We start from the raw sequence: 226,121 nt of genomic DNA, 5'->3' as shown, positions 1-226,121 counted from the left end.
TGGACAACCACTGGTTCCGCTTCGGCGCCTCCTCGCTGCTGAACGACCTGCTGATGCAGCGTCAGAAGCTGGCCACCGGCCGCTACTCCGGCCCCGACTACGTGACGGTGGACTGATCACCATGGCTTCGGTATTCGATTACGCACCGGCGCCCGAGTCCCGCTCGGTCGTCGACATCGCCCCCTCCTACGGCCTGTTCATCGACGGCGAGTTCGTCGAGGCGGCCGACGGCAAGGTCTTCAAGACGGTCAGCCCCAGCACGGAGGAAGTCCTCTCCGAGATCGCCCAGGCGGGCGAGGCGGACGTCGACCGCGCGGTGAAGGCCGCCCGCAAGGCCTTCGAGAAGTGGTCCGAACTGCCGGGCTCCGAGCGCGCGAAGTACCTCTTCCGCATCGCCCGGATCATCCAGGAGCGCAGCCGCGAGCTGGCCGTCCTGGAGACCCTGGACAACGGCAAGCCGATCAAGGAGACGCGCGACGCCGACCTCCCCCTGGTCGCCGCGCACTTCTTCTACTACGCGGGCTGGGCCGACAAGCTCGACCACGCCGGCTACGGCGCGAACCCGCGACCCCTCGGCGTGGCGGGCCAGGTCATCCCCTGGAACTTCCCCCTGCTGATGCTGGCGTGGAAGATCGCCCCGGCGCTCGCCACCGGCAACACGGTGGTGCTGAAGCCCGCCGAGACGACCCCCCTGTCCGCGCTCTTCTTCGCGGACGTCTGCCGTCAGGCCGGACTCCCCAAGGGCGTCGTCAACATCCTCCCGGGCTACGGCGGCGCGGGCGCCGCGCTCGTCGCGCACCCGGATGTGAACAAGGTCGCCTTCACCGGCTCCACGGCCGTCGGCAAGGAGATCGCGCGCACGGTCGCGGGCAGCCGCAAGAAGCTCACCCTCGAACTGGGCGGCAAGGGCGCCAACATCGTCTTCGACGACGCGCCGATCGACCAGGCGGTGGAGGGGATCGTCAACGGGATCTTCTTCAACCAGGGCCAGGTCTGCTGCGCGGGCTCCCGGCTGCTGGTCCAGGAGTCGATCCAGGACGAGCTGCTGGACTCGCTGAAGCGCAGGCTCTCCACGCTCCGCCTCGGCGACCCGCTCGACAAGAACACGGACATCGGCGCGATCAACTCCGAGGAGCAGCTCGCCCGGATCACCTCGCTCGTCGAGCAGGGCGAGGCGGAGGGCGCCGAGCGATGGTCGCCGGAGTGCGAACTGCCCAGCGCCGGCTACTGGTTCGCGCCGACGCTGTTCACGAACGTCACGCAGGCGCACAAGGTCGCCCGCGACGAGATCTTCGGCCCGGTCCTGTCGGTCCTCACCTTCCGCACCCCGGACGAGGCCGTCGCCAAGGCCAACAACACGCCGTACGGGCTGTCGGCGGGCATCTGGACGGAGAAGGGCTCGCGCATCCTCGCGGTCGCGAACAAGCTGCGCGCCGGTGTCGTCTGGTCCAACACGTTCAACAAGTTCGACCCGACGTCGCCGTTCGGCGGCTACAAGGAGTCGGGCTTCGGCCGCGAGGGCGGCCGCCACGGCTTGGAGGCGTACCTCGATGTCTGACCGCTTGACTGTGCTGAAGACCTACAAGCTGTACGTCGGCGGGAAGTTCCCGCGTTCCGAGAGCGGCCGGGTGTACGAGGTGAGCGACTCCAAGGGCAAGTGGCTGGCGAACGCCCCGCAGTCGAGCCGCAAGGACGCCCGTGACGCGGTCGTCGCCGCCCGCAAGGCCTTCGGCGGCTGGGCCGGGGCGACGGCGTACAACCGCGGCCAGGTCCTCTACCGCGTCGCGGAGATGCTGGAGGGCCGCCGGGACCAGTTCACCCGTGAGGTGGCCGACGCCGAGGGCCTGTCGAAGTCCAAGGCGGCGCTCCAGGTGGACGCGACGATCGACCGCTGGGTCTGGTACGCGGGCTGGACCGACAAGATCGCCCAGGTCGTGGGCGGCGGAAACCCGGTCGCGGGCCCGTACTTCAACCTCTCGTCCCCCGAGCCCACGGGCGTGGTCGCGGTCCTGGCCCCGCAGGAGTCGTCGTTCCTGGGTCTGGTGAGCGTGCTCGCCCCGGTGATCGCGACGGGCAACACGGCGATCGTGATCGCGAGCGAGAAGTCCCCGCTGCCCGCCCTCTCCCTCGCCGAGGTGCTGGCCACCTCCGACGTCCCCGGCGGGGTCGTCAACGTCCTCTCCGGTCGTACGGCGGAGATCGCGGCGCCCCTGGCCGCGCACCAGGACGTCAACGCGATCGACCTGGCCGGCGCCGACGAGGTGCTGGCGAAGGAGCTGGAGATCGCGGCGGCCGACAATCTGAAGCGCATCCTTCGTCCACAGCCTGTGGACGACTGGTCGGCGACTCCGGGCACGGACCGTATGACGGCCTTCCTGGAGACGAAAACGGTCTGGCACCCGACGGGCTCCCTGGGCGCATCGGGCTCCGCCTACTAGGCACTCCGCCGGACGCGCCGCGATGTGCCGTCGTTTTGCTGCGGCGCCGTCGTGGCTGGTCGCGCAGTTCCCCGCGCCCCTTTAGGGGCGGAAGCCGCGTTGCCCCTCCGTCCGGGGGCGACGCGGCTTCCGTCCGTGGGAGGAGGCGGTCAGCCGCCCAGCAGTTTCGTGGCCTCGCCCAGTACCGGGATCGAGCCGATCGACTGCGCCTGCGCCACCGGCCCGGTCAGCATCTGGGAGGTGATCGGCCGGAAGTCGGCCAGCTGGGTGCCGACGCCGTTGTCGAGGGGGTCGACGCCGGTGCCCGCCAGGGGGTTGGGCTTGAGGCCGGAGACCGCGCCGGTGACATACGTAAGGGAGCCGAGCGCACCCTGCACGCCCGCCTGCGGGTCGAGCTGGCCGACCGACGTGGGGTGCGTCCGCAGCACGTCGACGACCGGCTCGCCGGTGGCCGCGACGGCACTGCCGGCGCCCGCCCCCAGCGCCACTCCGGCGGTCGCGAGGGCGGCGAGGGCGCGCCGGCCGGTGGAGGTCTGGGGGGAGTCGTGTCGGGCCATCGCGATGCCGCCTTCTGCTGCGCAAGGTGATCGGGTCGACACGAAGGGTAGTTGAGGTGTGACGCGCGCATCAAAGCCGACCCGCGGGGTCGTTGACGGGCGGGGGCATGCCGCACACTGGTGTCCCGTGACCTCCCAACCGCCCATACCGACGCGAGTCGTGCTGCTCTGCGGCCCTTCCGGCTCCGGCAAGTCCCTGCTCGCCGCCCGCTCCGGCCTCCCGGTGCTGCGGCTCGACGACTTCTACAAAGAGGGCGACGACCCGACGCTGCCGCAGGTCGCCGGGAGCTCCGACATCGACTGGGACCACCCCGACTCCTGGGACGCGGACACGGCCGTCTCGGCGATCGTGGAGCTGTGCGGCACGGGTCGGACGAACGTTCCCGTCTACGACATCTCGCTCAGCGCCCGCACCGGCGCGGAGGCGGTCGAGATCGGGCGGACCCCGCTGTTCATCGCGGAGGGCATCTTCGCCGCCGAGATCGTCGACCGCTGCCGGGAACTGGGCGTCCTGGCCGACGCGCTGTGTCTGAGCCGCGGCCCGGTGAAGACCTTCCGCCGCCGCTTCCTGCGCGATCTGAAGGAGGGCCGCAAGTCGGTCCCCTTCCTGCTGCGCCGGGGCTGGCGGCTGATGCGCGCCGAACGCTCCATCGTGGCCCGCCAGACCGGGCTCGGCGCGTACGCCTGCGACCGTGACGAGGCGATGGGCCGGCTGGCCGCCGCGGCGGCGGGCCGAAAGCCCTCGACGGCCCGCACCGTCGTCTAGGACTGGTCCGGGGCACGAAAAAAGCGGGACAAAAAAAGCGGGACTGGACGGACCCCCCGGCCCTCCAGTCCCGCTCCCCCGCACCCCCCGTCCCCCCGGGTGGTGCTTCCCCCGTGCTGCGCGGTACCGCTCCCCTGACGTCCCCCGTCGGGCCCCCCGGTACCGCATCCCCCCCCCAGTTTTCCCCTGTTTCCCCTGGGTTTCCCCGGTTTCACCCGTTCACCGGCTCCCCTGAGCGGAGCCGGGCCCTTCCCCCGTGACCCTCAGGCGACAAGCTCCCCGAAGGCGTTCTCCTCGTCACGGCCGAAGCTGAGGACCTCGTCCTCGCGCAGCCGGCGGAGCGACCGCCAGATGCTGGACTTCACCGTGCCGACACTGATGTCGAGGATCTCCGCGATCTCCGGGTCGGTGCGGCCCTCGTAGTAGCGCAGGACCAGCATCGTCCGCTGGAGTTCGGGCAGCCGGGCCAGCGCCTGCCACAGGACCGCGCGCAGTTCCGTGCCGCGCATCGCGTCCGTGTCGCCGGGCGTCTCCGGCAGCTCCTCGGTCGGGTACTCGTTCAGCTTGCGGCGGCGCCACGCGCTGATGTGCAGGTTCGTCATCGTCCGTCGCAGGTAACCCCCGACGGCGGCCTTGTCGCTGATCCGGTCCCACGCCCGATAGGTCGAGAACAGCGCGCTCTGCAGCAGGTCCTCGGCCTCGAAGCGGTCACCGGTGAGGTGATAGGCGGTTGCGTACAGGGAGGCGCGGCGCTCCTGGACGTAGGCGGTGAACTCCGCCTCCGTCAGCGAGCGACGCTCCCCCGTGTCCTCCCCGTACGCGGCTCCCCCGTGCGCCGCCTGCTCCCCCGTGTGAGCGTCAACCACCGTCATGTAACCGGTGTGCTGACGCCCGGTGCCGCGAGCGCACCCCCGCCCGCTCACGGCACCGGACTTCTCGGAACCCCGGTTCACGTCGTGCAGGCGCGTGATCACTGCGCTGGTGCTCATACCGTGCAGCGTGTTCATCTCGCGCCCCCCGTCGTGGACTTGCCGGTGTTCGGTCTCTTGCCCCGTGACCAAAAGATTGCCCGGGCCACTTCATCGCCGTGTCCGCCGACTGTCACAGACCTGTCACAGGGGCCTGTCATCGCGGCACCACAGATCGTTCACAGCAGTCCGCAGTACAGCCGTCGCCTTGGTCCTCGCAGGTCACCGCGGGACGCCGACGGGGTGACTCTCGGTGCCCCCGACGTCCGGGCTGCCTGCCGCAACCGCTGCGCGGGTTCCTGGGAGGTCTGGTGGAGCACCTGCGGCCGGGCGGCGAGGGCTGGTCGGTGCTGTCCGACCTGGCCGAGCACCTCGGTCCGCGGACCCGTGACGAGCTGCTCGGACTCGTCGAAACCGCAGGTCTGCGGGTTGCGGACCGGATCGATGTACGACGCAGGCACATGCGTTCGAAAGACGCCTCCGACGCGTTGTCCGCAGCTCGCGCCGCGGAAACCGGCTCCCTCTGGCGCCTGAGCCCCGCCCCATAGGTCGAACGACAGGGCCCTCATGGGCCAGAATGAGCCCGTGCCTTCCCTGTTGCTGATCGAGGACGACGACGCCATCCGTACGGCCCTGGAGCTCTCACTGACGCGCCAGGGGCACCGGGTGGCGACCGCTGCGAGCGGTGAGGACGGTCTGAAGCTGCTGCGCGAGCAGCGGCCGGATCTGATCGTGCTGGACGTCATGCTGCCCGGCATCGACGGTTTCGAGGTGTGCCGGCGCATCCGGCGCACCGACCAGCTGCCGATCATTCTCCTCACCGCCCGCAGCGACGACATCGACGTGGTCGTCGGGCTGGAGTCCGGCGCCGACGACTACGTCGTCAAACCCGTGCAGGGGCGGGTGCTGGACGCCCGTATCCGGGCCGTGCTGCGGCGCGGTGAGCGGGAGTCGAACGACTCGGCGAGCTTCGGCAGCCTCGTCATCGACCGTGCCGCGATGACGGTGACGAAGAACGGCGAGGACCTCCAGCTCACCCCGACCGAACTGCGGCTGCTGCTCGAACTGAGCCGGCGGCCGGGGCAGGCGCTGTCCCGGCAGCAGTTGCTGCGGCTGGTGTGGGAGCACGACTACCTGGGCGACTCGCGCCTGGTGGACGCGTGTGTCCAGCGGCTGCGGGCCAAGGTGGAGGACGTTCCGTCGTCCCCGGTGCTGATCCGTACCGTGCGTGGTGTGGGCTACCGCCTGGACGCCCCTCAGTGACAGCGGCTGGAGGGGGGCTCCGCGGCTGGTCCGCGGTGCGCAAGGGAAGACTGTCGCGGCTGCGGCTCACCAGTCTGCGGCTGCGGCTCGTGGTCGTGTTCGGGGCGGTGGCGCTGACCGCCGCCGTGTCCGCGTCCGGCATCGCCTACTGGCTCAACCGCGAGGCCGTCCTGACCCGTACCCAGGGTGCGGTGCTGCGGGACTTCGAGCAGGAGATGCAGAACCGGGCGGGTTCGCTGCCCGAGCATCCCTCGCAGGACGAGCTCCAGCACACCGCCGGGCAGATGGCCAACAGCAGCCAGCGCTTCAGCGTGCTGCTGGTGGGCTCGGACTCGACGGGCAAGACCGTGTACGGCAACTCGGGCGGGCTGAACGGGTTCTCGCTGGACGACGTGCCCCGGTCGCTGCGCACGGCCGTCAACAAGGAGCAGGACGTCACCGGCGGCAACAAGTCGCCGTACCACCTGTACTGGCAGCGGGTCGTCGACCACGGGACGCCGTATCTGGTGGCCGGGACGAAGGTGATCGGGGGCGGGCCGACCGGGTACATGCGCAAGTCGCTGGAGCCGGAGGCCAAGGACCTCAACTCGCTGGCCTGGTCGCTGGGGATCGCCACCGCCCTCGCGCTGATCGGCGCCGCGCTGCTCGCGCAGGCCGCCGCCACGACCGTCCTGAAGCCGGTGCACCGGCTGGGCGTCGCGGCGCGGCGGCTGGGCGAGGGGAAGCTCGACACCCGGCTGCGGGTCTCCGGCACGGACGAACTCGCCGATCTGTCACGGACGTTCAACGGGACGGCCGAGGCGCTGGAGAAGCGGGTGCACGACATGGCCGCCCGGGAGAACGCCTCGCGCCGGTTCGTCGCAGACATGTCGCACGAGCTGCGCACGCCGCTCACCGCCATCACCACCGTCGCGGAGGTGCTGGAGGAGGAGCTGGACGCCGAGTCGGGCAGCATCGACCCGATGATCGAGCCCGCGGTGCGGCTCGTGGTGAGCGAGACGCGCCGGCTGAACGACCTCGTCGAGAACCTGATGGAGGTCACCCGCTTCGACGCGGGCACCGCGCGGCTGGTCCTGGACGACGTCGACCTCGCCGACCAGATCACCCACTGCATCGACGCGCGCGCCTGGCTGGACGCGGTCGACCTGGACGCCGCGCGCGGCATTCACGCGCACCTCGACCCGCGCCGGCTGGACGTCATCCTCGCCAACCTGATCGGCAACGCGCTCAAGCACGGCGGGTCGCCGGTGCGGGTGTCGGTGTCCGAGGCGGACGACTCGGTCGTCATCTCGGTGCGCGACCACGGGCCCGGCATCCCCGAGGAGGTGCTGCCGCACGTCTTCGACCGGTTCTACAAGGCGAGCGCCTCCCGGCCGCGTTCCGAGGGCAGCGGGCTGGGCCTGTCCATCGCCCTGGAGAACGCCCATATCCACGGCGGCGAGATCACCGCCGCCAACGACCCCGAGGGCGGCGCGGTGTTCACCCTGCGGCTGCCCCGGGACGCCTCCGAGCTGGCGGAACAGAGCGGCGAGCAGGGCAGGACGGCCGTGCCGGACAAGGGGGACGCATCGTGACGATGGGCCGTGCAGCGCTGCGACGGCTGCTCGCCGTGCCGGTGCTGGCCGGGCTGGCCGGGCTGCTCGGCGGCTGCGGCATCCGGGCCACCGAGGTGCCGACCGACTTCGGGCCGGCGCCGTCCCGGGTGCGCTGCTCGCTCCCCGAGCCGGACGTCACCTCGCAGTCCGCCCGTGCGGGCGTGCCGGTGCAGGTGTTCCTGCTGTGCGGTTCCTCGCTGGTGGCCGTGGACCGGTCCGTGCGGGTGCCGGACGGCGCGGCGGACTCCCAGCGGCGGGTGCTGGTGGCGCAAGGTCTGCTCGACCAGCTTGCCGAGTCGCCGTCCGCGCCCGAGAAGGAGGCCGGGTACACGACGGACGTGCGCGGCGGGATGTCGGTGAACGGGCCGCGCCCGCAGGACCCGGACGACGCGCTGCGGCTGAACGCCTCGCCGGGCGACCTGACCTCGTTCGCCCTCGCCCAGGTCGTCTGCACGTTCTCCGACTCGGCGGCGGCCGAGGGCGACGGCTCGGTGGTGCTGGGCGGCCCCGGCTCCGACCCGCTGCGCCGCTACGCGTGCACCGACGAGGTCCGCTCCCGCCCCGGCAGCGCGGAACCCCCCTCGTCAGCAGTCACAGACGGCGGCTGACCCCCTCCGCGGCCTGGCGAGCCCGGCACAAGTCGCCCAGGCAGGTCACGGTCTGCCGTGGACCGGCGGCGGGGCGCACCGGACCGGGAACTCCCCCGACCCCGGCAGCGCGCAGCCGCCGCCGTCAGCGGTCGCAGGCGGCGGCTGAGCCGCTCCGGAGCCGGCCCAGGCCGTCCTCGTCGTGCGACGGCGGCAAGCGCACCGGAGCGGGGACTCCCGCCGGGCTCGGCGGCAGTCACGGACCGGCCGCTGAGCCGCTTCGCCTCATGGCGAGCCTGGTGGAAGTCGTCCTCGTCGTGCGACGGCGGCAAGCGCACCGGAGCGGGACTCCCGCCGGTCTCGGTAGCGGTCGTGGGCGGCGGCTGTGCCGGTTCGGCGCGGTGTCGTGTGGCGGACGCCTCATGGGGGGTCGGCGGAAGTCGTCGTCGCAGGTCACCGTCTGACGTGGGGTGGCGGCGGGTGGGCCGGAGCGGGGACTACCGCCGGTAGCGGGCCGGGGGCCGGAACCGATCGTGCCGGGGGGCGCGTCTTGGGGGGCGTGCAGCGTCAAGGCTCCATCGGCGGCAGCGCCGCGATCCGCATCCGCGCGACCGGGATTCTCCTCCTGGCCGCCCACCTCGTGTTCGTCGCCTGGGTCACGCTGCGCCCGCTGAACGTTCCCTGGGTGATGCCCGCCAACCTGCACCCGTTCGACGGGATCCGCGCCGATCTGCGGCTGGGCTGGCCGGAGGCGGCCCGGCGCATCGGCGCGGGCCTCGGACTGCTCGCCCCGCTGGGCGTGCTGCTGCCGCTGGTGCACGGCCGGCTGCGGGTCTCGCCGCTCGCCTCCCTGATCCGTACCGTCACGGCGGGCGCGCTGCTGTCGCTGGGCATCGAGCTGCTGCAGACCGGGGTGCCCGGTCAGGTCGCGGACGTCGACTCGATGCTGCTGAACACCGTGGGGGTGGCCCTCGCGCATCTCGCGGTGGTGCCGGCGCTGCGCGCGCGGCTGCGCCGCAGGGACGAGCGCCGGGCGCCTGCCCCGGTCCGCCTGGAGGAGGCGGCTCAGGGTCGCACCCCGAGGATTCCCAGGGTCGGCATCGCACCGTAGAGCGACGCTTCGTCCCCTTCGTCTCCGTAGCGTTGACGGCAGATGACGAAGGACGGCCGCAGGGGCCGTCCTTCGGCCCGACGCTCACGAAGGAGCCGCAGATGTCCAGCCTCGCCCGCCCCACCAACGGCCGCATGATCGGCGGAGTGTGCGCCGCGCTGGCCCGCCGCTTCGGCACCTCCGCGACCACGATGCGGGTGATCTTCCTGCTCTCGTGTCTGCTGCCCGGCCCGCAGTTCCTGCTCTACATAGCGCTGTGGGTGCTGCTCCCCTCGGAGGACAAGGCGGCCCGCACGGCCTGGTGACCACCGTCCACGACAACGCCGTTGGGGCGCACCCGGTGTCTTCCGGGTGCGCCCCAACGGCGTGGTGCGTGGCGCGTGCCGCGCCGCTCAGCCCAGCGGGATGCCGTTGATCGGCAGGCCGTGCGTGGGCAGGCCCTGCAGCGGCAGACCGCCCAGCAGCCCGGCGACAGGGGCGGTGGGGCTCCCGGCGAGCAGCTTCTCGGCGACCGGCTGGGCGGCGGCCAGTCCCGCGCCGAGGGCCGGCTGGGCCTGCGTCAGGGCCTGACCGGCGGCGCCGGGCAGCGCCTGGGCCACGTTCTCCGCCGGCAGCGTCTTGGTGATGCCGTCCAGGGCCTGCGTGGCGTCCGGAACGGCAGGGGCGGCGTTCGCGGCGCCCGCGCCGACGGCGGCGAAGGCGGCACCGAGAGCGGCGACACCGAGGGTCTTGGCAGCAGACTGCTTCATGATAAATGCGTCCTCGAATGGGATACGGGGAACAGAGCGGTTCTCGACCGTAAACACGAGGAGGGGGCGACGGCAAACATCGAAATGCGGACGATTGGTGAACACCCGCCCGCATTCCGTCCCCTGCCCCGGTCGGCTATCAGTCCTCCGAGGCCACAGAACCGCTGGTGGAGGCGGTCTGCTGGAACAGCCATTCGGACTTCAGCTCGGCATATCCGGGCTTGATCACGTCATTGATCATGGCGAGTCGTTCATCGAAAGGAATGAATGCTGACTTCATAGCATTGACCGAGAACCACTGGAGATCGTCGAGCGTATAGCCGAATGCGTCGACAAGGTGCTCGAATTCCCGGCTCATGCCGGTGCCGGACATCAGCCGGTTGTCGGTGTTGACGGTGGCCCGGAAGTGGAGCTTGCGCAGGAGCCCGATGGGGTGCTCGGCGTAGGAGGCGGCCGCTCCGGTCTGGAGGTTGGAAGACGGGCACAGCTCCAGCGGGATGCGCTTGTCGCGCACGTAGGAGGCGAGCCGGCCGAGCTTCACACTGCCGTCGGCGGCGACCTCGATGTCGTCGATGATGCGCACCCCGTGCCCGAGCCGGTCCGCGCCGCACCACTGCAGGGCCTGCCAGATGGACGGCAGCCCGAAGGCCTCGCCGGCGTGGATCGTGAAGTGGTTGTTCTCGCGCTTGAGGTACTCGAAGGCGTCGAGGTGCCGGGTGGGCGGGAAGCCCGCCTCCGCGCCCGCGATGTCGAAGCCGACGACGCCCAGATCCCGGTAGCGGTTGGCGAGTTCGGCGATCTCCAGCGAGCGGGCCGCGTGCCGCATCGCGGTCAGCAGGGCGCCGACGCGGATGCGGTGGCCGTTCTCGCGCGCCGTCCGCTCGCCGTCCCGGAAGCCCTCGTTGACGGCCTCGACGACCTGTTCGAGGGTCAGCCCGCCTTCCAGGTGCTGCTCGGGCGCGTAGCGCACCTCGGCGTAGACGACGCCGTCCTCGGCGAGGTCCTCGGCGCACTCGCGGGCGACGCGGACGAGCGCCTCGCGGGTCTGCATGACGCCGACGGTGTGCGAGAACGTCTCCAAGTACCGTTCCAGGGAACCGGAGTCGGCGGCCTCCCGGAACCAGACGCCGAGCTTGTCGGCGTCGGACTCGGGGAGTTGGGCGTACCCGGTCTCCCGGGCGAGGTCGACGATCGTGCCGGGGCGCAGCCCGCCGTCGAGATGGTCGTGCAGCAGAACCTTGGGCGCCCGCCGGATCTGGTCCGAACTCGGGATGCCGCCCGCCTGGATGCTCTGGCTCGTCATTTCCGCACTCTAACTCCTACGCGCGTAGACGGCGCGTTGCACAACTCCGCCGATACGTAACGGTGACCGCGCGGACGGGTGGAGTACACCGGTGCTTCTGACACTGTTCTGTCATGGCACAGGAAGTGACGCCGGTTCGAACGGCCCGGCTGGGAAGGGCGCTCGGCCCGGAGCCGACGGCGGTGAGCGGGGTGGTGCTGCTGCTCCCGGGCGGCGAGGAGACCTCCGGTCGAAGACCGTCCCCCCTCTTTGCGGCCGCCTCCGTCCGGGGCCTGGGGCGCAAGCTCGCGCGGGCCGGACACCAGGAGGGCCTGGCCGTGCACGCCGTGCACTACCGCTACCGCGGCTGGAACGGCAGCGAGGCGCAGCTCGCCGCCGACGCGGCCTGGGCGGCCGACGAGGTCGTACGGCGGTACGGGGACGTCCCGGTGTGTCTGGCCGGGGTCGGCATGGGCGCGCGGGCCGCGCTGCACTCGGGCGGCCACGAGGCCGTCAACTCCGTGCTGGCGATGGCGCCCTGGCTGCCGGAGGAGGACATGGCGGCCTCGCCCGAACCGGTGAAGCAGCTGGCGGGACGGCGGGTGCTGATCGTGCACGGCACGAACGACGAGCGCTGCGACCCCGAGCTGTCGTTCCGGCTCGCGGCGCGCGCGAAGAAGGCGAACCGGGAGGTGTGCCGGTTCGAGGTGCACACGGACGGGCACGGTTTACACCAGTACCGGGCGGAAGTGCTGGCGCTGGCCGAGGACTTCGTGATGGGCGTGCTGTTCGGGCGGGCGTTCGCCCGCCCGCTCGAGGACGCGCTGGCGGCTCCGCCGCCACTGGGCCTGCGAATGCCGCTGGCGGTGGGGTTCGGCCGGTCGTTGCGACGGTAGGGGGCGGGGGTGCGGTCGTGTTCGGTCCGCGGGCCGGATGCGGCCGGTCGCGCCCACGCGGCGGAGCGGGTCGGACGAAGTCGGCAGCGCCCCAAAGGGGCGCGGGGAACTGCGCGACCAGCCACAACGGCACCGCAGTAGAACGACGGCACATAGCGGCACATCCAGCGCAGCGCCTGGCACAGCGCTCAGGTCGGCTACGGTTCGGCAGCGCCCCAAAGGGGCGCGGGGAACTGCGCGACCAGCCACGACGGCGCCGCAGCAGAACGACGGCACATAGCGGCACATCCAGCGGAGCGCCTAGCGCTTACGTCGGCAGCAAGGTGCCCCTCTTCGACAGCAGGAACTTCTTGAAGGCCGCCACCGGGGGTGTGTCCGGGTGGCCGTCCAGCCAGGCCACGCCGATCTCCCGGGCCGCTCGCGGCGAGGTGACCGTCAGTTCCACCACGCCCGGGCGGGCCACCGCGGGCGGGGGGAGGAGGGCCACGCCCAGGCCCGCCGCCACCAGGCCCCGCAGCGTTTCCGCCTCCTCGCCCTCGAAGGCGACCTTCGGACGGAAACCGGCCTCCTTGCAGAGGTCGTCGGTGATGCGGCGCAGCCCGTAGCCGGGTTCCAGGGTCACGAAGGTCTCGTCGGCGGCCTCGGCGAGGCGGACCCGCCTGCGAGCGGCGAGGCGGTGGTCGGCCGGGACGACCAGGCGGAGTTTCTGCTCGTCGAGGCGGCGGGCGACCAGGTCGGGGGCGTCCGGGACCGGGGAGGTCAGGCAGAGGTCCAACTCCCCGGCGCGCAGGCGTTCGATCATCGCCTCGCCGTAGTTCTGGACGAGGCTGAAGCGGACGCGCGGATGGTCGGCGCGGAAGGCGTGGATCAGGCCGGGGACGGTCTCGGCGCCCATGGTGTGCAGAAAGCCGAACGCGACCTTGCCGGTGGCCGCGTCGGCGTCCGCGCGGACTTCGTCGGCGGCCTTCTCGATCTCCGCGAGGGCGCGCTCGACCGAGGTGAGGAAGGTGCGGCCGGCGGGGGTCAACGACACCGTGCGGCCTCTGCGGGCGAACAGGTCGACGCCCAGGTCCTGTTCGAGGCGGACCATCGCCCGGGACAGCGTCGACTGCGGGACCTGCATCTCCTGCGCCGCCCGCGTGACGTGCTCGGTGCGGGCCACTCCGGCGAACCAGGCGAGCCGGGGCGCCAGCTTCGTCACCATGTCTTCTGTGTCACTGGACGGTGACAGCCGGACCTGTGACCTCTGTTGATGCACCATGGGAACGATTATGCCGAGTCCATGCATTGGACGGATGAACCGGAGCGTACGTAGTTTCGAAGCATGTCTCCCGCCAGTACCGGGGCGTCCACGATCGTGGGCGCCGTCCCGTCCCTGCCCGCCGTCCCCGCCGTTCCCTCCGCCCCCGCCTCCGACTCGCGTATGGCTCCGGGTGGCCCCGGCTACCGTCGGATGAGCCTCGCGCTCTTCCTCGCCGGTGTGGCGACCTTCGCCCTGCTGTACTCCACGCAGGCGCTGCTGCCGCTGATCTCCGCCGACTTCGGGGTGGCGGCGAGCGAGGCGAGCTGGACGGTGGCGGCGGCGACCGGTGCGCTGGCGCTGTTCGTCCTGCCGATGAGCGCCCTGTCGGAGCGCTACGGCCGCCGTACGGTGATGACCGCCTCGCTGGGCGTCGCGGTGGGCGTGAGCCTGCTGGTTCCCTTCGCGCCGTCGCTGGGCGCGCTGGTCGTGCTGCGGGCGGTGCAGGGCGCGGCGCTGGCCGGAGTGCCGGCCTCGGCGACCGCGTATCTCGCGGAGGAGGTCCGCCCCAAGGCGCTGGTCACGGCGATCGGTCTGTTCGTGGCGGGCAACAGCGTGGGCGGGATGAGCGGCCGGGTCATCACCGGCTGGGTCGCGCAGGAGTGGGGCTGGCGGGTCGCGGTGGGCGCGATCGGCGCGCTGGCGGTGGCCTGCGCGATCGCCTTCCGGCTGCTGCTCCCCGCGCCGCGGCACTTCAAGACGGGTTCGCTGGCGCCCCGGGTGCTGGTCCGTACGGTCCGCGGTCACCTCGCCGACCCACTGCTGTGCCGGCTGTACGCGATCGGCGCGCTGTTCATGACCGTCTTCGGCGGCGTGTACACGGTCATCGGCTACCGGCTGACGGAGGCCCCGTTCTCCCTGCCGCAGGGCATCGTCGGCTCGATCTTCCTGGTGTACCTGGTGGGCACGGTGTCGGCCTCGACGGCGGGCCGGCTGGTCGGACGGCTCGGCCGGCGCGGGGCGCTGTATCTGGCGGGCGGTACGACCGCCGCGGGCCTGCTGGTGTCGCTGGCGGACTCGCTGGTGCCGGTCCTGCTGGGCCTGGTGCTCATCACCGCGGGCTTCTTCGCGGGCCACGCGGTGGCGTCCTCGGCGGTCAGCCGGACGGCGACGACCGGCCGCGCCCAGGCTTCCGCGCTCTACCAGTCCGCGTACTACATCGGCTCCAGCGCCGGTTCCACGGTCGGGGCGATCGCCTTCCACGCGGGCGGCTGGGCCGGCACGGTCGGCGTGGGCGTCCTGGCGGTGCTCGGCGTCGTGTCGATCACGGTGCTCGGGACCCGGGCGGCCCGTCGGCAGACCCTGGTCGCCGCCCACTGAACCATCGGGGTTCCCCCTGCTCAGGGCCGGTTGTCAGTGGCTGCGGATAGCCTCCGCGACCACTGACAACCGGTGCTGGCAGGGGGCTCGTCCATGGAATTCCGGATCGATCGCGGTGACCTCGTGGAGGCGGTGGGCTGGGCGGCCCGCGCGCTGCCCGCCCGTACGCCGGTGCCCGTCCTGGGCGGGCTGCTGCTGGACGCGGCGGCGGGGCGGCTGAGCGTGTCGGGGTTCGACTTCGAGACGGCGGCGCGGATCGAGACGGACGCCGAGACGGCCGTCGAGGGCCGGGTGCTCGTCCTGGGGCGGAGGCTGCTCGACATCTGCAAGGTGCTGCCGGACGGGCCGGTGGGCTGCCGCCTGGAGGGGACGCGGTTCACGGTCGAGGCGGGCGGCGTCGGCTTCGGCCTGTCGACCCTCCCGCGCGAGGAGTACCCCACCCCGCCCGCGCCGCCCGAGCCGTACGGCACCGTGGACGCGGCCGCGTTCGCGACCGCCGTCGCCCAGGTCGCGGTGGCGGCGGGCCGCGACGACACCCTCCCGGTGCTGACCGGCGTCCAACTGCGCCTGGACGGCGATGAGATGACGCTGTCGGCGTCGGACCGGTACCGGTATGCGGTACGGCGGCTGGGGTGGAAGGCGGAGGCGGGGACGGCCGACGGGGCGGTGGTGGAGGCGCTCGTGCCGGCCCGGCGGCTGCTGGACGTGGCCCGCTCGCTCGCGCGGTGCGGGGTGGTGCGGGTCGGGCTCGACGGGGCCTCGGGGAGCGGGCCGATCGGGTTCGAGGGCGGGCGGATGCGGTCGGTCGTGCGGCCGCTGGAGGGGCGGCTGCCGGCCTACGGGAAGCTGTTCGACATGGCGGGGGCGGCGGTCGCCGAGGTGGAGTGCGGGGCGCTGACGGAGGCCGTGCGCCGGGTCGCGGTGGTGGCGGAGGCGAACAGCGCGGTGCGCCTGGACTTCTCGGCGGAGTCGGTCCTGCTGCGCGCCGGGTACGGCGACGACGTGGCGACGCAGCGGCTGCCCGCCGTGCTGACCGGGGCCGAGGAGGTGACGGTGGCGTTCAACCCGGCGTATCTGCTGGACGCGCTGGCCTCCTTCGAGGCGTCGGCGCTGCGGGTGGAGCTGCTGGGGACGGGGCAGCGGGCACTGCTGGGCGCGACGGACGCCCCGGACGCCCATCGGCATCTGTTGATGTCCGTGAAGCAGCTGGTGTGAAAGTACCTGACACTGCGCCTTGACCTGCGCTTTTGTTCACTCGGCGGGCCGTTGTCAGTGGGCTGCGGTAGCTTCCGAAGTGCTGGGCGCAAAGGCGCGTGACAGAACGGCCACAGGGGTGGGTGGACGATGAGCGACAGCACGGCGACGACGACGGAGATCGACGTCGCACTGGAGAAGCACCGGACCGAGCTGACCGGCTACTGCTACCGGATGCTCGGCTCGTCCTTCGAGGCGGAGGACGCGGTGCAGGACACCCTCGTGCGGGCCTGGCGGAGCTACGACAAGTTCGAGGGCCGGTCCAGCCTGCGCTCGTGGCTGTACCGGATCGCGACGAACGTGTGTCTGGACATGCTGACGGCCGGCAACAAGCGGGCCAGACCGATGGACCTGTCCGAGGCCACCCCGCTCGCCCGGGCGGCGCTCTCCCCCCGCCCCGACCACACCTGGCTGGAACCGATGCCCGACGCCCGTGTGCTGCCGACGGTGGAGGACCCGGCCGAGGCGGCGATCGCCAAGGAGTCGGTGCGGCTCGCGTTCATGGCCGCGCTGCAGCAGCTCCCGCCCAAGCAGCGGGCGGTGCTGATCCTGCGGGAGGTGCTGGCGTGGAAGGCGAGCGAGGTCGCCGAACTGCTCGACACCTCGGTCGCCTCGGTCAACAGCGCGCTCCAGCGGGCGCGGGCGACGCTCTCCGAGCGGGAGTCCGCCGGGGCGGACGCTGCGGTGTCGGACCCGCTGGACGAAGAGCAGCAGAAGCTCCTCGAACGCTATGTGGCGGCCTTCGAGGGCTACGACATGACGGCGCTGACGGCCCTCCTCCACGAGGACGCCATCATGACGATGCCGCCGTTCGACCTGTGGCTGACGGGGCACGCCGACATCACCGGCTTCATGACCACGATCGGCTCGGCCTGCGAGGGTTCCCGGCTGCTGCCGGTGCAGGTCAACGGGCTGCCGGGCTTCGCGCAGTACAAGCCGGACCCGGACCAGGGCGGGTTCAGCCCGTGGGCGATCCAGGTCCTGGAGATCTCAGACGGCCGCCTCACCGGGTTCCACTTCTATCTCGACACCCAGCGCTGGTTCCCCCTGTTCGGTCTCCCCCTCCACCTGGACGGGCAGCCCGACGAGGTCGAGCAGGGCGCGTAGGGCGGGGTCGGGGGCCCGCAGACGAAGGTGTCCCCCGGCCCGTCGGGCGGCGAGCTGGAGGCGGGCCAGCAGTTCGACGGCGGCGAGCCCCGGCGGCCCGAGCCCGGCCACATCACAGACGACGACCCCGGCCCCGGAGGACGCCAGCAGCGCCCGTACGGCATCGGCGAGCACCGCCGCCCGGTCGGGGGCGACGGGACCGTGCAGGGTGAGTACGGGCGGTGTCTCGGGGTCCACGTGCGGTAGACCCCGGAAACGGGTTCAACTCATCGTTGGCTCGTCGGGAACTCGCCGGTGTCGATGGTGAGGTCGAACGGGGCCGGAATCTTGAGGGGCTCCCCGAACTTGGCGACGCTCAACGGGCGGTAGACATCGTCCTTGGGTTCTCCGAACAGTGTTGCGGTGGGACCTTCGGGAGCCCACCTGTCGACGAGGAGGTAGAGCGGGATTCCCGCGGTCGCATAGGCGGCGGGCTTGCTGATGCGGTCATGGCGAGCGTTGGACTTGGAGGTGACCTCGACCACGAGTTCGGCGAGACCGGCCGGTACGTAGGTGTCCGTCTCCGGGGTGTCCAGAACCGGCGCCACCACCAAGTCCGGGATCAGCATGCCCAGGCGGGACGGAACCGCGATGGCCAGTGTCTGGAAGATCTCCCAGTCCTCGGGAATGACTGAGTAGAGGCGGCGCTGGATGCGTGCCGCGATGATGTTGTGGCGGTACGCGGGAGCAGGTGACACGGTGATGATCCCCTCGATGATCTCCACCTTGCTGCCCTCGGGCCATTCCATCTCCTCCCAGAACCGGACGAGGTCGTCCCAGCTCTGCTCGGGGTCCTGGCTCACGGTGAGTGCGCTCATGGCGGTCTCCTCTAGGTGCGTCACCGAGTCCAGCATGCCGAACGGGACCGGCGGAGGTCCACCGGTCCCGTTCACCCGGACGAGATATCCCCTGGTCAGGCGATACGTTCCAGCACCACCGGCGAGGCGGTGTAGGCGGTTCCCGGCGCGTCGATGTCGTAGGAGCCCGCGACCGCCTGGAGGGCGTAGTCGAAGCGTTCCGGGGTGTCCGTGTGCAGGGTCAGCAGGGGCTGGCCCTCGCGCACGGTGTCGCCGGGCTTGGCGTGGAGCTCGACGCCCGCGCCCGCCTGCACCGGGTCCTCCTTGCGGGCGCGGCCCGCGCCGAGGCGCCAGGCGGCGATGCCGATGTCGTAGGCGTCGAGGCGGGTGAGGACGCCGGTGGAGGGCGCCGTCACGACGTGCTGTTCCCTCGCCGTGGGCAGCTGGGCGTCGGGGTCGCCGCCCTGGGCCGCGATCATGCGGCGCCAGACGTCCATCGCCGAGCCGTCGGCCAGGGCCTTCGCCGGGTCGGTGTGCGTCACGCCGGCCGCGTCGAGCATCTCGCGGGCGAGCGCGATGGTCAGTTCCACGACGTCCGCCGGGCCGCCGCCGGCCAGTACCTCGACCGACTCGCGGACCTCCAGGGCGTTGCCCGCCGTGAGACCGAGGGGGGTGGACATGTCGGTGAGCAGGGCGACGGTCTTCACGCCGTGGTCGGTGCCGAGGCCGACCATCGTGGAGGCGAGCTCGCGGGCGTCCTCGATGGTCTTCATGAAGGCGCCGGTGCCGACCTTCACGTCCAGGACCAGGGAGCCGGTGCCCTCCGCGATCTTCTTCGACATGATGGAGGAGGCGATCAGCGGGATGGCCTCGACCGTGCCGGTCACGTCCCGCAGGGCGTAGAGCTTCTTGTCGGCGGGGGCCAGGCCGTCGCCGGCCGCGCAGATCACCGCGCCGGTGCCGTCCAGCACGGACAGCATCTCCTCGTTGGAGAGCAGGGCGCGCCAGCCGGGGATCGACTCCAGCTTGTCCAGGGTGCCGCCGGTGTGACCGAGGCCGCGGCCCGAGAGCTGGGGCACGGCCGCGCCGCAGGCCGCCACGAGGGGGGCCAGCGGGAGCGTGATCTTGTCGCCGACGCCGCCCGTGGAGTGCTTGTCGGCGGTCGGGCGGGACAGGGCGGAGAAGTCCATGCGCTCGCCGGAGGCGATCATCGCGGCCGTCCAGCGGGCGATCTCGCGGCGGTTCATGCCGTTGAGCAGCACGGCCATGTTCAGGGCGGCCATCTGGTAGTCGGCGACCTCGCCGCGGGTGTACGCGTCGATGACCCAGTCGATCTGCTCGTCGCTGAGCTCACCGCGGTCCCGCTTGGTGCGGATGACGGAGACGGCGTCCATGGCCATGGCTTTCCTTCCGGTGGTGCAGAAAGACGTTTCAGAAAGTGCGCGGCCCCTCTGCGCCAGTCAGAGGGGCCGCGCGGGCGTTACTTGGCGAGGTGGTCCGGGCCGAAGGCCTGCGGGAGCATCTCCGCCAGCGGGAGGATCCCCGCCGGCGTCTCCAGCAGCAGCTCCGCGCCGCCGAACTCGTACAGCAGCTGGCGGCAGCGGCCGCACGGGACGAGGATCTCGCCGCGGCCGTCCACGCAGGTGAAGTGGGTGAGCCGGCCGCCGCCGGTGTTCTGCAGCTCCGAGACCAGCCCGCACTCGGCGCACAGGCCGAGCCCGTAGGAGGCGTTCTCGACGTTGCAGCCCGACACGATCCGGCCGTCGTCGACCAGGCCCGCCACGCCGACCGGGTAGCCGGAGTAGGGGGCGTACGCCCGGGACATGGCGTCCCGGGCCACGGCGCGCAGCGCCTCCCAGTCGACCGTGGCGTCCGTGGCGTCCGCGGCGTCCGCGGCGGCCGGCGGGGTCATTTGCCCTGTCCCTTCCGATAGGGCATGCCGTCCGCCTTGGGCATGCGCAGGGACTGGGCGGAGAGCGACAGCACCAGCAGGGTGACGACGTAGGGGGCTGCCGTCACGACCTGGCGCGGGACCTCGTCCGTGCCGACGTACCAGATGAACATCAGGGCCGAGACGGCCGCGGTGATCACGGCGGGGACGTACTTCTTCTGCCACGCCAGGTAGGCCGCGCCGAACACCAGCAGGATCGCGAGCAGCAGGATCAGCGCGTGGACGTTGGTGGTGCCGCCGCGCAGGTTGAGGCTGTCGGTGTAGCCGAACAGGCCCGCGCCGAGGGCGAGGCCGCCCGGCATCCAGTTGCCGAAGATCATCGCCGCGAGGCCGATGTAGCCGCGGCCCGCGGTCTGGCCGTCGAGGTAGACGTTGGAGGCCACGATGGACAGGAACGCGCCGCCGAGGCCGGCGAAGCCACCGCTGATGATCACGGCGATGTACTTGTACTTGTAGACATTGACGCCGAGGGACTCGGCGGCGACCGGGTTCTCGCCGCAGGAGCGCAGCCGCAGGCCGAACGCGGTGCGCCACAGCACCCACCAGGTGGCCGGGACGAGGGCGACGGCGATGACGGTGAGCGGCGACAGGTCGGTAATCAGACCGCCGGTCAGGCCGGCGAGGTCGGAGATCAGGAACCAGTGCTTCTCGTTGAGCGTGTCCAGCCAGCCGGACAGCCCTGGGATGTCGAAGGTGCCCAGCGAGTCGATCGGCGGGGACTGCTTGGCGGAGCCGCCCTCGGCGTTCTCGAAGGTGAACTTCGACAGATAGCGGGTGGTGCCCAGGGCCAGGATGTTGATGGCCACACCGGAGACGATGTGGTTGACGTTGAAGGTGACCGTCGCGATGGCGTGCAGGACGGCGCCGAGCGCGCCGCCGATGATGCCGAAGACGATGCCCGTCCACGGGCCCCACTGGTAGCCGGCCCAGGCGCCGAACCAGGTGCCCAGGATCATCATGCCTTCGAGGCCGATGTTGACGACGCCCGCGCGCTCGGCCCACAGACCGCCGAGGCCGGCGAGGCCGATCGGGACGGCGAGGCGCAGCGCGGTGGACATCTGTCCGGTGGAGGTGATGCCGTCCGCGCCGGTGATGAGGCGGACGATCGAGGTCAGCACCAGGACGGCTGAGATGATCAGCAGGAGGACCGGGAGCGAGAAACGGCGGCCGCCCTTGCCGGGCTGCTTCGCCTGCGGCTTGGCCGTGGTCGTGGTGCTCATCAGACCGCCACCTCCTTCTTCGTGTTCTGGGCGGCGGCCGCGAGCTCGGCGCCGACGCGCTTCTGCTGGCGGCGCAGACCCCACTGGCGGACGGCCTCGTACGAGATGACGACGGCGAAGACGATCAGGCCCTGCATGATGGTGGCGATCTCCTTCTCGTACGCGACCGGGGTCGCGTAGTCGAGGGCGGGAGAGGCCTTGTCGAGGAAGGCGATCAGCAGTGCGGCGAAGGCGATGCCGACCGGGTTGTTGCGGCCGAGCAGCGCGATGGTGATGCCGGTGAAGCCGAGACCCGTCGGGAAGCTCAGGCTGTAGGTGTGCGCGTCGCCGAGCAGCAGGGGCAGGCCGGAGAGGCCCGCGATGCCGCCGGAGATCAGCATGGCGGTGAGGACCATCTTCTTGGCGTCGACGCCGGAGGCCGCGGCGGCCGTCTCGGACTCGCCGGTGGCGCGCAGGTCGAAGCCGAAGCGGGTGCGGTTGAGGACGATCCAGTAGAGGATGCCGAGGGCGATGGCGAGGAAGACCAGGCCGTAGATCTCGCCGACGTCGGCGCCGAGGTCGATGCCGGGGACCCAGCCGGACTCCTCCATGACGCCGGTGGTGTTGTTGTTGCCGACCTGCACGCCCCACACGTTGTCGAGGGTGAGGTAACCGATGACGCTGGTGGCGATCGCGTTCAGCATGATCGTGGCGACGACCTCGCTGACGCCCCGGGTGACCTTCAGGATGCCCGCGATGCCGGCCCAGAAGGCACCGGTGAGGACGCCGACCAGGAGCAGCAGGGGGACCTGGAGGAAGCCCGGCAGGGCGATGTTCGCGCCGACGACGGCGGTCATCATGGCGGCGAGGCGGTACTGGCCGTCGACGCCGATGTTGAACAGGTTCATGCGGAAGCCGATGGCGACCGCGAGGGCGGCGATGTAGTACATCGAGGCCTGGTTGACGATCAGGACCTGGACGTCGGAGTAGCCGGCCTGCTCCAGCATGAGCGTGTACGGCTCGATCGGGCTCTTGCCCGAGGCGAGCAGCACGACCGAGGTCAGCAGGATCGCCGCGACGAGCGCGATGACCGGGCCGGCCACCGCGAGGAGCACGCGCTCCTTGTCGAACTTCTTCATCGGGCCTCGTCCTCCGGACCGGCAGCTTCCTCGGTGGTCTCCGCGGCGGTTTCCGCGTCGTCCGCGTGTTCCAGGTGACCGGACGCGGCGCCGGTCATGGCGGAGCCGAGCTCCTCCGGGGTGACGGCGGCCGGGTCGGCGTCCGCGACCAGCCTGCCGTTGTAGATCACGCGCAGGGTGTCCGACAGGCCGATGAGCTCGTCGAGGTCGGCGGAGATCAGCAGCACGGCGAGGCCCTCGCGGCGGGCTTCGCGGATGCGGTCCCAGATCTGGGCCTGTGCGCCGACGTCCACGCCGCGGGTGGGGTGGGCGGCGATCAGGAACTTCGGGTTGTGGCTCATCTCGCGGCCGACGATCAGCTTCTGCTGGTTGCCGCCGGAGAGGGAGGCGGCGGTGACGTCGATGCCGGGGGTGCGGACGTCGAACTCCTCGACGATCCGGCGGGTGTCGGCCTGGGCGCCCTTGATGTTCAGCCAGAAGCCCTTGGCGTTGGGGGCCTCGGTGACATGGCCGAGGATGCGGTTCTCCCAGAGGGGCGCTTCCAGGAGCAGGCCCTGGCGGTGGCGGTCCTCGGGGATGTAGCCGACGCCGGACTCGCGGCGCTTGCGGGTGGGCCAGGGGGTGATGTCCTCGCCGAGGAAGGCGATGGTGCCCGAGTCGGCGTGCTTGGTGCCGATCAGCGCGTCGATCAGCTCGGTCTGGCCGTTGCCCTCTACGCCGGCGATGCCCATGACCTCGCCGGCGTGGATGGTGAAGCTGACGTCGTCGAGGGCCTTCTTGACCTCGCCGCCGAGGGCGACCTCGGGCGAGATCATGCCGCTGACCCCGCCGGCCGTGGGTTCGGCCTCGACGCCGAGGGAGGCGCCGCCGCTCGCGTAGACGGTGAGGTTGGCGACCTGGACGACGGGCTTGTCGGTGACCGTGGACTCGGCGGTCTCCGGGGTGGGCAGCTCGCTGCCGACCATCATCTCGGCGAGCTGACGCGGGGTGGTCCTGGCGGGGACGGCGGTGCCGACGGTCGTGCCGCGCCGGATGACGGTGATCTCGTCGGCGACGGAGAGCACCTCGCCCAGCTTGTGGGAGATGAAGATGACGGACAGGCCCTCGGACTTCAGCTCGCGCAGGTTGGCGAAGAGCGCGTCGACCTCCTGCGGGACGAGCACGGCGGTCGGCTCGTCGAGGATGAGGGTCTTGGCGCCGCGGAAGAGGACCTTGAGGATCTCGATGCGCTGGCGCTCGGCGACGCCGAGGTCCTCGACCAGGGCGTCGGGGCGGACGCTCAGGCCGTAGCGGTCGGAGATCTCCTTGATCTTCTTGCGGGCGTTGCCGCCGATGCCGTACAGCTTCTCGCTGCCCAGCACCACGTTCTCCAGCACGGTCAGGTTGTCGGCCAGCATGAAGTGCTGGTGGACCATGCCGATGCCGCGCGCGATGGCGTCAGCGGGGCTGGAGAAGCTCACCTGGTCGCCGTCGATCGCGATGGTGCCCTCGTCCGGCTTCTGCATGCCGTAGAGGATCTTCATCAGCGTCGACTTGCCGGCGCCGTTCTCGCCGACGAGGGCGTGCACCGTGCCTTTTCGGACAGCGAGGTGGATGTCGTGGTTGGCGACGACACCGGGGAAGCGCTTGGTGATCCCCGCCAGCTCTACCGCGATCGTCGACTGTGCGGTGAGCGGAGGGCTGCTGGACGCGTCGATGGCGCACTCTCCTTGGAAAAGGGGTCGCTCTACGCGCGTAGCGCCCCTGCTTTAAATAGTGCCCGGACCTGATCATTCTTGAACGATCTTGATAGCCACCGAAGGGGCATCCCGATCAAGTTCCGATCCGTTCCGAGCATTCTGCCGCGCGAACGGGGCGCGGGGAGGACATCCTTCCCGCGCCCGGTTCCGTGGTCGTAACGCTGCCATTACAGCGCTTCTTCAGCCAAGGCCTGTGACAGCCTTCGACCGAGGAATCAGGAGGTCTTCACCGTGATGGTGCCGTTCTTGATGCCCTCTTCGGCCTTCTTGATCGCGGCCTGGATGTCGGCGTTGCTCGCGAAGGTCGGGTTGGAGTTCGACACGCTCACGCCGCCGTTGTCGAGCGAGCCGCGGATGACGCCGGTCTCCGGCTTGCCGTCCTTGACGGACTTGGCCAGCGTGTAGACCGCGCCCTCGACGTTCTTCATGGCCGAGGTCAGGATCGAGTCCTTGTACGCCTTCAGCGCGTCCTGCTTGTACTGGTCGGAGTCGACGCCGATCGCCCACACCTTGTTGGCGTTGGCGGCCTTGATGACGCCCTGGCCGGACAGACCGGCGGCGGCGTAGACGACGTCCGCGCCAGCGTCGATCTGGCCCTCGGCCGCGCTCTCGCCCTTGTCGGGGCTGGAGAAGCCGCCCTCGGCGGCGGTCTCGGTCAGGTACTGCGACTTGACCGTGACGCCCTTCTTGGTGTCCTCGACGCCCTGCTTGAAGCCGGCCTCGAACTTGTGGATCAGCGGCACGTCCACACCGCCGACGAAGCCGACGACATTGCTCTTGGTGGCCTTGGCGGCGGCGACGCCGGCCAGGTAGGAGGCCTGCTCCTCGTGGAAGACGAGGTCGGCCACGTTGTCGGCCTTGATCTGCTCGTCGTCGACGATGCCGAAGGTGGTCTTCGGGTACTTGGCCGCGACCTCCTTGACGGCCGGCGCGTAGGCGAAGCCGACGCCGATCACCGGGTTGTAGCCCTGCTTGGCGAGGCTCTCCAGGCGCTGCACCTTGTCGGCGTCCGACTCGCCGTCCTGCGGCTCGACGGCGGTGGACTTGTAGCCGAACTCCTGGTCGGCCTTGTCCAGGCCGGCCGTCGCGGCGTCGTTGAAGGACTGGTCGCCCTTGCCGCCGACGTCGTACGCGAGCGCGAGGCCCAGGTTCTTGTCGCTGCTGTCGGAGGAAGAGGACGACGTGGACGAGCTTCCACAAGCGGAAACGGTCACGGCGAGGGCTGCGGTGGCAACGCCCGCAACCGCGATTCGGGACACCCGGCGCATGGAACGAGACTCCTTAGTGCACGCGCCCAAACCAGGCGCTGGTTCCGCCGCAGCGTAACGCGCGTAGACCAGACGGAAAAACCCTTCTGTCCGGTCCGTTACCGAGCTGTGGCCACAGATGGAGTCCAGGTTACGGACAGCCGAACGCCCCTTGCGGGAGGCAAGGGGCGCATGGGCTGCGGTGACGCCCGTAAGGGCGTAGCCGGAGGTGGGTGGGGGCGGTTTCGGGTCGTTACTTGGTGTTGACCGTGACCGTGCCGTCGATGATGGCCTTCTTGGCCTTGTCGACCGCCGCGACGACGTCCGTCATCGCCTTGTACTTCGGGTTGGTGTCGGAGAAGCCGACGCCGTCGTTGGCGAGGCTGCCGCGGACCACGCCGGACAGCGGCTTGCCGTCGACGACGGACTTCACGAGGTCGTAGACCGCGCCGCCGACGTTCTTCAGCGCCGAGCCGAGGATGTAGTCCTTGTAGGCCGCCAGCGCGCTCTGGCTGTACTGGTCGGAGTCGACGCCGATGGCCCACACCTTCTTGGCCGCGGCCTCGGTGATGACGCCCTGACCGGAGAGGCCGGCCGCGTGGTAGATGACGTCGGCGCCCGCCTCGATCTGGCCGCTCGCCGCGGTCTTGCCCTTGTCGGGGCTGGAGAAGCCGCCTTCCTGGGCCGTCTCCGTCAGGTACTGCGACTCGACCTTGATGTTCGGGTTGACCGACTTGGCGCCCTGGACGTAGCCGGCCTCGAACTTGTGGATCAGCGGGATGTCCACGCCGCCGATGAAGCCGATGTGCGCCTTCTTGGAGACCTTGGCGGCGGCGACGCCGGCCAGGTAGGAGGCCTGCTCCTCGTGGAAGACCATGTCGGCGACGTTCTTGGCCAGCACCTGCTCGTCGTCGATGATCCCGAAGGTGATGTTCGGGAACTTGGCGGCGGCCTCCTTGACGGCGGGCGCGTAGGCGAAGCCGACGCCGATCACCGGGTTGTAGCCGGACTGGGCGAGCTGGCTCAGCCGCTGCACCTTGTCCGCGTCGGACTCGCCGTCCTGCGGCTCGACGTCCTGGCCGCCGATCTTGAATTCCTTCTGGGCCTTCTCGAAACCGGCGTAGGCGGCGTCGTTGAACGACTGGTCGCCCTTGCCGCCGATGTCGTACGCGAGACCGATGCCCTTGCCCGCGTACTTGCCGGACTCGGTGGCCTCGGCCTGGGCGTCGGACTTGGACTTGCCGCAGCCGGCGGCGGCCAGCGCGACGACCGCGACGGTCACCGCGGCCCGGGTGAATCTCGTCCTCCGAGATATCAGACGCATTGCAAGCACCCCTTCATCCCCACGGCGCCGGTACCGGCCCGCATTCCCCTTGGTTGCGCCGTTCCGGGAGGGCTCCCCAACAAGCCGTTCCAGGTGGGCGATTCCGGCGCACAGTAACGCGCGTAGAAGGGGAGGGGAACGGGGTTTCTCGCGGCCGTTATCGATTCGTGCCGCCGCCGGGTTACAAGCGCGTCCTCGGCGTTACGCGTGGGTGACACAGGGGGGCGAAGGGTTACCTTTCGGACACCCTCCGCCCCCCTGTGGCGCTCGCGGCTCGTGCGGCTCTTGCGGCTCGCTCAGCTCACGCGGGTCGTCGCGTCGAGCAGCGCGGCGGCCGTGAAGAGCTCCACGCCGACGGTGATCGCCGACTCGTCCGCGTCGAAGTCGCCCTGGTGCAGATCGCGCACGGTGCGCTCGCCGGGCGGGCGGACGCCGAGGCGGGCCATCGCGCCGGGCACCCGCTCCAGGTACCAGGAGAAGTCCTCGCCGCCCAGGCTCTGCTCGGTGGACTCCACGCCCGCCTCGCCGCGCCGGGCGACCATCGCGTCCCGCAGCAGCGCGGCGACCTCGGCGTCGTTGACGACCGGGGGGACGCCCCGCACATAGTTGATCTCGGACTTGGCGCGGTGCAGGTTGGCGACCTCGTCGATCGCGGCGACCACGATGTCCGGGGCCTGCCGCCATGCCTCGATGTCCAGGCAGCGGACGGTCCCGGAGAGCTCGGCGTGCTGCGGGATCACGTTGGGCGCGTGCCCGCTCTCGATGCGGCCCCAGGTGACGGCGAGGCCGGCGCGGGTGTCGACGCGCCGCCCGACCAGCGCGGGCACGTCGGTGACGACCCGGGCGACCGCCGTGACGAGGTCGGTGGTCAGATGCGGGCGGGCGGTGTGGCCGCCGGGGCCGTCCAGGGAGATCTCCAGCCGGTCGCAGGCGGAGGTGATCGCGCCCTCGCGCAGACCGATCCGCCCGGCGTCCACGCGCGGGTCGCAGTGCACGGCGATGATCCGGCCGACGCCGTCCAGCGCGCCGCACTCGATGGCGTCGGCGGCGCCGCCGGGCAGCACCTCCTCGGCGGGCTGGAAGATCAGCCGCACCGGGCGCGGCAGCCGGCCCTGCCGGTGCAGGTCCGCGAGGACGAGTCCGGCGCCCAGGACGACGGTGGTGTGCACGTCGTGGCCGCAGGCGTGGGCGCGGTCGGGGACGGTGGACCGGTAGGCGCACTCGGTCTTGGTGTCCGGGATGGGCAGCGCGTCGATGTCGGCGCGCAGGGCGAGGACGGGAACGCCGTCCGCGCGCGCGTCCACGGTTCCGATGTCACAGATGAGGCCGGTGCCGATGCCGAGTACGCGTGGCCGGAGCCCCGCCTTCTCGAGACGGGCCTTGATCGCGGCCGTCGTGCGGAACTCCTGGTTGCCGAGCTCGGGGTGCATGTGCAGGTCGCGGCGGAAGGCCACGAGTTCTGCGCGCAGCGCCTCCGGCAGGGTGCCTGGGAGCACACCGGGGAGCGTGTCTTCCCCGGAAGGATCGGCCTCGGACTCTCGGGACATCAGTTGCTTCACCCTCTGAAGGGTAGGACGCCGGGACGGTCGACCGACCTACGATCAACAAAAGTTCAACCCGTCAGGGGAAGAAAAGTTGATCGCGCGGCGCATGGCTGCTGTGGGCGGTGGGTAAACTCGGCCGGCTTTCCGGCAGCCGCCCACACTTCTTCCTTCCTTTCACGGATACCACGGACCACTCCTGGCACGCCGTGCCTGTCCACGTACCGGGACCGTGACCGGGGGCCGATCCCGGAATCATCACCCGCCCGCGGCCGTGCCGCCACGCAGCGCGACCCGTCGGGGGTCCCGGGGGCGACCCGTCGGGGTCCCGGGGCCGCGTCACATCGCGCTGACCGTCGCCAGTCGGTGGACGTCGCGCGCCGTTCCCGTCACGCCGGAGAGGAAGCCCTGGGCTCTCGGGGAGGCGTGCTCGGTGAGCCAGGCGGGGTCGATGTCGCAGACCGTGACGCGGACGTCGGTGCCGGAGAGGGCCAGGGGCAGGGTGTGCACGACCGTGGAGGGGAAGCTGAGGACCGTCCGGCCGATGGGGCCGCGGCGGGCGATCAGCTCCAGGGGAAGGTCCGGGCGGACGATCTCCAGGCCGGTCTCGACCGCCAGCCGGTGGAGTTTCTCCGTGCTCTCGCGGCGGTGCGCGAAGTAGCGGGTGACGCCGTGCGCCCCGGCCAGCGCGCGGACGGCCGCCAGGTAGTGGTCGGCGTCCACCACGCCGGTCTCGACCAGCGAGGTGCCGACCATGTCGGCGCCCTTCGTCACGCGCGGCGGGCCGAACCGGTCCCGGGTCCAGGCGAAGGAGTTGAAGTTCAGGGCGACGCCGGCGGGGGCCTCGGAGACGGGCATGGAGGAGAACACCTCGACGCCGCGGGCCGCGGTCGGGGTGAGGCGGCGGCGGGCCGCGGCGGAGACCGGGGCGAAGAGCAGGTCCCGCGGGCCGGAGCGGCCGCCCTTGCGGTGCCAGCGCACGAGTCGTTCGCCGCGGGCCAGTTGGCCGACGAACTCCATGGTGGCCGTGCCGTCGTCCACCACGACGAGTTCGCTCGCCCGGGTGATCGTCAGCAGGAGTTGGACGTAACGGGAGAACGGGTCGCCCATCACCATCCGTTCCGCGCGCAGCAGCAGCCGGGTGAGGCCGCCGATCGTGCGGAAGGGGGCCGCCGCGCCGCCGCGGGCTTCCTCCCAGCGGACGGTGTGCCCTTCCTGGCGGGCCAGTTCGGCCATGCGGCGCAGCTGGCCGCGGGTCATCGGGTCGGTCGGGGACAGGACGACGAGGGTGAACCCCGCGCCGGGCTCCGCCTGCCCCTGGAGTCTTCGGGCGTGCGCCCACTCCAGGACGTTCAGGAGCTGCACCGGGCTCTCGACGAAGGCGAGGGTGTGGGGGGTGCCGGTACTCCCGGCGCGGGGGATCATCGACGTACGACCGTCCGTCCGTAGGGCACTCGTAGCGGTACTCGGTACTCGGTACTCGGGGAGGGACTCAGACCGTGACCGGCTCGCCCGCGGCCGCGGCGATCTCGGCCTCGGCGACGACGCCGGAGACGCGGCGCAGCTTCTTCATGGGGGCCAGCTCGGAGTCGTAGACCTTCTTCACGCCGTCGCCGAGGGACGCCTCGATGGTGCGGATGTCGCGGACCAGGCGGGTCAGGCCGCCGGGCTCCACGGACGCCGCCTGGTCGGAGCCCCACATGGCGCGGTCGAGGGTGATGTGCCGCTCGACGAAGGAGGCGCCGAGGGCGACCGCGGCGAGCGTGGTCTGCAGGCCCGTCTCATGGCCGGAGTAGCCGATCGGGACGTTCGGGAACTCCTTCTCCAGCGTGTTGATCACGCGGAGGTTGAGCTCCTCGGCCTTCGCCGGGTAGGTCGAGGTGGCGTGGCACATGAGGATGTTGTCCGAGCCGAGGACCTCGACCGCGTGGCGGATCTGCTTCGGGGTGGACATGCCGGTGGAGAGGATGACCGAGCGGCCGGTGCCGCGCAGGGCGCGCAGCAGCTCGTCGTCGGTGAGGGAGGCGGAGGCGACCTTGTGCGCCGGGACGTCGAACTTCTCCAGGAAGGCGACCGCCTCGGTGTCCCACGGGGACGCGAACCACGCGATGCCCTTCTCCTGGCAGTACTCGTCGATCTTGCGGTACTCGTCCTCGCCGAACTCCACGCGGTGGCGGTAGTCGATGTACGTCATCCGGCCCCAGGGCGTGTCGCGCTCGATGTCCCACTGGTCGCGGGGGGTGCAGATCTCCGGGGTGCGCTTCTGGAACTTCACGGCGTCGCAGCCGGCCTCGGCTGCGGCGTCGATGAGCTTGAGGGCGTTCTCCAGCTCACCGTTGTGGTTGATGCCGATCTCGCCGCAGATGTAGACGGGGTGGCCGGGGCCGACCTCGCGCGAACCGAACGTACGCAGACGGGAGTTGGTACTCATCGCGGGGATTTCCTTACCTGGTGAGGGAATCGAGAGAGGGTCCGAGGATCCAGCCGGCGATCTCCCGGATCGCGCCGTCGCCACCGGGGAGGGTGGTGACCGCGCGTGCGGCGCCGCGTACGACGTCATGGGCGCTCGCGACCGCCACGGGCCAGCCGACGAGGGCGAAGCACGGGAGGTCGTTGACGTCGTTGCCGACGTAGAGCACGCGCTCCGGCGCGATGCCCTGCTCCTCGCACCACTGCTTCAGCGCGAGGTCCTTGCGGTCGATGCCGTGCAGGACCGGGAGCTTGAGCTTCCGGGCCCGCGCGGCGACGACCGGGTTCTGTTCCGTGGACAGGATCAGCATGTTCAGCCCGCTCCTGCGCAGGGCGGCGATGCCGAGTCCGTCGCCGCGGTGCACGGAGACGAACTCCTTTCCGTCGGAGTCGATCAGCACCCGGTCGTCGGTCTGGGTGCCGTCGAAGTCGAGGACGACCGCGTCGATGTCGTCGGCGGTCGGGAGGGCGCCGGGCAGGTCCGCGTCGAAGACCTGGGCCAGCGCCCGCGCCCGGGCGAGGTCGTGCGGGTCGTCGATCTCCAGCACTCGCGCGGGGTCGGTGCGGACCAGTTCGGTGCGGCCGAAGAAGCGGTGGCCGTGCTCGCGGAAGCCCTTGGTCCGCATGGCGTAGGCGGCGCCGGTCTCCAGGTAGTCCTGGGGACGGTCCTGGCGGCGAGGGCGGTAGGACTTGTCGTGGTTGACGCCGGTGCCGCCCTCGGCCGGCTGATCGGCGTCGCGCCACACGAAGCCGTGGAACGGCGCGACCGTCACCGCGGTGTCGGCGCCGTTCTCGACGACCGCCGCCGCGACCCCGTCGACGTCCTCGCGGACGAGGAACGGGCTGGTGCACTGCACGAGCAGGACGACGTCCACCGGGGCGCCGTGCAGCGCCTCGTGGACGTCGAGCGCGTGCGCGACGGCGGCCTCGGAGGTGGCGGTGTCCCCGGCGATGGCGGCCGGGCGCAGCACGACCTCGGCGCCGGCCTGGCGGGCGGCGGCCGCGATGGCCTGGTCGTCGGTGGAGACGACGACGTCCGTCACCAGCCGGGCGGCCAGGCACTCGCGGACCGCGCGCGCCACCAGCGGGATGCCGCCGACGGAGGCGAGGTTCTTCGCGGGGACGCCCTTGGAGCCGCCGCGCGCGGGGATCACGGCGAGCACCCGGCGTACCCCGGCCGCTGTGTCGAACATGGGCTGAACTCCTTGACTCGGGTTGCTCACAGCTCCCCCATCCGCCGGATCACCGGCGCCACGCGCTGCACGCCGTGCCGGTAGGCGCCGCGTGCGGCCCGGCGCACGATCTGGCGCACGGGGCCCGGCTCCCGGTCGGCGGCGGGGGCGCCGGGCAGCGGGGTGCCGTCGGGGCCGAGGTGGTGGCGGGCGAGGATGCCGGGCAGATAGCCGGAGGCGGTCGCGAGCGTGTAGTAGGGGGCGAGCGGGGGCAGACCGGAGGGCCGGTCCAGGAGCTTGGCGATGCGTTCGCGGGTTGCGTCGAAGGCGCGGTCGTAGGCGCCTGCCCCGGCGGGGCCGTCCCCGGCCGCGACGCCCTGGCGGGCCACCCACTCCTCGTCCGGGACGGGGCGGTGGCCGGCGTCGAGCCGGTCCCAGGAGGAGAGACAGCCGGAGCCGACGAAGTGGTGGTTGCCGAGCGCCTCGCGCACCCCGAGGTCGGTGAGGACCACGGTGGGGATCCGGCGGTGCAGGGACTCCAGGGCGGCCGTGGAGCTGACCGTGACCATGAGGTCGGTGCGGTCGAGGACCTCGCCCATGTTCCCGTACACCAGCCGGAAGTTGGCCGGTGCGTCGAGCTTCTGCGCCAGCTTCTGGTAGGGCAGTTCCTCGATGTGCGTGGTGTGCTCGCCGGGCCGGGAGCGCAGCTTCAGCAGCACCTCGCGCTCGGGGTGCAGCCGCGCGTGCCGCACGAGCCGTTCGAGGAGGTAGGCCCGGTCCCTGCGGTTCTCCGGCACGGACGGCTGGGCGGCGAAGACGACGGTGTAGGGGTCGTGTTCACCGGTGTACGGCGCGCCGCCCAGGAACGGCAGGGCCACCTCGGTCACCGCCGAGGCGTCGGCGCCGACCCCGTCGAACACGGCGCGGAACCGCTCCGCGTCCTGGCGGGAGTTGGCGAGCACGAGGTCCGCGCCGTGCCGCAGCAGCAGACCGTCGGCGAGCTTCTCGTAGACGACGCCGACGTACCCCGTGACGACCACCGGCCGCCGCTCGCGGTCCTCCCACACCCGCCTCAGGCCGTGCAGCATCGCCTGGACGCCGCCGCCGACGAGCGCGAGGACGAGGACGTCGTACTGCCGCGCCCCCTCCTCGCCCATGGCGCGCAGGAACTCGACCGCCGTCACCTCGCGCAGCGAGTCCGCGCGCACGCCGACCTCGGTGAGCTGCCGGGCGGTGGGCGTGGCCCGGCCGCGCAGCAGGAAGCCGTCGAGGACGAGGCCGGCCTGCGCACGGTCCGGCGCGATCCGGCCGGCGGTGAGGGCGCCCCATTTCCAGCGGGTGTCGGAGTCCGCGAGGACCGCGATCCGGAGGGGCTTCGCATTACTTGCTGGCACGGTGAAGACCGTAGAAAGGGAAATCCAGCCGCGTGCCAACCACAAGTCAACAATGAGTTAACAACACGTCACCGAATACCGAACCACCTGGCCATTGGCCGGGAATTAGATGTGATGCACCGTTCCGACACATCGAGTTCATACCCCATACCCCCGGGGGAAATATTTGCCGCCGGGCCGCGCCCTAGGGTTTCACTGTGCCAAAGCTCTCCGTCATCGTGCCGTTCTACAACGTGCAGCAATACGCGTCGGACACTCTTGTGAGTCTGCGTGCGAACACCCATGCGGACTTCGAGTTCATTCTGGTCGACGACTGCTCGACCGATGCGACGCCCGCCCTCCTGGAGCGCGCGGAGCGCGAACTGCCGGGCGCGGTGTACGTCAGACATGAGAAGAACGGGGGGCTGGCGACCGCCCGGAACACCGGCATCGACCGTGCGCGCGGCGAGTACCTGACCTTCCTGGACGGAGACGACTGGCTCGCTCCGGGCTATTTTCCGCGACTCCTGGCCGCCATCGAGGAGTTGGGCTGCGATTTCGTCCGCACCGACCATGTGCAGTGCACCGGTCGGGCCCGGGCCGTCCACCGTGTCCCGCACGGCCGGCGCGGGACGGTGCTGAGCCCGCGCTCCGCGATCCTGCCGGCCGACCGGTCGACGTCGGTGGACTACGCCTACGCCTGGGCGGGTGTATACCATCGCCGGCTGGTCGACCGCGGGCTGCTGCACTTCACCGACGGACTGCGGACGGCCGAGGACCGGCCGTGGATCTGGAAGCTGCACCGGGAGGCGGAATCCTTCGCCGTGGTCGGGCTGTTGGGCGTCTATTACCGGCGGGGCGTGACTTCGTCGCTCACGCAGATCGGCGATGTGCGACAACTGGATTTCGTGCGCGCATTCGACCAGGTGATCGAGGAAACAGCACGTGACCCCGAGGCGGACACGTTGTTGCCGAAAGCGGTGCGCACCTATTGCGCGGTCATGACGCATCATCTCGGCACGATCGAGAGGTTCGAACCCGCCGTGGCCCGCACACTGCGTTCGCTGTGCGCCGCCGCCCTGAAGAGAATGCCGCAGGACGTGCTCGCGGAGGTCATGGACTCGATGGACGTACAACGGGCGGGCGTGCTGCGGCGCGTGCGGCGCAGGCCGTCGACGGCGCGGGCGGTGGCGCTCTGATGGCGCGCACCACCCGGATCTTCTGCGTCACGAGCCTGTTCGGCGCCGCGACCCTGGCCGCCGCCCTCGACGCCGGGCTCTTCGAGCCGACCGACCGCCGGCTGCTGCTGGTCGCCGACACCGCGGCCAACCCCGAGACCACCCCGTCCGTCCACGCGATGCCGGGCTTCGCCCGGATCCGGGAGCGCTTCGACGAGGTGCTGTCCTGGAACGGGACCATCGCCCCGTTCCACCCCGGCGGCTGGTCCCCGCGCGGCGACGACATCCCAATGTGGGAACGGCACCTACGGCTGCTGTGGGACCTCGGCGACGACGAGGTGCGGCTGGCCGTGGAGTCCGTTCACCTCAACCCGGCGCTGGCGCTGTGCCAGTTGTTCACCGGGGCGCCCGTCGACGTCTACGCAGGCGGCCTGATGAGCTACGGGCCGACCCGCGACAAGATCGACCCGCTGGTCGGCACCCGCGTCGACCGGCTGCTGCACCTCGATCTCGTCCCGGGGCTCACCCCGCTGCTGCTCACCGAGTACGGGGTGCCGCCGGTGCCGGTGCCGTCCGAGGCTTTCCTGAAGGTGCTGGAGGAACTGGCCGACGGCGAGGCGGAGTCGGCCACCGAGGCGGGGCAAGGGGAGCGGGGGCGGCCGGCGCTGCTGCTCGGGCAGTGCCTCTCGGAGCTCGGCGTCGTCGGCGCCGCCCAGGAGGAGGACCTGTACCTGGGCATGGTGCGCGGGGCCGTGGCTCTCGGGCACCGCACGCTCGTCTTCAAACCGCATCCCACGGCGCCCGTCCGCTGGTCCCGGCGGCTGGAGGACGAGGCGCGCGGCCTGGGCGCCGAACTCACCGTCCTCGACCGGCCGGTCCTCGCGGAGGTGGCCTACCAGCGGCTGCGGCCCGCGCTCGTCGTCGGCTGCTTCTCCACCGCGCTGCTCACCGCCGCCGCTCTGTACGGCCTCCCGGTGGCCCGGTCCGGCACCGACACCGTGCTGGCCGGGATCGCGCCGTACCAGAACAGCGAGCGGGTGCCGGTCACCCTCGTCGACGCGGCGCTGCCGGAGCTGGCGGACGGGTCGGCGGTGGAGGGCTGGAGCATGCCCCCGGCGGAGCGGATCGCGGAGCTGGAGCTGCTCCTGAAGGCGGTCGGCTTCGCGATGCAGCCCAGGATCCACCCGGGGCTGCGGGGCGAGGCGGAGCGCTACCTCGCCACCCGGCTGAACCCGCACACCTGGCGCTACTTCAAGCGACGGCGCCTGGCGGCCCTGGCCCTGCCCGGCGCCGTACCGGCCCAGCTCGCGTTCCTCCCCCGCAACGCGGCCGTACGCCGACTCGCACGCCGGGCGCGGGCCCTGAAGCGGGTGACCGGCAAACCGTAGGGGCGGGCGGCGGGGTGGCGGGGCGGGGGCCGCGGGGCACGGGGTTCATCGGATCGAAACCTGCGCGCTGCCCCCGGGTCAGCCGCTCCACACCGGTCACTCGCGGGACGTCCGTAGCGTCCGAACACATTTCCAGATCGGCTCCCTCGGCAACAACGGAAGGTCCTCAGGATGAGCGCGGCTGACCAGGCCACGACACCGGTACCGGCACCCGCGGCGGCACCAGCAGCGGCACCGGAACAGACACCGGAACCGGAACCGGCATCGGCACCGGCACCGGCACCGGCACCGGCACCGGCATCCCGGCTGAAACTCTCCCTGCCCGACCGGACCGAGGTCCGGCCCCGGGCGGAGAACCGGCTGCGCGCCCTGGACGGTCTGCGTCTGCTGGCGGCCCTGATGGTCTGCTTCTACCACTACGCCGGCAAGAACGGCGAGGTCGCGTCGTCCTGGCACCAGTCCCCCGCCGACAAGTTCCCCACGCTGTCCCAGCTGGCCACCTACGGCAGCCTGGGCGTGCAGTTCTTCTTCCTGATCAGCGGCTTCGTGATCTGCATGAGCAGCTGGGGCAAGAGCATGGGCGACTTCTTCCGCTCCCGGGTCTCCCGCCTCTACCCGGCGTACTGGGCCGCGATAGTCCTGGTCACCGCCGCCTGCTTCGTCGCGCCGGCGGTCTCCGCGCCGCTGCGCTCGGACGAGGTGCTGGTCAACTTCACCATGCTGCAGCAGCCGATGGGCGTGCCCCGGGTGCTGGGCGTCGACTGGACGCTCTGGGTGGAGGTGCGCTTCTACGCCCTGTTCGCGCTGTTCGTGGTCTGGAAGGGCGTCACCTACCGGCGCGTGGTCATGTTCTGCATCCTGTGGACGCTGGCCGGCGTCTTCGCCCGGGTCGCCGACCACCCGCTGACCGACCAGCTGGTGATGCGCGACCACGCGCCGTACTTCATCGGCGGCCTCGCCCTCTACCTGATCTACCGCTTCGGCAGCGACCTGCTGCTGTGGGGCATCGTGGTGTTCAGCTTCCTGCTGGGCCAGCGCTACTCGGTCACGGCCCTGTGGCACCCCGGTCCGCAGGGCGCCTTCCACCGCGACCCGCATGTCATCGAGCTGATCGTCCTCGTCGCCTTCATCGCCGTCGCCGCGGTGGCCCTGGGCTGGACGAGCAAGGCGAACTGGCCCTGGCTGACGGTCGCCGGGGCGCTGACGTACCCCTTCTATCTGATCCACGAGCACCTGGGCTGGTTCTTCATCCGGGTGCTGTACCGCGAGTTCGGCCTGAACCCGTATCTGACGATCGCCACGACGATCCTGTCCATGCTGGGAATCGCCTATCTGCTGCACCGGTTCGTGGAGAAGCCGTTCGGCCCCCGACTGAAGAAGGCACTGGCCACACAGCCCGCACACCGCGCCTGAGCGACCACCCGAAACACGGCGACGACGAAGCCCCGCGCCCCTTCTAGGGACGCGGGGCTTCGTGGTGTCGGTGTCAGGCCTGGCGTGCCGTCGTCGTGGAGCGGATCCGGCGTACCGCCCGGCGGACCGCCGGATGCCGGCGCAGTGCCTCCGCGCGGATCGGGGCGCCGCCGGGCAGCCGCAGGCTGGTCAGGCGGCGGCGCTTGAAGTAGCGCTGGTGCTCGGCCAGATGCTCGGTGAGCCAGGCCGCCGTCTCCTCGCGCAGGGCGTGGTACTTGCGGGACTGCATGCAGTACCCCACGGCCCGCACCAGGGGCGCCAACTCCACTGTCGCTCCCGCAAGTTCGAGCGGGGCGCCGAGCTCCGCGCGCTCCGCGTCGGGCAGCGCCGCGTCGATGACGGTGAGCGGGACGCGGTTGCTGTTCTCGTACGGCGTGATGCGGTCCAGGAGCAGCTCCGTGCCGACGCGGGCGACCGGGATGCCGTAGAAGGCGGCGGCGGTCATCAGGGCCGTGGAGAAGCAGCCGATGACGAGCTTCGGCTTCAGGAACGCGAAGACCGTCTCGGCGAGGACCGGCTCGTTGAGCACCGTGAGCCGTACGCCGAGTTCCTTCGCGACCGCCTCCAGCGCGTCGTTGAAGACGGCGGGGGCGCTCGGGTGCGGCTTGAACAGCACGTCCTCGTGGCCCGCGCGGGCCGCGGCCCGCAGCATCCGGACGTGCAGCTGCTCCTCCTCGTCCTGGGTGATCAGGTCGATGGCGGAGAGGTACTGGCCGAGGAGGACGGCGGTGGGCGGGTGGTCGGCGGGGAGGCGCTCGGCGAGGAGGCCGGCCCCGGACTCGCCGAGCTGCGCGAGGACGTCCACCATGGCCTCGCCCGGCACGGCCTCGGGCTCGACGCCGTACTCGGACAGCAGCATGGGCTTGAGGCCCGGCACCAGGTCGAGGTGCAGGACGCGCTTGATGCGGCTGCTCATGCCGTGCGGGATGCGGTTGCGGGTGGGGCCGTAGCTCATCAGGCCGTCCGCGTACACATGGATGGGGCTGTCGGCGAAGATGTCGGCGACCGCGCGGGAGGGGTTGGCCTGGATGGACTCGCAGGCGATCTCGACGGGTTCGTCGCCCAGGTCCCAGGCCAGCCGGACGGCCTTCTCCCACAGCTGGGCGTCCTGGGCGCGCGGGGACCAGCCGACCGGGTGGTGCGGGGAGATGAACTCGTTCCACGAGTGCACCGCGTCGAACACGGGGCGCAGCTTCTCGAAGCCGGCCATCCGGTCCAGCGGGGTGCCGACCTCGGGGACCGAGGCGGTGTTGCTGACGACGAGGATGCGGCGCACGCCCTCGCGCGGCCCGAACTGGCCGGCGCGGATCGCGGCGGTGACGGTCGCGGCCGCGTACTGGGTGGCCGAGAAGAAGAGCTGGATCATGCCGCCACTCCCTTGAGGCCGCCCCGGACCCGGCGCAGCAGGTCGACGCGTTCCTCGCCCATCCCCACCACGGCCTCGCCCAGTTCGGCCTCGCTCATCGCGCCGAGCGCGTCGGCCGCCATCCGCTTCAGCTGCGCGGCCACGCTGCGCTCGAACCGGTGCCGGTCGAGGAGTTGGTGGGCGATGACGACGCAGTAGTTGCGCAGGGCCTTCGTGCGCAGCCTGGCCGCCTCGGGGTCGTCGGCGAGTTCGGCGAGGACGAGGTCGAAGGAGCGGAAGAAGTCCAGTTGGCGCACATCGCCGATCTGGGTGAGCGAACTGGCGATCCCCCGGCGGTAGAAGACCCCGTGCAGGCCGGCGACGACATAGGACTCGGCCCTGCGGTGCAGGTCCCAGATCCACGGGCGGTCCTCGGCGGTGCGCAGCCCGTCGTGAAAGCGCAGCAGGCCCCGGTCGAGGAGGCGGCGGTGGTACACCCCGGCCCAGGCGTACGGGTAGTCGACCATCGTGGTGTCGTCGACGGGCAGGATCGAGCCGCGCGGGTCGAGCGGGGTGTGGCGGCGGCCCTCGGGCGCCCGGTGGACGGCCCGCTCGACTCCGGTGACCTGTACGTGGTCGACGCGGACGAAGTCGACGTCGAACCGCTCGATGACGTCGACCAGTCGGGTCAGATAGCCGGGCGCGAGCCAGTCGTCGCCGTCGAGGAAGGTGAGGTAGCGGCCTTCCGCGGCGTCGATGCCGGTGTTGCGCGCGGTCGCCAGTCCGCCGTTGCGCTCGTGCCGGATCACCCGGCTGTTCCCGAGCCGCTCCGTGAGGGAGAGGAGTGCCTCGTAGGTCTTGTCCTTGGTTGACCTGTCCTCGACGAAGATGAACTCGAAGTCGTCCCGTGCGTTGTTGACCAGGCTGGTCACGGTCTCGGCAATGTACGACTCGATGTTGTAGCAGGGGACGACGACGGACAGGGTCGGTGTGTTGGCCACGTGTGCGCACCTGGATTCTCAGCGGAAAGTCAAGAGATCTTAAGAAATCTGGATCTGCATTCGTGTGTCCCGTCATCGACATTCAGGTGAATTCGGTGTGACAAGCCCTCCGCCTGTTTAGACACCCCCCTATTCTCTCAAAGCACAATGCTAGGTTCGCGCACGTGACCGAAATATCCACCTCGACTCCACCGGCCGCACAACGCGGTCCGAGTCCGCGCGGACCGGCTTCCCGCCGACTGCGCCTCACCTCTCCCGCGGGGTGGACGACCGCCCTCACCGCCGCCGGACTGCTGATCTACACGACGCTCACCGCCGGTGTCTTTCTCGACCTCCGTTATGTGCTCGCCGCCCTGCGCACCACGGGAAAAAGCGGCCTGTCCCCCTCCGAGGTCTTCGCTCACCGGCCTTTCTTCTACCGCTGGCTGCTGGCCGCGCTGGACTCCGCCACCGGCGGCTCGAACGCGGTGCGCGAAGCGACCCTGCGGCTCTTCGGCCTCGCCCTGTGCGCGGCCGCCGGTGTGCTGCTGCACCGGGCCCTGCGCCGCCGGATGCCCGAGCGGGACGCGCTGCTCGTCGCCGGGGCCACCGCCCTGGCGACGGCGTTCGCGCCGGTCATCGACTACATGCAGCCGGAGTGGTTCGCGATCGTCTTCGCGCTGCTCGCCGTCGCCGCCGCGCTCGGTCCCGGCAACCGCCGGCAGGCCGTCGCGCTCGCCGCGCTGCCGCTCGGTCTCGCCGTCCTGATGAAGTACTCCACCGCGGGCACCGCCGCGATGGCGCTCGTCGTCGTCTTCGCCGTGGACCGTATACGCGGTCTGCTGCTCGCCGCCGCGACCGCCGTCGCCACCGGCCTGCTGTTCGCGGTCAGCGCCTGGTCGGGCTCGCGCGAGCTGCAGTGGCTGCGCGACATGCCGCACATCAACGCGCACGCCTGGGGCAAGGATCCGCTCGTCGTCTCCGACCTGCTGCAGCGGACCGCGTCCTACGTGGGCGACCGGATGGCGCTCACGCCGGTCCTCGCGCTGCTGCCCGGGGCGCTGCTGCTGTTCGCCGCCACCCTCGCCACGCGCCGGCAGCGCGTCGAGGCCGTGGTCACCGTCGTGCTGCTCGTGTTCATCGGCGTGGCCGTCGTGGTCTATCAGGGCAACTGGTTCGCGTACCACGGCGAGAGCCTGGTGGCGGTGGCCGCGGCCCTGACCGGGCTCGCGATCGGCCGCTGGTACGGACGCCACGGCAGGCCCCCGCTCTGCCTGACCGCGCTCGCCCTGCTGTACGGGGTCGGGACCCCGCTGCTCGCCCAGGTCCGCGCGGACGTCGACGTGGACGTGATCGCCTGGCTCGCCTCGGCCGCGGCCCTGCTCGCCGGTGCGGTGGACCTGTGGTGGGTGCGCGCGCCGCGGCCGCGCGCGGTGCGCCTTCCGGTCGCGCTGCCCGTCCTCGCGCTCGTGGTGTGCCTGGCGGCGACCGTGTGGCCCACGTCCGGGGTGCGGGTGATCCTCGGGCGCATCGTCACGACCAACGCCGAGCTCAAGGTGCAGGCGCGGTCGGCCGAGGCCGCCGCCGAGCAGGTGCGGGCCGAGCTCCCGGCCGGGGCGCCGGTGCTGTACCTGACCTTCGGCCAGCAGGCCTACTACATCGACCACCCGACCGCCTGCCGGTACCCCTTCCCCACCTTCTTCAACGTGCCCAAGCAGCTCACCGACGTCCCCTCGCTGACGTCGACCCGGGAGAACGTGCGCTGCATCACGCAGGACCACCCGGCCGAGTACGCCGTGTACCAGCCCAGTTGGCTGTCGCTGGGGGTGATCGATCCGCGGATCGCGGCGGACATCCGTCGTACGTACGACTGCCCCAAGCCGGAGGGACGGCAGCTGGTGGTGTGCAGGCTGCGCTGACGACGCGGGTGCGGCGGCGGCACGCGAAGGCCCCGGCGGTGAACGCACCGCCGGGGCCGACTCGTCTCGGCGTCCGTCAGACCTCGGTCGGACCTCGTCCGTCGGACCGCGTATGTCAGACCTCGTCCGTCGGGCCTCGTCCGTCAGACCGCACCGGCGATCCGGGCCGCCTTGTGGCCCAGTTCGACCGAATAGCTCTGCCCCCGGTCCTGCGGGTAGATCTGCGACATGGTCGCGAGCGTGACCCGGCTGAGGTGGGTGCCGTGGCCGGGGATCAGCGCCTTGTACTCGGGCGTGACCACGGGCTGGGCGAAGGGCGCCCGGGAGAAGTGCCAGTCCTGGATCCAGGAGCGGTCGAACTGCGGGTTCAGCCGCTGGAGATACGGCAGATACCGGTCCAGCAGCTCGGCCGGGTCGGTGGTGAAGCGCCAGTCGTCGCGCTCGACGTAGTTGCCCACGTAGAGGATGTGCCGGCCGCCGTACTGGGCGCGGTCGATCATCTGCGTGTGCTCGACGACCGCGAGGAACGGGAAGTCGGGCTCGTTGATGTTGAGCCAGTAGTACGGGATGGCGCTGCGGTCCAGCTCCAGGACGAAGCAGGTCGCGCCCAGGTACTGGTTGCGCCAGACGGCGTCGTCGGCCGGCACGTCGGCGGCCTTGGCGAAGGCGGGCTGCGGGGTGGTGACGATCAGCTGGTCGAAGCTGTACGAGGCGCCGTCGGCGGTGCGCACGGTGACCGGCCCGTCCGCGCCGTCCTGCCGGATCGTGTCCATCCGCTTGCCGAACTCGACCTTGCCGCCGCGCTCGGCGATCCGGTCGCGCAGGGTCGCGTACACGCGCTCGAACCCGCCGTCCAGATAGCCCAGTTCGAAGGTGCGGCAGTGCACCCGCGCCCACAGCCAGGCCATGGAGACCTGGTCGGCGCGGTCGCCGAACTTGCCCCGCAGCAGCGGCTCCCAGACGGCCTCGGTGGCGCGCCGCCCGGCCCACTTGCGCACCCAGGCGAGCGCGGTGCGGTCGTTGAACTTCTCGCCGTCGCGGACCACCTTCAGCCAGGCCGACGACAGCCCGAAGCGGATGCCGGCGGGCAGGCCGTACAGCGGGGAGGTCAGCATTTCCAGCGGTGTGCTGAAAGGGTGCATCCGGCCGCCCCGGTACACACCGGTGGTGGTCTTGTGGAAGCGCAGATCGCCGCCGAGGCCCAGTTCCTCGATCAGCTCGATCATCTGGCGGTCGCTGCGGAAGATGTGGTGGTAGTAGCGCTCCAGCGGCACTCCCCCGACGGGGATCGACGCGGCGAGCCCGCCGAGTTCGTCGGCGGCCTCCAGGACGGTGACCGCGTGGCCCTGCTTGACCGCGTCGTACGCGGCGGTGAGGCCGGTCGCGCCCGCGCCGATGACGCCGAGATTCATGCGAAACTCCACTTTCTGTTGAGCACGAACTGGAGGGCCAGGACCAGCGGCAGCGAGCCGGCCTTCACCAGGTTCGGGTCGATGCCGAGCCCGCGGGAGAACACCGCGAACAGCACGAACGTCAAAGTGATGCCGGTCAGGCCGACGGCGTAGAAGCGCAGGTAGCGCAGCAGCAGCCGGTCCCGCTTGTCGAAGGTGAACAGGGCGTTCAGGACGAAGTTGTTGGTGATGCCGAGGCTGGTGGAGAGCACGTTGGCCACCTGCTCGTGCATCCCGGCCACGTTGTAGAGCAGCAGGAACGCGCCCATGTCGAGCAGGACTCCGCTGCCGCCGACCAGCGCGTAGGTGATCAGCTGCCGCAGGTCACGGGTGCGGGCCTGGGTCCGGGCGCCCTCCAGGGAGTCAGTCGCCATGGCCGCCGCTGCGGGCGTGGGCGGGGTCGGCGTCGGCGTCCGTGTCCGTGTCGGCGTCCGACTCGTAGGCGATGACCTGCCGCACGGTGTACAGGGGCCGGCCCTGCACCTCGTTGTAGGTGCGCCCGATGTAGCTGCCCAGCACGCCGAGCGACAGCATCTGCACTCCGCCGAGGAACAGGACGACCACCATCAGCATCGTCCAGCCGGAGACCGTGATCTCCGGCCGCAGCACCTTCATGGCGAGCGCGTAGACGATGCCGACGAGCGAGAAGGCGAGCACCGCGAAGCCCAGCTTGGTGATCATCCGCAGGGGCGCGGTGGAGAAGCCGGTCAGCCCGTCGATGGCGAGGCGCGCCATCTTCTTCAGCGGGTACTTGGTCTCGCCGGCGAACCGCTCGTCGCGGTCGAAGTGCACCTCGCTCTGCCGGAAGCCGATCGAGGCGACCATGCCGCGCACGAACCGGCTGCGCTCGCGGAAGCGCCGCAGTTCGTCGGCGGCGCGCCGGTCCATCAGCCGGAAGTCGCCGGTGTCGACCGGGATCTCCACCTCGGTGGAGGACCGCAGCAGCCGGTAGAAGGCGTGCGCGGTGGTCTTCTTGAAGAACGAGTCCTGCCGGCTGCGCCGCCGGGCGTGCACGATCTCCGCGCCCTCCCGCCAGGCGTCGATCAGCTCCAGGCTGACCTTCGGCGGATCCTGGAGGTCGGTGTCCATGACGATCACGGCGTCGCCGCGCGCCACGTCGATACCGGCCGTGATGGCCATCTGGTGCCCGAAGTTGCGCGCGAAGTCGACGATCCGCACGCGCGGGTCGTTCTTCGCGATGTCTTCGAGGATGGGCAGGGTGCCATCGGCGGAGCCGTCGTTGACGTACACCAACTCATAGGTGAACTCCGTGCGTTCACCAAGTGCCGCCACGAGTTCCTCGTGGAAGTGACGGATCCCGTCCTGCTCGTTGAAGACGGGCAATACATATGAGACGAGTGCGGCGCCGCCACGCTGGCGCGGCACATGCGCCCCTTGCACCCGGCTGTCTATGTCTGGCATTCGGCGAACGTAGGGGCACGATATGAACCCGCTGTAAACGCGTAATTAGCATTGGGATGCGCTGCGTCGACATATGCCGTCCGCTCACCCGAATGGCCCCCGAGTCGACCTATGCCCGCGTGTATCGCACCTCAATCCCGGTGATCAACAACTCCAGCCCTTCCGTGAAATGCAGGTCGTAGTCGGCGAAGATCTCCGCGCCCGCCTTCGCCGCCAGGGGGAATTCGCTCATCAGCCGGGCGCGCTCCTCGATGTCGTATCCCTCGCGCCGCTCGTCGGGCAGCGGCTGGACGCCCTGTTCCTCGGTGACGAAGCCGATCGTGTACAGGTACGTCGTCGAGGTCGCGCGGACGGCGTCGGCGAGGGCGAAGCCGGCCGCCGTGAAGAGCCGCAGGCTGTCCTCCATCTGCTCGGCGTGCTCGATGCCGGTGAAGCGTGAGCCGCTGAAGACCTTCGCGCCGTCCCGGTAGCCGCGCAGGGCCTCGCGCAGTCCGTGGTTGGACTTGCGCAGCCGGTCCTGCCAGGTGTCGGCGGGGTCGAGGGCGGCGCCGGCGACCATCCGCCGGTACATCTCGGTCGCCATCTCGTCCAGCAGCGCCTGCTTGTCCTTGAAGTGCCAGTACAGGGCGGGCGCCTTCACGTCCAGCTCCTTGGCGATGGCCCGCAGGGTCAGCCCGTCGAGGCCCACCTCGTTCAGGAGCCTGAGTGCGGTGTCCGCGACCCGCGCGCGGTCGAGGGGGGCTCGTCGTCCGGTACTCACACTTGACAGTTTAACGCCGTTAAGGCCACGCTGGCGGGGAACGGAACTTAACAGCGTTAAGGAGAGAGTGGTCATGACGGCACCGACACGGACCGACGTACTGATCGTGGGCGCGGGCCCCACCGGCCTCGCCCTCGGCATCGACCTGGCCCGGCGCGGGGTGGACGCGCTGCTGGTGGAGCGGGGCGACGCACTCGCCCGCGGCTCGCGCGGCAAGGGTCTGCAACCCCGCACGATGGAGGTCTACGACGACCTCGGCGTCCTGGACGAGATCCTCGCCGCCGGGGGCCCGTACCCGGTGGGCATGATCTGGACGGACGGCAGGCAGACCGGCGAGTTCCCGATGTTCGACCCGGCGGAGGACGGCGAGGAGGGCTCCCGGTTCACCGGCCCCTGGATGGTCCCGCAGTGGCGCAACCAGGAGATCCTGCGGGCCCGCCTGGAGCAGCTCGGCGGCTCGGTGGCCTTCGGCCGCGAACTCGCCGGGATCGAGCAGGACGAGACGGGCGTGACGGCGCACTTCACCTCGGGCGAGCCGGTCCGCGCCCGGTACGCCGTCGCCGCGGACGGGGGGCGCTCGGCGGTGCGGCGGGCGCTGGGCATCGAGATGACGGGCGAGCTGCTGGACCCGAACCCGACGCTGGTGGCGGACGTCCGCGTCGCGGGCCTGGAGCGCACGTTCTGGCACGTCTTCCCGCCGAGCGGGGAGGACTCGGACTTCCTCGCCCTGTGCCCGCTGGCCGGGACGGAGGACTTCCAGCTGGTGGCCCGCTTCCCGGCGGGGACGGAGCCGGACCTCTCCCCCGAGGGCATCCGCAAGCTGGTCGCCGACCGCACCCACCTCGCCGCCGAGGACGTCACCGAGGTCGGCTGGGCGTCCGACTTCCGCCCGCGCGCCGCCCTGGCCGACCGCTTCCGCGCGGGCCGGATCTTCCTGGCCGGGGACGCGGCACACGTCCACTCCCCGGCCGGCGGCCAGGGCCTGAACACGAGCGTCCAGGACGCATACAACCTGGGCTGGAAGCTGGGCGCGGTCCTGAGCGGGCGTGCGCCGGAAGCGCTGCTGGACACGTACGAGGAGGAACGGCGTCCCATCGCCGAGGCCATGCTGGGCCTGTCCACGGCGATCCACCGCGACGAGGCGCGACGGGGCGCGGCAACCCGCCAACTGGGCCTGAACTACCGGGACTCGTCACTCAGCGAGGAGACGAGGACGGCAACGGGTGCGCTGCGCGCCGGCGACCGTGTCCCCGACCTGACGGTGGACGGCGTACGCCTCTTCGACCGACTCAAGGGCCCGGACTGGACCCTGCTGAAGCTGGCCGAGGGCATCTTCCTGGTCCGCCCCGACGGCTACGTGGGCTGGGCGGGCGAGACGGAGAACGGCCTCGCGCCCTACCGCGCACGGGTCGGCCTCGACTAGTCGTCGCCGTCGAGGAGGGTGTCCACGGAGAGCTCGAGGGTGACACCGACGGACTCGGGGATGGGGACGACCTGGCCTCGCTTGTAGCGGACGGGGTCGGGGTACTTGCCGTCGACGGGGTCTTGGTAGACGAGTACCAGGTCATGCTTGCGGTCTGCGATGAGGTAGACCGGGATGTTGGCCCTGGCGTACACGTCGACCTTGGTGGCTGTGTCGTTCGTCCAGTTGGATGAGGTCACTTCCAGCACCATGCGGAAGACATGCGGGGCATAACAGTTCTTCTCGACGACCGCGTCGTGGAAGTCGGCGTCCACCACGGACAGGTCCGGCACAGCGTAGTCGTCCGGCCCGGTCGGCAACCACAGGCCGACGCCCGGGACCGTTCTCAGCCCGGCCTGCCGATCTCCGGCTGCGTGGCACGCCACGATCAACCAGGACAATGTCACTTGATGCGGCCCATCCGGCGGCGGTGTCACGACAATGCTCCCGTTGAGGATCTCCACCCGGTGCCCGGGCAATTCCTCCCACAGCCAGTCGGCAGCGTCAGCGAGCGACGACTCGTGCAGCATCACAGCCACGGCACCCTCCTTGTCGGGAACACCCTCCACGAGCGTAACCACGAACGGGCGGTTTCCGCCGCCGATCACCCGTTCGGGGGAAACGCCCAGCTCAGAACGCATCCGACGGCACGTATGTCCCCCACACCCCCCGGAGGGCGTCGCACACCTCCCCCACCGTCGCCCGGGTCCGCAGGGCGTCCTTCATCGGGCAGAGGACGTTGTCCTCCCCCTCCGCCGCCCTCCGCAGGGCGTCCAGGGCCGAGTCCACCGCCGCCTGGTCCCGCTCCGCCCGGAGCCGGGCGAGGCGCTCCGCCTGCTGGGCCTCGATCGCCGGGTCCACGCGCAGCGGCTCGTAGGGCTCCTCCGCGTCCAGCCGGAAGCGGTTGACACCGACCACGACCCGGTCGCCGGAGTCGGTCTCCTGGGCGATGCGGTACGCGCTCCGCTCGATCTCGTTCTTCTGGAAGCCGTGCTCGATGGCGGACACCGCGCCGCCGAGGTCCTCGACCCTGCGCATGAGCTCGACCGCCGCGCCCTCGACGTCGTCGGTCATCCGCTCCACCGCGTACGACCCGGCGAAGGGGTCGACCGTCGCCGTCACGTCGGTCTCGTAGGCCAGCACCTGCTGGGTGCGCAGAGCCAGGCGGGCGCTTTTGTCCGTCGGGAGCGCGATCGCCTCGTCGAAGGAGTTGGTGTGCAGCGACTGCGTGCCGCCCAGTACCGCCGCCAGGCCCTGGACCGCCACCCGGACCAGGTTCACCTCCGGCTGCTGGGCCGTCAGCTGGACGCCCGCGGTCTGCGTGTGGAAGCGCAGCATCAGGGACTTCGGGTTCCGCGCGCCGAACTCGTCGCGCATGACCCGCGCCCAGATCCTGCGCGCCGCGCGGAACTTGGCGACCTCCTCCAGGATCGTCGTCCGGGCCACGAAGAAGAAGGACAGCCGGGGTGCGAAGTCGTCGACGTCCATGCCGGCCGCGACGGCGGTGCGGACGTACTCGATGCCGTCGGCCAGCGTGAAGGCGATCTCCTGCGCCGGGGACGCGCCCGCCTCCGCCATGTGGTAGCCGGAGATCGAGATCGTGTTCCACTTCGGGATCTCGGCCCGGCAGTACTTGAAGATGTCCGCGATCAGCCGGAGGGAGGGCTGGGGAGGGAAAATGTACGTCCCGCGCGCGATGTACTCCTTCAGGACGTCGTTCTGGATCGTGCCCGTGAGCCGGCCGGCCGGGACGCCCTGCTCCTCGCCGACCAGCTGGTACATGAGGAGCAGCAGGGCCGCGGGGGCGTTGATCGTCATCGACGTCGACACCTTGTCCAGCGGGATCCCGTCGAACAGCACCCGCATGTCCTCGACCGAGTCGACGGCGACCCCGACCTTGCCGACCTCGCCGTGCGCGATCGGGGCGTCGGAGTCGTGACCCATCTGGGTGGGCAGGTCGAAGGCGACCGACAGGCCCGTCGTGCCGTGGGCGATCAGCTGCCAATAGCGGGCGTTGGACTCCACCGCCGTGCCGAAGCCCGCGTACTGACGCATGGTCCAGGGGCGGCCGGTGTACATCGACGGGTGGACGCCCCGGGTGTAGGGATAGCCGCCCGGCTCGCCCAGCTTCCCGGCCGGGTCCCAGCCCGCCAGGTCCCGCGGCCCGTACACGGGCTCGATGGGCAGTCCGGACTCCGACTCACGCGTCATGGGTGCGATGCCTCCCGACGAGCGACTGCTCCGACGATCGGACAAAGGAACGATGGGATCATTGCGACGATTACGCTGAGCCCCTGTCATAACAATGCCGCGCCGTTCGCGAAGCGTCATCCGGGGGGAACATCTCTGGCATGCGGATGCGGAGATCGATCACCGTCCTGGCCGGCGCGGCGGCCCTCGTGACGGTGTGCGGCTGTAGCGTGCAGGCCCCGGGGGCGGACGGAAAGGCGCGCCCGCCCGTCCTGGGCGACGCCAGCCCGACGGCCTCGCCCGGCCCGACCGCCGGCGCCACCGCCGGCGCCACCGTCGGCGCCGCCACCAGCGCCGCCACCACTGCCCCGCCGCCCGCGGTCCTGTGGTCCCGCGGCGACTCCGGGCGGGACGTGCGCGAGCTCCAGGCCCGGCTGCGGCAGGTCGCCTGGCTCTACACCGGGCCCACGGGCAGGTACGACGACGCCACCGTGCGGGCGGTGCAGGGCTTCCAGGGCAAGCGCGGGCTGCCGAAGACCGGGAAGACGGACACCGTCACCTGGCAGCGGCTGCTGCGGATGACGCGCGAACCGGGAAAGTGGGAGCTGTATCTGATGGGCGGTCAGCCGGTCGCCGCGCCGGATCCCCGGTGTCTGACCGGGCGGGTGCTGTGCATCGACAAGACGACCCGGACCCTGCGCTGGATGATCGACGGCCGGACCGTCTCGACCGTGTCGGTCCGTTTCGGCTCGCAGTACACGCCCACCCGGGAGGGTGTGTTCCACGTCTACTGGAAGTCCCGCGACCATGTGTCGACGCTCTATGACTCGCCGATGCCGTACGCGATGTTCTTCAGCGGCGGCCAGGCGGTGCACTACTCGTCCGACTTCGCGGCCCGCGGTTACGCCGGCGCCTCGCACGGCTGTGTCAACGTCCGGGACGAGGCGGCGATCGCAGCCCTCTTCGCGCAGGTCAGGAACGGCGACAAGGTCGTCGTGTCCTGGTAGGCGCTGACGCCCGAGGGGGAGTTTGTGGCGCGAGCGGGACCGGGGGAACGTGTCCCGCCCGCGCCGAGCGCACGAGCCGAAGGTACGGGGGGAACCCCGGCTCGGTGCAAGGGCCGATGACCAGTCGGCTCACTTGTTACTGCGTCCCGGCCGCCGAAAACGTCACACCCGCCGCGAAAAAACTTCGACGATCTACAAAGTCGCAGGTCAGAGGCGTTCAGTGGTGGCCGTGGCCGCCGTGCCCGTCGCCGTCGCGTCCGTCGCCGTCGCGTCCGTGATGGCCGCCACCGTTGCCGCTGTTTCCGCCGTTGCGGCCGTCTCGGCCGTGGTGACCGCCGTCGTCGTCCTCGTCGTCGTCGCCACCGCTGTCGGCGCCGGACTTGTCGCCCAGGTTGCTCCCGGGGGTCAGTCCGTTCTGGCCGCCGGAGGACGTCTGGCCTCTTCCGGGGTCCCGGCCGGAGGTGCCGTTGCCGGTGCCGCCGGTGCCGCGGGCGTTGCCCGCGGGGGCGTTGCCGAGGACGCTCGCGCAGTACGCCTGTACCCGCTTCGCGCCGCCGGCCAGGTTCTCCAGGCTCTTGCGGCGGTCGGAGGCCAGCGGCTTGCCGGCGTTCAGGTCCCGGCAGGACGAGGTCGCCTCGGACTGCCGACTGCCGCCGGTGTCGGGGGCGGCCACGGCGCCGTCGTCGCCCGCGGTACCGTCGCTGTCACCGGCCTCACCGGTGTCCCCGCTCCCGTCGGTTTCACCGCCGTCCGGGGTCGCTGAGTGCTCCGCGCCGCCCGAGACCTCCGGGGCGGGCGGGACGAGCGGGCGTTCGGTGACCACGGGGGCCGAGACGGAAGCGGCGGGGCGGCCGGGTTCCTCGTCGTCGAACGGGATCGGCAGTAAGCCCGACCCGGCCACGACCGCGACCCCGCCGACCATCCCGACGGCGAGCGCCGCGGCCAACCCCCACCGCGCGGGCCGACTCCGCCGAGCGCAACGTCCCGTCTCCCGCCCCCGGCCGCCGATCCGGACCAGCCCGGCGTCAGCGGCGCCCGCACCGACCGAGCCGGACCCCATCACGCCGGGGAGGCCGGTGAGGGGGGCGGGGTCGGGGTGGGCGGCGAGGTCCGTGCGGGCGGCTTGGGCCTTGCGGAAGGCTGCCAACGCGGCGGCCTCGCCCGGGAGTTCCTCGTCGGCGGGCAGCGGCTCGGCGGCCGGCGCGGACAGGGCGGACAGCGTCCGCGCGAGCCGCTCGGCCTCTTCGCGGGCCACGGGCCCGCCGGCGACAGCGTTGTCCGGTGATTCACCGCGCAGCAGACGCTCCGCCGTCTCGCGGTCGAGCCACCTGTCCTGCTTGTCGGCCATCACATGTCCTTCTGCGTCCGGGGACGCGCATGCGTCACACCCGCGGACGTCACCGCGCGCGAGCGCGATCCTCGCTGAGGCGGCAGTGCGTCGAGCGCCCCGGCCGTCTCCGGATCCTCGCCGAGCAGCTCGGCGAGCTTCTTCAGACCGCGGTGCGCGGCCGTGCGTACGGCGCCGGGCCGTTTGCCGAGCGTCTCGGCGGCCGTCTTGGCGTCCAGTCCCATCACCACCCGCAGGACGACGGCCTCGGCCTGGTCCTGCGGCAGCCGGGCGATGAGGCCGAGGGTGCGGCCGGTGGCCAACGCCTCGATGGCCTCGCCCGCGGTGTCGGACTCGGCGGCCCGGCCGGTCAGCTCCGTCTCATCGGCGACTGTAGCGGGCCGCCGTCCGCGCATGCGTATGTGGTCCAGGGCTCGGTTGCGGGCGATGCGAGCGGCCCAGCCCCGGAAGCGGTCCGCGTCCCCGCTGAACCGCTCCAGGTCCCGGGCTATCTGCAGCCAGGACTCCGAGGTCACGTCCTCGGCGTCGAGGTCGCCGACGAGCGTCCGCACGTACCCGAGCAGCCGCGGGTGCACCGTGCGGTACACAGTCCGGAACGCGGTCTCGTCCCCGTTCTGTGCCGCGAGCACCGCGGCTGTCAGCTCCGCGTCGTCCCCCACGTCGTGGTTCCTCGGTCGATGGATCGCGGTTTCTGGACCGCAGGTCGTTGCGGTGGTCTGCCGCTTGGCCGTCCGGCGCGAAAGGCACGTTACGACCTGAAACCGCCGCACGTCCATGTCCGTAGAACATGCAACTGACTCGTGACGCAGCGAGGTGTGACAGAAAACGCACTCATGGCGCTGTAGGGGATACGGGCCGCCGCGCGGCCCGTGCCGCGCGACGGCCGGGGCCTCTCCTGTGGGGGGTGGCGGCCTCGGCCGTTGCCCGGGTTTTAGGGCCATGACCTGGGCCTTCAGGTCGTTGATGACCTTGCTGTGGCACCACACATGGACTCGGAACCGCTCGGGGGGCAGCTTGTCTCTCGCCGGGCGCTGACCTGGTCGGCATCCTTCGCCCCTCCGCAGGTGATCCCGTCTTTCTGGAACATGCGCCCGCCCCTCGCGAAGAATGGGCTCTCCGTTGACGTGGCGGTGGTCGGCGAACGGACGCGTGCGCCCCCTCCCGGTCGCTGAATCCAGTAGGCAGTGACCAGCACAGAGACTGTGACCTCGGGGGTCCAGCTCTTGACGCAGCCGTGCCGTGTGGTCTGAATCCCCCCAGGTCGAAACAGGTGCCGCAGCGGATGCGTTCCTCGCCACGGGCGTACGCACAATGACGGCCCTCCAGGTACCGAAGGTTCGGCACCCACGATGGGCACGTCAGCGAGGAAGACCTGGTGGCGCCTGCCCTCGTCCGGACAGGAGAAGTGAGAGCCGAGCTCCGGGGTGCGGCGCTCGCGCCACACGATGCGGAGCAAGCCCGAGTCGGCCGCCGCCCGTTGTGCTCGCGTCGCCCACCATGCCGCAGCCGAGCAGGTGAGGCACAACCAGAGTTCTGATCGATATCGATCAGAACAGACGCATTATGACGCACCGTTGACCACTATGGGCCATGCAGGAACTTCCACCCCTTCAGTGTCAGATACTACTTATGACTCCCGGTGGCCGTAGACATATGCCGCCCCGCAAGTGGGGGTTAAAACCTACTTCGGGAATGCGATGCAGCTGACCCGTGCCGAAGTGATCAATTTCCGCGCTCCGCTGACCGACGTGATCCTGGACCTCGACGACGACTGCTTCACGGTGAAGATCCAGGCCGCGCTGGGGGCACCAAGGCCGCACGACTTCCTCAAGGACTTCTGGACCGCGAGCCAGAGGCAGAAGTTCGACCCCCATCAAGTGGCTGCGTAAGAACTTCTCGGACTACTTCGCCCCCGCCTATCGGGCGATCAGCCCGGTGGACGAGGAGGTGACAAGGGAAATCAAGCGCAGTGCCGCGCAGGCGATCGTCTCGGTGAAGTTCGTCTACGCGCAGACGAAGGTCGACGACACGCCGGGAGACAAGGCGCGTACCCGGTCCAAGACGTTCGAGACCTACTACAAGGTCAAGAGCGGCCCTGAAGGTCGCCACCAGAGTGTTGAGCGCATTGAGGATGCCCTCGCTGCCGCGTCAACGGAACTCGATACTGGCTACGAATCGCTGTTCGACCCAGTCTTCGAGGATCTGCGCAGGGCGAAAGTCAAGGCGACACCGAACGGCGACGAGACACTGCGGTTCCTGCGCCAGTACATGATCCTGCACCGATGCGACATGTTCTTCGCCGACAAGGTGATCCTGATAGAGGGCACCGCAGAACGGTTGCTGCTGCCCGAGATGGTCCGCCGGTGCGCCGAAGGACTCCTACACCAATACGTGTCGGTCATCGAGGTCGGCGACGCCTACGCGGTCCGGTTCCGGGAACTGCTGGAGTTCCTCGACGTGAAGACCCTGGTCATCACCGATATCGACTCCGTCAGTCCGAAGGATCAGAAAGCCTGCGCACCGAGCACCGATCAGGCCGTCGCCTCGAACTCCACGCTCAAGAACCGGCTCCCGGGTCAATCCAGCATCGCCAAGCTCCTCGCCGTTGATCCTGCGGGTAAGGAACACGGCCACGTGCGCGTGGCATATCAGGTCCCGGAGAAGGAGTCGGGCGTCTGCGCGCGGAGCTTCGAGGACGCCTTCATCATCGCCAACTCAGCCGTCCTCGCCCGAGACCTCAGACATCTGGCGCTGAAGAGAGCCTTCATTCAGGAAGTGGGAGCCGACCCTACCGCCGAGGAAGTCGAAGCCAACGCGTTCGCCATCGCCAAGCGGCTCTCCAAGCACAAGACCGACTTCGCGTTCGACGTCTTGCTCCTGGACGGCTGGACCGTTCCCCGCTACATCGCCGAAGGACTTCAGTGGCTCGCCTAGACACGCTCGAAGCTGTCATCGAAGAATTGGAGGCCCGCCGGAGCTTCCTCGTAGAGGCCGGCGCAGGCGCAGGCAAGACCACCACCCTCGTCAAGGCCCTGCAGTTTCTGCTCGGCCGCCATCGCGCCCAGTTGGAGGCGAACGGCCGGCACATCGCGTGCATCACGTACACCAACGTCGCCAAGAGGGAGATCCTCGAGCGTATTTCGGCAGACCCACTGGTGGCCGTGGGTACTATCCATGAATTCCTCTGGAGCGTCATCCAGCGGTACCAGCGTGAACTCTGGAAACAGGTCCTTTCCTACAACGAGACGTTGAAGAAGCCCGAAGACCTCAGCGAGCTTGCCTCGCCCCCCGTCGTTACGTACTCCGATCGAGGTCGGAAGCTGAGCGAGGGCCGCATCTCTCACAACGAGGTGATCGCACTTTCGCTCCGCCTCGTCGAAGCTCATCCCAAACTCAAGCCGATCACCAAGCACGACAATCACCGGTGTTCGCCGCCCGTCGTCGAAGTACTCAACAAGATGCGACCTGAGCTGATCCAAAAAGCTGTCGGAGATCGGCAACAGGGCGAGGTCCACCTGTTTCTCAACGCCGACACCGCAATCGGCCCTCAACGTCTCGAAGTGGCACGCACAGCGCTCGCAGAGAGAGGTTCGGGCTTCTCCGCGCCGCTGGCATCCGCACCGACGCAGCTCGCACTCTTGGTGTCAGCTGTTGTAGAGGGTGGGCAGATCGACTAGGAGGAGGTCGTCACGACGGTCGGCCAGTTCGATCAGGTCGGGATAGAAGCCGTGCAGGGAGTACAGGGCCAGCGTGGTGGCCTCAGTGTCGTACCCCTGATCGGCGAGCAGGGCACGGATACGTTCCAGGCGCTCCAGGTCACCGGTCCCTCGGCGGGCGGCCGTCGCCTTGGCCTCGCCCAGCAGTGCGATCCTCGCGCGGGGAGCCTGTGGGCGCTCGCCGGCGGCCAGGGCGATGACGTCGACCTCGTGCTTCGTCCGGGCGGCCTGGTCGGCGACCTCGGTGGTACCGACCGGACCGGGCAGTCCACCGGGGAGCAGAGTGTGGGCGTAACGACGGGTGAAGTCGCGGGCCAGGTCCTCGAAGTGCGGCCCGAGGATTTTGGAGTTGAAGGTCGGGGCGGCCTGCTGCCAGACCTGCCCGGCGAAACCCTGCTCCACGGCGGCGGCCTGCGGGAGAGTGATGAGCTGGTTGAAACGGATGACGGCGTCGGCGAGCGTGATGACGGGGTGCCTGGAGCGCAGGATGTCCTGTTCCCGACGGATGTAGCCGGTGGATTCCAGGACCCCGAGCGGGTGAGCGACGGCGTTGCGCGGGCGCTCCAGAGCAGCGCCGATCTTGCTGGGCGTGGTGGCGCCGTTCGCGATCGCGGTGAGGATGTCGTAGTACAGCGTGTGTTGCGTGATCCTCGGATCCTCACGCAACAGGTACTCGGTCTCGGTCCGCGAGTACACAGCCCGGCCCGGGTCGAGCAGCGTCCGGGCGAGCCAGGCGTCGAAGCCGTCGTCAGGATGTGGGCGGGCGGCAACCGGACGGTAGCCAGGGGCCCCGCCCAGGACCGCGTGCACCTTGAGCGCGGTCAGCGGGTCGGTGATCTGCCAGAAGGCCCGGCTGTCCCGGTAGTCGAAGGGCCCCAGCCGAAGATCGACCACGGCACGTCCCCGCAGTGGCTTGGTCCCCGAGAGCAGTTCATGCATGACGCTCATCGCGGAGCCACACAGGATCAGCCGCGGCCCCGGCCCGGCACCCGGCTGGGCACCGCGCTGGCGCTCGTCGTAGAGCTGCTGAAGCAGTCCCGGGATCTCGGGCGAGTGCTGGAGCAGGTAAGGCAACTCGTCGATCACCAGCAGCGGGTGCGACGAACGGGCGGTCACATCCAGGGCGTTGGACAAGACGTCGCGCCAGTCTGTCAGGCGCAGGCTCCCCGGCCTCAGACCGGCATGCGTGGCGACCGCGTCACTGAACCGCTGGATCGCGGGCAGCCTTCCTTCCTCCCGAACCGCCGTCACGTACAAGCCGCCGACTTGCTCGGACAGAGCCTGCAGAAGGTACGACTTCCCATGCCGCCGCCGCCCGGAGACAATGCCGAGCCGCATCGCCGGGTCCGGATCGGTGAGAAACCGCGCGAGCAGATCCCACTCCCTGTCCCGGTCAACCACATCGTCCGGCTTGGCCGGCAGCCCCTCCTTCACTTGCCCTCCTACACCTCTACTTCGACGGAATGCGTCTAAGTCTACTTCGACAAAATCCGTCGTACTGGAATTCGCCCCTGAACCGACCTCGCTCGCCCTCATCAAATGCAGCCAAGCCGACGTGGAGCACTGAGGGTTGCGCTGACGGCCCGCACTGACTCACCAGACCGTTGAACATGTGACCAGCGCGTGACCAGTAGCGGTCAGGAACAGCCAGAAACACCTAGATGAGGGCCGATCTAGATGGAAGGCAAGAACCTGCACCAGGACAACAAAGTGCCTGGTCAGAGGCTCTTTATGCTTCTGTCCGACCAGGAGTGGCGGCCTCGGCCGCTGCCTTGGCACAAGGGCTTACTTGCTTGTCGCCCTGCCCGCGGCCCCGTTCGCGGCGTCGTCCGCGGCCTTGTCGGTGGCCTCGGGCTTCAGGGGCTTCGCGGACTTCTCGGGCTTCTCGGACTTCTCCGCATTCGGCGTCTTCTCGGCCTTCGGCCCGGCCTGCGCCGCGCAGTACGCGGGGACGTGCTCCTCGCCGCCCGCCGCCGTCACCAGCCGCTGCCAGGCCGTCGAGTCCAGCGCCTTGCCCGTCCCCCGCACGTTCTCGTAGGCCCGGCAGTGGGCCTCGGTGTCCTTGGCGTTCGCGGGGCGCTCGCGGCCCGCGGGAGCGTCCGGGGTCCCGGAGGGGGCGGCGGACCGGGCCTCGGACGCCGTGGCCGACGCTTCGGGGCGACCGGCGTCGCCGTCGCCGCCGTCCGTGGCGGAGCCGATCGCGGCGTACGCGGCGCCGCCCAATGCGAGGCCGGCGACCGCCACGGAGAGCGTGGTCCGCAGCGAGCGGGCGGTGTGCCGGGCCGCCCGCGGCCGCCAGTCGTCCCGACGCCGGGTACGGGCGGCCTGGAGCGCGCCCTCGTCACGGGCCGTCCGGAACGCGGCGACGGCCCGAAGCTCGCCGACGTCCCGAACGGCTTCCGGGCCGTCGGACTCGCGCAGGGCTGCCGCGAGCAGCTCCTCCACTGCGCCGTGCGGTCCGGATCCGGCGTCGCCAGGGTGCGCACGCCGACGGCCGCGCGCCGCGCCGCCGCTCATCCGTTCACCCATGTCCGCTTCCGCCTCTGTCCGGTTCGTTCTCTGCTCGGTTCGTTCTCTGTTCGGTTCGTTCGCGCGATGGCCCGTGAAACGTTCGTGGGAACGTTCGCGGCGACGCTTGTGGGAAGGTTCGCCGTCCCTGATCGATACGGGCCGTGGCCGCCGCCGTTCACCTTGACTCCCCCAGCGTCCGAGGGCCGTCATCCGTCACACCTTCGCCCGCGCCTTCCCCTGCGCCCTCGACGCCGAGTTGGCGGGCGAGCCGTTTCAGACCGCGGTGCGCGGCCGTGCGGACGGCGCCGGGGCGCTTGCCGAGGACGCGGGCGGCGGCTGGCCCGTCCAGCCCGACCACGACCCGCAGCAGCACGGCCTCGGCCTGGTCGCGCGGCAGCCCGCGGACCAGGTCCAGGGCACGCGCGGTGGACAGGGACTCCAGCGCCTCGTCGTGGGTGCTGTGCGGCCCGGGCAGGTCGAGGACGGCGTCCTGCTCCAGCACCGCCGACGAGCGCGGCCGCACCCGCAGCCGCCGCAGGTGGTCGAGGGCCCGGTGCCGGGCGATGGTCGCCGTCCAGCCGCGGAACCCGGCGCCGTCGCCCTTGAAGCGGCCGAGGTCCCGGGCGATCTCCAGCCAGGCGTCGGAGGCCACGTCCTCCGCGTCGTCGCCGACGATGCCGCGCAGATAGCCGAGCAGTCCGGGCTGCACGATCCGGTACGCGACGGCGAACGCCGCCTCGTCGCCGCCCTGGGCCCGTGCCACCGCCGCGCCCAGTTCCCCGTCGTACGGCTGTGCGCGCCGGGGTTCCCCTCCCTGGCCCAAGACTGTCCTCGTTCGTACGGAGTTCGTTGCGGGCACGCGACTCCCCCGCCGGACGCCGGGTCCTGACGCGGCCGCGCTCTCACGGTCATCAGCGCCGGGCCACACAGAAGTGTCACAGCGTCCGCACCCTTCGCTCGGCCGGGGCGAGCCGGATCGGCTCTCCGCTGTCCCAGCGGACGGCGCCCGCGAAACGTCACAGGACGCCCCCGCACGCCCTCGTCTCATCTCATCGCGTCCCGGCACAGCAGCCGCAGCGACCCATGGCCGCCGAAGCAGCGGCGGGCCTCGTCGAGGGGTTCCCACAGGCGGCCGTCAGGGGTGCGGACCCAGTGGTCGCCGCCCGCGGCCCACCACTCGGCGCCGGTCTGCCGGACGATCACCTCGCCGGCGTAGGCGCCGAGCCCGCGCAGGGTGCCCGCCACGGCGCCGTGCGGCGTGCCCGCGCGCCGCAGGTCCTCGATCAGGCGGTCGACGCGCCACAGGCTCTGCGCGGAGTGGTCGAGGTGCCGCCGCACGCCGTCGGGCGCGGCGGCCACCGCCTCCGCGGCCCACCGCACGGGTCTCGTCGCGGCGGAGGGTCGGGGCGGCGGCTGTCCGGTCTGCTCGGTCGTCGTACGCGTCACACTCAGAAGAGCGAGGTCAGGCCGGGTTCTGTCACTCATGTCCGGGCTCTCCCCGAGACCGCCGCAGAACCGGCCCGGCTCCACCGCACCACGGACACAGAAGTGATACTTCCGCGCTCCCGTGCGCTCCTTGAGTGATGAGCGCGTACCTCCAGCTCCGCGCCGTACCGCCTGCGGCACTGCGCAACAGCGGCACCTGGCTGCGGAAGCTGTTCGACGACGACCAGGACAGCGTGCGGGACCGGATGAACCGGCACCGCGCGCGGACCCTCGACGGCCGCTACGGCGACCACCAGTTGCTCTACCACGACACTCCTGTCGTGGTCGGCGGCGAGCACGTGCACCGGACCGGTTCGAAGGAGCCGCCGTGCGTGCTGCTGACGGTGGCCCAGACGATCCGGGTCGCCGGCTTCCTCTCGGAGAGCGACTTCGACGACCTGTGGCGTCCGGCCCGCGCCGAGTTGCTCCCCCGGTACGGCGGCACGGCCGAGGAGGCCCGCACCCGGGCCGCCTTCGCCTCGGCGCACCGGGAGCTGACGGCCTTCTACACCGCGACCGCCCAGCACCGGGACGCCGTCGTCAAGCGGCTGATGCCCGTGCCGTGAGCCGTCCTGCCCCGCTCACTTGCGTCCCCTGGCCCGCCGGGACACCACTGCGCGCAGCACCCGGCGGCCCTCGGTGGACACCTCCAGGGCCCGGCGCAGTCCGCCCGCGCCGTGGTCGGCGAGCACTTCCAGGACGGTGATCTGGCGGCGCAGCTCGGCCGCGACGAGGGGCGACATGCCCTCCGTACTGCCTTCCCGGCGGGGGTCGACCGGGGAGGCGTCCAGGGGCCGGTCGAGGAGGCGGTGGATCTGGAGCGCGGCGACGGAGCAGGCGTCGGCCCACATCCGTACGCAGGAGTCGGAGCGGTCGCCGGGGGCGGCGGCCAGCATCCGGCGGACGAGCAGCGTGGCCTCGTCGCCGTCCTCCTGCGGGGACTCCAGCCGGCCGCGCGCCTGCTCCAGGAGCTCGCCCCAGTCGGCGGCGTCGGAGGACTCCGTGAGGTTCCCCCACAGGGGCCGCAGGATCTCGTCGTCGCCGCCGAGCAGCGGTACGCACCGGTCCAAACAAGCCAGCCCGCTGGCGGCCAGTCCGCGTTCGTCGGCCTGAGCGATCAGTTCCACCAGGCTCATCCACGCCTCCCTCGCCAGGGCGCCGACCTTAACGGAGCCCACACTTCCCCTTACTGCGTGCGACGGGCCGGGAGTGTCACAGGAGGTGTTTCAGCCAACCAGGGCTTCGGGCCGGGCTTCAGTCCGTGCTTGGGCCGGGCGTCAGCCCAGTCGGGTCGCCAGTGCCTTGAACTGGGTCCAGGTCAGGTCCGGCGTCCCCGCGTCCCACAGCTTCTGCGAGGTGGCCCGCAGCGGCATCCGGACGCCCGCGGCGACCTGCGCCTGCGTCTGGGAGTTGGCGAGGTCGCACCAGACCGCGAGGGAGCCGCCGAGGATCTGGGCGTCGTACTTCGCGGCCACCGGCGTCGAGCCGCGCAGCACCCGCGGGGTCCACTGCTCGTAGATGCGCCGGCCGGTCGGGTAGACGAAGGTCTGCGGCTCGCCGAGGACGTAGTACAGGTACTCGTCGTTGTAGTTGAGCACCTTGCGTCCCGCGCTCAGGTACTCCACCGGCTGCCGCGCGCCGATCTCCTTGCCGGTCCAGTAGGCGACCACGAGGTCGGAGGCGGGCTTCACCGATGTGCCGCGGAAGAAGCCGTCGTTCCACACCCGCATGGTCCGGTCGTGGGCGCGGACGGTGTCGGCGCGGTCGTCGAGCCAGCCGGTGGCCAGGTCGGCGACGCCCGCGCCGGAGCCGTACCGGGCCGCCGCGGCGGCGGCGAGCTGGGGGTAGGAGGCGGAGGGGCTGGACACGGTCAGGGCCTGGTACTCGTCGCCGCCGAGGTGCCAGTAGGCGCCGGGGAACAGGGGGGCGTATTCGTCCAGCAGGTCGTCGAGGAGGCTCGCGGAGGCGTCCTTGGAGATGTCTATCGCCCCGCGGGTCGCCACCCCGTTCACGTTGCGCAGCTGCAGCTCGGGGTGGGCGGCGAGGACCGCGCCCAGGTGTCCGGGCGAGTCGATCTCGGGCACGACGGTGATGTGCCGGCTCGCCGCGAGGGCGACGATCTTCTTCACCTCGGCCTTGGTGAGGTGCGGGTTCGAGACGATCTCCGGGTGGGTGTCGGACTCGATCCGGAAGGCCTGGTCGTCGGAGAAGTGCAGGCCGAGCTGGTTGAACTTCAGGTCGCCGAGTTCGCGCACCCGGTCCTCGATCCAGTCGGCGCTGAAGTTCTTGCGCGCGATGTCCAGCATGAACCCGCGCTGCGGCTTGGCCGGCTGGTCGCGGACCACGCCCTCCGGCGCGGTGCCGCCGCCGTGCACCTCCTGCTTGAGGGTGCGGGTGCCGTAGAACACGCCGGTGTCGGAGGGCCCGCTGACGGTGACCCGCCCGCCCTGCACGGTCATCGTGTACGACTCCGGGTTCGCGCCCTCGTCGTCGTTGAGCGCCAGCCGCAGGTCCCCGGCGCGCACGTCGTCCTTCTCACCGGCGTACGTCATCTTCAGCTCGCCCGCGATCAGCCGCCCCTCGTCGGCGAGCGCGGGGTCGCTCACCACGACGCGGTGTGTGGTCGCCGGACGCCAGCCGGGGCCGCGCGCCGGAGTGTGGGCGCGGACGGCGGGGATCGTGCGGGGGGTGGTGGAGAGCGCGTAGGAGCGGCTGGGGGTCGGGCTCGCGGTCGCCACGGAGGCCGAGGTCCCCGCGGAGGTCCCGGCGGCGGCCTGGGCCGACCCGGCCGGCGTCCCGGCGCTCCCGGAGCCGGACGAGACCCACAGCCCCGCCCCTACGCCGAGTGCGGCGACCAGCCCGCCCGCCACCAGCGCCGGGGCGACGACCTTCCGCTGCGGCTTCCGCTGGGTTTTCCGATGCCTGTGCCTGCTCACTCCGCCAACCGTACGACGCTCGTCCGGCTCAAGCGCGCCGAGGACCGCGCGATGGAGTCCACGACACGTTCTGAAACTCTCTCGTTCGGGTGAAATTCAGGCATCCGTCAGACACGTACTGACCGCTCTCGGTAGCGTGACGACACATCTTTCACTGCATCCCCTGCCACATCACTCGTGACGCGAGGATCCACGCTGCCTGCGCACCGCCTTTCCCCTCTCTCCGGACGCCTCGCCATACCGGCGCAGACCCGGACCTCACCCGCACCTCGGCTGGACGGCTTCAACTCCGCCTCCGCCGACGCGGCGCACCACATCCTCCTCACCTGCCTCCACAGCCTCCGCTGGGCCCGCCGCGTCGCCGACCACCGCCCCTACCCGACGCTGGAAGCCCTCATGGCAGCCGCCGACGAGGCCGCCTACGACCTGACCCCGGGCGACCTGGCGGAGGCGCTGGCGGCGGAGGCCCTGCCCACCCTGCCGGAGGACACCTACGGGGCGGCGCACATGGCGCTGGGCGCGGCCCACGCCGCCTACGAGGCGAAATTCGGTCATGTGTTCGTCATCTGCCTGGACGGCGTCCCGCAGGACGAGTCCCTGGACCACGTCCTCGAAGCCATCCGGTCACGATTGACAAACGATCCCGATGACGAGCGCGTCGTGGCGGCAGAAGAACTCCGCCGCCTGGCCAAACAACGGCTGACCGACCACCTGAGGGGCGCGGGGCTGTAACTATGTGCGGCTCCGCCGCGATGGGGGTCCCCCCGCTCGAGCGCAGCCGAGAGTGGGGGAGCGACCAGCCACAACGGCGCCGCACCCGGCACATAGCAGGACACCCCACGCCAGATGCCGCAAAGCTCACCCATACGCGTGCCAGTTTGATCACACGGGTAGGCCCGCCGTAAGCGCCGAGCCAGCGGATAGCTACCATGCTGGGGGCCGGTGGACCGTACCCGGCCGGGCCCGTCCGACACCCCAAGCCGGCAGGCTCCAATCCCCGCTCCCGGAGGGTTCTTCCGTGCCGGCTGGAACGCTGTACCGCGGCCGGGAAGGAATGTGGTCCTGGGTGGCTCATCGAGTCACCGGCGTCCTCATCTTCTTCTTCCTGTTCGTACACGTGCTGGACACCGCTCTCGTGCGTGTCTCCCCCGAGGACTACGACAGGGTCGTAGCCACGTACAAGACGCCGATCGTCGCCGTGCTGGAGTACGGCCTCGTCGCCGCCGTCCTCTTCCACGCGCTCAACGGTCTGCGGGTCATCGCCGTCGACTTCTGGTCGAAGGGCCCGCGCTACCAGAAGCAGATGCTCTGGAGCGTCGTGGGCCTGTGGCTCGTGCTGATGCTCGGGGCGATCTACCCCGTCCTCTGGCACGCCGCTCGTGAAGTATTCGGGAGCTGACACCGATGGCCACCACTGAAACCACCGCGGCCGGCATCGGCCCCGTCGAGGGCGGTTCCCTCTACGGCGTGGACAACCCGGCGCCCGTGATCGAGCCCCCGCGCCAGCGCACCAAGAAGACCCCGAAGTCCACCCGGGGCAACTTCGAGATGGCCGCCTGGCTGTTCATGCGGCTGTCCGGCGTCGTGCTCGTCGTCCTGGTCATCGGCCACCTGCTGATCCAGCTCGTGCTGGACGGCGGCGTCTCCAAGATCGGCTTCGCCTTCGTGGCCGGCCGCTGGGCGAGCCCGTTCTGGCAGCTCTGGGACCTGGCGATGCTGTGGCTCGCGATGCTGCACGGCACCAACGGCCTGCGCACGGTCATCAACGACTACGCGGAGCGCGCGAACACCCGACTGTGGCTGAAGGGCCTGCTCTACACCGCCACGGTGTTCACCATCCTGCTGGGCACGCTGGTGATCTTCACCTTCGACCCGAACATCCGCTAGGCACGGGGTTGCGAGAATCATGAAGATCCACAAGTACGACACCGTCATCGTCGGCGCCGGCGGCGCCGGTATGCGCGCCGCGATCGAGTCGACGAAGCGCAGCCGCACCGCCGTGCTGACCAAGCTCTACCCCACCCGGTCCCACACGGGCGCCGCGCAGGGCGGCATGGCCGCCGCGCTGGCCAACGTGGAGGAGGACAACTGGGAGTGGCACACCTTCGACACGGTCAAGGGCGGTGACTACCTGGTCGACCAGGACGCCGCCGAGATCCTGGCGAAGGAGGCCATCGACTCCGTCCTCGACCTGGAGAAGATGGGCCTGCCGTTCAACCGGACGCCCGACGGCACGATCGACCAGCGCCGGTTCGGCGGTCACAGCCGCAACCACGGCGAGGCCCCGGTCCGCCGGTCCTGCTACGCGGCCGACCGCACCGGTCACATGATCCTGCAGACGCTCTACCAGAACTGCGTCAAGCACGGCGTGGAGTTCTTCAACGAGTTCTACGTCCTCGACCAGCTGATCACCGAGGAAGACGGCGTCAAGAAGTCGTCGGGCGTCGTCGCGTACGAGCTCGCGACCGGCGAGATCCACGTCTTCCAGGCGAAGGCCGTGATCTACGCGTCCGGCGGCACCGGCAAGTTCTTCAAGGTGACGTCGAACGCGCACACGCTGACCGGTGACGGCCAGGCCGCCGTGTACCGCCGTGGGCTGCCGCTGGAGGACATGGAGTTCTTCCAGTTCCACCCGACCGGCATCTGGCGCATGGGCATCCTGCTGACGGAGGGCGCCCGCGGTGAGGGCGGCATCCTGCGCAACAAGGACGGCGAGCGCTTCATGGAGAAGTACGCGCCGGTCATGAAGGACCTCGCGTCCCGTGACGTCGTGTCCCGCTCCATCTACACGGAGATCCGTGAGGGCCGCGGGTGCGGTCCCGAGGGCGACCACGTCTACCTGGACCTGACGCACCTCCCGCCGGAGCAGCTGGACGCGAAGCTCCCCGACATCACCGAGTTCGCGCGCACCTACCTCGGCATCGAGCCGTACACGGACCCGATCCCGATCCAGCCCACCGCGCACTACGCGATGGGCGGCATCCCGACGAACGTCCAGGGTGAGGTCCTCAGCGACAACATCACGGTCGTCCCGGGTCTGTACGCGGCCGGCGAGGTCGCGTGCGTGTCGGTGCACGGCGCGAACCGGCTGGGCACCAACTCGCTGCTGGACATCAACGTGTTCGGCAAGCGGGCGGGCATCGCGGCGGCGGAGTACAGCCAGCAGTCCGACTACGTCGAGCTGCCGGAGAACCCCGCGCAGCAGGTGATCGACCAGGTCGAGCGGCTGCGCGCGTCCACGGGCACCGAGCGGGTGTCGGTCCTGCGCGGCGAGCTGCAGGAGACCATGGACGCGAACGTCATGGTGTTCCGCACCGAGCAGACGATCAAGACGGCCGTCGAGAAGATCGCCGAGCTGCGCGAGCGCTACCGGAACGTGTCGATCCAGGACAAGGGCCGGCGGTTCAACACGGACCTGCTGGAGGCCATCGAGCTGGGCAACCTGCTCGACCTGGCCGAGGTCATGGCGGTGTCGGCGCTGGCCCGCAAGGAGTCCCGCGGCGGTCACTACCGCGAGGACTACCCGAACCGCGACGACATCAACTTCATGCGCCACACCATGGCGTACCGCGAGGTCGGCGACGACGGCAGCGAGACCGTCCGTCTCGACTACAAGCCGGTCGTGCAGACCCGCTACCAGCCGATGGAGCGTAAGTACTGATGGCAACCCCTGTTCTGGACAAGGCGGACGCGGCCGGCCGGCCCGGGCCCGGCTTCGCCGACTCCCCCTACATCACGGTCACGCTGCGCGTGCGCCGCTTCAACTCCGAGGTCTCGGCGGAGGCCACCTGGGAAGACTTCCAGCTGGAGATCGACCCCAAGGAGCGGGTCCTCGACGCGCTCCACAAGATCAAGTGGGATCTCGACGGCACGCTGACCTTCCGCCGGTCCTGCGCGCACGGCATCTGCGGCTCGGACGCGATGCGGATCAACGGCAAGAACCGGCTGGCGTGCAAGACGCTGATCAAGGACATCAACCCCGAGAAGCCGATCACGGTCGAGCCCATCAAGGGCCTGACGGTCCTGAAGGACCTGATCGTCGACATGGAGCCGTTCTTCCAGGCGTACCGCGACGTGATGCCCTTCCTCATCACGAAGGAGACCAACGAGCCGACCCGGGAACGCTTCCAGACGGCCGAGGACCGCGAGCGCTTCGACGACACGACGAAGTGCATCCTCTGCGCGGCCTGCACCTCGTCCTGCCCGGTGTTCTGGAACGACGGCCAGTACTTCGGCCCGGCGGCCATCGTGAACGCCCACCGCTTCATCTTCGACTCGCGTGACGAGGCGGGCGAGCAGCGCCTGGAGATCCTGAACGACAAGGACGGCGTCTGGCGCTGCCGCACGACGTTCAACTGCACGGACGCCTGCCCGCGCGGCATCGAGGTCACGAAGGCGATCGCCGAGGTGAAGAAGGCGCTGATCACGCGCCGCTACTGACTCCATCGGCTTCGGCACGTCGCTGAGGGCCCCGCCTCCACTGGATCCACCGGAGGCGGGGCCCTCGGGCGTTCAAACGCCCCGATCGGGTGAACGTGATCAAGAGGGACATCACGGTGCCGCCCGGCCTACGATGATGCTCTCGACACCAGCCCCTAGGAGGCACGCGATGTCCGCCGCAGCCGCCGAGCAGCCCTTCGACGACGAGCCGTTCTCCCTCACGGCCATCGCCGAAGAGATCATGGAGCGCCATCCGGGCTACCGAGTCGAGATCATCGGAGGTCACCTCCTCGTGGCACCGTCACCGGATGCCCCTCACGCCCGCGCCCTGACCAAGCTCATGCGCCCTTTCATCGCCGCAGGGCTGGACGACGGCGACACCGAGGTCCTGCAGAGCGTCGGCCTGTGGCTGCCGACCGGTGAGGAGGACTACGCCATCCCCGACCTGGTGATCGTCGACTCCGACATCGACGACCACCTGGTGCAGAACAACGCGTACGATCCGGCCCCGTTCCGTCTGGTCCTGGAGGTGACCTCCGGCAACTGGAAAGACGACCTGAGGACTAAGGTCGCCGCGTACGCCCAGGCCCGAGTACCGGTGTATGTGATCGTCGACCGCAAGCACCAGCGCGTCCACGTCCTCACCGAACCGACCGTGGGCGGCTACGCCAACCACCAGTTCCACGCCCCCGGCCAGTCCCTCACCCTCCCCCGCTCCATCGGCGCCGAGGTCACCCTCGACGTCGCCGAGATCCTCACAGCGGGACAGCCGAAGAAGAGCGACTGAGCGGCCGTCACCAGAACGCGTACCACTCCGGATCTCCGCTGCCGAGCCGGCGCCGAAGGTAGTCCTCCAGGCTGTTCGCCACCCACCGCCGACTGTCGCTCTCGTGATCCCAGACGAAGATGTCCGGCCGCTCGGGCTTGACGACGAAGGCGAAGAGATCACCGTTGCCGCCTTCCCCGAAGAGCAGCAGCGGATCGAACGGCATATAGAGCCCCCGGAATTCCGCCGAACTCCGGAACTCAAGATTGCGGTCCACGACTTCCCCGACCGAACACACCACACCGGCCCCGTACTTGTCGCGGGCGCCGTCCGCCACGCGCCAGAAATCCTTGAGCGCGGCAGGCAGGGGATGCCCCAACACCACCTCGGCCGCCCGCATTTCCTGCTCACAGCCGGGCCCGCCCGCCACTTCCACGTCCCCCGACAGCGAGGAGATGAGCTCGATCCACATGCGCTCATCCTTCACAGATCCACGCCCCGCACAACCCTGGCCGATGGGTAAACGCCGTGGGCCCCCTCCCGGAAGGAGTGGGGCCCTCGGTGTGTGGCGGTGGAGAGGTCAGCCGCGCAGGGGACGACCCTGCTTGTCGGTACGGTCGTTGCTCGTGAGGAACAGGATGCCGTCGATCAGGGCCCAGATGCCGAGGCCGCCGCAGGTGAAGAGCTGGGCGATGCCCACGCCGACGGAGCCGACATAGAAGCGTCCGATGCCGAGGGTGCCCAGGAAGAGCTGGAGGATGCCCGCGACGATCTTGGACTTGTCGGAGTACGGGCGACCCTGCGGGTCGACCCCGTGGGGGGCCTGCGGGGTGGGGACGGTCATGAGAACTGCTCCTGAATTGCTTGCGGGAGGCCGGGGCGGCCCGCTCCGGAATGGGGAGTCCAGGAGGGATGCGACGACGACGCGATGACGCGCGTCGACCGATGTCCGCCGATGCCGACCAACGCCCTCGCGCAGCTCCGCCGCGACAGGACGTCCCCCCTGTGACTCGTGAGCCTAGAGAAAACAGAGGGTAAAAAGGGAGTACGGATGATCCATCGTTCCTGATCCGTGATCAAAATCAGACAATTGCGTTCCGAGCCACCGTCCAGGTCACCGCGATGCCCAGAACGACCGTCAGGGCCTTCGGGCCGAGGCGCGGACGCCAGCGGCGGCCGTGCAGGCCCTCCCACATCCAGCGGGCGAGCAGCGCGAGCGGGTACGGCGCGGTGAGCAGCAGGACCCGGTTGTCGAGCCAGGCCTCGGTGAAGTGACCGTGCATCAGGTCGTACGCCATGCGGGTGCCGCCACAGGCGGGGCAGAGCAGGCCGGTGACCAGCCGGAACGGGCACTGCGGAAGCCAGTGACCGGATTCGTGCGGGTCGGTGACGTAGAGATAGGCGGCACCGACCGCGCCGGCGGCGAGCCCCGCGAGGGGGCCCGCCGCCGGGTGCCGCAGCGCGGCCGAACACCTCACGGAGAGGCGCTCGGCGTCAGCCACGCAGGATCCGCCCGTTGGAGTCGGTCTTGCCTTCGCTGACCAGCAGGATGATGCCGTCGATCAGGGCCCAGATGCCGAGGCCGCCGCAGGTGAACAGCTGGGCGAGGCCGAGGCCCACGTTGCCGATGTAGAACCGGCCGACGCCGAAGGTGCCCAGGGTGAGCTGGAGCACGCCCGCGACGATCTTCGACTTCTCGGAGTAGGGGCGCCCTATCAGGTCGTACCCGTAGGGGGCTTGGGGGTCGCCGGTGAAGGTGCCGGGAGGTATGTAACCCGGGGCGGGGTAGCCGGGGGCCGGGTAACCGGGCTGGGCGTAGCCCGGGTACGGCGGCTGGCCGGGATACGGATGGCCGTAGGGGCCGGGACCGGGCTGGCCGGGCTGGCCCGCATCGTGCGGGCCGCCGGTGCCGGAGCCGGGGTACCCGTAGCCGGGCGGCGGCGGCTGAGGCTGCTCCGACTGCTGTGGCTGCTGTGGCTGTTGGGGCGTTTCGGACAAGGTGAGTTCCCCCGATGTCAGGTGATCGGATCATCCGCAGGCGAGATGGGTGCAGGACATCTTGCAGCAAGGGGCCCGCCACACGGAGACCGGGGTGCGCTTGACCGTTTTTCGGGTTCCCCACGCCTAATCTGACGGTATGTCAGATGACCGGTCGTACGACCTGCTCGGGTTCGACAACGTCCTGCTGCCTGTCGGCGATCTCGGTGAGGCCGTGCGCTTCTACGAGCGGGCCGGGTTCGCGGTGGCGTTCCGGCTCGACGAGGCCGGGATCGTGTTGCTGAAGGTCGGGGGCGAGACGCCGGGGATTCTGCTGCGCCAGGAGGACGGGCTCGGGCATCGGCCGCCCGCGTGGCCGTCCACGCGTGTGTGGCTGGAGGTGCCGGACGCGCGCGCGACGGCCCGGCGGCTGGCCGGCGCCGGCATCGCCGCGCTCGATCCGCCGTTCTCCGTGGCCACCGGGTGGACCGTCGAGGTCGCGGACCCGTGGGGGAACGTCCTCGGGTTCACGGACTACTCCAAGCGGCCCGAGCTCGGCCGCCGACCAGGTTGAGCAGACCCGGTTGAACGTGTTCAAAAACAGGTCTACAGTTTCCCCCGTCAGCGTTTTGAACGCGTTCAATTTCACGAACGCATGCGTGCACGCGTTCACGAAAGGGTGGGGAACATGGACCGCACGGTCATCGCCTACGTCATCTACCTGGTCGTCAGCATCGGACTGACCGTCTGGGTCGCCAGGACCCTCAGCCGCAACGGGCGGATCTTCCTGGCCGACGTGCTGCAGGGGAACGAGAAGCTCGCCGACGCCGTCAACCACCTCCTGGTGGTCGGCTTCTACCTGGTCAACCTCGGCTTCGTCGCGCTCTACCTGAGCGGCGACGACACCATCGAGAACACCCGCGGCATCTTCGAGGCCCTGTCGACCAAGGTGGGCGTGGTGCTGCTGGTACTCGGCGCGATGCACCTGGGCAACGTGTACGTGCTCAACCGGATCCGGCGGCGCGGGATCATGGAGCGGGAGCAGCTCCCGCCGGTCGCCCCGCAGGGCTGGGCCACCCCCTCGGCGCCTCCGGCCGGGGCGTGACGACCATGGCCGCCGAACAGGCCGCCGAACAGGCCGCCGCCGCGGACCGGGACGCCCTGCGCGTCCCGGTCCGCGGGCTCACCGTCCTCTACGACGCCGAATGCTCCCTGTGCGCGTTCCTGCGCGACTGGCTGGGCCGGCAGCCCCAGCTGGTGCCGCTGGAGTTCGTCCCGGCGGCCTCCGCCGAGGCCCGCGCCCGCTTCCCCGGGCTCGACCACCGCGCCACCCTCGACGAGATCACCGTCGTCGGCGACTCCGGGCAGGTCTACACGGGCGCCGCCGCCTGGGTCGTCACCCTGTGGGCGCTGCGCGAGCACCGCCCGATGGCGCACCGGCTGAGCACGCCCGCCGGGGCGAAGATCGCGCGGGCCGTCGTCCTGGCCGCCGCCAGGTGGCGCGGCGACGGGCAGGGCGCCGGCTGGGGCGGGGGCGTGTACCGCCGCGGCGACGGGTGGTCGTACGACCCGTACGCGGGCTGGACCTACGACCCGCCCACCTGTGCCGACGGCTCCTGCTCCACTCGTTAGGCTCCCTTCCGTGCCTGCGAACATCGAGAACCCCGGCGAGAACCCCGGCGAGGACGCCGACCGTGGCGACGCCGACCGTGGCGACAGCGACCGTGGCGACACCGGCCATGACGACGCCGCCGCGCCCGTCAGCAAGTCCGAGCAGACCCGTGCCCTGATCCTGGAGACGGCGATGCGGCTGTTCCAGGAACGCGGCTACGACAAGACGACGATGCGGGCCATCGCCAAGGAGGCCGGGGTCTCGGTCGGCAACGCGTACTACTACTTCGCCGGCAAGGAGCACCTGATCCAGGGCTTCTACGACCGGCTGGCCGCCGAGCACCGGGCGGCCGTCCGGGACGTCCTGGCGCGGGAGACGAGCCTGGAGGCCCGGCTGGCGGGGGTGCTGCGGGTCTGGCTGGACGTGGCGACGCCCTACCACGAGTTCGCGGTCCAGTTCTTCAAGAACGCGGCCGACCCGGACAGCCCGCTGAGCCCGTTCTCCGCCGAGTCGGAGCACGCGCGCGTGGAGGCCATCGCCGTCCACAAGGAGGTGCTCGCGGGGTCGAAGGCGAAGGTGCCGGAGGAACTGCGAGAGGTGCTGCCGGAGTTGATGTGGCTCTCGCAGATGGGCCTCGTCATGTACTGGATCTACGACCGTACGGAAGGGCGCGAGCGCAGTTACCGGCTGGCCGGGCGCGGTGCGCGGCTCACCGCGCGGGGCGTGGCGCTGGCCCGGTTCCGGGTGCTGCGGCCGCTCGTCCTGGAGGTGCACGACCTGTTCACGGACTTCCTGCCCGGCATGACGAACGCCCTGCCGGATCCGGCAGGGCGTTCGGGTAAAGCCGGTTGATCACAGAGTCAGGCGACCGCACAGGTCAGGCGACCGCAAGGTCAGTTGACCTCCGACATCTCCGTCAGCTCCACGTCGTGGACCAGCGGGTCCCCCGCGACCGTCACCTGGCGGGCCCGGGAGTCGTAGGACTCGGCCGTCGCCGCCAGCAGGTACGTGCCCGGGGTCGGGACCGAGACGATGTAGGAGCCGTCGGCCAGGGACGTGACGCGGTCCAGCTCCCGGCCGCCCGTGGACCGGAGCGTGACCGCCGCGCCCTCGACCGGATCGCCGGCCGGGTCCCGTACGAAGCCGTGGACGACGGAGGACGGGCCCGCGGCCGGCGCCGCGGCCTCCTCCTTCGGCTCCACCGCCAGATGCGGCAGCCGCTTCTCCAGCCAGCCCGGCAGCCACCAGTTGGAGTCGCCGAGCAGATGCATCGCGGCCGGGACCAGGGCCGTGCGCAGGATGAACGCGTCCAGGGCGACCGCGGCGGCGAGGCCGACGCCCGCCATGGCCGCGCCCGCGTCGCCGCTGAGGACGAACGCCAGGAACACACAGACCATGATCAGGGCCGCCGAGTTGATGACCCGGCTGGTCTCCGCGAGGCCGACGCGGACCGCGCGGGCGTTGTCGCGCGTGTGCACCCACTCCTCGTGCATCCGGCTGACCAGGAAGACCTGGTAGTCCATCGACAGGCCGAAGAGCAGCGACAGCATGATGACCGGCAGGAAGGCGTTGATCGGCCCCTCCTTGCCGAGGCCGAGCAGTTCCAGGCCCCAGCCCCACTGGAAGACCGCGACGAGGACGCCGAAGGAGGCCGCCGCCGCGATCAGGTTCATCACGGCCGCCGTCAGCGGCACCACCAGGGAGCGGAAGGCGACCAGGAGGAGCAGGAAGCCCAGGCCGATGATGGTGGCCACGAACAGCGGCAGCCGGTCGCCGGTGACCGTGGCGAAGTCCTTCGAGACGGCCGTCACCCCGCCCACGTGGGCCTCGGCCCCCGCCAGGGGGACGACGTCGTCGCGCAGCCGGTCGATGAGCGCGTCCGTCTCCTCGGACTGCGGGGAGGTCGTGGGCACCACCTGGATGACGGTGACGCCCTGCGCGGGCGGCAGCGCGGCCGCCTGGGCCACGCCGGGCGTCTCCTCGATGCTCTTGACCAGCGCGGTGGTGTCGCCGCCCTGCACGACGACCTGGAGCGGGCCGTTGAAGCCCGGCCCGAAGCCCTCGGCGAGCAGGTCGTAGGCCTTGCGGGTGGTCGTGGCGGCGTCGTCGTTGCCCTGGTCGGTGGCGCCCAGGCGCAGCGACAGCACGGGCAGGGCGAGGACGGCCATGACCGCGAGCGCGAGGACGGCGACCGTCCGGGGCCGGCGCTGGACGCCCGCCGACCAGCGGGCCGCCGGTCCGCTCTCCTTCTCCGGCTCGGGGCCGGTCGCCGCCAGCCGGCGCCGCTGCCTGCGGCTGAGCACGCGTCCGCCCAGGAAACCGAGCAGCGCGGGCAGCAGGGTGGTGGCGGCGAGGACGCTCAGCACCACGGTCAGGGAGGTGCCGATGACGACGCCGTCCAGGAAGCGCAGGTTCGTGACGAGCATTCCGGCGAGCGCGATGCAGACCGTGCCGCCCGCGAACAGCACCGCCCGGCCCGAGGTGTCGAGGGCGGTGACCGCCGCCTCCTCGGGGTCCAGGCCGCGCAGCACGCCCTTGCGGTGCCGGGTGACGATGAACAGGGCGTAGTCGATGCCGACGCCGAGGCCGATCAACGAGGAGAGCAGCGGGGCCAGGTCGGGGATGTCGGTGACATGGCTCAGCAGCTGGGTCCCGAACAGGCCCATGCCGACGCCGAAGATCGCGATGGCGAGCGGCAGCAGCATCGCGAAGAGCGAGCCGAAGGCGAGGAACAGGACCACGGCCGCCGCGCCGAGGCCGACCATCTCGGCAAGGCCGGTGGGCGGTTCCTGCACCCGCATGATGGCCTGCCCGCCCAACTCGACCTCCAGGCCGTCGCGTTCGGCGCCCTGTGCGGTGTCGACGACGTCCTGGACGAGTTCCTTGGGCACGGCGTTGGCCTGCTCGGTGAAGGTGATCTGGGCGTAGGCGATCCGCCCGTCATCGCTGATCTGCGCCGGGCCCTGCGCCGTGCCCTGCGCCCCCGAGTAGGGGCCGGCGACCTCGCCGACGCCCTTCATGCCCGCTATCTCGTCGAGCGCGGGCTGGATCCGGGACCGTACGTCCTGGTCGCGGACCGAGCCCTCGTCGACCTTCCACACGACGGTGTCGGTGTCGCCCGCGCGCGCGGGGAACGCCTTCTCCATCAGGTCGTACGCCTTCTTGGAGTCCGTGTCGGGGAGGGAGAAGACGTTCGCGTAGTCCGTGCCCGCCGTCGAGGCCGAGAATCCCAGGCCGAACAGCGCCCCCACCCACAGCAACAGGACCACCAGCCGATGCCGGTAGCACCAGCGTGCCAATACCGCCACGATCGAGCTCCTCACGCAGAGTCGGTTGGTCCCCCCAGGTCCTGGCAACAGGATCGGCAGCGGCACACGCGTGTGGACACGGCGCGCCCATGACTCTCAAGGAACTCCAAAGACCGTTTCGGCCCGGCTGTCGGCGGCCCGCCCGATACTGGGGGCATGACGACGGCTCAAGGCACTGTGCTGGTCGTGGAGGACGAACCGAGCATCGCGGACGTCCTCGCCATCGCCCTGCGGTACCACCGCTTCGAGGTCATGATCGCGGGCACGGTCCGCGAGGCCCTCGCGCTCGCCGGCCGCACCCGGCCCGACGTGGCGCTGCTGGACGTGATGCTGCCGGACGGCGACGGCCGGGCGCTGGGGCGTGAACTGCGCGCCCGCAGGCCGGACCTGGCGCTCGTCTTCCTCACCGCGCGGGACGCGCCGGCCGAGATCGTCGGGGCGCTCGGCTTCGGCGACGACTACATCACCAAGCCGTTCGACATCGACGTGGTCGTCGCGAGGATCACGGCGGTCCTGCGCCGCACCCGGCCGGCCGACGTCCTCCCGCAGCGGCCGCCGCTGCGGTACGGCGATCTGGAGCTGGACGACACGACGTACAGCGTGCACCGCGCGGGCCGCTCGGTCGAGCTGACGCCCACCGAGTACGCGCTGCTGCGGTTCCTGGTGCGCAACGCGGGCCGGATCGTGCCCAAGGAGCAACTCCTGCGCCATGTCTGGCAGTACGAGCACACGCCGCCGGAGTCGACGGTCGTCGAGACCTACATCAGCTATCTGCGGCGCAAGCTGGACGGCTTGGGAGCGCCGGTGATCACCACGCGGCGGGGCGTGGGATACGGGCTGGCATGAGGCGGGCGCACCGGCACGGCGTCCACTCCCTGCGGATCAAGCTGACCGCCGCGAACGTCTTCCTGCTCGCGCTCGGCATCGTCGTCGCCACCGCCGTCAGTCTCATGGGGATGCGGCACTATCTGCTCGGCCAGGTGGACTCGCAGCTGATCAAGTCGCGGGATTCGCTGGCCGGTTCGCAGCTGACCATGCGGGAGATCGACTCGCTGAGCGTGCTGAGCGTCATCAGCGACCGCTACGCGTCCGCGGGGACGGACGACCGGCCGGCCCCTGACTCGATCTTCACCGCCGTCGACGGCGAGGGCACGGTCCTCACCCTGTTCGACATCCGGCCCACCGAGGCCCAGCGCGGGCTGGCGGACGCCGTGCGCGATCCGCGCGCCCTCGCCGCCGACAGCGGCCCGCACGACGTCGGCGTGCACGGCGCCGCCTACCGGGCGACCGCGACCCGGCTCCCCGACGGCACGTACATCCTGCTGGCCACCTCCACCGAGGGCCTCCACCAGGGCATAGCGAAGGCCCTGAAGCTCGACGTCGCCGTCGGCACGCTGCTGCTCGCCCTGCTGGCCTGTCTGACCCTGTTCAGCGTGCGGCGGCGGATGCGGCCGCTGGAGGACATGGTGGAGACGTCGTCGGCGATCGCCGAGGGGGATCTGACCCGGCGGGTGCCCTCCAGCCACCACCCCACGCAGGAGGTCGAACAGCTGCGGCTCGCCCTGAACTCCATGCTCCACCAGGTGGAGACGGCGTACCGCACGCGCGAGCGCAGCGCGGGCCAGCTGCGCCGCTTCGTCGCCGACGCCTCGCACGAACTGCGCACCCCGCTCTCCGCGATCCGCGGCTATCTCCAGCTGCTGGAGCAGGGGATGCTGGTCGAGCCGGGGGAGCGCAGAAGGGCCTGGGACCGGATGAACGGCGAGGTGGACCGCATGGGCCGGCTCGTCGACGAGCTGCTCACCCTGGCCCGCCTGGACCAGCGGCCCGAGCTGCGGCTGCGCAACGTGGACGTGAGCCGTCTGGTGCGGGACTCGGCGCAGGACCTGCGGGCCCAGCAGCCCGCGCGGCCGGTCACGGTGGAGGCCGACGGCGCCGTCCTGGTGTGGGCCGACGAGTCGGGGCTGCGGCAGGTGCTGGGCAACCTGGTGGCGAACGTCCGCACGCACACGGCGGCCGATGTGCCGGTGCGGCTGGCCGTGGAGCGCGCGGACGGCGTCGTACGCCTGTCGGTCGAGGACAAGGGGCCGGGGCTGGGCGCGGAGGACGCGGCGCGGGTCTTCGACCGCTTCTTCCGGGCGGGCGGCGGCGCGGGCAGCGGGCTGGGCCTGGCGATCGTGCAGGGGGCGGTCCGGGCCCAGGGCGGCGAGGTCGGCGTGCGGACGGCGCCGGGCGAGGGCCTGGCGGTGACGGTGACGTTGCCGAACCGGCCTGCGGCCTGCGAGTAGGCGCTCCGCTGGTGCCGCCATGTGCTGCGAGGTGCCGCAATCTGCCGTCGTTTCGGTGCGGCGCCGTCGTGGCTGGTCGCGCCCGCGCGGCGGAGCCGCATATGTCAGCGCCCCGCGCCCCTTTGGGGCGCTGCCGCACCGCGGATGTCAGCGCCCCGGTTCGGTGATCAGGGCCCAGACTGTCTGGCCGTGGCGGCCTCTGCTCCAGACGCCCCAGGCGGCGGCGATGTGCTCCACCAGGTGCAGGCCGCGGCCATGTTCCTCCCACTCGCCGACCACCCGCGGCCGGGGTTCGACCCGGCCCTCGTCGGAGACCTCTATCAGGCAGGAGCCGTCGCCCAGCGCGGTGACGGCCACCTCGAACTCCCGCTCCCGCAGCGGCCCGTGGCGTACGACGTTGGTGGCCAGCTCGGACACCACGAGGACGGCGTCGGCCAGCGCCCGGTCCTCTGATCCGTGCCCCCAGTCGGCGAGATGCTCACGCACCCGGCGCCGGGCGAGACCGACGGACGCCGGATGCCGGGGCAGCCGGAAGGACTTGCGTCTCAGCACGTCTGCTCCTCACCTCCCGCACACCTCCGTCACATGGTGCCGCGTGGGGTGCCTGCCCGGTGCAGAGGGTGCGCATGCCCGCTGACGGGATCAAGCCCGCGGGCCGGGGCGGGTCGGCTCAGATCCAGTCGAGCTTCCACAGCCGGAACACGCCGTTGCCGTCGGCCAGATACTGGCCGCCGCCGATCTCCGAGCTGGTGACGACGTACTCCTTGCGCTGCCACAGCGGGATGACCGGTACGTCCTCGGCGACGGCCTGCTGGAGGGCGTGGAAGTCGTCGTCGACCCGGCCGCGGTCGGCGAAGCGCTGGCTGTCGGCGATGTAGCCGTCGACCTTCTTGCTGCTGTAGCCGGTGTTCATGGTGGAGTCGGTGCCGACGAGCGGGGCCGCGAAGGTGTCCGGGTCGGGGTAGTCGGCGACCCAGCCGACGGCGTAGGCGTCGAGTTTGCCGGTGGCCCACCGCTTCTGGAAGTCGGTCCACTCGTAACCCTTGACGTCCACCTTGAACAGGCCGCTCGCCTCCAGCTGCCGCTTGAGCTCGGTGGCCTCGGCCGCCGCGGAGCCGCTGCCCAGGCCGTAGCCGTAGGTGAAGCGCACCGGGAGGCTGACGCCGGCCTCCTCCAGGAGTTTGCGCGCCTTCTTGGCGTCCGGGTCCGGGTAGCTGTCGAAGAAGGAGGTGGTGTGGCCGGCGATGCCGGTCGGGATGAGCGAGTACAGCGGCTCGACGGTCCCCTCGTACACGGTCGACGCGAGCTGCGAGCGGTCGATCAGCCAGGCCAGCGCCTTGCGGACGTCCGTCTCGTGCAGCGGGGAGCCGGAGCGGGTGTTGAAGTACAGGTTGCGGGTCTCGGAGCTCTCGGCCTCGGTGACGCGCATGTCGGGGTCGCTGGCGCTGAGCGCGGCGAGGACCTTGGGCGGCAGCTGCCGGGTGGCGGTCTGGATCTCCTTGGCCTGCCACGCCTTGTTCAGGGCCTCGGGGTCGGCGTAGTAGCGCAGCTCGATCGGCGCGCCGGTGTCCACGGCGCCCTGGTAGCGCGAGTTGGGCGACAGGTCGACCTTCTTGCCCTTCGCGTACCCCGTCAGCCGGTACGGGCCGGAGCCGTCGACGTCGTCGCCGGTGCGCAGGGCGTCGGCCGGATAGCGGGTGCGGTCGACGATCGAACCGGCTCCGGTGGCCACCTTGAACGGAAAGGTGGCGTCCGGCGACGACAGGTGGAAGGTGACGGTCATGCCCTTGGCGTCCACGGACTTCAGGGTGGAGAACAGCGATGCGGGACCGACGTCCGCGTTGATCTTCTTGACCCGGTCGAAGGAGAACTTCACGTCCTCGGCGGTGACCTTGCCGCCGCCGGTGAAGGTGAGGTCGTCGCGCAGCTCGCAGGTGTACGTGGTCAGGCTGTCCTTCGCGAAGGAACAGCTCTTGGCCGCGTCCGGCACGGGCGAGATGCCGCCGGGCTCGTAGGTCAGCAGCGACTGGAAGACGTTGCTGAACAACGCCCAGGAGCCGGCGTCGTAGGCGCCGGCCGGGTCGAGCGAGGTGACGGCGTCCGTGGTGCCGACGGTGATGGTCGCGTCGCTCTCGTCCTGCGCCGGCAGCAGCTGCCAGCCGCCCACCGCGACGACCGCGAGAACCAGCAGCGTCACGAGAATCCGCATGCGAACAGATCGCATGGTGGTGTCCTGCCTCCCGGCCCGCGAGACCGGGCCCAGTCCACAAAGTGCCACTCCCCTGGCGGCGGGCTCACCTAATCACACGGGTTTCCTGTGGCGGAAGAGGATTCTGCCGACATGAGAAAACCCTTACCCGCGGATACGCACGTAGTGTTTCGGCCGAGTTTCACAGCCTCTGCCGTCTGTTCAGCTGTCTCTTCTGCCGTCAGGCCCGGGTCGACGCCAGTTGGATCACGGTGATGTCGGAGGGGGCGCCCACGCGCGTGGGCGGGCCCCAGGCGCCCGCGCCCCGGGACACGTACAGCTGGGTGTCGCCGTAGCGCTCCAGGCCCGCCACGGTCGGGTTCGCGGCGGCGGCGATCAGGTTGCCGGGCCACAGCTGGCCGCCGTGCGTGTGACCGGAGAGCTGGAGGTCGACGCCGTGGCGCACGGCGTCGTGGATCTGCACGGGCTGGTGGGCGAGGAGCACGCACGCGCGTGCGGTGTCACGGTCGCCGAGCGCACGGGTGAAGTCGGGGCCCTGGCCGTCGCTCTCGCCGGCGATGTCGTTGACGCCGGCCACGTCGAACCAGGGCAGCTCGGTGCGGGCGTTCTCCAGCGGGTTCAGGCCGAGCCGGCGCACCTCCTCGACCCACTGCTCGGCGCCGGAGAAGTACTCGTGGTTGCCGGTGACGAAGAAGCTGCCGTGCCGCGCCTTCAGCTGCGCGAGCGGGGCGGCGGCCGGGCCCAGGTCCTTGACGCTGCCGTCGACCAGGTCGCCGACGACCGCGATCAGGTCGGGCTGCGTCGAGTTGATCGTGTCGACGACCCGGCTCGCGAAGCCCCGGCCGAGGACGGGGCTCAGGTGGATGTCGCTGACGACCGCGATCCGGTAGCCGTGCGCGGCGCGCGGCAGCTTGGCCAACGGCACGGTCACCCGCTTGACCTGCGGACCGCGCAGCACACCGTAGGTCCCGTAACCGACGGTCCCGACGGCAGCCGCAGCAGCCGCACCCCCCACGACCCGAGCCACGAACACCCGCCGCGCAAGCCCGTCATCGAACTCGCCGGCGGCAGGCTTGTCGGCCCCGCTCCCGTCGGGCGTGGAGGCGTCGGGCCGCCGCGCGTCGGGCAGCGGTTGTTCGTGGTCCGGGGCGCCCACCGGGAGGGGCTGCTGGTCCGGGTGGGGCTGGGGCTGAGGCGTGGGTGTCTCGGCCCTCGCTGCGCGGCGGGCCAGGACGCGGTGGAGCAGGGGGCGGACGGCCTCGCCGGCGAGCACGGCCAGCAGCAGGTAGATCGACAGGGCCAGCCACAGGAAGCCGGGCCAGGCCAGGACGCGTTGGAGCCAGAACGGCGCGCCCGTGCGTTCGGCGACCAGCGCGCCGATGGCCAGCACCCAGCAGCCCGCGATCAGCACCGCGCCCGCGCGGCGCGCCCGGCCGGGGCCGCGGGTCGTGTCGCGGAACAACCGGCGCCACAGGTACCAGTTGGCCGCGACGATCACGGTCAGCGCGAGGAGAGCGACCAGCACGGCCACGATCACCATGGCCTAGGACGTCCGTCCGGGCCGGCCGAGTGCGCGCAGACCGCGCAACCCGATGCCCCCGACGACCGTCCCCAATACGAAGGAAACGACGGCGAGCGTCAGGTGCACCCAGAAGTACGCCGTGGGGTCCCCGTCCTCGAACGCGAGCCCGCTGCTGTCCTTGATGAGATTTTTAACGAAAGTGACCCAGATGACCCAGCTCCACACCCCGAAGGCGAGCAGGAACCAGGAGACCGGGCGGCTGAGCTTCATGCGTTCAGTATCTCCGGCGGGTGTCCGGTTCCGTGACCGGGGTCGGGAGGGCGGTGGGACTTCCCGTCGTGTGCCAGGTACTTTCTCCGACGTGCCCGCACCCATGAAGCAGACCGTCAGGCGCTCCCTGCTGGTCACCTCCGCGACCCTCGCCTCCTTCGCGCTCACCGCGCCCGCCTCGCTCGCGGCGCCGACTCCGTCCCCGTCGCCGTCGCCGAAGACCAGTGCCTCCCCTTCGAGTACCGCGAAGCCCTCGGGCAGTCCGTCGGTGACTCCCCCGGCGAACATGTCGACCGTCGGCGGGACGCGGCTCGGTCGGGCCGGGACGCAGGTGGCGATCGCCGGCGGCGCGCCGGTGCTGCCGAAGGACATCAGCGCCCGCTCGTGGATCGTCGCCGACGCCGAGTCGGGGGACGTGCTGGCCTCGCACAACGCGCACTGGCGGTTGCCCCCGGCGAGCACGCTGAAGATGCTCTTCGCGGACACCGTCCTGCCGAGGTTCCCCAAGACCACCGCGCACAAGGTCGACCCGAAGGACCTGGCCGGCCTGGGTGCCGGCTCCAGCCTCGTCGGCATAAAGGAGGGCGAGACGTATACGGTCCACGACCTGTGGCTCGGCGTCTTCCTGCGGTCGGGCAACGACGCCGTGCGCGTCCTGTCGGCGATGAACGGCGGCGTCGCCGACACGGTGAAGGAGATGAACGAGCACGCCGAGGAGCTCCAGGCCCTCGACACGCACGTCGTCTCCCCCGACGGGTACGACAAGCCCGGCCAGGTGTCCTCGGCGTACGACCTGACGCTGTTCGCCCGCTCGGGTCTGCAGAAGAAGGACTTCCGGGAGTACTGCTCGACCGTCTCGGCCAAGTTCCCGGGCGCGACGACGAAGAACAAGAAGGGCAAGACGACCCGCGGGACCTTCGAGATCCAGAACACCAACCGGCTGCTCAGCGGCGACTACGACATGAGCCAGTACCCGGGCATCGCGGGCGTCAAGAACGGCAACACCACCAACGCGGGGGCCACCTTCACCGGGGTCGCCGAGCGCAACGGCCGGGTGCTGCTGGTCACGGTCATGAACCCGTCGAAGACGGACCACAACGAGGTCTACAAGGAGTCCGCGGCCCTGCTCGACTGGGGCTTCCAGGCGGCCGGCAAGGTGACGCCGGTGGGTGAGCTGGTCGCACCGCAGGGCACGACGCAGGCCAGCGCCCAGCCCGGTGCGAAGGCCTCTCCCGAGGCGGCCGGGGAGGCCGGCGGCGCGGGGAACGTGTCGGAGAAGCCGGTGGCGGGCGCGGTGGCGGAGAACGGCGCCGGGGGCATGTGGGTCGCGCTGGCCATCGCCGGCGGTCTGCTGGTGCTGCTGGCGGGCGGCGCGTTCCTGGTCAACCGCCGCTGGCCGCTGCCGGACCTGGTACGACGTCGTCGCTGACGTCGATGTCCTGGACGTCGTCGGGTGTACTGCCGGTCGCCGTCCAGGCGGCGCAGTACAGGACGAGCTTCGAGGTGAAGTTGATCCACAGCAGCAGGGCGATGGGCACGCCGAACGCGCCGTACATGCTCTTCGCGGCCACGCCCTGCATATAGCCGCTGAGCAGCAGCTTCAGCAGCTCGAAGCCGACGGCGCCGAGGAACGCGGCGACGAGCAGCCGACGACGGGTCGGTTCGACGCCCGGCAGCAGCGTCAGGACGTAGAGCAGGAGCAGGAAGTCGGCGAGGACGGCGACGGAGAACGCGGCGACGCGCAGCAGCAGGCTGCCCCACCCCGCCTTGTCGATGCCGAGTTGGTCGGTGATCCAGCCGACCAGGGCCGAGGCGACGGTGGAGATGGCGAGGGTGAGCAGGACCGCGCCGCCCAGCCCGATGAGGACGCCCGCGTCCTTGGTCTTGCGCAGGACCGGGTTCTCCTCGCTGTCGGGCAGCTCCCACACCGCGCGCAAGCAGTCCCGCATCTGGCCGACCCAGCCGATGCCGGTGAGCAGCAGCAGCGCGCCGGCGATGAGACCGATGGCGCCGGCGTTCTGGACGAGGCCGTCGATGTCCAGCTGGTCGGAGATGCCGGGCACCTGATCGGTGATCTTGTCCTGGAGCTCCTGCTGCTGGGACGTGCTCAGGGTGGCGGCGGCGATGGCGGCGGCGACGGTCAGCAGCGGGAAGAGCGCGATGAAGCTGATGAACGTCATCGCGGCGGCGAGCCGCGTCCACTTCACCCGGTCCAGGCGCTCGTACGACCGCCACGCGTGCGTGGCGGTGAGCCGTGTGACCAACGGCCCGATTCCGGGAAGCTTTTTCAGCCAGTCCATGACCCGTCTCTGCCCTGCTCGGGGACACCCGATGTCCTGGTACCCCCATTTCGGGGAGCGAGCGGGCAGCACGGGAGGTTCAATAACCGATTGCCCGCAAATGGGCGATACGTTCACTTCCATGTCTGACGCCATCGGCCTCCCCCAGTCCCTGCTCGTCCTCGGCGGTACGTCGGAGATCGCGCTGGCCACCGTGCGCCGGCTGATCGCCCGCAGCGCCCGCACGGTGTGGCTGGCGGGACGTCCGTCGGCCGCCCTGGAGACGGCGGCGGCGGAGCTGCGTGTGCTGGGGGCGGACGTGCACACCGTGCCCTTCGACGCGCTGGACACCGAGTCCCACGAGACGGTCCTGGGCAAGGTCTTCACCGAGGGCGACGTCGATCTGGTGCTGCTCGCCTTCGGCGTCCTCGGCGACCAGGCGAACGACGAGCGCGATCCGGCGGCCGCGGTGCGCGTGGCGCAGACCAACTACACGGGCGCGGTGTCGGCGGGGCTGATCTGCGGGCGGGCCCTGCAGACCCAGGGGAGCGGCTCGCTGGTCGTGCTGTCCTCCGTCGCCGGCGAGCGGGCCCGCCGCTCGGACTTCATCTACGGCTCCAGCAAGGCCGGCCTCGACGCCTTCGCCCAGGGCCTGGGCGACGCGCTGCACGGCACGGGCGTCCATGTCATGGTCGTCCGCCCCGGGTTCGTCCGGACGACGACGGCCGCCGGGCCGGCCGAGGAGCCGCTGAGCACGACGCCGGCAGCAATCGCCACGGCCGTCGAACTGGGGCTGCGCCGCCGCTCGGAGACGGTGTGGGTGCCGGGAATCCTGCGCATGGTGACGGCGGTCCTGCGGCACACACCACGAGCGGTGTTCCGACGGCTGCCTCTCTAAGCGCTCCGCTGTAAGTGCCGCGATCTGCCGTCGTTCCGCTGCGGCGCCATCGTGGCTGGTCGCGCAGTTCCCCGCGCCCCTTCAGGGCGGAGCGCCTAGCGGGTGGGGAGGGAGCCGCGGTCCGCGTGGGCGGGCTGCGGGGGGACGACCGCGCTGCCGAAGGCATACTCGCGGAGCTTGCGCCAGACGCCGTCGGGCCCCTGCTCGGCGAGCGCGAAGCCCGTGCAGGACCACTCGGCCTCGTAGTGGGCGAGCTCCTCGAACGCGCGGTCCATCGCCGCCTCGTCGATGCCGTGCGCGACGGTGACGTGCGGGTGGTAGGGGAACTGCAGCTCGCGGGTGAGCGGCCCGGACGCGTCCCGGACCAGCTGCTGGAGCCAGGCGCAGGTCTCGGCGCCCTCGACGACCTTCAGATAGACCACCGGCGAAAGCGGCCGGAAGGTGCCCGTGCCGGACAGCCGCATCGGGAAGGGGCGGCCGGCCTCGGCCACCTCGGTCAGATGCGCCTCGACGGCCGCGAGCACGCCCGGCTCGACCTCGGTCGGCGGCAGCAGCGTGACATGCGTGGGGATACCGTGAGCCGCGGCGTCGCCGAAGCCCGCGCGCCGCTCCTGGAGCAGGCTGCCGTGAGGCTCCGGGACCGCGATCGATACGCCGATCGTTACGGTCCCCACGTCTTCTCCTCGGTTGTCGTGCCGGGTTCGTACTCAGTCGTACGGCTATCGACTGTACGGCCACGGCTGAGCTCTGGGCAGGCGCAGGGGAAGTGATGTGCAGCGCTCTGCCCGGTGGAACAGGTGTGCGGTGCGCCCTCGGTGCTGCTGAGCGCTGTCAGTGCTTCGCGGGAAGGAAGCCGACCTTCTGGTACGCCTGCGCGAGCGTCTCCGCGGCGACGGCACGGGCCTTCTCCGCGCCCTTGGCGAGGATCGAGTCGAGCGTCTCGGGGTCGTCCAGGTACTGCTGGGTGCGGTCCCGGAACGGCGTCACGAAGTCGACGACGACCTCGGCGAGGTCCGTCTTGAGCGCGCCGTAGAGCTTGCCCTCGTAACTCTGCTCCAGCTCCGGGATGCTCTTGCCGGTCAGCGTGGAGTAGATCGTGAGCAGGTTGCTCACGCCGGGCTTGTTCTCGGCGTCGAAGCGGACGACCGTGTCGGTGTCCGTGACCGCGCTCTTGACCTTCTTCGCGGTGGCCTTCGGCTCGTCGAGCAGGTTGACGAGGCCCTTCGGCGTGGACGCCGACTTGCTCATCTTGATCGACGGGTCCTGAAGGTCGTAGATCTTCGCCGTTTCCTTGAGGATGTACGGCTTCGGGATCGTGAACGTCTCGCCGAAGCGGCCGTTGAAGCGCTCCGCGAGGTCACGGGTCAGCTCGATGTGCTGGCGCTGGTCCTCGCCGACGGGGACCTCGTGGGCCTGGTAGAGCAGGATGTCCGCGACCTGGAGGATCGGGTACGTGAACAGGCCGACGCTCGCGCTCTCGGAGCCCTGCCGGGCGGACTTGTCCTTGAACTGGGTCATCCGGCCGGCCTCGCCGAAGCCGGTGAGGCAGTTCATGACCCAGGCGAGCTGCGCGTGCTCGGGGACGTGGCTCTGGACGAACAGCGTGCAGCGCTCGGGGTCCAGCCCGGCGGCGAGGAGCTGGGCGGCGGCCAGGCGGGTGTTGGCCGTGAGCTCCTTCGGGTCCTGCGGGACCGTGATCGCGTGCAGGTCGACGACCATGTAGAACGCGTCGTGGGTCTCCTGCAGCGCCACCCACTGGCGGACGGCGCCGAGGTAGTTGCCGAGGTGGAACGAGCCTGCGGTGGGCTGGATCCCGGAGAGCACGCGGGGACGGTCTGAGGCCATGCTTTTTATTGTCTCAGAGGTGTGGGGTGGTTTCGGTACGCGGGGAGCTGCGGGCCGGTGGGGGCCGTTCGCGCAGTTCCCCGCGCCCCTGGGTTCGCTGCCCCTGAGGGTGTTGATCAGCCGAGGTCGATCTCGGGGTACAGGGGGAAGCCCGCCACCAGGTCTGTTGCCCGCTGGGAGATCTCCTGTGCGACCTTCTCGTCGAGGATGTGGGAGGCCTTCGACGGCGCGCCCGACTTCGTCTTGCCGGGCTCGGTGGCGGTGAGGACTCGGTCGATCAGGGACGCCACCTCGTCCATCTCCGCCGTGCCCAGGCCGCGCGTCGTCAGCGCCGGCGTGCCGATGCGGATGCCGGAGGTGTACCAGGCGCCGTTCGGGTCGGCCGGGATGGCGTTGCGGTTGGTGACGATGCCCGAGTCGAGCAGCGCGGCCTCGGCCTGGCGGCCGGTGAGGCCGTAGCCGGAGGCGACGTCGATCAGGTTCAGGTGGTTGTCGGTGCCGCCGGTGACCAGGGTCGCGCCGCGCCGCATCAGGCCCTCGGCGAGGGCGCGGGAATTGTCGACGATGCGCTGGGCGTAGTCCTGGAAGGAGGGCCGGCGGGCCTCGGCGAGGGCGACGGCCTTGGCGGCCATGACGTGTGGGAGCGGGCCGCCGAGGACCATCGGGCAGCCGCGGTCGACCTGGTCCTTGAGGGAGTCGTCGCACAGGACCATGCCGCCGCGCGGGCCGCGCAGGGACTTGTGCGTGGTGGTCGTCACGATCTGGGCGTGCGGGACCGGGTCGAAGTCGCCGGTCAGGACCTTGCCCGCGACCAGGCCCGCGAAGTGGGCCATGTCGACCATGAGGGTCGCGCCGACCTCGTCGGCGATCTCGCGCATGATCCGGAAGTTCACCAGCCGGGGGTACGCGGAGTAGCCCGCCACGATGATCAGCGGCTTGAAGTCACGGGCCGACGCGCGCAGCGCCTCGTAGTCGATCAGGCCGGTCGCCGGGTCCGTGCCGTACGACCGCTGGTCGAACATCTTTCCGGAGATGTTCGGGCGGAAGCCGTGGGTGAGGTGGCCGCCGGCGTCCAGGGACATGCCGAGCATGCGCTGGTTGCCGAAGGCCTGGCGCAGCTCGGCCCAGTCGGCCTCGGAGAGGTCGTTGACCTGGCGCGCGCCGGTCTTCGCCAGGAACGGCACCTCGACCCGGTCCGCGAGGACGGCCCAGAAGGCGACCAGGTTGGCGTCGATGCCGGAGTGCGGCTGGACGTAGGCGTGGCGGGCGCCGAACAGCTCACGGGCGTGCTCCGCGGCGAGGGACTCGACGGTGTCGACATTGCGGCAGCCGGCGTAGAAGCGGCGGCCGATCGTGCCCTCGGCGTACTTGTCGCTGAACCAGTTGCCCATCGCGAGGAGGGTGGCCGGGGAGGCGTAGTTCTCGGAGGCGATCAGCTTGAGCATCTCGCGCTGGTCGTGGACCTCCTGGCCGATGGCGTCGGCCACGCGCGGCTCGACGGCGCGGATCACGTCGAGGGCGGCGCGGAAGGCGGTGGACTCGGTGGAGAGGGAGCCGGTGGAGAGGGGCTCGGGTGACATGGGGACCTCCGGACGTGGCTGTTCGGCATGTTCGGTTCGGCCCAGGCGCACGGCACTCGGTGCTGCACAGGGCCGCTCCCCGATGGTCGGTCCCATCCCAGCGCGCCAGTCACGGCCCTTTCAGCAGCCTACCGGCTGCCGCTTCAGCGGATCACATGCGGCACGAAGCGGGCGTACTCGTCCGTGATCAGGCCGGCGGACTCGCGGATGCCGAGGCCCGCCGACTCGTCCCGCACCACCCAGGCGCCGAGCACGACGTGGTTGCCGTCGAAGGCGGGCAGCGGCGCCAGCTGCTGGTAGCAGCAGGGTTCGTCGGTGCGCGGGACGGGCTCGGCGCCGGGTTCGTGGATCGTGACGCCGGCGCCCTCGCGGCCGAGCAGGGGTTTGGCGACGTAGCCGGTGGTGGCCGCCAGGTCGCGGGGGCCGTCCAGGTAGGCGGGCAGGAGGTTGGGGTGGCCGGGGTACAGCTCCCACAGGACGGCCAGCAGCGCCTTGTTGCTGAGGAGCATCTTCCAGGCCGGTTCTATCCACATCGTGGCGCCGGTGCCGCCGCCGTTGTCGAGGGTGTCCAGGACATGGCCGGCGAAGCGGTCGGTGGTCAGCCACTCCCAGGGGTAGAGCTTGAAGCAGCTGCGGATGAAGCGGAGTTGCCGGTCGACGAAGCGGCCGGAGAGCGGGTCCCAGCCGATCTCCTCCATGGAGATCCAGTCGGTGTCCAGGCCGGCCTGCTCGGCGGTCTCCTTGAGGTAGGCGACGGTCATGAGGTCCTCGCCGAGTTCGTCGGCGGAGGAGTGCGCGAAGTAGAGGGGGTTGCCGGGCGGGAGGAGCGCCGCCTGGTCCTTCCATGCGGCGACCAGGCGTTCGTGGAGGGAGTTCCACTGGTCGGCGCCGGGGAAACGGTCCTCCATCCAGAACCACTGGGGTGAGGCCGCCTCCACGAGGGAGGTGGGGGTGTCGGCGTTGTACTCCAGGAGCTTCGCCGGGCCCGAGCCGTCGTAGTGGAGGTCGAAACGGCCGTAGACGGACGGGAGTTCGGCGCGCCGGCGCCAGGCCTCGGCGACCGCGCCCGCCACGCGCGGGTCGGTGATGCCGAGGTCGGCGAGCCGGTCGGACTCGACGAGGTGGGCGGCCGCCGTCAGGCACATGGCGTGCAGTTCCTCGACGGTCTCCTCCAGCGCCTCGACCTCGTCGAGGGTGAAGGCGTAGTAGGCGCTCTCGTCCCAGTAGGGGCGCAGCACGCCGTCGGGGTGGCGGGTGAGGGGGTAGACGAGCCCCTGCTCCTCGACGGTCTGCTGCCAGCCGGGGCGGGGCTCGATGGTGTGACGTCGCACGGTGTCGTCCTCGTCGGTCCTCGGTCGGTCCGCGATCGGTCGCCGACCGGCTCAGCCGCCGGAGCTGCCCTTGTGGACGCCGCTGCCGCTGTCGCTGTCACTGCCGAGGCCGCCGCGGTCCACGCCGCTGCCGCCCGTGCTGCTGCCCCCGCTGCTGCTGGTCGAACTGCTCGACCCCTTGCCGGGCTCGGTGAAGGAGCCGCCGTCGACCCAGGAGCCCTTCTTCTTGCCGCCGTAGTACCAGGCGGAGTTCGCGGAGACCTTGGTGGACTTGCAGTTCTTGTCGGCGACGACCTTGTAGCCCTTGGCCGCGTTGTAGCTGTCGCGGTCGACGCAGCGCTTGTCGGGGGCGTCGGAGGAGCAGGCGGTGAGCGCCGCCGCGAGGATGCCCATGCCGCCGAGTACGACCGTGCCCGAACGAAGTCGTCTGCGTGGTGCCGTGGTGTCCGCCATGTCCCTGTCTCCCCGTTGTCCCAGCTGTCTGATCCGCCTCTACGGCGATTTCCGGCCGTCAGCCTAGACATGAAGGTGAGGACGCGCGGAGGCGGCCCGCCCACGAGCCGCTCCCCTACAGTCCTTTCGTGCTCTTTGGAATGATGTGCGCCCTCGGTGCGGCGGTCTGCTTCGGCACGGCGACGGTTCTGCAGGCGATGGCCGCGCGGGCGGTCGCCGTCGACGAGGGCTCCCGCGGCGGGGAGGCGGCGCTGCTGTTGCGGGCGGTGCGGCAGTGGCGTTATCTGGCGGGTCTCGGGCTGGACGGCCTGGGCTTTCTGTTCCAGATCGCCGCGCTGCGGTCGGTGCCGATCTACGCGGTGGGCGCGGCCCTCGCGTCGAGCCTGGCGGTGACGGCGGTGGTCGCGGCGCGGCTGCTGCGGGTGCGGCTGAGCCGGACCGAGTGGCTGGCGGTGGGGGTGGTGTGCGCGGGGCTGGCGATGCTGGGGCTGGCCGCGGGCACGGAGGGCGAGGAGAGCGGGCCGGAGGCGTTGCCGTGGGCGATGCTCGGCACGGCGGTTGCGGTGCTGCTGCTGGGGTTGGCCGGTGGGCGGCTCGCCGGGCGGGGGCGGGCGCTGGTCCTGGGACTGGGCGCGGGGTTCGGGTTCGGGGTGGTGGAGGTCGCGGTGCGCTTGATCGACTCGCTCGCCCCCTCGGACCTCCTGACCGACCCGGCGGCCTACGCGCTGCTGCTGGGCGGCGGGGCGGCCTTCCTGCTCCTGACCTCGGCGCTGCAACGGGGCTCGGTGACGACGGCCACGGCGGGGATGGTGATCGGCGAGACGATCGGGCCGGCCCTGGTGGGCGTGATCTGGCTGGGCGACCGCACCCGCGAGGGCCTCGCCTGGCTGGCCGTCCTGGGCTTCGCCGTCGCGGTCGCGGGCGCACTGGCGCTGGCCCGCTTCGGCGAGGCCCCGGAACCGACGCCCTCGCCCTCGCCCTCACCGGAAACGCCCGCCCGGCCGTGAGCGACCGTCTCCGGCGCGACCGTGGTTCGTTCCGGTGCGGCGCCGTCGTGGCTGGTCGCGCCCGCGCGGCGGAGCCGCATATGTCAGAGCCCGCGCCCCTGAAGGGGCGCTGCCGACTTCGCCCGACTTCGGTGGGCTCAGTTCATTGCCTTGGTGATGCCGTCCCACAGGCGGGTCCTCGCTTCGAGGGCGAGGGTGGCCGTCTCGACGGCCTCGCGCCAGCGGGTCTCGTCCTCGCCGCAGAGGTCGGCGACCATCTGCATGGCCATCGGGGTGTGCTCCTCGCCGTCGACCTCGATATGGCGGGCGAGGTAGTCGCAGAAGAGGGGGAAGCGGTCGGTGCCCTCCTTCTTGATGACCTGGTCGAACATGTCCGGGATGAGGTCCTCGCGGGAGAAGGCGAAGGCGGCGGCCCGGGCGTGCAGCGGGCGGTCGGCGATGATCTCGAAGGTCGTGCGGACGAACTCGGCTGCGGCGGCGGGCACTTGGGCGACGCGTAGCGCCGACGACAGGTCGTGACCCTCGCCGATCAGCGCGAGGAAGGTGTCGATCCGGGTGGTGTCGGCGCCCGCCTCGTCCATGCCGGCGCGGTACAGCTCGAAGTGACTGATGAAGCCGCCGCCCAGTTCGTCGCTCTCCTCGACCAGCACGATGTCGTTGATGAGCCGTCGGCTCACGGCCGAGCCGCGCGGCACCCAGGGGACGTCGACACAGGTGAGGTCCCGCTGCAACGACTTGAGCAGGGACATGAAGTCCCAGACCGCGAACACGTGGTGCGTCAGGAAGACCGCCATGTCCTCGCGGCTCTCGATCCGCTGGTAGATCGGGTGGGCGGTCACTTCTTTCCGGGCGGATTCGATCTCGGAACGGGCTCGTTCGATTCCTTCGTGGGTCAGATCCCAGTCGTACCTGGACATGAAAGTCCCTCCTTCGGTCGCCCCCGTCCCCGTCTTCGGGAGGCCGATCGTGCTCTTTCCCCGACTTTGCTCGCAACCGCTTCCCCGAATTACTCGGAAGTTGTCATTCGCATCACTCGACAGAAGATGCCAACCCCGCCGAAAAAGCCTCAAAGAGTCACGTTCCGGACAGTTGTAGAAGTTTGAATAACCTGTGAACGCGGACCGCCCGCTTTCCGTACTCGATGCCGTGACCAGTAATCCCGTCACCGTCACCGCTGCTTATCGCGTGATGCCGGGCCGCGAGGCCGACTTTCACTCCTGGGGGTGGGCGATGCTGGGCGCGAGTGCGCAGCAACCCGGCTTCCTCGGGGGTGGCGTGCTGGCCGATGGAGAGGCGGATTGGCATGTCGTCTATCGCTTCGCCAGCGAGGGAACGGCCAGGGCCTGGGAGGACTCGTCCACCCGGCAGCAGTGGGACGCCCGGACGCAGGGCTTCGCTCAGCAGACGGACCGCAGGAGCGTGCGGGGCTCCAAGACGTGGTTCGACTCACAGACCCCCATGCCGAAGACGCCGGCCCCGCCGTCGAAATGGAAGTTATGGTTCGTGAATATGAGCGCCGTTTTTCCACCGGTGCTCCTGTTCAACATTATCGTGCTTCCCTACCTCGGCGGGCTCAATCCGTTCATTCGCACACTGCTGCTCTGTCTGTGCGTGACGGCACTTGTCACCTGGATTCTCATGCCCCGCCTTCAGCGTTTCTTCAAGAAATGGCTGTATCCACCGCTCCAGGCGCTCCGCGGACGGCATAAACGGACCGCGTAGACCAGAGAACGACCCTAGGGAGGTGGGCGGGTGAAGACCCTGCTCATCGACAATTACGACTCGTACACGTACAACCTGTTCCAGCTGATCGCCGAGGTCAACGGCGAGGAACCGGTGGTGATCGTCAATGACGCCCCCGCGGGCGCCGTTCCCGATCTTGCGGGTTTCGACAACGTGGTGGTGTCGCCGGGACCCGGGCACCCGGCGCAGGCGCGTGACTTCGGCATCAGCGCGAGAGTGCTCGCCGAGTCCCCGATACCGGTGCTCGGCGTCTGCCTCGGCCACCAGGGCATCGCCCACGGGGAGGGCGCCCGTGTGGAGTCCGCCCCGGAGCCCCGGCACGGGTATCTGTCGGCCGTCCGGCACGACGGCCGGGACCTGTTCCAGGGGCTGCCGCAGAACTTCACCGCCGTGCGCTACCACTCGCTGGCCGTGGGCGAACCGCTGCCCGCCTCCCTGGAGGCCACCGCCTGGGCCGAGGACGGCGTCCTGATGGGGCTGCGGCACCGCGAACGGCCGCTGTGGGGCGTGCAGTTCCACCCGGAGTCGGTGCTCACCGAGTACGGCCACCGGATGCTGATGAACTTCCGGAACCTGACGGCCGAGCGGGCCCGCAAGCTTCGGACGAAGAACACCGCGGTCACCCCGGCGGCGGCCGCGATGCCGATCTCCGCCGTGACCGTCCCCCGCCCGCGCCGCGCCGACCGTCCCGCGTACCGGCTGCACACCCGCCGCATCGCCGCGGCGATCGACGCGGAGGCCGCCTTCACCCGGCTGTACGCCGACTCGCCGCGGTCGTTCTGGCTGGACAGCTCCCGCGTCGAGGAGGGGCTGTCCCGGTTCTCGTTCTTCGGCGACGACAGCGGGCCGCTCGCCGAGTTCGTCCGCTACGACGTCGAGGCCGGGCGCTGCGAGATCGAGCGGGCCGGCCGGCCGACGCGCAAGGTCCAGGCCAGCGTCTTCGACTATCTCAAGCGGCAGTTGGCAAACCGTCAGGTCGACCCCGGCAGGCTGCCCTTCGACTTCACCGGCGGTTATGTCGGCTACTTCGGCTACGAGCTGAAGGCCGACTGCGGCTCGCCGAACCGGCACCGCGCCGCCACCCCGGACGCCGCCTGGCTGTTCGCCGACCGGCTGGTCGCGGTGGACCACCAGGAGGGCTTCACCTACGCGGTCTGCCTGGCCGAGGACACCGCGCAGGCCGCCCGGGAGGCCGCCGACTGGCTGGAGAGCACGCTGGCCGCGCTCGCCTCGCTGCCCGCGGAGAGCGACCTGGCGCGGCCGCCGCTGCCGGCCCCGGGCGCGGTGGACCCCGGCGCCGTCGAGCCGTGGCTGGTGCGGGACCGGGCCGGCTACCTCGCGGACATCGCGGCCAGTCAGCGGGAGCTGGCGGCGGGCACCAGCTATGAGATCTGTCTGACCAACGCGGCGCGTTTACCCGCTCCGGAGAACGCGTACGACTTCTACCGGGTGCTGCGCCGCGTCAACCCGGCCCCGTACTCCGCGTTCCTGAGATTCGGCGACCTCGACGTGGCCGGCTCCTCGCCGGAGCGGTTCCTGCGGATCACCCGGGACGGCGTCGCCGAGGCCAAGCCGATCAAGGGCACCGCCCCGCGCGGCGCGGATCCGCTGGAGGACGACCGGCTGCGGAACTCGCTCGCGGCGGACGCCAAGACCCGCGCCGAGAACCTGATGATCGTCGACCTGCTCCGCAACGACCTGGGCCGGGTCAGCCGCACCGGCACGGTACGCGTCACCCGGCTGATGGCCGCGGAGACGTACGCCACCGTCCACCAGCTCGTCTCGACGGTCGAGGGACGGCTGCGCGCGGGCACGGACGCGGTGGACTGCGTGCGGGCCTGCTTCCCCGGCGGGTCGATGACCGGGGCGCCGAAGCTGCGCACGATGGAGATCATCGACGAGCTGGAGACCGAGGCGCGCGGCGTGTACTCGGGGGCCCTCGGCTACCTGGGCTGCAGCGGCGGCGCGGACCTCAACATCGTCATCCGCACGGCCGTCATGGCCGACGGTCTGATGCAGCTGGGCGCCGGCGGCGCGATCGTCCTGGACTCCGACCCGGTCGCCGAGTACGACGAGATGCTGCTGAAGACGGCCGCCCAGATGCGCGCCCTGCGGGAGCACACCGCGGCGCTGCCGCCGGCCCACGAGGAGACCGCCCGGGTGGGCGCCGGCCGACCGCGCGGCGGCACGAACGGCACGCTCGCGAACAGCACGCTCGTGAACGGCACGCCGGCGGGCGGTGAACTCGGCGACGAGGCACGGTCCGTGGGCCGCGGGGCCCGTCCGGACGCCCCGGAGCCGACGCCGGCCCGCCGTCGGACGCCCGACCCGGCCGCCCCGGCCACTCCGGCCACCCCGAAGAAGGCCCGCCGATGACGATCTCCCAGCCCACGACGACCGCGCCTCGGCCCCGCACCGGCTCAGGAACCGGCTCCGGTTCCGAGACCGACACGCCCGGCAACCTCGCCGCGTATCTCGCCGACCTCGTCGAGCGGCGCGGCTGGACCGGTCGGGCCGCGTTCCATCAGGGGCATCAGTTCTGGACGCACGGCGAGGTGCACGAGCTGGGGGCGCGGGCGGCCGGGGTGCTCGCGCAGCACGGCGTGCGGGCCGGGGACCGGGTGCTGATCGCGCTGCCCGACGGGATGGCGTGGGTCGCGGCCTTCCTCGGCGTCGCCCGGCTCGGGGCGGTGGCCGTGCTGGTCAACCCCGAACTGCCCGCGGCCGAGCATGCGTTCATGGCCGAGGACACCGAGGCCGTGCTGTGCGTGACCGGCCCGGGGCTGGAGGATCGATTCGCCGACCGGGAACGGCTCGGCGCCGACCAGTTCCTCGCGCTGGCCCCCGCCGCCGAGCCGGCCGCCGCCCATCCGGTCGACGCGCACACGCCGCTGTACGTGCAGTACACCTCCGGCACGACGGGCCGCCCCAAGGGGGTCGTGCACACGCACGGCGACCCGAAGGCGTACCACGACCTGATCGGCCGGCGGCTGCTCGGGATCACCGAGGAGGACGTCACCCTGTCGGTGTCGAAGCTGTACTTCGCCTACGGCTTCGGCAACGCGTTCGTCTTCCCGCTGTTCTCCGGCTCCAGCGCCGTCCTGGTGGACCGGCGGCCGAACCCCGCCGCCGTGGACGAGCTCGTCGCCCGGCACCGGGTGACCCTGCTCTACTCCGTGCCGTCGGCGTACGCGGCGCTGGTCGCCGACCGGGGCAGCGGACACGCGGCCTGCTTCGCCTCGGTGCGCGCCGCGGTGTCGGCCGGCGAGGGCCTGCCGGACGGCCTCGGCGGCCAGGTCGCCGATCTGCTCGGCGCGCCCGTGCTGGAGCAGATCGGCTCCACGGAGGCCGGTCACGCCTTCTGCGCCAACAGCCTGGACCACCACCACGACGGCACCGTCGGACGTCCCGTGCCCGGCTTCGAGGTGGAGCTGCGCGACCGGGCCGGACGGCCCGTGCCCGACGGCGCCGAGGGCGAGATGTGGGTGCGCGGGCCGACGGTGACGTCCGGCTATCTGAACCGGCCCGAGGAGACGGAACGCACCCTGGTCGGCGGCTGGCTGGCCACCCACGACCGGGCGCGCCGCGAGCCGGACGGTGCCTTCCGGCATCTGGGCCGCTCCGACGACATGGAGATGGTCGGCGGGATCACCGTCTCCCCGCTGGAGGTGGAGGCCGTGCTGCGCACCCATCCGGCGGTGCGCGAGGTCGCGGTCGCGGCCGTCACGGACGGACGCGGCTTCAGCCGGCTGCGCGCCTTCGTCGTCCCCGTCGGCCCGGCCGGCCCGGACGGCCGGTTCAGCGCGGACGGCCTCGAAGTGGATCTCGTCGCCCTGGCGCGGGAGCGCCTCGCCGCCTTCAAGGTGCCCCGAAGCGTCAGTTTCGTGACGTCCCTGCCCCGCACCGCCACCGGAAAGCTCCGCCGCCACCTCGTCCGCCAGGGCGCGTGGTGACCGTGTCTGAGAGGAACAGCCACATGTCGCAGCAATCCCTGCTCGCCGACCGCGGGTTCTACCTGGGCCCGCTGTTCCGGCGGGCGGCCGAGCGCCACGGCGCCGTCTTCGTCACCCTGGACCGGCCGCTGGACACCCACCCCCACCTCGGGGTCGATCTCGACTACTCGACGCTGGCCCAGGTGGTCGAGGACCTGTCGGGCCGGCTGTGGGCGGCCGGGGTGCGGCCCTCGGAGCAGGTGGTCGTCCACAAGACGGACAACGTCGACATCGTGCTGCTGACCTGCGCGCTCTCCCGGATCGGCGCGGTTCCCGTGCTGCTGTCCCCGGCCCTCGCGGGCCCGGTCGTCGGGCAGCTGATCGAGCGGCTGCGGCAGCCCTGGCTGATCACCGACCGGGCCAAGCTGGAGGGCCCGCTCGCCGGGGTCGAGACGGCCGTGCGCCGCACGCTCTCCGTCGACCACGCGCCCGGGGCCGAGCCGCTGGAGAAGTACGCGGGCGCCGAACCGGCCGCGCCCGTGCGGCTGCATCCGCGCGACCCCGCCCTGATCACCCACAGCTCGGGCACCACCGGCCTGCCCAAGCTGGCCGTGCACTGTCCCAACACCATGTGGAACCGGCTCGTGCCGCAGAAGGCGATGGGCTGGCCCACCCGCGGTGAGACGGCCGCGCTGCACATGTCGTTCGTGCACTCGCGCTTCTACCACCTGCTCGGCGTCCTGCTGCACTTCGGCAGCCCGCTGGTGCTGATCACCGACCCGGAGCCGGCGGCCGTCGGCCCGCTGCTGGTCCGCCACCGCCCCGGCATCGTCGAGACGCACCCCAACACCTTCGTCCTGTGGGAGGAGTTGGCGGACGCGCCCGGCGCTCCGCTGTCCCGGGTGAAGTCGTACGGCTCCACGTTCGACGCGATCCACCCGCGGACCGTGCGCCGGCTGCTGGGCGCGTCGAAGCGCCGGGCGCCCTGGCTCGTCCAGCTGTACGGGCAGAGCGAGACGGGTCCGGTGGCGTTCCAGTGGTTCACCCGGCGCAGCGCCGAGCGGGCCGACGGGCGGCGGGTCGGGATCGGCATCCCCGGCTTCACCCGGGTGCGGATCGCCGACCCGGAGGGCAGGCCGGTCGCGCCCGGCACCCCCGGGCGGATCGAGGCCCGCACCCGCGGCCGCATCCTCACCTACCTCGGCGCGCAGGCGCAGTACGACCGTCAACTCGACGGCGACTGGTGGCAGATGGGCGACATGGGGTACATGAGCCGGCTGGGCTCGCTCCATCTCATCGACCGCGAGATCGACCAGATCGACACCGTGCACAGCAACCTGGAGGTCGAGGACGCGCTGATGGAGCGTCTGGAGGAGCTCCGCGAGGTCGTCATCGTGCCGGGCGTCGACCGTGAGCCGGTGCCGGTGGTGTGCGTGCGCGGTGAGCAGCCGCTCGACCCGGAGCGCTGGCGGGAGGCCACGGCCGATCTGCCCGCGATGGCCGAGCCCCGGCAGTGGCGGTTCGAGGAGCTGCCGATGACGGCGACCTGGAAGGTGAAGCGGGTGGAGATCACCCGCATGCTGACCGGGACGCCGGAGAGCGTGCGCGTGTGAACCCGGTCGTCGTGGTGGGCGCGGGCCCCGTCGGACTGTCGGCGGCGCTCGCGCTGCGCGGGCACGGGCTGGACGTCACGCTCTTGGAGGCGGACCCGAAGGACCGCGAACGGCCGGGCAGCCGCGCCCTGTTCGTGCATCGCGAGACGCTCGGACTGCTCGACGCGATGTGTCCGGGGCTGGCCGGCGAGATCACCTCGTACGGGCGGACCTGGCACACCCGGCGGACCCTGTACCGGGGCCGCGAGGTCTACTCCCGCACCTTCCCGCCGCCGACCGGCGCCCCGCCCTTCACCAGCCTGCGACAGGTGGACACCGAGCGGTTCCTGCGCGCCGCGTGCGAGCGGACCGGGGTGGTGTTCGAGTGGGACGCGCGCGTCGTGGGCGTCCGGGCCGCCGTGGACGGGGTGACGCTGTCCGGTGAGGACGGGCGGGAGTGGCGGGCCGGGCACGTCGTCGCGGCCGACGGCGCCCGCTCTGCCGTCCGCCGCGAGTTGGGCATCGCCATGGAGGGCGTGCACGGCGAGGGCTTCCACGTCGTGGTGGACGTGGCCGACGTCCCGGGCGCCGAACTGCCGCTGGAGCGGGTCTTCCACTACGAGCATCCGGGGGTCGGCGGGCGCAGTGTGATGCGCGTGCCGTTCACCGGGGGCTTCCAGGTCGACCTGCAGTGCCACGACGACGACACCCGGGAGGCGTTCGGCACCGAGGAGGCCGTACGGCGCTGGCTCCCCGCGGTCGTCGGCGAGGGGTACGAGGACCGGATCCTGTGGGTGTCGACGTACCGCTTCCTGCGCAAGGTGGCCGCCTCGTTCACCGATCCGCACCGGCGGGTGCTCCTCGTGGGCGAGGCCGCGCACCTCTTTCCGCCGTTCGGGGCGCGCGGCATGAACAGCGGGATCGCGGACGCGGCAGCGGCGGCGGAGGCCATCGCGGCCGGGACCTACGAGGCGGTCGAGACCTTCGCCGAGGTGCGGCGCGCGGCGGGCCTGTACAACAGCGCCGCCGCCGGGACGGCGCTGGAGCATCTGCGGCCCCAGCGGCGGATCGTACGGCTCAGGCAGCGCGCGGCGGCGGCCCTCGCGCCGGTGCTGCCCTCGTGCGGGTCGTGGCTGGAGCACGCGCCGTACGGGCCCCGGGGCGGGGCTCCGGCGGTGGCGGGCCGCAAGTACTGAAGCCGCACGTACTGAAGAGGTAGTCGAAGGAACGGAACTCTCATATGGCACAACCGGCTGTCCTGGAAGGCTTGTCACGGTGGACGCCGGCCGGCGGGCTGACCCCCGACGCCGACCCCGACGTGGGTGGGCGGCTGCTGGTCGCGGACTCGTGGCTGGTGCGCGACGGCCGGGTGCGCGGCCTCGAACGGCACCGGGAACGGTTCCTGCGGGCCTGCGGCGAGTGCGACGGACCGCCGCTGCGCCGGCTCCTGGAGTTCTGGCAGGACGTGACGGCCGCGCTGCCCCGCACGGGCGAGTGGTTCCCTCGCGTGGAACTCACCGCCGACGCCCGTGAGTTGAGGTTCCGGCTCCGGCACGCTCCGCCGCTGCAACCGGACATCGGGGTCTGGGCCGCGGGCCAGCCGGATCCGCGGACCGAGCCGTGCCGCAAGGGGCCCGACCTGGACGTGCTGGCGGCGGTGCGCCACCGGGCGGCACAGGAGGGCGCGACGGAGGCGGTGCTGACCACGCCCTCCGGTGCGGTGCTGGAGTCGGCCACCGCGAGCGTCCTGTGGTGGGAGGACGACACCCTGTGCCTGCCCTCGCCCCGGCTGCCGGTCCTGGCGGGGGTCACGGCCGCTCTGATCCAGGAACGCGCCCGTGGCCTCGGCATCCGGGTCACCCACCCCGAGCGGACCCTGGCCGAGCTGGACGGCCGCGAGGTCTGGCTGGTGAACGCGCTGCACGGAATCCGCCCCGTGCGGGAATGGACGGGCCACCCGATGCACGCGGGGCCGGCGGTACACGCTCCGGAATGGCGAAGCTGGCTGGACGAAATCGCAGAGCCACTGCCGAAGGAATAGGGAGCGCGGGAAGGACAGGGAGAGGTTCAGCCAAACGAAAGCGCCGGGTCGAAGGGAATTCGCCCCGGCGCAATAAAACGTGCCCGAAAATCTGGAACAGCTCGACTGATTACTCGAACTAATTCGCCTTCGGGGCGGGCTGATAAGCCCCCGGCACCATGCGCGTGGCGATCGCGGTGCGGTTGTACGCGTTGATGACCGTGATCACCCAGATCAGCGCGGCGACCTGCGCCTCGTCGAAGACCTCCGCGACCTCGGCGTACACCGCGTCCGGGACCTGACCGTCGTGCACCAGGGTCACCGACTCCGTGAACGCCAGTGCGGCGCGCTCCCGTTCGGTGAAGAAGGGGGTCTCCCGCCAGGCGTTCAGCGCGTAGATGCGCTGCTCGGTCTCGCCCTGGGCGCGGGCGTCCTTCGTGTGCATGTCGAGGCAGAACGCGCAGCCGTTGAGCTGCGAGGCGCGGATCCTGATCAGCTCCAGCAGTTCCGGCTCGACCTTGGCGTCCTGCGCCGCGGAAACGGCGGCGCCGTGCAGGGAGCCCATCGCGGCGGAGACATCGGGGGTTATCTTCTTGATGGCCACACGGGACACCGCATTATTGTTGGTCATGGGACGACTCTATCTCGTGTTTATCTCGTGATCCAGCCATCCCGTGACGTCATCCGGGAAAAGGAATTCCGGTGCCGTTCGAGCCGAAAGGCAATGCGGCGCACAGTGCGTCCAGCGCGCCGGACCATGCGTGGTCGGGCGGGGTCCCGTACCCCACGACCAGCGCCTCGATCGGCTCGGCGACCGCGTCGGGGTGCCGGTAGCGCGGCACGAGCCCGTCGACCGCGAGGCCCTGGTAGGCGGCCGCCCGCACCACCGCCCCCTCCGTGCCGGGCGGGAGCCGCAGGACGGCGTGCAGACCGGCGGCGATGCCGGTGACGCGGATCGCCGGGGCGCGGACGGCCAGGGCGGCGACCAGGGCGTCCCGCCGCCTGCGGTAGCGCGTGCGCGCCGCCCGGACATGGCGGTCGTACGCGCCCGAGTCGATGAACTCGGCCAGCGTCAGCTGGTCGAGCACCCCGGAGGTGTCCACCCCGCCCTTGGCCTTCACGACGTCCTCCACCGCGTCCGGCGGCAGCACCGCCCAGCCCAGCCGCAGCCCGGGGGCCAGCGACTTGCTCGTCGTGCCGAGGTACACCACATGGTCGGGGTCCAGTCCCTGGAGGGCGCCGACGGGCTGGCGGTCGTAGCGGAACTCGCCGTCGTAGTCGTCCTCCAGAACCAGCCCGCCGGTGCGCCGGGCCCAGTCCACGACGGCCGCCCGACGGTCGTGGTGCAGGGGCACGCCCATCGGGAACTGGTGGGCGGGCGTGAGCAGGACGGCGCCGGGTCCGGTCAACTCCCCCGGGTCCGTGCCGAGTTCGTCGAACGGCAGCGGGACCGTGGTCAGACCGGTCGAGGCCAGCAGCCGCCAGTGCTCGTCCAGGCCGTACGACTCGACGGCGATTCTGCGCGCCCCGCGGGCCCGCAGGACGGTGGCGAGCAGCCGCAGGCCGTGCGCGAACCCGGCGCACACGACGATGCGTTCGGGGTCGGCGCGCACCCCGCGGGCCCGGGAGAGGTAGCCGGCGAGGGCGGTGCGCAGTTCGACGCGGCCGCGGGGATCGCCGTAGCCGAGGGCGTCGGAGGGGGCGGCGGTGAGCGCGCGGCGGGCCGCCCTGAGCCATTCGGCGCGCGGGAAGGAGGCGAGGTCGGGGCTGCCGGGGCGCAGGTCGTAGAGGGGCCGGTGGCGTTCGGGGGGTCGGGCCGCCGCGCCGGTCGGCGGAACGACGGTGCGGCCCGCGACCCTGGTGCCCGAGCCCTGGCGGGCGGTGAGCCAGCCCTCGGCGACGAGGTCGGCGTAGGCGTCGGCGACCGTGTTGCGGGCGATGCCCAGGTCGGCGGCGAGAGTGCGGGAGGAGGGCAGTCGGGTGCCGGGGGCCAGTCGGCCGCCGCGGACCGCTTCGCGCAGGGCGTCGGTCAGGCCCCGGCGCAGCGGCGGTCCGGTCGGCTCCAGATGCAGGTCGACGCCCGGAGTGGCCCAGGATTTCGCCATGGAAATGGACCATACCGCTGGGCTGCCTCGCTCCTAGGGTCGAAGACATGACGACACAGGAAGACACCGTCACGACAACGACCGCGACAACGACCGCGACGACCACCGACGGGTACGCGCCCGCGCACACCCCCCGGCTCGACTGGTCCGCGCACGCCCCCGAGGTCCTGAAGGCGATGCTCAGGCTCGACGCCGCCGCCCGTAAGGGCCTGGACCCGAGGCTGCTGGAGCTGGTGAAGGTCCGCGCCTCGCAGCTCAACCGCTGCGCGCTCTGCGTCGACATGCACAGCAAGGACGCACTGGCGGCGGGCGAGAGCGTCGAGCGGATCGTCCAGCTCAGCGCTTGGGACGAGTCGGAGCACTTCTACACGCACAAGGAGCTCGCGGCGTTGGCGCTGACGGAGGCGGTGACCGTGCTGACGGACGGGTTCGTGCCGGACGCGGTGTACGAGCGGGCGGCGAAGCACTTCGAGGAGGCCGAGCTGGCGCAGCTGATCGCCGCGATCACGGTGATCAACGCGTGGAACCGGTTCGGCGTGACCTGTCGGCTGGTGCCGGGCCACTACCGTCCGGGGCAGCACGCATGAGCCGGACGCACCGGACGAACCGGACGAACCTGCTGGACCGCGAGGTCGCGGCGGCCATGTCCGCACTCAGCGCCGCCGCGAAGCGGGGTGTCGGCGATCCCGCGCTCGCCGAACTGGTCGTGATCCGCGCCTCGCAGCTCAACCACTGCGCGTTCTGCGTGGACATGCATCTCACGATCGCCCGTGAGCACGGGGTGAGCGAGAAGCAGCTCGATCTGCTGAGCGCGTGGGAGGAGGCGGACGACGTCTACGACGAGCGCGAGCGGGCCGCCCTCGCGCTGACGGAGGCGGTGACGGTCCTGACGGACGGCTTCGTGCCGGACGAGGTCTACGCCGCCGCTGCCCGGCACTTCCCGGATGCGCGGCTCGCCCATCTCATCGCCCTGATCACCGCCATCAACAGCTGGAACCGGGTGATGGTCGCCCGCCGCATCCCGCCGGGCGGCTACTCGTAGGCGTCCCGCTCCTCGGCTCGGGGGGCTGGTCCGTGTTCGTCGCGTCGATCACAATGGGCCGGTGGAGTCAGTCGAGTTGGACGACGGAACGCCTGTCAGATTCGTCCTCGGTCCCGCGCCGGGGGGCGACTACGGCGGCGGCTACGACGAGCTGCCCGAGGGCATGGGCACGGTCGTCCCCGTGGCCAGTGGCGGGGCCGCCGTGGCGAGTTTCGCGGCGGGGGCGCTGCGGCAGGCTCTGAAGCCGCTGGGACCGTTGCTTCAGGAGGTGCACGACTGCGTGCGGGCCGTGCCGGATCCGCCCGCGGAGCTCAGCGTCACCTTCGGGGTGCAGGTCGGACAGGATCTGAAGCTGGGGATCGTGGGCGGGAGCGGACAGGCGCATCTCACCGTGACCGCCTCCTGGCAACCGACGCACCCGGCGCGCCCGGCGCAACCGATGCACCCGGCGAATCCGGCGCCCGGCGCGGAGTGACGCGTGGGCTGGTTCAAGGCGGTCGGGTCGGTCGACAAGGGCGGCGACAAGGGCGGGACGCGGCCCGTCATCGCGTCCGTGTGCGGGGCGCTCGACGGCAGGACGGCGGGCGCGGGCCTGATCCTGGGCCCCGACACCGTGCTGACCTGCGCCCATGTCGTCAATGACGCGCTGGGCAGGCGGCCCTTCGAGCAGCAGGCGCCGAGGCCCGAACGCAGCCTGATGTTCGTCACGTTGGAGGGGCCGCGGAAGGGCTACCCGGCGCACGTCGTGCACTGGATCCCACCGCGCACGCCGGACGGCGGCGTCGTGCGGGACGGCGCCCGCGGCTGGCTCGGCGATCTCGCCGTGCTGCGGCTGAACTCGCCGCCCGGCGAACTGCCCGCCCCCGAACCCCGTACGGACATGGCCCCGGGCCAGAAGGTGCGGGCCTGGCACAGCAGCGGGAGCCGCTCGACCTTCGCCGATCTGACCGTCGCCGCCCTGGAGGGCCCGATCGGCTACCTCGACGGCAAGAGCACCGGGATGGCCGTCGGGCCCGGCTACAGCGGCGGCCCGCTGTGGTGCGAGGAGGACGGCGCCGTCGTGGGGCTGGTCGCCGCACACTTCATGCCGGCGGCCGGGCACGGCTCACAAGGCGTGGTCCGGCGCAGTTGGGGCATCCCCTGGCAGCGCGTCGAGGCCGAACTGCGGTCCGTGGACGCCCTCGACGACGTCCGCGGCTCCCACGACGCCGACAACTCCGTCGGCCTCAGCGCCGCCGAGGCCGACGAACCGGCCCACGGCATGCTGGTGGCGGTGATCGCGAACGCGCTGCCGTCGGCGTACACGCTCGGCGACACCGCGCGGCAGATCGCCCACGCGTGCGGGGTGGGGACCGGGAGCCCGGTGACGCCGCCCACCGTCGAGGAGTTCGCCGCCTTCCTGCTCACCCATCCGCGCGCGCTGGCCGCCCTCGCCGAGATCCTGCGGCCCCGGGACCCGCGGGCGGCCGACCGGGCGCTGGTCGCCGGGCGGCTCTCGGACACCCCGCGGCTGCTCTCGCCGCGCGAGCACCACCGGCTGCACCAGTTGCTGCCCACGATCGGACAGCCGGTGCTGGCGCGGTTCCCCGAAGCGGTGCGCGAGGCGACGAAGCGGGTCGCGGCGCCCGCCGACGGCGCGACCCTCGACGCCGTCCTCGACCGCCTGGAGACGCTGCCCGGGGACGGCCACTCCGACGACGGCGGGCCGCGCGTCCCGGCGCTGCTGCGGGTCGTCGAGTACATCGCCGCGCTGAGCCCGCCGCACCGGCAGGCGGAGCTGCGCATCTGGTCGGACCGGGTGGCGGCGCGGCTGGGCATACCGTCGGCGGCGCTGCGCGAGCGGCGCTCCGACGCCCAGGACTGGTCCCGGGCCGTGCGCGGCGGGAACCGGCGGGTGCGGGTGCTGGCCCGGGTGACCCGGGCCGAGCGGGGCCGGCACCGGCTGCGTGTGTGGTGCGACGAGGGCACCGGGCCGCGGCAGGTGTCGACCGACAGCTCGGCCAGCTACTCGGGGTCGGAGGCGGCGCGCGAGCTGCTGCGCGTCCTGGAGTCCCTCGCGCCGTCGGCGGCCGACGGCGGGCGGCCGCTCGTGGAGGTCCTGGTGGACCGGGCCGATCTCAACCTCCCGGTGGACGAGTGGGCGGCGCAGGCGCCGGGCGAGCTGGTGCCCGGGGTGCTGGGGGTGGAGTTCCCGCTGGTGGTGCACTGTCCGGAACTCCTGCGCAGGCACGAGCGTTTTCTCCCTGACTGGCGTGAGCGGTGGCGGCAACTCGACTCCGGGGAGACGTTGGTCGTGTCGGACCCCGCCCAGGATCCGCACCAGATCTACTACGAGCTGATGGGCAGGCTCGACACCGTCCGCGTCTCGGTGGACGTGCCGGCGGGGCCTCGCGACGCGATCGTGGAGATCTGCCTCGCCGTGGGCATACCGGTGGTGATGTGGGACCGAGGGCGGGACGCCGCCTCGCACGTCGCCGAGCACATGGCGCAGGTCGCCACGCGTGAACTGCCCGACGGAGTCCGCGTCTACCGGGCCAAGGCCAAGGGGAAGACCGCTCCGCAGTATCCCGGCCGCCCGGTCCTCGCCTGGGCGGACGCCGACCGCACGGTGCCCCGGCTGCACCTGACCGAACCCCAGGAGAGCCCATGACCCCCGCCTCCGAGGCCGACTGGCGTCTCTTCCGCGGGGACGGCGTCCCGCGGGCCGTCGACCTGCCCTCCGCTCCGCCGTGGCGTCGCTTCAGCCCCACGCCGGCCGTCCGGCCCGAGCTGCCCTATCTGATCGAGCGCGAGCACGCCGACGTCGTCAACGCGGCGCTGCATCTGCGGCGCCCGCTGCTGGTGACCGGCCCGGCCGGCACCGGCAAGTCGTCGCTGGCGCGGGCGGTCGCGCACGAGCTGCGGCTGGGCGAGCTGCTGCGCTGGTCCATCAACAGCCGCTCCGCCGTCCGCGAGGCGCTCTATCAGTACGACGCGATCGGGCGGCTGCGGGAGACCACGCTCAGCCGCGACCGGGGCGAACGCGAGCCGTCCATCGGCACGTTCATCCGGCTCGGCCCGCTGGGCACCGCGCTGGTCCCGGCCGCGACCCCCCGCGCGCTGCTCGTCGACGAGATGGACAAGGGGGACGTCGATCTACCCAACGACCTGCTCACCGTCTTCGAGGAGGGCTACTTCGACATCCCCGAACTGACCCGGCTCCCCGAGGACATGGCGCATGTCGAGGTGCAGACCGCCGACCACCGAGGCACGGTGACGGTCCGTCAGGGACGGGTGCAGTGCGCCGAGTTCCCGGTCGTGGTGATCACCAGCAACGGCGAACGCGACTTCCCGCCCGCCTTCCTGCGCCGCTGCGTCCGTCTGGACCTGCCGGTGCCCGACGAGTCGCGGCTGCGGGCCATCGTCACCGCCCACCTCGGCGAGGAGGCGCTGCGCGACGCCGACGACCTGATCGACGCGTTCCTGCGCCGGCGCGCCCCCGGCGAGCTCGCCACCGACCAGCTGCTGAACGCCGTCTTCCTGCGCACCGGCGGCGTCGACCTCGACGCGGAAGGCCTCCTGGACGCCGTACTGCACCAGCTCACCGGGGCGCTGTGACGCCATGAGCGGGACGGGGGCGCCGGGGTCGGCGAGCGCGGGACCGGGCGGCGGCGGGGAGCGGCTCGCACAGGCGCTGCGGGTGCTGCGCGCCTGCGGGCGGGAGCTGGACGCCGACCAGGTCCTCGACGTGCTGTGGCTGGCCCGGCGGGTGCCCGGCGGAGCGGACGCGCCGCTGCGCCGGCTGATGCCCGCCGAGCCTCCGGCGGCCGTGGAGCCCCCGGTCGCCGAAGCCGCCCGGCCCGCCCCCGCCCGGCCGGTCGCGGAGTCCGACGACCCCGACCTGCCCGACCTCACCCCCACGGCCTCGCTGTACGGGGCGGCCCGCCAGACCCCGGCCTCCATACCCGACATCCGGCTGCCGCACCGCCCCGACCCGGGCCGGGCGATGCCCGTGCGGATCCCCGAGGACAAGGCCCTCACCGGGGAACTCGAACTGGGCCGCGCCCTGCGGCCGTTGCGCCGGCGGCGGCCCAGCCCGCACCGGCTGGAGATCGACGAGGAGCGCACGGCCGCCGAACTCGCCGAGACCCGGCTGCCGGACGTGGTGCAGCGCCCGGTGCAGGAGCGCTGGCTGCATCTGGTGCTGCTCGTCGACGACGGTCTGTCGATGCTGCTGTGGCACCGCCTCGGCGCCGAACTGCGCACCCTCCTCGAACGGCTGGGCGCCTTCGCCGGCAGCCGGGTCATGGGCCTGGACGCCCGCTCCGCGCACGAACCCCGGCTGCACGCCCGCCCGTTCCGGTACGACAGCACCCCCGTGCCGCTCAGCGCGGTCGACGACCCCTCGGGGCAGACCCTCGTGCTCGTCGTCACCGACGGCATGGGAGCCTCCTGGCGCAGCGGCGCGCTGCACCGGCTGTTGACCCGGTGGGCCTCCCGCGGCCCCACCGCGGTGCTGCACACCCTGCCGCCCGACCTGTGGGAGGGGTCCGGCATCCGCGCCGAGCGCTGGCAGGCCTCGACGCGGCGCATCGGCGGCGCCAACACCTCCTGGGAGATCACCGACCCGGTCCTGCCGGCCGACCTCGCCGCCTTCGACGGCGTGCCGGTGCCGGTCCTGGAGCCGACGGCCGCCTCCCTGGGCACGTGGGCGCATCTCCTCGCCTCGCCCGGCGCCACGGTGTCCCTGCCCCTGCTGGCCCGCCCCGCCCGCCACGGCGGCCCGGCCCCGGGCCCCGGCCGCGGCGACGCCCAGCACTTCCGGGACGCGGCCACCCCGGAGGCCTACCGCCTCGCCGCCCATCTGGCGGCCGTGTCCCCGCTGACCGTGCCGGTCATGCGGCTCGTCCAGACGGCCGTGCCCTGGCAGGCGCGGACCTCCCATCTCGCCGAGGTGTTCCTCGGCGGCCTGATGCGGCCGCATCCCGCGCCGGTGACGGGCCCGCTGCCGGCGAAGCACCTGGTGTTCGACTTCACCGACGCGTCCCGGCTGATCCTCCTCGACGCCGTCCCCCAGGCGGAACTGCTGCGCACCAGCCGCAGCATCGGCCGCCATCTGGAGCAACTCGCCGGCCGCTCCCCCGACTTCCCGGCCTGGCTCGCCCACCCGGACGGCCCGGCCCATCTCCCCGGCGCCCACCGCCCGTTCACCAGCGTCGAACGGCGACTGCTCACCCGCTTCGGCGTGTCCTTCGAACGCGAGGCGCAGGGCCTCGGCGCCGAGCGGGAGTTCGGCGGCGGCGCCCCGGACGGCTGGGGGCCGCTCACCCCCGACGACCCCCGCCACCTGGGCCCCTACCGGCTGCTGAGCCGCCGCCGACTGCGGCGGACGGTCGAGTACGACGGCCTCGACGAGCGCGGCGGCCAGGTCCTGGTGCGGACCCCGCGCCCCGACCTCCCGGCGGGCGAGGAGCCCCTCGCCGAGGCGGAGGCGCTGTACCGGCTGGGCGGCCAGTACGCCCCCGCGCTGCTCGCCGCCGCGCCCATGGACGATCCGCCGTGGCTGGCGGTGGCCCCCTTCAGCAGCAGCAGCGCGTCCGACCCGCCCCGGCTGGCGGAGATCTTCAACGCGGCCCACGCGGAGAGCCGCGCCCCCTTCGACAAGATCACCGCGCTGGTCGTGGGCTGGCACCTCGCGAGCGCCCTGGCCCTGTGCCATCTGCACGCGATCGTGCCCGCGGACCTCAACGCCGAGAACGTCCTCGTGCTGCGCCGCTCGGTGGTGCTCGCCGACCTGTCCGACTGCTCGGTGGACGGCCGCTACGCGGGCGCCGGGCCGCCGCCCACCCCCGAGGACAACGTGCGCGCGCTGGGCGAACTGCTCCAGCTCGTCAGCAGCAAGGCGGGCCGGGAGCTGCCGGGCAGCCCGGAGGGCATGCACCTGTGGCAGGGCGACACCTGGCGGCAACTGCGCAACCGCGTCCTGCGCTGCCTGGACCCGGACCCGGCCCGGCGGCCCGGCGCGGGCGAGGTCGCCGACGTCCTGGCCCGGTACATCGCCCAGTCCCGGGTCGCCCGCACGGTCCCGCCGGCGTCCACGGTCGAGGCGCTGCCCACGGAGCGCGTGCCGCTCGCGCTGCCGCCGTCCGCGGCCGGGCCCGGCGCGAGTGAGCCGGCCCTGCGCGTGCCCCGCTTCGGGACCGCCCGCCGTGAGGCCGAGGCCCGGCTGACCCGGCTGCGGACGCCGCTGCGGCACGGCCGACGGCTCACGGTGGTCGGCGCCTACCACTACAGCGGGCGGGCCACCACGACGATGGTGCTGGGCTCCCTGCTCGCCGCCGTCCGGGGCGAACCCGTCCTCGCCGTCGACGGCGCGCCCCACGAAGGCGCCCTGGACCGGTTCCTCACGGCCCGCAACCCCTCCACCGTGCGCGACCTCGCGGGCCTGCCCGCCGACCCGTCGTACGCCGAGGTCCGCGCCCTCACCACCCGGCTGCCGTCCGGCCTGGAAGTGGCCGCGCACCCGCCCGGCCACGCCAACCCGAACCTGGTGCACGCCCAGGCCTACGAGCACGTGCTGGCCCGGACCGAGCCCTACTACTCGTTCGTCCTCACCGACTGGGCCCCGCAGCGGCTCGACGAGTCGGCCGACTCCGTCCTGGACCTCACCGACCGGCTGATCCTGTGCTGCGGCACCGCCGACTGGTTCCTGACCGCGGCCCGGCAGGTGCTGGAGCGGCTGCGCGCCGCCCGCCGCTGGCAACTGGCCGCCGAGGCGATCGTCGTCGTCACCGAGGTCGACGGCCCGTCCGCCCGGCGCGTGCCGGCGGCCCTGGCCAGCCGTATCGGCGTCAGCGTGGACCAGGTGGTCGCGGTCCCCTTCGACCGGGCGCTGAGCTCACCGCGGTTCCAGGACCTGGGCCGGTTGCGGTCGGCGACGGTGCACACGTTCCTCGACCTGGCGGACCGGGTCGTCGGACCGCGGACGCAGTGATCCCCGGGCAGCCGCGCCGCCCGGGGATCAGTCGCACAGCGATGCTCAGATCAGGCCGAGCGCGCGGACCGCCTCGCGCTCCTCCGCCAGCTCGGCGACGGAGGCGTCGATGCGGGCGCGGGAGAACTCGTTGACGTCCAGGCCCTGGACGATCTCGTAGCGGCCGTCCTTGGCGGTGACCGGGAAGGAGGAGATCAGGCCCTCCGGGACGCCGTAGGAGCCGTCCGACGGGATGCCCATGGAGGCCCAGTCGCCGTCCGCGGTGCCGTTGACCCACGTGTGGATGTGGTCGACGGCCGCGTTGGCGGCGGAGGCGGCGGAGGACGCGCCACGCGCCTCGATGATGGCCGCGCCGCGCTTGGCGACGGTCGGGATGAACTCCTCGGCGAGCCACTTCTCGTCGTTCACGACCTCGGCGGCGTTCTTGCCGGCGATCGTCGCGTGGAAGATGTCCGGGTACTGCGTCGCCGAGTGGTTGCCCCAGATGGTGAGGCGCTTGATGTCGGCGACCGTCGAGCCCGTCTTCTTCGCGAGCTGGGTCAGCGCGCGGTTGTGGTCGAGGCGGGTCATCGCGGTGAAGCGCTCGGCCGGTACGTCCGGCGCGGCGGCCTGGGCGATCAGCGCGTTGGTGTTGGCCGGGTTGCCGACGACGAGGACCTTGATGTCGTCCGCGGCGTGGTCGTTGATGGCCTTGCCCTGCGGCTTGAAGATGCCGCCGTTGGCCTCCAGGAGGTCACCGCGCTCCATGCCCTTGGTGCGCGGGCGGGCGCCGACGAGGAGGGCGACGTTGGCGCCGTCGAAGGCGACGTTCGGGTCGTCGCTGATGTCGATGCCCTGGAGCAGCGGGAACGCGCAGTCGTCGAGCTCCATGGCGGTGCCCTCGGCGGCCTTGAGCGCCGGGGTGATCTCCAGCAGGCGCAGCTTGACCGGCACGTCCGCGCCGAGCAGCTGGCCGGAGGCGATGCGGAAGAGCAGGGCGTAACCGATCTGGCCGGCCGCGCCGGTGACGGTGACGTTCACGGGAGTGCGGGTCATGGCGTTCTCCGTATGACAGCTGTCGGTGGGGCGTCCCTGCCCCGGGTGGGACGTACAAATGATCGATCTCTTGGTATCAAGAGATCCATCCAGCGGTCAGGCTATCGCGCATCGGCGATCTGGGATGCCCGGGGTTGTGTGGCCCGGCCCACAGACCGGCGACACGGACCTGCGGCACAGACCGGCGGCCGCCGGTCCGGGAGAGGAGTGACCGACGGCCGCCGTGGTGGGGGCACCGGGTCGTGACCGGACTCCCGTGGGGGTACGGTTCGCGTTCCCGGAGCGGAGGGGGGTATTCCTACCGCCGCCGGTTTTTTTCGCGCCGCTCCCCGGGGCCGATTCTCAGCCGGTCAGCCCGTGCACCCCTGCTGCCCCGAGGCCAGCACCGCGCACGCCGTCGCCTCCGCCGCGTCCTTCACCGCCACCATCGGGGTGTACGCGATCGCGTCGCCGGCCGCGGTGATGCTCCCGGTCTCGCGGACCGAGCCGACGGTCACCTCGACCGAGTCCCCCTGCGCGGCCTGCGTGATCCTGCCCCAGGCCGCCCCGCAGGTCCTGCTGTAGCGGACCTCTACCAGGGTCGTCCCGACCGTCGCGGTCTTCGCCGTCGCCACGAGGTCGCCGCTGCACCCCATCTCCTCCGCGTCCCGGCCCGTGCAGTCCGAGCCGGCGCACAGCACTCCGGCGGGCAGCACGGGGGCCGAACTGGCGGGCGGCGACGGTGACTTGGCGGCGCCCACCGCCTGCTTCGGGTCCCCGCCCGCGGTCAGGAAGAACGCGCCGACGACGACGATCACCACGCCCACGACCCCGATGAGGAACAGCCCGACACGGGAGGGCGAGGACGGCGAGGACGGGATCGTCGGGGACACGCCCGCCGGACCGGCGACGCCCGGCGTCACCGCGACCCGCCCGGCCGCACCCTCCCGCGTCTCGGGCGTCTCCCGGGACTCCCGCGTCTCGGGCGGCGGCGGCCCGAACTCCCCCAACGCGGCGCGCGCCTGGGCGATCCGGGCGGCCTCCATGGTCCGGTCGTGCCGCAGCTCCGAGCGGCTCCAGGCCCGTTCGGCCAGCTCCCACATGGTGGTCAGATGGATGGGAGGCGTGCCGGTGACCTCCGCCAGCGCCACGACCGCCCCCTTGGGCGCGAGCAGCCGGCCGTTGAGGTAACGCTCCCAGGACGTCTTGCTGTAGCCCGTGCGGTCGGCCACCGCCGCGACGCTCAGTCCCGTGCGGTCCACGACTCTGCGCAACTGCTCGGCGAACTCCCGCACCTGCGGGTCGAGTTCGTCCGGCAGAGTCCTCCAACGAGGCATCGAACCCCCTCCCTCCGCCAAGTTCGCCATTGTCCAGGTTAGACCCGATGTGCGGGTCAGCCGAAGGTGAGTGCTCCGCCGACGATCGTGAGCAGCAGGGCGAGCAGGAGCAGGATCGCGTAGAGGAGGAGGCGTCCGGCCGGCCGGGGCGTCGGCTGGGGCGCGGGTTCCTCCAGGCGGTCCCACCAAGGGACCGTCGGATCGTCCTCGTACGCGTCGGCCGGACTCGCGGCCGCCGGTCGCGGCCAGGCCTCGACCGCCAGTTCCCAGCGCACGACGTGCCGTTCGGCCTCCGGGCCGGCCAGCCCCGCGACCCTGCACAGCGCCGCGACGGCCTGCCGGGGCGGCGGCTGGACGCCGTTGAGGTACCGCTGCCAGGAGGACTTGCTGTACGCGGTGCGCGCGCCGAGCGCGGCCAGGCTGAGGCCCGTACCGTCCTTGAGCTGCCGCAACCGTTCCACGAAGTGCCGTACCTCCGACGGCAGCCCGTCCGGCAGCGGCTGCCAGGCGCCGCCCATCCCGCCCACCTTTCGTTCGATCCGTTGGGGGGACGACGCCCGGCCGCCGGACGGTTCCCGGGGCGCGGACGGCTGTGGCGGGGCGCGCACACCGTGGCGGAACGGTCACTTCCGTGCCACAGCGTCCGGACAGCGGTTGAACAGCGCGTTCACGATGGAGGAGCGTGGAGCGCGGCGGCCCGTCCTTCTCGGGGGATGAGGACGGGCCGCCGTACGCGCGCGGTCAGCTGCTCACGGTGAAGTGCAGGGTGTCCTCCAGGAACGGGATCTGCAGCCACGGGCTGGGCTGTGCCATCAGCGCGAGCAGGACGATCGCGGTGCCGAGCAGACCGTAGGTCACGATGTCGGTGAAGCGGGAGCGCACGGCGAGCATGCCGACGCCGGGCAGCAGCCAGCGCAGGGCCGCGCCGAGCAGCAGCCCGACGCCGATCAGGATGGTGCCGATCCGGAACGCGTCGAGCGCGGTGACCAGCAGACCGACCGCGACGACGGCCAGGACGGCGATGATCGGCCACTGCCGGGCGGCCAGCGCGTCACCGGGGGCGGCCCGGCCGGCGCCCTCGGGGCGCGCGGTGTCCCGGGTGAACCTCGGGAAGCGCCGGGTGCGGCGCGGCACGCCGTCGGCGTCCGACGCCTCGGTGCCGTCGCCCTGTGCGGGGGTGTTCTCAGCCGGCACTGCGCTCCGCCGCCTCGACCACGTTGACGAGCAGCTGGGCACGGGTCATCGGGCCGACGCCGCCGGGGTTCGGGGAGATCCAGCCGGCCACCTCGCGGACGTCCGGGTGGACGTCGCCCACGATCTTGCCCTCCGCGCCCCGCGAGACGCCGACGTCGAGGACGGCCGCGCCCGGCTTGACGTCCTCGGCCCGGACCAGGTGGGCGGAGCCCGCGGCGGCGACGATGACGTCCGCCCGCTTCAGGTGCGCCGAGAGGTCGCGGGTGCCGGTGTGGCACTGGGTCACGGTCGCGTTCTCGCTGCGCCGGGTCAGCAGCAGCGGCATCGGGCGGCCGATGGTGACCCCGCGGCCGACGACGACGACCTCGGCGCCCTTGATCTCGACGCCGTACCGGCGCAGCAGCGTGAGCACGCCGTTGGGGGTGCAGGGCAGCGGCGCGGGCTCGTTGAGGACGAGCCGGCCGAGGTTCATCGGGTGCAGGCCGTCGGCGTCCTTGGCCGGGTCCATCAGCTCCAGGATGCGGTTCTCGTCGATGCCCTTGGGCAGCGGGAGCTGAACGATGTAGCCGGTGCAGGCGGGGTCGTCGTTGAGTTCCCGGACGACCGCCTCGATCTCCTCCTGGGTGGCCGTGCCGGGCAGCTCGCGCTGGATGGACGCGATGCCGACCTCGGCGCAGTCGCGGTGCTTGCCGGCGACGTACTTCTGGCTGCCGGGGTCGGTGCCGACGAGGATCGTGCCGAGTCCGGGCGTCACGCCCTTCGTCTTCAGCACCGCGACGCGGGCGGCCAGCTCGGACTTGATCTCGGCTGCGGTTGCCTTGCCATCGAGAATCTGGGCGGTCATGGGGTCATCCTCCCGGATGACGGCCCCCGGGTTCCAATCCGGGTGACCCCTGACGACCTGTCCAGGTGACGTGGGCGCCCCGGCTGACGTGTGCGGATCCGATCGGGGTTGCGATCAACGATGTTGCACTTGCACAACACATGGGGAATGCCGCGGAATGCGGCTGGACAACAAACCGGCCATTGCAGAACGATTGACGCCACAGTGCCGCGGGCAGTACCGGGGGGACGAACCGCATCTGTAGAAGTTTCCTCCGAGGTTGGCCGCGCGTCCCCGCACTCGAGTGCATCACGGAGGAAGGACCGCCATGAGTTTCGGCGACCCGAACAACCCCTACGGCCCGCCCCAGGGCCAGCCGCCGGGCTACCCGCCGCAGGCTCCGCCGCCCCAGCAGCCCGGCTACCCCACCGCTCCCCAGGGCCAGCCCGGCTACGGCTACCCCACCGCTCCCCAGGGTCAGCCCGGCTACGGCTATCCGCAGGCCCCGCCGGTCCCCCAGGGGTACGGCTACGGCGCCCCGCAGGAGATGCCCGGTCTGATGAAGACCGCCCGGGTGCTGCTGTTCATCCTCGCCGGCTTCCAGTTCCTGGCCGGCCTGATCTTCGGCATCCTGGCCGGCGCCACGCAGGACGCGTCCAACGCCTTCGGCTCCGGTGACGACAGCAGCATGGCGACGGGCGTCATCATCCTGATCGCCCTGCTGATGCTGGCGCTGGGCAGCCTGTCGATCTTCCTGGGCGTGAAGTTCAAGACCGGCCGCAGCGCCATCCGGATCACCACCATCGTGTACTCCTCCCTGATGATCCTGGGCAGCCTGGCCAACATCGTGGAAGGCGCGGGCGGTTCGGGCACCTTCGGCGGTGTCATCTCGCTCGCGTTCGGCGGCATCATCCTCTCCGCGATGATCAGCGGTGGCGCCTGGTTCAGCCGTCCGCGGTACTGACCGCACGCGCCCCGTCGCAGCCAGGCCCTGATGCGCGTCCAAGGAGCCGACCCGGTCGGGATCGAGCGGGAACGGGCGGAAAAGATCAAGGAAAAGAGCAGGGAACGAGCACCGGAGCGGCGTCTTCTCACCATTCCTCACCAGGGCCGTGTCACCTCGTGACACGGCCCTGTCCCGTCGCCCACCCTGATGCCGTAGGAGCAGGTCGGGACGGGGTGACACACCGTGTACAGCATCATCGTCGTACCGCCGGGAGCGCACGGGCCCGGGCGGCTTCGGCTCGCCCCCGGTGAGCGGCTGACCTTCGGCCGGTCGGCGCACGACAACGACCTGGCGATCCCGCACGAGGGCGTCTCCCGGCGGGCCGGAGAGATCACCGCGCAGGGCGCGTTCTGGATACTCAGCAACTTCAGCCGCGAGCAGACGTACGTGGTGGAGAACCCGGAGGGCGCCGGCGAGCACATCAAGGTCGGGCCCGCGCGCCTGGACGCGCCCGTCCCCTTCGAGTTCGCCCGGATCGTGCTGCCGGCCGCGGGCGATCTGCTCACCGTCGAGGTGTGGGCGCCGCGCCACGACTATCTGGGCACGTCGTCGGGGCTGGACGGCGCCACCACCGCGCCCGCGTTCTCCCTGGACCGCACCAAGCGCTACTTCGCGGTCCTGGCCGCCCTGTGCGAGCCCCGGCTGCGCGGCGAACCGCACGCCCCGCTGCCCACCGTCGACCAGGTCGTCGCCCGGCTGCGTCCCGGCTGGCCCGCCGCCTCGCGCACCTCCGTGCAGTGGAACATCGACTACCTGGCCGTGAAACTGCGCCTCAAGCCGGGCCCCGACACCGCGGATCCGGGCCCGCGGCTCAACGGCAAGAAGGAGTCGCTGGTGTCGCTGGCGCTCCGCTTCGACCTGGTGCGCGAGGACGACCTCGTCGTGCTGTCGGCCGACCGGGCGGCGGTGCGGTGACCGAGCCGTACGCGGTCCGGGTGCCCACGGGCTACCGGGTCGGCCGGTGGGAGGTGCAAGAGCCCATCGCGACCGGAGCGTTCGGCAGCGTGTACGCGGCGAGGCGACGCGCCCGCGGCCCGGCGGGTGACAACGATGTTCCGACCGCGGCGCTGCCGGAGTCCGCCGCGCTCAAGTTCCTGCCCACCGGCACCCACACCCCCCGCCAGCTCGCCCATCTGCGCGAACTCGCCGAGCGTGAGGTGGAGTTGCTGAGCCGGCTGAGCAGCCCGCGCCTCGTCCGCCTCTACGAGACCCTCACCGTGGACGACCCGTCCCGCCCCGGACTCGACGGCGCCACCGTGCTGGTGCTGGAGAAGGCCGACGACTCGCTGGCGGGGCTGCTGACACGCGACCCGGCCCCCGCCACGGGTCCCGCCCTGCTCGCCGGGATCTGCGCCGGGCTGGCCCAGTTGCACCGGGCGGGCTGGGTGCACGGCGATCTGAAGCCGGCCAACGTCCTGCTGATGCGCGACGGTTCGGTCCGGCTCGCCGACTTCAACATGGCGGCCGAACTGGAGGGCACCCACGCCTACACCCCGGCCTTCTCCACCCCCGACTACACCCCGCCCGAACTGCTGTGGGCCGAGATCGGCGAACGCGGCCGCCGGATCCGCCCCTCGGCCGACGTGTGGGCCTTCGGCGTCCTCGCCCATCTCGTCCTCACCGGCTCCTTCCCGCTGCCCGGCGGCACACCGACGGCCCGCCGTGACGCGGCGGTCGCCTACGCGCGCGGCACCGCCGAACTGCGGCTGTCCCCCGAACTCCCGGACCCCTGGCGGGAGATCGTCCACTCCTGTCTGGCCCGCACGCACGCCGACCGCGTCGGCACGGAGGCCCTGCTGCGCGGGGTGGAGACCGCCACCGCCACTGCGTCCGGTGGCCGCCGGGCGCGGCTGCTCCCCGGCCGGCCGTCCCGCCGCCGTCCGACGATCCTGGCCGGCGTCCTGGCGACCGTCGCCCTGGGCTACGGCGTCAGCGGGTGGATCGGCGGGCTGCTCGACTCCGGCGACGGCAGGGGCGGTGGGAGCGGGACGGCGAGCGCCGCGGCGCTGTACGGCGCGGCGGATCTGCGCACCGACAAGGGCGTGCCGGCCGCGTACCGGCTGCTGATCGTCGAGACGGCGCACGACTGCGACCACGGCTCCGTCACCCCCTCCCTGATCGCCGCCATGCTGAAGGTGGAGAGCGACTTCGAGCCCGACCTTTCCGATCCCGACAAGAACGAGTACGGCATCGCCCGCTGGACCCCAAGCGTGCTGCGCTGGTGGATGAACGCCGACGGCACCCCCGGGGAGGCCGTGCCCTCGCCGCCCTTCCCGCCGGCCGAGTCCATTCCGGCCATGGGCCGCTATCTGTGCTGGATCGCGCCCCGTCTGGACGCCGATCTCAAGGGCGACCGGCGCGTGCTGGCCGCCGCGGCCTACCGCACCTCGTGGGACGTCGTGAACAAGGCGGACGGCGTCCCCCCGGAGTACCGCGCCTACGCGGACCGGGTCGCCCACTACCTCAAGGAGTACACGCCCGCGGGCCGGAAGTGACCCTGAGAGTTCCGAGGTACCCCTCCCCCGTCGCGTGCCCGATGGTGTGAGTGCCGCACAGGAAACGGGCGGCGTCCGGGAAACCACGGGGAGACGGGGGTACGTCCCATGAAGCGCGTTCTCGCTTCGCTGTGTGCGGTCGCGACGGTGACGGGGGCCGTCGCGACCGGATGCGGGACCGGCCCGGACGCCGAACGGGCGGACCGGCCCGCGCCGCTGACCTGGCGGCAGGAGCTGCGGATCAGCGACGCGCAAGCGCGGCTGACCTCCCGGTGCATGAAGCGGCACGGCTTCACGTACTGGGAGGACCGCACCCTGACCCTGCGCGAGAGCAGACCGGTGCGGTACGTGCAGGACGACGTGGCCTGGGCGCGGACGTACGGCTACGGCGGCCGGATCGACGCGCAGCAGGAGCGGCTGCGCCTGCGCCATCCCGTCGCCGCGTACCGGCAGGGCCTGTCCGCCGCCCGCCGCGCCGCCTTCGACAAGGCCCTCGACGGCGGCGCCGGCACCCGCATTCTCAGGGCGCCGCTGCCGGGCGGCGGGGAGATCCGCAAACGCCTCGGCGGCTGCACGGGGGAGGCCGAACGCGCGCTCTACGGCGACCCGGCCGAATGGTTCCGCACCGGCAAGATCACCACCGGCCTCAACGCGCTCTACGGCCGAGAGCTCATGAACGACCGTCAGCTCAGTGCCGCGGTGGGGGCCTGGTCGCGGTGCATGAAGACCGCGGGACAGACCTACAAGGACCCCCAGGCGGCCCGGGACGCGGTCCGGGCGAACACCGCCCGGCTGGGCGCGGCCCGCGCCGACGAGGCGTTCGCCGCCGAGCGCAGGACGGCCGTCGCGGACGCGGTCTGCGCCCGCGAGACCTCCCTGCGGGCCGTGGCCTCGGCCCGGGAGAGCAACTGCCTGAACCGCCTGCGCGACCGGTACGGCAAGGACGTCGACACCTATCGGCGTCTCGGTCGGCAGGCCTACGACCGGGCGGTGCACGTCGTACCGGAGCGCGGCTGACCACCGCGCCCCGGACGGGCGCCGCCCACGCACCACCCGCAAGGCATCACCCGCAAGGCATCACCACCTACGAGGGGAAGACACCATGCGCAAGTTCACCGTCACGGCAGCGCTCGTCGCGCTCACCGCGCTGGGCGCCGTCGTGCCCACCGCGACCGCTCAGGCGGCCGAGTCCGCCGTCGCCGGCCCCGGCTGCGACAGCAAGTGGGGTCCGCGCAACGGCAACGTGTACGCCTGGCAGGACCTGGACTGTCAGGGCGCCCAGCTCATCGGCACGCCGGGCAACAGCACCTACTGGGGCGACGGCAACGACAAGGCCACGTCCGTCATGAACCGCGGCTACACCGGCGGCCGGGACGTCGTCGCGTTCTACCAGGACATCAACTACGGCGGCGGCCACGCCTGCCTGGTGCCGGGCGAGATGTACGCCGACAACCTGACCGACAACCGGTTCAGCAACGGCGTCGGCGTGAACGACGCGATCAGCTCGCACCAGTGGGTGACCCGGAGCGCCTGCGCGACCCTGCTGACCTGACCCGTCGAACGCAAGGCGGGCGGCCCGGCGCCATGCCGGACCGCCCGCCTCGCCGTGTGCGGCTCAGTGGAAGAAGTGCCGCGTCCCCGTGAAGTACATCGTGACGCCCGCCTTCTTCGCGGCCTCGACGACCAGCTCGTCACGGACCGAACCGCCCGGCTGCACGACGGCCTTCACGCCCGCCTCGACCAGGACCTCCAGCCCGTCCGGGAACGGGAAGAACGCGTCGGACGCCGCGTACGAGCCGCGGGCCCGCTCCTCGCCCGCCCGCTCGACGGCCAGCTTCGCTGAGTCGACCCGGTTGACCTGCCCCATGCCGACGCCGACCGAGGCGCCGTCCTTGGCGAGCAGGATGGCGTTGGACTTCACGGCCCGGCACGCCTTCCAGGCGAACGACAGCTCGCTCAGCTCCTCGGCGCTCAGCGCCTCGCCGGCCGCCAGGGTCCAGTGGGCCGGGTCGTCGCCCTCGGCCTGCAGCCGGTCGGTGACCTGGAGCAGCGCGCCGCCGCCGACGGGCTTGAGCTCGACCGGGCCGGACGGGCCCTGCGGCGCCTTCAGCACCCGGATGTTCTTCTTCTTGGCGAGAGCCTCCAGGGCCCCCTCCTCGTAGTCGGGCGCGACGATGACCTCGGTGAAGATCTCGGCGACCTGCTCCGCCAGCTCCTTGCTGACCGGCCGGTTGACGGCGATGACGCCGCCGAACGCGGACAGCGGGTCACACGCGTGTGCCTTGCGATGCGCCTCGGCGACGTCCGCGCCGACGGCGATCCCGCACGGGTTGGCGTGCTTGATGATCGCGACGGCCGGCTCGGCGTGGTCGTACGCGGCACGGTGCGCGGCGTCCGTGTCCGTGTAGTTGTTGTACGACATCTCCTTGCCGTGCAGCTGCTCGGCCTCGGCGAGGCCCGTGCCGCTGCCGTCCACGTAGAGCGCGGCGGGCTGGTGCGGGTTCTCGCCGTAGCGCAGGGTGCTCCGGCGCTCCCAGGTGGCGCCGAGGAAGTCGGGGAACCGCGACTCGTCCACGGGCGCGTAGGAGGAGGCGAACCAGGAGGCGACGGCCACGTCGTAGGCGGCGGTGTGCTGGAAGGCCTCGGCGGCGAGCCGCTTGCGGGCGGCGAGGTCGAAACCGCCGTCCTGCACGGCCGCGAGGACGTCGGCGTACCGCGCGGGGCTGGTGACGACGGCCACCGACGGGTGGTTCTTGGCGGCGGCGCGCACCATGGACGGCCCGCCGATGTCGATCTGCTCGACGCACTCGTCGGGCGAGGCGCCCGAGGCGACGGTCTCGCGGAACGGGTAGAGGTTGACGACGACCAGGTCGAACGGCTCGACGCCCAGCTCGGCGAGCTGCTCGCGATGGCTCGCCAGCCGCAGGTCGGCGAGGATCCCGGCGTGCACCTTGGGGTGCAGGGTCTTGACCCGGCCGTCCAGGCACTCGGGGAAGCCGGTGAGCTCCTCGACCTTGGTGACGGGGACGCCGGCGGCGGCGATGCGGGAGGCGGTGGACCCGGTCGAGACGAGCTCCACGCCCGCCTCGTGCAGCCCGCGCGCGAGCTCTTCCAGACCGGTCTTGTCGTAGACGCTGACGAGCGCGCGACGGATGCCCCGCTTGCTGCTCTCGGCCGTGACAGTGCTGTCGGCGGTCACTGGATAACTACCTTTCGTCCCTCAATGCGATAGCCGTTGCGGGCGAGCCGCCCCACGACCTCGACGAGCAGCCTTCGCTCGACTTCCTTGATGCGCTCGTGCAGAGCGCTCTCGTCGTCCTCGTCCCGGATCTCGACCACGCCCTGGGCGATGATCGGGCCGGTGTCGACGCCGTCGTCGACGAAGTGGACGGTGCAGCCGGTGACCCGCGCGCCGTACGCGAGCGCGTCCCGCACGCCGTGGGTCCCGGGAAAACTGGGCAGCAGCGCGGGATGCGTGTTGACGACCCGCCCCTCGAACCGCGCCAGGAACCGCTTCCCGACGATCTTCATGAACCCGGCGGACACCACGAGGTCGGGCTCGTGCTCGGCCACCGCGTCGGTCAGCGCGGCGTCCCACTCGTCGCGGGTGCCGTAGTCCTTGACGCGGCGCACGAAGGTGGGAATCCCGGCCCGCTCCGCACGGGCCAGGCCCTCGATGCCGTCGCGATCGGCCCCGACGGCCACGATCTCGGCGCCGTAGGCCTCGACGCCGGCGGCTCCGACGGCGTCGAGCAATGCCTGAAGGTTCGTACCGGATCCGGAGACCAGCACGACGAGGCGCTTGGCCACGGGCTTGGCGGCCACGGCGGGGCCCTTTCTCGGGGAAGCGGGTGACGGCCGACGGCCTGCACCACTCGCACGTTCGCCACTTGTACGTTCATACGAATGCATCGCGCCCCCGGATACGGGGAAGCCTACGAAGCAGCCGACCGTCAGCAACGATACCGGCACACGGGGCGGCCCCCACGGGACGGGGGCGTGGCCGGAAGGTAGCGTCTGCGACGAGCCGGATCGGGAACGCGGTGGTCGTGCGGTGCGTTCCCGAAGTGACAGCTCACTCCAGACAGTCGTACCTCCTAGGGGAAGACGCTCATTTGATGCCGGACCGCAGTCTGCGACTCCTCACGCTCCCCCCGCAGTCACCGCAGGGAGGGGAGCGCGGCGCCGTGCTGCTGCGAGAGCGCCCAGCCTCTCCCCCCGACGCCCCGTCGGGCGACACCCCGTCGGGCGGCACCCCGTCGGGCGGCACCCCGTCGGGCGACGGCAAACCCCCCGAGGACGACAACCCCTTCGCCCCGCCGCCGGAGGGCGCCCCGGACCGCCCGTGGCAGCCCCGACGCCCGGCGGGCGGCGCCCCCGAGGGCGGACACTCCGCGTGGGGCAGCCACTGGAGCAACCAGCAGCCCGGCCGCTCCCCCGGCGGCTTCGGCGAGCGACCCGGCGGCGGCAGCCCCGAGGGCGGCGGCCCCGGCGGCCCCGGCACCCCCGAGCCCGGCAAACGCTGGGACCCCACGGACCCCGCCCAGCGCCGCGCACGCTACGCCCTGCTCTGCGGCATGTGGGCGTTCTTCTTCGCCCTCTTCGGCTGGCCGTACGTGGCCCTGCTGCTCGGCGCGCTGGCCCTGAACTGGGGCATCGGCGCCCTGCGCGCCAAGCCGCGCACCCCCGACCCGGACAGCCCGCCCACCCCCGAGACGGGCGCCCGCCCCCAGCGGACCGCCGCCGTCAGCGGCCTGGTCACCGCGTCCCTGGCGCTGGCCCTGGTCGCCGCGAGCTTCACCGCGCAGCTGGTCTACAGCGACTACTACACCTGCACGAACGACGCGCTGACGAACGAGGCGAAGCAGTCGTGCAGCGACCTGCTGCCGAAGGAACTGAAGGGAATCCTGGGCGGGAACGCCTGATTCCCTCTCCGAGGGAGCTCGAGGACGAGGCCGGGTGAACAACAACCCGGCTGGGCGGTCACCGCTGCTCCGGACCGTCCTCCCCCGCCTCCCGCAGGGCGGCCCAGCGAGCTTCCCGGCCTACATCGCCGTGCCATACCGGGTCCATGTCCATGGGGTCGGGCTCGACGACGGCGGGTGCGGTGGGTACGTCCGGGGCGGGGGCAGGGGCGGGTACCGGCGCAGGCACGGACGGGGGTGCGGGCGGGGGCACGGATGCGGGTGCCGTTGCGGGTGCAGACACGGGTGCGGGGTCCGCGAAGGGTTCCAGGGGAGAGAAGTCGTACAGCTCCGAGTCCGCCTCCGCCCCTGCCCCCGGCTCGCACTCCGAGTCCGCTGCCATCGCCACCGCCGGGACCCCGCGCTCCTCCTTCGCCCTGCGCCCCCACCGGCCCCTCCACCCCTTCCGGGCCTCGCCCGCCTCGCGTTCGCCCGGCTCGGGCTCCCGCTCCGGCTCCGCATGTCCACGCCCCCGCCATCCCCGCACGCCCACGGCCACCGGCACCCCCACCCCCACGATCCACAGCAGCACCGCGCCCCCCACCTGCCACCACACCGGCCCGAACCGAGCCAACGCGGCCACCCCCAGCGGCCCGCCGGCCAGCCCCGCGAGCCCTCCCATCAGCGCCCCGCACACCGCCCCCGCCAGCGCGACGGCCTCCACGGTTCTTCTCCGGGACCACGACCCCGCCGCACCCGCCGCCCGGGCCACGAACACGCCCACCGTCACCCCGGCGACCAGCGGCACCACCGCGGCCGCCCAGTTCGACGCCGTTCCGCCGCCCGCCTCCGGCACCGCCGCCAGCAGCGGAAACGGCGGCAGCAGCGGGGCCGGGTCGGCGGACAGCGGCGCCATGACATGCCCGGCCCCCAGGGCGTATCCCGGACCGAGCGCGTACGCCGCACCCCACACCGCCGCGTTGGGCACCAGCGCCACGCACAGCAACAGCACCGCGAACCGCCCCGACCACCCCTCCGTCAGCTGCAGAAACGCCTGCCGAGCCGCGTCCGCGTGCCACACCGACGAGGCCGCCACCAGCAACGCCCCGCCCCCGACGAGCACCGCGGCCCCGGCCCCGGCCGCCCGCGCGGCGACGCCGAGCCGAGCGCTCCCGTCCTCCTCCAGCAGCAGCCGCCGCATCCCGCGCGGCAGCACCAGCAGCGCGCTGTCCACAGGCCCGCGCGGACGACCGTGGGCCGACCAGACCCCCGCCCCGGCCGCCAGCACGGCGACCGCGGGCACCGACACCGCCGTCCACGCCCATGAGGGCCGCAGCGCGCCGCCGGCGGCCGCGTAGCAGGCGACGCCCGAAGCGACGGCGAGGTAGCCGAGCACGACGCCCGCCCATGCCGTCCGGGCGCTCACGAGCGTCCCGTACGCGCCGGTGCCGTCCGCCTCGACGACGATGCCGCCGTCCACGGCGTCCCGCGCGGCGCGGCGCACCAGCCACACCGGCAGCACGAGCAGCAGCAGCGGGGTGACGCCGACCGGGGCCGGGACCCCGGACAGCGTGTCGACGCGCACCAGTTCCGCGCCGTGGGCCAGCAGCCACAGCGCGGCGGCGACGTGCAGCGCGCCGCCGGGTCCGCTGTCCGGATACGGGGAGCTGATCCACAGCACCATCACGAGGACGGCGAACGCGCCGAGCCCCAGCCCGGCCGCGAGCACCCCGCCCAGGAGGCCGGCGGCGAGTCCGGGCGAGCGGTCGCGCATCCGGGTGAGCAGGGGGGAGAGCGACAGTCGGCGAGCGGTCATCTGGATCACGACGGTCATGGTCCCAACGACACGCGCTTTCCCGTCGTAACAGGCGAACTTCCGCTGTGTCGCTCAATATACGCTTATGTACTTTTTCGCGCGAAGGGACATCCTGTGACGCAGCAGCGCCCTGTCCCCCCGCTTCCGTCGCCCAAGGAACGCCGACGCCTGCGCGAGGCGGCCTTGTTGACGCAGGCTCAGGTCGCCGCGCAGGTGGGCGTCGCCCGGGAGACGGTGCGCGCGTGGGAGTCCGGCCGCACGACACCGCGCGGCCCTCAGCGGGAGGCGTACGCGAATCTGCTGGCATCGCTGAACAAGGCGGACAAGGTGACGAACACCCAGGAGACAGCGCCTCGACCACAGACGACCGACCCGGCCCTCGTCGCCACCCTCGAACTGCGACCCGTCGCACCCCCTGCATCCCTGGCATCCACGACATCCCTCGCGCCGGGGGCCGGCGCCCCCGAGCCCCCGCGCCCCCGCGCTTCCCTGACCCCCGATCAGGCCTTCGACGCCCTCTACGCCTTCTGCGCCCCCGCCCTGGTCCGGCAGACCTACCTGCTCTCCGGTCGCCGCGAACTGGCGCGCGAATCGGTCGAGTGGGCCTTCCAACTGGCCTGGCAGCGCTGGCCCGAGGTGGCCGTCGACCGTGACCCGGCAGGCTGGGTGCGCGCGACCGCGTACGAGTTCGCGCTCTCCCCCTGGCACCGGTTCCGCCCCCGCTACCGCCACCCGGAACCGCCCCCGGCCGACGCCTCCGACCGCGCCCTGCTCGATGTGCTCCTGACCCTCCCCGCCCCGCAGCGCCGCACCCTGCTCCTCTACGACGGTGTCGGCCTCGACCTGCCGGAGACCGCGGCCGAGACGGAGGCGAGCACTCCGGCGGCGGCGAACCGGCTGCTGCACGCGCGCGAGGTGATCGCGGCCCGCCTCCCCGACCTGGCGGATCCCGTCGAGCTCCACCGGCGGCTGGCGGAGGTCGCGTCCGCCGAGCGGCTGCGCGCGGCCAAGTCGCCCACCGTGCGCTCGGGCAGCGAACGGCGGGCCCGCTTCTGGACCAGGGCGGCGATCGCGTTCACGATCGCGATCATCGGCGCGACGGCGCTGACCGCGCGCACGGCCCCCACCCGGTACGAGCCCCCGGTGCCGCCGGGCGAGACCGTGCAGGGAGTCCCGCCCCGAACGGCCCCGGGCCCGCTCTCGAGCGCGGAGCTGAACCTGCGCGCGAAGCTGCGGGCCGCGGCCCAGCCCGGCCCGGAACGACTGCTCCCGGAAGGCCGCTGAAGCCGACGCTGACGCCTACCGGCTACCGGCTACCGGCTACCTGCTACCTGCTACCTGCTACCGGCGAAAACACCGTTGGGCCCGCCCCCGCGCGCTGCGGGGTCGGGCCCAACGGTGTTCAAGCTGGGAAATCGGGCCGGAGGGTCAGCCGGCCGCGAGGATCTCGCGGGCCAGCTTCGCCGTCTCGGTCGGCGTCTTGCCGACCTTGACGCCGGCGGCCTCGAGGGCCTCCTTCTTCGCGGCGGCCGTGCCGGAGGAGCCGGAGACGATGGCGCCGGCGTGGCCCATGGTCTTGCCCTCGGGCGCGGTGAAGCCCGCGACGTAACCGACGACCGGCTTCTTCACGTTGTCCTTGATGAAGGCCGCGGCCCGCTCCTCGGCGTCGCCGCCGATCTCACCGATCATCACGATGAGGTCGGTGTCGGGGTCGGCCTCGAACGCGGCGAGCGCGTCGATGTGCGTGGTGCCGATGATCGGGTCGCCACCGATGCCGACGGCCGAGGAGAAGCCGATGTCACGCAGCTCGTACATCATCTGGTACGTGAGCGTGCCGGACTTCGAGACCAGGCCGATGCGGCCCGGCTTGGTGATGTCGCCCGGGATGATGCCGGCGTTCGACTGGCCCGGGGTGATGAGACCGGGGCAGTTCGGGCCGATGATCCGGGTCTTGTTGCCCTGCGACACGGCGTACGCGTAGAACGCGGCCGAGTCGTGGACGGCAATGCCCTCGGTGATGACGACCGCGAGCGGGATCTCGGCGTCGATCGCCTCGACCACGGCGGCCTTGGCGAAGGCCGGCGGCACGAAGAGGACGGACACGTTCGCGCCCGTCTTCTCGATCGCCTCGGCGACCGTCCCGAAGACCGGGATGTCGGTGCCGTCGACGTCGACGGACGTGCCCGCCTTGCGCGGGTTCACGCCACCGACGATGTTGGTGCCGTCGGCGAGCATGAGCTTGGTGTGCTTCATGCCCGTGGAGCCGGTCATGCCCTGGACGATGACCTTGGAGTCCTTGTTGAGGAAGATAGCCATGGCTGTTTTCCCTCGTCCTTACTTCGCAGCCGCGAGCTCGGCGGCCTTGTCGGCCGCGCCGTCCATGGTGTCCACGCGCTGGACCAGCGGGTGGTTGGCGTCGGAGAGGATCTTGCGACCCAGCTCTGCGTTGTTGCCGTCCAGTCGGACGACCAGCGGCTTGGTGACTTCCTCGCCCTTGGACTTGAGAAGCTCCAGAGCCTGGACGATGCCGTTGGCGACCTCGTCACAGGCGGTGATGCCGCCGAAGACGTTGACGAAGACGGACTTGACGTCCGGGTCGCCGAGGATGATCTCCAGGCCGTTCGCCATCACCTGGGCGGACGCGCCGCCGCCGATGTCGAGGAAGTTGGCCGGCTTCACGCCGCCGTGGTTCTCACCGGCGTACGCGACGACGTCCAGGGTGCTCATGACGAGACCCGCGCCGTTGCCGATGATGCCGACCTCGCCGTCGAGCTTGACGTAGTTGAGGTTCTTCTCCTTGGCCGCGGCCTCGAGGGGGTTCGCCGACGCGTGGTCGACGAGCGCCTCGTGGTCCGGCTGGCGGAACTCGGCGTTCTCGTCCAGGGAGACCTTGCCGTCGAGGGCGATGACCTCGCCGGAGGCGACCTTGGCCAGCGGGTTGACCTCGACGAGGAGCGCGTCCTCTTCGATGAAGGTCTTCCACAGCGTGACCAGGACGTTCTCGACCTTGTCGGCGACCTCGGCCGGGAAGTTCGCGGCCTCGACGATCTGGCGGGCGACCTCGGGGGTCACACCCACGTTGGCGTCGATCGGCGTCTTGGCGACGGCCTCCGGACGGGTGGCCGCCACCTCCTCGATCTCCATGCCGCCCTCGACGGACGCGATGGAGAGGAAGGTGCGGTTGGCACGGTCGAGGAGGAAGGAGACGTAGTACTCCTCCAGGATCTCCGGGGCCGTCTCGGCGATCATCACCTTGTGGACCGTGTGGCCCTTGATGTCCATGCCGAGGATGTCCGTCGCACGGGCGACGGCCTCGTCCGGGGTGGCGGCGAGCTTCACGCCACCGGCCTTGCCACGGCCGCCGACCTTCACCTGGGCCTTGACGACGGACTTGCCACCAAGACGCTCGGTGGCTGCGCGAGCCGCCTCAGGCGTGTCGATGACTTCACCGGCCAGCACCGGTACATCGTGCTTGGCGAAGAGGTCCCTCGCCTGGTACTCGAACAGGTCCACGCGCTTCCGTCCCTATCAGTGATCTCGCGGTTCGTTGGATGCGTGGGCGTGCCGCGAAGGGCAACGTGACGTCCGCTGTCACAAGGGTGGCGCACACGGTGTCCGAGCGCGCGGCATGTCCGTCTCGCAGGTTATCCCTGCTTTGAGGAGGCCCCTAAATCGAGGGTCACACCTGAGCGGTGATACCTGTCACATGATGCCGCGATCACTGGCACCCGGTGCCGGGGGTGAAGATCCTCACGGGGCCGGGATGACCCCGGTGAGCCCCCGTTTCTCCATCGCCGCCGCCATGACCTCCGGGAACAGTTCGGGGGTGCAGGCGAAGGCCGGCGCGCCCAGCTCGGCGAGCGCGGCCGCGTGCTCCCGGTCGTAGGCCGGCGCCCCCTCGTCCGACAGCGCGAGCAGCGCGACGAACTGCACGCCCGACGCCTTCATGGCCGCGACCCGCTTGAGCATCTCGTGGCGGATGCCTCCCTCGTAGAGGTCGCTGACGAGGACGACGATCGTCTCCGCCGGCCGGGTGATCCGCTGCTGGCAGTAGGCGAGCGCCCGGTTGATGTCCGTGCCGCCGCCGAGCTGGGTGCCGAACAACACGTCCACCGGGTCGTCGAGCAGGTCGGTGAGGTCGGCGACCGCCGTGTCGAAGACGACGAGCCGTGTGCTGATCGACCGCATCGACGCGAGCACCGCCCCGAACACCGACGCGTACACGACCGAGGCCGCCATCGACCCCGACTGGTCGATGCAGAGGATCACCTCCTTCTTCACCGACCGCGCGGCCCGCCCGTACCCGACGAGCCGTTCCGGCACGACCGTCCCGTACTCGGGCTGGTAGTGCTTGAGGTTGGCGGCGATCGTGCGGTTCCAGTCGATGTCGCGGTGGCGCGGCCGGCTGACGCGCGCGCCTCGGTCCAGCGCCCCGGTCAGCGCCCTCCGGGTCCGGGTGGCGAGCCGCTTCTCCAGGTCGTCGACGACCTTGCGCACGACGGCCCGCGCGGTCTCCTTCGTCGTCTCCGGCATCGCCTTGTTGAGGGAGAGCAGCGTGCCGACGAGGTGCACGTCGGCCTCCACCGCTTCCAGCATCTCGGGTTCCAGCAGCAGCGCGGACAGCCCGAGCCGGTCGATGGCGTCCCGCTGCATGACCTGCACCACGGAGGAGGGGAAGTACGTCCGGATGTCCCCGAGCCAGCGCGCCACGGACGGCGCCGACGCCCCGAGCCCCGCCGAACGCTCCCGGCCGCCGGTCCGCGCCCCGTCCCGGGAGCTGTCACGGGACCCGTAGAGCGCGGTGAGCGCCCGGTCCATCGCGGCGTCCCGCCCGCAGAGCCCGTGGCCGGTCCCGTCGGCCGCATCGCCGTCCCCGCCGCCGAGCACCAGCCGCCACCGCCGCAGCCGCTCCCGCCCCGCCGCCGTCTCCGTATCGGTCCCCGTCTCGGTCCCCGTCTCGATCTCGGTCCCCGTCATCCGCCGACCACCGCCTCCCGCTCCCGCTGCCGCTCCGGCTCCGGCTCCCGCTCGCTGTGCCTGCCGTCCCCGTCCTCCAGTCCCAGCAGCAGCCGCACCACCGGCAGGACGGCGTCCGCGCGCCCCGCGTCGAGCGCGGCCGCGAAGCCCGGCGTCCCGGTCTCCACCGCGCTCGTCCGCTCCCCCCGCCGGATCAGCTCGCCGAGCGTTCTGCGCGCCCCCGGCTCGTACGCCGAGAACGTTCGCCGCAGCAACGGCAGCACGTCGGTGAACGCCTCCGCCGGCACCGCCGTGAGCCACCCGTCGACCAGGGCGAGCAGCCGTTCGTCGTGCACAAGGAGCAGTCCGCCCCCGGAACCGCCGCCGACGAAGCCCTCGATCCAGGCGGCCGCGTCGCCCGGTGGCGTGCCCGGCGACAGGGCGAGCCCCATGAGCCGTGCCGCCTCGTCCGGGTCCAGCTCCCCTTCGTCCAGGAGGAGGCGAACGGCACGCCCCCGGACGACCCCCGGCACGCTGTCCCGCCCGGACAGCACCCGCAGCACGGCGCGCCAGCGGATGCGCGGACCGTCCCCGAGCATCGCCACCGCCCCGTGCACCGCGTCCACATGGCGTCGCATCTCGTCCGCCGCGTCCGCGTCCAGCGAGGCACAGGCCGCCGGGAGGCCGACGAAGATCCGTTCGGCGAGGCCCGCGGCCACCTCCGCCAGTGCGCCGGTGTCGGTGCCGCGCACGTCTCCGTAGCGCAGCGAGCGGACCAGGGCGGGAAGGGCCTGGGCGAGGTGGCCGACGTCCGTGTCGAGGGCCGCCCGGTCGGCGAGGACCCGCATCACCGTCGGCAGCGCGTCCGGCAGCCCGGCCAGGAGGCAGCGCTCGGCGAGCGCGGTCACCTCGGCGAGGGCGCGTGCGGCGACGGCTTCCGTCTCCGCCTTCGCGGTGGCCGCGGCGAGCACGGTGGTCCCCCACACCCCGGCCTCGGCGACCCGCACCGACAGCTCCGGCTCCCACCGCAGCCGCCATCTCTCCCGGAAGGTCCCCGTGCCGCCGGGCGAGGCGGCCGGCTCGCCCCAGGCGATGTGCAGCAGCCGCAGCCGGTGCAGCAGCCTGCTGCGCTCGGCGTCGGTCTCCTTGCGCAGGTCGAGCGCCAGCTCGCGGTCCTCCGCCTCCGGTTTGAGCCGCAGCCGACGCTGCGACCGGCCGAGGTCGCGCTGCAACGGCACCGCGGGCGCGCCGGCCGGCACCTCGCCCAGCACGTCCCCGACCACCAGCCGGTCCCGCACCAGCGCCAGCGGGACGTCCGAGCCCTCGCAGAGCACCGCGCGCACGGCGTCGGTGGTCTCGCCGAGGCCGGGCAGCGGTCGGCCGCGCACCGCGGCGAGCGTCTCGGCGAGTCGCACCGCCTCGATGACATGCGCCGGGGAGACGATCCGGTCCTCCTCGCGGAGCAGCACGGCCACCTGGGTCAGCCACCGCTCGACCGGCCGGTCCGGCGCGGCGAACAGATGGGCGTACCAGCCCGGCGAGTCGATGCCGGCGCCGTATCCCCCGGCGCGGGCGAGCCTGCGATGGGTCCACGGCACCCAGGTCAGGTCGGCCTTGACCTTGGGCAGCCCCTTGAGCAGCGCCCGGTCCGCGGCGACGGCGGCCTTCCGGCGCAGCGCGGGCACATGCCACGCCCCGCACACCACGGCCACCCCGTCCGCCCCGAACTCCCTTTGCGCGACCCGTACTTGGCCGCGCATATGGGCCTCCCGAACAAGGTCCCGCCGATCGCCGTCGTACGTCTCGCGCAGCGCGCCCATGGCCTCTTCGAGCGCGGCGAACGGCGCGAACGGATCCCCCGAGGTCCGATGCTCGACGACGTCCTCCCACCAGCGCTCGACATCGTCGTACCCGGCGGCCTCGGCGAGCGCCGCGAGGGGGTCCCCGCGCAGTTCGTCGGCATCGCCGCTCTCCTGTTCCTCCCAGGCCAGCGTGTGGGTGGCCGGGAGGTCGATGAAGCGGGCGGGGACGCCGTGTTCCAGGGCCCAGCGGAGGGCGACCCACTCGGGTGAGAACTCGGCCATGGGCCAGAACGCGGACCGGCCGGGTTCGTCGACGGCGTGGGCGAGCAGGGCGACCGGCGGCCGCATTCCGTCGTCGGCGGCGAGCGGGATCAGCGTGTCGGCCTCGGGCGGTCCCTCGATCAGGACGGTCCGCGGGCGGGCGGCCGCCAGGGCCGCCCGCACCGCCCGGGCCGAACCCGGCCCGTGATGACGCACCCCGAGGAGCAGCGGCCGGCCCGCGGCCCGGCCGCCGCCTTCGTCGGCGCTCGTCATCCCGTCCACCCGCGCCTGCGGGGCCACTTCGTGTCGTCGTTCACAGCCACCCTGTTCACTGCCGCGCTGTTCACTGCCGCCCTCCGCACTTCGTGGGCATACGCCCAGGTCGTCTCGTTCTGGTCGATCCCGTTGCTTTCCTTGCTGACGTTCACTCGCTCACCTCCCTGCAGGCGCGATAGAAGTCCGTCCAGCCGGCGCGTTCGCGCACGACCGCCTCCAAGTACTCCTGCCATACGACCCGGTCGGCTGCCGGGTCGCGCACGACGGCGCCGAGGACGCCCGCGGCGACGTCCCCCGGGCGCAGCACCCCGTCGCCGAAGTGCGCGGACAGGGCAAGCCCGCCCGTGACGACGGAGATGGCTTCGGCCGTCGACAAGGTGCCACTCGGTGATTTCACTTTGGTCCGGCCGTCGGAGGTGATCCCGTCGCGCAGTTCGCGGAAGACGGTCACCACGCGGCGGATCTCGTCGATACCGTCGGGTGCGGTCGGCAGATCGAGGGAGCGCCCGATCTGGCCCACGCGCCGTGCGACGATGTCGACCTCGGCCTCGACACTGTCCGGCAGCGGCAGCACCACCGTGTTGAAACGGCGGCGCAGGGCGCTGGACAGCTCGTTGACCCCGCGGTCGCGGTCATTGGCCGTGGCAATCAGGTTGAAGCCACGGACCGCCTGTACTTCCTGCCCCAACTCCGGTACCGGGAGCGTCTTCTCCGACAGGATCGTGATGAGTGTGTCCTGTACGTCGGCCGGAACGCGAGTCAATTCTTCGACGCGGACGGTCATTCCGTCCGCCATGGCGCGCATCACCGGACTGGGCACCAGCGCGTCCCGACTGGGCCCGTGCGCGAGCAGCTGCGCGTAGTTCCAGCCGTAGCGGATGGCCTCCTCCGGTGTGCCCGCGGTGCCCTGCACGAGCAGCGTCGAGTCGCCGCTGACGGCCGCGGCGAGGTGTTCGGAGACCCAGGTCTTGGCGGTGCCGGGCACGCCGAGCAGCAGCAGGGCGCGGTCGGTGGCGAGGGTGGAGATCGCGACCTCGACGATCCGGCGCGGGCCGACGTACTTCGGCGAGATCACCGTGCCGTCCGGCAGGGCGCCGCCGAGGAGGTAGGTGGCGACGGCCCACGGCGACAGTTTCCAGCGGGCCGGGCGCGGACGGTCGTCCTGCGCCGCCAGCGCGGCGAGTTCACTCGCGAAAGCGTCCTCGGCGTGCGGACGCAATGCCTCCGGCGACTGGCTTCGGGTCGATTCCACGGACGTCGGATCTACGGACACAGACATGGCTGAGGCCCCCTCCAGCTCGGCCGGTTCGGATCTGGTGTCCACCGTGCACCACGCCACTGACAACGCGATCTGACCTGCGAAAACGTCCTGGCAGCCCGGCTCGCCGGACGCTCGACGGATGCCCTGCGGATGCGCTGCGGACCGATTGTCAGTGGTGGGGTCTACCTTCGATGGCATGACACAGCAGGGGGTGCGCTGGACGGCGGATCAGGTGCTGGCACTGGCGCCTGACCCCGCGTCACGCAAAGCGGGGAGCAAACTCGGCGCGGCCGGTCCCTGGTCCGGGACGGGCAGTTCGCGGGAGGGGGCGGTGTGGGGTGTGTGCAAGGGCAGCGGCAGCACGCCGTACCGGACGGTCGTCGACGTCGCCGACCCGTCGCCGGCCGGTTCCGGCCCGGCGTACGACTGCAGTTGTCCGAGCCGCAAGTTCCCGTGCAAGCACGCGCTCGGTCTGTTGCTGCTCTGGTCGGAGGGGGAGGGATCGGTGCCGGCGGGGCGGGCGCCGGACTGGGCCGAGGAGTGGATCGCGGGGCGCAGCGGCAGACGGGAGAGCGCTGCGCAGGAGGAACGGGCGGCGGGCCCGGCGGGTTCCGCGTCCGGCCCGGCCGATCCGGAGGGGGCGCGCCGCCGGGCGGAGCGCCGCGCCGAGCGGATCACGGCCGGGGCGACGGAACTCGAGGAGCGGCTCGCCGACCTCCTGCGCTCCGGCCTGGCCACGGCCGAGCAGTCGGGGTACGGCCTGTGGGAGGAGACGGCGGCCCGCATGGTCGACGCGCAGGCTCCCGGACTCGCCGCGCGGGTACGGGAGTTGGGGGCGATCCCGGCGTCCGGCCCGCGCTGGCCGGTGCGGCTGCTGGAGGAGTGCGCGCTGCTCCACCTCCTCGACCAGGGCTGGCTGCACCGCGAGCGGCTGCCGGAGGCCCTGGCGGCGACGGTCCGCACCCGCGTGGGCCTGCCCTCGTCCCCGGCGGGTCCGCCGGTCCGGGATCAGTGGCTGGTCCTCGCCCAGTACGACACGCCGGACCCGAAACTGACGACCCGACGTATCTGGCTCCACGGCACCGCGTCGGGCCGTACCGCGCTGCTCCTCTCCTACGGGGCCGCGGGCCGCGCTCCGGAGCTCTCGCTGCCGGTCGGCCTCACCCTGCACGCCGAGCTGTCCGCGCATTCCGGCACCGGACAGCAACGAGCCTCCCTCGGCAAGCAGTTCGCCCCGCCCACCCTCACCGGAACCCGGCCCCCGGGCTCGACGACGACCGAGGCGACCGCGCGCTACGGCGAGACCCTGCGCCACGACCCCTGGCAGGACGCCGTCCCGGTGACCCTGGACGGCGTCATACCGACCCCGGACGGCGGCTCCTGGCAACTGGCGGACGCCGACGGCGACACGGCCCTGCCGCTCACCCCCGCGGCGGTCGCCCACCCCGGTCTCTGGCGCCTGGTGGCGCTGTCGGGCGGCGCGCCCGTCAAGGTCTTCGGCGAGTGCGGCCACCGTGGCTTCACCCCCCTGACGGCCTGGCCGACGGGCCCGGGAGAGGCGGTACGCCTGTGCTGAACACGACCGGACCGGAAAGGCCGACACCAAGCGGGTCGGGCGAAGTCGGCTGCGTTCGGCAGCGCCCTGAAGGGGCGCGGGGCACTGACATATGCGGCTCCGCCGCGATGGGGGTCCCCCCGCTCGAGCGCAGTCGAGAGTGGGGGAGCGACCGGCCACGACGGCGCCGCAGCGGAACGACGGCGCATCGCGGCACTTCCAGCGGAGCGCTTGGCACGTGAAGCAACTCCACCAGCACCGGAAGGGAGCCGCATGACCGCCGCCTCGCACCTCCCCCCGCCACTCGCCTGGGAGGACCTGGTCACCGCGGCCCTCCTCGGCACCGACCGCCGTACGCCCCCGGGAGCGGCCCCCGGCCGGGACGCGCCGACGGCGCTGCTGGACGCCGCGGCCGCCGAGACCGTCCGCCGACGGGCCGGTCTGCGTCCGGGCCGGGCGGCTCCCCGTCCGGAGCCGGCCGCCGCGGAGACCCGTCCGCCGCTGCCCGCCGCGGCGGCCCGCAGGCTCGCCCTGCTCCTGGCCGACCGCCCCGGCATCGGCTCGGGCGGCCGCAGAGGCACGGCACCGGATCTCATGGAGCTGCTGCCCCAGTGGCTGACGGCGGTCAACGCCCGCGGGTTCGCCGCTCCCCCCGAGGCTCTGCCGGCGCTGCTCGACGCGGCACGCGCGCGTACGGACCTGCGCCCGGCGGCGCTGCGGTTCGCGGGTTCGCGGGCGCTGTGGCTGGCCCGGCTGAACCCGGACTGGCGGTTCGCCCTGCGCGGCGCGCCGGGCGGCGGCGCCGCACTGCCGGGCCCGGCGGAGGCCGGGCGGGTCGAGGCGCTGTGGCAGGAGGGCCTGTTCGCCGAGCGGGTCGCCCTGCTGGCGGCGCTCCGCTCCCGCGACCCCGACGCGGCCCGTGAGCTGCTCATGGCCACCTGGTCGACGGAGCGGGCCGAGGACCGGCTGATGTTCCTCGACTCGCTGCGCACCGGCCTCGGCGCACGGGACGAGCCGTTCCTGGAGCGGGCGCTGGCCGACCGCAGCCGCAATGTGCGGGCGACGGCCGCGGAGCTGCTGTCGGCCCTGCCGGACTCGGCGCTCGCCGCGCGGATGGCGGTCCGGGCCGGCGCCTGTGTGGCCGTCGACCACACCGGAGACACGCCGACGCTCGTCGTGGAGGCGCCGCACGAGTGCGACGCGGCCATGGAGCGGGACGGCGTGTCGCCCAAGGCGCCGACCGGCCGCGGCGAACGGTCCTGGTGGTTCGGCCAGTTGATCGAGGCGGCCCCGCTCGCCACCTGGCCGGCGCGCCTGGGCGGCCGTACGCCGGAGCGGATCGTGGCGTTGCCGGTGGCCGACGACTGGCTGGGCGAGCTGCACGGGGCATGGTGCCGGGCCGCCGTACGGCAGCGGGATCCCGGCTGGTCACGGGCGCTGCTCGGGGTGCCGTCGGCGCCCGGCGCGGGCGGGCCGGGCGCGGTCTCGCTCGCCGAACGGGCGAAGCTGCTGGGCACGCTGCCGGTGCCCGAACGGGCCGACTGGGTCGCCGGTTTCATCGCGGTGCACGGTCTGTCGGAGGCGTTCCAACTGCTCGGCGTCTGCGCCGTGCCGTGGGCGCGGCCCCTGGGCCGGTCCGTGGTCGACGCCCTCAACATCGCCCGGGACGCGGGCAGCTATCCCTGGAGCTTCAGCGGGGTGATGGGCCTGGCCGAACGCTGCCTGGATCCCTCGGAGGCGGCCCGCCTGGACGCCCTCCTGGCGGTGCCGGACGAACCGGAGGACGCGTCACCGGGAGCGGGCGGTTACTGGGCGGAGGCGTTCCAGCGACTGGGGAGGACCTTGCGGTTGCGGGCGGTGATGGCGCAGGAGCTGGAGGCATGACGACTGGGAGTATCACGGCTGGGCGCATGACCAAGCCCCTTCGGGCGGCCGGACCGGGTTCGTTCAGGCCCCCGCGGGCTGTCGCACATTGGCCCGGACCCACTCCACGATCGACGCCGTGGTGGCCCCCGGAGTGAAGATCTCGGCGACGCCCTTCTCCTTCAGCGGCGCGATGTCGGCCTCGGGGATGATCCCGCCGCCGAAGACCAGGATGTCCTCCGCCTCCCGCTCGGCCAGCAGCTCGATCACCGCGGCGAAGAGCGTGTTGTGGGCCCCGGACAGGATGGACAGTCCGATCGCGTCGGCGTCCTCCTGGATCGCGGTGTCCACGATCTGCTCGGGCGTCTGGTGGAGACCGGTGTAGATGACCTCCATACCGGCGTCGCGCAGCGCCCGCGCGATCACTTTGGCTCCGCGGTCGTGGCCGTCGAGCCCCGGCTTGGCCACCACCACGCGGATCGGACCGGCTGCCACACCCATCACTGCCTCCATGAAGCGACCGAGTGAACGAACGTTATCCCCAGCATCCCGCAACCGGCAGTTTCACCGTGCCGGCCGAGGGGGAAATCACACGCAGGGACACGTTCATCGCGCACTGTTCGCCCGCGCCACGAGGGGGAGCAGCCGCACCGGGAGCCGCGACGAGGTCGCCGTACCGCCAGGCAGCAGGCCGCGCTGCGTGGCGGTACGGCGCATCGGCAGGCACGATGGTCACGTAGGGCAGGTAAGGCACGACAGCGAGGAGCCTCGTCACCACAGCGGACAGGGATCGTCGTCGCGTCAAACGGTGCAACGGGTGTCGCACGAGCCGTGGACACCCCGCAGCACCGGCCACACCCGCTCCACACCCTGTCGTGCCCGCTCGACCTCCTCGACAGCGACTTCAACGAGGGCACACGGGGGACAGAGAAGTCCTCAGCGTGCCGACAGGAGGTCGGCCAGTGAAGGTCACCTGGGCACTGCAGCCCTTTCTCCCGTTCTACCGGCGTCTGCTGGCGGACATGCCGAGCCTTGCGAGCCTGTCGGCCTTCCCGAACATCACGTGCATCACGAGCCTGCCGAGCGTTCCCGGCCTTCCGGGCAGGCTGGCCGGTCTGTCCCTGACCCTCCTCAAGGCGACCGCGCTGGATCTGGCGATCCTCGCGGGCCATCTGCTCCTCTACCCCTCCGGCATCGCCCAGGAGCGCCGTGGCGCGGCGCACCCCGCGCTCGCCGGGCCGAGCGGCGAGGAGCCCGCACAGCTGCCCACGCAGGCGGCCCCGCCCCCGGTCGTGCTGCTGCACGGCTTCATCGACAACCGTTCCGTGTTCGTCCTGCTGCGCCGCAGCCTGGCCCAGCACGGCAGGCATCGGGTGGAGTCGCTCAACTACTCCCCCCTGACCTGCGACATCCGGACCGCGGCCGAGTTGCTCGGCCGGCACATAGAGGAGATATGCGAGCGCACCGGCAGCCCGCAGGTCGATGTGGTCGGGCACAGCCTGGGCGGCCTCATAGCCCGCTACTACGTGCAGCGGCTGGGCGGTGACGTGCGCGTGCGGACGCTGGTCACGCTGGGCACCCCGCACTCCGGCACCCGGGTGGCGCCGCTGGCGAACGCGCACCCGATCGTGCGCCAGATGCGCCCCGGCTCGCAGGTCATCGAGGAGCTCTCCCGGCCCGCGCCGGGCTGCCGGACGCACTTCGTCAGCTTCTGGAGCGACCTCGACCACCTGATGGACCCGCTGGAGACCGCCTGCGTCGACCATCCCGACCTGCTGGCGCAGAACGTCCGGGTGACCGGGATCGGCCACCTCGCCCTGCCGGTGCACCCGGCCGTGGCGACCGGCATCCGGCAGGCCCTCGACGCCGCGCACACGGAGTCGGCCACCGCGGCCGCGGGAGCGTCCGCCGGCGCACGCACCGGCCCCCGCTCCGACGACCTCACCGTGGCCTGACGACGCGCCGAGACCCGCTCGACACCCCTCCCACCTCGAACATCATTCGAACATACGGCCAAACCCGCGCCCGTCGTCCCCCGAAACACCGCCGAATGCCCCTTTCCTTCGAGCGCGAAACCTGCAGAAGATTGTCGTGCCCGCGTACTGCCGGGTACAGTCGCCGCACTGCTCTGGCAGCCCCTGTCGTCGGCGAAAGAGAAGTTGGTGAACGACCGTCACCCGTCGGGGATCATGACCACCCCGGCCCCGGCTTCCGAGCCCGCCGCAGCGCACTACGCGTCCTACGGCACCCAGGAAGCCCAGTACGACGGCTTCACCACGTACCCCGGCTACGAGACCGGCGCCTACGACACCGGCGCGCACGCCACCGGACACTTCACGACAGCGGACCCCCTCTTCGGCGGGTTCCCCGGCGACAGCACGGGCCAGGCGACCGGCACCTACGACACCGGCGCACAGTGGAGCACCGACGGTCATCAGGACCACCAGGGCCTTCAGGCCGCGGACACGGGCAGCCACCAGACCCTGAACTACGACGGGTACGCCGCCCAGCACCACGCGGTCTACGACTCGGGCTCCTACGACGCGACCGCCTGGGCCACCGGCCAGCACCAGCACCTGGCCGCCGTCCCGCAGCAGGCGACGGGGCCCGACGGCGGCGCGTGGGGGTCCCCCGTCGACGCGAACGCCTGGCTGCAGCCCGACCAGTCCGGCAGCCCGGCCGACCAGACCCAGCACTGGGAATGGGGCACGCAGGCCTTCGACACCGGCGCGTACGACGCGACGCAGTGGAACTCCGACGGCGGCGAGTCCGCGCAGGCCGCCCAGGCGGCCCAGGACGCCGACGAGTACGAGCAGCCGGCCGAGGTCCCGTTCGACCAGCAGGCCACCGCCACCTTCGAACACGTCGATCAGATCGAACGGATCGAACAGGCCGGGTACGACGAATCCGGCCCGGCCGAGGGCGAGTCGTCCGACGGCGCCCCGCTCCCGCTCCTCGACGAGCAGGAGGACGCCGCCCCCGCACCGGTCGGGCGGGCGGCCACCCGCAACGCGAACCGTTCCCGGCGCCGGATGCCCGCGAAGCGCTCCGCGCTGCTGACCATCGCGGTCCCCTCGGCCTGTGTGATGGGGGTCGCCGGCATCGCCGCCGCCTCCGTCGGCACGCTGACCGGCGGCGAGAGCGACAAGGACACGACGGCCTCCGCCTCCGACGCGCAGCCGGTGAAACCGTCCGCCGCCAACACCAAGCTGGACAGCCAGCTGGAGACCCTCTCCGCCGAGGCCGACGACTTCGCCGACCGGGCCAGCCGGACGCAGGAACGTATCGACCTCAAGACTCAGCAGGAAGCCGAGAAGAAGAAGGCGGCGGCGGAGGCGGCCCGCAAGGAGCGGCTGCGCCCCAAGTACGCCCTGCCGGTCGCGAAGCACGGCCTCAGCGCCTACTACGGCCAGGCCGGCATCAACTGGATGTCCCAGCACACCGGCATCGACTTCCCGGTCTCCTACGGCACGACGGTGATGGCGGCGACCGACGGCACCGTGCGCACGCAGTGGAACAACGCCTACGGCAACATGATGATCGTGACGGCGAAGGACGGCACGGAGACCTGGTACTGCCACCTCTCCAGCTACCGCGTCGCCTCCGGCACGACGGTCAAGGCCGGCGACCCCATCGCGTACTCCGGGAACTCCGGCAACTCCACCGGTCCGCACCTGCACTTCGAGGTCCGGCCGGCCGGCGGCTCCCCCATAGACCCGCTGCCCTGGCTGCGCAGCCACGGCCTCAACCCGACGTAGACCCGACGGCCTCGCACTGAGCGCTCCGCTGGGAGTGCCGCGCTGTGCCGTCGTTCTGCTGCGGCGCCGTCGTGGCTGGTCGCGCAGTTCCCCGCGCCCCTAAAGGGGCGCTGCCGCACCGCAGCCGATTTCGCCCGACCCGCTCAGAGCTTCTCCACCGGCGCGTAGCGCAGCAGCAGTCGCTTCGGCTTGGTGTCGCCGAAGTCGACCGTGGCCTCCGCGTTCGCGCCCGTGCCCTTCACTCCGACGACCGTGCCCAGCCCGAACTGGTCGTGCGTGACGCGGTCGCCGACGGTCAGCGCGACCACCGGCTTCTCCGCCGCACCCCGGCGCGTCGCGAAGCCGGACGCGCCCGCGGCCGAGGAACGCGAGCGGGACGAGGACAGCGACGCCGCCACCCCGGACACCGGGCCGGAGGACACGGGCGCGGTGGCTCCCGTCCGCTTCCAGTCCACATGCGTCGGCGGGATCTCCTCCAGGAACCGGGACGGCGGGTTGTACGACGGCTGCCCCCAGGCGCTGCGCAGCGCGGAGCGGGTGAGGTAGAGCCGCTCACGCGCGCGCGTGATGCCGACGTAGGCGAGGCGGCGCTCCTCCTCCAGTTCCTTGGCCTGGCCGAGGGCGCGCATGTGCGGGAAGACGCCGTCCTCCATGCCGGTGAGGAAGACGACGGGGAACTCCAGGCCCTTGGCGGTGTGCAGGGTCATCAGGGTGATGACGCCCGAGCCGTCCTCCTCCTCGTCCGGGATCTGGTCGGAGTCGGCGACGAGCGCGACCCGCTCCAGGAAGGCGGCGAGCCCGACGGGCGCCGCGGCCGCGGCCGCACCCTCGCCCTCTCCTTCGGTCTCCCCGGACTCCTGCTCGAACTCCAGGGCCACGGCGGCGAGTTCCTGGAGGTTCTCGATGCGGGTCTCGTCCTGCGGGTCGGTGGAGGCCTGCAACTCGGCGAGGTAGCCGGTGCGTTCGAGCACCGCTTCCAGGACCGTCGCCGGACCGGCGCCCGACTCGACGATCGTGCGGAGGTCGTCCATCAGCGCGTTGAACCGCTTCACGGCGTTCGTCGACCGCGAGGCCATGCCGTACGCCTCGTCGACGCGCTGCAGCGCCTGCGCGAAGCTGATCTTCTCCCGCTGGGAGAGGGCGTCGATCATCGCCTCGGCGCGGTCGCCGATGCCGCGCTTGGGCACATTGAGGATCCGGCGCAGCGGCACCGAGTCCTCCGGGTTGGCCAGCACGCGCAGGTAGGCCAGGACGTCCCGGACCTCCTTGCGCTCGTAGAAGCGGACGCCGCCGACGACCTTGTAGGGCAGGCCCACCCGGATGAAGATCTCCTCGAAGACCCGGGACTGGGCGTTGGTGCGGTAGAAGACCGCCACGTCGCCCGCCTTGGCGTCGCCCGCGTCCGTCAGTCGGTCTATCTCGTCGGCGACGAACTGCGCCTCGTCGTGCTCGGTGTCGGCGACGTAGCCGGTGATGCGCGCGCCCGCGCCCGCGTTGGTCCACAGGTTCTTGGGGCGGCGGGACTCGTTGCGCTCGATGACCGCGTTGGCCGCGGACAGGATCGTCTGCGTGGAGCGGTAGTTCTGCTCCAGCAGGATCGTCGTCGCGTTCGGGTAGTCCTCCTCGAACTGGAGGATGTTGCGGATCGTCGCCCCGCGGAAGGCGTAGATCGACTGGTCGGCGTCACCGACGACGCAGAGCTCGGCGGGCGGCACGTCGTACTCGTTCGGCGGCACGTCGACGGGGTGCTCGGAGGTGCCGACCAGTTCGCGCACGAGGGCGTACTGGGCGTGGTTGGTGTCCTGGTACTCGTCGACCAGGACGTGCCGGAAGCGGCGGCGGTAGTGCTCGGCGACGTCCGGGAAGGCGCGCAGCAGGTTGACCGTCGTCATGATCAGGTCGTCGAAGTCGAGGGCGTTGGCCTCGCGCAGCCGGGACTGGTACATCGCGTAGGCCTGGGCGAGCGTTTTCTCGAAGCCGTCGCCGGCCTGGGCGGCGAAGTCCTCCTCGTCGATCAGCTCGTTCTTGAGGTTGCTGATCTTGGCGCTGAAGGACTTGGGCGGGTAGCGCTTGGGGTCGAGGTCCAGATCCCGGCAGACCAGGGCCATCAGGCGCTTGGAGTCGGCAGCGTCGTAGATCGAGAACGACGATGTGAAGCCGAGCCGCTTGCTCTCCCTGCGCAGGATGCGCACGCACGCGCTGTGGAACGTCATCACCCACATCGCGTTCGCGCGCGGGCCGACGAGGTGCTCGACGCGCTCCTTCATCTCGCCCGCGGCCTTGTTGGTGAAGGTGATCGCGAGGATCTGGCCCGGGTGCACATGCCGCTCGGCGAGCAGGTGGGCGATGCGGTGGGTGAGCACGCGCGTCTTGCCGGAGCCGGCGCCGGCCACGATGAGCAGCGGGGTGCCGGCGTGGGCGACGGCCGCGCGCTGGTTGTCGTTCAGCCCCTCCAGGAGTGCGGCCGCGTCCAGGACCGGGCGGGGGGCGCCGCCGCGGTAGTGGGCGTCGCGGTCCGGGGGCACGTCAAACTTCCCGCCGAACAGATCGTCCGGGACCGACTCCGGTCCGTGGTCGTCCTCGGGCGGCGGCGGGGGCTCCTCCTCGTGGGCACGGGGGCCCTGGAGGTCCGCCAGGAAGCTGTCGTCAAAGAGGCTGCTCATCGCTCTCCGAGTCTAGGGGGCACCACTGACAAGCGGCTGCCGCCCCGGAAACATCTCCGCTCTCACCCTCCGGCGCTCCGCCGTCACCACACGTGATCCCCCCTGCGGACCTCACCGAAGGTCACGAAGACGTATCGGGCATATCGCCCATCAACCTTCACAGGAGCAGCACGAGTTGGCTACCGTTTCGCCAGGCCACACGCATCCCCCACCGGTGAAACCTCGCCGGGCCGCCCGGCCTCCGCCGAGTCCGGCGCGCCCCCGAGTGGCGGCCGACCGCGGACCCACTGAACCAAAGGAGTCGCCTCCCTTGGCGTCGCAGCACCGCAAGCCGCGCTCCGCGGGCACGCGCGTGGCGGGCATACGCACCCCCGCGCTCGCCACCGCCGCCCTCACCTCCGTGGCCCTGCTCTCCCAGACGGCGAACGCCGCTCCGCAGGAGGACGGCACGCCGAGCCTGGAGGAGGTCGAGAAGAAGGTCGGCGACCTCTACCGCCAGGCGGGGTCGGCGACCGAGAAGTCCAACTCCGCCAAGGAGAAGACCACCAGGCAGCGCAAACAGGCCGACGGCCTCCAGGACGCCGTCGCCCAGCGCACCCAGCGCGCCCAGAAGCGCAACGAGGCGCGGGAGGAGCCGGGTTCCGCCGCCACGGCCCAGTACCGCACCGGCGCCGCCGCGCCCGACACGGCGACGTCCCTGCTCGCGGACACCCCGCAGGACCACCTCGACCAGAACCACCTGACGGACCGGCTGACCGACCGCCAGAAGGGCACGGTCGACGACTACGTCACCGAGCGGTCGGCGACGATGAAGCAGCGTCAGGAGGCCGCCGAGAGCCTCGCGGCGCTCACCGACTCGCAGCACGGCCTCCAGACCGCCAAGGCCGCCGTCCAGAAGAAGCTCGGCGACGCGCGCGAGCTGCTGTCCCAGTTGACGGCCCAACTGACGGCCCAGGAGCAGGCGCGCCTCGCGGCGATCGAGAAGGAGGAGCAGGAGGAGGCCGCGCGCCAGGCGGCGGAGCTCGCCCGGCAGCAGGCGGCCGACCAAGCCTCGGCGCAGACCGCGGCACAGACCGCGGCACAGCAGGAGAGCGGCGCCGGCTCGGCCGGCACGGGTTCCTCGTCCTCGTCCACCGCCGTGGACTCCTCGTACGCCACCAAGGCCGCCAAGGCGCTCGCCTTCGCCCGCGAGCAGATCGGCAAGCCGTACGTGTGGGGCGCGGCGGGCCCCGACTCCTACGACTGCTCGGGCCTGACCCAGGCCGTCTGGAGGGCCGCCGGGGTCACTCTCCCGCGCACCGCCTACGACCAGGTGACCGCCGGCACCCCGGTCCGCCTCGCCGACGCACAGCCCGGCGACCTGATCTTCTTCTACGACGACATCAGCCACGTCGGCGTCCACATCGGCAACGGCATGATGATCCACGCCCCGAAGCCGGGCACCTACGTGCGCGAGGAGTCGGTCCACTACGACGGCGAGTCGAACATCCACAGCGTGGTCCGCCCGGCCTGACCGCACGCACACGCGCGTGATCCGCCCGGCCTGAGCGACGCACACGCGCGTGAGCCTCCTTCCCGGCACGCGCGCGTAGGCCGCACGACCCTGGGCACACGCGCGTGGGCCGCACGACCCTGGGCACACGCGCGTGGCCGCCCGCCCCTCACCTGCACCCTGCACCCTGCACCCGCGCGTAATTCCACCCGCCCGCGCGCGAGCCCCCCGCACACCACGCGCCGCGCTCCTTAGCATCGCCGCATGTCCGGCTCCCCCGCTCGTCCCTCCCCTGCCCCCGGGCCCGCCCCCCGCTCGCCGTTCCATGTGTGGTGGGCGCGGCGGCAGCCGGCCGCCGGGGCCGCTGTGATGGCGACCGGGATCCTGTCGATCGGCCTGCAGCAGACGGACTACGAGACGCTGTCCCGCGTGGCCCTGGCGCTCGCGGGCGCCGCCTGGGTGGCGCTGGCGGCGGACTTCGTGCTGCGGCTGCTGCGCGAGCGCGCGCGATGGCTGGCGGAGGCGGGGACACCGGCGGCGCTGACCGCCGTCGCGGCGACGGCCGTGCTCGGCACGCGCGTCTCGCTGCTCGGCCGGCAGACCCTGGCCGCGGCGCTGCTCGCGCTGGCGGCGGTGCTGTGGCCCGTGCTGCTGGCGACCGTCGTACGGCGGTGGCGGCGGCGCATGCCCGGGGCGGTGTTCCTGGCCTGCGTGGCCACGCAGGGGCTCGCGCTGCTCGGCGCGGTCCTGGCGAAGGCGGAGTCGGTGGCCTGGCTCGCGCACACCGCGCTCGTGCTGTTCTGGCTCGGCCTCGTGCTCTACGGCGTCGCCCTGGCCCTGTTCGACCTGCGGCAGGTGGCCGAGGGAGCCGGGGACCAGTGGGTGGCCGGCGGCGCGCTCGCCATCTCGGCGCTGGCGGGGGCGCATCTCCTCACGGCCGAGGCCGGGGGCCTGTACCTGTGGAACGACGACGACACCGACGTCCTGCGCACGGCCACGGTCGCGCTGCTCGTGCTCGACCTGGCCTGGTACGCCGTCCTGCTCGTCGCCGAGGTGCGCTGGCCGCGGCCCCGCTACGACGTGTGCCGCTGGGCGACGGTGTTCCCGATGGGGATGTCCGCCGCGGCGACCCTGGCCGTGGCCGCCGAGGTCGACGTCCCGTCGCTGAAAGGGCCCGGGGAGGTGCTGCTGTGGGTCGCGGTGGCGGCGTGGCTGGCCGTCGCCGCGGCGGCCGCGACCGCGGCCGCGGCCGCGCTCAGGTCCAGAGCACCGCGATGAAGATGTTCGCCACGGTCAGCAGTCCGACCAGGCCGAACAGCGGCTTCTCCACCGTCTCGTCGTCCCGCTTCACGTAGACGAGGCCGAGGATCACGATCAGCAGGGCCAGCTTCACACCGATCTTGATGTTGTCGACGGGCTGGTCGTCGGCCTGGTTGAGGCCGACCAGGATCACCCCGGTGACCAGCATCGTGCCCGCGCCGTGCAGCATCGCGGGGACGAAGCGGGCCGTGCCCTGGCCCATCGCCTTCAGCTGTGTGAGGAAGCCGCCCAGCAGCGCGGCGATGCCGATGATGTGCAGTCCGACGAAAAGATGGATGAGTACGTCCATGAGGCCGGATGCTAGTCAGCCACCGGAAGGGCCCCCGACACCGGGCCATGCGTACGCCCCCCGACACCGGGCCACGGTACGCCGCTCGACACCGGGCCACGGGTACGCCGCCCGACTGCGCACCACGGGGGACGGGGGTGTGCCGCCCCGCACCGGCCCTCCCCGCCCGACCGACCGCCGACCGCCGACCGCCGACCGGGCTTGCATATATGCGTCCCATAGCAGTCCGCCACGCCGACGTGTCCCGAAAACGCCGTTTCGGTCAGCGCCCCGCGTGAATCCGACGGCCACGGTCCGGGATTTCGGACAGGTGCGGTCACCCGGCAGTCCGCTCGAGTCACTTCCGCACATCGCGTTACCCGAACGACACCACCGGGCCTAGCGTCCTCCCCCAGGTGACCGGCTCCCCACCGCCGCCCGGGCCAGGGGCGGCAGTCGGCCACCACCGCCGAGAAGGTCCGGCGGCGGCCCCGCTCCCCCGTGCGGGCCGTCGCCGGACGCGTCAGCCGCTTCCCGGGGCCGTCCGTCCGCTCCCCCACGACGGCCCCCAGCTCACCCGGCGGCTGTCCGAACGGACGAGGCGGTCGTACGAAAGGACGTGCAGTCCCACGTGGCAGCGCACCGCAGGCCCCGACAACGCTCGCTCGGCGGCCAGACGGCCCGTACGGCGTTCACCCTCGCCCTCGCGGGCGCGGCGACGGCGACGGCCTTCGACGGGACCGGACAGGCCGAGCCGAACCTGACGCAGGCCGAGGTCAAGGCGAAGGTGGCCAAGCTGTACCAGGAGGCGGAGGCGGCCACCGAGAAGTACAACGGAGCGCAGGAGAGGGCGACAGCGGCCGAGCAGCGGCTGGAGACGATCCGGGACGAGGCGGCACGCAAGGAGGAGAAGCTCAACTCGGCGCGGGAGGCGCTGGGTTCGATGGCGGCGGCGCAGTACCGCAGCACCGGACTCGACCCCGCCGTCCAACTGGCCCTCTCCGACGACCCCGACGGCTATCTCGACGGCGCCGCCTTCGCCGAGCGGGCCGGCGCCCGCCAGTCGGCCGCCGTCGCCCGGGTCCGCAGACAACTGCGGGAGATCGAGCAACTGCGCGGTGCCGCGCGCGTCGAACTGACCTCCCTCAAGTCGCGTCAGGCCGAGCTGAAGACGCAGAAGGAGACCATCACCGGCAAGCTGGACGCGGCCCGCCGTCTGCTGTCCCAACTGTCGGCGGCGGAGCAGGCCCGGATCGCCGAGGGCACGAGCGGAGGAACCGCCGCAGGCTCCGGCGATCGTGCCTCACGCACCGCCTCGGGCGGACGCACCGACCTCCAGGCCCCCGGCTCCGGCACCGTAGGCGCCCCCAGCTCCCGCGCGGCCGCCGCGGTCTCCTACGCCTACTCCAAGCTCGGCAGCCCGTATGTGTGGGGCGCGACCGGACCGAACGCCTTCGACTGCTCGGGCCTCGTCCTGGCCTCGTACCGCTCCGCCGGCGTCTCCCTCCCCCGCACCACCTACGCCCAGATCGGCGCCGGGCAGCGCGTCTCCCGCTCCGAACTCCTCCCGGGCGACCTGGTGTTCTTCTACTCCGGCATCACCCACGTGGGCCTCTACATCGGCGACGGCCGGATGATCCACGCCCCGAACCCCTCGGCACCGGTGCGCGTCGCCCCGATCGACGAGATGCCCTTCGCGGGCGCGACCCGGGTGGTCTGAGCCGACGAGTGAGCCGACCGACGAAGCGGCGAGTCACCCGGTGGGCGCACCCAGCCCGCTCCGGCCGCCGGCGTCACACCAGTCGCCGCGCCGTCGCCCACCGGGTGAGCTCGTGCCGGTTGGACAGCTGGAGCTTGCGCAGCACCGCCGAGACATGGGACTCGACCGTCTTGACCGAGATGAAGAGCTGCTTGGCGATCTCCTTGTAGGCGTAACCGCGGGCGATGAGCCGCAGGACCTCGCGCTCGCGCTGGGTGAGCCGGTCGAGGTCCTCGTCGACCGGCGGGGCGTCCGTGGAGGCGAAGGCGTCCAGGACGAACCCGGCGAGGCGAGGCGAGAAGACGGCGTCGCCCTCCTGCACCCGGAACACGGAGTTCACCAGATCCGCGCCGGTGATCGTCTTGGTGACGTAGCCCCGCGCGCCGCCCCGGATCACCCCGATCACGTCCTCCGCCGCGTCCGACACCGACAGCGCGAGGAAACGCACCGGCTGCTCGGCGTCGGCCATCAACGGGGCGCAGCGGCGCAGCACTTCGACCCCGCCTCCGCCCGGCAGATGGACATCGAGGAGGACCACCTCGGGCCGGGTCGCGGTGATGACGGTGACCGCCTGGTCGACGTCCGCCGCCTCACCGACGACCTCGACTCCGGTCTGCTCGGTCTGGCCGATCTCGGCCTGCACGCCGGTACGGAACATGCGGTGGTCGTCGACGAGGACCACGCGCACCCGGCGCCCGCTCGCGGTGTCGCCTGAGGCCTGCGCCGGCTGGACCGGCTGCTCCGCCGCTCCCGTCGTGCCGTTCGTCTCGGTCGGGTCGCTCATGACGTCTTCTCCGCCCTCTCCATCTCCAGCTCGACCTCCGTGCCGCCGCCCGGGACCGCGCGCAGCCGCGCCGTCCCGCCGTGGCGCTCCATACGGCCGATGATCGATTCTCTGACGCCCATGCGGTCGGCGGGTATCGAGTCGAGGTCGAAGCCGGGGCCACGGTCCCGGACGGACACGAAGACCGTCCTGCCCTCGACTTCGGCGTAGACCTGCACGGCGCCGCCCTCGCCACCGTACTTGGCCGCGTTCACCATCGCCTCGCGCGCGGCCTGCATCTGTGCGCCGACCCGTTCGTCGAGCGGGCAGTCCCCGACGACCACGACCTCGATGGGGACGCCGTGCTTGTCCTCGACCTCGGCGGCGTTGCGGCGCACCGCGTCGGCGACGGTGGTCGGCTCGTCGGCCTCCTCCTTCCCGGTGCCCTCGGGTTTGTAGAGCCAGGTGCGCAGGTCCCGCTCCTGGGCGCGGGCGAGGCGGCGCACCTCGCCGGCGTTCTCCGCGTTGCGCTGGATCAGGGTCAGGGTGTGCAGCACCGAGTCGTGGACATGGGCGGCGACCTCCGCCCGCTCCTGGGCCCGGATGCGCATCAGGCGCTCCTCGGAGAGGTCCTGCGTCATCCGGACCAGGTAGGGACCGGCGAGGAGCGTGATGCCGACCAGGACCGCGAGGGCCGCCTGGAGCACCGAGCCGAGGTGGGCGGCCGAGCCTTGCAGGACGAAGATGCCGGAGACGCCGGCCGTGACCAGCAGGACGCCCGCGCCCGCGCGCAGGAGCGTGAGCGTACGGCGTCTGCGGCCTACCTCGACCCAGCGGGCCCGGCGCGCGTTGTCCGCCTGTCTCCAGACGAGGGCGACGCCCGCGCCGACGAGGACGGCGGGCAGCAGATACGCCTTGGCGCCGGTGCCCAGGTTCACATTGCCGACGAAGACCAGGGCGACGACGACCATGAGGAGCAGGGCGACGATCTGCCCCTTGTCGGGCTTGCGGGCGACGAGCCTGCGGCGGCCGTCGGGCGCGGTCTCGGTGGCGACCAGCGACGGGGGTTTCTGATCGCCGACACCGCCGACCCCGAGCGGCACGAAGAACCAGAAGGCCGCGTAGAGCAGGGCGCCGAGGCCGTCCGCCATGAACAGTCCGGCGAAGACGAGCCGCACCCACACGACGGGCAGCCCGAGATGCCCGGCGAGCCCCCGCGCCACGCCACCCAGCCAGCGTCCGTCGCTGCTGCGGTAGAGCTTGCGCGACGGCCGCGGTTCGACGAGTGGCGCTGTTGCGGCTTCCGGCATGCCAACGATGGTCACACGGGCGGTCGGCCCGGGCATCAGGGTTCGTCCCCGAGACGCCCCTGATCTTCCCGGCCCCCGCACGTCGAACGCCTCCCCTGCCCCGGATCAGGGCCGATATCAGGGTCCGACCAGGGTCGTTCCGACTGCCGCGAGGGCGGCTCGCCCGCCACCATGGACTCATGACAGATCACCAGCACGCCGCGGACTCCGAGCCGGACGGGGGCACCGCGCCCGACGCGGCCACCGCGTCCCCCGGCGTCTCGGACACGGCCGGTGAAAAGCCTCGCGCGCACGGAGAACACGGAGAGCACGAAGAGCACGAAAAGCAGGGGGCACGGGGAGGACTGGGAGGAAAGGCCTCGCGGACCGTGGCCGAGGCGGCCACCGAGGCCGCGACAGCCGCCGCGATCGCCGCCCAGGCAGCAGGGACGCCGACGGCGGCACCGGAACCGGGACCGGGAGGCGCACCAGGTTCACCAGGCGCCCCCGGCACTCCGGAAGGCGCCGAAGCGACCGGCCCCCCGCCCGGGTTCCGGCGGGACCGCGAGCACAAGATGCTCGCCGGTGTGTGCGCGGGCCTCGGACGGCACTGCGACATGGACCCGGTGATCTTCCGGATCACGCTCGCCGTGCTCTCCGCGACCGGCGGCATCGGCCTCATCTTCTACGGCTTCGCCTGGCTCTTCGTCCCGTACGCCGACAACGGGCAGAACGAGGTGCGCAAGCTCCTCACCGGACGGGTCGACGGCCAGGCTCTCGCGGCCGTGCTGTTCGCGCTGGTCGGCTGCGGGGTGTTCCTGTCGATGCTGAACAACGGCAGCGTGCTGACCTTCGCCGTCGTCGTCTCCCTTCTCCTCGCGGGAGCCGGGTACTGGTCCCGGCAGCGGGACTCCTCCGACCCCGACCCGCTGGCCGCCCAGGCCGTGGCCGACGCACCGCCGGAGGCCCAGGCGCCGCCGGTGCCCGCCGCCTACCTCTCCTGGTGGCGCGACCCCATCGTCAAGGACGGCACGCACGACGGCGGCACCGGCTATCTGTGGGGCCCTTGGGACGCCCACGGCCGGAACATCATGGCGGCCGTCAGAGTCGACCTCGCCGGGCACCACCACCGCCGCCCCGAGGACATACGCACCGCGCGCGAGGCGTACACCGGACCGCGCGGCCCCCGCTGGATCGGCGGCTGGCTCTTCCTGCTCGCCGCGCTTGCGGGCGGCCTCGTCACCCGGCTCACCTGGGACGACCATCCGCTCGGCACCAGTCTGCAGGCCGGTCTGGCAGCCGCGCTCATCGTGCTCGGCGGGGGCATCGCGATCAGCTCGTTCCTGGGGCGGACGGGCGCGGGGTCGGTGTTCCTGGCGATCGTCACGGCGGGCCTGCTGGCCTGCACGGCCGCCCTGCCGAAGGACATCGGCACGCACTGGACGGACACGACCTGGCGGCCCACGGCGGTGGCGCAGGTGCGCTCGGCCTACGACCTGGGCACCGGCGAGGGCACCCTGGACCTGTCCCGGCTGGACCTGGCCAAGGGGCAGACCGTGAGCACCAATGCCGAGGTGGGGGCGGGCCGGCTGCGGGTGATCGTGCCGCCGGACGTGATCGTGAAGGTGAGGATCGACGTGGGGCTCGGAGACATCCAGCTGCCCGGCGACGACGAGAAGGACGTGGACGTGGAGCCGGGCAAGCACAAGGAGGTGACCCTGCGGCCGGCCTCCGGCAACGCGGACGCGGGGACCATCGACCTCGACCTCCAGGTCGGAGTCGGACAGGCGGAGGTGGCCCGTGCTGCGTCATGAGTTCCGGCCCGGCAGGCTGGTCGCCGGCGCCTTCTTCACCCTCGCCGGCGTCATCTACGTGGGTGACGCGGGCGGCGCCTGGGAGACGCCGTGGTTCGTGGTGATCCCGGTCGTCATGGCCGGCCTCTTCCTGGCGGGCGCGGCGGGCTCCGTGGCCGGGGGCATACGCAAACGACGCGGCCCGTCCCGCCGGACCACGCCGCCCACGGACACCGGCACAAGCACGACGCCCCCGGCCTAAGGGGCCGGGGGTCCAAGGGGCGCGGGGTCCAGCTAGGTCAGGCCGCCCGTCCGCCGGCCTGGCGTCGCCTGGCGCGCCAGATCGCGTCGAGGGAGAGGACGGGAGCGCCGGCGAGGATGAAGGGCAGCCAGGCCATGAGATAGGGGAGGTCGTTGCCGTAGTAGTAGGGATCCGAGGCCCAGCTCACCGTCAGCCACAGGCTGAGCGAGATCAGCGCGCCGCCGAGCGCGGCGAGCCTGGTGAGGAGGCCGACCAGGGCGCCGATGCCGACGGCGAGTTCGCCGAAGGCCATGGCGTAGCCGAAGGCGACGGGGTTGTTCAGCGCCATGTCGACCAGGGCGGGGATGGCTGAGGAGTCCCGGACGGCGCGCATGGTCTCGCCGATCGAGCCGGCGCCGCTGTCCTTCAGGAAGGCGCTGTCGGTGAGTTTGTCGAGGCCGGCATAGGTGAAGGTGACGCCGAGGAAGATGCGCAGGGGAAGAAGGGCGTACCGGGCGGCGGTGTCCCGCCAGTCGCCGCCGCCGTCGAGGTTAGGGGGGTAGGTGTCCGTCCGCATGCCGTGAGTCATCGCCCGTAGCCGCCTCTCGCCCTGAGTGGTGGGACCCCTCAACAGACCATACGTACGAAATGGGGGGTGCGCTCAACTGTTGGCACGGCTTCTGCGCTCCATGGATTCACTCGGCCGCACCGATTCACACCGCCGCCGCGCCGGCCGCCGGGATCACTCCGACCGTCGGAATCACTCCGACCGTCGGAATCACTCCGACCGTCGGAATCACTCCGACCGTCGGGATCACTCCGTGACGTCGATCGCGTAGCGGTTCGTCTCCGCTCCTGCCGCGGTGACGACCTGGACGTCCAGACGGCCCGGTTCCACGTCCACCGGGACGGGGACGGTGAGGACCGCGTCGGTGGGGTTGCTGAAGCCGCCCGTGACCGGGACGAGGGGCACGTGGACGTGGACCGGGCCGATGCGGACGACCATCCGGGACAGCCGGTCGGCGGTCTGCGCGCCGGGTGGGACGAAGCCGGCGCCGCGGATCTCGATGTCGTCGCCGGTGCGGATCGGGGCGTCCAGGTCGCCGGCCTCGCGGGAGCGGACGACGGAGAGGATGACGGGGCGGCCGCCCTCGGCGTACTTGCCGGCGAGGTAGGTCGCGGCCGAGACCAGGACCACGACCGCCAGACCCCAGGGCAGGTCGGGCAGCTGGTCGGGCCGGCGGGCCAGCCGGACCGCGGCGAAGGCGAGGGCGACGGCGCCGATCACGACGTACTGGATGTCGGCGAAGGTGCCGCGGCCGGCGTCGTCGGTGAGCAGGTCGGCGGCCCGGGGCCGGTGGGCGCGGACCTTCTGGAGCCGTTGGGAGAGGACGCGCAGGCCGACCACCCGGCGTACCAGCACCGCGATCCCGCAGACCACGGCGAGGACGGTGACCACGCCGGCGCCGCGGGCGAGGTCGAGTCCGGCGATCAGCGCGTCGCGTTCGGCGTGGCCGGAGGCGGCGGCGAGCCGGCCGACCAGGACCAGCACCGCATAGGCCACGAGCAGCACCCAGGCGGCGGCGATCGCACGGGAGGTGGAGAGGCGATTGTCCTCGCCGATCACGGGCGCGAGCGCGCCGCCGCGCGCCCGGTGGAACCAGGAGGCGGCGGTCAGCGCACTGGCGACGACGAGCGCGGCAAGAAGTCCGGCGGTGCGGGCGCTGGTCCAGCCCGCGCCGATGGCGGTCAGCGACTGGACCAGCAACAGCACGACGACGGCCGCCCACACGGTGACCGCCGTGCGGAGCCAGAGCCGGGCCAGCCAGGCCTCGCCCTCGGCGCGGCCGCGTTCGGCCACGAGCTCGGCGGACTGCGCCAGTTCCTCGGAGACCCACTGGCGCGAGGCGGAGGCCGAGTGCGCGACGGCGGCCGGCAAGCCCTGTCCGGCCGCGAACTCCTCGCGTTTCACCAGGAACGCGGCCACCGCGCGCCGATGCCCCTCGCGCGCGCCGTGCGGGCAGTCCCCGCAGGCACAGCCGCCGTCGTGCGCGCCCGCTCCCGCACCCGCTCCCGGGCCGGGATGCACGCCCTGTCTCGCCTCCTGAACCGCCACGTCCGACGCCTGCCTTCCCCGCTACCCGATCGGATGGCGGCCTTGATGGGACCCTGTGCGGACCCCTGCCGCCACCCTGTGAACAACTCCCCTGCGATGACTGCGAATTGTGCCCTACGCCACACCCTTCGTTTCCGCCAGGTCTGGTCAGCGGGGGTGAAGCCGCGCGGGCAGTGTTGACCCGGCTGCGAGAATTTCCGTATGGCCGAGATCATCCAGCGTGACGGGACCTGGGCCTTCGACGGCACGACGGTCAGGATCACGCCGGGGCTGCACCGCTCCGTCCCGCTGTTCCGGCAGACGTACGGGGAGATCGCCGTGCCCCTGGAGGCGGTCGCCGGGGTCGTCTACGAGCCCGAACGCAGGCGCGGCCGGCTGCGGATGCGGCTGCGCGAGGGGGCCGATCCGCTGTTGCAGGCGACCGGCGGCCGGCTGCCCGACGCGGCCGACCCCTACCGGCTGACCGTGGACGTCGACCGCTCGGGGGTCGCGGAGTACCTCGCCGAGGAGATCCGGCACGCGCTGCTGCTGGACCAGATCCCGGGCGAGCCGGCCAAGGCCTACCTCCTGCCGGGTCCGCCGGTCCCGGTCTCCGTGCGGTCCTCCGACGGCGTCGTCTCCTTCGACGGCGTCCAGGTGCGGGTCGACTGGGCGGACACCTCGGACCGGGTGAAGCGGGCGACGGGGCCGCGTGTGCTCGACGTCCGCGACGTCGTGCGGGTCGAGTGGCTGCCCAACTCCGGCTACGAGGACGGCTTCCTGCGCTTCGTGACCGGCGGGACGGTGTTCTCGAAACTGCCCGCGGAGCGGGACCCGTACGCGCTGGACCTGTGGGGCAACGTGAGCCGCGACCTGCTCACCGCGCTGGTGGCGACCGCGGTCACGGCCCGTCTCCCGCATCCCTCGACACGCACGCGTGCCGACGACGAACCCGCGGACGGGCACGAGGACGCGGCCCGCAGACGTCGGCTCACCGCCTCCGTCCCGGCCCCGGCCCCGGCCCCGGCCGACCACCACGACGTACTGCTGCGCCGGCTGCGCGAGTTGGGCGAGCTGCACCGGGACGGAGTCCTCACGGACGAGGAGTTCGCCCGCACGAAGGCGGTCGTCCTCCGCGGCTTCTGAGCGGGTCGGGCGCGCCCCCAAGGGGCGCGGGGAACTGCGCGACCAGCCACGACGGCGCCGCAGCAAAACGACGGCACATCGCGGCACATCGCAGCGCATCGCGGCACTCCAGCGGAGCGCCTAGCTCAACAGGTCCGGCTCGCTGCGGCTGATGTCCTGCCACAGCGGCTGGTAGTTGATCCACGCGACGAGGTCGCCGCCGAGCTGTTCGCGGGTCGCCTCGGCCGCCCGGTGGTCGATCAGGACCGGCCGGCCCGCCGCCCGCGCGGTCAGCTGGACCTGGCTGGAGCGTTCCATCGACAGGAACCACCAGGCGGCCGCGTCCACGGAGTCGCCGACCGTGAGCAGCCCGTGGTTGCGCAGTACGAGCGCCTTGCGGGAGCCGAGCGCGGTCGCGATGCGCCGCCCTTCCTCCGCGTCGACGGCGACGCCGGTGTAGGCGTCGTAGAGGGCGTGGTCCTCGTAGAAGGCGCAGCTCTCCTGGGTGATGGGGTCGAGCAGCTCGCCGAGCGCGGCGAGGGCGCGCCCGTGCACCGAGTGGCAGTGGGCGACGGCGACGACGTCCGGGCGGGCGGCGTGGACCTGGGCGTGCACGGTGAAGGCGGCCTGGTTGACGTGGTAGCGGCCCTCGACGACCTGACCGTCGGCGTTGGCCAGCACCAGGTCGCTGACCGTGACGTGCTTGAAGGGCATCCCGAACGGGTTGACCCAGAAGCAGTCGTCGAACTCCGGGTCGCGGGCGGTGATGTGTCCGGAGACGCCGTCCTCGAAGCCGAGCCGTCCGAAGAGCCGCACGGCCCCCGCCAGCCGTTCCTTGCGGTGCCGGCGCTCGTCCTCCACCGAGTCGTGCATCGGCGGCATGGCGAACTGCAGCCGGTCGGTGGGCAGCGGGGCAGGCGGTGTGGGCCCGTGCATCGGTCCTCCAGCACTGGGTGGGTTTACGACGCGGAAGTTACCGTCGGTCAGTGCAAAAGGGCAGAGCCGTTATGCAAAGATGACGATTTCCGTCACGTTCGGAGCATGTCTTGCCCCTCTTGATCTTGCCTCGCTTGTCTTGCCCCGCTTTTCTTGCCTCTCGGACACCGCCGATACCTGACAGAAGATGTCGGGTATCGGGGTCAGACTCGGCGCATGACATCGAGGCACATGACATCGAGGCGCATGACATCGAACTGGGCGGCTTTCGCCGCGGCTGAACCCGAACTCGCGACGACCGCCGAGAGCCGCTTCGGGGCGTTCACCCACCATGTCCTGGCGACCCTGCGCAAGGACGGCGCCCCCCGCACCACCGGCATCGAGGTCCGCTTCGTCGCCGGTGAGCTGTGGCTGGGCATGATGCCGGACTCGTTCAAGGCCCTCGACCTGCGCCGGGACCCCCGCTGCTGTCTCCAGGCGAATCCCGGCGAGGGCACGGGGATGGGCGGGGGCGACGTCCGGATCGCCGGCCGGGCCGTCGAGGTGACGGAGGGCGCGGCGCGGGCGGCGTATCTGAAAGAGGTGGAACCGCCGGAGCCGTTCCACCTCTTCCGCATCGAGCTGACCGAGGTCGTGCGGACCTACGTCGAGGACGACACCTACCTGGTCGTCCAGGTCTGGAAGCCCGGCGAGCCGCTGCGCACGGTCAAGCGCACCTGAGCCGGGCCACCGGCCAGGTCACCGACCGGGTCACTCCCACTCGATCGTGCCCGGCGGCTTCGACGTCACGTCGACGACCACGCGGTTGACGTCGGCGACCTCGTTGGTGATCCGGGTCGAGATCCGCGCCAGGACGTCGTACGGCAGGCGCGACCAGTCGGCCGTCATGGCGTCCTCGCTGGACACCGGGCGCAGCACGATCGGGTGGCCGTAGGTGCGGCCGTCGCCCTGGACGCCGACGCTGCGGACGTCCGCCAGGAGGACCACCGGGCACTGCCAGATCTCGCGGTCGAGACCGGCCGCCGTCAGCTCCTCGCGGGCGATGGCGTCGGCGTCGCGCAGCAGGTCGAGCCGCTCCTTCGTCACCTCGCCGACGATCCGGATGCCCAGGCCGGGGCCCGGGAACGGCTGGCGCTGGACGATCTCCTCCGGGAGCCCGAGCTCCTGGCCGACCATCCGCACCTCGTCCTTGAACAGCTTGCGCAGCGGCTCGATGAGCTGGAACTCGAGGTCCTCGGGCAGGCCGCCCACATTGTGGTGGGACTTGATGTTCGCGGTGCCGGTGCCGCCGCCGGACTCGACGACGTCCGGGTAGAGCGTGCCCTGGACCAGGAACTCCACCGCCGGACCGGCGTCGGCGACGATCTCCGCCTGGGCCTGCTCGAAGACGCGGATGAACTCGCGGCCGATGATCTTCCGCTTCTCCTCGGGGTCGGAGACCCCGGCGAGCGCGCTGAGGAAACGCTCCTCCGCGTCCACGACGACGAGCTGGACGCCGGTCGCGGCCACGAAGTCCTTCTCGACCTGCTCGGTCTCGCCCTTGCGCATCAGCCCGTGGTCGACGTACACGCAGGTCAGCTGGGAGCCGATGGCCTTCTGCACGAGGGCCGCGGCGACCGCCGAGTCCACGCCGCCGGAGAGGCCGCAGATGGCGCGCCTGTCGCCGACCTGCTCGCGGATCGCGGCGACCTGCTCCTCGATGACGTTGCCGGTCGTCCAGGACGGGGTGAGCCCCGCGCCGCGGTAGAGGAAGTGCTCCAGGACCTGCTGGCCGTGCGTGGAGTGCATGACCTCGGGGTGGTACTGGACGCCGTAGAGCTTCTTCTCGTCGTTCTCGAAGGCGGCGACCGGGACGACGTCCGTGGAGGCGCTGACGGTGAAGCCCTCGGGGGCGGCGGAGCAGGCGTCGCCGTGCGACATCCACACGGCCTGCTCGGCCGGGGTGCCCTCGAAGAGGGTGGACGACGACCTCGACACATGGAGATCGGTGCGGCCGTACTCACGGGCGCCGGTGTTGTCGACCGTGCCGCCGAGCGTCTGCGCCATCAGCTGGAAGCCGTAGCACATGCCGAAGACGGGGACGCCGGCTTCGAAGATCTCGCGGTCGAGGCGGGGGGCGCCCTCCTCGTACACGGACGAGGGGCCGCCGGAGAGGATGATCGCCGCCGGGTTCTTGGCGAGCATCTCCTCGACCGGCATGGTGCTCGGCACGATCTCGCTGTAGACCCGCGCCTCGCGGACTCGACGGGCGATGAGCTGGGCATACTGCGCGCCGAAGTCGACGACCAGGACGGTGTCGGGGGCGGCGGCAGTAGGAGTCGCTGATGACACGGGAGCCTTCCGGCGGTGGGGCGGGGGTCTGTGTGTACCGCCGATTCTACCGATCTGGACGTCCGGACGGTCCCAGTGCCGAAGCTCCGCCCCCAGGTCCCCCGGGTCCGCGGACCCCCCGGTCCCGGCCCGGGGAGCCGTGGCATACTGCTCCCCATGCGCAAGCTCACGTCCTTCGTCTTTACCTATGGCAACCGGCCCACCGGCTGCCATGGTCGTGCTGCTTGAGCAACTGACAAGCGACTTCCCAGGCGCCCCGGGCCGACAAGGCCCGGGGCGCCTGTCGTTTTCCCGGGCCGGCCGGGGCATCCCGTAACCACCTCGTACTCCCCCGTACTGACCACAGGAGCCCCCATGACCGCCACCGACGTGACCGGCGCCCGTACCTCCGAGGCCGCGGACGTGATCACCGGCGCCCGGGAGCGCATCGACGCGCTCGACGACCGGATCATCGGTCTGATCCAGGAGCGGATGGCCGTCTCCGCCGTCATCCAGGAGGCGCGGATCACCTCCGGCGGCCGGCGGGTGAACCTCTCCCGCGAGATGGAGGTCCTCGGCCACTACCGGGACGCGCTCGGCAAGCCCGGGACCGCCCTGGCGATGACGCTGCTCGAACTGTGCCGGGGTCGCATCTGAGTTCGGGCCCCTTCTCACCCGTACGGCGCGTGACCGCCCCGCGAGCCGCTTCGTTGGTGCTGGTGTCCGTTCCAGCCAGGTACGGGCCCGGAAGAACCACGCGTGGCTCGCTGGAGCGATGAGGCGCACGGATCGTGCCGTGCGTCGTGGGACCTCGCTCCGGGAAGTGACCGGACGGCAGGGGACAGCAGCCCGGTCACCCAAGAGAACGGTCGGCCTCGGGGACGCCCGGGGCCGACCGGCGGAAAATGCAAAAATGCACAAGGGCTGGGTCAAACGGTTGCGGGGGCCGCGCTCATCCAGCACGATGCGTAGAAGGCCCCGAACAGGTTCAAGTCCCCCCTCGGGCAACCGTCTTGCGTTGCCAGACCTGGTTGCCAGACCTGGTTGCCGGACCTGGTTGCCGGACCTCGTTGCCAGACCTCATTGCCAGACCTCATTGCCAAAGGTCCAGACCAGCGGCGCAACCCCCCGGCGCCGCTCCCAGGCACCGGCGCTGCCCTGACGCCGGTGCTGACGATAAAGAAGGGCCCCGCGGTTTCCGTCCCGCGGGGCCCTTCGTCATGTCCGGCCTTCGCCGCCGAGGAATTCGTGTCCGACTTTCGCCGCCAGGGAATGTGACGCGCGCCACATAAAGAAGTGGTGAAGAAAGGACAACCGTTCACAACCTTCGCCGGTCACACCTGACGACACACAGGCCACTCCCACACCCCTGGACCAGAGGCTGGACCAGCAGCGGAACCAGCGGAGGGACCTGCGCTCGGAGGGGGGCGCAGGTCCCTCCGCTCTTTCCCGGAGCGCGGCCTCGACCTACTTCTTGGGCGGCACGGCGGGGATGCCCAGGAAGGGCAGGCGCAGGGCGCCGAACGCGTCCGCCGGCACCGTCGGGCGGGCCGGCTCCACCGGCTTCAGCCGTTCGTACGCCGTTCCCTGCGCCGGGCGTGGATCCGCCGCGCCCTTGTTGGGCCAGAACGACATCGCGCGCTCGGCCTGCGCGGTGATGGTGAGCGACGGGTTCACGCCCAGGTTCGCCGAGACCGCGGCGCCGTCGACGACCGAGATGCCGGGGTGGCCGTAGAGGCGGTGGTAGGGGTCGATGACGCCCGTCTCGCGCGAGTCGCCGATCGGGCAGCCGCCGAGGAAGTGGGCGGTGAGCGGGGTGCCCATCAGCTCGCCCACGTTGGAACCGGCGAAGCCGTTGATGTCGGCGGCGATCGCGGAGGCCGCCTCGGAGGCGGCCCGAATCTGCTTGGGGTTGGGCGCGCCATGTCCCTGCCGTGCCGTGAGCAGGCCTTTTCCGACGCCCGTCGGCTTCAGGTACGTCGTCAGCGAGTTGTCCAGGGACTGCATCACCAGGCCGATGATGGTCCGCTCCGACCAGCGCCGGTTGGACAGCGAGCGCAGCACGAGCAGCGGGTGGCGGGCCGCGCTCGCGAGCCAGCCGGCGACCCGCGACGAGCCCTCCGCGTACGGCACTTGCAGGATCGACAGGCCGCCCATCGAGTTGGAGCCCTTGCCGTAGCGGACCGGCTCGATGTGGGTGTCGGCGTCCGGGTGGATGGACGACGTGATGGCGACGCCGCGCGTGAAGTCCACCTTCGGGTTGCCGGTGGCCTTGCGATAGCGGCGGTCGTCGGTCTGCGCGCCGACCAGGGCCTCGGAGTTGGTGCGGGTCAGCTCGCCCAACCGGTCCGAGAGGTACGGGAGTCGGCCGTCGGACTTCATGCGGTGCAGCAGGGTCTGGGTGCCGTAGGTGCCGGCCGCCAGGACGACCCGGCGGGCCTTGAAGGTCCGGCCCGCGCTCGTCCTGCGCCCGTCGGTGGGGAGGGTGGCGACCGCGTAGCCGCCCTGCGAGTCGTCCGTGATCGAGACGACCGTGGTCAGGGGGTGGACGACCGCGCCCGCCCGCTCGGCGAGGTACAGGTAGTTCTCGTTCAGGGTGTTCTTCGCGCCGTGCCGGCAGCCGGTCATGCACTCGCCGCACTCGGTGCAGGCCTTGCGGTCCGGTCCCACGCCCCCGAAGTAGGGGTCGGCGACCTGCTCGCCCGGCTTCGCCTTGGCGCTGCCGTCGGCGTCCTCGCCGTCGCCGAAGAACACGCCGACCGGCGCCATGTGGAAGGTGTCGCCGACGCCCATCCGCTCGGCGGCCGCCTTCAGATGCACGTCGGAGGGCGTGGTCGTCGGGTTGAGCCGGACGCCGAGCATGCGGCGGGCCTGGTCGTAGTACGGCCTCAGCTCGTCCTGCCAGTCGGTGATGTCACGCCACTGGGGGTCGTCGAAGAAGGGTTTCGGCGGCACGTAGAGGGTGTTGGCGTAGTTGAGCGAGCCGCCGCCGACGCCCGCGCCCGCCAGCACCATGACGTTGCCCAGGAGATGGATGCGCTGGATTCCGTACATGCCGAGCCTGGGGGCCCAGAGGTAGTTCCTCAGGTCCCAGGAGTTCCTGGGCAGCGTGTCCCTGGTGAAGCGGCGGCCCGCCTCCAGGACGCCCACGGTGTAGCCCTTCTCCGTCAGGCGCAGGGCCGTCACCGACCCGCCGAAGCCGGAGCCGACGACGAGGACGTCGTAGTCGTAGGGGTCCTGGGGCACGGGGTCTCCTCGTTGAGAACAGGTGCTGTCTACCGCAGGCGGAGTGCCTTCATCACCCGCAGGCTCGTGCTCATGAACTGGGCGTACTTCTCGTCCGTCATCCCCAGGGACGGGGCCATCGGCAGCAGGCGCTGCTGGGCGACCGTCTGGGCCTCCGTGTACTTGAGGATGCCCTCGGAGCCGTGGCGGCGGCCGAGCCCGGAGTCCTTCATGCCGCCCATCGGGGACTGGACGCTGCCGTAGGCCGGGGCGTAGCCCTCGTTGACGTTCACGGTGCCGGTGCGCAGCCGGGCGGCGATGTCCCGGCCGCGTCGGCCGTCCTTCGTCCAGACCGACGAGTTCAGGCCGTACGGCGTGGAGTTGGCGTGCTCGACGGCCTCGTCGTCGGTCTTGAAGCGGTAGATCGAGACGACCGGGCCGAAGGTCTCCTCGGTGCAGACGGACATGGGCTCCGTGACGCCGTCGAGGATGGTCGGCTCGAAGAAGTAGGGGCCGACGTCCGGGCGGGCGACGCCGCCGGCGACGACCTTCGCGCCCTTGGCGACGGCCTCCTCCACATGCCGGGTCACCGTCTCCAGCTGCCGCTCGCCGACCAGCGAGCCCATGTCCGCGCCGTAGGCCAGGGAGGTGCCGAGGCGCATGGCCTTGGTGCGGGCGGCGAACCGCTCGACGAAGGCGTCCGCGATCGACTCGTGGACGTACAACCGCTCGATGGAGATGCACAGTTGGCCGGCGGAGGAGAAGCAGGCGCGGACCGCGCCCTCGGCCGCCCGCTCGATGTCGGCGTCCTGAAGGACCAGCATGGCGTTCTTGCCGCCGAGTTCGAGGGAGACGCCGACGAGCCGGGCGGCGGCGCCCTGGGCGACCTCGCGGCCGGTGCGGGTGGAGCCGGTGAAGGAGACGTAGTCGGCGTGCCGGACGACCTCGGGGCCGACAACCGGACCCTCGCCGAGGACGACCTGGAAGACGTCGGCGGGCAGCCCGGCCTCGACGAGCAGATCGCGGGCCCACAGAGCGGTCAGGCAGGTCTCCGTGTCGGGCTTCATCACGACCGCGTTGCCCGCGACGAACGCCGGCAGCGCGTCGCCGACCGACAGCTCCAGCGGGTAGTTCCAGGGGGCGATCTGGCCCACGACACCGCGCGCGTGGCGCAGTTCGGTGACCTTCGTGAGCGTCGGCATCGCGCCCGCGTGCCGCTTGGGGCGCAGGTAGGACGGGGCCTTGCGGCCGTAGTGGCGGGCGGCGACCGCGACGGCCTGCACCTCCTCGTGGGCGTGCAGGCGCGCCTTGCCGGTCTCCAGCTGGATGAGGTCGAGCACCTCGGCCTGGCGGGCCAGCACCAGGTCGTGGAAGCGGAGCAGGACGGCGGCCCGCTCCCGGACGGGCGTCTTCTCCCACACGGCCTGGGCGGCGCGGGCCGACTCGAAGGCCTTGAGCACGTCCTCGGGCGTGGACTCGGGCAGGTCGGCGAGCTTCTCGCCGGTGAACGGCGTGTGGTTGGCCGTCCGGCCGGAGCCCGTCACGCCCTTGGTGAGCTGGGCGACCAGCTCCGGCGTCACCACGTCGGCGGCGCTGCGGACGCCGACGGGGGTGGGGGCGAGGGGGTTCGTCCCCGTCCTGGCCGGCGTCGTCTCCGGCGTCGTCTCCGACGTCTTTTCCTGCGTCTGCTCCGGGGCCTGCGAGTCCGTCATGAGGCGCAGGGTATGACGTGCGAAAGACTTTGGGTACCCGCCGGTAATGGGGATTCACCGACCGCACACACGACGCCAGCGTTCACTGGCAACAAACCTGCTGATCAGGGCGTCGAGCCCGGCCGCCTGCCGGGCGATTCAGCCGACCGCGATCTCCAGACGGTCGCGCGCCGCCTCGAACACCTCCGTGCCCTGCTTCTCGTCCGGCGTCCCCTTGGGCATGTCCACGCGCAACTCGTACATGCGGCTGTCGGCGGTCAGGACGAACAGTTGCATGACACGGGTCGGGGTGAGTTCCAGACCGTAGACGGTGTCGGAGACGGCGGCCTTGTAGCCGTGGAAGGTGGTGCGGGCGGTCTGGGTGCGGGCGTCCTGGGCTTGGCCCTTCCACGTCTCGTGCGCCTCTACCGCCTGGTCGAACGGGGTGCCGGGCGCCCGGTCCCAGAGGGTGAGGCGCACATCGACGGTGCCCGCCGAGTAGACCACCAGCCGGGGCTGCCGATCGGCGCCGCCCTCCCGGTCGGACTCCAGATACGGGCTGGGGAGGGAGAGGGACGCGTCCATGCCGGCCTCACGGTGGACGACCCACGGCGACGGCGACTGCGGCCCTGTCTCCAGCCAGGACGCCCCCAGCCAGACACCGCCCGCGAGCAGCCCGACGGCCGCGGTCAGGGCCACGGGACGGCGGTGGAGGGGGCGCCGGGTGCGCGTGCGGGTGTCGTGGGTGTCGCGGGTGGGCGGGGTCTCCGGCTCGGGGCGGTCGACGGGCGGCGCTCCGGAGGGCACTCCGGAGGGCACTCCGGGCGGCGCTCCCCCGACCCGCACCGTCCCCACGTCCTCCCCGAACTCCCGGAGGAACCGCACGTCCTGAGGCTCGGCCACCGCTTCCGTGCCCTGAGCCCCCTCAGCCCCATCAGCCACCGCCGCCAGTGCCGCGGCCGTCTCCGCCGCGTCCGGGCGGCGTTCCGGGTCGGATCGCAGCAGCCGTACGAGCAGCGGGCCGAGCGGGCCGGCCTGTTTCGGCTCGGGCGGGTCCGCGGCGAGGATCGCGACGAGCGTGGACTCCAGGGTCGTCCGGCGGAACGGGGACCAGCCCTCGACAGCCGCGTACAGCAGGACGCCGAGGGACCACAGGTCGGACGCGGGGCCCGCGCCGCGCCCGGACATCCGCTCGGGGGCGATGAACTCCAGCGAGCCGACGAACTCGCCGCTGACGGTGAGGGATTCCTCGCCCTGGATGTGGGCGATGCCGAAGTCGGTGAGGACGACCCGGCCGTGGGGGCCGAGCAGCACGTTGGCGGGCTTCACGTCCCGGTGGACGATGCCGACGGCGTGCGCGGCGCGCAGGGCGCCCAGGACGGCGAGGCCGATGCGGGCGGCCTCGGCCGGATCGAGGGGGCCGCGCCGCAGCACCTCGTGCAGGGACTCGCCGCGGACCAGCTCCATGACGATCCAGGGGAGTCCGCCGTCCACGTCGGACCCCTCCTCCACCACCACGTCGTGGATGGAGACGGCGCAGGGGTGGTCGACGCGGGCGGCGGCGCGGGCCTCGCGGTGCAGGCGGTGGGCGGCCCGGCGGTAGGAGTCGTCCTCGGGGTCGCCGGACAGCCGGGGCTGCTTGACGGCGACTTCGCGCTCCATGAGCTCGTCCCGGGCCCGCCAGACGGTGCCCATGCCGCCGGAGCCGATGCGTTCGAGCAGCCGGTAACGTCCGTCCACTATCCGGCTCTTGGCGCCTCCGGCGTCACCGTCGTTGCTCATGCCCCATGACTACCACGACCGCCGTCGCCCTCAGCGAGCCGGGGCGCGGGCGCTCTCGCGCCGCCTCACCGCCCGTGAGGACTTCGCGGCTACCCGGTGACGAAGGTGTCGACGGCGACGTCGAAGTACTCCCGCGCCTCCGCCGCCTGCCCGACCGGCGCCGACACCCACACGTCGTACAGCCGCCCGCCCTCCTCCCAGCACAGGTCGTAGGTGTGCCGGGGGCCCTCCGCCGCGCTGAAGCCGTTCCAGGTGAACTGCCAGAGGGCGGCGGGGCGTCCGTCGTGGGTGGTCTCGGTGACGCGGCCGTCGTGGTACCCCGGGTTGGTGTCGGGGCCCTCGGCCGCCGCCCGCCGCATCACGCCGAGGGGGCCGTCCGACGGCGGGTCGGAGATCTTGATGCCGAGCCGGAAGACCTGCCCCGGGGACATGTAGAAGACCCGCACGCCCTGCGGCTGCCGCGTGAAGCCGTCCGGCACGGCGAGCGCGAACCCGGCCGGGTCGTCGGCCACCCGGTAGCCGGAGGGGACGGACGGCGTACGGGTCGCCGTCGGGGAGGGGGTCGGGGACGAACTGGGGGACGAGGTGGGGGATGAGGTGGGCGTCGCCGTAGGGGACGCGGCGGAACCTCCCGTAGGGCTCGGGCTCGGGCTCGCCGTCGCGCCCGTCGCGGCCCCGGACGCCGAACCGGCCGTCGGCGGCGCGGAGCTCGCGGGCGGACCCCCTCCGTCGCCGTCGCCGTCCCCCTGCAGCAGCAGCGCCGCCGCCGACACGCCCGCCCCCGCCAGCGCGGCGACCAGCAGCGCGGCCACCAGCACGCCCCGCGTGGAGCGCTCCCGGGTCGGCGGCTCCGGGCGGGGCCGGGGCAGATCGGCCTGGGTCGGGGTGTAGCCGCAGGACACCGGCGCCGGCGTACGCCCGGTGTCCAGGAAGGCGCGCAGCAGCCGCTCCGCCTCCGCCACGCCCAGCCGCCGGTCCGGATCGCGCTCCAACAGCCCCCGTACGACGGGCAGCAGGGGCGCGGCCTGCGGGGGCGTGCGGATCTCGGCGAAGACGACCGCGTGCAGGATGCCGCCCAACGAGTCGCGCCGGAACGGGGATTCGCCGCTCAGTGCCGTGCACAGCAGCGCGCCCAGCGACCACAGGTCGGACTCGGTGCCGGTCCGTGCCCCGGACATCCGCTCCGGCGCGGTGTATTCGGGCGAGCCGACGAACGAACCGGTCTCGGTGAGCGTGGTGGCGCCCGCGACCTGCGCGATCCCGAAGTCGGTGAGGACGACCCGGTCGCTGTCCCGTTCCAGCAGGACGTTCGCGGGCTTGATGTCCCGGTGCAGGACCCCGGCCGTATGCGCGGCGCGCAGGGCCCCGAGCAGCGCGATGCCGATCCGGGCCGCCTCCGCCGGATCGATCGGGCCCTGCGCGGCGATCCGGTCGGCGAGCGAGCCGCCGTCGATCAACTCCATGACGATGTACGGGCGTTGGTCGTCCTCGACGACGTCGTGCACGACGATGATGTGCGGGTGGCTCAACTGCGCGACCGCACGGGCCTCGCGCAGTGTCCGGTCGCGGCGGCCCCGCGCCTCCTCGGTGGAGAGCGTGTCGTCCTGGATCAGCTCCTTGACGGCGACACGCCGTCCCAACAGCTGGTCCGTGGCCCGCCACACGACCCCCATGCCGCCGCGCCCGAGCCTCGCCTCCAGCCGGTAACGGCCCGCGATGACCCGTACGTCGTTCCCGCCCCCCTGGGTCCCCATGGGGCCATCATGCCGCACCGGACGGCGCGCTTCCGGGGCTCCGTCCGGCCAACTGCCGTGCGACCGCAGCGCGGTCGCCGGACGGCTACGCGGTCGATTCCCGCCAGCTCTGCAGCACCGACCTGAACTGTTCGGCCGTCGTGGCCCAGTCCGCGGCGGGCGAGGACATGTAGATCGCGTACTCGGTGCCGTCGCGGGCGACGTACGTCTCCTCGATGGCGCGGCGCGGCCCCGGGAACGTGGTGTCCTTCGCCAGCGCGGTCCACGTGTACTCCCACTCGGAGCCGGCGCGGTCGCGGTAGACGTTCTTCTCCAGGGTGACCCGCTCATAGTCGACCAGCCGCTTGACCTGCTCTTCGAGGTCGATCTGGTGGGCGTACGGGTCGTTAAAGTCGGGGGACTTGTCGAGCGCGATGCGGATGAAGTGCTCGCCGCCGTCGGGGGTGTAGTCGATCTGCTTCAGGTCGCCGTCGTCCTGGAACACCTCCCGCTCCCAGCCCTGGGGGAGGGCGAGCCCGAAGCCCAGCGGGTCCTCGACCTGCTCCCAGGAGTCGGGGACGGAGCCCTGGTCGCCGGGGGTGCCGGTCGGCGTCGGGCTCGGCGAGGCGGACGCCGACGTCGAGGCGGAGGCGGACGGGGAGCCGGAGTCCTGCTGCCGCCCCTGGTCCCACTTCTGCAGCGACACCGCCGCGACCCCGCCGACCAGCGCGGCGAGGACGACCACGAGCACGAGCGTGCGCCTGCGCCGACGCCGGGGCGGCCGGCCGGACGGGCTCGCCTCCGGGCCGATCTGCGTCGCTCCCACGGGCGTGGACACCTCGGGCGGCAGCGGCACATACGCGGTACCGGCCGTGGGATGACCGGTGGTGGCGTGACCGGTGGTCACGTGACCGGTGGGGTGGGCTGCGGGATGGGCTGTGGCGTGGGACGCGGAATGGCCCATCGCGTAGTGGTCGCCGGTGGCGTGGCCGCCGGTGGCCAGGTCCGGCCCTCCGAACTGCGTCGGCACATACGCCTGGGCCCCGCTGGGGCGCCGTCCGTCGGCCGCCTCGGCGAGCAGCTGCTCGGCCGCCGCGGTGTCGGGGCGGACGGCCGGGTCCTTGCGCAGGAGGGCCGTGATGACGGGGCCGAGCGGCCCGGCGTACTGCGGGTCGGTGGCCTCCTCCTCGACGACGGCCTGCAGCGTGCTCAGCGGCGAGGTGCGCCGGAACGGCGAGCGTCCCTCCACCGCCGTGTACAGCGTCGCGCCCAGCGCCCACAGGTCGGAGGACGGCCCGGGGTCCTGGCCGCGCACCCGCTCGGGGGCCAGATAGTCGACGGAGCCGACGACCTCGCCGGTCCGCGTGATCGTGCTGTCGCCCTCGATCTGGGCGATGCCGAAGTCGGTGAGCAGGACCCGGCCGTCATCGGAGAGGAGCACATTGCCCGGCTTGACGTCGCGGTGCAGCACGCCGGCGGAGTGCGCGGCGCGCAGCGCACGCAGCACCCACAGACCGATCCGGGCGGCCTCGGCGGGCTCGACCCGCCCGTCCTCCTTGACCGCGTCGGCCAGCGAGCGGCCTTCGACCAGCTCCATCACGATCCACGGCCGGCCGTCGTGTTCCAGCACGTCATGGACGGTGACGACGGCGGAGTGGTTGATCCGCGCGGCCGCGCGCGCCTCGGCGCGGGTGCGGGCGAGCAGAACCGCCTGGTCGCCCTCGGAGACGTAGAGCGCTGCGGTCAGCTCTTTGATCGCGACGGCCCGGTGCAGCAGCTCGTCATGGGCGCGCCACACCCTGCCCATGCCGCCGCTGCCGATCGCGTCGACAAGCCGGTAGCGGCCCGCGATGAGCAGGCCCTGCATCTGATTCACGTTGCCCCGCAATGGTCTTGACAAGCTCAGCGTAAAGACCGGACCGCGTCCGGGGAACCGCGGGGGTGCCTTGGAGACAGCACTGTGACGGTTGTCGCTTCCCGGACCGCACGGGAACCGGGGCGGGCGTGGGGAGTTCCGCAGCGTGCTCGGGGAGTTCCGGGGCGGCGCTCAACCGGTGTACTGGTAAGTAGCCGATGCCTGGTCGTAGAGTCGAGTCACTTCGTCCCGCTCGGCTTCCGGGCCTCTGACCTGCACGATGTGGTACCGCCCGGCGATGAGGATCGCGAGGTTGCGCACATACAGCGCCCGTCCGTCGGCGTCGGTCCAGGTGAACTGCCCCTCGGCCATGGTCCGGGTGCCCACCGTCGTGGTGCGCAGCCCGGAGGCCGTCGCCCAGCTGGAGTCGCGGTACGGCTGGAGTTCGCTCTCCTTCTCCCGCTGGTAGACCATCGGGTCGCTGCCGTTCGCCGACGCACTGTCACGCCCCGCGACGACGATCAACTCGAAGTCCCCGTGCGAGTAGACGACCTGGCCGCGCCCGTTCTTCGGCGTCCGGTCCCAGCCGTTGGCCACGGCGATCCGGAAGCCGGCGTCGTCCGTGCGGAGGGTGAATCCGTCGGCGACCTCCACGCCGGACCCGCCCGTCTGCGGCTGGGTGGTCTCCGCTCCCGACTGCGAGGAGGGCGAGGCGGAGGCGGAGGCGCCCGGCGAGGTCTGGTCGGTCCGGGGCTCGCTGCTCGCCTTCGGCGGCTGACCGGCCGGTGTGCCGGCGGCGCCGGTGGCACCGGTCCGCTGGGAGCCGTCCGCGCCGGCGTCCCCTTCCTCACCGGCCTTGGGCAGGAACAGCACGGCGTAGGCGACCACCGCGGCCATCAACAGCAGTATCAGCAGCAGCAGGGTGCGGCCCAGGCTGCGGGGCGAACCGCCCGTCCCCTGCCGGGACCGCTTGTGCCGGCCGTGCGTCGCGGGCAGCCCCGCGCGCCGTCTGCGCACCAGCTCGCCCTTGCGGCGGACGATCGGCAGCCGGCGCGGATCGGTCGGCGGCGCGGCGACGACGTAGGTGCCCGCCTCCGGCTCCGGCGCGGAGCGGACCAGCGAGCGCAGCCAGCCGCGCAGCTCCTCGAAGTCGAGGCGCTCGGTGGGGTCCTGACGCAGCAGCGACTCCACGACCGGCCGGAGCGGTCCGCACTCCTCGGCGAAGGCGGGCGGCTCGGCGCACACCATCTGCACCAGCTCGGCCGTCGACTCCTCCGGGTACGGCGCATGCCCCTGGACGGCCCGGAAGAGCAGCGCGCCGAGCGCCCACAGGTCGGTCGCGGGACCGATCGGCGCGGCCAACTGCCAGTTCTCGTGCACCGGCCCGGCCTGCTCGGGCGCCCACCGCTCGGTCACCGGCCCGACGACGGCCATCCGCGCCTGCCGCGCCCGCTCGGCCGCAAGCGCGGATGCGGGCCCGCGCCGGACGACCGCCTCGGGCGCCTCCGGCACCTCGGGCGGCCCGGCCGCGGGCCCGACCGCGGGCTCGACCGCGGGGACGGGCGCGCCCGGGACGCGGTAAGGGGTGACGCCGTACGGGTCGGCGATCCGACCAGGAGGGTTGCCGTCGGCCGGGGTACGGGCGCCGGGCAGCGCCGCGCGCCCGTTCTGCTGGGCCTCCTGGGCCTCCTGCACCCGGGCCGCGGCCCGCGCTCCGGCACGGTACGCGGCGATCGCCCCGGCCCGCGCGGCGCGAATGTCTCCGCCGGTCTCCATGGGCGCCGCCCTACGGGCCACCGCCCCCGATGCTCCGCTCCCGCCTCCGCCGGACGGCTCACCCGCCGTCACCGGAAACGCACCCGGCCCCCGCGCCTCGATGGCAGCCCGCCGCGCGGCCTCGGGATCCCCGGCCCCGACGGCCGGCCCGGCACCCGGCCCGACCGGGCCACGCGAGCCACCCTGAGCCCCCGGGCCGACCTGGCCGCCCAGGCTCCCCTGGCCGGCCGGGTTCCCCTGGCCACCCTGCCGAACCGGGGCCGCAGCCGCCCCGGGCCCGCCGCTCCCCCGGCTCCGCTCACTCTCCGCCGCGCCCTGCGGCCCGCCCTGCGCCGCGCCCTGCGCCGCGTCCGGCGACGGCACCGGGTCGTAGCCGCACAGCGCCTCTTCCGCCGCGCCGACCGCGAGGCCGGTCAGCATGACCCGTCCGTCGTCGCAGACCAGGACCGTGCGGGCGGTGATGTTCCGGTGCACCCAGCCATGGGCGTGCAGCACCCGCAGCGCCATCAGGACGTCGGAGGCGACCTCGGCGGCCCGGTACGGCGTCAGCGGCTTCTCGGCGAGCAGCGCCGAGAGCGGCCGCGCGGCGACCAGTTCACTCACTATCCACAGCGAACCGCCCTCGGCGAACACGTCGAAGACCTGGTCGAGCCGGGGATGGTCGGGAATGCTCGCCGTGGCCTGCGCCGCCTCCATCGCACGCCGTACGACGGGATCGGCGGGCCGACGCGTCCCCGCGCCCTCGCCCACGCCTCGTGGCCCCGGCGGCCGCGCCCCGCGCTCACGCGCCGTGAACCCCGCGGGCAGCCCCTCCGCGTCGAGCACCTCGGCCTCGACGACCTCCGGCAACGGCACCTGGCGCACCAGGACTTCCTGCCCGCTGTAGGTGTCGAAGGCCCGGCTCTCGGTGAGTTCGTACTCGTCGGAGGGCGGCAACGGCAGGCGGTAGCGGTCGACGAGTACCCGACCTGCATAGTCGTCCACGTTGCCTCCCCCGGCCGCTCGGTCGGTCAATTCCGTTCGTCTTGCGTGCCGTTACAGCCGTATCCGGCCGGATAGCTGGATGCGTACGGTCCGCAGCCACTCACGATACGTGCCGGAGGCAACCCGCAAAGAGGGGATGCCAGATCTCACCCCCAGATCTCACGCCCCGAACACGGCCACGCGACGGCCGAGTTGGCCGCTGCCTCGGCGGCTGCTGCTGCTTCTTCTTCTACTTCTTCGGCGTGAAGGTGTTCGTCAGCGTCGCCCAGGTGGTCGCGCGCAGCTCGGTTCCCCACGCGGCGGACTTCGCCGTGTACATCAGCGCGTACCCGAGACTGTCGTTCACGACGAACCCGCGGTCGATGGTGCGGTACGCGGTCCCGCCGTCGGTGTAGGTGAACTCCCAGTCGGCCGTGTTCCAGCCCCGGTAGTTCACCTTCGCTATTCGGATCTTCGTGTACTGCGAGCGCTCCATGTAGCGCTCCTGGTTCTTCCAGTCGGCGACGGGGTCGTCCTTGGGCGTGGTCGTCCAGGCGACGAGCAGCTTCTGGCCGTCGGGACCGGTGAAACGGTCCCCCGCGGCGTCCGAGGACTGGTACTTCCAGCCCGTGGGCAGCCCGATCGAGTAGCCCTGCCCGCCGTTGTACGTCGTCGCCGCCTTGGTCCCCTCGGTGCCGGTGGCACCGGACCCGGCGCCCCCGGCCGCAGCGGTGTTGCTCGGCGAGGAGACCGCCCCGGAACCCGACCCGGAGCCGGAACCGGAGGACTGTGACTGCGACCCGTCCGTGCGGGTCCCGCCGGACTCGTCCTCCTTGGTGTCGGCGCTCGCGCTCGGATTCGCGCTCGCGCCGGCCGCCGGCCGGGAGGCTCCGCCGCCCGGTGACCCGCTCGCGCTGTCGTCGCCGCCACCGCCGAGCGTGAGGGCCAGCACGGTACCGAGCACCGCGAGCACCACCACGACGGCGATGATGACCAGCGTCCGCTTGGGCACCACGTCTGTCAGCGGCGCCCTGGGCACGTGCCGCGGCGGCAGGTCCGGCGGCGTCATGACCGGCCACCCCGAACGCCGGCCACCGGCGCCGGCATCGGCACCCGAACCGGAGCCCGACCCGGACCCGGAACGGGCCGCCGGAACGGACGCGGACGACGACGCCGGACTGCTCACCGAAGCCGAAGCCGAAGTAGAGGCCGAAGTCGAGGCCGACGCGGAAGTCGCCGTGGTCGTGGGCTTGGCCTTGGGCTTGGCCTTGGCCGTGGAGGAGGCTGCCGACACGGCAGACCCGGCAGCCGCCGACGGGGCAACGGACGGCGCGGCGGCGGAAGCCGGCGCCCCGGCGCCCCGAGCCGCACCGCCCTGCTGCGCCTCGTCCTTCCGTGCTTCGTCCTTCCGCGACGTATCCGCGCTCGCCGAACCGGAAGCACTCGTTCCGTTCGCCGACTTGGCGCGGGACGCGGCCGCCGAGGTGGCCGCCCCCGCCGCGACAGCGGCCTTGCGCACCGACCGGAACGCGCCGCGCAGCTTCTCGCCCGCCTCCGCGCCCGCCGAACTCCCCCTGCCCTCGGGACTGTCCGGCTGCGGCGGCAGCGGCACCAGCTTCGTCGCGTCCGCCGGCTCGGCGTGCCGCGGGTCGGGCGCGTGCAGCACCGCGTCGAGCATCGCCCGCGCGCCGGCGTCGTCGAGCCGCCGTACGGGATCCTTGGTGAGCAGGCCGTAGATGACGTCCTTCAGCGGGCCCGCGTTCTTCGGCTCCTCCAACTGCTCGGTCATCACCGCGGTGAGCGTGGCGATCGCCGAGCCCTTGTCGTAGGGCGGCGAGCCCTCGACCGACGCGTACAGCAGACCGCCGAGCGACCAGAGGTCGGCCGCCGGGCCGGGCTTGTGACCGCGGGCCCGCTCCGGGGAGATGTAGGAGGGCGCGCCGACGAGCATGCCGGTGGAGGTGATGGACGGGTCGCCCTCGACCTGGGCGATGCCGAAGTCGGTGAGCACGACCCGGCCGTCCTCGGCGATCAGCACGTTCGACGGCTTCACGTCACGGTGCAGGATGCCCTCTCGGTGCGCCGACCGCAGCACGTCGAGGATCGCCAGCCCGACCTCCGCCGCACGCTTCGGCTCCAGCACGCCGTCCTCACGGATGACCTCGGCGAGCGACTTGCCCTCGACGAGCTCCATGACGATCCACGGCCGGTCGTCCTCCTCGACCACGTCGAAGACCGTCACCGCGCTGTTGTTGCGGATCCGCGCGATGGCCTTGGCCTCGCGCAGCGTCCGGGTGATCAGCCGGCGCTTCTCGTCCTCGTCGATGTTCCCCGGGAACCGCAGCTCCTTGACGGCGACCGTGCGCCCGAGGGTTTCGTCCTCGGCGCGCCACACCGTCCCCATGCCGCCGCGGCCGAGTACGTCTCCCAGCCGGTACCGCCCGGCGAGGAGACGTGCGCTCTTGTCCTGACGGGATGCTCCCGCCCGCTCCGCCTCCGACATGCGTCCCCTCATGCAACCCGCCCTGACAGAGCCTCCATTGTCCCTCACCCGACAAGTGCCCAACGCCCAGGGTGCCTCTCCCCGCATTCCGGCCGCATCCCAGGAGTGGAGCATTCCGGCCAGAAGGTGCAGCACGCTCCGGCCGGAGTGCGCGCGGGAGCACTCCGCGGCCTGCCCGCCGCCGAGTTCTGCCCTCGCAATCCGTACAACGCGCCGGTTCCGAACAGAGATCCCGATTCATGACACTCGTTCGAGTGAAGCCGACCCGGCCGCTCGCCCGGGCACCGGGCACCTGACGTCCGGCGTCTGGCACCCAGCGCCCGACGCCCGACGCCAAGCACCCGGCGCCCGGCGTCTACAGCGGCACGATGTCCGGCGCGCCCAGTCGGGCCGCGTCCGCCGTCAGGTCGTCGGGCTGGCGCTGCGATTCGCGCTCGGCCTCGACCCGCTTCTCGTAGTGCTCGACCTCGCGCTCGATGTGGTCCTTGCCCCAGCCGAGGACCGGCGCCATCAGCTCGGCGGCCTCGCGGGCGCTGCGCGTGCCGCGGTCGAAGGTCTCGATGGAGATGCGCGTACGGCGCGTCAGCACGTCGTCCAGGTGCCGGGCCCCCTCGTGCGAGGCGGCGTAGACGATCTCGGCGCGCAGATAGTCGTCGGCGGCGTGGAGCGGCTCGCCCAGCGACGGGTCCTCGGCGATCAGGTCCAGCACCTCCTCCGCCATCGCCCCGAAGCGGTTCAGCAGATGCTCCACCCGCACCACGTGCAGGCCCGTCCGCGCGGCGATCCGCGCCCGCGCGTTCCACAGCGCCCGATAGCCCTCCGCGCCCAGCAACGGCACGTCCTCCGTGACGCAGTCGGCGACCCGCTGGTCGAGCCCGCGCACCGCCTCGTCGACCGCGTCCTTGGCCATCACCCGGTACGTCGTGTACTTGCCGCCCGCCACGACGACCAGGCCCGGCGCCGGATGCGCGACGGTGTGCTCGCGCGACAGCTTGCTGGTGGCCTCGGACTCACCGGCCAGCAGCGGTCGCAGCCCCGCGTACACGCCCTCGACGTCGTCCCTGCTCAGCGGCACCGCGAGCACGGAGTTCACCCGCTCCAGGAGGTAGTCGATGTCGGCGCTGGACGCGGCCGGGTGGGCCTTGTCGAGGTCCCAGTCGGTGTCCGTCGTGCCGATGATCCAGTGCCGGCCCCAGGGGATGACGAACAGCACGGACTTCTCGGTGCGCAGGATGAGCCCGCTGGAGGAGCTGATCCGGTCCCTGGGCACGACGAGGTGGATGCCCTTGGAGGCGCGGACGTGGAACTGCCCCCGCTCCCCCACCATCGCCTGGGTGTCGTCGGTCCACACGCCGGTGGCGTTGACGATCTGCCGGGCGCGGATCTCGTACTCCCCGCCCGCCTCGACGTCCTGCACGCGCGCGCCCACGACGCGTTCGCCCTCGCGCAGGAACCCCGTCACCCGCGCGCGGTTGGCCGCCTTCGCCCCGTAGGACGCGGCCGTGCGCACCAGCGTGGCGACGAAGCGCGCGTCGTCCATCTGCGCGTCGTAGTACTGCAGCGCGCCGACCAGCGCGTCCTTCTTCAAAGCGGGGGCGATGCGCAGGGCTTGACGGCGGGTGAGGTGACGGTGGGCCGGCAGGCCGCGGCCGTGCCCGCGGGCCATGGACATCACGTCGTAGAGCGCGACGCCCAACCCGGCGTACATCCGCTCCCACACCTTGTGCTCGAACGGATAGAGGATGGGCACCGGCTTCACGAGATGCGGAGCGAGCCGTTCGAGCAGCAGCCCGCGCTCCTTCAGCGCTTCGCGCACCAGGGCGAAGTCGAGCATCTCCAGGTAGCGCAGGCCGCCGTGGATCAGCTTGCTGGACCTGCTGGACGTGCCCGACGCCCAGTCGCGCGCCTCCACCAGACCGGTGGACAGGCCGCGGGTCACGGCGTCCAGGGCGATGCCCGCGCCGACCACTCCGCTGCCCACCACCAGCACGTCCAGTTCGCGCTCGGCCATGGCCGCCAGTGACTCGATCCGCTGCGCCGGTCCCAGTGTCGCTGTCCTCACGGTGCCTCCCGCTGTCGGTCGCCCCTGCCCAGATTCTGACCGCGTTGCCCGACTTCAGCCACCACGCGCCCCCAGCCTGTGGACAACTCTCGCGGAACCGGAACCGACCTGCCGGGAAACCGGCCTCCCCACGCAGGCGCCCCACGCAGCCGCCCCACGCAGGCGCGCCACACGGCCGCTCAACACAGCCGCCCAACACAGTCGATCAATCCCGCATAACGGTCATATTTACTCCTAGTCTGACATTGCGCTCGTCCATCCTGTCCACCGGGCTTGCGCACCTGTCCCACCTCGGTTACTGGGAAGGACGGCTCACGCCATGCCCGCAGATCTCGCCGTCATCGGACTCGGCCCGCTCGGCCTGCCCCTGGCCCAGGCCGCCGTGGCCGCCGGCATCCCCACCGTCGGCTACCGCACCGGCCCCGAGGCCGGCTCCCTCAGCCCCGCCGAACTGCGCCGGATGCTCTCGGGGGGCTTCCGGCCCGCCACCAACCCCTCCGAGCTGGGCCGGGTGCGCACCGCCGTCCTCTGCGCCCCGACCCCGCGCGACGCGGACGGCGGACTCGACCTGAGCCAGCTGGAGGCGGCCGCCCGCACCCTCGCGGGGCACTTGCGCCCGCACACCACCGTCATCCTGGAGTCACCGGTGTACCCCGGGGCGACCGAGGAGTTCCTGCTACCGCTCCTGGAGGAGACGTCCGGCCTCCGCGCGGGCCGCGACTTCCACCTGGCGTACTCCCCCAGCCGGGTCGACCCCGGCAGCCGCGCGTTCACCCCGGCCAACACGCCGAAGGTCATCGGGGGGCTCACCCCCGCCTGCACCGAGTCCGCCGCCGCGTTCTACAGCCGGCTCACGGACAAGGTGGTACGCGCGCGTGGCCTGCGGGAAGCCGAGACCGTGCAGCTCCTGGAGACCAACTTCCGGCACGTCAACATCGCGCTCGTCAACGAGATGGCCGTCCTCTGCCACGAGCTGGGCGTCGACCTCTGGGACGTCGTCCGCTGCGCGGAGACCAAGCCGTTCGGCTTCGAGTCCTTCCGCCCCGGCCCCGGCGTCGGCGGCCACTCCGTCCCCCTCGACCGCACCGGCCGGCCCGGCAGCCCGCTGCGCATGGTCGAACTCGCCCAGCAGGTCAACAACCGCATGCCCCGCTACGTCGTCCAGCGCGCCGCAGCCCTCCTCAACGAGCACGGCAAGTCGGCGCGGGGCGCGCGCGTGCTGCTGCTCGGCGTCACCTACAAGGCCGACCTCGCCGACCAGCAGAACACCCCCGCGCGCGAGATCGCGCTCCGCCTGATGGAACTCGGCGCGGCCGTCAGCTACCACGACCCGCACGTGCCGTCCTGGAGCGTCCTGGACCGCCCGGTCCCCCGCGCCGACTCCCTCTACGAGGCCGCCGCGGAAGCCGACCTCACGATCCTGCTCCAGCAGCACCGCACCTACGACCTCCAGGGCCTGTCGGTGAAGGCCCAGCTACTGCTGGACACCCGGGGGGCGACCCCTACGGGGGCGGCGCACCGGTTGTGAACCGGGGCGCACACGTCCGCCACGGGCTCCGAAGGCTGGTGGCGCACGACCGGGCCCGCCGGTAACGTACGAAACAGGTGGGGCTTATCGCAGCGGTCACTGCGGCAGGCTCCTGGATGGTTCACGGAGTGTCCGCCCCTAGTTGTTGTGGGGGCGGCCGCACCACCCGAAATAGGTGGAGCCCACCGCAGCGAGCACTGCGGCAGGCTCCAAGATGGTTCACGGAGTGTCCGCCCCTAGCTGTGTTGGGGGCGGCCGCTCACCATCCGAAAAGACGCAAGATCCACCTCCTCCGGCACTTCACCATCCGAAGACGGAGTCGGTCCCAGCGGGTGGGCTTGCGGTGGCGACCCATGGGCGCCCCCTTCCACGACGCCGCCCATTGACCCGGTAGGCGGCCCGTCGGAACTCGGGCCGGGCCCCGAGGGCGGGGTCCGGAACGATGTCCTTGGAAGGGGGCACCCCACACAACTGGGGCGCCGAACCCGGACGCTACCGCCCGCGACCCCCTGACCAGCCCGGATTCGCCTCGAAGGCAACCGTGCGCCCCCGCCCCGCACCACGCGCCCCCGTGTCCCCGGGCGCGTCCGGGCATGCGAAAGGGGCCGGTCGTCTCACCCGAGTGAGTCCACCGGCCCCTGCCGTCGTTCTACGCGGCTGCTAAGCAGGTCAGGCGAAGTCGGCTGCGGTTCGGCAGCGCCCTAAAGGGGCGCGGGGAACTGCGCGACCAGCCACGATGGCGCCGCAGCCAACCGACGGCACAGCGCGGCACTTCCAGCGGAGCGCTCAGCGCCGGTGCACCGAGTCCGCGACCGTCACCTCGACGCGCTGGAACTCCTTGAGCTCGCTGTAGCCGGTGGTGGCCATCGCGCGGCGCAGGGCGCCGAAGAGGTTCATCGAGCCGTCGGGCGTGTGCGAGGGGCCCGTAAGGACCTCCTCGATGGTGCCGACCGTGCCGAGGTCGACCTTCTGGCCGCGCGGCAGCTCCTCGTTGACGGCCTCCATGCCCCAGTGGTGGCCACGGCCCGGCGCGTCGGTCGCGCGCGCGAGCGGGGAGCCCATCATCACCGAGTCGGCGCCGCAGGCGATCGCCTTGGCCAGGTCGCCGGACCAGCCGACGCCACCGTCCGCGATGACGTGCACATACCGGCCGCCGGACTCGTCCATGTAGTCGCGGCGGGCCGCCGCCACGTCCGCGACCGCCGTGGCCATCGGGACCTGAATGCCCAGCACGTTGCGCGTGGTGTGCGCCGCGCCGCCGCCGAAGCCGACCAGGACGCCCGCCGCGCCGGTGCGCATCAGGTGCAGGGCCGCCGTGTACGTGGCGCAGCCGCCGACGATCACCGGGACGTCCAGCTCGTAGATGAACTGCTTCAGGTTCAGCGGCTCGTGCGAACCGGAGACGTGCTCCGCCGAGACCGTGGTGCCGCGGATGACGAAGATGTCCACGCCCGCGTCGACCACGGCCTTGGAGAACTGGGCGGTGCGCTGCGGGGAGAGCGCGGCCGCGGTGACCACGCCCGAGTCGCGCACCTCCTTGATGCGCTGCCCGATCAGCTCCTCCTTGATGGGAGCCGCGTAGATCTCCTGGAGACGGCGGGTCGCGGTGTCCGCGTCCAGCTCGACGATCTCGTCGAGCAGCGGCTGCGGGTCCTCGTGCCGGGTCCACAGGCCTTCGAGGTTGAGGACGCCGAGGCCGCCGAGCTCGCCGATGCGGATGGCGGTGGCCGGGGAGACGACCGAGTCCATGGGGGCGGCCAGGAACGGCAGCTCGAACCGGTAGGCGTCGATCTGCCAGGCGATCGAGACCTCCTTCGGGTCCCGCGTACGGCGGCTGGGGACGACGGCGATGTCGTCGAAGGCGTACGCCCGGCGGCCGCGCTTGCCGCGCCCGATCTCGATCTCAGTCACGTGTGTGGCCTTTCCCTGATGCGTTGCAGCGTCTACCAGTATCGCCGACGGGCACGACAAGGGCGGCCCCGGAGTCTCCGGGGCCGCCCTTGCGATGCCTCACGCGCGCGTGCGGGTCGCGTACGACCGTGCGAGCGCCGCCGTCACTTGTTGCTGTAGTTCGGCGCCTCGACCGTCATCTGGATGTCGTGCGGGTGGCTCTCCTTGAGGCCCGCGGACGTGATCCGCACGAAGCGGCCCTTGGTCTCCATCTCCTCGATGGTGGCCGCGCCCACATAGCCCATGGTCTGGCGCAGCCCGCCGACGAGCTGGTGCAGCACGTTGCCCAGCGGGCCGCGGTAGGGCACCTGGCCCTCGATGCCCTCGGGGACGAGCTTGTCGTCGGCCGCGACCTCCGCCTGGAAGTAGCGGTCCTTGGAGTACGACTTCGCCTGGCCGCGGGACTGCATGGCGCCGAGCGAGCCCATGCCCCGGTAGGACTTGAACTGCTTGCCGTTGATGAACTGCAGCTCGCCCGGGGACTCCTCGCAGCCCGCGAGGAGGCTGCCCAGCATCACGGTGTCGGCGCCGGCGGCGAGCGCCTTGCCGATGTCGCCGGAGTACTGCAGGCCGCCGTCGCCGATCAGCGGGATGCCCGCCGGACGGGCCGCGAGGGACGCCTCGTAGATGGCCGTGACCTGCGGGACGCCGATGCCGGCGACCACGCGGGTGGTACAGATCGAGCCGGGTCCGACGCCGACCTTGATGCCGTCGACACCCGCGTCGATCAGGGCCTGGGCGCCGTCGCGGGTGGCGACGTTGCCGCCGATCACGTCGACGCGCACGCTCGACTTGATCTTCGACATCCAGCTGAGGGCGTTGCTGTTGTGCCCGTGCGAGGTGTCGACGACCAGGAAGTCCACGCCGGCCTCGGCGAGGGCCTGGGCGCGCTCCAGCGCCTCCGGGCTGGCGCCGACCGCCGCGCCGACGAGCAGTCGGCCCTCGGCGTCCTTGGCGGCCCGGGGGTACTGCTCGGCCTTGACGAAGTCCTTGACGGTGATGAGGCCCTTGAGGACGCCCGCCGCGTCGACCAGCGGAAGCTTCTCGATCTTGTGGCGGCGCAGCAGCTCCATGGCGTCCGTGCCGGAGATGCCGACCTGGCCGGTGACCAGCGGCATCGGGGTCATGACCTCGCGCACCTGACGGCTGCGGTCGGACTCGAAGGCCATGTCACGGTTGGTGACGATGCCGAGCAGCTTGCCGGCCGGGTCGGTGACCGGGACACCGCTGATGCGGAACTTGGCGCACAGGGCGTCGGCCTCGGCCAGCGTGGCGTCCGGGTGCACGGTGATCGGGTCGCTGACCATGCCGGACTCGGAGCGCTTCACGAGGTCGACCTGGTTGACCTGGTCCTCGATGGAGAGGTTGCGGTGCAGCACGCCGACGCCGCCCTGGCGGGCCATCGCGATCGCCATGCGGGACTCGGTGACCTTGTCCATCGCGGCGGACAGCAGCGGGATGTTGACCCGCACGTTGCGGGAGATGCGGGACGAGGTGTCGACCGCGTTGGGGAGCACCTCGGATGCCCCCGGCAGCAGCAGCACGTCGTCGTAGGTGAGCCCGAGGGTCGCGAATTTTCCGGGCACTCCGTCGACGTTGGCAGTCATGACACCTTCCCCAAATGGCCTTGATCGGTGCGGATGTCCATGCTAACGGGAAGCGCACCTCCCGAATTCCACGGTCGAGCGTGACTCCGGGCTTCGTATGTTCGTACGGACTCGGGGCGGGCCCTGTTCAGCGAAGGGGCCGCCTACTGCTCGGCGAGCGCCCGCAGTCTGCTGAGCGCCCGGTGCTGGGCCACCCGGACCGCTCCGGGTGACATTCCCAACATCTGGCCGGTCTCCTCGGCGGTGAGGCCCACCGCGATGCGCAGCAGCAGCAGTTCCCGCTGGTTCTCGGGCAGGTTGGCCATGAGCTTCTTCGCCCATTCGGCATCGCTGCTCAGGAGGGCGCGCTCCTCGGGGCCGAGGGAGTCGTCCGGGCGTTCGGGCATCTCGTCGGACGGAACCGCGGTCGAGCCCGGGTGGCGCATCGCGGCGCGCTGGAGGTCGGCGACCTTGTGGGCGGCGATGGCGAAGACGAACGCCTCGAAGGGCCTGCCGGTGTCCCGGTAGCGGGGCAGCGCGAGCAGAACCGCTACGCAGACCTCCTGGGCGAGGTCCTCGACGAAGTGGCGTGCGTCGCCGGGCAGCCGGGAGAGCCGGGTGCGGCAGTAGCGCAGCGCCAGCGGGTGGACATGGGCCAGCAGGTCATGGGTGGCCTGTTCGTCGCCGTCCACTGCGCGATGGACGAGTGCCCCGATCGTCCCCCCGGCAGTGACCGCCTCGTCATCGCGCATCGGTCCATGGTGCACTGCGGCCGGACCGGCCGCGGCACCGTGCCCGTCGTTGTGCACCGAAGCGTTATGAGCAGGTGCGCCGGAACTCATCCCCTGCGCCCTCCCCTTCCGCTCGACCGACTCGTCCCCGAGGAACTCCACACCTCAAGGATGCGGCATCGGCGGCGAAACGAGCAGCGGGCAGCCGCCGAGACCGTGCCCCGCACCCGCCCGCGGCGCGGTGAAGGGGGGCCTCAACGGGCCTCCGCACCACGTCTGAGCAGGGAAGTTCGCACATGAGCCCGCTCCCCTCAGTGAATGACCGATGTCACCCCGAAGCCGGCCCGATCCGTCGGACGGCCCAGGACCGCCCCGCTGCGGACCGGTCCGGGACCACAGTCCGGGCGGGCGAGGACGACCCGGGAGGGACGATCTCTGGTGGGACGGCCCTCGGCAGGACGATCCCCAAAGGAACGACCCCGGAGGAACGACCCCGGAGGGGCGATCCCTAACGGACCAGCCCCCATCGGAAGCCGAGCGCGACGGCGTGCGCGCGGTCCGAGGCGCCGAGCTTCTTGAACAGCCGTCGCGCGTGCGTCTTGACGGTGTCCTCGGAGAGGAACAGCTCGCGGCCGATCTCCGCGTTGGAGCGGCCGTGGCTCATGCCTTCGAGCACCTGGATCTCACGCGCGGTGAGCGTGGGCGCCGCGCCCATCTCGGCCGAGCGCAGCCGGCGCGGGGCGAGCCGCCAGGTCGGGTCGGCGAGCGCCTGGGTGACGGTCGCGCGCAGTTCCGCGCGCGAGGCGTCCTTGTGCAGATAGCCGCGGGCGCCGGCGGCTACCGCGAGGGCGACGCCGTCGAGGTCCTCGGCGACGGTCAGCATGATGATGCGCGCCCCGGGGTCGGCGGACAGCAGCCGCCGTACGGTCTCGACGCCGCCCAGTCCGGGCATGCGTACGTCCATCAGAATCAGGTCCGAGCGGTCGGCACCCCAGCGGCGGAGGACTTCCTCGCCGTTGGCCGCCGTCGTCACGCGCTCGACGCCGGGCACGGTCGCGACCGCGCGGCGGAGCGCCTCTCGGGCAAGCGGGGAGTCGTCGCAGACGAGGACGGAAGTCATGGCCGCCCTCCGCAGCTGATGCGCGTCACCTTGTGCCTCCAGGCTGGTACGAATCGTCACCTGTGCGGTCGACCGTCTCGGACGCCTGCCCGAGCGTTTGTGTTTTCAACCGCCACCGCACTCTCAACGACGGTCACTCGAAAGAGTTACGGGGCTGCGTGCATTCTTCGGCACTCTACGTGAGGGCGCGGACACAGTGGAGGCAGCCACACGGACCCTCAAGCTTTCACCACAACCCATGCCCCGTTCAGCCCTATTTCTTCCCTTTTACTGGTGTCTGAGGCTAGATTCGCAATGAGTCATATTTTCATCTCCTTAGATCGTAGTTGTACGGTCGTGGACACCGTATCCGCTCAGAACGGCTACAAGGGGTCACACAATGGCAGATTTCTCCCGCCTTCCCGGACCGAACGCGGACCTGTGGGACTGGCAGCTCCTGGCTGCCTGCCGCGGAGTGGACAGTTCGCTCTTCTTCCATCCGGAGGGTGAGCGCGGGGCGGCACGGAGCGCTCGAGAGAACTCGGCCAAGGAGGTCTGCATGAGGTGCCCGGTCCGCGCACAGTGCGCGGCGCACGCGCTGGCGGTGCGCGAGCCGTACGGCGTGTGGGGCGGGTTGACCGAGGACGAGCGCGAGGAGCTCATGGGGCGGGCGCGCAACCGCCTGGTGTCGGCGTCGTCGGGCGCGAGGGACACCGCTTCGAACACATGAAGGAACGTTTCTCCTAAACGGAGGGCACGCGCGGGCCCTCCGCTTCGCCCTGACGTCCCCCTGCTGCTCCCTGACGTCTCCCTGACGTCTCCCTGATGTCTCCTTGACCTCTCCTTGACGTCTCAGTTCCGCGCCGCCGCCCGCCCCAGTTGCTCCAGCGTGGCCGTCACCGCCGGGACCTGGGCCAGGTCCGGCAGGGTGAGCGCGACGATCTCCCGCCGCACCGCCGGTTCCAGCCTGAGTGCGCGAGCGCCACGCGGGCGTACCGACTCGATCGCGAGCTGGGGCAGGACGGCGACCCCGAGACCGGCGCCCACCAGGCCGACCACCGCGGGATAGTCGTCGGTCGCGAAGTCGATGCGGGGGGTGAAGCCCGCGCTCTCGCACACCTGGACCAGCTGGCCGCGGCAGCGCGGGCAGCCGGCGATCCACGGCTCGGCGGCGAGATCGCCGATGGCGACGGACTCCCCGCGCGCGAGGGGGTGCCGTTCCGGCACGAGGGCGACCAGCCGGTCCTTGAGCAGCGGCCGTACGACCAGGTCGTCCCACTCGCCGTCGGCCGCGGCCCCGGTGTCGCCGGCCTCGCCGGCCGGGCCGCCGCCGGCGCCGCCCGGCGCGCGTTCGTAGCGGAAGGCGAGGGCGATGTCGCAGTCGCCCTCGCGCAGCAGCTCGACCGACTGCGGCGGCTCGGCCTCCTCCAGGGAGACGCGGGTGCCGGGGTGCGCGGCGCGCAGGGCGGCAAGGGCGGTGGGGACGAGCGTGGAACTGCCGCTGGGGAAGGAGACCAGGCGGACCCGGCCGGCCCGCAGCCCCGCGATCGCGGCGACCTCCTCCTCGGCGGCCGTCAGCCCGGACAGGATCGCGGCCGCATGCCGGACGAGGGCCTCGCCGGCCTGGGTCAGCCGCATCTCGCGGCCACTGCGGACCAGCAGGGGCGTGCCCACGGAGGCCTCCAGGGCCTTCATCTGCTGGCTGACGGCCGGCTGCGTGCAGCCCAGTTCGCGCCCGGCCGCCGAAAAAGAGCCGGTGGCGGCCACGGCACGCAGGACGCGGAGATGACGGGCCTCGATCATCCATCGATCATAAGTCAACCTTGGGTCGCGGGGCGAATAATGCGTCGACACTTTGATCCATCGTCGCCTACCGTGACGGTATGAGGCTTCTGTCAGTCAATCTGGGCCGTCCGAAGGCCGTGCCGTACACCGATCAGCCGCAGGGGCTGACCGGCATCGACAAGCAGCCGGTCGACGGGCCCGTACGGGTCTTCGCGCCCGGGCCGAAGGGGGTCGGCGGCAGCGGTCTGGCCGGGGACGCCGTCTGCGACCTGCGCCATCACGGCGGCGACGACCAGGCGGTGTACGCCGTCGCGCGCGAGGACCTCGACGACTGGGGGCGCGAGCTGGGGCGCACGCTGGCCAACGGCGCGTTCGGCGAGAACCTCACCACCGAAGGGCTCGACGTCTCCGACGCCCGGATCGGCGAGCGCTGGCGGATCGGCGCCGAAGTGGTGCTGGAGGTCAGCGCCGGGCGGATTCCGTGCCTCACCTTCCAAGGTCACGTGGGTGAGGAGCGGTGGGTCAAGCGGTTCACGCAGAAGGCGGCGACGGGCGCGTACCTGCGGGTGATCGTGCCGGGTGAGATCCGCGCGGGGGACGCGGTGGAGATCGTCCATGTGCCGGATCACGAGGTGACGGCGCGGATGGAGTTCCGGGCCACCACCACGAACCGGGAGCTGCTGCCCCGGCTGCTCGCGGCGGGCGCGGCACTGCATCCGGAGGCGCTGGCGAGCGCCCGGAAGTATGTGGAGAAGTACGGCATGTCTGAGTAAGCTGCGTGCAGCACGATGCGAGAACCAAGCACGTGCCGCGTCACCGACTTCAACCGGGCTGGTTCCAACCCGGCTGGTGCTGATCGTGCAAGACCTTCGAGTCACTGACTCGCAGGCAACGTGAGCCAGGAATCCCCTACCTGGGGAGGGTTCAATAACCTTGCGCCATGACAACGGCTCTCATTACGGGTTCGACCGCGGGGATCGGCGCCGCGTTCGCGCGCAGACTGGCGGCGGACGGGCACGATCTCGTCCTCGTGGCACGGGACACCAAGCGGCTGCACGAGCAGGCGACCGAGTTGCACGACCGGCACGGCATCGAGGCGGAGGTGCTGACGGCCGATCTGGCGACGGACGACGGCATCGAGAAGGTCGCCGCCCGGCTCGGAGACCGCAAGAACCCCGTCGACCTGCTGGTCAACAACGCGGGCTTCGGCAACAAGGGCCGCTATCTCGACGTGTCCATGGCCGATGAGCTGAAGATGCTCAAGGTGCACTGCGAGGCGGTGCTGCGGCTGACGTCCGCGGCGACGACGGTGATGCGGGAGCGCGGGCGCGGGGGCGTCGTCAACGTGGCCTCGGTGGCGGCCTTCGTGCCGCGCGGGACGTACGGGGCGTCCAAGGCGTGGGTCGTGCAGTTCACGCAGGGCGCGGCGAAGGATCTGGCCGGTACGGGCGTCCGGTTGATGGCGTTGTGCCCGGGGTTCGTGCGCACGGAGTTCCACGAGCGGGCCGGGATGGGCACGGACAACATCCCGGGCTGGATGTGGCTGGACGCGGACAAGCTGGTCGCGGCGGCGCTGAACGATCTCGCGCGCGGGAAGTCGCTGTCGATCCCCGACCCGCGTTACAAGGCGCTGATGGGGCTGGTGAAGGTCACGCCCCGGTCGCTGCTGGGCGGGATCAGTTCGAAGACGGGGCGGAAGTACGGGCCTACTGAGTGACAGGTCGTGGGCTGTGGTCGGGTGACGTCGGCGCTCCGGTGGGAAAATAGGCCTGAGGGAACCGGACCCAGGGGGGCCGGAGGCGGCGTCATGACGTTCGTACAGCTCATCGACTGCAGGACCAGCCGGTTCGACGAGATGGACCGGCTGATGGACACATGGGTCGAACAGACCAAGGGGAAGCGGACGGCGACGCACGCGGTGGTCGGCAAGGACCGCTCCGACGCGTCGCACTTCATCGAGATCGTGGAGTTCCCGTCGTACGAAGAAGCGATGCGGAACTCGAATCTGCCGGAGACGGACAAGGTCTTCCGGGATCTGGTGGCGCTGTGCGACGAACTGCCGACGTTCACGGATCTCGACGTCGTGCGGGACGAGCAGTTGTACGCGGACACGGCTCGGCGGTTCTTCGAGACGATCGGCGCCCGGGGTGAGCTGCCGCCGCTGGACGGGCTGCTCGCCGAGGACTATCACGATCATGACCCCGCCAACGAGCAGGACACCATGGGGATGGACGCGATGCGGCGGGAGGTCGAGCGGTGGCGGGGCGGCTTCGCGTTCGCCTTCGCCCTCGACGACCAGTTCGGCCAGGGTGACCGCGTGTGCAACCGGTGGACCTGGAACGCGACCCACACGGGCGACTTCGTCGGGATCCCGGCCACCGGGCGGAAGGTCACGATGACCGGGACGACCGTCTTCCGGTGCCAGGAGGACGGAAAGATCGTCGAGGGCTGGTGGCAGTACGACCGGCTCGGGCTGATGGGGCAGCTGGGTGTGCTCGACGCGCTGGAGCAGTAGCGCGAGCGTGGGAAACGCAAGCATCAACAAACGCCGAGGCCCGGCGCCCCTTGTCTGCAGGGTGCCGGGCCTCGGTGCTGGTGGTGTGTGAAGCGACCTGCGTCAGTGCGAGTGACCGTGGCCGTGACCGCCGGCGGCCGGCTCTTCCTCTTCCTTCTTCTCGACGACCAGGGTCTCGGTCGTGAGCAGGAGGGAGGCGATGGAGGCGGCGTTCTCCAGGGCGGAGCGGGTGACCTTGACCGGGTCGATGACGCCGGCCTTGACCAGGTCGCCGTACTCGCCGGTGGCGGCGTTGAAGCCCTGGCCCTTGTCGAGCTCGGCGACCTTGGAGGTGATGACGTAGCCCTCCAGGCCGGCGTTCTCGGCGATCCAGCGCAGCGGCTCGACGGCGGCCTTGCGGACCACGGCGACACCGGTGGCCTCGTCGCCGGTCTTGCCGAGGTTGCCCTCCAGGACCTTCACGGCGTGGACGAGCGCGGAGCCGCCACCGGAGACGATGCCCTCCTCGACCGCGGCGCGGGTCGCGGAGATGGCGTCCTCGAGACGGTGCTTCTTCTCCTTCAGCTCCACCTCGGTGGCGGCGCCGACCTTGATCACGCACACGCCGCCGGCCAGCTTCGCGAGGCGCTCCTGGAGCTTCTCGCGGTCCCAGTCGGAGTCGGTGTTCTCGATCTCGGCCTTGATCTGCGCGACGCGGCCGGTGACCTCGGAGGAGTCGCCGGCGCCGTCGACGACCGTGGTGTCGTCCTTGGTGACGGTGACGCGGCGGGCGGAGCCGAGCACGTCGATGCCGACCTGGTCGAGCTTGAGGCCGACCTCTTCGGAGATGACGGTGGCGCCGGTCAGGACCGCCAGGTCCTGGAGCATCGCCTTGCGACGGTCACCGAAGCCGGGGGCCTTGACGGCGACCGCGTTGAAGGTGCCGCGGATCTTGTTCACGACCAGGGTCGACAGGGCCTCGCCCTCGAGGTCCTCGGCGATGATCAGCAGCGGGCGCGAGGAGTTGGTCTGGATGACCTTCTCCAGCAGCGGCAGCAGGTCGGAGATCGAGGAGATCTTGCTCTGGTTGATGAGGATGTAGGGGTCCTCGAGCACAGCCTCCATGCGCTCCTGGTCCGTCACGAAGTACGGCGACAGGTAGCCCTTGTCGAACGCCATGCCCTCGGTGAAGTCCAGCTCCAGACCGAAGGTGTTGGACTCCTCGACGGTGATGACGCCGTCCTTGCCGACCTTGTCCATCGCCTCGGCGATGAGCTCGCCGACCTGCTGGTCCTGGGCGGACAGCGCGGCGACCGCGGCGATGTCGGACTTCTCCTCGATCGGGCGGGCCGAGGCGAGCAGCTCGTCGGAGACGGCCTTGACCGCCGCGTCGATGCCCTTCTTCAGGGAGGCCGGGGAGGCGCCCGCGGCGACGTTCTTCAGGCCCTCGCGGACCAGCGCCTGGGCGAGCACGGTGGCGGTGGTGGTGCCGTCGCCCGCGATGTCGTTGGTCTTGGTCGCCACCTCCTTCACCAGCTGGGCGCCGAGGTTCTCGTACGGGTCGTCGAGCTCGACCTCGCGGGCGATCGTGACACCGTCGTTGGTGATGGTGGGAGCGCCGAACTTCTTGTCGATGACGACGTTGCGGCCCTTGGGGCCGATCGTCACCTTGACCGTGTCGGCAAGCTTGTTGACGCCGCGCTCGAGGGCGCGACGGGCGTCCTCGTCGAACTTCAGGATCTTCGCCATGGGAGCGGTTCAGCCCTCTCGGAAAACGTGGGTGAAACGAACTGCGCCCCCAGCACCCGGCATCACAACTCGCGGGGGCCAGGAGCGCAGTTCACTGCAAAACTGGGTGAATTACTTCTCGATGATCGCGAGCACGTCGCGAGCCGAGAGGACGAGGTACTCCTCGCCGTTGTACTTCACCTCGGTGCCGCCGTACTTGCTGTACAGGACGACGTCGCCGACCTTGACGTCGAGCGGCAGGCGCTCGCCGTTCTCGAAGCGACCCGGACCAACGGCGAGGACGGCGCCCTCCTGGGGCTTCTCCTTCGCGGTGTCCGGGATGACCAGGCCAGAGGCGGTGGTCTGCTCGGCGTCGAGCGGCTGGACCACAATGCGGTCCTCGAGCGGCTTGATGGCAACCTTGGAGCTGGTGGTCGTCACGATCCGACCTCCCCCTTCGGAGATCTCACGGGGCTAACTGTCTGAGGTGGCGACCAGGTGGATCCGTCGTCGCGGGTGCCGGACCTGCCCGTCGCTATTGGCACTCTCCAGTGGGGAGTGCCAGAAGCGAGACTATGACCGCGGTTAGCACTCGGTCAAGCGGAGTGCCAATGCCTGCGGCGCGTCGGCAGGATTTCGGCCCTGAAGGGGCCTTGTCCTCAAACGCCGGACGGGCTGAAAAACAGACGCCCGCCCCGCGCTGGAAAGGGCTCTCAGACGTAGTCCTCCAGCCTTGCCACCGTCAGGCCCTGGGCCTGTGCCTGGCGTAGGAGGCGGGTGGTGCGTTCTCTCAGGCCTGGGCCCGGGGCCTCGTCGGGGGCCACGGCGATGATGTCGCCGGGGTGGAGGTGGTGGGGGCCGTGGGTGTAGGTGAGGTCGGCGGGGCCCATCGAGACGCGCCACAGGACGATCGCCGTGATGCCGCAGTCGGCGGCGGCGCGTCGGGTGGTGGCGTCGTACGCGCCGTACGGCGGGCGGAAGAGGCGGGGGCGCAGGCCGAAGCGGGAGCGGAGTTTGTCCTGCTGGCCGCAGATCTCGGCGCGCTGGCCGGCGTAGGGCAGGCCGCGCAGGGCCGGGTGGTCCAGGGTGTGGTTCTGGATGTTCGCGCCGACCGACTGCAGCCGGGCGAAGTGGGCGTAGCCCGGGCCCACGACGCTGTCCGTGAGGAACATGCTCACGGGCAGGCGCAGCTCGCGGACCATGTCGATGAAGCGGGGGTCGCGTTCCGCGCCGTCGTCGTAGGTGAGGAAGACGACCTTGTCGGTGGTCGGGATGCGGTCGACGACCGGGGGGAGGGCCGCGTGGGGGCTGCCCGCCAGCGAACCGGAGGGGTCCTTCGGGGCGGGAGCCAGGGGGGCTGTCAGGCCCCAGCGGCGGTAGGGGGCGGGCTCGGCCGGGCCGGTCGGGTGCACCCGGGCGGCGGCCTTCTTGCCCAGTCGTTCGATGGGGTCGACGGACTGGGCGCAGCCGGTCAGGGTCGCCAGGACGGTCGTCGTCAGGATCAGCAGTACGGTCGTCGGACCCCGCCGCGTCCTCACAGGTAGTCCTCCAGCCGGGCCACCGCGTACCCCTTGTCCGTGACCTTGTCCAGGAAGCGGCGGACCATGTCGGGCATGGTGCCCTTCCAGTCCTCGCGGCCACGGAAGTGGCTCAGGACGATATCGCCGGGGTGAAGGTCCTGGTCCCACTCGCGGTACTCCCAGTGGTCGACGAAGACCTCCTCCGCCCAGAGCGGGGCATAGCGCACGCCGCAGGTCTTCGCGGCGCGCAGGCTGTCCTGGTCGTAGTTGCCGAACGGCGGCCGGAAGAGGGCGGGGCGTTTGCCGAAGCGCTTCTCGATCACGTCCTGCATGCCGCAGATCTCGCGCTTCTGGCGGGCGTAGGAGAGGGCGGGCAGGTAGGGGTGGCGCAGGGTGTGGTTGTTCAGGCCCACGCCCAGGTCCTGCATCTTCTTGAAGTAGCCGTAGTCGTCGTTGACCAGGTAGTCGCTGAGGAACGCGGTGTACGGGATCTTCAGCTCGCTCATCATGCGCAGGAACGCGGGGTCCTTCTCGGCGCCGTCGTCGATGGTGAGGAAGACGACCTTGTCGTTGGTCGGGATCGTCGTGAAGACCGGGGGGAGACCGAGTTCCTCGTGGTCGGTGACCTCGAAGCCCTTGCGGGTCGTGATCTCCGGCTTGTGCGCGGGCGGCGCGGGGGGCGTCAGCGGGACCTTCTTCAGGCCCCAGCGCCTGGCCGCGGCGACCCGGGCCTGCTGGGCGGCGCGGAGCCGGGCGGCGTACGAGTGCAGGGCGCGGGCCGGCGGTGCGGCGGGCGCGGCCTGCTCGGGCGGCTGACCGGGCGCGGGGCTGACCGCCTTGGCCGCTCCGCCGCCGACCCCGCCGCCGGCTCCCGCGCAGCCCGTCGCGATCGAGGCCAGGGTCAGCAGGCCGACGACACTTCGCAGACCGGCGCTGCGGAGTCCGGCGCTGCGGAAACCGGCGCTCGGCAGAGCGGCGCTCCGCAGGCCGATGCCCTTGAGGCCGATGCTCTTGAGACTGACGCTCTTGAGACCGGCGCTCCGGGTGCGCGTCCGAGCGCGGGGCCCCTGAAAACGTCCGCACTTGTCATCATCTTGTACGACAGATCCCATGGCGCCGGATCCTCGCAGCCGGCGCACCGGAACCTCGTCCGACACCGCCGTCCGGGCGCCCACCGTCCACCGACTGGCCCACAGGGGCGGTCGGGGTGGCCGACAATGGCCTGGTGAACGACCTCGCTCCCCTCCTCACCCCCGAGGGCCGTGCCCTCCTCGACCTGGTGCGTGACACCGCCCCCGCCGACGAGCTCGGCGTCGCCACCCGGTTGCGGCGCGAGCATCCCGCCGAACTGGTGTCCGCGGCGCTGGGCCAGGCGCGGCTGCGGCAGCGGGCGGCGGTCAAGTTCGGGGCCGAGGACGCGGGGCGGATGTTCTTCACGCCCAACGGGGTGGAGCAGTCGACGCGGGCGAGCGTGGCCGGCTATCGGGCCGAGCGGATGAAGGCGCTCGGCGTGACCTCCGTCGCCGATCTGTGCTGCGGGATCGGCGGGGACGCGATCGCGCTCGCCCGGGCCGGGATCCGGGTGCTGGCCGTGGACCGGGATCCGCTGACGGCGGCGGCGGCGCGCGCGAACGCCGACGCGCTGGGGCTGAGCGAGCTGATCGAGGTGCGGGAGGCGGACGTCACCGCGGTGGACACCGCGGGCTACGACGCCGTCTTCGTCGATCCGGCGCGCAGGGGCGGACGCGGGCGGGTCTTCGATCCGGAGGCGTACTCGCCGCCGCTGTCGTGGGCGATCCGCGCCGCCCTCGCCGCGCCGCGCGCCGCGCTGAAGATCGCGCCCGGGGTGCCGCACGAGGCGATCCCCGCCGAGGCCGAGGCCGAGTGGATCTCGGACGGCGGGGATGTGAAGGAGGCGGTGCTGTGGTTCGGGACCGAGCCGGGGGCCGTGCGGGCCACCCTGCTCCCCGGGCCGCGGACCCTGCGCGGCGCCGGGCTGCCCGACCCTGCGGTCCGCCCGGTCGGACGGTATCTGTACGAGCCCGACGGCGCGGTCATCCGGGCCCATCTGGTCGCCGACGTGGCCCGGGAGCTCGACGGCGGGCTGATCGACGAGACCATCGCCTACGTCACCGCCGACGCCCTGCACCCCACCCCGTACGCCTCCTCCTACGAGATCGCCGACCAACTCCCCTTCAACGTAAAGAAGTTGAAGGCGCTGCTGCGGGAGCGGGAGGTGGGGATCCTGACCGTGAAGAAGCGGGGCTCGGCGGTGGAGCCGGAGGAACTGCGCAGAAAGGCACTGCCCAAGGCGCACGGGCGGAACACGGCAACGGTGTTCCTCACCCGGGTGGCCGGGGCGCCGACGATGCTGCTCGGGCGGCCGGTCTGAGAGTTCCGCTGGAAGTGCCGCGATGTGTCGTCGTTCCGCTGCGGCGCCGTCGTGGCTGGTCGCGCCCGCGCGGCGGAGCCGCATATGTCAGAGCCCCGCGCCCCTTCAGGGCGCTGCAGGTGAGCCGTGCCTTCAGTGCAGGATGCCCGCCGATATAGCGCCCGCTGCGAGCGGCCTGCTCACCCCGGCGGACGCGGACGAACTCCCGCACCTCACCTCCCTGTCGATCGCTACCTGAGGGACTTCCACAGGTCGCTCGCCGCCGGTTCCTGCGCTACCACTCGGTTGGGGTCGGACGGGGCCGTCACCACCGGCAGGGTGACCGTCTCGACGCGGTCGGCCGACAGGCCCTTGAGGCTCTCGCCGAGTTCCCTCAGTTCGGTGAGCGAGTTCAGGCCGGTGTCGGTGGTCAGGCTGCCGGTGATCGCGTCGGCGACCTCGTAGAGCTCGGTCGGGCTGGTCAGCAGGTTCGTCGAGGCGATCTGCTCCAGCAGGGCCTTCACCAGCTTCTGCTGGAGGCCGATCCGGCCGAGGTCGCTGCCGTCTCCTATGCCGTGCCGGGTGCGGGCCAGGGCGAGGGCCTGGGTGCCGTCGAGGTGATGGGTGCCGGCCGCGAGGGTCAGATGGCTGTCCTCGTCGTCGATGTCCTGGTCCGTCGTCACCGTGACGCCGCCGAGCGCGTCCACCAGCTTCGCGAAGCCCGAGAAGTCGACCTCGACGTAGTGGTCCATGCGGACGTCCGTGATCGACTCGACCGTCTTGACGGCGCACGCCGGGCCGCCCACCGAGTAGGCGGTGTTGAACATGACGCCGTACGCCACCGCCGTCGAACCGCCGTCGGCCAGGGGGCAGGAGGGGCGGGTGACGAGGGTGTCGCGCGGGATGCTGACGACCGTGGCCGACGTGCGGCCGGCGTCGATGTGCACGACCATCGCCGTGTCGGAGCGGGCGCCCTCGCTGTCGCCGCCGCCGAGTTCCTGGTTCTCCGTGCCGCTGCGCGAGTCCGAGCCGAGGACGAGGATGTTCACGGCCTCGGTCGGCAGCGCGGCGGCGGAGGCCGAGCCGGACGGCGTCGGGGTGGTGACCGCCTTCGCGGGACGGTCGTCGCCGAGCGCCTGGTCGATGTCGACGCTTCGGATGTTGTCGTTGAGGTGCCAGTAGACCCAGCCCGCCGACCCGATGCCCAGCACCAGGACGGCGGCCAGGGCGAGGCCGGCGGCCTTCAGCACGCTCGACCGCCGGCCCGCTCTTCTGCCGTCTTCGCCCTGCTCCTCGTGTCCCGTCACGGGGAGGAACGTAAGTCCCAATTATGAGCGGACCGTTAGGACGGCGACGGCAAGGCAGATTTCTTGTGAAAATCTCACGATCCCCAGCCCGTCATCAGCCCCTACCAGCCGGGATCTGCCGGGATCTGCCGGGATCAGCCGGGATCAGCCCAGTGTCACGGTGGGCACCGGGTTGCTGCCGCTCCAGTTCGCGTTGAAGCCGAAGCTCACCGAACCGCCGTCCGGGACCGTCCCGTTGTACGAGGCGTTCACGCACGACACGGCCGCCCCCGACTGGGTGCAGGTCGCGTTCCAGGCCTGGGTGATCTGCTGCCCGGCGCCGTACGTCCAGGTCACCTTCCAGGACGCCAGCGAGGCGCCCGAGCAGGAGATCGTCACGTTCCCGGTGAACCCGGTGTTCCACTGGCTGCCCACGCTGTACGTCGCGCCGCACGCGCCGGTGGGCGGGGGCGTGGTCGTGCCGCCGAGCGCCTCCGCGATGCCGTAGTACGCGGGTTTCGGCGCGTAGTTCGCGTCGTACGGGGTCGCCGCGCCCTGCCCCGGGAAGGTGCTCTCCACCCAGGAGTCGGAGTCGGTGAAGCCCCAGACGGTCAGGTTCACACAGCGCGCGACCGCCACGCAGGCGGCGGTGACCGCCTTGTAGTCGGCCTTCTGCTGGGCGAGCTTGGCGCTGTCGGAGGGCAGCGTCATCCGGATGTCCAGCTCGGTGATCGCCACATCGAGGCCGAGGTCGGCGAAGCGCTGGATGTTCTGCTGGAAGGTGGCGGGCACCTGACCGAGGATCAGGTGGGCCTGGAGCCCGACGCCGTCTACGGGGACGCCCCGCTCCTTCAGTGACTTGACCAGGTTGTACAGGGCGGTGCTCTTCGCGTTGACGCCCTCGACGTTGTAGTCGTTGATGTAGAGCTTGGCGGCCGGGTCGGCGGCCCGCGCCCAGGTCAGCGCGCCTGCGATGTAGTCGACGCCGAGGCCGTTGTACCAGAGCGTCGAGCGGTAGCTGCCGTCCTCGTTGAAGGGCTCGTTGACGACGTCCCAGGCGGCGATCTTCCCCTTGTAGCGGCCGACCTCGGTGTTGATGTGGTTCTGCAGCAGGGTGCCGAGCTGGGCGGAGGTCCAGCTGCCGTTCGTCAGCCAGCTCGGGTTCTGGCTGTGCCAGACCAGGGTGTGGCCGCGCACCTGCTGGTTGTGGGCCTGCGCGAAGGCCACGATCTGGTCGGCCTCCGCCCAGTTGAAGGTGCCCTGGGCCGGCTCGACCGAGCCCCACTTCATGGCGTTGCCGGGGGTCAGCGAGCCGAACTGCGCCCCGGCGAGGTCGCCGTAGGTCCCGGTGAGCTTGGAGCCGGTCACCGCCGTGCCGACGACCTTGCCCTTGGCCGCGCCGAGGTCGCGCAGCGGGGTGTCGGCGGCCTGCGCGGCGGGCGCGGCGCCGAGCAGGGCCGTGGCGACGGTGACGGTGACGCCGGTGACCAGCGTGATCAGCCGGGTTTTCAGCGAGAGGGTTCTGGAGGATCTCATTGCGGGTGCCTCCGAAAGTTTCGGTCGTTCAACCGATTGACTTCGGAGGAGTGTGGAGACGCCTGCCACACCCGTCAATACGTCAACTTCCAGCCACCGGCGGCGCCCCGGTGCTCGCCCGCACCACCAGGCTGGTCGCCAGTTCCACCCGCGTGGCCGTCGGGGTCTCCCGCGAGGTGGACCGCCCCAGCTCCAGCACCAGCCGGGCCGCCGCCTCCGCCATCTCGGTGAGCGGCTGGCGCACGGAGGTCAGCGGCGGGCCCACCCAGCGGGCCACCGGGAGGTCGTCGAAGCCGACCACGCTCACGTCCTCCGGGATGCGCAGTCCCAGTTCCCGGGCGGCCTCGTAGCAGCCGAGCGCCTGGAGGTCGTTGCCGGTGAAGACGGCGGTGGGCCGGTCGGGCCGGTCGAGGAGCTCGCGGCCGAGCCGGTAGCCGGTCTCGTGGTGGAAGTCGCCGGTCTTGATCAGCCCCTGCTCGACCGGCAGCCCGGCCGTCTCCAGCGCGGCCCGGTAGCCGTCCATCCGGGCGCGGCTGCACATCATCTGCGGCGGCCCGCTGATCGCCCCGATCCGCCGGTGCCCCAGCTCGACCAGATGCCGGGTCGCGGCGAGGCCGCCCTGCCAGTTGGTCGCCCCGATGGACGGCACGTCGGCGCCCGGGTCGCCGGCCGGGTCCATCACCACGAACGGGATGGAACGGCTGGTCAGCAGCGCCCGCTGGGACTCGTCGAGCCCGGACAGCACCAGGACGACCCCGTGCGGGCGGCGGGCGGCGACCTGGTCGGCCCAGGTCCGGCCGGGCGTGAGCCGGCCCGCGCTCTCGCTCAGCACCACGCTCAGCCCGGCGTCCCGCGCCACGTTCTCGACACCCCGGATGACCTCCATCGCCCAGGCGCTCTCCAACTCGTGGAAGACCAGGTCGATCAACGGGGAGCGGGTCGCCTCGGCGCGCCGGCGACGGTAGCCGTGGGCGCGCAGCAGCTCCTCGACGCGGGCGCGGGTCGCGGGGGCGACATCGGCGCGGCCGTTGAGGACCTTCGAAACAGTCGGTGCCGAGACGCCGGCCTCGCGGGCGATCTCCGCAAGGGTCGCGGTCTGCGTGGGCCGCGCTTCTGTCCGCGTTTCTGTGGGCTCCGAGGGTGTCATGGCGGCGATCGTATCGTCACGCGACCTCTTGACGAACCCAGTATGACGCCATAGGTTCCCGGAACATTCGAAGTCTATATCGAAACATTCGCCCTCGGCCGCACCAGCACCAGCACCAGCATTCGCATTCGCATTCGCATTCGCATTCGCACCCCGAACCCCCCGCACACCACGACGTGTCCCTCTGGTGGCTCACCGACCTCTGACAGGAGTTTCATGACCACCGCCCCCTGGCGTGACCCCGCCCTGCCCGCCGCCGCCCGCGTCGACGACCTCCTCCCCCGGATGACCCTGGAGGAGAAGACCGCCCAGCTGTACGGCGTGTGGGTCGGCGCCGCGACGGACGGCGACGGAGTCGCCCCGCACCAGCACGACATGACCGCCGACTACGACTGGAACGAGCTGATCACCCAGGGGCTCGGCCAGCTGACCCGTTCCTTCGGCACCGCCCCCGTGGACCCGGCGCTCGGCGCCCGCGCCCTGGCCCTCGCCCAGCAGCGGATCGTCGCGGCGGGCCGCTTCGGCATCCCGGCGGTCGCCCACGAGGAGTGCCTGGCCGGCTTCACCGCCTGGCGGGCCACCGCGTACCCGGTCCCGCTGGCCTGGGGCGCCGCCTTCGACCCGCCGCTGGTGGAGGAGATGGGCCGGGCGATCGGCCGCGACCTGCGCGCGGTCGGCGTCCACCAGGGCCTGGCCCCCGTCCTGGACGTCGTCCGCGACGCGCGCTGGGGACGGGTCGAGGAGACGATCGGCGAGGACCCGTATCTGGTCGGCACGGTCGGCACGGCCTACGTCCGCGGCCTCGAATCGGCCGGGGTCGTCGCCACGCTCAAGCACTTCGCCGGGTACGCCTCCTCGGCGGGCGCCCGCAATCTGGCCCCGGTGCGCGCGGGTACCCGGGAGTTCGCGGACGTGACGCTGCCGCCGTTCGAGATGGCACTGCGCGAGGGCGGCGCGCGCTCGGTGATGGCCGCCTACACCGAACGCGACGGCGTCCCGGCCTCCGCCGACCCCGAGCTGCTGACCCGCCTCCTGCGCGAGGAATGGGGCTTCACCGGGACGGTCGTCGCCGACTACTTCGGCATCGGCTTCCTGCAGACCCTGCACCGGGTCGCCGGCACCGCCGCGGAGACGGCCCGCGTCGCCCTGACGGCCGGCATCGACGTCGAGCTGCCCACGGTGAAGTACTACGGCGAGGCGCTCGTCGCGGCCGTGCGGGCGGGCGAGATCGCCGAGGAACTGGTCGACCGGGCGGCCCGGCGCGTCCTGCTCCAGAAGTGCGAGCTGGGCCTGCTGGACGAGGACTGGCGGCCGCCGAGCCCCGAGTCGGTCGAGTCCATCGACCTCGACCCGCCGTCCAACCGCGCCCTGGCCCGGCAACTGGCCGAGGAGTCGGTGGTCCTGCTGGACAACCCCGACGGCCTGCTCCCGCTCGCCCCCGACACCCGGATCGCCGTGGTCGGGCCGCGGGCGGCGGACGCGCTGGCGATGCTCGGCTGCTACTCCTTCCCCTCGCACGTCCTGCCCCGTCACCCCGGGGTGGAGACGGGCCTGGAGATCCCGACCCTGCTGGAGTCCCTGCGGGCCGAACTCCCGGACGCCAAGGTGACGTTCACGGAAGGCTGCGGGGTCTCGGACCCGGACCCGTCCGGCTTCCCGGAGGCCGTCGCGCGCACCGCGGAGGCCGACGTCTGCGTGGCCGTCCTCGGCGACCGGGCGGGCCTGTTCGGCCGGGGCACCTCGGGCGAGGGCTGCGATGTGACCGACCTGAACCTGCCGGGCGTCCAGGCCGAGCTGCTGGACGCGCTGGTGGCGACGGGCGTCCCGGTCGTCCTCGTCCTGCTCACCGGCCGCCCGTACGCGCTCGGCCGCTGGCACGGGCGGCTGGGGGCGGTCGTCCAGGCGTTCTTCCCGGGCGAGGAGGGCGGTCCGGCGGTGGCGGGAGTGCTGTCGGGCCGGGTGAACCCCTCCGGCCGCCTCCCGGTGAGCGTGCCGCGCGTGCCGGGCGGCCAGCCCTGGACCTACCTCCAGCCGCCCCTCGGCCTGGCCGGCGAGGTCAGCAACCTGGACCCGACCCCGCTGTACCCCTTCGGCCACGGCCGCTCCTACACGGAGTTCGCCTGGGAGGACTTCACCGGCGGCCCGACCGTGGAGGACGGCCCGGCCACGGAAGACGGGCCGGCCACGGTGGACGGCCTCGCGGCGGAGATCGGCACGGACGGTTCCCACGACCTGTCCGTCACCGTCCGCAACGCCGGGGACCGGGCGGGCGCGGAGGTCGTGCAGCTGTATCTGCACGACCCGGTCGCCTCGGTGACCCGCCCCGACGTCCGGCTGATCGGCTACCGGCGGCTGGAGCTGGCGGCGGGCGAGTCGGCACGGGTCACCTTCCGCTTCCACGCCGACCTGTCCGCGTTCACCGACCGCGAGGGCCGGCGGATCGTCGAACCCGGGGCGCTGGAACTGCGGTTGGGCACGTCCAGCACCGAGGTGCGGGAGGTCGCCCGGGTACGGCTGACGGGACCGGTGCGCGAGGTGGGGGCGGAACGGCGGCTGCACTGCGAGACGGAGGTTTTGCGTAGCTGAGGTTTTGCGTAACTGAGGTGCGGGCGGGGGGTGTCCGCATGGCACAATCCGCCGACACTCCAGGCACATGACGGGACCGCCATGGACACCCCCATATCCGCATCAGAGGACACGGCCGCGTCCAAGGGCACGGCCGCGTCCGAGGACGGCCATGGCCGTGGCCGTGGCCGCGAATGGCTGCTCGTCCTCGCCATGCCGGCGATCGCCCAGCTGCCACTGCTGCTGTACGCAGGGGTCCTGGTTCTCGTGATCGTGTTCTGGGGCGAGTCCTGGTGGCTCATCGGGCCGGTCTCGATGTGCGCGGCCTCCGTGGCCAGGGCCGTCGGCAGCCGCGGCCCCCTCCCCGGCCGGGCCGTCCGTCCCGAGGACGAACCGGAGTTGGCCGAGCTGGTGCGGGACGTCGCCGAGCGGCTCGGGTTCCGCGAGCCGCTCCTCGTACGGATCACGCCGGTCGTCCAGGCGTCCCTGGGCCGCACCAGGGTGAGCGGAGTGCGCACCCATGTGCTCCTGCTCGGCCTGCCGCTGCTGCGCGATCTGACCGAGGCCCAGCTGGCGTCGGTGATCGCGCACGAGCTGGCGCACGAGAAGCACCTGGGCGACCGACGCCACCGGCTGCTGGGGTTCGGCCGCGCCGTGCTCGCGGAGCGGCTGGAGGGCCGCTTCCGCCCCCTCGCGCCCCTGGCCGCGCCCCTGTTGCGCGCCGGGCAGCCCCGGCTCTGGGCCCAGGAGACGGCCGCCGACGCCGACGCGGCGCGGATCGCGGGCACCGCGGCCACCGCCGAGGCGCTGCGCCGGGCCGCGGTGCTGCACGCCGTGTTCGAGGCGTTCGGCGAGCGCTGGGAGGCGGCGCTGGCCGAGGAGGACGCCTGGCCCGTGGACCTCTACGCCGCCCTCGACACCGCCGTGCGCGACCCGTACGTCGCCCGCCGGGGCGCCCGCGCCGCCGCCGAGGAGGACGCCGTGGACCCGTACGCGGCGGCCGACCACCCGCCCCTGGACCTACGGCTGGCCGCGTTGCCGGCCCACTCCGGGAGCCCGTACGGCGATGCTCCCCTCACCCTGCGGACCGGGGCGGCCGTCGAGGAGTGGTGCGGGCGGCAGCTCGCGGGGCTGGACTGGGAACCGGTGCCGGAGCCGGGCGACGAGCTGGACCGGGTGCGCGTGCTCGACCTGCCCGCCGACCGGCTCCGCGAGCTCGGCTTCGACACCCGCCTCGCTCTCCTCGACGCGACCGGCCGGGACAGCTCGACCGAGGCGGTGGCACAGGCCCTGGACGCCCTCGCCGACGGCAGCTGGCCGAGGCTGGCCCGCCGGCTGGAACCCGCCCTGCGCCGGGTGCCCGCCGCCGTCCGCCCGACGCTCGCCCGCACTGTCCTGGCCGGCGGCCTGAGCACGCCGTTCGCGGAGGTGCTGTGCACCACGGGCTGGACGTACACCAGCCGCTGGCTCGGCTCGGTCGTCACCGCGCCGGACGGCGAGCGGGTCGTCGACCTGCACGAACTGATCGGCGAGGCCCTGACCAGCGGGGACCCGACACCCGTGCTTGCCCTGTGGGCGTCTGCCGAACCGAAGGAGTGGGCCGTATGAGACGCCCCGGACCGGCCCTGCGCGTGGGCCTGCTGGGCATGGCCGTCACCCTCACCGGCTACACCCTCTTCGCCACCTGGCTCGGCCTGCACGCCCACCACTACACCGACGCCCGCGACCGGGCCACCGCGATGACCGTCGGCGTGGTCGTCGAGGACGGCATCGGCGGCGAGGACGACGTCCGGGTGCGCTGGACGGACGACGAGGACCGCACGCGCGTGCAGCGCTTCCCCGTCTACGACACCGACCGCTACCGCAAGGGCAGCTCCTTCCCCGTGGCCTACGCCCCCGGCTCCGCGGAGGCCTTCCCGGCCGACCCGGACGAGACGGCGACCGAGGACGACCTGGTCTTCCCGATCGTCCTGGGCGCAGTGGCCGCCCTGCTGCTGACCGGCGTCTGGGTCTGGCGGGGCCTGCGCTTCCGCCTCACGGCCCGCCGTCCGGGCCGCCCGATGACGGTGCGCGTGCGCTACGGCCGACGTCTGAGGACGGTGCTGCGAGCCCCGAGGACGACCTGGCTGGAACTGACGGCCCCGGACGGCACGCGGCGCCGGCAACGCGTCATGTGGCATCCGATCCTGGACGAGACGCCCGCCGAGTCCCCGGTGACCGTGCACGGCCGGGACCGCCGCCCCGCCGTCGTCGTCCTCCCCGACGGCACCCGGCTGGTCCCCCTGGGCCGGCTGCGCAACGGCCCGGTGATCAGCTTCGTCCTCGACGACGAGGCCCTGCGCACCGACCTGCGGGACGCCTTCGTCCTCCCCGCCGACCTCGTCGTACGCCCGGTCCGCGCCGCGTGGTGGCAGGGTGCCGTGACCGCCGCGACCGGCACCGCACTCGGTGTCGTCGCGGGCTTCCTGCTGACCGGCGGAAGCCTGGTCCCGGCGGTGGCCATCGCTCTGTGCGCGGGCACGCTGCTCACCTCGACGTGGGCGCTGTCGGCTCCGCAGCCCTAGCGCTCCGCTGGACGTGCCGCGCTATGCCGTCGTCCCGCTGCGGCGCCGTCGTGGCTGCTCGCGCCCGCGCGGCGGAGCCGCAGATGTCAGCGCCCCGCGCCCCTTCAGGGCGCTGCCGCACCGCAGCCGACTTCCCCCGACCCGCCTAGGGCGCGACCGCCTCGAAGCGCCAGCGGTGCACCGCCCGGGTCACCAACTCTCCGTCCGGCTCCGGGAGTTCGGGCAGGACGGCGTCGTAGGCGGCGTCCCACCAGGTGATGACCAGCACCCGGTCCTGCGGGGCCCGGAAGGTCTCCCGGCGCAGGGGCCGCTCGGCGAGCTCCTGCGCCCGCGCCCAGGCCAGCAGCTCCGCGCCCCGCCCGGCGACCGCGCGGGCCTCCCACATCAGCGCGACGGTCATGAGTACAGGTTGTCCTTGGCGACCTCGTGCACATGATCGTGACCGTGCGCGTGGGTGTGCGTGTGGCCGGGGACGTGGGGGTCCGTCACCGGGAGCGACGAGTCCGCCGACAGGTCCCAGCTCGACGCGGCCCGCCCGCGGGCCACCATCTCCGCGCCCAGTGCGGCCACCATCGCGCCGTTGTCCGTGCACAGCTTGGGGCGCGGCACCCGCAGCCGGATGCCGGCCGCCTCGCAGCGCTCCTGGGCCAGCACCCGCAGCCGCGAGTTGGCGGCCACGCCGCCGCCGATCATCAGATGGTCGACGCCTTCGTCCTTGCAGGCCCGGACGGCCTTGCGGGTCAGGACGTCCACGACCGCCTCCTGGAAGGAGGCCGCCACGTCCCGCACCGGCACGTCCTCGCCCGCCGCCCGCTTCGCCTCGATCCAGCGGGCGACCGACGTCTTCAGACCGGAGAAGGAGAAGTCGTACGCCGGGTCGCGCGGGCCGGTGAGGCCGCGCGGGAAGGCGATCGCCTTCGGGTCGCCCTCGCGCGCGTAGCGGTCGATGACCGGGCCGCCCGGGAAGCCCAGGTTCAGCACCCGGGCGATCTTGTCGAAGGCCTCGCCCGCCGCGTCGTCGATGGTCGCGCCCATCGGACGGACGTCGGAGGTGATGTCGGTGGACAGCAGGAGCGACGAGTGGCCGCCGGAGACCAGCAGGGCCATCGTGGGCTCCGGCAGAGCGCCGTGCTCCAGCTGGTCCACGCAGATGTGCGAGGCGAGGTGGTTGACGCCGTAGAGGGGCTTGCCGAGTGCGTATGCGTAGGCCTTCGCCGCCGAGACGCCGACCAGGAGGGCGCCGGCCAGGCCCGGACCGGCCGTGACCGCGATGCCGTCGAGGTCCTTCGCGCTCACCCCGGCTTCCTTCAGCGCCCGCTCGATGGTCGGGACCATGGCCTCCAGGTGGGCACGGGAGGCCACCTCGGGCACGACGCCGCCGAAGCGGGCGTGCTCGTCGACGCTGGAGGCGATCGCGTCCGCCAGCAGGGTCGTGCCGCGCACGACGCCCACGCCGGTCTCGTCGCAGGAGGTCTCGATCCCCAGCACCAGGGGTTCGTCAGCCATTGTTCTCGGTTTCCTGTGTCCCTTGTACCGAGGTCGGTACCTGTCTAGATGGGTCGGTGAGGCGCATGACCAGGGCGTCCACGTTCCCCGGCTGGTAGTAGCCGCGGCGGAAGCCGATGGCCTCGAAGCCGAAGCGCTCGTAGAGCTTCTGGGCGCGGACGTTGTCGATCCGGCACTCCAGCATGACCTCGGCGCACTCGAAGGCGGTCGCCGCCCGCAGCAGCTCCGTCAGCAGCCGTCCGCCGAGGCCGGTGCCCCAGTGGCCGCGGGCGACGGCGATGGTCTGGACGTCGGCGAGGTCACCGGCGGCGGCCAGGCCCGCGTACCCGACGATCCGGTCGTCCGCGGCCGTGTCGACGGCGATCACATACCGCCTGGTCGCCGCCGGGCCGCGGGCGTGGGCCAGGTCGGACCAGAACATGCCCCGCGACCAGGCGTCCTCGGGGAAGAGGTCCTTCTCCAGCTCCAGCACGGGCTCGATGTGCCACCAGCGCATCTCGCGCAGCACGGGGTTGACGGGTTCGGTCACTTGGGGGTGACCACCTTGTAGTTCTTGGGCACCTGGGCGTCCGGCCGGCGCAGGTACAGCGGCCGGGGGGCCGGCAGCTCCTCGCCCGCGGCGAGCTTCTCCGCGGCCAGACTCGCGAGCGCCGCCGCGGAGACGTGCTCGGGCTCGTGCGCGTTCGGGAAGGTGTCCGGGTAGAGCAGCGCGCCCGCGCCGACGGCGGGCAGCCCGGCCACCTCGTCGGCGATGTCGGCGGGCCGGTCGACGGCCGGGCCCGTAAGGCGGGTCCGGGAGTCGGCGTAGCGCGCCCAGTAGACCTCCTTGCGGCGGGCGTCGGTCGCCACCACGAAGGGTCCTTCGAGGTCGGACGCGTACGCGAGGCCGTCGAGGGTGCACAGCCCGTGCACGGGGACGCCCAGTGCGAGCCCGAAGGTGTCGGCGGTCATCAGCCCCACTCTCAGCCCCGTGTACGGGCCGGGGCCGACGCCGACGACGATCCCGGTGACGGCGTCGAGCCGGAGCCCGGCCCCGGCGAGCAGCCGGTCGACGGCGGGCAGCAGCAGCTCGCCGTGCCGGCGCGCGTCCACCTGACTCGAAGAGGCGATGACGCCGTCGCCGTCGTGCAGCGCGACGGTGATGGCGGGGGTGGCGGTATCCAGAGCGAGCAAGAGCACGCAAACAGCCTACGGCTCCCGTGCCTCGGACACGGCCGTCCCGGTCGGAGGTGCGAACACTGCTAACGTCGCCGCGAAACGTGATCAACGGGACGGATGGGATGGTTCGCCGATGCCGAGCAACAGCGCGACGTTCGTGGCCGGGCTGACCGCGGCGGCCCTGACGACGGTCGGGTTCCTCGCCTTCCACGCGTCGGCGAACGCGCCCGCCGGCCCCGCCCAGCCGCTGCGCAGCGGAGCCCCCGCGAAGGCGGCGAGCGCGCAGCGCGAGCGCTCGACCGCGCTGCCGGACGACTCCGGCGTGGGCGAACGGGTCGTGTACGCGCTGGGCCGTGACCGGGTGTGGCTGGTCGGCTCGAACGACGAGGTCAAGCACACGTTCAAGGTCACCCCCGGCAGCGTGGACCCGCTCCCGGGGAGCTACGACGTCTCCTCGCGCTCGGGCGCCGTCACCGGCACGGACGGCACCCCCATCGAGCACGTCGTGCGCTTCACCACGGTGGACGGCGTGACGATCGGCTTCAGCGCGGCGCTGGACGGCTCGATGCCGGCGGCCGACCCGGCGGTGAAGACGGGCGGCATCCGGGAGACCGTCGCGGACGGCAACGCGATGTGGGACTTCGCGACGATCGGACAGCGGATCATCGTGATCCGCTGAGCCTGCTCACGCCGCCTCGGGGTGCCTGACCGGTTCTTCCGCGAGCCCGGGGTCGGGCAGTCTCGGCGGGGTCGAGACGGCTTCCGCGGCCGCGCACGAGGCCAGCAGGTCACGCATGGACAGACCGGCGAGCGTGAACGACCGCGACGGCCGGGCCTGAGATGAGGGCTGATGCTGGGGCTGGGGCTCTGTGGCCGGCATGGACGCCTCCTGAGGTTCGGGGGCGGGCGTACTTAGGTAGACCTAAGTACGAACTTGGTACCATGTGACCACGCACCCGACGCGGAGCGCAACATTTTGCCGACAGGTTGTCGGAACATTCACGAAGTCGGGCCACACCGGAACGTCGTACGGAATGTCGTGCGGAACGTCAGGCCCTCCGGCCGTGAAACCCGCCGACCGTCAGGCCGACAGCACGCTGAGGTCCGCCGCGGCCCACCGCTCCCCGAGCCCGGTCACCGTGACATGCCGCACCTCGTCCGTCGTATCGCCGACGGCCCGGTGGATACGGACCTGGAGCCGTTCCTCGGTCAGCTCCTCGACCTTGCCCTCGCCCCACTCCACGACGATCACCGAGTCGGTCAGCGACACGTCGAGGTCGAGGTCCTCCATCTCGTCGAGCCCGCCGCCCAGGCGGTACGCGTCGACGTGGACGAGCGGCGGGCCCTCCCCGAGGGAGGGGTGCACCCGGGCGATCACGAACGTGGGCGAGGTGACCGCGCCCCGGACGCCGAGGCCCTCGCCGAGCCCCCGGGTGAGCGTCGTCTTGCCCGCGCCGAGCTCCCCGCTGAGCATCACGAGATCGCCCGCGCTGAGCAGCTTGGCCAGACGACGGCCCAGCTCCCGCATCTGATCGGGGGAGGTGACGGTGATCTCGACGTCAGCCGGGTTGCGCGCTGCTGCTGGTGCTTCCATAGCCCTTCACGGTAGCCCCTGCGGGCACCGCGCCCGCGCGGGTGAGGAGGTCGGCGAGACGGTCGGTGACCACTTCCGGGTGTTCCAGCATCACGAGGTGCCCGGCGTCGGGGACGAGGACCAGTTCCGCGTCCGGCAGCAGGTCGGCGATCGCCTCGCTGTGCTCGCTCGGCGTGACCAGGTCCCCGATCCCGGCCAGCACCAGCACCGGCAGGTCCGTGAAACGGGCGAGCGCCTCGGTCTTGTCGTGGTCGGTGAAGGCCGGGTAGAACTCGGCGACCACGTCGATCGGCGTGCCCTCGATCATCCGCTCGGCGAACCGCGCCACGGCCGGGTCGACGTCCCGGGAGGCGAACGAGTACCGCTTGATGATCCCGGCGAAGAGATCCGCGGTGGCCCGTCGCCCCTTCTCCACCAGGGCCGCCTGCTGTCCGAGCGCCTTGAGCACCCCGGGCAGCACCCGCCGCACCGCGTTCACACCGGCGACCGGCAGCCCGAAGTTGACCTCGCCCATCCGCCCGGACGAGGTGCCGACGAAGGCGGTGGCGACGACCCGCTCGCTGATCAGCTCCGGGTACAGGGCGGCGAGCGCCATCACCGTCATCCCGCCCATGGAGTGTCCGACCAGCACGATCGGGCCCTGCGGCGCGGCCGCGTCGACGACCGCCTTCAGATCGCGGCCGAGCTGGTCGATGCTGACCGGCACGCCCTCCTCCACCTGGGCGACCCCGCGCCCGGAGCGGCCGTGGCTGCGCTGGTCCCAGTACACGGCCCGCACGACGCCCCGCAGGGCCGCCCGCTGGAAGTGCCAGGAGTCCTGGTTGAGGCAGTAGCCGTGGCTGAAGACCACGGTGACGGGCAGCGGCGCCTTGCGCCCGAACAGCCGACGGCGCCGGCCCGCCGAACCGCCCTGCGGCTCGACGTCGTCGACCTCGTAGTACAGCTCCGTGCCGTCGTCGGCGTACGCCCGGCCCGGGGTGCCGCGCAGCCCGCCGTACGGGCCGGCCGAGTCCAGGGCGAGCCGGGCCTTGGCCCGCATGCCGCGCCCCACGGTCATCCGCTCCAGGGCGACGCCGGCCGCGGCGCCCGCGGCGATCACGCCTATCGCGGCGCCGGCGATGCCGGTCGCCCGGCGCCAGCCCCCGCCCGCCCCCGTGGCGGAGACGGCGGCGACCGCCGAAGCGGCGTTCGCCACTGCCTCCGCACCGCTCTCGCTCACGAACCGCTCCTCTCCGCCCGACGCCCTGTCTTGTCACACATTCACATGACCGCGTTTCCCCTGAAACCAGCCCTGTGGAACCAGTCCTGTGGAACCTGCCCGAACCAGCCCGGGACGGTTCATGCGGAGGTATTCACATAGACGCGGGGAACCCGCACTCCGATGCGGGTGACGATCTCGTACCCGATGGTTCCGGCCGCCTGCGCCCAGTCCTCCGCCGTGGGCTCGCCCCGGTCGCCGGGTCCGAACAGGATCGCCTCCGTGCCCGGCTCGGGTTCGTCGCCGCCGAGGTCGACGACGAACTGGTCCATCGCGATGCGCCCGGCGGCCGTCCGCCACTTGCCGCCGACCAGCACCGGGCCGGTGCCGGAGGCGTGCCGGGGAACGCCGTCCGCATAGCCCAGCGGGATCAGGCCGAGGGTGGTCTCACCCGGGGTGACGTAGTGATGGCCGTAGCTGACGCCGTGCCCGCCCGGGACGTGCTTCACCAGGGCCAGCGAGGCCGCCAGGGTCATCACCGGACGCAGCCCGAAGTCGGCGGAGGAGCCCAGCTCGGGGCTGGGCGAGACGCCGTACATGGCGATGCCCGGCCGGACGAGGTCGAAGTGGGTCTCCGGGAGCGTGAGCGCGGCCGGGGAGTTGGCGAGGTGCCGCACCTCGGGCCGGACGCCCTGCCGCTCGGCCTGCGCCAGCATCTCCCGGAAGCGGCCGAGTTGGGCGGCGACGGAAGGATGCCCGGGCTCGTCGGCGCAGGCGAGGTGCGACCAGAGCCCGGTGATCCGGACGGTCCCCTCCGCCTCGGCGGCGAGCGCCTGCGCGACCAGTTCGGCCCAGTCGGCGGGCTGGCAGCCGCCCCGCCCGAGCCCGGTGTCGGCCTTGAGCTGGACCCTGGCCGCGCGCCCGGCGGCCCGCGCCCCTTCGACGGCCTCGCGCAGGGCCCAGAGCGCGCTGACGGAGACGTCGAGATCCGCCTCGACCGCCTCCCGCCAGGGCCCGCCCGGAGTCCACAGCCAGCACATGATCCGGACGTCCGCCGGCAGCCCGCCGTCCGCCCGCAGCGCCAGCGCCTCCTCGGGCGTGGCGGTGCCCACCCAGGTCGCTCCGGCCTCGACGGCCGCGCGGGCGCAGGCGGCGGCCCCGTGCCCGTAGCCGTCCGCCTTCACCACGGCCATGAACGCCGCGTCCGGCGCCTTCGCGCGCAGCGTGCGCACGTTGGCCCGCAGTGCGGCCAGGTCGATCTCGGCCCGGGCACGCGTCGGGGCGGCGGGCGGCTTGGCGTTCTCACTCATCACGCCCAGTGTCTCAGAGGCCTCGGACAGCCCACGTGAGCGCTCCGCTGGAAGCGCCGCGCCGTGCCGTCGTTCTGCTGCGGCACCGTCGTGGCCGGTCGCGCCCGCGCGGCGGAGCCGCAGATGTCAGCGCCCCGCGCCCCTGAAGGGGCGCTGCCGTCTGTCTGCGCACTACTCCCGCACATCCCGCCAGGCCGCCGGAAGCGCTTCGGCCACGTCGTGCGCCCCCACGGGCGCCCCCAGCGCCGCGAACCGCCCCGCCAGCCCGTGCAGATACGCCCCCACGCTCCCCGCGTCCACCGCGCTCAGGCCCGCCGCGAGCAACGACCCCGCGAGCCCGGAGAGCACGTCCCCGCTCCCGGCCGTCGCGAGCCAAGGCGTCCCCGTCGCGTTCACCCGCACCGCGCCCGCGCCCCCCGCCTCGGCGACCAACGTCGTGGAGCCCTTCAGCAGCACGGCGGCCCGGTACCGCGCCGCCAACTCCCGCGCGCTGCTCAGCCGCGCGCCCTCCACCTCCTCCCGGGCCACTCCCAGCAGCGCGGCCGCCTCCCCCGCGTGCGGGGTCAGCAGCGTGGGCGCGCTGCGCCCGCGCACGGTGTCCAGGTCCGCCAGCCGCAGTCCGTCCGCGTCGATCAGCACCGGTACCTCGGCGGCGGCCGCGAGCACCTCCGCCACCGCCCCCGCGTCGTCCCCGGCCCCCGGCCCGACGACCCACGCCTGCACCCGCCCGGCCTGCCGGGGCCCCCGGTCGGAGACGAGCGTCTCGGGGAACCGCGCGACGACCGCGTCCCCGGCCGGTCCGACGTACCGCACGGCCCCCGCGCCGCCCCGCAGCGCACCGGCGACGGCGAGCACGGCGGCCCCCGGATACCGGGCCGACCCGGCGGCGATCCCAACAACCCCTCGCCGGTACTTGTCGCTCTCCCCGCCCGGCACCGGCAGCAGGCGGGCCACGTCCACGTGCTGCAAGGCCGCCACCTCGGGCTCGACCGGCAGCACGGCCCCGAGGCCGATGTCGACGAGCCGCACCGACCCGGCGTACTCCCGCGCGGGATCGATCAGCAGCCCCGGCTTGTGGGTGCCGAAGGTGACGGTGAGGTCGGCGCGGATCGCGCTCCCGTGCACCTCGCCCGTGTCGGCGTCGACGCCGCTGGGCAGATCGACGGCGACGACGGCGGCCCGGGAGTCGGCGACCAGCCCGGCCAGTGCGGCCGCGTCCGGCCGCAGCCCGCCCCGGCCCCCGATCCCGACGATCCCGTCGAGCACGAGGTCGGCGCGCCGGACGACGTCGTCCGCGCCGCCGGGGGCGACCGTGCGCCCGCCCGCCCGGCGCAGGGCCGCCAGCCCGTCGGGATGCGTCCGTTCGGGCGCGAGCAGCACCGCCGTGACGCCGGCCCCGCGCCGGGCGAGCCGGGCCCCGGCGTACAGGGCGTCGCCCCCGTTGTCCCCGCTGCCGACCAGCAGCACGATCCGCCGCCCGTAGACCCGCCCCAGCAGATCCGCGCAGGCGGCGGCGAGCCCGGCGGCGGCCCGCTGCATCAGGGCCCCTTCGGGAAGCCCGGACATCAACTCCCGCTCGGCCCGCCGAACGGCCTCGACACAGTAGCCAGTACGCATACCCCAAGTCTCCCCCGCCTCCCCCGACCCACCACACAGGCCGGCAGCACCCACCCGGCTGAGCGCCGCCCCCCTTCTTCCCCGCGGCCGTTCAGCCTTCGGCTACTACTACCGCCGAGGCGACTCCCGCGTCGTGGCTCAGGGACACGTGCCAGCTGCTCACGCCCAGTTCGGCCGCACGCGCGGCGACGCTCCCCCGGACCCGCAGCCGTGGTCGTCCGCTGTCCTCGACATAGACCTCGGCGTCCGTCCACAGCAGCCCGGGCGGCGCCCCCAGCGCCTTGGCCAGGGCCTCCTTCGCGGCGAACCGCGCCGCCAGCGAGGCGATGCCCCGCCGCTCCCCGCTCGGCAGCAGCAACTCGCGCTTCAGAAACAGCCGTTCGGCCATCCCGGGCGTGCGCTCCAGCGCGGCCCGGAACCGCTCGATCTCGGCGACGTCGATACCGACCCCGATGATGCTCATGCCGAGCACCCTAAGGCGCGCTGTCACCGCCTGCTGCTAGCCTGCGGCGACTTGATCAAGCAGGCTTCACCGCCGCGCGCCCTGGGGGGCCAGCCCGCGCGCCGCGGACAGCGACGCCAGGGGGCGGGGGCATGACCAGCACGACCAACGGCACACCCATGAGCTCAGGCGCGGCCTCGGGCTCTTCGGGCTCTTCGGGGCCGACGTTCGACCCGTACGACAACACACCCGAGCTGATCCCGCTGCGCACCGCCGCGCAGGCCGGGGACTGGCCCGCCGTCCGGGCCTTCCTCACGGGCCTCGGGTCGACCGACCGGCTCGCCTCGGCCTGCGGCCTCCTCGCCGACATCCCCGGCGTCGAGAGCTTCCTGGAGCGGGCCGCCGCCGAACTGCCCGGCGACCCGCTGCCGCGCACCCTGCTCGCCGAGCGGTACGTCGACATCGGCTGGGACATCCGCAGCGGCGCCCGCGCCAAGCACGTGTCCCGGGACCAGTTCAACCAGTTCCACGACTGGCTGCGGCGGGCCGAGCAGATCCTGATCGAGGTGTGCGCCGAGCAGCCCGCGTACGCCCCCGCGTGGACGGCCCGGCTGCTGACGGCGCGCGGTCTGGAACTGGGCCAGGCCGAGGCGCGCCGCCGCTACGACCGGCTCGCCGCCCACCACCCCCACCACTACCGCGCGCAGCTGCAGTTGCTCCAGCAGCTGTGCCCGAAGTGGGGCGGCTCCTGGGAGGCGGCGCACGGCTTCGCCCGCGACTGCGCGACCGCCGCCCCCGACGGCTCCACCTCCGGCGCGCTGGTCGCCCTCGCCCATGTCGAGCACTGGCTGGACCTGGACAGCGGCGAGGACGCCGCCTACCTGCGGGGCATCCCGGTCCGCGACGACCTGCGCAACGCCGCCCAGGTGTCCGTGCTGCACCCGGACCACCGTCCCGACTGGAACTCGATCGGCGCGCACAGCGCGTTCGCGTTCGCCTTCTCGCTCGGCGGCCACTTCGCGGACGCGGCCCCGCACTTCGCCTTCCTCGGCAACCGGGCGTCCGAGTTCCCCTGGCAGTACCTGCCCGACCAGAAGTCGGCGTTCCTCAAGTTCCGCAAGTCCGCGCTGACGAGCCAGGGAGGCAGACACCTGTGACCACCGACCTGCACGACGACAGCGCCGCGGACGCCCTCGGCCCCGCGAACGCCCAGGGCACCGCCGACGCCCTGGCCGCCCTCACCGGCCAGGTCTCGCACACCCACACCGACGGCATCCCCACCCTCTACGCCCCGGCCTCCGCGTCCGGCGGCAAGGAGATCACCGCCGGTCTCTTCTTCCGGGTGGGCCGCGCCGACGAGACGCTGGCCACCGCCGGCCTCACCCACCTCGTCGAACACCTCGCCCTGCACCGCCTCGGCCTGTCCGACCTGCACTACAACGGCGCGACGGCCAACGCCTACACCCTCTTCCACGTCCACGGCAGCGAGGCCGAGGTGGTCGAGTACCTCAACAGCGTGTGCGCGGGGCTGCGGGACCTGCCGATGGAGCGGCTGGAGACCGAGAAGGAGATCCTGCGCACCGAGGCGGCGGGCCGCGGCGGCGGCCCCCAGCAGCAGCTCCCGCTGTGGCGGTACGGCGCCCAGGGCTACGGCCTGACCAGCTACAACGAGCTCGGCACCTGGAGCCTGACCCCGGACCAGGTCCGCGACTGGGCCCGGACCCGCTTCACCAGGGACAACGCGGTCCTGTGGATCACCAGCGACCACGTCCCGGAGGGCCTGGACCTCACCCTCCCGCAGGGCTCCCGGCTGCCCGCCCCGGCCGCGACCAGCGCCCTGCCGGTCACCCCCGCCTACATCGGCGGCGACGACGGCCATGTGGTCCTCACCTCGGTGCTCCGCCGCTCCACCGCGGCCAGTGTCTTCGCGGACGTCGTCGGCCGAGCCCTCTTCCAGGACCTGCGCCAGGAGGGCGGCTACTCCTACTCCGCGGAGGCCGACTACTCCCCGCGCGACGCCGACTTCGCCACCCTCACCGCCTACGCCGACGCCCTCCCGCAGAAGCAGGACGCGGTCGTCGGCGGCTTCGTCGACACCCTCGCCCGGCTGCGCGCGGGCCGCATCGAGCAGGCCGAGCTGGACTCCGCCCGCGGCAAGACCCTCAAGATGTACGACACGCCCGACCTCGCCGCGGCCGCGCTCCCCTCGTACGCGCTGAGCCTGCTGCTCGGGCACCGCATCCTCTCGCCCGAACAGCACCGGGCCGAGCTGGAGGCGGTGACGCTGGACGACCTGCGCGAGGTCGCCCGGGAGACCTGGTCCGGGGCGCTGCTCCAGGTGCCGGGCCGGGGCGTCGACTGGGCGGGCTGCACCCTCGCCCCGCAGTTCTCGACGGACGCCGTCATCGGCACCCGCCACCAGTCCCTGGAGGACGAGGACGTCACCCTGGTCATCGGCACGGAGGGGGTGAGCCTGCTGACCCCGAGGGGCCCGATCACCGTCCGCTACGCCGCCTGCTCGGCGATGACCGCCCGCCCCGACGGCGCCCGCGGCCTCACCGGCCACGACGGCTTCTCGGTCAACGTGGAGCCGACGCTGTACCGGGGGGTGACGCCGGAGCGCATCGCGGCCCTGGACGCGGCCGTCCCGGCGGCGGCCGTGGTGCGGATGCCGGCCCGGGCCCCGGAGCAGATCCCCCAGCCCCGCAAACGGCCGGCCTCCGGCGGCCGCAGCGGCGGCGGCAAGGCCCGCTCGACCTGGGCCTGGACCACCGCCCTCTGGCTCGTGGGCCTGCTGGCAGTGGTCTGGGGCCTGCTCTGCGCGGTGATCACCTCCGAGGAGGCCTCGGCCGCGAACCCGGAGTGGGACGCGGTCGCAGGGGTCTGGATCATGGAGATCCCGCTGGCCTTCGCCACCTGGAAGCTGTACGCGGCCCGCAGACAACGCCGCCGTTCCTGACGAACGGGCGGGGCGCCCTCACCCTGACCGGCACCCCGCCCACCCGACCGTCACCGCCTACTCCCCCGTCACCGCCTACTCGACCGTCACCGACTTCGCCAGGTTCCGCGGCTGGTCCACCTCGTTGCCGCGCGCGGTGGCGAGCTCGCACGCGAACACCTGCAAGGGCACCGTCGCCACCAGCGGCTGGAGCAGCGTCGGCGTCGCCGGGATCCGGATCAGATGGTCGGCGTACGCCGCCACCGCCTCGTCCCCCTCCTCCGCGATGACGATCGTGCGCGCGCCCCGTGCCCGGATCTCCTGGATGTTGGACACGATCTTGTCGTGGAGGACGGACCGCCCCCGAGGCGAGGGCACCACCACGACGACCGGCAGATCCTCCTCGATGAGGGCGATCGGCCCGTGCTTCAGCTCACCGGCGGCGAACCCCTCCGCGTGCATATAGGCGAGCTCCTTCAGCTTGAGCGCACCCTCCAGCGCGACCGGATAGCCCACGTGCCGCCCCAGGAACAGCACCGTGTCCTTCCCGGCGAGCGAGCGCGCCAGCTCCCGCACCGGCTCCATGGTCTCCAGCACCCGCTCGACCTCCTGGGAGATCCGCGCGAGGTCCCGCACCACGGCCCGGATCTCGTCCGCCCACTTGGTGCCGCGCACCTGGCCGAGGTACAGCGCGACCAGATAGCAGGCGACCAGCTGCGTCAGGAACGCCTTGGTGGAGGCGACGGCCACCTCGGGCCCGGCGTGCGTGTACAGCACCGCGTCCGACTCACGGGGGATGGTCGAACCGTTGGTGTTGCAGATCGCCAGCACCTTGGAGCCCTGCTCGCGGGCGTGCCGCAGCGCCATCAGGGTGTCCATGGTCTCGCCGGACTGCGAGATGGCGATGACGAGCGAGCGCGGGCCCAGGATCGGGTCCCGGTACCGGAACTCACTGGCCAGCTCCACCTCGCACGGGATCCGCGTCCAGTGCTCGATGGCGTACTTGGCGATCATTCCGGCGTGGAAGGCCGTGCCGCAGGCGACGATGACGACCTTGTCGACCTCCCGCAGCTCGGCGGCGGGGATCCGCACCTCGTCGAGGGTCAGCGCACCGGAGCCGTCGATCCGGCCCAGCAGGGTATCGGCGACCGCCTTGGGCTGCTCGGCGATCTCCTTGAGCATGAAGTAGTCATAACCCCCCTTTTCCGCAGCCGACGCGTCCCAGTCGACGTGGTACTCCCGGACCTGTGCCGGCAGCCCGTCGAACCCGGTGACGCTCACTCCGTCCCGCCGCAGCTCGACGACCTGGTCCTGGCCCAGCTCGATCGCCGACCGCGTATGGGCGATGAACGCGGCGACGTCCGAGGCGAGAAAGGCCTCGCCCTCTCCAACGCCCACCACCAGCGGCGAGTTCCGCCGCGCGCCGACCACCACACCGGGCTCGTCGGCATGCACCGCGACCAGCGTGAACGCCCCCTCCAGCCGCCTGCACACCAGGCGCATCGACTCGGCCAGATCGGAGGTCGCGGAGAACTCCTCGGCGAGCAGATGCGCGACGACCTCGGTGTCGGTCTCGGAGCCCAGCTCATGCCCTCGCTCGGCCAGTTCGGCCCGCAGCGCGGCGAAGTTCTCGATGATCCCGTTGTGCACGACGGCGACCCGTCCGGCGTTGTCGAGATGCGGATGGGCGTTCGCATCCGTCGGCCCGCCGTGCGTGGCCCACCGGGTGTGCCCGATCCCCGTCGACCCGGTCGGCAGCGGCCGCGCCCCGAGCTCCTTCTCCAGATTGACGAGCTTGCCCGCCTTTCTCGCGGCGGCGAGCCCGCCGTCCGCCAGCACGGCGACACCCGCCGAGTCGTACCCCCGGTACTCCAGCCGTTTCAGCCCGGCCATGACGACCTCTAGCGCCGACTGAGACCCCACGTATCCCACGATTCCGCACATGCGCGGCAGCCTACGACCGAACCCCGCCCCGAAAGAGCCTCTGCGTGCCCGATTTCGGAAATTCTGCCGGAGTTCCACGGACCGGAGCGACCGGAGTTCCAAGGACGTGACGGACCCCACCCGCCATCCAGTTCAAACTCCGTTAACAATGGACTGTGATCTCTCCGGTCTCCTCGATGCCCCGGAGCGCCCACCGGCACAGGCCGGAGGCGACTCCCTACGTCGACCTCACCCGCCCCGAGTGGAGCGCGCTGCGTGAGAAGACTCCGCTGCCGCTGACCGCCGAGGAGGTCGAGAGGCTGCGCGGACTGGGCGACGTCATCGACCTCGACGAGGTGCGCGACATCTACCTCCCGCTGTCGCGGCTCCTCAACCTCTACATCGGCGCGACCGACGGCCTGCGCGGCGCGCTGAACACCTTCCTCGGCGAACAGGGCTCCCAGTCGGGCACCCCGTTCGTCATAGGGGTCGCCGGCTCCGTGGCCGTCGGCAAGTCGACGGTCGCCCGTCTGCTCCAGGCCCTGCTCTCACGCTGGCCGGAACACCCCCGCGTGGAACTGGTCACCACGGACGGCTTCCTGCTCCCCACCCGGGAACTGGAAGCCCGCGGCCTGATGTCCCGCAAGGGCTTCCCCGAGTCCTACGACCGCCGCGCCCTGACCCGTTTCGTGGCCGACATCAAGGCGGGCAAGGACGAGGTCACCGCCCCCGTCTACTCCCACCTGATCTACGACATCGTGCCGGACCGCAAGCTCACCGTCCGCCGCCCCGACATCCTGATCGTCGAGGGCCTCAACGTCCTGCAGCCCGCGCTGCCCGGCACCGACGGCCGCACCCGCGTCGGCCTGGCCGACTACTTCGACTTCAGCGTGTACGTCGACGCCCGCGTCGAGGACATCGAGCGCTGGTACCTCAACCGTTTCCGCAAACTGCGCGACACGGCGTTCCAGGACCCGTCCTCGTACTTCCGCAAGTACACACAGGTCTCGGAGGAGGAGGCGCTCGACTACGCCCGCACGATGTGGCGCACCATCAACAAGCCCAACCTGGTGGAGAACATCGCCCCCACCCGAGGCCGAGCCACCCTGGTAGTCCGCAAAGGCCAAGACCACAAAGTCCAACGCCTAAGCCTACGCAAGCTCTGACGCCGGATGCCGTTGGCTTTTAAGGGGCGCGGGGAACTGCGCGACCAGCCACGACGCAGCCGCAGCCCGCAAACCACAGAACCCCCCACCCCGAACCCGGCAATGAATCCACCCCGGGCGGCTAGCCCAACGCGGACTTCACCGAATCCGCCAACCGCCCCGCAACAGACCGCGCCTGCTCGATGTCCGCGGCCTCGACCATCACCCGCACCAACGGCTCGGTCCCCGAAGGCCGCAGCAGAACCCGCCCGGTCGCGCCCAGCTCCCGCTCCGCCTCGGCGACGGCGACGGCGAGTTCGGCCGACTCCCCCACCCGGGACCGGTCGACGTCGGGCACATTGATCAGCACCTGCGGCAGCCGCTCCATCACCGAGGCCAGCTCCCGCAGCGACTTCCCGGTCTCGGCGACGCGCGCCGCCAGCATCAGGCCCGTCAGCGTGCCGTCACCGGTCGTCGCGTGATCGAGGATGATCACATGCCCGGACTGCTCGCCGCCCAGCGCGTACCCGTGCTCCTTCATCTCCTCCAGCACATACCGGTCGCCGACGGCGGCCTGCACGAGCTGGATCCCCTCGCGCTCCATGGCCAGCTTGAAGCCGAGGTTGGACATGACGGTCGCGACAACGGTGTCCGAGCGCAGCACGCCGCGCTCCCGCATGGCCAGGGCCAGCACGGAGAGGATCTGGTCGCCGTCGACCTCCTCGCCGGTGTGGTCCACCGCGAGGCACCGGTCCGCGTCGCCGTCGTGCGCGATGCCGAAGGCGGCCCCGTGCTCGATGACCGCGTCCTTCAGCTTCTCGAGGTGCGTGGATCCGCAGCCGTCGTTGATGTTGAGCCCGTCCGGCTCGGCCCCGATGGTGACGATCTCCGCGCCGGCCCGGGTGAACGCCTCGGGCGACACCCACGCGGCGGCGCCGTGCGCCTCGTCGAGGACGACCTTCAGCCCGTCCAGCCGGTTCGGCAGGACGGCGATGAGGTGGGCGACGTAACGGTCGAACCCTTCGTCGTACGAGCGCACCCGCCCGACGCCGCTGCCGGTCGGCCGCTCCCAGGGCGCTCCGGTGCGGTGCTCCTCGTAGACCGACTCGATGCGGTCCTCAAGGTCGTCGGCGAGCTTGTGACCGCCGCGGGACAAGAACTTGACGCCGTTGTCGGGCATGGCGTTGTGGCTGGCGGAGAGCATCACGCCGAGGTCCGCGCCCAGCACACCGGTGAGGTACGCGACGGCGGGCGTCGGCAGCACGCCGACCTTCAGCACGTCGACGCCGGCACTCGCCAGGCCGGCCACCACGGCCGCCTCCAGGAACTCCCCGGACGCACGCGGGTCACGTCCGACGACGGCCACCGGCCGGTGTCCCTCGAACGTGCCCGCCTCGGCCAGCACATGCGCCGCCGCCACGGAGAGTCCGAGAGCCAGCTCGGCCGTCAGATCCGCGTTGGCGACACCGCGCACGCCGTCCGTGCCGAAGAGTCGTCCCACTTGTCCTCCTGAGGAAGCGTCAGTTTCAAAAGCCGTGCGGGGCGCGCCGGATGGCCGACCGGTCTGCGGCGGCTCCCACAGTCCGACATCCCGCATTCAGGCATTGCATGCCCTGAACATCCGATCACACAAGCCTTTGAGCACCTTGTGCCGTTATACGCCCAGAACTGCGAGAAAACGAACGCCCCGGCGACACTGTGGCGTGCCGCCGGGGCGTTCGGAGTACGTGGGGTCGGACCGAACCGGCCCGACCCGGTATACGTACGAGCAGGCAGCGAAGCTTAACGCTTGCTGTACTGCGGGGCCTTGCGGGCCTTCTTGAGACCGGCCTTCTTGCGCTCGACCGCACGGTCGTCACGCGTGAGGAAGCCGGCCTTCTTGAGCGCGCCGCGGTTGTTGTCCACGTCGGCCTCGTTCAGCGCACGGGCGACACCGAGACGGAGCGCACCGGCCTGACCCGAGACACCGCCGCCGGAGATACGGGCGACGACGTCGTAGCGACCCTCGAGCTCGAGGACCTTGAACGGCTCGTTGACTTCCTGCTGGTGCACCTTGTTCGGGAAGTAGTCCTCGAGGGTGCGACCGTTGATCTTCCACTTCCCGGAGCCCGGAACGATCCGGACGCGGGCGATGGCGTTCTTGCGACGGCCCAGGCCGGCGGCCGGCTGGGGCTCGCCGAAACGGGAGGCCAGGGACTCCGAGGTGTACTCACCCTCGACGGGGACCTCGGACTCGGTGGTGTAGCTGTCGATGTCGACGAGCTCGGTCTCTTCGAGCGGCTGCTCGGCAGTGGTCTCGGCCACGGTTCTCCTCAGATTCTCTTCAGCTTGGGGGTGTGGCCGGAATTACTGCGCGACCTGGGTGATCTCGAACGGCACAGGCTGCTGTGCCGCGTGCGGGTGCACGTCACCCCTGTAGACCTTCAGCTTCGAGAGCATCTGACGGCCGAGCGTGTTCTTGGGGAGCATGCCCTTGACGGCCTTCTCGACGGCCTTCTCCGGGTTGTTCGCCAGCAGGTCGTCGTAGCGCACGGAGCGCAGACCACCCGGGTACCCGGAGTGGCGGTACGCCATCTTCTGGGTCCGCTTGTTGCCGGAGAGGTGCACCTTGTCGGCGTTGATGATGATGACGAAGTCACCGGTGTCGACGTGGGGCGCGTAGATCGGCTTGTGCTTGCCCCGCAGAAGGGAGGCAGCAGTGGTGGCGAGACGGCCCAGGACGATGTCCTGAGCGTCGATGACGTGCCACTGGCGCGTCACATCGCCGGGCTTGGGGCTGTACGTACGCACTTCGCAGCCTTCTTCTTCTTCAGTGGATGGGTGCTGACACATGGCATCACTGAAGCGATCGTGCAGCTGGGGACGACAATGCCGGGACGCCGCCCGTATGCCGCCCACTGGTAACTGCTCCAGGGAACCTAGGTAGAGGCCACTCTCGTGAGACGAGCAAGCCAATACACAACGAAGAAGCAGAATACCCGTGTCTCGGGGGCGGGGTCAAAACGAGCCCCGGCGACCACCGGAAACGGCCTTCCGGAGTGGCCCGCGCCACACGCCGGGCAGCGGCCTGGGGAAATGCCGCACCAACCACCCGGAGATGTCGCCTTTGCCCGCACTCCCGGCCGCTCACGCCCGGAACGCCAGGGGCTCCAGCGCCTGTTGGGGCGCAACACGACACGCCGATGCCCGTCTAAGATGCGCCCCATGAGCTATGGGCAGGGGGGACCTCAGTCCCAGTGGGATCCGTGGAAACCGAACTCCCAGCAGCCGTGGACCACCGGCGATGACGGCCGGAGCCCGGACTGGGCCGCGCTCGCCGACGCGTCCGAGGCGCGCAACAGGCGCCGTCGGGTGTTCTTCATAGGCGGGGGCGCGCTCGCCACGATCGCCATCGGCACCGCCGTGGCCATGGCCGTGGTCTCGGCGAACGGCAGCGACGAGGCGAACAGGCCGACGTCGTCACTGCCCGCGACCGCCGATCTGCCGAGCGCGTCCACCACCCCGTCCTTCGCGCCGACCAGCGCCCCGCCCGCGCTGGACCCGAAGGAGTTCGTGTCCGAGAAGGCCAAGGACACCGCCCCGAACGGCCCCGACCTGCTCTTCCCCGGCACCCAGCTGACCATGAACTCGGCCGTGTACAAGAAGGGCCCGAAGGCCGACAGCACCACGTGCACGACGGGCGCCGGGGGCAGCCTGCCCACCGTCCTCACGGCCAACGGCTGCACCCGCATCATGCGGGTCACCTACACCAAGGACGGCATCGCGACCACGGTCGGCGTGGCCGTCTTCGACACCGAGGCCCAGGCGCTCAAGGTCAAGAGCCAGTCCGACGACAAGAGCATCGTCAAGGCCCTCGCCGGCGGGGCCGTCAAGACCTTCTGCAACGGCGCGATCTGCCGCTCGACGACCAACTCCTATGGCCGGTACGCCTACTTCACGATCACCGGCTTCGCCGACGGCAAGGACGTGACCACGAAGGACACGGCCGTCTTCACCGCCGGCGACGACCTCGCCGAGTTCGCGTTCCAGCAGATCCGCCGCCGCGGCGAGGCCCAGGCCTCCGCGGCCGCCAACAGCTGACGCCTCCCCTCCCGGGGCCGGCTCAGCAGCAGCCGGCCCCCGGCAACGTCCGCTTGTTGCGGGCCTCCTTGTTGCGCGCGGCGAGCAGCTCGTCGGCCGGGTAGCCGACCTCCTCCAGCGTCAGCCCGTGCGGCCGCACGACATGGACGGCGGAGTCCCGCACCCCCGCGGCCAGCACCTTCCCGGGCCACTCGTCCCCGCGGTGCCCGTCCCCCACGAACAGCAGCGCGCCGATCAGCGACCGCACCATGTTGTGGCAGAAGGCATCGGCCCGCACGGTGGCCGTGATCACCCCGTCCGCCCCCCGCACCAGACTCAGCTCCTGCAAGGTGCGGATCGTGGTCGCCCCCTCCCGCCGCTTGCAGTAGGCCGCGAAGTCGTGCTCGCCGAGCAGTCTGCGCGCCGCCTCGTTCATGGCGTCGACGTCGAGGGGCCAGTCGTGCCAGAGGACGTGACTGCGCAGCAGCGGATCGACGCCGCCCGGATCGTCGGTGACCCGGTACGCGTACCGCCGCCAGATCGCCGAGAACCGGGCGTTGAACCCGTCCGGCGCCTCGGTGAGGGACCAGATGCGGACATCCTTGGCGAGCCGTCCGGCCAGCCGCTTGAGCAGCTTCTCCCGGTGCTCGGCCCAGAGCCCCTCCGGCAGATCGACGTGCGCCACCTGCCCGCGCGCGTGCACCCCGGCGTCCGTCCGCCCGGCCACGGTCAGCTCGTACGTCGTGTCCTTCGACCGTGTGACGGTCCGCAGGGCGTCCTCGATCTCGCCCTGCACGGTCCGCCGCCCGCCGGCCTGCTTGGCCCACCCGGAGAACCCGCTCCCGTCGTACGACAGGTCCATCCGCACCCGTACGAACCCGGGCTCTGCTTCGTCACTCACCCCTAGATCCTCTCAAGCCTGCATCCTGCGGAGAACGCGGAACGGGCCCGCCCCCGAGGGGCGGACCCGTTCACTGCAAGGCAGAGCCTCAGGCGTCCTTGACCTTGTCCTCAGCCGCTTCCGCGGCGGGCCCGGCCGGAGCCTCGTCCGCGACCTCTTCGGCGGCGGGCTTGGCGTCCTCGACGACCTCGTCCTTCTTGAGGGCGTCTTCCTTGACCGCACGCTTGGTGGCAGCCTCGGCCTCACCCGTGGCCTGCTGCGCGACCGTCAGCGCCTCGACCAGCTCGATGACAGCCATGGGCGCGTTGTCGCCACGACGGTTACCGATCTTGGTGATGCGGGTGTAGCCACCGGGACGGTTCTCGTAGCGCGGGCCGATCTCGGTGAAGAGCGTGTGCACGATGCTCTTGTCCGTGATCACCTGGAGCACCTGACGGCGGTTGTGAAGGTCGCCCTTCTTCGCCTTGGTGACCAGACGCTCGGCGTACGGACGCAGCTTGCGCGCCTTCGCCTCGGTGGTGGTGATACGACCGTGCTCGAAAAGCGCCTTCGCGAGGTTCGCGAGGAGCAGCTTCTCGTGCGCGGCGCTGCCGCCCATACGGGCACCCTTGGTGGGCTTCGGCATGATGTCTCTCCTAGGTGTCTGCCCCGGCCGTATCAGGTACCGGGGTCAGTATCCGAGCAGGCGGTCGCCTGTCGGAGATCCAGGCCCCCGAAGGGGCCTGGAAGGGGCGCGGGGAACTGCGCGACCAGCCACAACCGGTCCGCAGACGCAGTACGGCCTCCCCGCGGAGCGCTTAGTACTGCTCGGTCTCGACGAAGCCGGCATCCGCGTCGTCGTCCGCACCGAACGCATCCGCCGCGGCGGTCGGGTCGAATCCGGGCGGGCTGTCCTTGAGCGCCAGGCCCATGCCGGCCAGCTTCGCCTTGACCTCGTCGATCGACTTCGCACCGAAGTTGCGGATGTCGAGCAGGTCGGCCTCGGAACGAGCCACGAGCTCACCCACGGAGTGGATGCCCTCGCGCTTGAGGCAGTTGTACGACCGAACGGTGAGCTCCAGCTCCTCGATCGGCAGCGCCAGATCAGCGGCGAGGGCGGCGTCCGTCGGGGACGGACCCATGTCGATGCCCTCGGCGTCGATGTTGAGCTCACGGGCCAGCCCGAACAGCTCGACGAGCGTCTTACCGGCGGAAGCCATGGCGTCACGCGGACGCATCGCCTGCTTGGTCTCGACGTCGACGATCAGCTTGTCAAAGTCGGTGCGCTGCTCAACACGAGTCGCCTCGACCTTGTACGTGACCTTGAGCACCGGCGAGTAGATCGAGTCGACCGGGATGCGCCCGATCTCCTGACCGACCTGCTTGTTCTGCACGGCGGAGACGTAACCGCGACCGCGCTCGACGGTCAGCTCCATCTCCAGCTTGCCCTTGCCGTTGAGCGTGGCGAGGACGAGGTCGGGGTTGTGCACCTCGACACCGGCCGGGGGCGCGATGTCGGCGGCGGTGACCAGACCGGGACCCTGCTTGCGCAGGTACATGACGACAGGCTCGTCGTGCTCGCTGCTGACGACGAGCTGCTTGATGTTGAGGATGAGGTCGGTGACGTCTTCCTTGACACCAGGCACGGTGGTGAACTCGTGCAGCACGCCATCGATCCGGATGCTGGTGACAGCGGCACCCGGGATCGAGGACAGGAGGGTACGGCGGAGGGAGTTTCCGAGGGTGTAGCCGAAGCCCGGCTCCAGCGGCTCGATCACGAACCGGGAGCGGAACTCGTCGACGACCTCTTCGGTCAACGAGGGACGCTGAGCGATCAGCATGTTGCGATCCTTCTGTCAGGGACGCCCGCTATTTGACGTCCTGATATGTGACAAGGGTACGGGCGATACGACCCGAAGGAGCCGTACCGCCCGAAATCCTCAGCCCGACAAGCAGCCGTGCGTCAGACGCGGCGACGCTTGGGCGGACGGCAGCCATTGTGCGGGGTCGGGGTGACGTCCTGGATGGAGCCGACCTCGAGGCCCGTCGCCTGGAGCGAACGGATGGCGGTCTCACGACCGGCGCCCGGGCCCTTGACGAAGACGTCGACCTTGCGCATGCCGTGCTCCTGCGCGCGACGGGCAGCCGACTCGGCGGCCATCTGCGCGGCGAACGGCGTGGACTTGCGCGAGCCCTTGAAACCGACGTGGCCGGCGGAGGCCCACGAGATCACGTTTCCGGCCGGGTCCGTGATGGACACGATCGTGTTGTTGAACGTGCTCTTGATGTGCGCCTGGCCGTGCGCGACGTTCTTCTTTTCCTTGCGGCGCACCTTCTTGGCAGCGCCCTGACGACCCTTGGGGGGCATCTACAAACTCCTACGGGGAGGTGGTCGGTCCTACAGCGAAGACCGCTGATGAAGCGTTGTCCGCTGAGGACTACTTCTTGCCCGGCTTCTTCTTGCCGGCGATGGCGCGACGCGGGCCCTTGCGGGTACGAGCGTTCGTGCTGGTGCGCTGACCGCGGACGGGCAGACCACGACGGTGACGGAGACCCTGGTAGCAGCCGATCTCGACCTTGCGGCGGATGTCGGCCTGGATCTCGCGACGGAGGTCACCCTCGGTCTTGATGTTGGCGTCCACGTACTCGCGGATCGCGACGAGCTGCTCCTCGGAGAGGTCGCGAACGCGGGTGTTCGGGTCGACGCCGGTCGCTGCCAGCGTCTCCTGGGACAGGGTCCGGCCGATGCCGAACACGTAGGTGAGGGCGACCTCCACACGCTTTTCGCGCGGGATGTCGACACCGGAAACGCGTGCCATTCAATGGCTCCAGTTGATCTTCGGAGGTCTTCCGCAGAACCGCCTCCCATCCGCCGTCCTCCCCTTCGGGGATTTGGTACGGACTGGGTCCCCGGCCTCCGAGCCGGGGGTATCAGGCGCGGAAAAACGCCTGGGTCCTGCGTATGAACAAATTCAGCTCGCGTCGCGCGAAGTCTCTGCGATGTCGATGCAGAGGGTGTGATCTGTCTGCGATCAGCCCTGGCGCTGCTTGTGGCGCGGGTTCTCGCAAATGATCATGACCCGACCGTGACGGCGGATCACCCTGCACTTGTCGCAGATCTTCTTGACGCTCGGCTTGACCTTCATGGGATGTGAGGTTCTCCGGGTCAGTTGCCGGCCACCCCGCACACAAGAGAGAGAGCGGGGCCTGGGCAAGATCTACTTGTACCGGTAGACGATCCGGCCACGCGTCAGGTCGTACGGAGACAACTCCACCACGACCCGGTCGTCAGGGAGGATACGGATGTAGTGCATACGCATCTTGCCGCTGATGTGTGCCAGGACCTGGTGGCCGTTCTGGAGCTCGACCTTGAACATGGCGTTCGGCAGAGACTCGACGACAGTGCCCTCGATCTCGATGGCACCTTGCTTCTTGGCCACGCTTCGCCCTTCGAATCGACTACCTTGATCGACTCCCACGCTTTCCCTAATGGGCGCATGCGGACATGCGGGTGCACGAGAGCCGACGAGTCAGTCTACGTCAGCGCACCCGGAAAGACGAATCGGGAAAGCCTGCCCCACGAGCGTGATCCTTAAGCAAACGGTCATCACAACTCAGCCCGTCCGGCGCTTGAGGACGAGGCCGTCCAGGCCGATGAGGGGGTCTGGGGGCGAAGCCCCCAGGGACGGGACGGGAAGGGGCGGCGGGGGCGAAAGAAGGTCTGTGGACACAGCCCCAGAGCCGGGACGGCAGGCCTCAGCCCAACGGATCCGGCGCCGCCGTGACGCCGTGCTCTGCCAGTTTGGCCTTGCCGCCGTCCGGGGCTGTCAGGACCAGGGGGCCCGCCTCTGTCAGGGCCACCGAGTCCTCCCAGTGGGACGACCAGGTGCCGTCCGTCGTGATGACCGTCCAGTCGACCAATCCTCGACGCCGCTCTCGCGGGCTCGGCGCTGGGGCGCCTCACAAGCTTCGAGCGGCTGCGCCGGCCTCCGACCGGCGGCGTGGCCGCAGGCATTCCGTCAGCCCAAGGGATCCGGCGCCGCCGTCACCCCGTGCTCTGCCAGCTTTGCCTTGCCACCGTCCGGGGCTGTCAGGACCAGGGGGCCCGCCTCTGTCAGGGCCACCGAGTGCTCCCAGTGGGACGACCAGGTGCCGTCCGTCGTGATGACCGTCCAGTCGACCAATCCTCGACGCCGCTCTCGCGGGCTCGGCGCTGGGGCGCCTCACAAGCTTCGAGCGGCTGCACCGGCCTCCGACCGGCGGCGTGGCCGCAGGCATTCCGTCAGCCCAACGGATCCGGCGCCGCCGTCACCCCGTGCTCCGCCAGCTTTGCCTTGCCGCCGTCCGGGGCTGTCAGGACCAGGGGGCCCGCCTCTGTCAGGGCGACCGAGTGCTCCCAGTGGGACGACCAGGTGCCGTCCGTCGTGATGACCGTCCAGTCGTCCTCCAGGACCTCGGTGCGGGGCGTGCCGAGGGACACCATCGGCTCGATGGCCAGGCAGAAGCCGGGGACCAGCTTCGGGCCCTTGCCGCGCTTGCGGTCGACGTAGTTCAGGAGGTGGGGGTCCATGTGCATCTCGGTGCCGATGCCGTGGCCGCCGTAGTCCTCGATGATGCCGTAGCGGCCGCCGCCCGGCTTCGGCTGGCGGCGGATGTACGTCTCGATGGCCCGGGAGACGTCCACCAGCCGGCTGCCCTGCTTCATCGCGGCGATCCCGGCCCACATGGACTCCTCGGTCACCCGGGAGAGCTCGACCAGTTCCGGAGCGTGGCCGGAGCCGACGAACGCCGTGTACGCCGCGTCGCCGTGCCAGCCGTCCACGATCGCGCCGCAGTCGATGGAGATGATGTCGCCGTCCTTGAGGACCACCTCGTCGGACGGGATGCCGTGGACGACCACGTCGTTCACGGACGTGCAGATCGTGGCGGGGAAGCCGCCGTACCCGAGGAAGTTCGACTTCGCGCCGTGCTCCGCGAGGACCTTGCGGGCGACCTCGTCCAGGTCCTTCGTCGTCGCCCCCGGCACCGCCGTCTCGCGCGTGGCCGCGTGGATGGCGGCTACGACCAGCCCCGCCACCCGCATCTTGGCGATCTGCTCGGGGCTCTTGATCTGCACCATGAGGGGCCTGCGCTCTCCGTCACTCAGGGGTCGGTCGGTTACGTATGTACACAACAGTACGGCCGTGGTGTCCGGAAGGACTCCACGGCCGTACCCGGACGACGACTACTGGTCGTCGCCCTCGCGCTTCAGCGCCGCCAGCGCACGGCCGGTGACCTCGTCCACCGGGCCCATGGCCTCGATGGTCACGACCAGGCCCTGCGCCTTGTAGTAGTCGATGATCGGCTCGGTCTGCGTGTGGTAGACCTCGAGCCGCGTGCGGACCGTTTCCTCGGTGTCGTCGTCCCGCTGGTACAGCTCGCCGCCGCAGACGTCACAGACGTTGTCCCGCGCCGGCTTCTTGTACGTCACGTGGAAGACGTGCGCGGAGTCGTTGCGGCAGATGCGCCGGCCGGCGATCCGCTTGACGACCTCCTCCTCGGGGGCCTCCA

Annotated in this window: 201 protein-coding genes, 3 pseudogenes and 1 riboswitch (2 of these 205 only partly in view); of the genes and pseudogenes, 84 read left to right on the top strand and 120 right to left on the bottom strand. The window is 71.8% G+C overall.

Annotation, left to right across the window (positions count from 1 at the left end):
* The 3 genes in view from deoC to ACWCPF_RS02460 are tightly spaced (at most 5 nt apart) and all read left to right on the top strand, a layout consistent with a single transcriptional unit that may run on beyond the window.
* Positions 1–116 carry the 3' portion of a deoxyribose-phosphate aldolase gene (gene deoC, locus ACWCPF_RS02470; RefSeq protein ID WP_451043121.1) on the top strand. The gene continues 850 nt to the left of window position 1, outside the view, so the window shows 116 of its 966 coding nt (coding positions 851–966); its start codon lies off the left edge, out of view; it ends in the stop codon at positions 114–116.
* 5 nt (positions 117–121) lie between these two features.
* Positions 122–1,558: an aldehyde dehydrogenase family protein gene (locus ACWCPF_RS02465; RefSeq protein ID WP_451043079.1), complete on the top strand. Its 1,437-nt coding sequence runs from the start codon at positions 122–124 to the stop codon at positions 1,556–1,558.
* Positions 1,551–2,438: an aldehyde dehydrogenase family protein gene (locus tag ACWCPF_RS02460; protein WP_451043078.1), complete on the top strand. Its 888-nt coding sequence runs from the start codon at positions 1,551–1,553 to the stop codon at positions 2,436–2,438. Before ACWCPF_RS02465 ends, ACWCPF_RS02460 begins: the two co-directional genes overlap by 8 nt.
* A gap of 149 nt (positions 2,439–2,587) precedes the next feature.
* On the opposite strand, the gene ACWCPF_RS02455 is transcribed toward ACWCPF_RS02460, so the two are convergent.
* Positions 2,588–2,995 carry a hypothetical protein gene (locus tag ACWCPF_RS02455; protein WP_451043077.1) on the bottom strand — a complete coding sequence of 136 codons (408 nt, stop codon included), beginning with the start codon at positions 2,993–2,995 and terminating at the stop codon, positions 2,588–2,590.
* 58 nt (positions 2,996–3,053) lie between these two features.
* Between ACWCPF_RS02455 and ACWCPF_RS02450 the strand changes: the two genes are divergently transcribed.
* Complete coding sequence (locus ACWCPF_RS02450; RefSeq protein WP_451043076.1) at positions 3,054–3,761, top strand: uridine kinase family protein; 708 nt, start codon at positions 3,054–3,056, stop codon at positions 3,759–3,761.
* A gap of 263 nt (positions 3,762–4,024) precedes the next feature.
* Here ACWCPF_RS02450 and ACWCPF_RS02445 read toward each other — a convergent pair whose 3' ends face one another.
* On the bottom strand, positions 4,025–4,768 hold the full coding sequence (locus tag ACWCPF_RS02445) for a SigE family RNA polymerase sigma factor (protein ID WP_451043075.1): 744 nt from the start codon (positions 4,766–4,768) through the stop codon (positions 4,025–4,027).
* 248 nt (positions 4,769–5,016) lie between these two features.
* On the opposite strand from ACWCPF_RS02445, the pseudogene ACWCPF_RS02440 reads away from it, so the two are divergent.
* The 6 genes and pseudogenes from ACWCPF_RS02440 to ACWCPF_RS02415 all read left to right on the top strand — a co-directional run.
* Positions 5,017–5,277: pseudogene (locus ACWCPF_RS02440) on the top strand (methyltransferase); the annotation flags it as partial.
* 37 nt (positions 5,278–5,314) lie between these two features.
* Positions 5,315–5,992, top strand: a complete 678-nt coding sequence (gene afsQ1, locus ACWCPF_RS02435) for a two-component system response regulator AfsQ1 (protein ID WP_351908791.1) — start codon at positions 5,315–5,317, stop codon at positions 5,990–5,992.
* Complete coding sequence (locus ACWCPF_RS02430) at positions 5,989–7,566, top strand: sensor histidine kinase (RefSeq protein ID WP_451043074.1); 1,578 nt, start codon at positions 5,989–5,991, stop codon at positions 7,564–7,566. The genes afsQ1 and ACWCPF_RS02430 overlap by 4 nt, the downstream gene beginning before the upstream one ends.
* Before the next feature lie 2 nt (positions 7,567–7,568).
* Positions 7,569–8,195, top strand: coding sequence for a hypothetical protein (locus ACWCPF_RS02425; RefSeq protein WP_451043120.1), 627 nt, complete (start codon positions 7,569–7,571; stop codon positions 8,193–8,195).
* Between the two features lie 538 nt (positions 8,196–8,733).
* Positions 8,734–9,285: a VanZ family protein gene (locus tag ACWCPF_RS02420; RefSeq protein ID WP_451043073.1), complete on the top strand. Its 552-nt coding sequence runs from the start codon at positions 8,734–8,736 to the stop codon at positions 9,283–9,285.
* A 101-nt stretch (positions 9,286–9,386) separates the two neighbouring features.
* Positions 9,387–9,590: a PspC domain-containing protein gene (locus tag ACWCPF_RS02415; protein ID WP_190150823.1), complete on the top strand. Its 204-nt coding sequence runs from the start codon at positions 9,387–9,389 to the stop codon at positions 9,588–9,590.
* An 87-nt stretch (positions 9,591–9,677) separates the two neighbouring features.
* Here ACWCPF_RS02415 and ACWCPF_RS02410 read toward each other — a convergent pair whose 3' ends face one another.
* Together ACWCPF_RS02410 and ACWCPF_RS02405 are read right to left on the bottom strand one after the other, a co-directional pair.
* Positions 9,678–10,034, bottom strand: coding sequence for an ATP-binding protein (locus tag ACWCPF_RS02410; RefSeq protein ID WP_451043072.1), 357 nt, complete (start codon positions 10,032–10,034; stop codon positions 9,678–9,680).
* Between the two features lie 139 nt (positions 10,035–10,173).
* Positions 10,174–11,337, bottom strand: coding sequence for an adenosine deaminase (locus tag ACWCPF_RS02405; RefSeq protein ID WP_451043071.1), 1,164 nt, complete (start codon positions 11,335–11,337; stop codon positions 10,174–10,176).
* A gap of 113 nt (positions 11,338–11,450) precedes the next feature.
* Here ACWCPF_RS02405 and ACWCPF_RS02400 point away from each other — a divergent pair, with 113 nt between their 5' ends.
* A complete protein-coding gene (locus tag ACWCPF_RS02400) occupies positions 11,451–12,212 on the top strand; it encodes a prolyl oligopeptidase family serine peptidase (RefSeq protein ID WP_451043070.1) in 762 nt (253 codons plus the stop codon).
* A gap of 307 nt (positions 12,213–12,519) precedes the next feature.
* On the opposite strand, the gene ACWCPF_RS02395 is transcribed toward ACWCPF_RS02400, so the two are convergent.
* Positions 12,520–13,473 carry a LysR substrate-binding domain-containing protein gene (locus ACWCPF_RS02395; protein ID WP_451043069.1) on the bottom strand — a complete coding sequence of 318 codons (954 nt, stop codon included), beginning with the start codon at positions 13,471–13,473 and terminating at the stop codon, positions 12,520–12,522.
* Between the two features lie 63 nt (positions 13,474–13,536).
* On the opposite strand from ACWCPF_RS02395, the gene ACWCPF_RS02390 reads away from it, so the two are divergent.
* The 3 genes from ACWCPF_RS02390 (at position 13,537) to ACWCPF_RS02380 (ending at position 17,193) form a co-directional block, all read left to right on the top strand.
* Complete coding sequence (locus ACWCPF_RS02390; RefSeq protein ID WP_451043068.1) at positions 13,537–14,832, top strand: MFS transporter; 1,296 nt, start codon at positions 13,537–13,539, stop codon at positions 14,830–14,832.
* Between the two features lie 93 nt (positions 14,833–14,925).
* Positions 14,926–16,047 carry a DNA polymerase III subunit beta gene (gene dnaN, locus ACWCPF_RS02385; RefSeq protein ID WP_451043067.1) on the top strand — a complete coding sequence of 374 codons (1,122 nt, stop codon included), beginning with the start codon at positions 14,926–14,928 and terminating at the stop codon, positions 16,045–16,047.
* Between the two features lie 129 nt (positions 16,048–16,176).
* On the top strand, positions 16,177–17,193 hold the full coding sequence (locus tag ACWCPF_RS02380; RefSeq protein WP_451043066.1) for a sigma-70 family RNA polymerase sigma factor: 1,017 nt from the start codon (positions 16,177–16,179) through the stop codon (positions 17,191–17,193).
* Here the strand turns inward: ACWCPF_RS02380 and ACWCPF_RS02375 are convergent.
* The 14 genes from ACWCPF_RS02375 to ACWCPF_RS02310 form a co-directional block, all read right to left on the bottom strand.
* Entirely contained in the window at positions 17,077–17,430 is a 354-nt protein-coding gene (locus ACWCPF_RS02375; protein ID WP_451043065.1) for an STAS domain-containing protein, read from the bottom strand. The two genes, ACWCPF_RS02380 and ACWCPF_RS02375, sit on opposite strands and share 117 nt — an antisense overlap.
* 29 nt (positions 17,431–17,459) lie before the next feature.
* On the bottom strand, positions 17,460–18,050 hold the full coding sequence (locus ACWCPF_RS02370) for a Uma2 family endonuclease (protein ID WP_451043064.1): 591 nt from the start codon (positions 18,048–18,050) through the stop codon (positions 17,460–17,462).
* A gap of 95 nt (positions 18,051–18,145) precedes the next feature.
* The gene (locus ACWCPF_RS02365; protein ID WP_451043063.1) at positions 18,146–19,429 is read right to left on the bottom strand and encodes a thymidine phosphorylase; all 1,284 of its coding nucleotides are present in this window, start codon (positions 19,427–19,429) and stop codon (positions 18,146–18,148) included.
* An 80-nt stretch (positions 19,430–19,509) separates the two neighbouring features.
* Complete coding sequence (locus tag ACWCPF_RS02360) at positions 19,510–19,941, bottom strand: cytidine deaminase (protein WP_451043062.1); 432 nt, start codon at positions 19,939–19,941, stop codon at positions 19,510–19,512.
* Positions 19,938–21,200, bottom strand: coding sequence for an ABC transporter permease (locus tag ACWCPF_RS02355; RefSeq protein ID WP_451043061.1), 1,263 nt, complete (start codon positions 21,198–21,200; stop codon positions 19,938–19,940). The genes ACWCPF_RS02360 and ACWCPF_RS02355 overlap by 4 nt, the downstream gene beginning before the upstream one ends.
* Positions 21,200–22,318, bottom strand: coding sequence for an ABC transporter permease (locus ACWCPF_RS02350; protein ID WP_451043060.1), 1,119 nt, complete (start codon positions 22,316–22,318; stop codon positions 21,200–21,202). Before ACWCPF_RS02350 ends, ACWCPF_RS02355 begins: the two co-directional genes overlap by 1 nt.
* Complete coding sequence (locus tag ACWCPF_RS02345) at positions 22,315–24,015, bottom strand: ABC transporter ATP-binding protein (RefSeq protein ID WP_451043119.1); 1,701 nt, start codon at positions 24,013–24,015, stop codon at positions 22,315–22,317. The genes ACWCPF_RS02350 and ACWCPF_RS02345 overlap by 4 nt, the downstream gene beginning before the upstream one ends.
* Before the next feature lie 257 nt (positions 24,016–24,272).
* Entirely contained in the window at positions 24,273–25,325 is a 1,053-nt protein-coding gene (locus ACWCPF_RS02340) for a BMP family lipoprotein (protein WP_451043059.1), read from the bottom strand.
* A gap of 232 nt (positions 25,326–25,557) precedes the next feature.
* Positions 25,558–26,628, bottom strand: a complete 1,071-nt coding sequence (locus ACWCPF_RS02335) for a BMP family lipoprotein (protein ID WP_451043058.1) — start codon at positions 26,626–26,628, stop codon at positions 25,558–25,560.
* 296 nt (positions 26,629–26,924) lie between these two features.
* Positions 26,925–28,175: an amidohydrolase gene (locus ACWCPF_RS02330; RefSeq protein ID WP_451043118.1), complete on the bottom strand. Its 1,251-nt coding sequence runs from the start codon at positions 28,173–28,175 to the stop codon at positions 26,925–26,927.
* Positions 28,176–28,508: 333 nt separating this feature from the next.
* Positions 28,509–29,594, bottom strand: a complete 1,086-nt coding sequence (locus ACWCPF_RS02325; protein WP_451043057.1) for a hypothetical protein — start codon at positions 29,592–29,594, stop codon at positions 28,509–28,511.
* Between the two features lie 67 nt (positions 29,595–29,661).
* The gene (locus ACWCPF_RS02320) at positions 29,662–30,600 is read right to left on the bottom strand and encodes an N-acetylneuraminate synthase family protein (RefSeq protein ID WP_451043056.1); all 939 of its coding nucleotides are present in this window, start codon (positions 30,598–30,600) and stop codon (positions 29,662–29,664) included.
* 13 nt (positions 30,601–30,613) lie between these two features.
* Positions 30,614–31,831 (bottom strand): cytidylyltransferase domain-containing protein, encoded by a 1,218-nt coding sequence (locus ACWCPF_RS02315; RefSeq protein WP_451043055.1) that lies wholly within the window; start codon positions 31,829–31,831, stop codon positions 30,614–30,616.
* A 26-nt stretch (positions 31,832–31,857) separates the two neighbouring features.
* The gene (locus ACWCPF_RS02310) at positions 31,858–33,204 is read right to left on the bottom strand and encodes a DUF6716 putative glycosyltransferase (protein ID WP_451043054.1); all 1,347 of its coding nucleotides are present in this window, start codon (positions 33,202–33,204) and stop codon (positions 31,858–31,860) included.
* A gap of 197 nt (positions 33,205–33,401) precedes the next feature.
* On the opposite strand from ACWCPF_RS02310, the gene ACWCPF_RS02305 reads away from it, so the two are divergent.
* From ACWCPF_RS02305 to ACWCPF_RS02295, 3 genes are all read left to right on the top strand, one after another.
* Entirely contained in the window at positions 33,402–34,382 is a 981-nt protein-coding gene (locus tag ACWCPF_RS02305) for a glycosyltransferase family 2 protein (RefSeq protein ID WP_451043053.1), read from the top strand.
* Positions 34,382–35,749, top strand: a complete 1,368-nt coding sequence (locus tag ACWCPF_RS02300; RefSeq protein WP_451043052.1) for a polysialyltransferase family glycosyltransferase — start codon at positions 34,382–34,384, stop codon at positions 35,747–35,749. The genes ACWCPF_RS02305 and ACWCPF_RS02300 overlap by 1 nt, the downstream gene beginning before the upstream one ends.
* Positions 35,750–35,920: 171 nt before the next feature.
* Positions 35,921–37,162: an acyltransferase family protein gene (locus ACWCPF_RS02295; protein ID WP_451043051.1), complete on the top strand. Its 1,242-nt coding sequence runs from the start codon at positions 35,921–35,923 to the stop codon at positions 37,160–37,162.
* 73 nt (positions 37,163–37,235) lie between these two features.
* Here the strand turns inward: ACWCPF_RS02295 and ACWCPF_RS02290 are convergent, their stop codons facing one another.
* Both ACWCPF_RS02290 and ACWCPF_RS02285 read right to left on the bottom strand, forming a co-directional pair.
* The gene (locus ACWCPF_RS02290) at positions 37,236–38,588 is read right to left on the bottom strand and encodes an alpha-2,8-polysialyltransferase family protein (RefSeq protein WP_451043050.1); all 1,353 of its coding nucleotides are present in this window, start codon (positions 38,586–38,588) and stop codon (positions 37,236–37,238) included.
* Positions 38,585–39,568 carry a glycosyltransferase family 2 protein gene (locus ACWCPF_RS02285; RefSeq protein WP_451043049.1) on the bottom strand — a complete coding sequence of 328 codons (984 nt, stop codon included), beginning with the start codon at positions 39,566–39,568 and terminating at the stop codon, positions 38,585–38,587. The genes ACWCPF_RS02290 and ACWCPF_RS02285 overlap by 4 nt, the downstream gene beginning before the upstream one ends.
* Before the next feature lie 164 nt (positions 39,569–39,732).
* Between ACWCPF_RS02285 and ACWCPF_RS02280 the strand changes: the two genes are divergently transcribed.
* The gene (locus ACWCPF_RS02280; protein ID WP_451043048.1) at positions 39,733–41,466 is read left to right on the top strand and encodes a hypothetical protein; all 1,734 of its coding nucleotides are present in this window, start codon (positions 39,733–39,735) and stop codon (positions 41,464–41,466) included.
* Positions 41,467–41,609: 143 nt separating this feature from the next.
* On the opposite strand, the gene ACWCPF_RS02275 is transcribed toward ACWCPF_RS02280, so the two are convergent.
* From ACWCPF_RS02275 to ACWCPF_RS02260, 4 genes are all read right to left on the bottom strand, one after another.
* Complete coding sequence (locus ACWCPF_RS02275) at positions 41,610–42,878, bottom strand: NAD(P)/FAD-dependent oxidoreductase (protein WP_451043047.1); 1,269 nt, start codon at positions 42,876–42,878, stop codon at positions 41,610–41,612.
* Positions 42,875–43,291: a GtrA family protein gene (locus ACWCPF_RS02270; protein WP_451043046.1), complete on the bottom strand. Its 417-nt coding sequence runs from the start codon at positions 43,289–43,291 to the stop codon at positions 42,875–42,877. Before ACWCPF_RS02270 ends, ACWCPF_RS02275 begins: the two co-directional genes overlap by 4 nt.
* Entirely contained in the window at positions 43,281–44,339 is a 1,059-nt protein-coding gene (locus ACWCPF_RS02265; protein WP_451043045.1) for a glycosyltransferase family 2 protein, read from the bottom strand. Before ACWCPF_RS02265 ends, ACWCPF_RS02270 begins: the two co-directional genes overlap by 11 nt.
* A gap of 109 nt (positions 44,340–44,448) precedes the next feature.
* The gene (locus tag ACWCPF_RS02260; RefSeq protein WP_451043044.1) at positions 44,449–45,099 is read right to left on the bottom strand and encodes a TetR/AcrR family transcriptional regulator C-terminal domain-containing protein; all 651 of its coding nucleotides are present in this window, start codon (positions 45,097–45,099) and stop codon (positions 44,449–44,451) included.
* 73 nt (positions 45,100–45,172) lie between these two features.
* On the opposite strand from ACWCPF_RS02260, the gene ACWCPF_RS02255 reads away from it, so the two are divergent.
* A complete protein-coding gene (locus ACWCPF_RS02255) occupies positions 45,173–46,522 on the top strand; it encodes an FAD-dependent monooxygenase (RefSeq protein WP_451043043.1) in 1,350 nt (449 codons plus the stop codon).
* Here the strand turns inward: ACWCPF_RS02255 and ACWCPF_RS02250 are convergent.
* Both ACWCPF_RS02250 and ACWCPF_RS02245 read right to left on the bottom strand, forming a co-directional pair.
* Positions 46,519–47,091: a Uma2 family endonuclease gene (locus tag ACWCPF_RS02250; protein WP_451043117.1), complete on the bottom strand. Its 573-nt coding sequence runs from the start codon at positions 47,089–47,091 to the stop codon at positions 46,519–46,521. The two genes, ACWCPF_RS02255 and ACWCPF_RS02250, sit on opposite strands and share 4 nt — an antisense overlap.
* A 100-nt stretch (positions 47,092–47,191) precedes the next feature.
* Entirely contained in the window at positions 47,192–48,772 is a 1,581-nt protein-coding gene (locus ACWCPF_RS02245) for an acyl-CoA mutase large subunit family protein (protein WP_451043042.1), read from the bottom strand.
* 140 nt (positions 48,773–48,912) lie between these two features.
* Here ACWCPF_RS02245 and ACWCPF_RS02240 point away from each other — a divergent pair, with 140 nt between their 5' ends.
* The gene (locus ACWCPF_RS02240; RefSeq protein ID WP_451043041.1) at positions 48,913–49,758 is read left to right on the top strand and encodes a L,D-transpeptidase family protein; all 846 of its coding nucleotides are present in this window, start codon (positions 48,913–48,915) and stop codon (positions 49,756–49,758) included.
* Positions 49,759–49,975: 217 nt separating this feature from the next.
* On the opposite strand, the gene ACWCPF_RS02235 is transcribed toward ACWCPF_RS02240, so the two are convergent.
* Positions 49,976–51,106 (bottom strand): hypothetical protein, encoded by a 1,131-nt coding sequence (locus tag ACWCPF_RS02235; protein WP_451043040.1) that lies wholly within the window; start codon positions 51,104–51,106, stop codon positions 49,976–49,978.
* Positions 51,106–51,765, bottom strand: coding sequence for an RNA polymerase sigma factor (locus ACWCPF_RS02230; protein WP_450950799.1), 660 nt, complete (start codon positions 51,763–51,765; stop codon positions 51,106–51,108). Before ACWCPF_RS02230 ends, ACWCPF_RS02235 begins: the two co-directional genes overlap by 1 nt.
* A 1,038-nt stretch (positions 51,766–52,803) precedes the next feature.
* On the opposite strand from ACWCPF_RS02230, the gene ACWCPF_RS02225 reads away from it, so the two are divergent.
* The 3 genes from ACWCPF_RS02225 to ACWCPF_RS02215 are packed head-to-tail and all read left to right on the top strand — an operon-like array spanning position 52,804 to position 54,783.
* Positions 52,804–52,995 carry a hypothetical protein gene (locus ACWCPF_RS02225; RefSeq protein ID WP_451043039.1) on the top strand — a complete coding sequence of 64 codons (192 nt, stop codon included), beginning with the start codon at positions 52,804–52,806 and terminating at the stop codon, positions 52,993–52,995.
* A 46-nt stretch (positions 52,996–53,041) separates the two neighbouring features.
* Complete coding sequence (locus ACWCPF_RS02220; protein ID WP_451043038.1) at positions 53,042–54,040, top strand: ATP-dependent nuclease; 999 nt, start codon at positions 53,042–53,044, stop codon at positions 54,038–54,040.
* Positions 54,028–54,783, top strand: coding sequence for a UvrD-helicase domain-containing protein (locus ACWCPF_RS02215; RefSeq protein ID WP_451043037.1), 756 nt, complete (start codon positions 54,028–54,030; stop codon positions 54,781–54,783). The genes ACWCPF_RS02220 and ACWCPF_RS02215 overlap by 13 nt, the downstream gene beginning before the upstream one ends.
* Here ACWCPF_RS02215 and ACWCPF_RS02210 read toward each other — a convergent pair.
* The 4 genes from ACWCPF_RS02210 to ACWCPF_RS02195 all read right to left on the bottom strand — a co-directional run bounded on the left by ACWCPF_RS02210 (position 54,751) and on the right by ACWCPF_RS02195 (position 58,818).
* Positions 54,751–56,256 (bottom strand): ATP-binding protein, encoded by a 1,506-nt coding sequence (locus ACWCPF_RS02210; RefSeq protein ID WP_451043116.1) that lies wholly within the window; start codon positions 56,254–56,256, stop codon positions 54,751–54,753. The genes ACWCPF_RS02215 and ACWCPF_RS02210 overlap by 33 nt on opposite strands.
* A 351-nt stretch (positions 56,257–56,607) precedes the next feature.
* Positions 56,608–57,351: a hypothetical protein gene (locus ACWCPF_RS02205; protein WP_451043036.1), complete on the bottom strand. Its 744-nt coding sequence runs from the start codon at positions 57,349–57,351 to the stop codon at positions 56,608–56,610.
* 157 nt (positions 57,352–57,508) lie between these two features.
* A complete protein-coding gene (locus ACWCPF_RS02200) occupies positions 57,509–58,156 on the bottom strand; it encodes an RNA polymerase sigma factor (RefSeq protein ID WP_451043035.1) in 648 nt (215 codons plus the stop codon).
* A 221-nt stretch (positions 58,157–58,377) separates the two neighbouring features.
* Entirely contained in the window at positions 58,378–58,818 is a 441-nt protein-coding gene (locus ACWCPF_RS02195) for a hypothetical protein (protein WP_451043034.1), read from the bottom strand.
* Positions 58,819–58,916: 98 nt separating this feature from the next.
* Here ACWCPF_RS02195 and ACWCPF_RS02190 point away from each other — a divergent pair, with 98 nt between their 5' ends.
* Positions 58,917–59,384 carry a DUF1877 domain-containing protein gene (locus tag ACWCPF_RS02190; protein WP_451043033.1) on the top strand — a complete coding sequence of 156 codons (468 nt, stop codon included), beginning with the start codon at positions 58,917–58,919 and terminating at the stop codon, positions 59,382–59,384.
* A gap of 15 nt (positions 59,385–59,399) precedes the next feature.
* On the opposite strand, the gene ACWCPF_RS02185 is transcribed toward ACWCPF_RS02190, so the two are convergent.
* Together ACWCPF_RS02185 and ACWCPF_RS02180 are read right to left on the bottom strand one after the other, a co-directional pair.
* Complete coding sequence (locus ACWCPF_RS02185) at positions 59,400–59,954, bottom strand: hypothetical protein (RefSeq protein ID WP_451043032.1); 555 nt, start codon at positions 59,952–59,954, stop codon at positions 59,400–59,402.
* A 141-nt stretch (positions 59,955–60,095) separates the two neighbouring features.
* Positions 60,096–61,754 carry a family 20 glycosylhydrolase gene (locus ACWCPF_RS02180; protein WP_451043031.1) on the bottom strand — a complete coding sequence of 553 codons (1,659 nt, stop codon included), beginning with the start codon at positions 61,752–61,754 and terminating at the stop codon, positions 60,096–60,098.
* 177 nt (positions 61,755–61,931) lie between these two features.
* On the opposite strand from ACWCPF_RS02180, the gene ACWCPF_RS02175 reads away from it, so the two are divergent.
* The 6 genes from ACWCPF_RS02175 (at position 61,932) to ACWCPF_RS02150 (ending at position 66,981) form a co-directional block, all read left to right on the top strand.
* Positions 61,932–62,486 (top strand): 2-oxo-4-hydroxy-4-carboxy-5-ureidoimidazoline decarboxylase, encoded by a 555-nt coding sequence (locus ACWCPF_RS02175; protein WP_451043030.1) that lies wholly within the window; start codon positions 61,932–61,934, stop codon positions 62,484–62,486.
* A 286-nt stretch (positions 62,487–62,772) separates the two neighbouring features.
* Positions 62,773–63,153, top strand: a complete 381-nt coding sequence (gene sdhC, locus ACWCPF_RS02170; protein ID WP_451043029.1) for a succinate dehydrogenase, cytochrome b556 subunit — start codon at positions 62,773–62,775, stop codon at positions 63,151–63,153.
* 5 nt (positions 63,154–63,158) lie between these two features.
* Positions 63,159–63,641 (top strand): succinate dehydrogenase hydrophobic membrane anchor subunit, encoded by a 483-nt coding sequence (locus ACWCPF_RS02165; RefSeq protein ID WP_451043028.1) that lies wholly within the window; start codon positions 63,159–63,161, stop codon positions 63,639–63,641.
* Positions 63,642–63,660: 19 nt separating this feature from the next.
* A complete protein-coding gene (sdhA, locus tag ACWCPF_RS02160) occupies positions 63,661–65,415 on the top strand; it encodes a succinate dehydrogenase flavoprotein subunit (RefSeq protein WP_451043027.1) in 1,755 nt (584 codons plus the stop codon).
* On the top strand, positions 65,415–66,194 hold the full coding sequence (locus tag ACWCPF_RS02155) for a succinate dehydrogenase iron-sulfur subunit (RefSeq protein ID WP_451043026.1): 780 nt from the start codon (positions 65,415–65,417) through the stop codon (positions 66,192–66,194). The genes sdhA and ACWCPF_RS02155 overlap by 1 nt, the downstream gene beginning before the upstream one ends.
* 169 nt (positions 66,195–66,363) lie before the next feature.
* Positions 66,364–66,981, top strand: a complete 618-nt coding sequence (locus ACWCPF_RS02150) for a Uma2 family endonuclease (protein WP_451043025.1) — start codon at positions 66,364–66,366, stop codon at positions 66,979–66,981.
* Positions 66,982–66,988: 7 nt separating this feature from the next.
* Here ACWCPF_RS02150 and ACWCPF_RS02145 read toward each other — a convergent pair whose 3' ends face one another.
* The 4 genes from ACWCPF_RS02145 to ACWCPF_RS02130 form a co-directional block, all read right to left on the bottom strand.
* Complete coding sequence (locus ACWCPF_RS02145) at positions 66,989–67,432, bottom strand: SMI1/KNR4 family protein (protein ID WP_451043024.1); 444 nt, start codon at positions 67,430–67,432, stop codon at positions 66,989–66,991.
* 108 nt (positions 67,433–67,540) lie between these two features.
* Positions 67,541–67,804, bottom strand: coding sequence for a TM2 domain-containing protein (locus ACWCPF_RS02140; RefSeq protein ID WP_451043023.1), 264 nt, complete (start codon positions 67,802–67,804; stop codon positions 67,541–67,543).
* 238 nt (positions 67,805–68,042) lie between these two features.
* Positions 68,043–68,462, bottom strand: a complete 420-nt coding sequence (locus ACWCPF_RS02135) for a DUF2752 domain-containing protein (RefSeq protein WP_451043022.1) — start codon at positions 68,460–68,462, stop codon at positions 68,043–68,045.
* Positions 68,455–68,958, bottom strand: coding sequence for a TM2 domain-containing protein (locus ACWCPF_RS02130; protein WP_451043021.1), 504 nt, complete (start codon positions 68,956–68,958; stop codon positions 68,455–68,457). Before ACWCPF_RS02130 ends, ACWCPF_RS02135 begins: the two co-directional genes overlap by 8 nt.
* A 139-nt stretch (positions 68,959–69,097) precedes the next feature.
* Here ACWCPF_RS02130 and ACWCPF_RS02125 point away from each other — a divergent pair, with 139 nt between their 5' ends.
* The 4 genes from ACWCPF_RS02125 (at position 69,098) to ACWCPF_RS02110 (ending at position 71,401) form a co-directional block, all read left to right on the top strand.
* Positions 69,098–69,511 (top strand): VOC family protein, encoded by a 414-nt coding sequence (locus ACWCPF_RS02125; RefSeq protein WP_451043020.1) that lies wholly within the window; start codon positions 69,098–69,100, stop codon positions 69,509–69,511.
* Between the two features lie 114 nt (positions 69,512–69,625).
* Positions 69,626–70,042: a hypothetical protein gene (locus ACWCPF_RS02120; protein WP_451043019.1), complete on the top strand. Its 417-nt coding sequence runs from the start codon at positions 69,626–69,628 to the stop codon at positions 70,040–70,042.
* Positions 70,043–70,047: 5 nt separating this feature from the next.
* Positions 70,048–70,569: a thiol-disulfide oxidoreductase DCC family protein gene (locus ACWCPF_RS02115; protein WP_451043115.1), complete on the top strand. Its 522-nt coding sequence runs from the start codon at positions 70,048–70,050 to the stop codon at positions 70,567–70,569.
* Positions 70,570–70,579: 10 nt separating this feature from the next.
* Positions 70,580–71,401, top strand: a complete 822-nt coding sequence (locus tag ACWCPF_RS02110; RefSeq protein ID WP_451043018.1) for a TetR family transcriptional regulator — start codon at positions 70,580–70,582, stop codon at positions 71,399–71,401.
* Positions 71,402–71,442: 41 nt separating this feature from the next.
* Here the strand turns inward: ACWCPF_RS02110 and ACWCPF_RS02105 are convergent, their stop codons facing one another.
* On the bottom strand, positions 71,443–73,848 hold the full coding sequence (locus ACWCPF_RS02105; protein ID WP_451043114.1) for an MMPL family transporter: 2,406 nt from the start codon (positions 73,846–73,848) through the stop codon (positions 71,443–71,445).
* Positions 73,849–74,013: 165 nt separating this feature from the next.
* Here ACWCPF_RS02105 and ACWCPF_RS02100 point away from each other — a divergent pair, with 165 nt between their 5' ends.
* Positions 74,014–74,703 carry a response regulator transcription factor gene (locus ACWCPF_RS02100; protein WP_451043017.1) on the top strand — a complete coding sequence of 230 codons (690 nt, stop codon included), beginning with the start codon at positions 74,014–74,016 and terminating at the stop codon, positions 74,701–74,703.
* Positions 74,700–76,145, top strand: coding sequence for an ATP-binding protein (locus tag ACWCPF_RS02095; RefSeq protein ID WP_451043016.1), 1,446 nt, complete (start codon positions 74,700–74,702; stop codon positions 76,143–76,145). The genes ACWCPF_RS02100 and ACWCPF_RS02095 overlap by 4 nt, the downstream gene beginning before the upstream one ends.
* Before the next feature lie 147 nt (positions 76,146–76,292).
* Here the strand turns inward: ACWCPF_RS02095 and ACWCPF_RS02090 are convergent, their stop codons facing one another.
* The 4 genes from ACWCPF_RS02090 to ACWCPF_RS02075 all read right to left on the bottom strand — a co-directional run bounded on the left by ACWCPF_RS02090 (position 76,293) and on the right by ACWCPF_RS02075 (position 80,146).
* Positions 76,293–76,697, bottom strand: a complete 405-nt coding sequence (locus tag ACWCPF_RS02090) for an ATP-binding protein (RefSeq protein ID WP_451043015.1) — start codon at positions 76,695–76,697, stop codon at positions 76,293–76,295.
* Between the two features lie 118 nt (positions 76,698–76,815).
* The gene (locus ACWCPF_RS02085) at positions 76,816–78,369 is read right to left on the bottom strand and encodes an ABC transporter substrate-binding protein (protein WP_451043014.1); all 1,554 of its coding nucleotides are present in this window, start codon (positions 78,367–78,369) and stop codon (positions 76,816–76,818) included.
* Positions 78,370–78,574: 205 nt separating this feature from the next.
* Positions 78,575–79,894, bottom strand: coding sequence for a metallophosphoesterase (locus tag ACWCPF_RS02080; protein WP_451043013.1), 1,320 nt, complete (start codon positions 79,892–79,894; stop codon positions 78,575–78,577).
* Between the two features lie 3 nt (positions 79,895–79,897).
* A complete protein-coding gene (locus ACWCPF_RS02075; protein WP_451043012.1) occupies positions 79,898–80,146 on the bottom strand; it encodes an SCO4848 family membrane protein in 249 nt (82 codons plus the stop codon).
* Between the two features lie 91 nt (positions 80,147–80,237).
* On the opposite strand from ACWCPF_RS02075, the gene ACWCPF_RS02070 reads away from it, so the two are divergent.
* On the top strand, positions 80,238–81,575 hold the full coding sequence (locus ACWCPF_RS02070) for a D-alanyl-D-alanine carboxypeptidase family protein (RefSeq protein WP_451043011.1): 1,338 nt from the start codon (positions 80,238–80,240) through the stop codon (positions 81,573–81,575).
* Here the strand turns inward: ACWCPF_RS02070 and ACWCPF_RS02065 are convergent.
* Complete coding sequence (locus ACWCPF_RS02065; protein WP_451043010.1) at positions 81,529–82,446, bottom strand: YihY/virulence factor BrkB family protein; 918 nt, start codon at positions 82,444–82,446, stop codon at positions 81,529–81,531. The genes ACWCPF_RS02070 and ACWCPF_RS02065 overlap by 47 nt on opposite strands.
* Positions 82,447–82,567: 121 nt before the next feature.
* Here ACWCPF_RS02065 and ACWCPF_RS02060 point away from each other — a divergent pair, with 121 nt between their 5' ends.
* Positions 82,568–83,323 (top strand): decaprenylphospho-beta-D-erythro-pentofuranosid-2-ulose 2-reductase, encoded by a 756-nt coding sequence (locus ACWCPF_RS02060; protein ID WP_451043009.1) that lies wholly within the window; start codon positions 82,568–82,570, stop codon positions 83,321–83,323.
* 95 nt (positions 83,324–83,418) lie between these two features.
* Here the strand turns inward: ACWCPF_RS02060 and ACWCPF_RS02055 are convergent, their stop codons facing one another.
* The 5 genes from ACWCPF_RS02055 to ACWCPF_RS02035 all read right to left on the bottom strand — a co-directional run bounded on the left by ACWCPF_RS02055 (position 83,419) and on the right by ACWCPF_RS02035 (position 88,532).
* A complete protein-coding gene (locus ACWCPF_RS02055; RefSeq protein WP_451043008.1) occupies positions 83,419–83,997 on the bottom strand; it encodes a 2'-5' RNA ligase family protein in 579 nt (192 codons plus the stop codon).
* Between the two features lie 157 nt (positions 83,998–84,154).
* Positions 84,155–85,168 (bottom strand): tryptophan--tRNA ligase, encoded by a 1,014-nt coding sequence (gene trpS, locus ACWCPF_RS02050; protein WP_451043007.1) that lies wholly within the window; start codon positions 85,166–85,168, stop codon positions 84,155–84,157.
* 116 nt (positions 85,169–85,284) lie between these two features.
* Positions 85,285–86,748 (bottom strand): glycine hydroxymethyltransferase, encoded by a 1,464-nt coding sequence (locus tag ACWCPF_RS02045; RefSeq protein WP_451043006.1) that lies wholly within the window; start codon positions 86,746–86,748, stop codon positions 85,285–85,287.
* Positions 86,749–86,780: 32 nt separating this feature from the next.
* Positions 86,781–86,871, bottom strand: a riboswitch (ZMP/ZTP riboswitch).
* A 20-nt stretch (positions 86,872–86,891) separates the two neighbouring features.
* Positions 86,892–88,079 (bottom strand): glutathionylspermidine synthase family protein, encoded by a 1,188-nt coding sequence (locus tag ACWCPF_RS02040; RefSeq protein ID WP_451043005.1) that lies wholly within the window; start codon positions 88,077–88,079, stop codon positions 86,892–86,894.
* A gap of 51 nt (positions 88,080–88,130) precedes the next feature.
* Complete coding sequence (locus ACWCPF_RS02035; RefSeq protein ID WP_451043004.1) at positions 88,131–88,532, bottom strand: hypothetical protein; 402 nt, start codon at positions 88,530–88,532, stop codon at positions 88,131–88,133.
* 140 nt (positions 88,533–88,672) lie between these two features.
* Between ACWCPF_RS02035 and ACWCPF_RS02030 the strand changes: the two genes are divergently transcribed.
* Complete coding sequence (locus ACWCPF_RS02030) at positions 88,673–89,539, top strand: hypothetical protein (RefSeq protein ID WP_451043113.1); 867 nt, start codon at positions 88,673–88,675, stop codon at positions 89,537–89,539.
* A gap of 137 nt (positions 89,540–89,676) precedes the next feature.
* Here ACWCPF_RS02030 and ACWCPF_RS02025 read toward each other — a convergent pair whose 3' ends face one another.
* Positions 89,677–90,456: a DUF3050 domain-containing protein gene (locus tag ACWCPF_RS02025; RefSeq protein ID WP_451043003.1), complete on the bottom strand. Its 780-nt coding sequence runs from the start codon at positions 90,454–90,456 to the stop codon at positions 89,677–89,679.
* A gap of 193 nt (positions 90,457–90,649) precedes the next feature.
* On the opposite strand from ACWCPF_RS02025, the gene ACWCPF_RS02020 reads away from it, so the two are divergent.
* From ACWCPF_RS02020 to ACWCPF_RS01995, 6 genes are read left to right on the top strand one after another with little or no spacing between them, the layout of a single operon-like run.
* Entirely contained in the window at positions 90,650–91,261 is a 612-nt protein-coding gene (locus ACWCPF_RS02020; protein ID WP_451043002.1) for an antibiotic biosynthesis monooxygenase, read from the top strand.
* Positions 91,262–91,291: 30 nt separating this feature from the next.
* Entirely contained in the window at positions 91,292–93,658 is a 2,367-nt protein-coding gene (gene pabB / locus ACWCPF_RS02015) for an aminodeoxychorismate synthase component I (protein WP_451043001.1), read from the top strand.
* On the top strand, positions 93,655–95,235 hold the full coding sequence (locus ACWCPF_RS02010) for an AMP-binding protein (RefSeq protein ID WP_451043000.1): 1,581 nt from the start codon (positions 93,655–93,657) through the stop codon (positions 95,233–95,235). Before pabB ends, ACWCPF_RS02010 begins: the two co-directional genes overlap by 4 nt.
* A 23-nt stretch (positions 95,236–95,258) precedes the next feature.
* Entirely contained in the window at positions 95,259–96,827 is a 1,569-nt protein-coding gene (locus ACWCPF_RS02005) for a class I adenylate-forming enzyme family protein (protein ID WP_451042999.1), read from the top strand.
* Entirely contained in the window at positions 96,824–98,002 is a 1,179-nt protein-coding gene (locus ACWCPF_RS02000) for an FAD-dependent oxidoreductase (RefSeq protein WP_451042998.1), read from the top strand. Before ACWCPF_RS02005 ends, ACWCPF_RS02000 begins: the two co-directional genes overlap by 4 nt.
* 44 nt (positions 98,003–98,046) lie before the next feature.
* Positions 98,047–98,847: an aminotransferase class IV gene (locus ACWCPF_RS01995; RefSeq protein WP_451042997.1), complete on the top strand. Its 801-nt coding sequence runs from the start codon at positions 98,047–98,049 to the stop codon at positions 98,845–98,847.
* Positions 98,848–98,965: 118 nt separating this feature from the next.
* Here ACWCPF_RS01995 and ACWCPF_RS01990 read toward each other — a convergent pair whose 3' ends face one another.
* On the bottom strand, positions 98,966–99,457 hold the full coding sequence (locus ACWCPF_RS01990; protein WP_451042996.1) for a carboxymuconolactone decarboxylase family protein: 492 nt from the start codon (positions 99,455–99,457) through the stop codon (positions 98,966–98,968).
* Positions 99,458–99,506: 49 nt separating this feature from the next.
* Entirely contained in the window at positions 99,507–100,931 is a 1,425-nt protein-coding gene (pdxR, locus tag ACWCPF_RS01985; RefSeq protein WP_451042995.1) for a MocR-like pyridoxine biosynthesis transcription factor PdxR, read from the bottom strand.
* Between the two features lie 47 nt (positions 100,932–100,978).
* Here pdxR and ACWCPF_RS01980 point away from each other — a divergent pair, with 47 nt between their 5' ends.
* From ACWCPF_RS01980 to ACWCPF_RS01955, 6 genes are all read left to right on the top strand, one after another.
* Positions 100,979–101,518 carry a carboxymuconolactone decarboxylase family protein gene (locus ACWCPF_RS01980; RefSeq protein ID WP_451042994.1) on the top strand — a complete coding sequence of 180 codons (540 nt, stop codon included), beginning with the start codon at positions 100,979–100,981 and terminating at the stop codon, positions 101,516–101,518.
* A complete protein-coding gene (locus ACWCPF_RS01975) occupies positions 101,515–101,973 on the top strand; it encodes a carboxymuconolactone decarboxylase family protein (protein WP_451042993.1) in 459 nt (152 codons plus the stop codon). Before ACWCPF_RS01980 ends, ACWCPF_RS01975 begins: the two co-directional genes overlap by 4 nt.
* Before the next feature lie 61 nt (positions 101,974–102,034).
* Entirely contained in the window at positions 102,035–102,448 is a 414-nt protein-coding gene (locus ACWCPF_RS01970) for a CU044_2847 family protein (protein ID WP_451042992.1), read from the top strand.
* 3 nt (positions 102,449–102,451) lie between these two features.
* Positions 102,452–104,623: a VMAP-C domain-containing protein gene (locus tag ACWCPF_RS01965; RefSeq protein ID WP_451042991.1), complete on the top strand. Its 2,172-nt coding sequence runs from the start codon at positions 102,452–102,454 to the stop codon at positions 104,621–104,623.
* Positions 104,620–105,570, top strand: coding sequence for an AAA family ATPase (locus ACWCPF_RS01960; RefSeq protein WP_451042990.1), 951 nt, complete (start codon positions 104,620–104,622; stop codon positions 105,568–105,570). The genes ACWCPF_RS01965 and ACWCPF_RS01960 overlap by 4 nt, the downstream gene beginning before the upstream one ends.
* A gap of 4 nt (positions 105,571–105,574) precedes the next feature.
* Positions 105,575–108,946 carry an SAV_2336 N-terminal domain-related protein gene (locus tag ACWCPF_RS01955; protein WP_451042989.1) on the top strand — a complete coding sequence of 1,124 codons (3,372 nt, stop codon included), beginning with the start codon at positions 105,575–105,577 and terminating at the stop codon, positions 108,944–108,946.
* 45 nt (positions 108,947–108,991) lie between these two features.
* On the opposite strand, the gene ACWCPF_RS01950 is transcribed toward ACWCPF_RS01955, so the two are convergent.
* The 5 genes from ACWCPF_RS01950 to ACWCPF_RS01930 all read right to left on the bottom strand — a co-directional run bounded on the left by ACWCPF_RS01950 (position 108,992) and on the right by ACWCPF_RS01930 (position 113,335).
* Positions 108,992–109,981, bottom strand: a complete 990-nt coding sequence (locus tag ACWCPF_RS01950) for a malate dehydrogenase (RefSeq protein ID WP_451042988.1) — start codon at positions 109,979–109,981, stop codon at positions 108,992–108,994.
* Positions 109,982–110,331: 350 nt separating this feature from the next.
* Entirely contained in the window at positions 110,332–111,297 is a 966-nt protein-coding gene (locus tag ACWCPF_RS01945) for a helix-turn-helix domain-containing protein (protein ID WP_451042987.1), read from the bottom strand.
* A gap of 56 nt (positions 111,298–111,353) precedes the next feature.
* Positions 111,354–111,815 carry a helix-turn-helix domain-containing protein gene (locus ACWCPF_RS01940; RefSeq protein ID WP_451042986.1) on the bottom strand — a complete coding sequence of 154 codons (462 nt, stop codon included), beginning with the start codon at positions 111,813–111,815 and terminating at the stop codon, positions 111,354–111,356.
* 223 nt (positions 111,816–112,038) lie between these two features.
* A complete protein-coding gene (locus ACWCPF_RS01935) occupies positions 112,039–112,491 on the bottom strand; it encodes a DUF3017 domain-containing protein (protein ID WP_451042985.1) in 453 nt (150 codons plus the stop codon).
* Positions 112,481–113,335 carry a bifunctional methylenetetrahydrofolate dehydrogenase/methenyltetrahydrofolate cyclohydrolase gene (locus tag ACWCPF_RS01930; protein ID WP_451042984.1) on the bottom strand — a complete coding sequence of 285 codons (855 nt, stop codon included), beginning with the start codon at positions 113,333–113,335 and terminating at the stop codon, positions 112,481–112,483. Before ACWCPF_RS01930 ends, ACWCPF_RS01935 begins: the two co-directional genes overlap by 11 nt.
* A gap of 307 nt (positions 113,336–113,642) precedes the next feature.
* Here ACWCPF_RS01930 and ACWCPF_RS01925 point away from each other — a divergent pair, with 307 nt between their 5' ends.
* The 5 genes from ACWCPF_RS01925 (at position 113,643) to ACWCPF_RS01905 (ending at position 118,367) form a co-directional block, all read left to right on the top strand.
* Positions 113,643–114,278, top strand: a complete 636-nt coding sequence (locus tag ACWCPF_RS01925) for a hypothetical protein (protein WP_451042983.1) — start codon at positions 113,643–113,645, stop codon at positions 114,276–114,278.
* A 225-nt stretch (positions 114,279–114,503) separates the two neighbouring features.
* The gene (locus tag ACWCPF_RS01920; protein ID WP_451042982.1) at positions 114,504–115,235 is read left to right on the top strand and encodes an FHA domain-containing protein; all 732 of its coding nucleotides are present in this window, start codon (positions 114,504–114,506) and stop codon (positions 115,233–115,235) included.
* The gene (locus ACWCPF_RS01915; protein WP_451042981.1) at positions 115,232–116,815 is read left to right on the top strand and encodes a protein kinase domain-containing protein; all 1,584 of its coding nucleotides are present in this window, start codon (positions 115,232–115,234) and stop codon (positions 116,813–116,815) included. The genes ACWCPF_RS01920 and ACWCPF_RS01915 overlap by 4 nt, the downstream gene beginning before the upstream one ends.
* A gap of 108 nt (positions 116,816–116,923) precedes the next feature.
* Positions 116,924–117,832 (top strand): hypothetical protein, encoded by a 909-nt coding sequence (locus ACWCPF_RS01910; RefSeq protein ID WP_451042980.1) that lies wholly within the window; start codon positions 116,924–116,926, stop codon positions 117,830–117,832.
* An 85-nt stretch (positions 117,833–117,917) separates the two neighbouring features.
* Entirely contained in the window at positions 117,918–118,367 is a 450-nt protein-coding gene (locus tag ACWCPF_RS01905) for a peptidase inhibitor family I36 protein (protein WP_451042979.1), read from the top strand.
* A 63-nt stretch (positions 118,368–118,430) separates the two neighbouring features.
* On the opposite strand, the gene purH is transcribed toward ACWCPF_RS01905, so the two are convergent.
* Positions 118,431–120,014, bottom strand: a complete 1,584-nt coding sequence (gene purH / locus ACWCPF_RS01900; RefSeq protein WP_451042978.1) for a bifunctional phosphoribosylaminoimidazolecarboxamide formyltransferase/IMP cyclohydrolase — start codon at positions 120,012–120,014, stop codon at positions 118,431–118,433.
* On the bottom strand, positions 120,011–120,640 hold the full coding sequence (purN, locus tag ACWCPF_RS01895) for a phosphoribosylglycinamide formyltransferase (RefSeq protein ID WP_451042977.1): 630 nt from the start codon (positions 120,638–120,640) through the stop codon (positions 120,011–120,013). The genes purH and purN overlap by 4 nt, the downstream gene beginning before the upstream one ends.
* A gap of 293 nt (positions 120,641–120,933) precedes the next feature.
* Between purN and ACWCPF_RS01890 the strand changes: the two genes are divergently transcribed.
* Complete coding sequence (locus ACWCPF_RS01890; RefSeq protein ID WP_451042976.1) at positions 120,934–121,740, top strand: hypothetical protein; 807 nt, start codon at positions 120,934–120,936, stop codon at positions 121,738–121,740.
* Between the two features lie 58 nt (positions 121,741–121,798).
* Here the strand turns inward: ACWCPF_RS01890 and ACWCPF_RS01885 are convergent, their stop codons facing one another.
* The gene (locus ACWCPF_RS01885) at positions 121,799–123,553 is read right to left on the bottom strand and encodes a cell division protein PerM (protein WP_451042975.1); all 1,755 of its coding nucleotides are present in this window, start codon (positions 123,551–123,553) and stop codon (positions 121,799–121,801) included.
* Between the two features lie 96 nt (positions 123,554–123,649).
* Between ACWCPF_RS01885 and ACWCPF_RS01880 the strand changes: the two genes are divergently transcribed.
* A complete protein-coding gene (locus tag ACWCPF_RS01880) occupies positions 123,650–124,819 on the top strand; it encodes a helix-turn-helix domain-containing protein (protein ID WP_451042974.1) in 1,170 nt (389 codons plus the stop codon).
* Between the two features lie 144 nt (positions 124,820–124,963).
* Here ACWCPF_RS01880 and sucD read toward each other — a convergent pair whose 3' ends face one another.
* From sucD to ACWCPF_RS01855, 5 genes are all read right to left on the bottom strand, one after another.
* Positions 124,964–125,851 (bottom strand): succinate--CoA ligase subunit alpha, encoded by an 888-nt coding sequence (gene sucD, locus ACWCPF_RS01875; RefSeq protein ID WP_451042973.1) that lies wholly within the window; start codon positions 125,849–125,851, stop codon positions 124,964–124,966.
* 18 nt (positions 125,852–125,869) lie between these two features.
* Entirely contained in the window at positions 125,870–127,048 is a 1,179-nt protein-coding gene (gene sucC, locus ACWCPF_RS01870; RefSeq protein WP_351908594.1) for an ADP-forming succinate--CoA ligase subunit beta, read from the bottom strand.
* 237 nt (positions 127,049–127,285) lie between these two features.
* Positions 127,286–128,512: a VWA domain-containing protein gene (locus ACWCPF_RS01865; RefSeq protein ID WP_451042972.1), complete on the bottom strand. Its 1,227-nt coding sequence runs from the start codon at positions 128,510–128,512 to the stop codon at positions 127,286–127,288.
* Positions 128,509–130,827, bottom strand: a complete 2,319-nt coding sequence (locus tag ACWCPF_RS01860; RefSeq protein WP_451042971.1) for a DUF5682 family protein — start codon at positions 130,825–130,827, stop codon at positions 128,509–128,511. Before ACWCPF_RS01860 ends, ACWCPF_RS01865 begins: the two co-directional genes overlap by 4 nt.
* Positions 130,828–130,978: 151 nt before the next feature.
* A complete protein-coding gene (locus tag ACWCPF_RS01855) occupies positions 130,979–132,109 on the bottom strand; it encodes an ATP-binding protein (protein ID WP_451042970.1) in 1,131 nt (376 codons plus the stop codon).
* 178 nt (positions 132,110–132,287) lie between these two features.
* Between ACWCPF_RS01855 and ACWCPF_RS01850 the strand changes: the two genes are divergently transcribed.
* Positions 132,288–133,667: an SWIM zinc finger family protein gene (locus tag ACWCPF_RS01850; RefSeq protein ID WP_451042969.1), complete on the top strand. Its 1,380-nt coding sequence runs from the start codon at positions 132,288–132,290 to the stop codon at positions 133,665–133,667.
* Between the two features lie 252 nt (positions 133,668–133,919).
* Entirely contained in the window at positions 133,920–135,530 is a 1,611-nt protein-coding gene (locus ACWCPF_RS01845; protein WP_451042968.1) for a DUF5691 domain-containing protein, read from the top strand.
* A 63-nt stretch (positions 135,531–135,593) separates the two neighbouring features.
* Here the strand turns inward: ACWCPF_RS01845 and ACWCPF_RS01840 are convergent, their stop codons facing one another.
* Positions 135,594–136,010, bottom strand: a complete 417-nt coding sequence (locus ACWCPF_RS01840; protein WP_451042967.1) for a cobalamin B12-binding domain-containing protein — start codon at positions 136,008–136,010, stop codon at positions 135,594–135,596.
* Between the two features lie 461 nt (positions 136,011–136,471).
* Here ACWCPF_RS01840 and ACWCPF_RS01835 point away from each other — a divergent pair, with 461 nt between their 5' ends.
* Both ACWCPF_RS01835 and ACWCPF_RS01830 read left to right on the top strand, forming a co-directional pair.
* A complete protein-coding gene (locus tag ACWCPF_RS01835; protein ID WP_451042966.1) occupies positions 136,472–137,464 on the top strand; it encodes an esterase/lipase family protein in 993 nt (330 codons plus the stop codon).
* Between the two features lie 207 nt (positions 137,465–137,671).
* On the top strand, positions 137,672–139,267 hold the full coding sequence (locus tag ACWCPF_RS01830) for a M23 family metallopeptidase (protein ID WP_451042965.1): 1,596 nt from the start codon (positions 137,672–137,674) through the stop codon (positions 139,265–139,267).
* A 143-nt stretch (positions 139,268–139,410) separates the two neighbouring features.
* Here ACWCPF_RS01830 and pcrA read toward each other — a convergent pair whose 3' ends face one another.
* Entirely contained in the window at positions 139,411–141,930 is a 2,520-nt protein-coding gene (pcrA, locus tag ACWCPF_RS01825; protein WP_451042964.1) for a DNA helicase PcrA, read from the bottom strand.
* Between the two features lie 310 nt (positions 141,931–142,240).
* On the opposite strand from pcrA, the gene ACWCPF_RS01820 reads away from it, so the two are divergent.
* On the top strand, positions 142,241–143,443 hold the full coding sequence (locus tag ACWCPF_RS01820; RefSeq protein ID WP_451042963.1) for an NlpC/P60 family protein: 1,203 nt from the start codon (positions 142,241–142,243) through the stop codon (positions 143,441–143,443).
* 243 nt (positions 143,444–143,686) lie between these two features.
* On the top strand, positions 143,687–144,700 hold the full coding sequence (locus ACWCPF_RS01815; protein WP_451042962.1) for a tellurite resistance/C4-dicarboxylate transporter family protein: 1,014 nt from the start codon (positions 143,687–143,689) through the stop codon (positions 144,698–144,700).
* On the opposite strand, the gene ACWCPF_RS01810 is transcribed toward ACWCPF_RS01815, so the two are convergent.
* Positions 144,678–145,031 (bottom strand): hypothetical protein, encoded by a 354-nt coding sequence (locus ACWCPF_RS01810; RefSeq protein WP_451042961.1) that lies wholly within the window; start codon positions 145,029–145,031, stop codon positions 144,678–144,680. The two genes, ACWCPF_RS01815 and ACWCPF_RS01810, sit on opposite strands and share 23 nt — an antisense overlap.
* Before the next feature lie 610 nt (positions 145,032–145,641).
* Between ACWCPF_RS01810 and ACWCPF_RS01805 the strand changes: the two genes are divergently transcribed.
* The gene (locus ACWCPF_RS01805; RefSeq protein WP_451043112.1) at positions 145,642–146,730 is read left to right on the top strand and encodes an NlpC/P60 family protein; all 1,089 of its coding nucleotides are present in this window, start codon (positions 145,642–145,644) and stop codon (positions 146,728–146,730) included.
* A gap of 73 nt (positions 146,731–146,803) precedes the next feature.
* On the opposite strand, the gene ACWCPF_RS01800 is transcribed toward ACWCPF_RS01805, so the two are convergent.
* Positions 146,804–147,553 (bottom strand): LuxR C-terminal-related transcriptional regulator, encoded by a 750-nt coding sequence (locus ACWCPF_RS01800; RefSeq protein WP_451042960.1) that lies wholly within the window; start codon positions 147,551–147,553, stop codon positions 146,804–146,806.
* On the bottom strand, positions 147,550–148,878 hold the full coding sequence (locus ACWCPF_RS01795; RefSeq protein WP_451042959.1) for an ATP-binding protein: 1,329 nt from the start codon (positions 148,876–148,878) through the stop codon (positions 147,550–147,552). The genes ACWCPF_RS01800 and ACWCPF_RS01795 overlap by 4 nt, the downstream gene beginning before the upstream one ends.
* A 143-nt stretch (positions 148,879–149,021) precedes the next feature.
* On the opposite strand from ACWCPF_RS01795, the gene ACWCPF_RS01790 reads away from it, so the two are divergent.
* The gene (locus ACWCPF_RS01790; RefSeq protein ID WP_451042958.1) at positions 149,022–150,635 is read left to right on the top strand and encodes a PspC domain-containing protein; all 1,614 of its coding nucleotides are present in this window, start codon (positions 149,022–149,024) and stop codon (positions 150,633–150,635) included.
* Complete coding sequence (locus ACWCPF_RS01785; RefSeq protein ID WP_451042957.1) at positions 150,622–150,876, top strand: hypothetical protein; 255 nt, start codon at positions 150,622–150,624, stop codon at positions 150,874–150,876. Before ACWCPF_RS01790 ends, ACWCPF_RS01785 begins: the two co-directional genes overlap by 14 nt.
* 37 nt (positions 150,877–150,913) lie before the next feature.
* On the opposite strand, the gene ACWCPF_RS01780 is transcribed toward ACWCPF_RS01785, so the two are convergent.
* Positions 150,914–151,444, bottom strand: a complete 531-nt coding sequence (locus ACWCPF_RS01780; protein WP_451042956.1) for a DoxX family protein — start codon at positions 151,442–151,444, stop codon at positions 150,914–150,916.
* Between the two features lie 225 nt (positions 151,445–151,669).
* Positions 151,670–152,971, bottom strand: coding sequence for a hypothetical protein (locus ACWCPF_RS01775; protein WP_451042955.1), 1,302 nt, complete (start codon positions 152,969–152,971; stop codon positions 151,670–151,672).
* Between the two features lie 201 nt (positions 152,972–153,172).
* On the opposite strand from ACWCPF_RS01775, the gene ACWCPF_RS01770 reads away from it, so the two are divergent.
* Positions 153,173–154,096 carry a DUF4429 domain-containing protein gene (locus ACWCPF_RS01770; protein WP_451042954.1) on the top strand — a complete coding sequence of 308 codons (924 nt, stop codon included), beginning with the start codon at positions 153,173–153,175 and terminating at the stop codon, positions 154,094–154,096.
* Positions 154,097–154,216: 120 nt separating this feature from the next.
* Here the strand turns inward: ACWCPF_RS01770 and ACWCPF_RS01765 are convergent, their stop codons facing one another.
* Positions 154,217–155,011: a class II aldolase/adducin family protein gene (locus ACWCPF_RS01765; protein ID WP_451042953.1), complete on the bottom strand. Its 795-nt coding sequence runs from the start codon at positions 155,009–155,011 to the stop codon at positions 154,217–154,219.
* Positions 155,012–155,257: 246 nt separating this feature from the next.
* On the opposite strand from ACWCPF_RS01765, the gene ACWCPF_RS01760 reads away from it, so the two are divergent.
* Entirely contained in the window at positions 155,258–155,731 is a 474-nt protein-coding gene (locus ACWCPF_RS01760) for a pyridoxamine 5'-phosphate oxidase family protein (protein WP_451042952.1), read from the top strand.
* A 30-nt stretch (positions 155,732–155,761) separates the two neighbouring features.
* Here ACWCPF_RS01760 and guaA read toward each other — a convergent pair whose 3' ends face one another.
* Positions 155,762–157,342 (bottom strand): glutamine-hydrolyzing GMP synthase, encoded by a 1,581-nt coding sequence (gene guaA / locus ACWCPF_RS01755; RefSeq protein WP_451042951.1) that lies wholly within the window; start codon positions 157,340–157,342, stop codon positions 155,762–155,764.
* 354 nt (positions 157,343–157,696) lie between these two features.
* On the opposite strand from guaA, the gene ACWCPF_RS01750 reads away from it, so the two are divergent.
* Positions 157,697–157,978: a chorismate mutase gene (locus tag ACWCPF_RS01750; protein WP_451042950.1), complete on the top strand. Its 282-nt coding sequence runs from the start codon at positions 157,697–157,699 to the stop codon at positions 157,976–157,978.
* Between the two features lie 810 nt (positions 157,979–158,788).
* Here ACWCPF_RS01750 and ACWCPF_RS01745 read toward each other — a convergent pair.
* From ACWCPF_RS01745 to ACWCPF_RS01710, 8 genes are all read right to left on the bottom strand, one after another.
* Positions 158,789–160,567 carry a GMC family oxidoreductase N-terminal domain-containing protein gene (locus ACWCPF_RS01745; protein ID WP_451042949.1) on the bottom strand — a complete coding sequence of 593 codons (1,779 nt, stop codon included), beginning with the start codon at positions 160,565–160,567 and terminating at the stop codon, positions 158,789–158,791.
* 29 nt (positions 160,568–160,596) lie between these two features.
* Positions 160,597–162,258, bottom strand: coding sequence for a succinic semialdehyde dehydrogenase (locus tag ACWCPF_RS01740; RefSeq protein ID WP_451042948.1), 1,662 nt, complete (start codon positions 162,256–162,258; stop codon positions 160,597–160,599).
* Between the two features lie 138 nt (positions 162,259–162,396).
* Positions 162,397–164,019, bottom strand: a complete 1,623-nt coding sequence (locus ACWCPF_RS01735) for a serine/threonine-protein kinase (RefSeq protein WP_451042947.1) — start codon at positions 164,017–164,019, stop codon at positions 162,397–162,399.
* Positions 164,020–164,108: 89 nt separating this feature from the next.
* Positions 164,109–165,773, bottom strand: a complete 1,665-nt coding sequence (locus ACWCPF_RS01730; protein ID WP_451042946.1) for a serine/threonine-protein kinase — start codon at positions 165,771–165,773, stop codon at positions 164,109–164,111.
* Positions 165,774–165,858: 85 nt separating this feature from the next.
* Positions 165,859–167,619 carry a serine/threonine-protein kinase gene (locus ACWCPF_RS01725; protein ID WP_451042945.1) on the bottom strand — a complete coding sequence of 587 codons (1,761 nt, stop codon included), beginning with the start codon at positions 167,617–167,619 and terminating at the stop codon, positions 165,859–165,861.
* Between the two features lie 180 nt (positions 167,620–167,799).
* Positions 167,800–170,367, bottom strand: coding sequence for a protein kinase (locus ACWCPF_RS01720; protein ID WP_451042944.1), 2,568 nt, complete (start codon positions 170,365–170,367; stop codon positions 167,800–167,802).
* Positions 170,368–170,596: 229 nt separating this feature from the next.
* Positions 170,597–172,849: a serine/threonine-protein kinase gene (locus tag ACWCPF_RS01715; protein WP_451042943.1), complete on the bottom strand. Its 2,253-nt coding sequence runs from the start codon at positions 172,847–172,849 to the stop codon at positions 170,597–170,599.
* A 355-nt stretch (positions 172,850–173,204) separates the two neighbouring features.
* Complete coding sequence (locus tag ACWCPF_RS01710; protein ID WP_451042942.1) at positions 173,205–174,911, bottom strand: glycerol-3-phosphate dehydrogenase/oxidase; 1,707 nt, start codon at positions 174,909–174,911, stop codon at positions 173,205–173,207.
* 319 nt (positions 174,912–175,230) lie between these two features.
* Between ACWCPF_RS01710 and ACWCPF_RS01705 the strand changes: the two genes are divergently transcribed.
* Entirely contained in the window at positions 175,231–176,439 is a 1,209-nt protein-coding gene (locus ACWCPF_RS01705; RefSeq protein WP_451042941.1) for a nucleotide sugar dehydrogenase, read from the top strand.
* Between the two features lie 786 nt (positions 176,440–177,225).
* Here the strand turns inward: ACWCPF_RS01705 and ACWCPF_RS01700 are convergent.
* The 4 genes from ACWCPF_RS01700 to ACWCPF_RS01685 form a co-directional block, all read right to left on the bottom strand.
* Positions 177,226–178,350, bottom strand: coding sequence for a GuaB3 family IMP dehydrogenase-related protein (locus tag ACWCPF_RS01700; RefSeq protein ID WP_451042940.1), 1,125 nt, complete (start codon positions 178,348–178,350; stop codon positions 177,226–177,228).
* A gap of 143 nt (positions 178,351–178,493) precedes the next feature.
* Positions 178,494–179,996, bottom strand: a complete 1,503-nt coding sequence (gene guaB / locus ACWCPF_RS01695) for an IMP dehydrogenase (protein WP_451042939.1) — start codon at positions 179,994–179,996, stop codon at positions 178,494–178,496.
* A 143-nt stretch (positions 179,997–180,139) separates the two neighbouring features.
* Positions 180,140–180,727 (bottom strand): sigma-70 family RNA polymerase sigma factor, encoded by a 588-nt coding sequence (locus ACWCPF_RS01690; RefSeq protein WP_451042938.1) that lies wholly within the window; start codon positions 180,725–180,727, stop codon positions 180,140–180,142.
* Positions 180,728–181,214: 487 nt separating this feature from the next.
* Positions 181,215–181,826: a response regulator transcription factor gene (locus ACWCPF_RS01685; protein ID WP_003948568.1), complete on the bottom strand. Its 612-nt coding sequence runs from the start codon at positions 181,824–181,826 to the stop codon at positions 181,215–181,217.
* A gap of 379 nt (positions 181,827–182,205) precedes the next feature.
* Between ACWCPF_RS01685 and ACWCPF_RS01680 the strand changes: the two genes are divergently transcribed.
* Positions 182,206–182,535, top strand: a complete 330-nt coding sequence (locus tag ACWCPF_RS01680) for a WhiB family transcriptional regulator (RefSeq protein WP_057584636.1) — start codon at positions 182,206–182,208, stop codon at positions 182,533–182,535.
* Between the two features lie 122 nt (positions 182,536–182,657).
* Here ACWCPF_RS01680 and ACWCPF_RS01675 read toward each other — a convergent pair whose 3' ends face one another.
* Positions 182,658–183,608, bottom strand: coding sequence for a LysR substrate-binding domain-containing protein (locus ACWCPF_RS01675; protein WP_451042937.1), 951 nt, complete (start codon positions 183,606–183,608; stop codon positions 182,658–182,660).
* Positions 183,609–183,688: 80 nt separating this feature from the next.
* Between ACWCPF_RS01675 and ACWCPF_RS01670 the strand changes: the two genes are divergently transcribed.
* From ACWCPF_RS01670 to ACWCPF_RS01660, 3 genes are all read left to right on the top strand, one after another.
* The gene (locus ACWCPF_RS01670) at positions 183,689–184,363 is read left to right on the top strand and encodes an MOSC domain-containing protein (protein ID WP_451042936.1); all 675 of its coding nucleotides are present in this window, start codon (positions 183,689–183,691) and stop codon (positions 184,361–184,363) included.
* Between the two features lie 167 nt (positions 184,364–184,530).
* A complete protein-coding gene (locus ACWCPF_RS01665; RefSeq protein ID WP_451042935.1) occupies positions 184,531–185,307 on the top strand; it encodes an SDR family NAD(P)-dependent oxidoreductase in 777 nt (258 codons plus the stop codon).
* A 90-nt stretch (positions 185,308–185,397) separates the two neighbouring features.
* Positions 185,398–186,105: an ester cyclase gene (locus ACWCPF_RS01660; protein WP_451042934.1), complete on the top strand. Its 708-nt coding sequence runs from the start codon at positions 185,398–185,400 to the stop codon at positions 186,103–186,105.
* A gap of 102 nt (positions 186,106–186,207) precedes the next feature.
* Here the strand turns inward: ACWCPF_RS01660 and groL are convergent, their stop codons facing one another.
* The 4 genes from groL to ACWCPF_RS01640 all read right to left on the bottom strand — a co-directional run bounded on the left by groL (position 186,208) and on the right by ACWCPF_RS01640 (position 190,444).
* A complete protein-coding gene (groL, locus tag ACWCPF_RS01655; protein WP_451042933.1) occupies positions 186,208–187,833 on the bottom strand; it encodes a chaperonin GroEL in 1,626 nt (541 codons plus the stop codon).
* 111 nt (positions 187,834–187,944) lie between these two features.
* Positions 187,945–188,253, bottom strand: coding sequence for a co-chaperone GroES (gene groES / locus ACWCPF_RS01650; RefSeq protein ID WP_020132158.1), 309 nt, complete (start codon positions 188,251–188,253; stop codon positions 187,945–187,947).
* Positions 188,254–188,525: 272 nt separating this feature from the next.
* On the bottom strand, positions 188,526–189,224 hold the full coding sequence (locus ACWCPF_RS01645; protein ID WP_451043111.1) for a polysaccharide deacetylase family protein: 699 nt from the start codon (positions 189,222–189,224) through the stop codon (positions 188,526–188,528).
* Between the two features lie 122 nt (positions 189,225–189,346).
* Positions 189,347–190,444 carry a polysaccharide deacetylase family protein gene (locus ACWCPF_RS01640; RefSeq protein WP_451042932.1) on the bottom strand — a complete coding sequence of 366 codons (1,098 nt, stop codon included), beginning with the start codon at positions 190,442–190,444 and terminating at the stop codon, positions 189,347–189,349.
* A 113-nt stretch (positions 190,445–190,557) separates the two neighbouring features.
* On the opposite strand from ACWCPF_RS01640, the gene ACWCPF_RS01635 reads away from it, so the two are divergent.
* A complete protein-coding gene (locus ACWCPF_RS01635; RefSeq protein ID WP_451042931.1) occupies positions 190,558–191,724 on the top strand; it encodes a class I SAM-dependent methyltransferase in 1,167 nt (388 codons plus the stop codon).
* 230 nt (positions 191,725–191,954) lie between these two features.
* Here the strand turns inward: ACWCPF_RS01635 and ACWCPF_RS01630 are convergent, their stop codons facing one another.
* The 3 genes from ACWCPF_RS01630 to ACWCPF_RS01620 all read right to left on the bottom strand — a co-directional run bounded on the left by ACWCPF_RS01630 (position 191,955) and on the right by ACWCPF_RS01620 (position 195,672).
* A complete protein-coding gene (locus ACWCPF_RS01630) occupies positions 191,955–193,010 on the bottom strand; it encodes an LCP family protein (protein ID WP_451042930.1) in 1,056 nt (351 codons plus the stop codon).
* Between the two features lie 144 nt (positions 193,011–193,154).
* Positions 193,155–194,525 (bottom strand): endo-1,4-beta-xylanase, encoded by a 1,371-nt coding sequence (locus tag ACWCPF_RS01625; RefSeq protein ID WP_451042929.1) that lies wholly within the window; start codon positions 194,523–194,525, stop codon positions 193,155–193,157.
* A gap of 82 nt (positions 194,526–194,607) precedes the next feature.
* A complete protein-coding gene (locus ACWCPF_RS01620; RefSeq protein ID WP_451042928.1) occupies positions 194,608–195,672 on the bottom strand; it encodes a LacI family DNA-binding transcriptional regulator in 1,065 nt (354 codons plus the stop codon).
* 216 nt (positions 195,673–195,888) lie between these two features.
* On the opposite strand from ACWCPF_RS01620, the gene ACWCPF_RS01615 reads away from it, so the two are divergent.
* The 3 genes from ACWCPF_RS01615 (at position 195,889) to ACWCPF_RS01605 (ending at position 200,801) form a co-directional block, all read left to right on the top strand.
* On the top strand, positions 195,889–198,258 hold the full coding sequence (locus tag ACWCPF_RS01615) for a beta-xylosidase/alpha-l-arabinosidase (protein ID WP_451042927.1): 2,370 nt from the start codon (positions 195,889–195,891) through the stop codon (positions 198,256–198,258).
* Between the two features lie 81 nt (positions 198,259–198,339).
* A complete protein-coding gene (locus ACWCPF_RS01610) occupies positions 198,340–199,845 on the top strand; it encodes a M48 family metalloprotease (RefSeq protein ID WP_451042926.1) in 1,506 nt (501 codons plus the stop codon).
* A complete protein-coding gene (locus tag ACWCPF_RS01605; RefSeq protein WP_451042925.1) occupies positions 199,842–200,801 on the top strand; it encodes a hypothetical protein in 960 nt (319 codons plus the stop codon). Before ACWCPF_RS01610 ends, ACWCPF_RS01605 begins: the two co-directional genes overlap by 4 nt.
* A 145-nt stretch (positions 200,802–200,946) precedes the next feature.
* On the opposite strand, the gene ACWCPF_RS01600 is transcribed toward ACWCPF_RS01605, so the two are convergent.
* From ACWCPF_RS01600 to tsaB, 4 genes are read right to left on the bottom strand one after another with little or no spacing between them, the layout of a single operon-like run.
* Complete coding sequence (locus ACWCPF_RS01600; protein ID WP_451042924.1) at positions 200,947–201,201, bottom strand: hypothetical protein; 255 nt, start codon at positions 201,199–201,201, stop codon at positions 200,947–200,949.
* A complete protein-coding gene (gene tsaD / locus ACWCPF_RS01595) occupies positions 201,198–202,307 on the bottom strand; it encodes a tRNA (adenosine(37)-N6)-threonylcarbamoyltransferase complex transferase subunit TsaD (RefSeq protein WP_451042923.1) in 1,110 nt (369 codons plus the stop codon). The genes ACWCPF_RS01600 and tsaD overlap by 4 nt, the downstream gene beginning before the upstream one ends.
* Positions 202,300–202,836: a ribosomal protein S18-alanine N-acetyltransferase gene (gene rimI / locus ACWCPF_RS01590; RefSeq protein WP_451042922.1), complete on the bottom strand. Its 537-nt coding sequence runs from the start codon at positions 202,834–202,836 to the stop codon at positions 202,300–202,302. Before rimI ends, tsaD begins: the two co-directional genes overlap by 8 nt.
* Positions 202,833–203,486 (bottom strand): tRNA (adenosine(37)-N6)-threonylcarbamoyltransferase complex dimerization subunit type 1 TsaB, encoded by a 654-nt coding sequence (gene tsaB / locus ACWCPF_RS01585; protein ID WP_451042921.1) that lies wholly within the window; start codon positions 203,484–203,486, stop codon positions 202,833–202,835. Before tsaB ends, rimI begins: the two co-directional genes overlap by 4 nt.
* 112 nt (positions 203,487–203,598) lie before the next feature.
* Here tsaB and ACWCPF_RS01580 point away from each other — a divergent pair, with 112 nt between their 5' ends.
* A complete protein-coding gene (locus ACWCPF_RS01580; protein ID WP_451042920.1) occupies positions 203,599–204,144 on the top strand; it encodes a hypothetical protein in 546 nt (181 codons plus the stop codon).
* 6 nt (positions 204,145–204,150) lie between these two features.
* Here ACWCPF_RS01580 and ACWCPF_RS01575 read toward each other — a convergent pair whose 3' ends face one another.
* From ACWCPF_RS01575 to ACWCPF_RS01550, 6 genes are all read right to left on the bottom strand, one after another.
* Positions 204,151–204,345 carry a hypothetical protein gene (locus ACWCPF_RS01575; protein WP_451042919.1) on the bottom strand — a complete coding sequence of 65 codons (195 nt, stop codon included), beginning with the start codon at positions 204,343–204,345 and terminating at the stop codon, positions 204,151–204,153.
* A 201-nt stretch (positions 204,346–204,546) separates the two neighbouring features.
* Positions 204,547–205,059, bottom strand: a complete 513-nt coding sequence (gene tsaE / locus ACWCPF_RS01570) for a tRNA (adenosine(37)-N6)-threonylcarbamoyltransferase complex ATPase subunit type 1 TsaE (RefSeq protein WP_451042918.1) — start codon at positions 205,057–205,059, stop codon at positions 204,547–204,549.
* The gene (locus ACWCPF_RS01565; protein WP_451042917.1) at positions 205,025–206,278 is read right to left on the bottom strand and encodes an alpha/beta fold hydrolase; all 1,254 of its coding nucleotides are present in this window, start codon (positions 206,276–206,278) and stop codon (positions 205,025–205,027) included. The genes tsaE and ACWCPF_RS01565 overlap by 35 nt, the downstream gene beginning before the upstream one ends.
* Before the next feature lie 119 nt (positions 206,279–206,397).
* Complete coding sequence (gene alr / locus ACWCPF_RS01560) at positions 206,398–207,567, bottom strand: alanine racemase (RefSeq protein WP_451042916.1); 1,170 nt, start codon at positions 207,565–207,567, stop codon at positions 206,398–206,400.
* A 171-nt stretch (positions 207,568–207,738) separates the two neighbouring features.
* Positions 207,739–209,184 (bottom strand): NAD(P)H-hydrate dehydratase, encoded by a 1,446-nt coding sequence (locus ACWCPF_RS01555; protein ID WP_451042915.1) that lies wholly within the window; start codon positions 209,182–209,184, stop codon positions 207,739–207,741.
* Between the two features lie 91 nt (positions 209,185–209,275).
* Positions 209,276–209,647 carry a holo-ACP synthase gene (locus ACWCPF_RS01550; protein WP_451042914.1) on the bottom strand — a complete coding sequence of 124 codons (372 nt, stop codon included), beginning with the start codon at positions 209,645–209,647 and terminating at the stop codon, positions 209,276–209,278.
* Between the two features lie 131 nt (positions 209,648–209,778).
* Here ACWCPF_RS01550 and ACWCPF_RS01545 point away from each other — a divergent pair, with 131 nt between their 5' ends.
* Positions 209,779–210,783, top strand: coding sequence for a hypothetical protein (locus ACWCPF_RS01545; RefSeq protein ID WP_451042913.1), 1,005 nt, complete (start codon positions 209,779–209,781; stop codon positions 210,781–210,783).
* Entirely contained in the window at positions 210,780–212,585 is a 1,806-nt protein-coding gene (locus ACWCPF_RS01540; protein WP_451042912.1) for a M16 family metallopeptidase, read from the top strand. The genes ACWCPF_RS01545 and ACWCPF_RS01540 overlap by 4 nt, the downstream gene beginning before the upstream one ends.
* 75 nt (positions 212,586–212,660) lie before the next feature.
* Here ACWCPF_RS01540 and glmS read toward each other — a convergent pair whose 3' ends face one another.
* On the bottom strand, positions 212,661–214,508 hold the full coding sequence (glmS, locus tag ACWCPF_RS01535) for a glutamine--fructose-6-phosphate transaminase (isomerizing) (RefSeq protein WP_451042911.1): 1,848 nt from the start codon (positions 214,506–214,508) through the stop codon (positions 212,661–212,663).
* A gap of 176 nt (positions 214,509–214,684) precedes the next feature.
* Between glmS and coaA the strand changes: the two genes are divergently transcribed.
* Positions 214,685–215,653 carry a type I pantothenate kinase gene (coaA, locus tag ACWCPF_RS01530; RefSeq protein WP_451042910.1) on the top strand — a complete coding sequence of 323 codons (969 nt, stop codon included), beginning with the start codon at positions 214,685–214,687 and terminating at the stop codon, positions 215,651–215,653.
* Between the two features lie 121 nt (positions 215,654–215,774).
* Here the strand turns inward: coaA and glmM are convergent, their stop codons facing one another.
* From glmM to rplM, 3 genes are all read right to left on the bottom strand, one after another.
* Positions 215,775–217,133: a phosphoglucosamine mutase gene (gene glmM / locus ACWCPF_RS01525; RefSeq protein WP_451042909.1), complete on the bottom strand. Its 1,359-nt coding sequence runs from the start codon at positions 217,131–217,133 to the stop codon at positions 215,775–215,777.
* Positions 217,134–217,414: 281 nt separating this feature from the next.
* Entirely contained in the window at positions 217,415–217,936 is a 522-nt protein-coding gene (gene rpsI, locus ACWCPF_RS01520) for a 30S ribosomal protein S9 (RefSeq protein ID WP_351903752.1), read from the bottom strand.
* A gap of 42 nt (positions 217,937–217,978) precedes the next feature.
* On the bottom strand, positions 217,979–218,422 hold the full coding sequence (gene rplM, locus ACWCPF_RS01515; protein WP_358800794.1) for a 50S ribosomal protein L13: 444 nt from the start codon (positions 218,420–218,422) through the stop codon (positions 217,979–217,981).
* Between the two features lie 414 nt (positions 218,423–218,836).
* Between rplM and ACWCPF_RS01510 the strand changes: the two genes are divergently transcribed.
* Complete coding sequence (locus ACWCPF_RS01510; protein ID WP_451042908.1) at positions 218,837–219,712, top strand: hypothetical protein; 876 nt, start codon at positions 218,837–218,839, stop codon at positions 219,710–219,712.
* A 22-nt stretch (positions 219,713–219,734) separates the two neighbouring features.
* On the opposite strand, the gene truA is transcribed toward ACWCPF_RS01510, so the two are convergent.
* The 11 genes and pseudogenes from truA to ACWCPF_RS01455 form a co-directional block, all read right to left on the bottom strand.
* Complete coding sequence (gene truA, locus ACWCPF_RS01505) at positions 219,735–220,592, bottom strand: tRNA pseudouridine(38-40) synthase TruA (RefSeq protein ID WP_451042907.1); 858 nt, start codon at positions 220,590–220,592, stop codon at positions 219,735–219,737.
* A gap of 88 nt (positions 220,593–220,680) precedes the next feature.
* Positions 220,681–221,217 (bottom strand): 50S ribosomal protein L17, encoded by a 537-nt coding sequence (rplQ, locus tag ACWCPF_RS01500; RefSeq protein ID WP_451042906.1) that lies wholly within the window; start codon positions 221,215–221,217, stop codon positions 220,681–220,683.
* A 172-nt stretch (positions 221,218–221,389) separates the two neighbouring features.
* Positions 221,390–222,412 carry a DNA-directed RNA polymerase subunit alpha gene (locus ACWCPF_RS01495; protein WP_003966937.1) on the bottom strand — a complete coding sequence of 341 codons (1,023 nt, stop codon included), beginning with the start codon at positions 222,410–222,412 and terminating at the stop codon, positions 221,390–221,392.
* A gap of 122 nt (positions 222,413–222,534) precedes the next feature.
* Positions 222,535–222,939 carry a 30S ribosomal protein S11 gene (gene rpsK, locus ACWCPF_RS01490; protein WP_010354218.1) on the bottom strand — a complete coding sequence of 135 codons (405 nt, stop codon included), beginning with the start codon at positions 222,937–222,939 and terminating at the stop codon, positions 222,535–222,537.
* A 70-nt stretch (positions 222,940–223,009) separates the two neighbouring features.
* Positions 223,010–223,390, bottom strand: a complete 381-nt coding sequence (gene rpsM / locus ACWCPF_RS01485) for a 30S ribosomal protein S13 (protein WP_020132619.1) — start codon at positions 223,388–223,390, stop codon at positions 223,010–223,012.
* A 213-nt stretch (positions 223,391–223,603) separates the two neighbouring features.
* Positions 223,604–223,717, bottom strand: a complete 114-nt coding sequence (gene rpmJ, locus ACWCPF_RS01480; RefSeq protein WP_004984509.1) for a 50S ribosomal protein L36 — start codon at positions 223,715–223,717, stop codon at positions 223,604–223,606.
* A 72-nt stretch (positions 223,718–223,789) separates the two neighbouring features.
* Positions 223,790–224,011 carry a translation initiation factor IF-1 gene (gene infA / locus ACWCPF_RS01475; RefSeq protein ID WP_003948620.1) on the bottom strand — a complete coding sequence of 74 codons (222 nt, stop codon included), beginning with the start codon at positions 224,009–224,011 and terminating at the stop codon, positions 223,790–223,792.
* A 316-nt stretch (positions 224,012–224,327) separates the two neighbouring features.
* Positions 224,328–224,486: pseudogene (locus ACWCPF_RS01470) on the bottom strand (type I methionyl aminopeptidase); the annotation flags it as partial.
* Between the two features lie 104 nt (positions 224,487–224,590).
* Positions 224,591–224,749: pseudogene (locus tag ACWCPF_RS01465) on the bottom strand (type I methionyl aminopeptidase); the annotation flags it as partial.
* 104 nt (positions 224,750–224,853) lie between these two features.
* Positions 224,854–225,690, bottom strand: coding sequence for a type I methionyl aminopeptidase (map, locus tag ACWCPF_RS01460; RefSeq protein ID WP_451042905.1), 837 nt, complete (start codon positions 225,688–225,690; stop codon positions 224,854–224,856).
* Between the two features lie 105 nt (positions 225,691–225,795).
* Positions 225,796–226,121 carry the end of an adenylate kinase gene (locus ACWCPF_RS01455; protein ID WP_451042904.1) on the bottom strand. Its footprint extends 337 nt past the window's final position, so the window shows 326 of its 663 coding nt (coding positions 338–663); the start codon falls outside the window, past its right edge — the gene reads right to left on this strand; its stop codon occupies positions 225,796–225,798.

Source organism: Streptomyces sp. NPDC001858 (assembly GCF_053594615.1).
This window is presented reverse-complemented; position numbering and strand designations above follow the sequence as displayed.

Coding starts and splice junctions, on each gene's coding strand:
- ACWCPF_RS02465 (WP_451043079.1), top strand. CDS start 122: ATGGCTTCGGTATTCGATTACGCACCGGCGCCCGAGTCCCGCTCGGTC.
- ACWCPF_RS02460 (WP_451043078.1), top strand. CDS start 1,551: ATGTCTGACCGCTTGACTGTGCTGAAGACCTACAAGCTGTACGTCGGC.
- ACWCPF_RS02455 (WP_451043077.1), bottom strand. CDS start 2,995: ATGGCCCGACACGACTCCCCCCAGACCTCCACCGGCCGGCGCGCCCTC.
- ACWCPF_RS02445 (WP_451043075.1), bottom strand. CDS start 4,768: ATGAACACGCTGCACGGTATGAGCACCAGCGCAGTGATCACGCGCCTG.
- ACWCPF_RS02425 (WP_451043120.1), top strand. CDS start 7,569: ATGGGCCGTGCAGCGCTGCGACGGCTGCTCGCCGTGCCGGTGCTGGCC.
- ACWCPF_RS02415 (WP_190150823.1), top strand. CDS start 9,387: ATGTCCAGCCTCGCCCGCCCCACCAACGGCCGCATGATCGGCGGAGTG.
- ACWCPF_RS02410 (WP_451043072.1), bottom strand. CDS start 10,034: ATGAAGCAGTCTGCTGCCAAGACCCTCGGTGTCGCCGCTCTCGGTGCC.
- ACWCPF_RS02405 (WP_451043071.1), bottom strand. CDS start 11,337: ATGACGAGCCAGAGCATCCAGGCGGGCGGCATCCCGAGTTCGGACCAG.
- ACWCPF_RS02400 (WP_451043070.1), top strand. CDS start 11,451: ATGGCACAGGAAGTGACGCCGGTTCGAACGGCCCGGCTGGGAAGGGCG.
- ACWCPF_RS02395 (WP_451043069.1), bottom strand. CDS start 13,473: ATGGTGCATCAACAGAGGTCACAGGTCCGGCTGTCACCGTCCAGTGAC.
- ACWCPF_RS02390 (WP_451043068.1), top strand. CDS start 13,537: ATGTCTCCCGCCAGTACCGGGGCGTCCACGATCGTGGGCGCCGTCCCG.
- dnaN (WP_451043067.1), top strand. CDS start 14,926: ATGGAATTCCGGATCGATCGCGGTGACCTCGTGGAGGCGGTGGGCTGG.
- ACWCPF_RS02380 (WP_451043066.1), top strand. CDS start 16,177: ATGAGCGACAGCACGGCGACGACGACGGAGATCGACGTCGCACTGGAG.
- ACWCPF_RS02370 (WP_451043064.1), bottom strand. CDS start 18,050: ATGAGCGCACTCACCGTGAGCCAGGACCCCGAGCAGAGCTGGGACGAC.
- ACWCPF_RS02365 (WP_451043063.1), bottom strand. CDS start 19,429: ATGGCCATGGACGCCGTCTCCGTCATCCGCACCAAGCGGGACCGCGGT.
- ACWCPF_RS02360 (WP_451043062.1), bottom strand. CDS start 19,941: ATGACCCCGCCGGCCGCCGCGGACGCCGCGGACGCCACGGACGCCACG.
- ACWCPF_RS02355 (WP_451043061.1), bottom strand. CDS start 21,200: ATGAGCACCACGACCACGGCCAAGCCGCAGGCGAAGCAGCCCGGCAAG.
- ACWCPF_RS02350 (WP_451043060.1), bottom strand. CDS start 22,318: ATGAAGAAGTTCGACAAGGAGCGCGTGCTCCTCGCGGTGGCCGGCCCG.
- ACWCPF_RS02340 (WP_451043059.1), bottom strand. CDS start 25,325: ATGCGCCGGGTGTCCCGAATCGCGGTTGCGGGCGTTGCCACCGCAGCC.
- ACWCPF_RS02335 (WP_451043058.1), bottom strand. CDS start 26,628: ATGCGTCTGATATCTCGGAGGACGAGATTCACCCGGGCCGCGGTGACC.
- ACWCPF_RS02330 (WP_451043118.1), bottom strand. CDS start 28,175: ATGTCCCGAGAGTCCGAGGCCGATCCTTCCGGGGAAGACACGCTCCCC.
- ACWCPF_RS02325 (WP_451043057.1), bottom strand. CDS start 29,594: ATGATCCCCCGCGCCGGGAGTACCGGCACCCCCCACACCCTCGCCTTC.
- ACWCPF_RS02320 (WP_451043056.1), bottom strand. CDS start 30,600: ATGAGTACCAACTCCCGTCTGCGTACGTTCGGTTCGCGCGAGGTCGGC.
- ACWCPF_RS02315 (WP_451043055.1), bottom strand. CDS start 31,831: ATGTTCGACACAGCGGCCGGGGTACGCCGGGTGCTCGCCGTGATCCCC.
- ACWCPF_RS02300 (WP_451043052.1), top strand. CDS start 34,382: ATGGCGCGCACCACCCGGATCTTCTGCGTCACGAGCCTGTTCGGCGCC.
- ACWCPF_RS02295 (WP_451043051.1), top strand. CDS start 35,921: ATGAGCGCGGCTGACCAGGCCACGACACCGGTACCGGCACCCGCGGCG.
- ACWCPF_RS02290 (WP_451043050.1), bottom strand. CDS start 38,588: ATGATCCAGCTCTTCTTCTCGGCCACCCAGTACGCGGCCGCGACCGTC.
- ACWCPF_RS02275 (WP_451043047.1), bottom strand. CDS start 42,878: ATGAATCTCGGCGTCATCGGCGCGGGCGCGACCGGCCTCACCGCCGCG.
- ACWCPF_RS02270 (WP_451043046.1), bottom strand. CDS start 43,291: ATGGCGACTGACTCCCTGGAGGGCGCCCGGACCCAGGCCCGCACCCGT.
- ACWCPF_RS02265 (WP_451043045.1), bottom strand. CDS start 44,339: ATGCCAGACATAGACAGCCGGGTGCAAGGGGCGCATGTGCCGCGCCAG.
- ACWCPF_RS02255 (WP_451043043.1), top strand. CDS start 45,173: ATGACGGCACCGACACGGACCGACGTACTGATCGTGGGCGCGGGCCCC.
- ACWCPF_RS02250 (WP_451043117.1), bottom strand. CDS start 47,091: ATGCTGCACGAGTCGTCGCTCGCTGACGCTGCCGACTGGCTGTGGGAG.
- ACWCPF_RS02245 (WP_451043042.1), bottom strand. CDS start 48,772: ATGACGCGTGAGTCGGAGTCCGGACTGCCCATCGAGCCCGTGTACGGG.
- ACWCPF_RS02240 (WP_451043041.1), top strand. CDS start 48,913: ATGCGGATGCGGAGATCGATCACCGTCCTGGCCGGCGCGGCGGCCCTC.
- ACWCPF_RS02235 (WP_451043040.1), bottom strand. CDS start 51,106: ATGGCCGACAAGCAGGACAGGTGGCTCGACCGCGAGACGGCGGAGCGT.
- ACWCPF_RS02225 (WP_451043039.1), top strand. CDS start 52,804: ATGCAGCTGACCCGTGCCGAAGTGATCAATTTCCGCGCTCCGCTGACC.
- ACWCPF_RS02205 (WP_451043036.1), bottom strand. CDS start 57,351: ATGGGTGAACGGATGAGCGGCGGCGCGGCGCGCGGCCGTCGGCGTGCG.
- ACWCPF_RS02195 (WP_451043034.1), bottom strand. CDS start 58,818: ATGAGTGACAGAACCCGGCCTGACCTCGCTCTTCTGAGTGTGACGCGT.
- ACWCPF_RS02190 (WP_451043033.1), top strand. CDS start 58,917: ATGAGCGCGTACCTCCAGCTCCGCGCCGTACCGCCTGCGGCACTGCGC.
- ACWCPF_RS02185 (WP_451043032.1), bottom strand. CDS start 59,954: ATGAGCCTGGTGGAACTGATCGCTCAGGCCGACGAACGCGGACTGGCC.
- ACWCPF_RS02165 (WP_451043028.1), top strand. CDS start 63,159: ATGGCCACCACTGAAACCACCGCGGCCGGCATCGGCCCCGTCGAGGGC.
- sdhA (WP_451043027.1), top strand. CDS start 63,661: ATGAAGATCCACAAGTACGACACCGTCATCGTCGGCGCCGGCGGCGCC.
- ACWCPF_RS02155 (WP_451043026.1), top strand. CDS start 65,415: ATGGCAACCCCTGTTCTGGACAAGGCGGACGCGGCCGGCCGGCCCGGG.
- ACWCPF_RS02150 (WP_451043025.1), top strand. CDS start 66,364: ATGTCCGCCGCAGCCGCCGAGCAGCCCTTCGACGACGAGCCGTTCTCC.
- ACWCPF_RS02145 (WP_451043024.1), bottom strand. CDS start 67,432: ATGTGGATCGAGCTCATCTCCTCGCTGTCGGGGGACGTGGAAGTGGCG.
- ACWCPF_RS02140 (WP_451043023.1), bottom strand. CDS start 67,804: ATGACCGTCCCCACCCCGCAGGCCCCCCACGGGGTCGACCCGCAGGGT.
- ACWCPF_RS02125 (WP_451043020.1), top strand. CDS start 69,098: ATGTCAGATGACCGGTCGTACGACCTGCTCGGGTTCGACAACGTCCTG.
- ACWCPF_RS02120 (WP_451043019.1), top strand. CDS start 69,626: ATGGACCGCACGGTCATCGCCTACGTCATCTACCTGGTCGTCAGCATC.
- ACWCPF_RS02115 (WP_451043115.1), top strand. CDS start 70,048: ATGGCCGCCGAACAGGCCGCCGAACAGGCCGCCGCCGCGGACCGGGAC.
- ACWCPF_RS02100 (WP_451043017.1), top strand. CDS start 74,014: ATGACGACGGCTCAAGGCACTGTGCTGGTCGTGGAGGACGAACCGAGC.
- ACWCPF_RS02095 (WP_451043016.1), top strand. CDS start 74,700: ATGAGGCGGGCGCACCGGCACGGCGTCCACTCCCTGCGGATCAAGCTG.
- ACWCPF_RS02085 (WP_451043014.1), bottom strand. CDS start 78,369: ATGCGATCTGTTCGCATGCGGATTCTCGTGACGCTGCTGGTTCTCGCG.
- ACWCPF_RS02080 (WP_451043013.1), bottom strand. CDS start 79,894: ATGGTGATCGTGGCCGTGCTGGTCGCTCTCCTCGCGCTGACCGTGATC.
- ACWCPF_RS02075 (WP_451043012.1), bottom strand. CDS start 80,146: ATGAAGCTCAGCCGCCCGGTCTCCTGGTTCCTGCTCGCCTTCGGGGTG.
- ACWCPF_RS02065 (WP_451043010.1), bottom strand. CDS start 82,446: ATGGACTGGCTGAAAAAGCTTCCCGGAATCGGGCCGTTGGTCACACGG.
- ACWCPF_RS02060 (WP_451043009.1), top strand. CDS start 82,568: ATGTCTGACGCCATCGGCCTCCCCCAGTCCCTGCTCGTCCTCGGCGGT.
- trpS (WP_451043007.1), bottom strand. CDS start 85,168: ATGGCCTCAGACCGTCCCCGCGTGCTCTCCGGGATCCAGCCCACCGCA.
- ACWCPF_RS02045 (WP_451043006.1), bottom strand. CDS start 86,748: ATGTCACCCGAGCCCCTCTCCACCGGCTCCCTCTCCACCGAGTCCACC.
- ACWCPF_RS02035 (WP_451043004.1), bottom strand. CDS start 88,532: ATGGCGGACACCACGGCACCACGCAGACGACTTCGTTCGGGCACGGTC.
- ACWCPF_RS02030 (WP_451043113.1), top strand. CDS start 88,673: ATGATGTGCGCCCTCGGTGCGGCGGTCTGCTTCGGCACGGCGACGGTT.
- ACWCPF_RS02025 (WP_451043003.1), bottom strand. CDS start 90,456: ATGTCCAGGTACGACTGGGATCTGACCCACGAAGGAATCGAACGAGCC.
- ACWCPF_RS02010 (WP_451043000.1), top strand. CDS start 93,655: ATGACGATCTCCCAGCCCACGACGACCGCGCCTCGGCCCCGCACCGGC.
- ACWCPF_RS02005 (WP_451042999.1), top strand. CDS start 95,259: ATGTCGCAGCAATCCCTGCTCGCCGACCGCGGGTTCTACCTGGGCCCG.
- ACWCPF_RS01995 (WP_451042997.1), top strand. CDS start 98,047: ATGGCACAACCGGCTGTCCTGGAAGGCTTGTCACGGTGGACGCCGGCC.
- ACWCPF_RS01990 (WP_451042996.1), bottom strand. CDS start 99,457: ATGACCAACAATAATGCGGTGTCCCGTGTGGCCATCAAGAAGATAACC.
- pdxR (WP_451042995.1), bottom strand. CDS start 100,931: ATGGCGAAATCCTGGGCCACTCCGGGCGTCGACCTGCATCTGGAGCCG.
- ACWCPF_RS01980 (WP_451042994.1), top strand. CDS start 100,979: ATGACGACACAGGAAGACACCGTCACGACAACGACCGCGACAACGACC.
- ACWCPF_RS01975 (WP_451042993.1), top strand. CDS start 101,515: ATGAGCCGGACGCACCGGACGAACCGGACGAACCTGCTGGACCGCGAG.
- ACWCPF_RS01960 (WP_451042990.1), top strand. CDS start 104,620: ATGACCCCCGCCTCCGAGGCCGACTGGCGTCTCTTCCGCGGGGACGGC.
- ACWCPF_RS01955 (WP_451042989.1), top strand. CDS start 105,575: ATGAGCGGGACGGGGGCGCCGGGGTCGGCGAGCGCGGGACCGGGCGGC.
- ACWCPF_RS01950 (WP_451042988.1), bottom strand. CDS start 109,981: ATGACCCGCACTCCCGTGAACGTCACCGTCACCGGCGCGGCCGGCCAG.
- ACWCPF_RS01945 (WP_451042987.1), bottom strand. CDS start 111,297: ATGCCTCGTTGGAGGACTCTGCCGGACGAACTCGACCCGCAGGTGCGG.
- ACWCPF_RS01940 (WP_451042986.1), bottom strand. CDS start 111,815: ATGGGCGGCGCCTGGCAGCCGCTGCCGGACGGGCTGCCGTCGGAGGTA.
- ACWCPF_RS01930 (WP_451042984.1), bottom strand. CDS start 113,335: ATGACCGCCCAGATTCTCGATGGCAAGGCAACCGCAGCCGAGATCAAG.
- ACWCPF_RS01925 (WP_451042983.1), top strand. CDS start 113,643: ATGAGTTTCGGCGACCCGAACAACCCCTACGGCCCGCCCCAGGGCCAG.
- ACWCPF_RS01910 (WP_451042980.1), top strand. CDS start 116,924: ATGAAGCGCGTTCTCGCTTCGCTGTGTGCGGTCGCGACGGTGACGGGG.
- ACWCPF_RS01905 (WP_451042979.1), top strand. CDS start 117,918: ATGCGCAAGTTCACCGTCACGGCAGCGCTCGTCGCGCTCACCGCGCTG.
- ACWCPF_RS01890 (WP_451042976.1), top strand. CDS start 120,934: ATGCCGGACCGCAGTCTGCGACTCCTCACGCTCCCCCCGCAGTCACCG.
- ACWCPF_RS01885 (WP_451042975.1), bottom strand. CDS start 123,553: ATGACCGTCGTGATCCAGATGACCGCTCGCCGACTGTCGCTCTCCCCC.
- sucD (WP_451042973.1), bottom strand. CDS start 125,851: ATGGCTATCTTCCTCAACAAGGACTCCAAGGTCATCGTCCAGGGCATG.
- ACWCPF_RS01865 (WP_451042972.1), bottom strand. CDS start 128,512: ATGACGGGGACCGAGATCGAGACGGGGACCGAGACGGGGACCGATACG.
- ACWCPF_RS01860 (WP_451042971.1), bottom strand. CDS start 130,827: ATGACGAGCGCCGACGAAGGCGGCGGCCGGGCCGCGGGCCGGCCGCTG.
- ACWCPF_RS01855 (WP_451042970.1), bottom strand. CDS start 132,109: ATGTCTGTGTCCGTAGATCCGACGTCCGTGGAATCGACCCGAAGCCAG.
- ACWCPF_RS01850 (WP_451042969.1), top strand. CDS start 132,288: ATGACACAGCAGGGGGTGCGCTGGACGGCGGATCAGGTGCTGGCACTG.
- ACWCPF_RS01845 (WP_451042968.1), top strand. CDS start 133,920: ATGACCGCCGCCTCGCACCTCCCCCCGCCACTCGCCTGGGAGGACCTG.
- ACWCPF_RS01840 (WP_451042967.1), bottom strand. CDS start 136,010: ATGGGTGTGGCAGCCGGTCCGATCCGCGTGGTGGTGGCCAAGCCGGGG.
- pcrA (WP_451042964.1), bottom strand. CDS start 141,930: ATGAGCAGCCTCTTTGACGACAGCTTCCTGGCGGACCTCCAGGGCCCC.
- ACWCPF_RS01815 (WP_451042962.1), top strand. CDS start 143,687: ATGTCCGGCTCCCCCGCTCGTCCCTCCCCTGCCCCCGGGCCCGCCCCC.
- ACWCPF_RS01810 (WP_451042961.1), bottom strand. CDS start 145,031: ATGGACGTACTCATCCATCTTTTCGTCGGACTGCACATCATCGGCATC.
- ACWCPF_RS01800 (WP_451042960.1), bottom strand. CDS start 147,553: ATGAGCGACCCGACCGAGACGAACGGCACGACGGGAGCGGCGGAGCAG.
- ACWCPF_RS01795 (WP_451042959.1), bottom strand. CDS start 148,878: ATGCCCGGGCCGACCGCCCGTGTGACCATCGTTGGCATGCCGGAAGCC.
- ACWCPF_RS01790 (WP_451042958.1), top strand. CDS start 149,022: ATGACAGATCACCAGCACGCCGCGGACTCCGAGCCGGACGGGGGCACC.
- ACWCPF_RS01780 (WP_451042956.1), bottom strand. CDS start 151,444: ATGACTCACGGCATGCGGACGGACACCTACCCCCCTAACCTCGACGGC.
- ACWCPF_RS01770 (WP_451042954.1), top strand. CDS start 153,173: ATGGCCGAGATCATCCAGCGTGACGGGACCTGGGCCTTCGACGGCACG.
- ACWCPF_RS01765 (WP_451042953.1), bottom strand. CDS start 155,011: ATGCACGGGCCCACACCGCCTGCCCCGCTGCCCACCGACCGGCTGCAG.
- ACWCPF_RS01760 (WP_451042952.1), top strand. CDS start 155,258: ATGACATCGAACTGGGCGGCTTTCGCCGCGGCTGAACCCGAACTCGCG.
- ACWCPF_RS01750 (WP_451042950.1), top strand. CDS start 157,697: ATGACCGCCACCGACGTGACCGGCGCCCGTACCTCCGAGGCCGCGGAC.
- ACWCPF_RS01740 (WP_451042948.1), bottom strand. CDS start 162,258: ATGACGGACTCGCAGGCCCCGGAGCAGACGCAGGAAAAGACGTCGGAG.
- ACWCPF_RS01735 (WP_451042947.1), bottom strand. CDS start 164,019: ATGAGCAACGACGGTGACGCCGGAGGCGCCAAGAGCCGGATAGTGGAC.
- ACWCPF_RS01730 (WP_451042946.1), bottom strand. CDS start 165,773: ATGGGGACCCAGGGGGGCGGGAACGACGTACGGGTCATCGCGGGCCGT.
- ACWCPF_RS01725 (WP_451042945.1), bottom strand. CDS start 167,619: ATGCAGGGCCTGCTCATCGCGGGCCGCTACCGGCTTGTCGACGCGATC.
- ACWCPF_RS01715 (WP_451042943.1), bottom strand. CDS start 172,849: ATGTCGGAGGCGGAGCGGGCGGGAGCATCCCGTCAGGACAAGAGCGCA.
- ACWCPF_RS01705 (WP_451042941.1), top strand. CDS start 175,231: ATGCCCGCAGATCTCGCCGTCATCGGACTCGGCCCGCTCGGCCTGCCC.
- guaB (WP_451042939.1), bottom strand. CDS start 179,996: ATGACTGCCAACGTCGACGGAGTGCCCGGAAAATTCGCGACCCTCGGG.
- ACWCPF_RS01690 (WP_451042938.1), bottom strand. CDS start 180,727: ATGCGCGATGACGAGGCGGTCACTGCCGGGGGGACGATCGGGGCACTC.
- ACWCPF_RS01685 (WP_003948568.1), bottom strand. CDS start 181,826: ATGACTTCCGTCCTCGTCTGCGACGACTCCCCGCTTGCCCGAGAGGCG.
- ACWCPF_RS01680 (WP_057584636.1), top strand. CDS start 182,206: ATGGCAGATTTCTCCCGCCTTCCCGGACCGAACGCGGACCTGTGGGAC.
- ACWCPF_RS01675 (WP_451042937.1), bottom strand. CDS start 183,608: ATGATCGAGGCCCGTCATCTCCGCGTCCTGCGTGCCGTGGCCGCCACC.
- ACWCPF_RS01670 (WP_451042936.1), top strand. CDS start 183,689: ATGAGGCTTCTGTCAGTCAATCTGGGCCGTCCGAAGGCCGTGCCGTAC.
- ACWCPF_RS01665 (WP_451042935.1), top strand. CDS start 184,531: ATGACAACGGCTCTCATTACGGGTTCGACCGCGGGGATCGGCGCCGCG.
- ACWCPF_RS01660 (WP_451042934.1), top strand. CDS start 185,398: ATGACGTTCGTACAGCTCATCGACTGCAGGACCAGCCGGTTCGACGAG.
- groL (WP_451042933.1), bottom strand. CDS start 187,833: ATGGCGAAGATCCTGAAGTTCGACGAGGACGCCCGTCGCGCCCTCGAG.
- ACWCPF_RS01640 (WP_451042932.1), bottom strand. CDS start 190,444: ATGGGATCTGTCGTACAAGATGATGACAAGTGCGGACGTTTTCAGGGG.
- ACWCPF_RS01625 (WP_451042929.1), bottom strand. CDS start 194,525: ATGAGATCCTCCAGAACCCTCTCGCTGAAAACCCGGCTGATCACGCTG.
- ACWCPF_RS01620 (WP_451042928.1), bottom strand. CDS start 195,672: ATGACACCCTCGGAGCCCACAGAAACGCGGACAGAAGCGCGGCCCACG.
- ACWCPF_RS01615 (WP_451042927.1), top strand. CDS start 195,889: ATGACCACCGCCCCCTGGCGTGACCCCGCCCTGCCCGCCGCCGCCCGC.
- ACWCPF_RS01610 (WP_451042926.1), top strand. CDS start 198,340: ATGGACACCCCCATATCCGCATCAGAGGACACGGCCGCGTCCAAGGGC.
- ACWCPF_RS01605 (WP_451042925.1), top strand. CDS start 199,842: ATGAGACGCCCCGGACCGGCCCTGCGCGTGGGCCTGCTGGGCATGGCC.
- ACWCPF_RS01600 (WP_451042924.1), bottom strand. CDS start 201,201: ATGACCGTCGCGCTGATGTGGGAGGCCCGCGCGGTCGCCGGGCGGGGC.
- tsaD (WP_451042923.1), bottom strand. CDS start 202,307: ATGGCTGACGAACCCCTGGTGCTGGGGATCGAGACCTCCTGCGACGAG.
- ACWCPF_RS01580 (WP_451042920.1), top strand. CDS start 203,599: ATGCCGAGCAACAGCGCGACGTTCGTGGCCGGGCTGACCGCGGCGGCC.
- ACWCPF_RS01575 (WP_451042919.1), bottom strand. CDS start 204,345: ATGCCGGCCACAGAGCCCCAGCCCCAGCATCAGCCCTCATCTCAGGCC.
- tsaE (WP_451042918.1), bottom strand. CDS start 205,059: ATGGAAGCACCAGCAGCAGCGCGCAACCCGGCTGACGTCGAGATCACC.
- alr (WP_451042916.1), bottom strand. CDS start 207,567: ATGAGTGAGAACGCCAAGCCGCCCGCCGCCCCGACGCGTGCCCGGGCC.
- ACWCPF_RS01555 (WP_451042915.1), bottom strand. CDS start 209,184: ATGCGTACTGGCTACTGTGTCGAGGCCGTTCGGCGGGCCGAGCGGGAG.
- ACWCPF_RS01550 (WP_451042914.1), bottom strand. CDS start 209,647: ATGAGCATCATCGGGGTCGGTATCGACGTCGCCGAGATCGAGCGGTTC.
- ACWCPF_RS01545 (WP_451042913.1), top strand. CDS start 209,779: ATGACCAGCACGACCAACGGCACACCCATGAGCTCAGGCGCGGCCTCG.
- glmS (WP_451042911.1), bottom strand. CDS start 214,508: ATGTGCGGAATCGTGGGATACGTGGGGTCTCAGTCGGCGCTAGAGGTC.
- coaA (WP_451042910.1), top strand. CDS start 214,685: ATGCCCCGGAGCGCCCACCGGCACAGGCCGGAGGCGACTCCCTACGTC.
- ACWCPF_RS01510 (WP_451042908.1), top strand. CDS start 218,837: ATGAGCTATGGGCAGGGGGGACCTCAGTCCCAGTGGGATCCGTGGAAA.
- rplQ (WP_451042906.1), bottom strand. CDS start 221,217: ATGCCGAAGCCCACCAAGGGTGCCCGTATGGGCGGCAGCGCCGCGCAC.
- ACWCPF_RS01495 (WP_003966937.1), bottom strand. CDS start 222,412: ATGCTGATCGCTCAGCGTCCCTCGTTGACCGAAGAGGTCGTCGACGAG.
- rpsK (WP_010354218.1), bottom strand. CDS start 222,939: ATGCCCCCCAAGGGTCGTCAGGGCGCTGCCAAGAAGGTGCGCCGCAAG.
- rpsM (WP_020132619.1), bottom strand. CDS start 223,390: ATGGCACGCGTTTCCGGTGTCGACATCCCGCGCGAAAAGCGTGTGGAG.
- rpmJ (WP_004984509.1), bottom strand. CDS start 223,717: ATGAAGGTCAAGCCGAGCGTCAAGAAGATCTGCGACAAGTGCAGGGTG.
- map (WP_451042905.1), bottom strand. CDS start 225,690: ATGGTGCAGATCAAGAGCCCCGAGCAGATCGCCAAGATGCGGGTGGCG.